This window comes from Tolumonas osonensis, assembly GCF_014202415.1.
Lineage (GTDB): Bacteria > Pseudomonadota > Gammaproteobacteria > Enterobacterales > Aeromonadaceae > Tolumonas > Tolumonas osonensis.
Genome location: NZ_JACHGR010000004.1, coordinates 1 through 230,686, shown reverse-complemented (window position 1 = coordinate 230,686; position 230,686 = coordinate 1). Strand labels below are relative to the sequence as shown.

At 47.5% G+C, this 230,686-nt stretch carries 193 protein-coding genes, 7 tRNA genes, 2 other RNA genes, 1 pseudogene and 1 riboswitch (1 of these 204 cut by a window edge); of the genes and pseudogenes, 129 read left to right on the top strand and 74 right to left on the bottom strand.

Features of this window, described 5'->3' with window-relative positions; genetic code table 11:
* Both nifL and nifA read left to right on the top strand, forming a co-directional pair.
* Positions 1-371: the 3' end of a nitrogen fixation negative regulator NifL gene (nifL, locus tag HNR75_RS07225; RefSeq protein WP_188026322.1), read on the top strand. It extends 1,159 nt beyond the left edge of the window; 371 of the gene's 1,530 nt are visible here — the last part of the coding sequence; the start codon falls outside the window, past its left edge; the stop codon is at positions 369-371.
* Positions 368-1,960, top strand: coding sequence for a nif-specific transcriptional activator NifA (gene nifA / locus HNR75_RS07220; RefSeq protein ID WP_188026321.1), 1,593 nt, complete (start codon positions 368-370; stop codon positions 1,958-1,960). The genes nifL and nifA overlap by 4 nt, the downstream gene beginning before the upstream one ends.
* A gap of 73 nt (positions 1,961-2,033) precedes the next feature.
* Here nifA and purB read toward each other — a convergent pair whose 3' ends face one another.
* From purB to HNR75_RS07200, 4 genes are all read right to left on the bottom strand, one after another.
* Positions 2,034-3,404, bottom strand: a complete 1,371-nt coding sequence (gene purB / locus HNR75_RS07215; protein WP_188026320.1) for an adenylosuccinate lyase — start codon at positions 3,402-3,404, stop codon at positions 2,034-2,036.
* A 35-nt stretch (positions 3,405-3,439) separates the two neighbouring features.
* Positions 3,440-4,063: a high frequency lysogenization protein HflD gene (gene hflD / locus HNR75_RS07210; protein ID WP_188026319.1), complete on the bottom strand. Its 624-nt coding sequence runs from the start codon at positions 4,061-4,063 to the stop codon at positions 3,440-3,442.
* Positions 4,064-4,065: 2 nt separating this feature from the next.
* Positions 4,066-5,175 carry a tRNA 2-thiouridine(34) synthase MnmA gene (gene mnmA / locus HNR75_RS07205; RefSeq protein WP_188026318.1) on the bottom strand — a complete coding sequence of 370 codons (1,110 nt, stop codon included), beginning with the start codon at positions 5,173-5,175 and terminating at the stop codon, positions 4,066-4,068.
* A gap of 67 nt (positions 5,176-5,242) precedes the next feature.
* The gene (locus HNR75_RS07200; protein ID WP_188026317.1) at positions 5,243-5,698 is read right to left on the bottom strand and encodes an NUDIX hydrolase; all 456 of its coding nucleotides are present in this window, start codon (positions 5,696-5,698) and stop codon (positions 5,243-5,245) included.
* 216 nt (positions 5,699-5,914) lie between these two features.
* Here HNR75_RS07200 and icd point away from each other — a divergent pair, with 216 nt between their 5' ends.
* Positions 5,915-7,168 carry an NADP-dependent isocitrate dehydrogenase gene (icd, locus tag HNR75_RS07195; protein ID WP_188026316.1) on the top strand — a complete coding sequence of 418 codons (1,254 nt, stop codon included), beginning with the start codon at positions 5,915-5,917 and terminating at the stop codon, positions 7,166-7,168.
* A 107-nt stretch (positions 7,169-7,275) separates the two neighbouring features.
* On the opposite strand, the gene cspD is transcribed toward icd, so the two are convergent.
* Positions 7,276-7,494 (bottom strand): cold shock domain-containing protein CspD, encoded by a 219-nt coding sequence (gene cspD / locus HNR75_RS07190; RefSeq protein ID WP_188026315.1) that lies wholly within the window; start codon positions 7,492-7,494, stop codon positions 7,276-7,278.
* 216 nt (positions 7,495-7,710) lie between these two features.
* Here cspD and clpS point away from each other — a divergent pair, with 216 nt between their 5' ends.
* The gene (gene clpS / locus HNR75_RS07185; protein ID WP_188026314.1) at positions 7,711-8,025 is read left to right on the top strand and encodes an ATP-dependent Clp protease adapter ClpS; all 315 of its coding nucleotides are present in this window, start codon (positions 7,711-7,713) and stop codon (positions 8,023-8,025) included.
* A gap of 55 nt (positions 8,026-8,080) precedes the next feature.
* Positions 8,081-10,357: an ATP-dependent Clp protease ATP-binding subunit ClpA gene (clpA, locus tag HNR75_RS07180; protein ID WP_188026313.1), complete on the top strand. Its 2,277-nt coding sequence runs from the start codon at positions 8,081-8,083 to the stop codon at positions 10,355-10,357.
* Positions 10,358-10,417: 60 nt separating this feature from the next.
* Here the strand turns inward: clpA and infA are convergent, their stop codons facing one another.
* From infA to ald, 5 genes are all read right to left on the bottom strand, one after another.
* A complete protein-coding gene (infA, locus tag HNR75_RS07175) occupies positions 10,418-10,636 on the bottom strand; it encodes a translation initiation factor IF-1 (RefSeq protein WP_015879384.1) in 219 nt (72 codons plus the stop codon).
* A gap of 49 nt (positions 10,637-10,685) precedes the next feature.
* The gene (locus HNR75_RS07170) at positions 10,686-11,417 is read right to left on the bottom strand and encodes an arginyltransferase (RefSeq protein WP_188026312.1); all 732 of its coding nucleotides are present in this window, start codon (positions 11,415-11,417) and stop codon (positions 10,686-10,688) included.
* A complete protein-coding gene (gene aat / locus HNR75_RS07165) occupies positions 11,414-12,118 on the bottom strand; it encodes a leucyl/phenylalanyl-tRNA--protein transferase (protein WP_188026311.1) in 705 nt (234 codons plus the stop codon). The genes HNR75_RS07170 and aat overlap by 4 nt, the downstream gene beginning before the upstream one ends.
* A gap of 125 nt (positions 12,119-12,243) precedes the next feature.
* Positions 12,244-13,200 carry a thioredoxin-disulfide reductase gene (trxB, locus tag HNR75_RS07160; RefSeq protein ID WP_188026310.1) on the bottom strand — a complete coding sequence of 319 codons (957 nt, stop codon included), beginning with the start codon at positions 13,198-13,200 and terminating at the stop codon, positions 12,244-12,246.
* Positions 13,201-13,392: 192 nt separating this feature from the next.
* Positions 13,393-14,517 carry an alanine dehydrogenase gene (gene ald / locus HNR75_RS07155; RefSeq protein ID WP_188026309.1) on the bottom strand — a complete coding sequence of 375 codons (1,125 nt, stop codon included), beginning with the start codon at positions 14,515-14,517 and terminating at the stop codon, positions 13,393-13,395.
* Between the two features lie 162 nt (positions 14,518-14,679).
* Here ald and lrp point away from each other — a divergent pair, with 162 nt between their 5' ends.
* From lrp to HNR75_RS07125, 6 genes are all read left to right on the top strand, one after another.
* The gene (lrp, locus tag HNR75_RS07150) at positions 14,680-15,171 is read left to right on the top strand and encodes a leucine-responsive transcriptional regulator Lrp (protein WP_015879379.1); all 492 of its coding nucleotides are present in this window, start codon (positions 14,680-14,682) and stop codon (positions 15,169-15,171) included.
* Positions 15,172-15,338: 167 nt separating this feature from the next.
* Complete coding sequence (locus HNR75_RS07145) at positions 15,339-17,987, top strand: DNA translocase FtsK (RefSeq protein WP_281364930.1); 2,649 nt, start codon at positions 15,339-15,341, stop codon at positions 17,985-17,987.
* Between the two features lies 1 nt (position 17,988).
* Positions 17,989-18,612, top strand: a complete 624-nt coding sequence (gene lolA / locus HNR75_RS07140) for an outer membrane lipoprotein periplasmic chaperone LolA (protein WP_223157811.1) — start codon at positions 17,989-17,991, stop codon at positions 18,610-18,612.
* On the top strand, positions 18,612-19,958 hold the full coding sequence (locus tag HNR75_RS07135; RefSeq protein ID WP_188026308.1) for a replication-associated recombination protein A: 1,347 nt from the start codon (positions 18,612-18,614) through the stop codon (positions 19,956-19,958). The genes lolA and HNR75_RS07135 overlap by 1 nt, the downstream gene beginning before the upstream one ends.
* Before the next feature lie 138 nt (positions 19,959-20,096).
* Complete coding sequence (gene serS, locus HNR75_RS07130; protein ID WP_188026307.1) at positions 20,097-21,395, top strand: serine--tRNA ligase; 1,299 nt, start codon at positions 20,097-20,099, stop codon at positions 21,393-21,395.
* Positions 21,396-21,509: 114 nt separating this feature from the next.
* Positions 21,510-21,755 (top strand): hypothetical protein, encoded by a 246-nt coding sequence (locus tag HNR75_RS07125; RefSeq protein ID WP_188026306.1) that lies wholly within the window; start codon positions 21,510-21,512, stop codon positions 21,753-21,755.
* Positions 21,756-21,766: 11 nt separating this feature from the next.
* On the opposite strand, the gene HNR75_RS07120 is transcribed toward HNR75_RS07125, so the two are convergent.
* The 13 genes from HNR75_RS07120 to pcnB all read right to left on the bottom strand — a co-directional run bounded on the left by HNR75_RS07120 (position 21,767) and on the right by pcnB (position 29,271).
* A tRNA-Met gene (locus HNR75_RS07120) sits at positions 21,767-21,843 on the bottom strand.
* A 17-nt stretch (positions 21,844-21,860) separates the two neighbouring features.
* Positions 21,861-21,935, bottom strand: a tRNA-Gln gene (locus HNR75_RS07115).
* A gap of 21 nt (positions 21,936-21,956) precedes the next feature.
* A tRNA-Gln gene (locus tag HNR75_RS07110) sits at positions 21,957-22,031 on the bottom strand.
* Positions 22,032-22,046: 15 nt separating this feature from the next.
* Positions 22,047-22,121 (bottom strand) — tRNA-Gln (locus HNR75_RS07105).
* A gap of 4 nt (positions 22,122-22,125) precedes the next feature.
* Positions 22,126-22,202: transfer RNA gene (locus HNR75_RS07100), tRNA-Met, on the bottom strand.
* Between the two features lie 183 nt (positions 22,203-22,385).
* The gene (fsa, locus tag HNR75_RS07095) at positions 22,386-23,039 is read right to left on the bottom strand and encodes a fructose-6-phosphate aldolase (protein ID WP_188026305.1); all 654 of its coding nucleotides are present in this window, start codon (positions 23,037-23,039) and stop codon (positions 22,386-22,388) included.
* A gap of 393 nt (positions 23,040-23,432) precedes the next feature.
* Positions 23,433-24,524, bottom strand: coding sequence for a redox-regulated ATPase YchF (gene ychF / locus HNR75_RS07090; protein ID WP_188026304.1), 1,092 nt, complete (start codon positions 24,522-24,524; stop codon positions 23,433-23,435).
* Positions 24,525-24,543: 19 nt separating this feature from the next.
* Positions 24,544-25,137 (bottom strand): aminoacyl-tRNA hydrolase, encoded by a 594-nt coding sequence (gene pth, locus HNR75_RS07085; RefSeq protein WP_188026303.1) that lies wholly within the window; start codon positions 25,135-25,137, stop codon positions 24,544-24,546.
* A gap of 42 nt (positions 25,138-25,179) precedes the next feature.
* Complete coding sequence (panD, locus tag HNR75_RS07080; RefSeq protein WP_188026302.1) at positions 25,180-25,560, bottom strand: aspartate 1-decarboxylase; 381 nt, start codon at positions 25,558-25,560, stop codon at positions 25,180-25,182.
* Positions 25,561-25,623: 63 nt separating this feature from the next.
* Positions 25,624-26,490: a pantoate--beta-alanine ligase gene (gene panC, locus HNR75_RS07075; RefSeq protein WP_188026301.1), complete on the bottom strand. Its 867-nt coding sequence runs from the start codon at positions 26,488-26,490 to the stop codon at positions 25,624-25,626.
* Positions 26,491-26,509: 19 nt separating this feature from the next.
* Positions 26,510-27,304, bottom strand: coding sequence for a 3-methyl-2-oxobutanoate hydroxymethyltransferase (gene panB / locus HNR75_RS07070; protein WP_188026300.1), 795 nt, complete (start codon positions 27,302-27,304; stop codon positions 26,510-26,512).
* Between the two features lie 22 nt (positions 27,305-27,326).
* On the bottom strand, positions 27,327-27,812 hold the full coding sequence (gene folK / locus HNR75_RS07065; protein ID WP_188026299.1) for a 2-amino-4-hydroxy-6-hydroxymethyldihydropteridine diphosphokinase: 486 nt from the start codon (positions 27,810-27,812) through the stop codon (positions 27,327-27,329).
* Complete coding sequence (gene pcnB, locus HNR75_RS07060; RefSeq protein WP_425506767.1) at positions 27,805-29,271, bottom strand: polynucleotide adenylyltransferase PcnB; 1,467 nt, start codon at positions 29,269-29,271, stop codon at positions 27,805-27,807. Before pcnB ends, folK begins: the two co-directional genes overlap by 8 nt.
* A 251-nt stretch (positions 29,272-29,522) precedes the next feature.
* Here pcnB and HNR75_RS07055 point away from each other — a divergent pair, with 251 nt between their 5' ends.
* Both HNR75_RS07055 and HNR75_RS07050 read left to right on the top strand, forming a co-directional pair.
* Complete coding sequence (locus HNR75_RS07055) at positions 29,523-30,668, top strand: efflux RND transporter periplasmic adaptor subunit (protein WP_188026298.1); 1,146 nt, start codon at positions 29,523-29,525, stop codon at positions 30,666-30,668.
* A gap of 5 nt (positions 30,669-30,673) precedes the next feature.
* The gene (locus HNR75_RS07050; protein ID WP_188026297.1) at positions 30,674-33,745 is read left to right on the top strand and encodes an efflux RND transporter permease subunit; all 3,072 of its coding nucleotides are present in this window, start codon (positions 30,674-30,676) and stop codon (positions 33,743-33,745) included.
* Here the strand turns inward: HNR75_RS07050 and gluQRS are convergent.
* From gluQRS to HNR75_RS07015, 7 genes are all read right to left on the bottom strand, one after another.
* The gene (gene gluQRS, locus HNR75_RS07045) at positions 33,742-34,611 is read right to left on the bottom strand and encodes a tRNA glutamyl-Q(34) synthetase GluQRS (protein WP_188026296.1); all 870 of its coding nucleotides are present in this window, start codon (positions 34,609-34,611) and stop codon (positions 33,742-33,744) included. The genes HNR75_RS07050 and gluQRS overlap by 4 nt on opposite strands.
* 60 nt (positions 34,612-34,671) lie before the next feature.
* A complete protein-coding gene (gene dksA / locus HNR75_RS07040; RefSeq protein ID WP_188026295.1) occupies positions 34,672-35,121 on the bottom strand; it encodes an RNA polymerase-binding protein DksA in 450 nt (149 codons plus the stop codon).
* A 357-nt stretch (positions 35,122-35,478) separates the two neighbouring features.
* Positions 35,479-35,988: an RNA 2',3'-cyclic phosphodiesterase gene (thpR, locus tag HNR75_RS07035; protein WP_188026294.1), complete on the bottom strand. Its 510-nt coding sequence runs from the start codon at positions 35,986-35,988 to the stop codon at positions 35,479-35,481.
* Positions 35,988-36,599 carry a deaminase gene (locus HNR75_RS07030; RefSeq protein WP_188026293.1) on the bottom strand — a complete coding sequence of 204 codons (612 nt, stop codon included), beginning with the start codon at positions 36,597-36,599 and terminating at the stop codon, positions 35,988-35,990. Before HNR75_RS07030 ends, thpR begins: the two co-directional genes overlap by 1 nt.
* Before the next feature lie 107 nt (positions 36,600-36,706).
* Complete coding sequence (locus HNR75_RS07025; protein ID WP_188026292.1) at positions 36,707-37,858, bottom strand: iron-containing alcohol dehydrogenase; 1,152 nt, start codon at positions 37,856-37,858, stop codon at positions 36,707-36,709.
* A 166-nt stretch (positions 37,859-38,024) separates the two neighbouring features.
* Positions 38,025-38,249 carry a hypothetical protein gene (locus tag HNR75_RS07020; RefSeq protein ID WP_188026291.1) on the bottom strand — a complete coding sequence of 75 codons (225 nt, stop codon included), beginning with the start codon at positions 38,247-38,249 and terminating at the stop codon, positions 38,025-38,027.
* Positions 38,250-38,557: 308 nt separating this feature from the next.
* Positions 38,558-39,526 (bottom strand): calcium/sodium antiporter, encoded by a 969-nt coding sequence (locus HNR75_RS07015; protein ID WP_188026290.1) that lies wholly within the window; start codon positions 39,524-39,526, stop codon positions 38,558-38,560.
* A gap of 400 nt (positions 39,527-39,926) precedes the next feature.
* Positions 39,927-40,011, top strand: a riboswitch (cyclic di-GMP riboswitch).
* 179 nt (positions 40,012-40,190) lie between these two features.
* Between HNR75_RS07015 and HNR75_RS07010 the strand changes: the two genes are divergently transcribed.
* The 3 genes from HNR75_RS07010 to HNR75_RS07000 all read left to right on the top strand — a co-directional run bounded on the left by HNR75_RS07010 (position 40,191) and on the right by HNR75_RS07000 (position 45,698).
* Positions 40,191-41,813 carry a glycoside hydrolase family 68 protein gene (locus tag HNR75_RS07010; protein WP_246358790.1) on the top strand — a complete coding sequence of 541 codons (1,623 nt, stop codon included), beginning with the start codon at positions 40,191-40,193 and terminating at the stop codon, positions 41,811-41,813.
* A 92-nt stretch (positions 41,814-41,905) separates the two neighbouring features.
* Positions 41,906-43,516, top strand: coding sequence for a glycoside hydrolase family 32 protein (locus HNR75_RS07005; RefSeq protein ID WP_223157809.1), 1,611 nt, complete (start codon positions 41,906-41,908; stop codon positions 43,514-43,516).
* A gap of 523 nt (positions 43,517-44,039) precedes the next feature.
* A complete protein-coding gene (locus HNR75_RS07000; RefSeq protein ID WP_246358788.1) occupies positions 44,040-45,698 on the top strand; it encodes a sulfatase-like hydrolase/transferase in 1,659 nt (552 codons plus the stop codon).
* Positions 45,699-46,371: 673 nt separating this feature from the next.
* Here HNR75_RS07000 and HNR75_RS15520 read toward each other — a convergent pair.
* Positions 46,372-46,646: pseudogene (locus HNR75_RS15520) on the bottom strand (hypothetical protein); the annotation flags it as partial.
* A gap of 152 nt (positions 46,647-46,798) precedes the next feature.
* On the opposite strand from HNR75_RS15520, the gene HNR75_RS06995 reads away from it, so the two are divergent.
* A complete protein-coding gene (locus tag HNR75_RS06995; protein ID WP_188026289.1) occupies positions 46,799-47,533 on the top strand; it encodes a hypothetical protein in 735 nt (244 codons plus the stop codon).
* A gap of 45 nt (positions 47,534-47,578) precedes the next feature.
* Here HNR75_RS06995 and HNR75_RS06990 read toward each other — a convergent pair whose 3' ends face one another.
* Both HNR75_RS06990 and HNR75_RS06985 read right to left on the bottom strand, forming a co-directional pair.
* Complete coding sequence (locus HNR75_RS06990; RefSeq protein ID WP_188026288.1) at positions 47,579-48,649, bottom strand: YagK/YfjJ domain-containing protein; 1,071 nt, start codon at positions 48,647-48,649, stop codon at positions 47,579-47,581.
* Positions 48,650-48,904: 255 nt separating this feature from the next.
* On the bottom strand, positions 48,905-49,132 hold the full coding sequence (locus tag HNR75_RS06985; protein ID WP_188026287.1) for a helix-turn-helix transcriptional regulator: 228 nt from the start codon (positions 49,130-49,132) through the stop codon (positions 48,905-48,907).
* A gap of 424 nt (positions 49,133-49,556) precedes the next feature.
* Between HNR75_RS06985 and HNR75_RS06980 the strand changes: the two genes are divergently transcribed.
* The 6 genes from HNR75_RS06980 (at position 49,557) to HNR75_RS15635 (ending at position 56,165) form a co-directional block, all read left to right on the top strand.
* A complete protein-coding gene (locus HNR75_RS06980) occupies positions 49,557-50,510 on the top strand; it encodes a DUF932 domain-containing protein (protein ID WP_188026286.1) in 954 nt (317 codons plus the stop codon).
* A 78-nt stretch (positions 50,511-50,588) separates the two neighbouring features.
* Positions 50,589-51,569 (top strand): YqaJ viral recombinase family nuclease, encoded by a 981-nt coding sequence (locus HNR75_RS06975; protein ID WP_188026285.1) that lies wholly within the window; start codon positions 50,589-50,591, stop codon positions 51,567-51,569.
* Positions 51,566-52,495, top strand: coding sequence for a recombination directionality factor (locus HNR75_RS06970; protein WP_188026284.1), 930 nt, complete (start codon positions 51,566-51,568; stop codon positions 52,493-52,495). Before HNR75_RS06975 ends, HNR75_RS06970 begins: the two co-directional genes overlap by 4 nt.
* Before the next feature lie 70 nt (positions 52,496-52,565).
* Positions 52,566-53,210 (top strand): lecithin retinol acyltransferase family protein, encoded by a 645-nt coding sequence (locus HNR75_RS06965; RefSeq protein ID WP_188026283.1) that lies wholly within the window; start codon positions 52,566-52,568, stop codon positions 53,208-53,210.
* Between the two features lie 2 nt (positions 53,211-53,212).
* Complete coding sequence (gene radC / locus HNR75_RS06960; protein WP_188026282.1) at positions 53,213-53,710, top strand: RadC family protein; 498 nt, start codon at positions 53,213-53,215, stop codon at positions 53,708-53,710.
* A gap of 298 nt (positions 53,711-54,008) precedes the next feature.
* Positions 54,009-56,165: an NERD domain-containing protein gene (locus HNR75_RS15635; RefSeq protein ID WP_188026281.1), complete on the top strand. Its 2,157-nt coding sequence runs from the start codon at positions 54,009-54,011 to the stop codon at positions 56,163-56,165.
* 134 nt (positions 56,166-56,299) lie between these two features.
* Here the strand turns inward: HNR75_RS15635 and dpdD are convergent, their stop codons facing one another.
* Genes dpdD through dpdE form a run of 8 tightly spaced genes read right to left on the bottom strand, consistent with a single transcriptional unit; the run spans position 56,300 to position 74,144 of the window.
* Positions 56,300-58,567 carry a protein DpdD gene (gene dpdD, locus HNR75_RS06950; protein WP_188026280.1) on the bottom strand — a complete coding sequence of 756 codons (2,268 nt, stop codon included), beginning with the start codon at positions 58,565-58,567 and terminating at the stop codon, positions 56,300-56,302.
* Positions 58,564-59,106 (bottom strand): phospholipase D-like domain-containing protein DpdK, encoded by a 543-nt coding sequence (gene dpdK, locus HNR75_RS06945; RefSeq protein WP_188026279.1) that lies wholly within the window; start codon positions 59,104-59,106, stop codon positions 58,564-58,566. Before dpdK ends, dpdD begins: the two co-directional genes overlap by 4 nt.
* A complete protein-coding gene (gene dpdJ / locus HNR75_RS06940; protein ID WP_188026278.1) occupies positions 59,103-63,632 on the bottom strand; it encodes a protein DpdJ in 4,530 nt (1,509 codons plus the stop codon). Before dpdJ ends, dpdK begins: the two co-directional genes overlap by 4 nt.
* Positions 63,633-63,646: 14 nt before the next feature.
* A complete protein-coding gene (locus HNR75_RS06935; protein WP_188026277.1) occupies positions 63,647-64,444 on the bottom strand; it encodes a hypothetical protein in 798 nt (265 codons plus the stop codon).
* Positions 64,441-67,524, bottom strand: a complete 3,084-nt coding sequence (gene dpdH, locus HNR75_RS06930) for a protein DpdH (protein WP_188026276.1) — start codon at positions 67,522-67,524, stop codon at positions 64,441-64,443. Before dpdH ends, HNR75_RS06935 begins: the two co-directional genes overlap by 4 nt.
* Positions 67,524-68,429 carry a protein DpdG gene (dpdG, locus tag HNR75_RS06925; protein ID WP_188026275.1) on the bottom strand — a complete coding sequence of 302 codons (906 nt, stop codon included), beginning with the start codon at positions 68,427-68,429 and terminating at the stop codon, positions 67,524-67,526. Before dpdG ends, dpdH begins: the two co-directional genes overlap by 1 nt.
* Positions 68,413-70,971 carry a protein DpdF gene (dpdF, locus tag HNR75_RS06920; RefSeq protein WP_188026274.1) on the bottom strand — a complete coding sequence of 853 codons (2,559 nt, stop codon included), beginning with the start codon at positions 70,969-70,971 and terminating at the stop codon, positions 68,413-68,415. Before dpdF ends, dpdG begins: the two co-directional genes overlap by 17 nt.
* Complete coding sequence (gene dpdE, locus HNR75_RS06915; RefSeq protein WP_188026273.1) at positions 70,968-74,144, bottom strand: protein DpdE; 3,177 nt, start codon at positions 74,142-74,144, stop codon at positions 70,968-70,970. The genes dpdF and dpdE overlap by 4 nt, the downstream gene beginning before the upstream one ends.
* 685 nt (positions 74,145-74,829) lie before the next feature.
* On the opposite strand from dpdE, the gene queC reads away from it, so the two are divergent.
* The 5 genes from queC (at position 74,830) to dbpB (ending at position 79,792) form a co-directional block, all read left to right on the top strand.
* Entirely contained in the window at positions 74,830-75,528 is a 699-nt protein-coding gene (queC, locus tag HNR75_RS06910; RefSeq protein ID WP_188026272.1) for a 7-cyano-7-deazaguanine synthase QueC, read from the top strand.
* A gap of 21 nt (positions 75,529-75,549) precedes the next feature.
* A complete protein-coding gene (queE, locus tag HNR75_RS06905; protein ID WP_188026393.1) occupies positions 75,550-76,224 on the top strand; it encodes a 7-carboxy-7-deazaguanine synthase QueE in 675 nt (224 codons plus the stop codon).
* Between the two features lie 209 nt (positions 76,225-76,433).
* Positions 76,434-77,366 (top strand): hypothetical protein, encoded by a 933-nt coding sequence (locus tag HNR75_RS06900; RefSeq protein ID WP_188026271.1) that lies wholly within the window; start codon positions 76,434-76,436, stop codon positions 77,364-77,366.
* A gap of 62 nt (positions 77,367-77,428) precedes the next feature.
* Entirely contained in the window at positions 77,429-78,658 is a 1,230-nt protein-coding gene (gene dpdA / locus HNR75_RS06895; RefSeq protein WP_188026270.1) for a tRNA-guanine transglycosylase DpdA, read from the top strand.
* Between the two features lie 21 nt (positions 78,659-78,679).
* The gene (dbpB, locus tag HNR75_RS06890) at positions 78,680-79,792 is read left to right on the top strand and encodes a DGQHR domain-containing protein DpdB (protein WP_188026269.1); all 1,113 of its coding nucleotides are present in this window, start codon (positions 78,680-78,682) and stop codon (positions 79,790-79,792) included.
* A 31-nt stretch (positions 79,793-79,823) separates the two neighbouring features.
* Here the strand turns inward: dbpB and HNR75_RS06885 are convergent, their stop codons facing one another.
* The 7 genes from HNR75_RS06885 to smpB all read right to left on the bottom strand — a co-directional run bounded on the left by HNR75_RS06885 (position 79,824) and on the right by smpB (position 86,033).
* Positions 79,824-80,045, bottom strand: a complete 222-nt coding sequence (locus tag HNR75_RS06885; protein WP_188026268.1) for a hypothetical protein — start codon at positions 80,043-80,045, stop codon at positions 79,824-79,826.
* 177 nt (positions 80,046-80,222) lie between these two features.
* The gene (locus HNR75_RS06880) at positions 80,223-81,248 is read right to left on the bottom strand and encodes a hypothetical protein (protein ID WP_188026267.1); all 1,026 of its coding nucleotides are present in this window, start codon (positions 81,246-81,248) and stop codon (positions 80,223-80,225) included.
* Between the two features lie 15 nt (positions 81,249-81,263).
* Positions 81,264-81,617, bottom strand: coding sequence for a helix-turn-helix domain-containing protein (locus HNR75_RS06875; RefSeq protein ID WP_188026266.1), 354 nt, complete (start codon positions 81,615-81,617; stop codon positions 81,264-81,266).
* Between the two features lie 421 nt (positions 81,618-82,038).
* Positions 82,039-83,178: a tyrosine-type recombinase/integrase gene (locus HNR75_RS06870; protein ID WP_188026265.1), complete on the bottom strand. Its 1,140-nt coding sequence runs from the start codon at positions 83,176-83,178 to the stop codon at positions 82,039-82,041.
* A gap of 579 nt (positions 83,179-83,757) precedes the next feature.
* Positions 83,758-84,981, bottom strand: a complete 1,224-nt coding sequence (locus tag HNR75_RS06865; RefSeq protein WP_188026264.1) for an integrase domain-containing protein — start codon at positions 84,979-84,981, stop codon at positions 83,758-83,760.
* A gap of 163 nt (positions 84,982-85,144) precedes the next feature.
* Positions 85,145-85,505: a transfer-messenger RNA gene (gene ssrA / locus HNR75_RS06860) on the bottom strand.
* Between the two features lie 45 nt (positions 85,506-85,550).
* Entirely contained in the window at positions 85,551-86,033 is a 483-nt protein-coding gene (gene smpB, locus HNR75_RS06855) for an SsrA-binding protein SmpB (protein ID WP_188026263.1), read from the bottom strand.
* A 131-nt stretch (positions 86,034-86,164) separates the two neighbouring features.
* Between smpB and HNR75_RS06850 the strand changes: the two genes are divergently transcribed.
* On the top strand, positions 86,165-86,599 hold the full coding sequence (locus tag HNR75_RS06850) for an SRPBCC family protein (protein ID WP_188026262.1): 435 nt from the start codon (positions 86,165-86,167) through the stop codon (positions 86,597-86,599).
* Entirely contained in the window at positions 86,592-86,891 is a 300-nt protein-coding gene (locus HNR75_RS06845; RefSeq protein ID WP_343043259.1) for an RnfH family protein, read from the top strand. Before HNR75_RS06850 ends, HNR75_RS06845 begins: the two co-directional genes overlap by 8 nt.
* A 46-nt stretch (positions 86,892-86,937) precedes the next feature.
* On the opposite strand, the gene HNR75_RS06840 is transcribed toward HNR75_RS06845, so the two are convergent.
* From HNR75_RS06840 to nadK, 3 genes are all read right to left on the bottom strand, one after another.
* Entirely contained in the window at positions 86,938-87,282 is a 345-nt protein-coding gene (locus tag HNR75_RS06840) for an outer membrane protein assembly factor BamE (protein WP_188026260.1), read from the bottom strand.
* A gap of 71 nt (positions 87,283-87,353) precedes the next feature.
* Entirely contained in the window at positions 87,354-89,021 is a 1,668-nt protein-coding gene (recN, locus tag HNR75_RS06835) for a DNA repair protein RecN (RefSeq protein ID WP_188026259.1), read from the bottom strand.
* An 89-nt stretch (positions 89,022-89,110) separates the two neighbouring features.
* The gene (nadK, locus tag HNR75_RS06830) at positions 89,111-89,995 is read right to left on the bottom strand and encodes an NAD(+) kinase (protein ID WP_188026258.1); all 885 of its coding nucleotides are present in this window, start codon (positions 89,993-89,995) and stop codon (positions 89,111-89,113) included.
* Positions 89,996-90,140: 145 nt separating this feature from the next.
* Here nadK and grpE point away from each other — a divergent pair, with 145 nt between their 5' ends.
* From grpE to greA, 4 genes are all read left to right on the top strand, one after another.
* Complete coding sequence (gene grpE / locus HNR75_RS06825; RefSeq protein ID WP_188026257.1) at positions 90,141-90,725, top strand: nucleotide exchange factor GrpE; 585 nt, start codon at positions 90,141-90,143, stop codon at positions 90,723-90,725.
* 150 nt (positions 90,726-90,875) lie between these two features.
* Positions 90,876-92,801, top strand: coding sequence for a molecular chaperone DnaK (gene dnaK, locus HNR75_RS06820; RefSeq protein WP_188026256.1), 1,926 nt, complete (start codon positions 90,876-90,878; stop codon positions 92,799-92,801).
* Between the two features lie 86 nt (positions 92,802-92,887).
* Positions 92,888-94,018: a molecular chaperone DnaJ gene (gene dnaJ / locus HNR75_RS06815; protein WP_188026255.1), complete on the top strand. Its 1,131-nt coding sequence runs from the start codon at positions 92,888-92,890 to the stop codon at positions 94,016-94,018.
* A 150-nt stretch (positions 94,019-94,168) separates the two neighbouring features.
* Positions 94,169-94,645, top strand: coding sequence for a transcription elongation factor GreA (greA, locus tag HNR75_RS06810; RefSeq protein ID WP_188026254.1), 477 nt, complete (start codon positions 94,169-94,171; stop codon positions 94,643-94,645).
* 52 nt (positions 94,646-94,697) lie between these two features.
* Here the strand turns inward: greA and yhbY are convergent, their stop codons facing one another.
* Positions 94,698-94,991: a ribosome assembly RNA-binding protein YhbY gene (yhbY, locus tag HNR75_RS06805; RefSeq protein ID WP_188026253.1), complete on the bottom strand. Its 294-nt coding sequence runs from the start codon at positions 94,989-94,991 to the stop codon at positions 94,698-94,700.
* A 94-nt stretch (positions 94,992-95,085) separates the two neighbouring features.
* Here yhbY and rlmE point away from each other — a divergent pair, with 94 nt between their 5' ends.
* The 14 genes from rlmE (at position 95,086) to pnp (ending at position 109,700) form a co-directional block, all read left to right on the top strand.
* Positions 95,086-95,715, top strand: coding sequence for a 23S rRNA (uridine(2552)-2'-O)-methyltransferase RlmE (gene rlmE / locus HNR75_RS06800; protein WP_188026252.1), 630 nt, complete (start codon positions 95,086-95,088; stop codon positions 95,713-95,715).
* Positions 95,716-95,757: 42 nt separating this feature from the next.
* Complete coding sequence (gene ftsH, locus HNR75_RS06795; RefSeq protein WP_281364929.1) at positions 95,758-97,689, top strand: ATP-dependent zinc metalloprotease FtsH; 1,932 nt, start codon at positions 95,758-95,760, stop codon at positions 97,687-97,689.
* A gap of 57 nt (positions 97,690-97,746) precedes the next feature.
* Positions 97,747-98,589: a dihydropteroate synthase gene (gene folP, locus HNR75_RS06790; protein ID WP_188026392.1), complete on the top strand. Its 843-nt coding sequence runs from the start codon at positions 97,747-97,749 to the stop codon at positions 98,587-98,589.
* 18 nt (positions 98,590-98,607) lie between these two features.
* Positions 98,608-99,942 carry a phosphoglucosamine mutase gene (gene glmM, locus HNR75_RS06785; protein WP_188026250.1) on the top strand — a complete coding sequence of 445 codons (1,335 nt, stop codon included), beginning with the start codon at positions 98,608-98,610 and terminating at the stop codon, positions 99,940-99,942.
* A gap of 211 nt (positions 99,943-100,153) precedes the next feature.
* On the top strand, positions 100,154-100,507 hold the full coding sequence (gene secG / locus HNR75_RS06780; protein WP_188026249.1) for a preprotein translocase subunit SecG: 354 nt from the start codon (positions 100,154-100,156) through the stop codon (positions 100,505-100,507).
* Between the two features lie 6 nt (positions 100,508-100,513).
* A tRNA-Leu gene (locus HNR75_RS06775) sits at positions 100,514-100,598 on the top strand.
* 50 nt (positions 100,599-100,648) lie between these two features.
* Positions 100,649-100,725: transfer RNA gene (locus HNR75_RS06770), tRNA-Met, on the top strand.
* Between the two features lie 145 nt (positions 100,726-100,870).
* Complete coding sequence (gene rimP / locus HNR75_RS06765; protein WP_188026248.1) at positions 100,871-101,329, top strand: ribosome maturation factor RimP; 459 nt, start codon at positions 100,871-100,873, stop codon at positions 101,327-101,329.
* A gap of 15 nt (positions 101,330-101,344) precedes the next feature.
* Positions 101,345-102,844 (top strand): transcription termination factor NusA, encoded by a 1,500-nt coding sequence (nusA, locus tag HNR75_RS06760; protein ID WP_188026247.1) that lies wholly within the window; start codon positions 101,345-101,347, stop codon positions 102,842-102,844.
* 17 nt (positions 102,845-102,861) lie between these two features.
* Positions 102,862-105,570, top strand: a complete 2,709-nt coding sequence (gene infB / locus HNR75_RS06755; protein WP_188026246.1) for a translation initiation factor IF-2 — start codon at positions 102,862-102,864, stop codon at positions 105,568-105,570.
* Between the two features lie 44 nt (positions 105,571-105,614).
* Positions 105,615-106,019 (top strand): 30S ribosome-binding factor RbfA, encoded by a 405-nt coding sequence (gene rbfA, locus HNR75_RS06750; RefSeq protein WP_188026245.1) that lies wholly within the window; start codon positions 105,615-105,617, stop codon positions 106,017-106,019.
* 2 nt (positions 106,020-106,021) lie between these two features.
* A complete protein-coding gene (gene truB, locus HNR75_RS06745; RefSeq protein ID WP_188026244.1) occupies positions 106,022-106,987 on the top strand; it encodes a tRNA pseudouridine(55) synthase TruB in 966 nt (321 codons plus the stop codon).
* 102 nt (positions 106,988-107,089) lie between these two features.
* Entirely contained in the window at positions 107,090-107,359 is a 270-nt protein-coding gene (rpsO, locus tag HNR75_RS06740) for a 30S ribosomal protein S15 (RefSeq protein ID WP_188026243.1), read from the top strand.
* 178 nt (positions 107,360-107,537) lie between these two features.
* Entirely contained in the window at positions 107,538-109,700 is a 2,163-nt protein-coding gene (gene pnp / locus HNR75_RS06735) for a polyribonucleotide nucleotidyltransferase (protein ID WP_188026242.1), read from the top strand.
* 103 nt (positions 109,701-109,803) lie between these two features.
* Here the strand turns inward: pnp and mfd are convergent, their stop codons facing one another.
* Positions 109,804-113,256, bottom strand: coding sequence for a transcription-repair coupling factor (gene mfd / locus HNR75_RS06730; RefSeq protein WP_188026241.1), 3,453 nt, complete (start codon positions 113,254-113,256; stop codon positions 109,804-109,806).
* Positions 113,257-113,460: 204 nt separating this feature from the next.
* On the opposite strand from mfd, the gene HNR75_RS06725 reads away from it, so the two are divergent.
* From HNR75_RS06725 to lolE, 3 genes are read left to right on the top strand one after another with little or no spacing between them, the layout of a single operon-like run.
* Positions 113,461-114,696 (top strand): lipoprotein-releasing ABC transporter permease subunit, encoded by a 1,236-nt coding sequence (locus HNR75_RS06725; protein WP_188026240.1) that lies wholly within the window; start codon positions 113,461-113,463, stop codon positions 114,694-114,696.
* Entirely contained in the window at positions 114,689-115,372 is a 684-nt protein-coding gene (gene lolD / locus HNR75_RS06720; protein WP_188026239.1) for a lipoprotein-releasing ABC transporter ATP-binding protein LolD, read from the top strand. Before HNR75_RS06725 ends, lolD begins: the two co-directional genes overlap by 8 nt.
* Positions 115,372-116,613, top strand: a complete 1,242-nt coding sequence (gene lolE, locus HNR75_RS06715; protein WP_188026391.1) for a lipoprotein-releasing ABC transporter permease subunit LolE — start codon at positions 115,372-115,374, stop codon at positions 116,611-116,613. The genes lolD and lolE overlap by 1 nt, the downstream gene beginning before the upstream one ends.
* A 49-nt stretch (positions 116,614-116,662) precedes the next feature.
* Here lolE and HNR75_RS06710 read toward each other — a convergent pair whose 3' ends face one another.
* Positions 116,663-117,265 carry a DedA family protein gene (locus tag HNR75_RS06710; protein ID WP_188026238.1) on the bottom strand — a complete coding sequence of 201 codons (603 nt, stop codon included), beginning with the start codon at positions 117,263-117,265 and terminating at the stop codon, positions 116,663-116,665.
* 297 nt (positions 117,266-117,562) lie between these two features.
* Between HNR75_RS06710 and HNR75_RS06705 the strand changes: the two genes are divergently transcribed.
* The 6 genes from HNR75_RS06705 to fbp all read left to right on the top strand — a co-directional run bounded on the left by HNR75_RS06705 (position 117,563) and on the right by fbp (position 124,693).
* The gene (locus tag HNR75_RS06705) at positions 117,563-119,800 is read left to right on the top strand and encodes a DNA internalization-related competence protein ComEC/Rec2 (protein ID WP_188026237.1); all 2,238 of its coding nucleotides are present in this window, start codon (positions 117,563-117,565) and stop codon (positions 119,798-119,800) included.
* Positions 119,801-119,832: 32 nt separating this feature from the next.
* On the top strand, positions 119,833-121,602 hold the full coding sequence (gene msbA, locus HNR75_RS06700) for a lipid A ABC transporter ATP-binding protein/permease MsbA (RefSeq protein ID WP_188026236.1): 1,770 nt from the start codon (positions 119,833-119,835) through the stop codon (positions 121,600-121,602).
* Complete coding sequence (gene lpxK, locus HNR75_RS06695) at positions 121,599-122,579, top strand: tetraacyldisaccharide 4'-kinase (RefSeq protein ID WP_188026235.1); 981 nt, start codon at positions 121,599-121,601, stop codon at positions 122,577-122,579. Before msbA ends, lpxK begins: the two co-directional genes overlap by 4 nt.
* Positions 122,563-122,751, top strand: coding sequence for a Trm112 family protein (locus HNR75_RS06690; protein ID WP_188026234.1), 189 nt, complete (start codon positions 122,563-122,565; stop codon positions 122,749-122,751). The genes lpxK and HNR75_RS06690 overlap by 17 nt, the downstream gene beginning before the upstream one ends.
* The gene (gene kdsB, locus HNR75_RS06685) at positions 122,748-123,506 is read left to right on the top strand and encodes a 3-deoxy-manno-octulosonate cytidylyltransferase (protein ID WP_188026233.1); all 759 of its coding nucleotides are present in this window, start codon (positions 122,748-122,750) and stop codon (positions 123,504-123,506) included. Before HNR75_RS06690 ends, kdsB begins: the two co-directional genes overlap by 4 nt.
* A gap of 167 nt (positions 123,507-123,673) precedes the next feature.
* The gene (fbp, locus tag HNR75_RS06680; protein ID WP_188026232.1) at positions 123,674-124,693 is read left to right on the top strand and encodes a class 1 fructose-bisphosphatase; all 1,020 of its coding nucleotides are present in this window, start codon (positions 123,674-123,676) and stop codon (positions 124,691-124,693) included.
* Between the two features lie 76 nt (positions 124,694-124,769).
* Here the strand turns inward: fbp and gltA are convergent, their stop codons facing one another.
* Positions 124,770-126,062, bottom strand: a complete 1,293-nt coding sequence (gene gltA / locus HNR75_RS06675; protein ID WP_188026231.1) for a citrate synthase — start codon at positions 126,060-126,062, stop codon at positions 124,770-124,772.
* Positions 126,063-126,600: 538 nt separating this feature from the next.
* Between gltA and HNR75_RS06670 the strand changes: the two genes are divergently transcribed.
* The 4 genes from HNR75_RS06670 to sucD are packed head-to-tail and all read left to right on the top strand — an operon-like array spanning position 126,601 to position 132,720.
* Positions 126,601-129,399 (top strand): 2-oxoglutarate dehydrogenase E1 component, encoded by a 2,799-nt coding sequence (locus HNR75_RS06670; RefSeq protein ID WP_188026390.1) that lies wholly within the window; start codon positions 126,601-126,603, stop codon positions 129,397-129,399.
* 12 nt (positions 129,400-129,411) lie between these two features.
* The gene (gene odhB, locus HNR75_RS06665; RefSeq protein ID WP_188026230.1) at positions 129,412-130,629 is read left to right on the top strand and encodes a 2-oxoglutarate dehydrogenase complex dihydrolipoyllysine-residue succinyltransferase; all 1,218 of its coding nucleotides are present in this window, start codon (positions 129,412-129,414) and stop codon (positions 130,627-130,629) included.
* Positions 130,630-130,678: 49 nt separating this feature from the next.
* A complete protein-coding gene (sucC, locus tag HNR75_RS06660; protein ID WP_188026229.1) occupies positions 130,679-131,848 on the top strand; it encodes an ADP-forming succinate--CoA ligase subunit beta in 1,170 nt (389 codons plus the stop codon).
* Complete coding sequence (sucD, locus tag HNR75_RS06655) at positions 131,845-132,720, top strand: succinate--CoA ligase subunit alpha (RefSeq protein WP_188026228.1); 876 nt, start codon at positions 131,845-131,847, stop codon at positions 132,718-132,720. The genes sucC and sucD overlap by 4 nt, the downstream gene beginning before the upstream one ends.
* A gap of 69 nt (positions 132,721-132,789) precedes the next feature.
* Here sucD and sodB read toward each other — a convergent pair whose 3' ends face one another.
* Positions 132,790-133,371, bottom strand: a complete 582-nt coding sequence (gene sodB, locus HNR75_RS06650) for a superoxide dismutase [Fe] (protein ID WP_188026227.1) — start codon at positions 133,369-133,371, stop codon at positions 132,790-132,792.
* Positions 133,372-133,608: 237 nt separating this feature from the next.
* Here sodB and grxD point away from each other — a divergent pair, with 237 nt between their 5' ends.
* From grxD to HNR75_RS06635, 3 genes are all read left to right on the top strand, one after another.
* Positions 133,609-133,947 (top strand): Grx4 family monothiol glutaredoxin, encoded by a 339-nt coding sequence (grxD, locus tag HNR75_RS06645; protein WP_188026226.1) that lies wholly within the window; start codon positions 133,609-133,611, stop codon positions 133,945-133,947.
* 126 nt (positions 133,948-134,073) lie between these two features.
* A complete protein-coding gene (gene fadR / locus HNR75_RS06640; RefSeq protein ID WP_425506770.1) occupies positions 134,074-134,802 on the top strand; it encodes a fatty acid metabolism transcriptional regulator FadR in 729 nt (242 codons plus the stop codon).
* Positions 134,803-134,881: 79 nt separating this feature from the next.
* A complete protein-coding gene (locus HNR75_RS06635) occupies positions 134,882-135,814 on the top strand; it encodes a calcium/sodium antiporter (protein ID WP_188026224.1) in 933 nt (310 codons plus the stop codon).
* Between the two features lie 17 nt (positions 135,815-135,831).
* Here the strand turns inward: HNR75_RS06635 and clcA are convergent, their stop codons facing one another.
* The gene (gene clcA / locus HNR75_RS06630; RefSeq protein ID WP_188026223.1) at positions 135,832-137,199 is read right to left on the bottom strand and encodes a H(+)/Cl(-) exchange transporter ClcA; all 1,368 of its coding nucleotides are present in this window, start codon (positions 137,197-137,199) and stop codon (positions 135,832-135,834) included.
* Positions 137,200-137,505: 306 nt separating this feature from the next.
* Here clcA and HNR75_RS06625 point away from each other — a divergent pair, with 306 nt between their 5' ends.
* The 6 genes from HNR75_RS06625 to HNR75_RS06600 all read left to right on the top strand — a co-directional run bounded on the left by HNR75_RS06625 (position 137,506) and on the right by HNR75_RS06600 (position 143,863).
* Entirely contained in the window at positions 137,506-138,312 is an 807-nt protein-coding gene (locus HNR75_RS06625) for a 4-hydroxy-tetrahydrodipicolinate reductase (protein WP_188026222.1), read from the top strand.
* Positions 138,313-138,892: 580 nt separating this feature from the next.
* Complete coding sequence (locus HNR75_RS06620) at positions 138,893-140,377, top strand: SulP family inorganic anion transporter (protein WP_188026221.1); 1,485 nt, start codon at positions 138,893-138,895, stop codon at positions 140,375-140,377.
* A 19-nt stretch (positions 140,378-140,396) separates the two neighbouring features.
* Positions 140,397-141,251 (top strand): universal stress protein, encoded by an 855-nt coding sequence (locus tag HNR75_RS06615; protein WP_188026220.1) that lies wholly within the window; start codon positions 140,397-140,399, stop codon positions 141,249-141,251.
* 313 nt (positions 141,252-141,564) lie between these two features.
* Positions 141,565-142,242: a molybdate ABC transporter permease subunit gene (gene modB / locus HNR75_RS06610; RefSeq protein ID WP_188026219.1), complete on the top strand. Its 678-nt coding sequence runs from the start codon at positions 141,565-141,567 to the stop codon at positions 142,240-142,242.
* Position 142,243: 1 nt separating this feature from the next.
* On the top strand, positions 142,244-143,323 hold the full coding sequence (gene modC, locus HNR75_RS06605; RefSeq protein ID WP_188026218.1) for a molybdenum ABC transporter ATP-binding protein: 1,080 nt from the start codon (positions 142,244-142,246) through the stop codon (positions 143,321-143,323).
* A gap of 123 nt (positions 143,324-143,446) precedes the next feature.
* Positions 143,447-143,863: a DsrE family protein gene (locus HNR75_RS06600; RefSeq protein WP_188026217.1), complete on the top strand. Its 417-nt coding sequence runs from the start codon at positions 143,447-143,449 to the stop codon at positions 143,861-143,863.
* 61 nt (positions 143,864-143,924) lie between these two features.
* On the opposite strand, the gene ffs is transcribed toward HNR75_RS06600, so the two are convergent.
* Together ffs and HNR75_RS06590 are read right to left on the bottom strand one after the other, a co-directional pair.
* An RNA gene (ffs, locus tag HNR75_RS06595) (signal recognition particle sRNA small type) lies at positions 143,925-144,021 on the bottom strand.
* Positions 144,022-144,116: 95 nt separating this feature from the next.
* The gene (locus tag HNR75_RS06590; RefSeq protein WP_188026216.1) at positions 144,117-145,715 is read right to left on the bottom strand and encodes an EAL domain-containing protein; all 1,599 of its coding nucleotides are present in this window, start codon (positions 145,713-145,715) and stop codon (positions 144,117-144,119) included.
* A gap of 282 nt (positions 145,716-145,997) precedes the next feature.
* On the opposite strand from HNR75_RS06590, the gene glgC reads away from it, so the two are divergent.
* Complete coding sequence (glgC, locus tag HNR75_RS06585) at positions 145,998-147,293, top strand: glucose-1-phosphate adenylyltransferase (RefSeq protein ID WP_188026215.1); 1,296 nt, start codon at positions 145,998-146,000, stop codon at positions 147,291-147,293.
* 94 nt (positions 147,294-147,387) lie between these two features.
* Here glgC and HNR75_RS06580 read toward each other — a convergent pair whose 3' ends face one another.
* Positions 147,388-148,050 (bottom strand): DUF2057 domain-containing protein, encoded by a 663-nt coding sequence (locus HNR75_RS06580; protein ID WP_188026214.1) that lies wholly within the window; start codon positions 148,048-148,050, stop codon positions 147,388-147,390.
* Between the two features lie 377 nt (positions 148,051-148,427).
* Between HNR75_RS06580 and HNR75_RS06575 the strand changes: the two genes are divergently transcribed.
* The 9 genes from HNR75_RS06575 (at position 148,428) to HNR75_RS06535 (ending at position 157,660) form a co-directional block, all read left to right on the top strand.
* Positions 148,428-149,462: a porin gene (locus HNR75_RS06575; RefSeq protein WP_188026213.1), complete on the top strand. Its 1,035-nt coding sequence runs from the start codon at positions 148,428-148,430 to the stop codon at positions 149,460-149,462.
* Between the two features lie 151 nt (positions 149,463-149,613).
* The gene (gene apt, locus HNR75_RS06570; RefSeq protein WP_188026212.1) at positions 149,614-150,159 is read left to right on the top strand and encodes an adenine phosphoribosyltransferase; all 546 of its coding nucleotides are present in this window, start codon (positions 149,614-149,616) and stop codon (positions 150,157-150,159) included.
* 17 nt (positions 150,160-150,176) lie between these two features.
* Positions 150,177-152,453 carry a DNA polymerase III subunit gamma/tau gene (dnaX, locus tag HNR75_RS06565; RefSeq protein ID WP_188026211.1) on the top strand — a complete coding sequence of 759 codons (2,277 nt, stop codon included), beginning with the start codon at positions 150,177-150,179 and terminating at the stop codon, positions 152,451-152,453.
* A gap of 41 nt (positions 152,454-152,494) precedes the next feature.
* Positions 152,495-152,827 carry a YbaB/EbfC family nucleoid-associated protein gene (locus HNR75_RS06560; RefSeq protein ID WP_188026210.1) on the top strand — a complete coding sequence of 111 codons (333 nt, stop codon included), beginning with the start codon at positions 152,495-152,497 and terminating at the stop codon, positions 152,825-152,827.
* An 85-nt stretch (positions 152,828-152,912) separates the two neighbouring features.
* A complete protein-coding gene (gene recR, locus HNR75_RS06555; RefSeq protein WP_188026209.1) occupies positions 152,913-153,515 on the top strand; it encodes a recombination mediator RecR in 603 nt (200 codons plus the stop codon).
* 108 nt (positions 153,516-153,623) lie between these two features.
* Positions 153,624-155,525, top strand: coding sequence for a molecular chaperone HtpG (gene htpG / locus HNR75_RS06550; RefSeq protein WP_188026208.1), 1,902 nt, complete (start codon positions 153,624-153,626; stop codon positions 155,523-155,525).
* A 134-nt stretch (positions 155,526-155,659) separates the two neighbouring features.
* A complete protein-coding gene (gene adk / locus HNR75_RS06545; protein ID WP_188026207.1) occupies positions 155,660-156,304 on the top strand; it encodes an adenylate kinase in 645 nt (214 codons plus the stop codon).
* A 98-nt stretch (positions 156,305-156,402) separates the two neighbouring features.
* Positions 156,403-157,380: a ferrochelatase gene (gene hemH / locus HNR75_RS06540; RefSeq protein ID WP_188026206.1), complete on the top strand. Its 978-nt coding sequence runs from the start codon at positions 156,403-156,405 to the stop codon at positions 157,378-157,380.
* Between the two features lie 82 nt (positions 157,381-157,462).
* A complete protein-coding gene (locus tag HNR75_RS06535) occupies positions 157,463-157,660 on the top strand; it encodes a DUF4250 domain-containing protein (protein WP_188026205.1) in 198 nt (65 codons plus the stop codon).
* Between the two features lie 39 nt (positions 157,661-157,699).
* Here the strand turns inward: HNR75_RS06535 and HNR75_RS06530 are convergent, their stop codons facing one another.
* The 3 genes from HNR75_RS06530 to asnB form a co-directional block, all read right to left on the bottom strand.
* Entirely contained in the window at positions 157,700-158,395 is a 696-nt protein-coding gene (locus HNR75_RS06530; protein WP_188026204.1) for an LrgB family protein, read from the bottom strand.
* Positions 158,392-158,763 carry a CidA/LrgA family protein gene (locus HNR75_RS06525; protein WP_188026203.1) on the bottom strand — a complete coding sequence of 124 codons (372 nt, stop codon included), beginning with the start codon at positions 158,761-158,763 and terminating at the stop codon, positions 158,392-158,394. The genes HNR75_RS06530 and HNR75_RS06525 overlap by 4 nt, the downstream gene beginning before the upstream one ends.
* Before the next feature lie 94 nt (positions 158,764-158,857).
* A complete protein-coding gene (gene asnB, locus HNR75_RS06520) occupies positions 158,858-160,528 on the bottom strand; it encodes an asparagine synthase B (protein WP_188026202.1) in 1,671 nt (556 codons plus the stop codon).
* A 325-nt stretch (positions 160,529-160,853) separates the two neighbouring features.
* Here asnB and HNR75_RS06515 point away from each other — a divergent pair, with 325 nt between their 5' ends.
* The 3 genes from HNR75_RS06515 to HNR75_RS06505 all read left to right on the top strand — a co-directional run bounded on the left by HNR75_RS06515 (position 160,854) and on the right by HNR75_RS06505 (position 163,989).
* On the top strand, positions 160,854-161,849 hold the full coding sequence (locus HNR75_RS06515) for an adenosine deaminase (protein WP_188026201.1): 996 nt from the start codon (positions 160,854-160,856) through the stop codon (positions 161,847-161,849).
* 137 nt (positions 161,850-161,986) lie between these two features.
* Positions 161,987-162,931, top strand: coding sequence for a lauroyl-Kdo(2)-lipid IV(A) myristoyltransferase (lpxM, locus tag HNR75_RS06510; protein ID WP_188026200.1), 945 nt, complete (start codon positions 161,987-161,989; stop codon positions 162,929-162,931).
* Between the two features lie 260 nt (positions 162,932-163,191).
* Entirely contained in the window at positions 163,192-163,989 is a 798-nt protein-coding gene (locus tag HNR75_RS06505) for a glucosaminidase domain-containing protein (protein ID WP_188026199.1), read from the top strand.
* A 51-nt stretch (positions 163,990-164,040) separates the two neighbouring features.
* Here the strand turns inward: HNR75_RS06505 and ttcA are convergent, their stop codons facing one another.
* The 4 genes from ttcA to rne form a co-directional block, all read right to left on the bottom strand.
* Entirely contained in the window at positions 164,041-164,952 is a 912-nt protein-coding gene (ttcA, locus tag HNR75_RS06500; protein ID WP_343043262.1) for a tRNA 2-thiocytidine(32) synthetase TtcA, read from the bottom strand.
* Positions 164,953-165,023: 71 nt separating this feature from the next.
* A complete protein-coding gene (gene uspE / locus HNR75_RS06495; RefSeq protein ID WP_188026197.1) occupies positions 165,024-165,932 on the bottom strand; it encodes a universal stress protein UspE in 909 nt (302 codons plus the stop codon).
* A gap of 112 nt (positions 165,933-166,044) precedes the next feature.
* Complete coding sequence (locus HNR75_RS06490; protein WP_188026196.1) at positions 166,045-166,803, bottom strand: FNR family transcription factor; 759 nt, start codon at positions 166,801-166,803, stop codon at positions 166,045-166,047.
* 149 nt (positions 166,804-166,952) lie between these two features.
* Complete coding sequence (gene rne, locus HNR75_RS06485; protein WP_188026195.1) at positions 166,953-169,799, bottom strand: ribonuclease E; 2,847 nt, start codon at positions 169,797-169,799, stop codon at positions 166,953-166,955.
* Positions 169,800-170,121: 322 nt separating this feature from the next.
* Between rne and rluC the strand changes: the two genes are divergently transcribed.
* Both rluC and HNR75_RS06475 read left to right on the top strand, forming a co-directional pair.
* Entirely contained in the window at positions 170,122-171,066 is a 945-nt protein-coding gene (rluC, locus tag HNR75_RS06480) for a 23S rRNA pseudouridine(955/2504/2580) synthase RluC (protein WP_188026194.1), read from the top strand.
* Between the two features lies 1 nt (position 171,067).
* Complete coding sequence (locus HNR75_RS06475) at positions 171,068-171,718, top strand: HAD family hydrolase (protein WP_188026193.1); 651 nt, start codon at positions 171,068-171,070, stop codon at positions 171,716-171,718.
* A 39-nt stretch (positions 171,719-171,757) separates the two neighbouring features.
* On the opposite strand, the gene HNR75_RS06470 is transcribed toward HNR75_RS06475, so the two are convergent.
* Positions 171,758-172,345 (bottom strand): Maf family protein, encoded by a 588-nt coding sequence (locus tag HNR75_RS06470; RefSeq protein ID WP_188026192.1) that lies wholly within the window; start codon positions 172,343-172,345, stop codon positions 171,758-171,760.
* A gap of 51 nt (positions 172,346-172,396) precedes the next feature.
* On the opposite strand from HNR75_RS06470, the gene yceD reads away from it, so the two are divergent.
* The 13 genes from yceD to HNR75_RS06405 all read left to right on the top strand — a co-directional run bounded on the left by yceD (position 172,397) and on the right by HNR75_RS06405 (position 182,741).
* Positions 172,397-172,918, top strand: a complete 522-nt coding sequence (gene yceD / locus HNR75_RS06465) for a 23S rRNA accumulation protein YceD (RefSeq protein ID WP_188026191.1) — start codon at positions 172,397-172,399, stop codon at positions 172,916-172,918.
* A gap of 20 nt (positions 172,919-172,938) precedes the next feature.
* On the top strand, positions 172,939-173,103 hold the full coding sequence (rpmF, locus tag HNR75_RS06460; protein ID WP_024871080.1) for a 50S ribosomal protein L32: 165 nt from the start codon (positions 172,939-172,941) through the stop codon (positions 173,101-173,103).
* A 23-nt stretch (positions 173,104-173,126) separates the two neighbouring features.
* Positions 173,127-174,146 (top strand): phosphate acyltransferase PlsX, encoded by a 1,020-nt coding sequence (gene plsX / locus HNR75_RS06455; RefSeq protein WP_188026190.1) that lies wholly within the window; start codon positions 173,127-173,129, stop codon positions 174,144-174,146.
* Positions 174,147-174,154: 8 nt separating this feature from the next.
* Positions 174,155-175,111 (top strand): beta-ketoacyl-ACP synthase III, encoded by a 957-nt coding sequence (locus tag HNR75_RS06450; RefSeq protein ID WP_188026189.1) that lies wholly within the window; start codon positions 174,155-174,157, stop codon positions 175,109-175,111.
* A gap of 17 nt (positions 175,112-175,128) precedes the next feature.
* Complete coding sequence (fabD, locus tag HNR75_RS06445; protein ID WP_188026188.1) at positions 175,129-176,064, top strand: ACP S-malonyltransferase; 936 nt, start codon at positions 175,129-175,131, stop codon at positions 176,062-176,064.
* 11 nt (positions 176,065-176,075) lie between these two features.
* On the top strand, positions 176,076-176,810 hold the full coding sequence (fabG, locus tag HNR75_RS06440) for a 3-oxoacyl-ACP reductase FabG (RefSeq protein ID WP_188026187.1): 735 nt from the start codon (positions 176,076-176,078) through the stop codon (positions 176,808-176,810).
* Between the two features lie 148 nt (positions 176,811-176,958).
* On the top strand, positions 176,959-177,195 hold the full coding sequence (gene acpP, locus HNR75_RS06435; protein ID WP_024871075.1) for an acyl carrier protein: 237 nt from the start codon (positions 176,959-176,961) through the stop codon (positions 177,193-177,195).
* An 80-nt stretch (positions 177,196-177,275) separates the two neighbouring features.
* A complete protein-coding gene (gene fabF, locus HNR75_RS06430) occupies positions 177,276-178,517 on the top strand; it encodes a beta-ketoacyl-ACP synthase II (protein ID WP_188026186.1) in 1,242 nt (413 codons plus the stop codon).
* 65 nt (positions 178,518-178,582) lie between these two features.
* Positions 178,583-179,398 (top strand): aminodeoxychorismate lyase, encoded by an 816-nt coding sequence (gene pabC, locus HNR75_RS06425; RefSeq protein ID WP_188026185.1) that lies wholly within the window; start codon positions 178,583-178,585, stop codon positions 179,396-179,398.
* Positions 179,376-180,386 (top strand): endolytic transglycosylase MltG, encoded by a 1,011-nt coding sequence (gene mltG, locus HNR75_RS06420; protein WP_425506769.1) that lies wholly within the window; start codon positions 179,376-179,378, stop codon positions 180,384-180,386. Before pabC ends, mltG begins: the two co-directional genes overlap by 23 nt.
* Positions 180,387-181,016, top strand: coding sequence for a dTMP kinase (tmk, locus tag HNR75_RS06415; RefSeq protein WP_188026183.1), 630 nt, complete (start codon positions 180,387-180,389; stop codon positions 181,014-181,016).
* Positions 181,001-181,960 carry a DNA polymerase III subunit delta' gene (gene holB / locus HNR75_RS06410; RefSeq protein WP_188026182.1) on the top strand — a complete coding sequence of 320 codons (960 nt, stop codon included), beginning with the start codon at positions 181,001-181,003 and terminating at the stop codon, positions 181,958-181,960. The genes tmk and holB overlap by 16 nt, the downstream gene beginning before the upstream one ends.
* Before the next feature lie 4 nt (positions 181,961-181,964).
* The gene (locus HNR75_RS06405) at positions 181,965-182,741 is read left to right on the top strand and encodes a YchF/TatD family DNA exonuclease (protein WP_188026181.1); all 777 of its coding nucleotides are present in this window, start codon (positions 181,965-181,967) and stop codon (positions 182,739-182,741) included.
* Between the two features lie 21 nt (positions 182,742-182,762).
* On the opposite strand, the gene HNR75_RS06400 is transcribed toward HNR75_RS06405, so the two are convergent.
* A complete protein-coding gene (locus tag HNR75_RS06400) occupies positions 182,763-185,552 on the bottom strand; it encodes an insulinase family protein (protein ID WP_188026180.1) in 2,790 nt (929 codons plus the stop codon).
* 141 nt (positions 185,553-185,693) lie between these two features.
* Here HNR75_RS06400 and sixA point away from each other — a divergent pair, with 141 nt between their 5' ends.
* On the top strand, positions 185,694-186,152 hold the full coding sequence (gene sixA / locus HNR75_RS06395) for a phosphohistidine phosphatase SixA (protein WP_188026179.1): 459 nt from the start codon (positions 185,694-185,696) through the stop codon (positions 186,150-186,152).
* A gap of 124 nt (positions 186,153-186,276) precedes the next feature.
* Positions 186,277-186,483, top strand: coding sequence for a DUF1107 family protein (locus tag HNR75_RS06390; protein WP_188026178.1), 207 nt, complete (start codon positions 186,277-186,279; stop codon positions 186,481-186,483).
* A 30-nt stretch (positions 186,484-186,513) separates the two neighbouring features.
* On the opposite strand, the gene smrB is transcribed toward HNR75_RS06390, so the two are convergent.
* On the bottom strand, positions 186,514-187,038 hold the full coding sequence (smrB, locus tag HNR75_RS06385) for an endonuclease SmrB (RefSeq protein WP_188026177.1): 525 nt from the start codon (positions 187,036-187,038) through the stop codon (positions 186,514-186,516).
* 77 nt (positions 187,039-187,115) lie between these two features.
* On the opposite strand from smrB, the gene prmB reads away from it, so the two are divergent.
* Together prmB and aroC are read left to right on the top strand one after the other, a co-directional pair.
* Positions 187,116-188,051, top strand: a complete 936-nt coding sequence (gene prmB, locus HNR75_RS06380; RefSeq protein ID WP_188026176.1) for a 50S ribosomal protein L3 N(5)-glutamine methyltransferase — start codon at positions 187,116-187,118, stop codon at positions 188,049-188,051.
* Positions 188,052-188,058: 7 nt separating this feature from the next.
* Positions 188,059-189,147: a chorismate synthase gene (aroC, locus tag HNR75_RS06375; protein ID WP_188026175.1), complete on the top strand. Its 1,089-nt coding sequence runs from the start codon at positions 188,059-188,061 to the stop codon at positions 189,145-189,147.
* Positions 189,148-189,249: 102 nt separating this feature from the next.
* On the opposite strand, the gene HNR75_RS06370 is transcribed toward aroC, so the two are convergent.
* On the bottom strand, positions 189,250-190,005 hold the full coding sequence (locus HNR75_RS06370) for a TerC family protein (RefSeq protein ID WP_188026174.1): 756 nt from the start codon (positions 190,003-190,005) through the stop codon (positions 189,250-189,252).
* 189 nt (positions 190,006-190,194) lie between these two features.
* Between HNR75_RS06370 and nfsA the strand changes: the two genes are divergently transcribed.
* Positions 190,195-190,917, top strand: coding sequence for an oxygen-insensitive NADPH nitroreductase (nfsA, locus tag HNR75_RS06365; RefSeq protein WP_188026173.1), 723 nt, complete (start codon positions 190,195-190,197; stop codon positions 190,915-190,917).
* A gap of 112 nt (positions 190,918-191,029) precedes the next feature.
* Here the strand turns inward: nfsA and adhE are convergent, their stop codons facing one another.
* Positions 191,030-193,702, bottom strand: a complete 2,673-nt coding sequence (gene adhE, locus HNR75_RS06360; RefSeq protein WP_188026172.1) for a bifunctional acetaldehyde-CoA/alcohol dehydrogenase — start codon at positions 193,700-193,702, stop codon at positions 191,030-191,032.
* A gap of 615 nt (positions 193,703-194,317) precedes the next feature.
* On the opposite strand from adhE, the gene HNR75_RS06355 reads away from it, so the two are divergent.
* Together HNR75_RS06355 and yciA are read left to right on the top strand one after the other, a co-directional pair.
* Positions 194,318-194,956 carry a YchE family NAAT transporter gene (locus tag HNR75_RS06355; RefSeq protein ID WP_188026171.1) on the top strand — a complete coding sequence of 213 codons (639 nt, stop codon included), beginning with the start codon at positions 194,318-194,320 and terminating at the stop codon, positions 194,954-194,956.
* A 166-nt stretch (positions 194,957-195,122) separates the two neighbouring features.
* A complete protein-coding gene (yciA, locus tag HNR75_RS06350; protein WP_188026170.1) occupies positions 195,123-195,521 on the top strand; it encodes an acyl-CoA thioester hydrolase YciA in 399 nt (132 codons plus the stop codon).
* Here the strand turns inward: yciA and xseA are convergent.
* On the bottom strand, positions 195,518-196,864 hold the full coding sequence (gene xseA / locus HNR75_RS06345; protein WP_188026169.1) for an exodeoxyribonuclease VII large subunit: 1,347 nt from the start codon (positions 196,862-196,864) through the stop codon (positions 195,518-195,520). The two genes, yciA and xseA, sit on opposite strands and share 4 nt — an antisense overlap.
* Before the next feature lie 175 nt (positions 196,865-197,039).
* Here xseA and guaB point away from each other — a divergent pair, with 175 nt between their 5' ends.
* The 3 genes from guaB (at position 197,040) to HNR75_RS06330 (ending at position 201,574) form a co-directional block, all read left to right on the top strand.
* Positions 197,040-198,503: an IMP dehydrogenase gene (gene guaB, locus HNR75_RS06340; protein ID WP_188026168.1), complete on the top strand. Its 1,464-nt coding sequence runs from the start codon at positions 197,040-197,042 to the stop codon at positions 198,501-198,503.
* A gap of 96 nt (positions 198,504-198,599) precedes the next feature.
* The gene (gene guaA / locus HNR75_RS06335) at positions 198,600-200,177 is read left to right on the top strand and encodes a glutamine-hydrolyzing GMP synthase (protein ID WP_188026167.1); all 1,578 of its coding nucleotides are present in this window, start codon (positions 198,600-198,602) and stop codon (positions 200,175-200,177) included.
* Between the two features lie 200 nt (positions 200,178-200,377).
* Positions 200,378-201,574, top strand: coding sequence for a tyrosine-type recombinase/integrase (locus HNR75_RS06330; RefSeq protein WP_188026166.1), 1,197 nt, complete (start codon positions 200,378-200,380; stop codon positions 201,572-201,574).
* Positions 201,575-201,676: 102 nt separating this feature from the next.
* Here HNR75_RS06330 and HNR75_RS06325 read toward each other — a convergent pair whose 3' ends face one another.
* A complete protein-coding gene (locus HNR75_RS06325) occupies positions 201,677-202,537 on the bottom strand; it encodes a hypothetical protein (protein ID WP_188026165.1) in 861 nt (286 codons plus the stop codon).
* Positions 202,538-202,930: 393 nt separating this feature from the next.
* Between HNR75_RS06325 and HNR75_RS06320 the strand changes: the two genes are divergently transcribed.
* From HNR75_RS06320 to zorD, 21 genes are all read left to right on the top strand, one after another.
* On the top strand, positions 202,931-203,578 hold the full coding sequence (locus tag HNR75_RS06320) for an inovirus Gp2 family protein (protein ID WP_188026164.1): 648 nt from the start codon (positions 202,931-202,933) through the stop codon (positions 203,576-203,578).
* Between the two features lie 82 nt (positions 203,579-203,660).
* Complete coding sequence (locus HNR75_RS06315) at positions 203,661-203,840, top strand: AlpA family phage regulatory protein (protein WP_223157805.1); 180 nt, start codon at positions 203,661-203,663, stop codon at positions 203,838-203,840.
* Between the two features lie 85 nt (positions 203,841-203,925).
* The gene (locus HNR75_RS06310; protein WP_188026163.1) at positions 203,926-204,876 is read left to right on the top strand and encodes a DUF932 domain-containing protein; all 951 of its coding nucleotides are present in this window, start codon (positions 203,926-203,928) and stop codon (positions 204,874-204,876) included.
* Between the two features lie 79 nt (positions 204,877-204,955).
* Entirely contained in the window at positions 204,956-205,939 is a 984-nt protein-coding gene (locus HNR75_RS06305) for a YqaJ viral recombinase family nuclease (RefSeq protein ID WP_188026162.1), read from the top strand.
* A gap of 17 nt (positions 205,940-205,956) precedes the next feature.
* Positions 205,957-206,883 (top strand): recombination directionality factor, encoded by a 927-nt coding sequence (locus tag HNR75_RS06300; RefSeq protein ID WP_188026161.1) that lies wholly within the window; start codon positions 205,957-205,959, stop codon positions 206,881-206,883.
* Positions 206,884-206,943: 60 nt separating this feature from the next.
* Positions 206,944-207,402 carry a C40 family peptidase gene (locus HNR75_RS06295; protein WP_188026160.1) on the top strand — a complete coding sequence of 153 codons (459 nt, stop codon included), beginning with the start codon at positions 206,944-206,946 and terminating at the stop codon, positions 207,400-207,402.
* Positions 207,403-207,956: 554 nt separating this feature from the next.
* The gene (locus HNR75_RS06290) at positions 207,957-209,480 is read left to right on the top strand and encodes a diguanylate cyclase (RefSeq protein WP_343043257.1); all 1,524 of its coding nucleotides are present in this window, start codon (positions 207,957-207,959) and stop codon (positions 209,478-209,480) included.
* Between the two features lie 136 nt (positions 209,481-209,616).
* Positions 209,617-209,895, top strand: coding sequence for a hypothetical protein (locus tag HNR75_RS06285; protein WP_188026159.1), 279 nt, complete (start codon positions 209,617-209,619; stop codon positions 209,893-209,895).
* 902 nt (positions 209,896-210,797) lie between these two features.
* Positions 210,798-211,481 carry a hypothetical protein gene (locus HNR75_RS06280; RefSeq protein ID WP_188026158.1) on the top strand — a complete coding sequence of 228 codons (684 nt, stop codon included), beginning with the start codon at positions 210,798-210,800 and terminating at the stop codon, positions 211,479-211,481.
* 123 nt (positions 211,482-211,604) lie between these two features.
* Complete coding sequence (locus HNR75_RS06275; protein ID WP_188026157.1) at positions 211,605-211,862, top strand: hypothetical protein; 258 nt, start codon at positions 211,605-211,607, stop codon at positions 211,860-211,862.
* A 204-nt stretch (positions 211,863-212,066) separates the two neighbouring features.
* Positions 212,067-212,306, top strand: coding sequence for an HTH-like domain-containing protein (locus HNR75_RS06270; RefSeq protein ID WP_188026156.1), 240 nt, complete (start codon positions 212,067-212,069; stop codon positions 212,304-212,306).
* A 26-nt stretch (positions 212,307-212,332) separates the two neighbouring features.
* Positions 212,333-214,747 carry a type I restriction-modification system subunit M gene (locus tag HNR75_RS06265; RefSeq protein WP_188026155.1) on the top strand — a complete coding sequence of 805 codons (2,415 nt, stop codon included), beginning with the start codon at positions 212,333-212,335 and terminating at the stop codon, positions 214,745-214,747.
* Between the two features lie 2 nt (positions 214,748-214,749).
* Entirely contained in the window at positions 214,750-215,982 is a 1,233-nt protein-coding gene (locus HNR75_RS06260) for a restriction endonuclease subunit S (RefSeq protein WP_188026154.1), read from the top strand.
* Complete coding sequence (locus tag HNR75_RS06255) at positions 215,979-216,917, top strand: endonuclease NucS domain-containing protein (RefSeq protein ID WP_188026153.1); 939 nt, start codon at positions 215,979-215,981, stop codon at positions 216,915-216,917. The genes HNR75_RS06260 and HNR75_RS06255 overlap by 4 nt, the downstream gene beginning before the upstream one ends.
* 45 nt (positions 216,918-216,962) lie before the next feature.
* The gene (locus tag HNR75_RS06250; RefSeq protein ID WP_188026152.1) at positions 216,963-218,834 is read left to right on the top strand and encodes a DUF262 domain-containing protein; all 1,872 of its coding nucleotides are present in this window, start codon (positions 216,963-216,965) and stop codon (positions 218,832-218,834) included.
* Positions 218,835-218,844: 10 nt separating this feature from the next.
* Positions 218,845-221,937 carry a type I restriction endonuclease subunit R gene (locus HNR75_RS06245; protein ID WP_188026151.1) on the top strand — a complete coding sequence of 1,031 codons (3,093 nt, stop codon included), beginning with the start codon at positions 218,845-218,847 and terminating at the stop codon, positions 221,935-221,937.
* The gene (locus tag HNR75_RS06240; RefSeq protein WP_188026150.1) at positions 221,937-222,653 is read left to right on the top strand and encodes a M48 family metallopeptidase; all 717 of its coding nucleotides are present in this window, start codon (positions 221,937-221,939) and stop codon (positions 222,651-222,653) included. The genes HNR75_RS06245 and HNR75_RS06240 overlap by 1 nt, the downstream gene beginning before the upstream one ends.
* Before the next feature lie 187 nt (positions 222,654-222,840).
* Positions 222,841-225,048, top strand: coding sequence for a type I Zorya anti-phage system protein ZorA1 (gene zorA1 / locus HNR75_RS06235; protein ID WP_188026149.1), 2,208 nt, complete (start codon positions 222,841-222,843; stop codon positions 225,046-225,048).
* Positions 225,049-225,061: 13 nt separating this feature from the next.
* Complete coding sequence (gene zorB1 / locus HNR75_RS06230; protein ID WP_188026148.1) at positions 225,062-225,802, top strand: type I Zorya anti-phage system protein ZorB1; 741 nt, start codon at positions 225,062-225,064, stop codon at positions 225,800-225,802.
* A gap of 1 nt (position 225,803) precedes the next feature.
* On the top strand, positions 225,804-227,513 hold the full coding sequence (gene zorC, locus HNR75_RS06225) for a type I Zorya anti-phage system protein ZorC (protein ID WP_188026147.1): 1,710 nt from the start codon (positions 225,804-225,806) through the stop codon (positions 227,511-227,513).
* Positions 227,514-227,515: 2 nt separating this feature from the next.
* Positions 227,516-230,605, top strand: coding sequence for a type I Zorya anti-phage system protein ZorD (zorD, locus tag HNR75_RS06220; protein ID WP_188026146.1), 3,090 nt, complete (start codon positions 227,516-227,518; stop codon positions 230,603-230,605).
* Positions 230,606-230,686: the final 81 nt, after the last annotated feature.

Here is a 230,686-nt window from a genome sequence, read left to right as displayed (position 1 = left end):
TACCACGTTTATTCATGCAGCGGACCCGGTTACTGACCGGCCTGTGTCTGCTGTTTGAACGTGCCTGTCAGGCCGTAACCGGCCAGGCTGCCGCGCAGCTCAAACTCTGTGCTTATCAGAACGAACAGGAACTTTGTCTGGAAGTACACGACAGCGGCACCGCCCCAGTTATTACAGCGACACACCGTTTATTACAACCACATCCAACAGAGAACGGTGATAAACGTAACGACACGATGGAACTGAGTTTTGTTCAGAACATCGTTAACGATCATAGAGGAGTGATCGAGGTGGAAACGAGTGATTTAGGGGGAAGTTGTATCCGGCTCCGGTTGCCTCTGTGCACCATTATCAGGGAGGATAAAAAATGAACACACAAACCAGCCTGTTTTCCGCCAGCGGAAATAAAAGTCTCAGCATGCAGCAGCAACTGAATGCCCTGCATCAGATCAGTATCGTACTCAGCCGTTCGCTGGATATGGAAGATACCCTGCGCAGTATGCTGCAGACGCTGAGTGATATCGCGCACATGCAATATGGCCTGGTGTCTCTGTTTGATCACAACCGGAGCGCCTTGTTTATCCAGGCTGTTTATGGCATTGATGCCGAAGTGGTAAAGGATGTGAAAAGTGTCCGTTACCGCATGGGCGAGGGGATCATGGGTACCGTGATGCATCAGGGGCATTCACTGGTGATCCCGCGTGTAGCGGATGATCCGCGTTTTCTGGACCGCCTCAATCTGTACGATTACGGTCTGCCCTTTATCTGCGTGCCTATCCCGGGTGCAGACAGTCAGCCGGTGGGCGTATTGGCGGCACAACCCCAATCGGCGGATGAATCAGAATTACCGGCCAGAACCCGCTTTATGGAGATGGTGGCCAACCTGATCGGACAAACGGTGCGTTTGATCGGCAAGGTGAACAGCGAACACGAAGCGATCAAGACGGAACGCGACAGTCTGCGCCGTAAGGTGCGCAGTCAGTACGGGTTTGACAACATGGTCGGTCAGACACAGGCCATGCGGCAGATTTTTGATTCCATCCGTCAGGTGGCGAAATGGGATACCACCGTGCTGGTGCGCGGCGAAAGCGGGACTGGTAAAGAGCTGATCGCGAACGCCATCCACTATAACTCGCCGCGCGTTAACGGGCCATTCGTGAAACTGAACTGTGCCGCGTTGCCGGATACGTTACTGGAAAGTGAGCTGTTTGGCCATGAGAAGGGCGCCTTCACCGGCGCGGTAAAACAGCGTAAAGGCCGGTTTGAAATGGCTGATGGCGGCACGCTGTTTCTGGATGAAATCGGGGAAATCAGTGCCTCGTTTCAGGCCAAGCTGTTGCGTATTCTGCAGGAAGGCGAAATGGAGCGGGTAGGCGGCACCGACACGCTGAAAGTCGATGTGCGGATCGTCACCGCTACCAACCGCAATCTGGAGGAAGAAGTTCGCAAGGGCAATTTCAGGGAAGACTTGTATTACCGTCTGAACGTCATGCCGATTCAGTTACCGGCCTTGCGTGAACGCCTGGAAGACATTCCTGAACTGGCGAAGTTTCTGGTACAGAAGCTGTCAGAAAAACAGGGGCGCCAGATCCAGATCAGCGATGGCGCGATCCGGATGCTGATGGGACACGACTGGCCCGGTAACGTCCGTGAGCTGGAGAACTGTCTGGAACGTGCATCGATTATGTCCGAAACAGGGTTGATTGATCGGGATGTTGTGCTGTTTCATACGAGTGATCGTCCGCAATCCGGTTTCAGTACCCCGGTAGCGGTCAATAAACCGGCCATCGCGACTGACGTTGATTTCAACGATCCGCAACTGGATGAACGTCAGCGCCTGATTGCCGCACTGGAACGTTGTGGCTGGGTGCAGGCCAAAGCGGCGCGTTTGCTGGGCATGACCCCAAGACAAATTGCCTATCGCATTCAGATCATGAACATCAATATGCGGCGCATGTAATATCTTTCCGCAGAAATGACAGAGGCATGCCAATGCATGCCTCTGGGTATCGCTCAAGCTAACCGGTCAGAACTTATTTCAGTTCATCCACCAGTTGTACTGCACGACCAATGTAATTGGCCGGGGTCAGTTTTTTCAGTTCGGCCTTCACTTCTTCCGGCAGTGCCAGTGTGTCGATGAACTCACGCATACCGGCGGCATCCACGCGACGGCCACGGGTCAGCTCTTTCAGCTTCTCGTAAGGCTTCTCGATACCGTAACGACGCATTACCGTCTGGATTGGCTCGGCCAGCACTTCCCAGTTGCTGTCCAGGTCAGCAGCCATGTTCGCTTCGTTGGCTTCCAGCTTGGAAATGCCTTTCAGCGTTGCCTGATAAGCGATCAGCGAGTAACCCACTGCCACACCCAGGTTACGCAGTACGGTTGAGTCGGTCAGGTCGCGCTGCCAGCGGGAAATCGGCAGTTTGGCTGCCAGATGGTCGAACAGCGCATTTGCCAGACCCAGGTTGCCTTCCGAGTTTTCGAAGTCAATCGGGTTAACCTTGTGCGGCATGGTGGAAGAGCCGATTTCGCCAGCGATAGTGCGTTGTTTGAAGTGACCCAGGCAGATATAACCCCAGATATCACGATCGAAGTCGATCAGAATGGTGTTAAAGCGGGCAATCGCATCAAACAGTTCAGCGATATAATCGTGCGGCTCGATCTGAGTGGTGTACGGGTTCCAGGTCAGACCCAGGCTGGTCACGAACTGCTCGGCGAAGGCATGCCAGTCCACTTCCGGGTAAGCACTGATATGCGCGTTGTAGTTACCGACGGCACCGTTGATCTTGCCCAGGAATTCCACTGCCATGATCTGTTTGTACTGACGTTCCAGACGGTACGCCACGTTCGCCATTTCTTTACCCAGCGTAGTCGGGGACGCAGGCTGGCCGTGAGTACGGGACAGCATAGGTACAGCGCGGTATTTCTGCGCCAGATCTTTCACCGCGACGATCAGTTTTTCGCAGTAAGGCGCAATCACTTCTTCACGCGCTGCTTTCAGCATCAGGCCGTGCGAGTTGTTGTTGATATCTTCTGACGTACAGGCGAAGTGAATGAATTCGGTCACCGCATTCAGTTCTTCACTCACGGCGACCTTTTCCTTCAGGAAATATTCGACCGCTTTTACGTCATGGTTAGTGGTTTTCTCGATTGTCTTGATGCGAGTTGCATCGGCTTCATTGAAGTCGCTGACAATGCTGTCCAGCAGCGCATTGGCTGCGGCAGAAAACGCTGGCACTTCCGGGATGCCTGGGTGGGCAGCTAACTGTTGTAACCAGCGCACTTCCACTTCCACACGGAAGCGCAACAGGCCGTATTCAGAAAAAATCGGCCGCAGGTCGGTACATTTATCACCATAACGACCATCAATCGGGGAAACAGCAGTCAGGGCTGACAGTTCCATCACATCACTCCTCGACACTCTCGGTCACTGAAAAATTAAAGTTGGCGCAATGCAGCTTCGGCAGCGGCAATGACTTTTTTGCGGAAGAACAGGATCTGACGGCGACGACCTCCCAGTTGTCGCCAGAGCACACAGGCTCTGATCCCGGCGAGCAGCAACGCACGGATTTTATGTTGCACCTGTGGTTGCTGCAGATAAAGCGGTGCACCGGAAACCTGGATCCGCGGGCCCAGATTACTGATGTTATCGCTGTAGATCCCGGCCAGATTACTCACTACGGTATCGGTCAGCAGATCAAAGTGAAAAGCCTGACGCTTGACCTGGTTGATCCGTTCACCGAGCGCAGATAACACTCGGCGCTTGCCACTCAGCTTGCGTTCCAGGGCGACCATACCGATGACATAACGGGTCAGTTCCATGTTTTTCGGATTACGATTGTTACCTAGCTGTTCGACCAGGGTTTTATAACCGTCACGCAATAAGCGGCGTTCAGGGTAGACAGAGTCGGCATTATCCGGATCTGTGTTCAGAATTCCCTGTAATAAACAACGCATAGCATCTTCATCGCAGCTGCCGTTTCGGGCGACCTGCTGCACTAACCAGGCGGCCTGACAGACAGCTGCCAGCGCCATTGTTTGCATTGCCTGCTTATGCTGCATGGCTATACACTCCCGGAGAATCTTTGTTCAATAATACCGCCGCCAAGACACTCTTCACCCAGATAGAACACGGCTGACTGACCCGGGGTCACAGCGGCTTGCGGGGTGGCAAAAGTCACTTTGATGGTGTCATCATCAAGCGGTTCGACATGGCAGGGAATATCCTGCTGGCGATAACGGGTTTTCACAACACAATCAAACGGCTCACGACGTACCTCGCGATCAACCCAGTGCAACTGCTTTGCAATCAGGCCATCGGAATACAGGCGAGGATGATCATGACCCTGCGCAACAACCAGTACGTTGCGCTCTACGTCTTTATCCACCACATACCATGGTGTTTCATCGCCGTCTTTCAGACCGCCGATGCCTAAACCTTTACGCTGACCGAGCGTGTGGTACATCAGCCCCTGATGTTCACCGATGACTTTATCGTCCACGGTTTCAATCACGCCAGGCTGTGCCGGCAGATAGCGGGCCAGGAATTCACGGAACTTGCGTTCTCCGATAAAGCAGATGCCGGTACTGTCTTTTTTCTTCGCAGTCGCCAGCCCCAGCTGTTCGGCAATGGCTCGAACCTGAGGTTTCTCCAGATCGCCGACCGGGAACAGGCTCTGTGCGACCTGCTGTGAACTCAGGGTATACAGGAAATAGCTCTGGTCTTTGTTATTATCCAGACCGCGCAGCAGACGCGCCTGACCGGTGCTGTCATCGCGGCGTACATAGTGACCGGTAGCAATATAATCAGCGCCCAGATCTTCAGCCGCGAACTCCAGAAACGCTTTAAACTTGATTTCTTTATTGCACAGAATATCCGGGTTTGGCGTGCGGCCGGCCTTGTATTCAGCCAGAAACAGCTCGAACACGTTATCCCAGTATTCCGCGGCAAAATTGACGGTGTGCAGCTTGATTCCCAGTTTGTCACAAACGGCTTTGGCATCCGCCAGATCAGTGGCCGCAGAACAATACTCGTCTGAATCGTCCTCTTCCCAGTTTTTCATAAACAGGCCTTCGACCTGGTAGCCTTGCTGCTGAAGTAAATAGGCTGAAACAGAAGAGTCCACACCGCCGGACATGCCGACGATGACTTTAATTTGGCTGTTGTTTGTCATCGGGATATCAGTAAAGATGGAAAATCGGCATACATTTTAGCAAAAAAGCAACCCTGCGCCTACAATCTCAGCGGCGATCTTTCAACGCCGACAGCGGCAGCCTGACTCCGGCCAGATAATCGTTGAAGCATTCCATCACCAGCGGGCTGCGTAACTGTTTTTTCAGATGACGGATTTCGTCTATCGTTTTCCAGTGGCAGGCCAGGATATCGTTATCCGGATCCTGCGGTTGATGTGCCCCCGGATCGGTAGTCAGTTCACAGTAAAAGCAGAAACGCAGATAGGTCAGCTTACGGTAAGGACTGGTGTACATATAGGTGCCGAGCCAGCCGTCCGGTGTCAGCGTTAACCCGGTTTCTTCCCGGATTTCACGGCATACGGCTTCGTACAGCGATTCTCCGGCTTCGAGATGCCCGGCCGGCTGATTAAAGACATGACGGCGGCGATCAAGTTCTTCCACCAGCAGAAAACGATCCTGATAGCGGATGACGGCCGCTACCGTTACATTCGGACGAAAAGTCATGTTAACTCCTCAGATAACCGCTATAGATTACCTGAACAGTCATTACCTCGTCATCTTTCGTGTATCCGGGCCAGCAAACGGATTAAATGCATTTTGTTTTCATTAAATCTGGCTTGTCACGGCGTACCGCCGTTTGCAGAAAGCGACTGATGGGCTAAGATGACGATCACACAATAATGATTTGCAAGACAATAAACCGGAAGTCAGGAGACACAGATGGAAAGTAAAATCGTTGTACCCGCTACAGGTGAAAAAATTTCTGTAGATGCAGCGGGTAAGCTGGTTGTACCGAATAACCCAATCATTCCTTTTATTGAAGGTGATGGTATCGGTGTGGACGTGACTCCGGCCATGCTGAAAGTCGTCGATGCGGCTGTAGAAAAAGCCTATAAAGGCGAAAAGAAAATCTCCTGGATGGAAATCTATACCGGCGAGAAATCAACCAAGGTTTACGGTGATGACGTATGGCTGCCGGCTGAAACGCTGGATGCAATGCGCGAATACCATGTTGGTATCAAAGGCCCGCTGACTACGCCGGTCGGTGGTGGTATCCGTTCTCTGAACGTGGCACTGCGTCAGGAACTGGATCTGTATGTTTGTCTGCGTCCGGTACGTTACTACGAAGGCACGCCAAGCCCGGTTAAACAACCAGAGCTGACTGACATGGTTATCTTCCGTGAAAACGCTGAAGACATCTATGCCGGTATCGAGTGGAAAGCCGATTCTGCAGAAGCGAAAAAAGTAATCGACTTCCTGCAAAACGAAATGGGCGTGAAGAAAATCCGTTTCCCTGAAAACTGTGGTATCGGTATCAAACCGATGTCAGAAGCCGGTACCAAACGTCTGGTGCGTGCCGCACTGGAGTATGTGATCGACAACGATCGCGACTCACTGACACTGGTACACAAAGGCAACATCATGAAGTTCACCGAAGGCGCGTTCAAAGACTGGGGTTACCAGCTGGCTCGCGAAGAGTTCGGTGCGGAACTGATTGATGGCGGCCCATGGTGCCAGTTCAAAAACCCGAAAACCGGCAAAAACATCATCGTTAAAGACGTGATCGCGGATGCGTTCCTGCAACAGATCCTGCTGCGTCCGGCCGAATACGACGTAATTGCCACCATGAACCTGAACGGCGACTACATCTCTGACGCACTGGCTGCACAGGTTGGTGGTATCGGTATCGCGCCAGGCGCGAACATCGGTGACGGCGTTGCGCTGTTCGAAGCGACTCACGGTACTGCACCAAAATACGCGGGTCAGGACAAAGTTAACCCGGGTTCACTGATCCTGTCTGCAGAAATGATGCTGCGCTACATGGGTTGGTTCGAAGCGGCTGATCTGATTGTTAAAGGTATGGAAGGCGCAATCCGTAACAAGACTGTGACTTACGACTTTGAACGTCTGATGGAAGGCGCAACCCTGCGTAAATGCTCTGAGTTCGCTGATGACATGATCAGTCAGATGTAATTCTGATGATAACCACAGTCTGCGGCTGTGGTTATTTCGGCGTGAAAAAACAGAAGCGGGAACCAGGTTCCCGCTTCTTCATTTAGGGTACATCCCGTTCTCTCTTCTTATGATTCCTGGGATGAGGTAGGGACAATGCTCGTGGCATGTGACCCTTTAGGTCCTGCTTGTACTTCAAACTCAACAGGCTGCCCCGCTTTCAGCGTCTTGTACCCGTTCATGTCGATAGTGGAATAATGAGCAAAAATATCATCACCGCCCTCATCCGGGCAGATGAAGCCAAAGCCTTTCGCATTGTTAAACCACTTTACGGTTCCAGTAGCCATACATCTACGTCCTCAGAGATGAAATTACCTTTAAACGCCGTTGGGATGATCACCATCTGACGTTAGTATTGAATGGTCAGCTGGTCACCAAATCATCAATCTAGTGTAAAAAGTCATTGAGTCAAGTATCAGATCTCTAAAGCAAGAGCTAATTCAAATTGTATGTTGACAACGATTCTTATCATCAGTAGTAATTAAAGAAAAAGGTAGTCATCAATGAGTAAAACCCGTGTCTCGCCGACGCCGGAAACCGTGAGCGAGAGCAAAACCGAAATTCAGCCGCCGCCAATGTATAAGGTGATATTGCTGAATGATGATTACACGCCAATGGATTTTGTCGTGGAAGTGTTGCAGCTGTTCTTTCGCATGGATCTGGAAAAAGCGACTCAGGTCATGTTGGCTGTGCACTATGAGGGCAAAGGAGTGTGTGGCATCTATACTGCAGATATAGCAGAAACAAAAGTTGATCAAGTTAACCGTTACGCTCGTAAGCATGAACATCCGTTGCTGTGTACTATGGAAAAAGCCTGAGGATCAGCAGGTACCCCTTGCATAGCGTTGTCGTCAGTTGGTTTGGGAGGTGCCCATGCTAAACAAAGAACTGGAAAAATCTATTAACCAGGCATTCAAAGCAGCGAGAGATGCCCGTCATGAGTTCATGACAGTCGAGCATTTATTGCTGGCGTTAATCGATAACCACTCTGCTCATGATGCCTTAGTGGCATGCGGCGCGGATATTGACCAACTGCGCAAGGAACTGACCGTCTTTCTGGAACAGACCACGCCGTTGATCCCTGAAGACGATTCAGAGCGGGATACCCAGCCAACCCTCGGTTTTCAGCGTGTTCTACAGCGTGCCGTCTTCCATGTTCAGTCTTCCGGGCATAATGAAGTTTTTGGTGCCAATGTGCTGGTGGCTATCTTCAGCGAACAGGAGTCACAGGCGGTTTATTTCCTGAAAAAAGCCGATATCAATCGTCTGGATGTCGTGAACTACATCTCCCATGGCGTTCGCAAGGATATACCGCATCAGGATGATTCCCATTCAGGCCATGATGCCAGCGATGGCGAGGGCATGGGGGAAGAGGCTGCCGCTAACCAGATTGAAAATTTTGTCACGAACCTGAACCAGAAGGTGGTGGAGGGTAAGATTGATCCGCTGATCGGCCGGGATGCGGAAGTGAACCGCACGATTCAGATCCTCTGCCGTCGTCGTAAGAACAATCCGTTGCTGGTGGGTGAGGCCGGGGTGGGTAAAACGGCCATAGCCGAAGGGCTGGCTTACCGTATTGTGCATGGCGATGTCCCGGAAGTGATTGCCGATAATGTCGTTTACTCTCTGGATATGGGCTCTCTGCTGGCCGGTACCAAATACCGGGGCGATTTCGAAAAACGGTTCAAGGTGGTATTAAAACAGCTGGAGCGGGAAAAAGGCGCCATTCTGTTTATCGATGAAATTCATACCATCATTGGTGCCGGTGCGGCTTCCGGTGGTCAGCTGGATGCCGCGAACCTGATTAAACCGATTCTTTCTTCCGGCCAGCTACGTTGCATGGGGTCGACGACCTATCAGGAATACTCGCAGGTTTTCGAAAAAGACCATGCGCTGGCACGCCGTTTCCAGAAAATCGATATCGCAGAACCGTCTGTTGAAGACACTACCAAGATCCTGATTGGTCTGAAACCACGTTATGAAGAACACCATAATGTGCGTTACACCAACAAGGCGCTGCGGGCGGCGGCCGAACTTGCGGCCAAATACATCAATGATCGTCACCTGCCGGATAAAGCGATTGATGTGATTGATGAAGTAGGTGCCAGCCAGCGTCTGCTACCGCCAAGTAAACGTAAAAAAATCATCAATGTGCCGGATATTGAAGCCATTGTGGCGAAAATTGCCCGTATCCCTGAAAAATCAGTCTCTTCCAGTGATCGCGATATTCTGCGTAATCTGGAGCGCAATCTGAAGATGGTGGTGTTTGGTCAGGATAAAGCGATTGAAGTGCTGACCGATGCTATCCGTCTCAGCCGTTCGGGACTGGGTAATGAACACCGTCCGGTGGGTTCCTTCCTGTTTGCCGGTCCGACCGGGGTGGGTAAGACCGAAGTCACCCTGCAACTGGCGAAAGCGATGGGTATTGAACTGCTGCGCTTTGATATGTCGGAATACATGGAGCGTCATACCGTATCCCGTCTGATTGGCGCACCTCCCGGCTATGTCGGCTATGAACAGGGTGGCCTGCTGACTGATGCAGTCATCAAGCAGCCGCATTGTGTGGTGTTGCTGGACGAGATTGAAAAGGCACATCCGGATGTATTCAACCTGTTGTTGCAGGTAATGGATAACGGGACGCTGACCGACAACAATGGCCGCAAAGCCGATTTCCGCAATGTGGTACTGGTGATGACCACCAACTGTGGGGTACAGGAAACACAGCGTAAATCGATTGGCTTCCAGCAACAGGATCACAGTCATGATGCCCTGTCGGAAATCAACCGCACTTTTACCCCGGAATTCCGCAACCGGTTAGACAATATAATCTGGTTCAACCATCTGGATATGGATGTGATCCATCAGGTAGTGGATAAGTTTATTGTTGAACTGCAGGCGCAGCTGGATGCCAAAGGCGTGTCGCTGGAGGTTACGTCAGCAGCCCGTCACTGGCTGGCAGAAAAAGGTTATGACAAAGCCATGGGGGCACGCCCGATGAGTCGTCTGATTCAGGAACAGATGAAGAAACCGCTGGCCAATGAGCTGTTGTTTGGTGAGCTGGTGTCTGGCGGTAGCGTGAAAGTTGATTTGCAGGATGACAAACTGAAGTTTGACTATATGCCGAACCCGGAGAGTGTCCTGCAGCCGTAACCGGCGTTAAGACCAGAAAAAAAGCCCCGGATACAACTGGGGCTTTTTTCTATCTGGATCTTAACGAGAACGGAATACGATGCGACCTTTGGACAGGTCGTAGGGAGTCAGCTGCACTGTTACTTTGTCACCGGTCAGAATACGGATATAGTTTTTGCGCATTTTGCCGGAGATATGAGCCGTTACCACGTGACCATTTTCAAGTTCAACACGGAACATTGTATTAGGCAGGGTCTCCAGAATCGTCCCTTGCATCTCGATACTGTCTTCTTTAGACATTGAATCCTCGTAATTACCACCAAAAAAATCTGCTGGATCATGCCGGATTTCACCGGTTGTGTAAAGTTCGGTCAGCCGTAATGCCGTATTTTTTCCAGACTTTATTTTCCAGACGCTCATGCGGCAGGTAGGCAGATTTGTAATTCATCTTCCGGCAGTTATCGACCTGATAGCCGAGATAAAGGTAAGTCCGGTGCATATGCAATGTCAGTTCTAATTGGATGAGAATGGCGTAAGTGCCCAGTGAGCGTGATTCATACTCCGGATCATAGAAGGTATACATGGCGCTCAGACTGTCGGCCAGCACATCGGTCACGGCTACCGCGATTAATCGTTCGGCGTGATAAAACTCAATGAATACCGGGTTGAGCCAGTCGGCAAACAGAAACTGTTTGTACTGATTGTAACCGGGCGGATACATGCTGCCATCGGCGTGCCGCTGGCTGATATAGCGCTCATACAGTGCGTAGTAAGCCGGTTTATCGGTATCATTGAGTTGCCACCGGAGATCACGGTTCTTGTTTAATACCCGCTTCTGGTTGCGGTTGGGCTGAAATTCGGTGGCTTTAATCCGCAATGACTGACAGGCGGAGCATTGGGCACAGTGCGGCCGGTAAATATCATTGCCACTACGGCGGAAACCGGCTTGCAGCAACGTCTCGTAGCCAGGCGCATTCCGGTAACTGTCATCCAGCAACACAATCAGCTGTTCATCTTGATCCGGCAGGTAACTGCAGGTGTGCGCGGGGGTGATGCCAACCCGCAAGGGCGTCGGATTCATAGTGTCAGTACCTGTGGTTGCCAGCATTCTGCCGGAAAGGTTTGATCGCGCAACTCAGCCAGTCGGCGTAAAAATCTGGCCCGGGGCCACTCCTGTACCCCCATCGTTTCGAGATAGCTATTCTGCATCTGACAATCAATCAGCGGGGCATCATACCGCGACAAATGCCGGCAGAGGGCCACCAGTGCCATTTTGGATGAGTCCGGCTGCCGGTGAAACATCGATTCACCACAGAACAGTTTGCCGATGCTGAGGCCATACAGGCCACCTACCAGTTTATCCCGGTCCCAGACCTCGATGGAATGTGCCTGTCCCATCTCATGTAATATGGCATAGGACTGCATGAATTCACTGGTGATCCAGGTGTCTTCGGAATCACGTCTTGGTTCTGCACAAGCGGCGACTACCTCCATAAAGGCATGGTTCAGCGTAAAATGCAGCGTGGTATTGTTCAGCGTTTTTTTCAGTGAGCGGCTGATATGCAATTCAGCCACCGGTAAGACGCCGCGCGGATCAGGCGACCACCAGAGAATAGGCTGATAAGCACTGTACCAGGGGAATATGCCGTTATAATAAGCAGTCAGTAAACGGGACGGAGAGAGATCGCCGCCGATGGCCAGTAAGCCGTTGGGTTCGGTCAAGGCTTCCTCTGGTGGCGGAAAATATAAGCTGGAATCCAATTGTGTCAGATAAATCGTCATTAAAAGCATTCACTTGCAAAGACACTCTTATCTGATAATAGCATGTCTGGTTTTCGGATGGCGTCATGTCGCTGCCATAAAAAATGCCGCACAAGGCGGCATTCAGAAGAAGAGAGCGAGGTCGATTATTTCGCCAGACTATCCAGATAACGTTCCGCATCCAGCGCGGCCATACAACCGGTACCGGCAGACGTAATGGCCTGACGGTAGATATGATCGGCAACGTCACCGGCGGCAAAGACGCCTTCAATGCTGGTCTGAGTGGCAAAACCTTCACTGCCGCCTTTCACTTTCAGATAGCCATTCTGCATGTCCAGCTGACCTTCAAAAATGGCGGTATTCGGGCTGTGACCGATCGCGATGAAAGCGCCCATCACGTCCACATCTTCCAGTGAATCATCTTTGGTACTGCGCAGACGCACGCCGGTGACACCCATCTCATCACCCAGTACCTCTTCCAGAGTACGGTCGAGATGCAGTTTGATGATGCCTTGTTCTACCTTGTCGTAAAGACGCTTGATCAGAATTTTTTCTGAACGGAAAGTATCACGACGGTGGATCAGATGAACTTCGGATGCAATGTTTGACAGATACAATGCTTCTTCAACCGCTGTGTTACCACCACCTACCACGGCAACTTTCTGGCCACGGTAGAAGAAACCATCACAGGTGGCACAGGCAGACACGCCGCGGCCTTTAAACGCTTCCTCGGAGTCCAGTCCCAGATAACGGGCTGAAGCACCAGTAGCGATGATCAGGGCATCACAAGTGTATTCGCCATTATCACCTTTCAGACGGAACGGTTTCTGTTGCAGTTCAACCGCATTGATATGATCGAAGAGGATCTGCGTATCAAAATGCTCTGCATGTGCTTTCATGCGATCCATCAGCGCCGGACCGGTCAGGCCTTCCGCGTCGCCGGGCCAGTTTTCAATTTCAGTGGTGGTGGTGAGCTGGCCACCTTGCTGCATACCCGTGATCAATACCGGACTCAGATTGGCGCGGGCCGCATAGACGGCAGCGGTATATCCTGCCGGGCCTGATCCGAGAATCAGCAACTTACTGTGTTTTACTTGGCTCATGGCGATATCCTTTAACAATTTATTAGCCAAATAATAAAAAATGAATTACGTGGGGTAAAGCAGGAGAAACCGATTAGACTAATCGGTTTTATCTATTAAATAGCATTTGTGTATAAGTAGAGAAGAAAAAAGGCAGATAAATTATATATTATCTGTCTTTTTTCCCGGTTTCTGCTGCACGGAGAGATGTTGCTATTCACGGAGTCCTAGTGCCTGCTCTGGCGAAATTGTTGGCAGAGCGTGTGCAAGACCCACCTCCGCGCAGGTGAGCTGACCTTTGAATATATTCAGACCGTTGCGCAGATGCCTGTCGTTACGCAGCGCCTCGGCATAACCTTGTTTGGCCAGTTTGATGATAAAAGGCAGCGTGGCATTGTTGAGGGCCTGCGTGGATGTTCTGGCAACCGCCCCAGGCATATTGGCCACGCAATAATGTACGACCTCATCGACCAGATAGGTCGGGGCACTGTGTGTGGTCGGATGTGAGGTGGCCGCGCAGCCCCCCTGATCAATGGCCACATCGACAATCGCTGAGCCCGCCTTCATTTTCTTGACCATATCTGCCGTGATCAGTTTGGGCGCCGTCGCACCGGGTAATAAAACCGCACCGATAACCAGATCAGCCTCCAGCACAGCATGTTCAATCGATTCCGACGTCGAGTAGATGAGCTTGGCCGCGCCCTTAAACTCACTGTCCAGATGGCGCAGGGTATCAGTATTCCGGTCCAGCACGGTGACATCGGCCCGCATACCAATCGCCATTCTGGCCGCATTCGAACCGACAACGCCGCCACCCAGAATAGCCACTTTCGCCGGAGCAACTCCGGGGACGCCGCCTAACAAGATGCCGGCACCGCCGTGCGAGCGTTCCAGAATCGAGGCCCCTGCATGAATCGCCATCCTGCCTGCGACTTCTGACATGGGTGCGAGTAATGGCAAGCCGCCTTTATCATCGGTGACGGTTTCATAGGCAATACAGATAGCCCTGCTTTGCAGCAGATCCTGCGTTTGCGCCAGATCGGGCGCCAGATGTAAATAAGTGAATAAAATTTGTCCCGGCCGTAGGAGAGCGCGTTCAACCGGCTGAGGTTCTTTCACTTTTACAATCATTTCTGCGGTGGCAAAAATATCCGCTGCAGAGCCTGTAATTTCAGCTCCGGCGGCCAGATAATGCGCATCTGTATAACCAATTGCTTTGCCTGCATCAGTTTCTACCAGTACAGTGTGGCCTCTTGCGGTCAATTCGCGTACACTGGCTGGTGTCATACCTATGCGATATTCATGGATTTTTATTTCCTTAGGTACTCCGATGATCATGCTGCTATCTCCTTGTAAATACAGATGATTATGCTGTTTACCCTCAACTTGGACAATAAAGGAATATTGACATAGTCTGGCTATGATCTTATAAAAGTTTAGTTTGTTCATTATAAAACAAATAGTGATTATCACTGTGTTTCATATCTAAGGTGGAAGGAAATGCTGGAAGAACAGATCAGACTCAGGGATTTGGATCGTATAGATAGAAACATCCTGAATGAACTGCAGAAAGATGGCCGTATCTCTAACGTTGAGCTGTCAAAACGTGTTGGGTTAAGCCCGACGCCTTGTCTGGAACGAGTAAGACGTCTGGAAAGACAAGGATTTATTGAGGGCTATACCGCAATTCTTAATCCACACTACCTGGAAGCATCGCTGCTGGTATTCGTTGAGATCACACTGCAAAAGGGTGCGCCGGATGTATTTGAGGAATTCAATAAAGCCGTTCTGTCATTAGAAGAAATACAGGAATGCCATCTGGTTTCTGGTGATTTCGACTATTTGTTAAAGACGCGTGTTCCCGATATGTCTGCATATCGTCGTTTGTTAGGTGAAACTCTGCTGCGTCTGCCAGGTGTGAGTGATACCCGGACCTACGTGGTCATGGAAGAGGTTAAACAGACCAGCCGTCTGGTCATTAATACCCGCTAAGCGTTCAGCCCGTGTTTCCGCACGGGCTTTGTCTGTTATCCCTCATAACAGAATTGTACCTATTCCCTCACGACCGCTTATAATAAGCCGCAGATTTCACGTCTGAGTATCGTTATTCTCAATATTCTCAGACGCATAATGAGTACTTTCCAATAAGGAGTATAGGTTTGGCTGCTGGAAAGTTTACGCCGATGTCAGGTTTACGGCGGATTTTTGAGACGGGGCTAATAATTTTAACGGTAGCCGCGTTGTTCATGGTGCTTTCGTTATTTACCTATCATCCCTCTGATCCGGGATGGTCACAAACAGCCTGGGGTGGCAAAGTACATAATGCCGCCGGAAGTGCCGGTGCCTGGCTGGCCGATCTGATGTTTTTTGTTTTTGGTGTATTCGCCTATCTGATCCCGGTTCTGCTGGTGGCGTTGGGGTGGGCGGTATTCTGGAAACCTTACCGCTTGCTGGAAGTGGATTACTTTGCGCTGGGTCTGCGGATTATCGGTTTCATTGCCTTGTTCCTTTCTATGTCCGCCATGGGAAGTATGAATTTTACCGATATCCATAATTTCTCTTCCGGTGGTCTGATCGGCGACATGCTGTATACGGCTATTCTGCCTATCTTTGGTCAACTGGGCACCACACTGGTATTACTCTGCCTGATTGCGGCCAGTATCACCCTGTTTACCGGCTGGTCCTGGCTGATGCTGGCAGAAAAAATCGGTGAAGCCGTCACCGGGTCACTGAATTTTATTTATACGCTGCCTGGCCGGATTGTGGGCTGGTTTGCGGGCAAGGCGGGTTATCAGCGTGTTCATCACGATTCTGCCGATGATGTCTTTGCTGATGATGACGACGATGACTTTATTCCGTCTCCGGTCGGTGTAGATGAGGATCTGCTGCCTCGCCGCAGTGCGCCACGTTTTTCATTCAGCCGTAAGCCTGCTGTGGTGGCCGAGACCGAGCTGGATGACGATCTGGATGATGAGGTTCCGGCACCGGCTGCATCCGCAGTCTCCGAGCGTCGCGAACCGGAGTTTAATCTGAATGCGGCCAGAGAAAATGCGTCGGCCCGCAGTGAGCCAACCTTTACTGCCAGCTGGTCAGCGCTGGAAGATGAGGATGACTGGGAGCCGACTCTGCCTTGGTCCGAAGAGAACAAGGAAAACACACCAGCTGCTACTACACCTGCCGTGACTGTGCCTGTAACACCTGCACCGGTTGTTGCCAAACCCGCCGCGCCGGTAGTTCCAACTGCACCGTCGGCACCAACGCCATTGCAGCTGGCTGAACAGGCACTGCTTGAAAAGGCACGTAAAAAGGCGGCAATCGGTGATTTGCCCGCGTTCTCCCTGCTGGATACACCGCCGGCGAAAATACAAACCATGAGCAAAGAGGAACTGGATCGTATTGCGCGTCTGGTTGAATCCAAACTGGCTGATTACAACGTCCAGGCTCGAGTGGTCGGTGTTTATCCTGGCCCCGTGATCACCCGTTTTGAACTGGATCTGGCACCGGGCATGAAGGCCAGCAAGATCACAGGTCTGTCCCGTGATCTGGCTCGTTCACTGTCGGCGGTAAGTGTACGCGTGGTGGAAGTGATTCCGGGTAAACCGTATGTGGGTCTGGAACTGCCAAACCGCCACCGTCAGACCGTGCATCTGCGGGAAGTGCTGGACAGTGAACCGTTCCGTCAGGCGAGCAGCCCGCTGACGCTGGTGCTGGGGCAGGATATTGCCGGTGAACCCTCTGTTGTCGATCTGGCGAAAATGCCTCACGTGCTGGTTGCCGGTACGACCGGTTCCGGTAAGTCTGTCGGTGTGAACGCCATGATCATCTCGATGCTGTATAAGGCATCGCCGGAAGAAGTCCGTTTCATCATGATTGACCCGAAAATGCTGGAATTGTCTGTCTATGAAGGCATTCCGCATCTGCTCACCGAGGTGGTGACCGACATGAAAGATGCGGCCAATGCGCTGCGCTGGTGTGTGGGCGAGATGGAACGTCGTTATAAGCTGATGTCCGTGATGGGCGTGCGTAACCTGAAAGGCTATAACGCCAAGATTGGCGGTGCGATCGATTCCGGCAATCCGATCAAGGATCCGTTCTGGCGTCCGGGCGATTCGTTCGATGAGGAAGCACCGGATCTGGAGCGCTTACCGCATATCGTGGTGGTCGTGGACGAATTTGCCGACATGATGATGATGGTTGGCAAGAAGGTCGAAGAACTGATCGCGCGTATTGCCCAGAAGGCGCGTGCGGCAGGTATTCATCTGATTCTGGCCACCCAGCGTCCATCGGTGGATGTGATTACCGGTCTGATCAAGGCGAACATACCGACCCGAATCTCATTCCAGGTATCGTCGAAGATCGACTCGCGTACCATTCTGGACCAGCAGGGTGCCGAAGCGCTGCTGGGGATGGGGGATATGCTGTATATGCCGGCCGGTGACAGCACACCAACCCGTGTGCATGGTGCTTTCGTGAGTGACAATGAGGTACACCGGGTCGTTGATGACTGGAAATTACGCGGCGAACCTAATTATATTGATGAAATCCTGAATGGTGAGATCACGGCTGAAAATGCCTTGCCGGGTGAACAGACCAGCCGCGATGAAGATTTGGATCCATTGTTTGATGAAGCGGTTGAATTCGTAGTAGAGTCACGTCGAGGCTCGACCTCCAGTGTTCAGCGTCGTTTTAAAATCGGTTATAACCGCGCTGCCCGGTTGATTGAGCAGATGGAAGCACAGGGAATAGTTAGTGCACCAGGTAGTAACGGACAGCGCGAGGTGCTGGCTCCGTCATCAATGAGAGACTAATATGAGAACTGTGGCTAAATGGTGTACAGCGGGTTTAACTGCCTGCATCTGGTCGTTAAGTTTTAATGCCCTAGCGGATGACAGTGCGGTATTAAAGAAAAAACTGGCGGGTCTGCGCCAGTTCAGTGCTCATTTTGAACAGGAAGTTCTGGATGCTCAGGGTAAGCCGCTGCAGAAAGGCAGTGGTGAAATGGTCCTGCAGCGTCCGGATCATTTCCGCTGGGAAGCAAAGCAACCGGACGATAATCTGATCCTGTCAGACGGGAAGGCGGTATGGCTGTATGATCCGTTTGTCGAGCAGGTTACGGTCATGAACCTGAGCCAGGCCGTGGTGAACACGCCGTTCCTGCTTATCTCCAGCACTGACGACAAGATCTGGAAAAACTACCTGATCGATCAGGATGGCTCTGCCTTTACGATCACCAGCAAAAAGAAAGATCAGCGGATCGAGTCGTTACGTATGGTGTTTGACAGCCAGAACCGTATTACCCGAATGGAAGTGAACGAAGCGCAGGGACAACGCAGCGAGTTTACCCTTTCTTCGTTTAATACCAATCCGGCGATTAAGCCTGATACCTTCAAATTCAGCACACCGGAAGGTGTGACGGTTGACGATCAACGCTGATGAGCAATCTGTCGCTGGATTTTGCTGCTGATTTCCGCCCTCTGGCTGCACGTATGCGGCCAGAGCGGTTAGAACAGTATATTGGCCAGAGTCATCTGCTGGCTGAAGGTAAACCGCTGCGACGGGCGATAGAAGCCGGGCATTGTCACTCCATGATCCTGTGGGGGCCTCCCGGTACTGGCAAAACCACACTGGCCGAACTGATGGCCCGCTACTGTCAGGCGGACGTAGAACGGATTTCCGCTGTTACCTCCGGAGTGAAAGAGATCCGGGCGGCGATCGATCGCGCAAAAGATAATAGCTATCGCGGACGGCGTACCTTGCTGTTTGTCGATGAGGTGCACCGTTTCAATAAAAGCCAGCAGGATGCCTTTTTACCTCATATCGAGGATGGCACGATCATCTTTGTTGGCGCCACCACGGAAAATCCCTCCTTTGAACTGAATAACGCCTTGTTGTCCCGTGCGCGGGTGTATCTGCTGAAACGACTGACCGAAGATGACATTTCTCTGGTCGTGCAGCAGGCGTTAACTGATCCCAGAGGTCTGGCCGGGGAACAGCTACAGTTTGAGGATGGTGTACTCAAGGCATTGGTGCAACTGGTGGATGGCGATGCCCGCAAGGCGCTGAACTATCTTGAACTGCTGAACGATATGGCCGACAGCCAAAATGGTGTAAAACATATCGACCGTCATTTGCTGGCGGCAGTATCCGGTGAAAAAGTGGCGCGTTTTGATAATCAGGGGGATGTCTATTACGACCTGATCTCCGCATTTCACAAATCCATTCGCGGCTCTGATCCGCAAGCCGGTCTTTACTGGTATGCGCGTATTGTCGCCGCTGGCGGTGATCCGCTGTACGTGGCCCGCCGGTTGCTGGCGATAGCCTCGGAAGATATAGGCAACGCCGATCCGAATGCGATGCGGGTTGCTTTGGCTGCCTGGGATTGCTTTGAGCGGGTAGGGCCGGCCGAAGGAGAGCGGGCCATCGCGCAGGCGGTGGTTTATCTGGCCTGCGCACCGAAAAGTAATGCAGTTTATGTGGCCTGGAAGGCGGCATTGCAGGATGCGAAAACGCAGCCCGATTATGAGGTTCCGCCACATCTGCGCAACGCGCCAACCAAACTGATGGCGTCTCTGGGATACGGCGAAGAGTATCGCTATGCCCACAATGAGCCGGGCGCCTATGCTGCCGGGGAGTGCTATTTCCCGCCGGAGCTGGAAGGCCGGGAATATTACATGCCGTCAGAACGTGGTGCTGAAAAACAGATCGCACAAAAATTAAACTATCTGGCGGAGCTGGATGCGCAAACCACTTTCCAGCGTTATCCAAAATCCCGTTCCTGACGTTATCAAAACAGAATAATCCTCGTTTGGACGTACCCGCCACCGGTTGCTTTTGGTAAACTGCAGTCATCGACGACGTTTATTTGGTCGCGGATCGTTCTATTACTCCAATAATTTCGCATATACAGCAGGTTTATCATGCTTGATCCTAAATTTCTGCGTAGTGACATCGAAACAGCTGCCGAGCGTCTGGCTCTGCGTGGCTACAAACTGGATGTGGCTACTATCAACGCGCTGGAAGAACAGCGTAAAGTGCTTCAGACCCGTACCCAGGAACTGCAGGCAGATCGTAATGCCCGCTCTAAGGCGATTGGCGAAGCCAAGCGTCGCGGCGAGGATGTTGCGCCGCTGATGGCGCAGGTTGGTTCGCTGGGCGATGAGCTGGAGCAATGCAAAAAGCAGCAGGATGAAATTCTGGAACAGCTGCGTCAGATCGCATTGCTGGTGCCTAACCTGCCTGCAGACACAGTGCCGGTAGGTAAAGACGAAAGTGAAAACGTGGAAGTTCGTCGCTGGGGTACACCACGTCAGTTTGATTTTGAAATCAAAGATCACGTTGCTGTCGGTGAAGATAATGGCGGTCTGGATTTCACAACCGCGACCAAAATTTCCGGTTCCCGTTTTGTGGTACTGAAAGGGCAAATTGCCCGCATGCACCGTGCATTGGCTCAGTTCATGCTGGATCTGCACACACAGCAACACGGTTACACCGAATGCTATGTGCCTTATCTGGTGAACGCTGACAGCCTGCTGGGCACTGGTCAGTTGCCTAAATTTGCCGAAGATCTGTTCCACACCGCGATTAATGGCGAAGGGGATGAAGAGGGCAAAGTACGCAAATTCTCCCTGATCCCGACTGCTGAAGTGCCGTTGACCAATATCGCGCGTGATGAAATTTTTGATGAGAAAGCGCTGCCGGTAAAAATGACCGCGCACAGTCCGTGCTTCCGTTCTGAAGCGGGCTCTTACGGTCGCGATACCCGCGGTCTGATCCGTATGCATCAGTTCGATAAAGTCGAAATGGTGCAGCTGGTTCATCCTGAAAAATCATGGGATGCGCTGGAAGAGATGACCGGTCATGCCGAGAAAGTACTGCAACTGCTCGGCTTGCCATATCGTGTCGTTGCGCTGTGTACCGGTGATATGGGCTTCTCTGCGGCCAAGACTTATGATCTGGAGGTCTGGCTGCCAGCACAGAATACTTACCGCGAGATTTCCTCCTGCTCGAACTGTACCGATTTCCAGGCGCGCCGCATGCAGGCGCGTGTGCGTGGTGCTGATGGCAAACCACAACTGCTGCATACCCTGAATGGTTCTGGTCTGGCGGTTGGCCGTACGCTGGTCGCTGTGCTGGAAAACTACCAGCAGGCGGATGGCCGTATTGAAGTGCCGGAAGTGCTGCGTCCGTATATGGGTGGCTTGACTCATATCGGCTAACCGGTTGTCAGGTAACCAGATATATCAGAAGCAGATCGGATGACGATCTGCTTTTTTTTTACATCCGGATTTTCCCTGTTTTTATCCGACCAGCGTTCACAACAGGAGGCGTGTATGTCATACAGTAAACCTACCCGTTACCTCGTTTTACTGACAGTGCTATTTGTCGCGACCGGCTGTGCCAGTCAGAGTAATGAAGCCAAACTACAGTCTGATCTGGTGATTTTGACGCAGAAAATGCAGGCACTGACCGTCGAATTGAAAGTATTAAAAGAGAAGCAATTAAAAGAACAGCAGCTTAAGGCACAACAGCAGATGAAAGCGGCAAAAGCCGAAGCTGAAAAAGAGAAGCGAAGCTGAAAGAAGGGGAATGGTGGCTATGACGGGATTCGAACCTGTGACCCTCGCATTATGAGTGCGATGCTCTAACCAACTGAGCTACATAGCCGTTTAAAACGTAAAGCATGGCTGGGGTACCAGGATTCGAACCTGGGTATGGCGGGATCAAAACCCGCTGCCTTACCGCTTGGCGATACCCCAACGAAATTTTTTTCATCAAGATGGCTGGGGTACCAGGATTCGAACCTGGGTATGGCGGGATCAAAACCCGCTGCCTTACCGCTTGGCGATACCCCAACTGGGAAGAAAAAGTGGCTGGGGTGCAAGGATTCGAACCTTGGTATGGTGGAATCAGAATCCACTGCCTTACCGCTTGGCGACACCCCAGTAATGGTGGCTATGACGGGATTCGAACCTGTGACCCCCGCATTATGAGTGCGATGCTCTAACCAACTGAGCTACATAGCCAACACCTGAACAACTCAGCAGGGCTGCTGAACTGTGCGGGGCGCATTATGCGTATATGCGCAGTTACCGTCAACCCTTTTTTATTGTTCCTGTTCTGTATGCTTAAAACTTATCCGCAAATTAACTGATTGAACAGCTTATCTACTGGTTTTGCTGTAGTTTTAGTCAAACCACAGCAATCCGTCAGGCACCAAATGCCAGCTGCCAATCCTGATTAAATTGCGCAATAGCAGCATCAACTGCCGGGCTGCGGACCAATTGCTCTGCAACATCAATCGGCAAGGTCACACTGGTGCATCCAGCCAACAGACAGTCCAGTACTTGGCGCGGCGTTTTAAAGCTGGCAGCGAGAATCTGACAGTGTGGGGCATGCAAGGTCAGCAGTTGCTGCAGTTCCTGAACACATTTGATGCCGCTGCCGCCCTGTGCATCGATACGGTTGACATAAGGGGCCACATAGCTGGCACCGGCCAGTGCGGCCATGAATGCCTGCATGGGTGAGTACACGGCCGTTCCCAGTGTCAGAATATTGCGTGTTTTCAGTTGTTGCATTGCCAGCAAACCTTCAGGGGTAACCGGTACTTTGACAACCAGTTTCTCATCCAGCGTTTGCAGATGTTCAGCTTCTTTCACCATGTCTTCTGCTTTTTCAGACATGACCTGAGCGAAAAGAATTTTGTCTGGCCCAATGATTGAGCGCAGAGCTGGTAATGCCTGTGCTAATGGTTTACCGCCTTTGGCGATGATACTTGGGTTAGTCGTCACACCATGAATTGGCATAAAGCGGGCTAAACGTTCAATGGCGTTCAGGTCTGCGCTATCAAGATAAAACTCCATCTTTCTCTCCTGTGAGTTAGTTTACAAAACTAACTATATAAATACGTACCTCAATATTTATTGATGCAAATCAAAATAAACTTCGAACGAAAGCTTTTAAGTGAAATCGAAATAAAGCAAAGCTATAGAATGGACGAAGCTGTAGAATGAATGATGACCAGCAACCTGTAACATGATGCGATTCATGATGGTCCCGGCCGCAGAATTGTTGTGTGAGCATACCACTGGTTCTGTACATATTTACCGTGACTGGCTCACAGAACAGGAGATGCATCTGGCTGCGGATGCTTGTCAGAACCTATCATGAAACAGGTAGTGTGGTGATTAAGGTCTTTTATTGAGCAGAAATAAAAATGCCCGCAATTTGCGGGCACTCAGAACGTATGATACTGCTTAGACGTTGAACAGGAAGTTCATGACATCGCCATCTTTAACGATGTAGTCTTTCCCTTCCGCACGCATCTTGCCAGCTTCTTTGGCCCCTTGTTCACCTTTGTAGGTGATGAAGTCTTCATAAGAGATGGTCTGTGCGCGGATAAAGCCTTTCTCGAAGTCGGTATGGATCTTACCGGCAGCCTGAGGCGCGGTAGCACCTACCGGGATGGTCCAGGCGCGTACTTCTTTCACACCGGCGGTGAAGTAGGTCTGCAGGTTCAGCAACTGGTAACCGGCACGAATTACGCGGTTCAGACCTGGTTCTTCCAGACCCAGTTCAGCCATGAATTCAGCACGATCTTCTTCTTCCATCTCGGCCAGATCGGCTTCGATAGCAGCACAAACCGGCACAACCACAGAACCTTCTTTAGCCGCAATTTCACGAACCTGATCCAGATACGGATTGTTCTCAAAACCATCTTCATTGACGTTGGCAATGTACATGGTTGGTTTCAGCGTCAGGAAGCTCAGGTAACGGATCACGGCTTTCTCTGCATCGCTCAGGTTCAGTGCACGCAGCATACCGGCCTGTTCCAGCTGTGGCAGGCATTTTTCCAGCACTTCCAGTTCCGCTTTGGCGTCTTTATCACCGCCTTTGGCTTTCTTCTGGATACGCTGAATAGCGCGTTCGCAGGTGTCCAGGTCGGCCAGTGCCAGTTCGGTATTGATGGTATCAATATCTTCTGCCGGATTCACTTTGCCGGAAACGTGGATGATGTTGTCGTTTTCAAAGCAGCGAACCACGTGACCAATCGCTTCGGTTTCACGGATGTTGGTCAGGAACTGGTTACCCAGACCTTCACCTTTGGAGGCGCCTTTTACCAGACCGGCGATATCGACGAATTCCATGGTAGTTGGTACGGTGCGCTGCGGTTTGATGATTTCGGCCAGTTTATCCAGACGTGGATCAGGCATAGGAACCACACCGGTATTTGGTTCGATAGTACAGAACGGGAAGTTGGCAGCTTCGATGCCCGCTTTAGTCAGTGCGTTGAACAGGGTGGACTTGCCTACGTTTGGCAAGCCGACGATGCCGCATTTAAAACCCATAGTGGTTGATTCCTCAATATCAGGCAGTAGCCTTGAAGCTGTGTAAGCGATTCATGGCTTTGGTCATATCATTGGTAAATAGTATATCAGTTGCGCGCACGGCTTCATCCAGTGCGGCATCAATCAGTTGCTGCTCAGCTTTAGGCGCCTTGGTCAGTACAAAGCCGACCACCTGTTCTTTGCTTCCCGGGTGGCCAATACCAATCCGCAGCCGATGAAACTGATTGTTATTGCCCAGTTTGCTGATGATGTCTTTCAGGCCGTTATGACCACCATGACCGCCGCCTTGTTTGAATTTGGCAATCCCTGGTGGCAGATCCAGTTCATCATGGGCAACCAGAATGCTTTCCGGCGGGATCTGAAAAAATTTGGCTAATGCCGCGACAGATCTACCGCTCAGATTCATAAAGGTCGTCGGAATGAGTAATCTGACATCTTGGCCGTTGATCTGAATGCGGCCGGTAATACCGAAATATTTGGGATCTTCGCGCAAAGAGCCATTGTAACGATCAGCCAGCTCAGCCACATACCAGGCGCCGGCATTATGCCGGGTATTGGCATATTCCGGACCCGGATTGGCCAGTCCGACGATCAGCTGTATGGGTTGTGTCATCGCAAATTCTGTTCCGGCAGGTAGAAAGAAAACTGGCCTTTATCAGGCCAGTTGCAGCGGAATGTCTTTACTGGTTCGAACAATATTGTTCTGGGCATCCAGATAAACCAGTCGCGGTTTATGCTGTTTCACTTCATCTTCGGTCATCGGGCCGTAAGCACAAATAATGACGCGGTCACCAACAGCCGCTTTCCGCGCTGCTGCGCCGTTCAGGGAGATCATGCGGGAACCGCGTTCACCGGAAATGGCATAAGTAGAGAAACGCTCACCATTCTCGACGTTGTAGATATCGATCGCTTCATATTCGACGATACCGGCAGCATCCAACAGGTCTTGATCGATTCCACAGGAGCCTTCGTAATTCAGTACCGCATGGGTAACGCGGGCCTGATGCAGTTTGCCTCGCAGCATGATTCGTTGCATTGCTTTTTCCTTACATTCACGGCACTGGTGTGTCACAGATCACACCTGCCGCGCGACTATAAACTATCTGGTGTTTGTACGCAAATTGACCACTAAATTATCGATCAGACGAGCTCGGTTACCCAGCCAGGCTGCCATCAGGATGACGGCCTGATGACTGTCGGCAGAGAGAGGTAATAAACTGTCTGCATCAACGATATCAATGGCATCGGTACGGAAACCCGCGTTATTCAATTTCGCAGAGGCTTCTGCGACTAATACCGGAACCGCATCTTGCCGGGATGGCAGTTCGTTACCAATCCAGGCCATGACTTTGGCCAGGGCAGGGGCTTTTACCCGCTCTTCCGCCGAGAGGTAGCCGTTGCGTGAACTTAACGCCAAGCCATCTTCTGCCCGTACGGTAGGTACACCGATAATGTCAATCGGCATCGCCATATCGCGCACCATTTTACGGATCAACGCCAATTGTTGGTAATCTTTCTGACCAAAACAGGCGATATCAGGCTGCACGATATTGAAGAGTTTGGTTACAACGGTGCTGACTCCCCGGAAATGGCCCGGGCGCATCGCACCTTCCAGCAGGTAGGAGATACCTGGTACTTCCACGAACGTCTGTGTGTCCAGACCTTGTGGATACATGATTGCCGGTGTCGGGGTAAACACGGCGGTAACACCTTCCTGCTCCAGCAAGGCGCAATCTTCACTCAGTGTCCGCGGATAATTGGCCAGATCTTCGGCCCGGTCAAATTGCATCGGGTTAACGAAGATACTGACAATAACCACATCGGCATGAGATTTTGCTTCACGCACTAAAGTCAGATGACCATTATGCAGATTACCCATCGTCGGGACAAACGCAATGCGTTTTCCCTGTTGACGATGTTCGCGAATCACGGCGCGCAGGGCGTCGATCTGTTCCGTTACTAACACGATCGGACTTCCTTTTTCCTTAGTTAAAAGTATGTTCAGCAGCCGGGAACTGGCCGTTGGCTACCTGCTCCACATACAGGCGGATAGCTTTGCGGATATCCCCGGTCTCTGCCAGGAAATTTTTACTGAATTTAGGGACATAACCGGAGGTGATACCGATAGCGTCCTGCATGACCAGCACCTGGCCATCAGTCCGGACGCCGGCACCAATGCCGATAACAGGAATACGCAACGCTTTCGTGATCCGTTCGGCCAGCTGTTCCGGCACACACTCCAGCACCACCATCTGCGCGCCGGCAGCCTGAAGTGCCAGAGCGTGATGATAGATCTCTTCTGCCCGCTGAGCATCCCGGCCCTGAATGCGGAAGCCGCCAAACAGGTGTACGGATTGCGGTGTCAGTCCTAAATGCGCACAAACAGGCACACCATTACGGTTCAGTTGTTTGACTGTTTCACACAGCCAGTCACCACCTTCAATCTTGACCATCCGGGCGCCGGCAGCCATCAGACGGCCGGCATTGATACAGGCCGACTGGATATCGCTGTAACTCATAAATGGCAGGTCCGCGATCAGCAGTGCATTCTGCACACCACGTGCAACATTGGCAGTATGGTAAACCATGTCATCAACGGTAACCGGCAGCGTGTCATTATGACCCTGAACCACCATACCAAGTGAGTCACCCACCAGAATAGAATGAACACCTTCATCATCAAACAGACGGGCAAAGGTGGCATCATAAGCGGTGATCATCGCAATTTTTTCACCGTTCTGTTTCATTTTCTGAATATGGGTCAGGCTGATTTTGCTCATGGCGACTCCTGTGAAACGATTATTAATCCGACAGACGGAACAGCGTGCTGCGGTCGCAGACGGCAACAAGCTCCGCCAACTGACGTCCATCCGGTAATGTCAGCGCGGGTGCTATATCGAATAACGGCACCAGCACGAAAGCGCGCTGTGTCATTCCGTAATGCGGGACGGTCAAACGTTCATCCTGAATAATCTGCTGTCCGTACAAAAGTAAATCGAGATCCAGTGTCCTTGGTCCCCAGCGTTCATCCTTGCGTACGCGGCCTTGTTCCAGTTCGATGCGTTGCATGGCATCCAACAGAACATGTGGCTGCAACGAGGTTTTCAACCGGACCACCGCATTGATGTAATCCGGCTGATCCTGCGGACCCATCGGCGATGAGCTATACAGCGGTGAACAGGAAAGCAGTTCGCTTTCCGGTAAATGCTGTAGCGCTTCTATTGCCTTTAAGAGCTGGCTCCGGGGTTCAGCCAGATTGGCGCCAAGAGCAATGAATACCTCAGTCATTGCGGCGCTGACCCGGATGCTGCGGATAACGGCGTCGACGGCGTGGCCGTTTACGTGGCGGATGTTCTTCATTCCGTGGTTGTTGTTCTGCATCCGCGGTGCGTGCTGGTCGGGTAGTGGTATGCTCCGGACGAACAAAATCATGCGTCTGCTGGTAGTCCTGCCACCAGGCAACAATATCGCGCAAACGAGGTTCAACATGCGCACGCAGTTCCAGGAAATCAAAGGCCGCCCGGAACTTGGCTTGTGCAAACAGTTTTTCTGCCCGCTTGCCGGAATAGCGAGGCAAACGTTCCTGCAGTAACCAGATCTCTCTGACATCGCTGGTAAAACGGCGCGGGATGGCAACGGTGTGGATCTGCTGCTCAATGGCTTCATTCATGGCCATCTGCATGGAATCCTGGAACGGCAGATTGCTTTCATTGCTGATCTCGCGCTGGCGCAGCGCAACCACGCCCCATAACAGCGTGGCGTAGAAGAAGGTCGGTGTCACCGGCTGTTCGGTTGCGACCCGTTTATCCGAGTTGGCTAACGCCTTTTCCAGAAAGCGCTCGTAGGCTGAATTGTTGTCCGGTGTCAGCAGTTTTGCCACCTGCGGGAACAATTGCTGGAACAGACCAAACTTGCGCAGCAGGTGATAGGTACTAAGCGCATGTCCGGCGAGGAATAATTTGATGGTTTCCTCAAACAGACGAGCTGCCGGAATATCCTGTAACAACGATGCCAGACGGGGGATAGGTTCTGCGCTGCGTTCACTGATGGTCAATCCCAGTTTTGCGGCAAAACGGACAGCGCGCAGCATGCGCACCGGATCTTCACGGTAACGGGTTTCCGGATCGCCAATCAGTTCCAGACGGCCTGCTGCCAGATCGTCCAGTCCGCCATGGAAATCATGCAGCGAGAAATCCTTGATGTTGTAATACAGCGCGTTGACGGTGAAATCGCGGCGTTCAGCATCTTCTTCAATGGTGCCGTATACGTTGTCACGCAACAGCATGCCTTCTTCCGACTGCACCGCGATGTTTTTACTGGTATGTACCTGATGATGGTGTCCGCGGAAGGTGGCAACCTCAATGATATCCCGGCCAAATACAATATGAGCCAGACGGAAGCGGCGCCCGATCAGCCGACAGTTATTAAATAATTTACGGATTTGTTCCGGATGTGCGTCTGTGACGACATCAAAATCTTTCGGGATTTTACCTAACAGCAAATCCCGGACGCCACCACCCACCAGGTAGCCCTGATAACCGGCTTTATGCAGGCGATACAGTACCTTCAGTGCATTTTCACTGATCATGCTACGGGATATATTGTGCTGATCCCGGCTCAATACGCGACGTGGTGAGGAACCGGCAACAGGCTGATTGTCACTAACGGAGCGCTGAGGTTCAGATATTGCGGCTTTCGCTTCGGGTGTGGTTTTGGGTGTCGCTGGTGTCTCTTCTTTACCAAGCACTTTGCGATACAAATTGGCGATATGGGAAAAAATAGTGCACCTCGGGATTTCTGACACAAAAAAAGAGCGGGCGGTATGATAGCGCACACCGGCGTAAATGCGAACATCGGGGCAACGTGATCGTGCTTTTTTCAGATGAAGCAGTAAATTATGCCCCTGTATTGGCTGCCTGACACACTTTTACCAACATTAGCATGCAGACTGCAGCCTGATTATGCCAAGAGTTGTTCAATCAGAATAATGGAGAAAACATGAATATCTGGCGCTGGCTTATTTTAACAGCCGTTATTGCTGTTGTCGGTTATCGTTTTTCCCTGAATGAACAGGCTCAGCAGTCATCTCCCGCAAAAAAAACGACACAAGTTGTCGTTGCTCCGGTCAAAAGAGAAACATTTAAAGCTGGCTGGCAGGCGGTTGGTCGCGTCGTTGCCAAATCTTCCGTTGAACTTAAACCCCGAATAGAAGGGCAAATTGCCAGAATTTTATTTGAAGAAGGTGCCCAGCTGAACGCCGGACAGGTATTGTTCGAGCTGGATGACAGTGATTACCGGAACAAGTGGCAACAAGCGCAGGCCGTTTTACAACAGGATCAGGCATTACTGAAAAAAGCGCAGGCTGATCTGGCGCGGGCAAAGGTGCTGTTGCAGAAAAAGTTCATCTCTGAAGCCGACATGAATGGCTATCAGGCGACGGCACAATCCACTGCCGCTCAGGTAAAACAGGATCAGGCCAGTCTGGATATTGCGGCCCGGAATCTGGAATATACCAAAATCAGAGCACCATTTAACGGCCGGGCAGGCGCGCATCTGGTTTCTGTCGGAGCAACCGTTCAGGCCTACAACACGGTGCTGACGACACTGAATCAGCTCGACCCGATCGCGGTCAGTTTCACCTTACCTGAAAAATATCTCGCTGATCTGCAGCAATCTCTGCGTTCCGGCTCCCTGGCTGTCACCGCGCAGGTCAATACCGGAACGGATGTGGAGCAACGCCATGGTTCGGTTGTGTTTGTTGATAACAACGTGGATAGCAACAGCGGTACGATTGCTCTGAAAGCGGATTTTGCCAATTCGCACAACGAATGGCTACCGGGACAATATGTCACGGTGAAACTGGCGCCGCGTACGCTAAAACAAGCGCTGGTGGTTCCGGCACAGGCGTTGCAGCAGGGAGCGGATGGCTTACAGCTGTTTGTCGTGAAAAATGATATTGCCCGAAAGATCCTGATCACGGAGCTGGCGTCCAGTGATGGCTGGAGTGCGATAGCTGGGGCGCTGGAGGAGGGAGATCTGGTGGTAACCGATGGTCAGTTTCGTCTGAATGACGGCTCTTCTGTCCGTATTGCTCATCAGAACCAGGAGAGTTCCGTCGATATCACCGCATCCGGTACGGAGTAGCGATCATGCAACTTTCGATGTTATCCATTCGCCGGCCCGTGATGACCTGCCTGCTGATGGCATTCTTTACGTTGTCCGGTGTGCTGGCGTACCGGGCGCTACCGGTCAGCGAGTTGCCACAGATTGACTTTCCGACGATTAATGTCACAGCCGGTTTGTCGGGCGCGTCACCGGAAACCATGGCATCAGCTGTGGCTACGCCGCTGGAGGGGCAACTGGCAACCATTTCCGGTATCGACAATATCAGTTCCGTCAGTTCTCAGGGGGTCACCCGGATTACACTGCAATTCGATCTTGATCGGGATATTGATGCGGCTGCGCTGGATGTCCAGAACGCATTGAGTGCGGCACAACGCAAGTTACCCGCCAGCATGACATCATCACCGTCGATGCGTAAATCCAATCCGGCGGATGCGCCGATTTTCTTTGTGGCACTGCATTCCGATACCTTGCCTATTTCTACTGTGACGGAATATGCCGAAAGCAAACTGGCACAGTCACTCTCCATGCTGCCCGGCGTGGCGCAGGTTTCCGTATTCGGCGCCAAACCCTATGCGGTCCGGGTTCAGGCTGATCCGGATAAAATGACAGCACACAATCTGGGACTGGATGAGCTGGCGTCGGCAATTAGTGACAATAATGTGAATCAGCCACTGGGTGGTCTGGATGGCGCGTTTCGCAGTTTAAGCCTTCAGAGTAACGGGCAGCTAAAAAATGCGGCGGCCTACCGGCAGCTGGTGGTTGCCTACCGCAACGGTTCGCCGTTGTATCTTTCCAGCGTCGCCAATGTACTGGACAGCGAAGAAAATACCCGGGTTGCCAGCTGGTTTGTGGATAAGCCGGGCGTCATTCTGGCCGTACAACGTCAGGCCGGCGCCAACACCATTAGCACGGTAGATGCGGTGCGTCAGGCGTTACCACAGTTTCAGACGATCCTGCCTGATTCGATCCAGATGGATGTTCTTTATGATCGCAGTGAGTCGATCCGGGCTTCTATTCATGATGTCCAGTTCACGCTGCTGCTTTCCTGTGCGCTGGTTGTGCTGGTGATCTGGTTATTCCTGCGTAATTTGTCAGCTACCGTGATCCCGGCGCTGGCCGTGCCATTGTCAATCCTGGGCGCGGTACCGGTGATGTATCTGCTGGACTACAGTCTGGATAACCTGTCTCTGCTGGCGCTGACGCTGGCGGTTGGTTTCGTGGTCGATGATGCCATTGTGATGATGGAGAATATCGTCCGCCATATGGAACAGGGCATGAGTGCCATGCAGGCAGCCCGGAAAGGTGCCCGGGAAATCGGTTTTACTATCCTGTCGATGACGCTGTCACTGATAGCAGTGTTTATCCCACTGCTATTTATGGGTGGGCTGATGGGCCGTCTGCTGAATGAGTTTGCGGTCACGATCAGTGCTGCGATTGCTATTTCAGGGCTGGTTTCTCTAACGCTGACACCCATGCTGTGCAGCCGGGTATTGCGCCCGGATCATGACGCCACGTCGCAGGGGCGTTTTGCGCTATGGCTGGAGCGTAGTTTTACCAGACTCACTGCCGCGTACAGCGCATCTTTGGCGGTTGTCCTGCGCCATCCCCGCTGGGTCATGTTCAGCTTTTTTGCCAGCATGGTGCTAACGGTGCTGCTGTATCAGCAATTGCCTAAAGATTTTTTACCCAGTACCGACAGCGGTCAAATCACACTGACCACCAAAGCAGCGCCGGATACCTCGTTTGCAACCTTGTCCTGGATGCAGCAGCAGGTTGCCGCCATTGTGCAGGCTGATCCGCATGTCGCGGCATTTATGTCTTCAGTGGGCAGTACCGGTCCGAATGGCAGTGCCAACGGTGGTTCCATGACGATCCGTCTGGTGCCCCGTGAACAGCGTCCTTCTGCTGATGAGGTCATGGCCGGCCTGCGACAGAAGGTGAATCATATTCCGGGTCTCAGTGTTTATCTGCGTAACCCGCCATCCATCCGGATTGGCGGGATATCCACAGCCTCGGAATATCAGTTTACTATTCAAAGTAATGATATTGGTGAGCTGAAGGACTGGCATGATCGCTTTCTGCTGGCTATCCGGGAGATCCCCGGATTCCGTGATGTTACCAGTGATCAGGAGGTCGTCGGTGCCGGACTGGCGGTCGCGGTTGACCGCGATAAGCTGGCCAGTTATGGCCTGAGTTATAGTCAGGTGGAAACAGCGTTGCAGAATGCGTTTGCGGCGCGTCAGGTATCGACTATCTATGCCGATACCAACCAGTATGCCGTGATCCTGGAAGTGTTGCCGGAGCGCCAGCAACAGGTGACTGACCTAAGTCGTATCCGTATCCGAAACAGTAATGGGACCTTGATTAGTCTGGATACGGTCGCGAGTTTTAAACGTCAGCCACAGACACTGACCGTGAATCACCTGGCTACATTACCTGCCGCCACCATTTCTTTTAACATGCGTCCGGGCATGGCGCTGAGTGATGCATTGAAGGCGCTGGATCAGGTCAAAACGGAGTTGGCGCCGCCGGCAACGCTTGTGACCAGTCTGCAGGGAAGTGCCGCTGCGTTTGCTGGCTCACAGTCCGGCATGATGGTGTTACTGCTACTGGCCTTGCTGGTGGTATATGGTGTGCTGGGGATGCTGTATGAAAGTTTTGTGCACCCGCTGACTATTCTCTCCGGTCTGCCTTCTGCCGGGCTGGGCGCGCTGATGACGCTGTGGCTTTTCCAGTTTCCGGTCACGCTGTATGCCTTTGTCGGTATTCTGTTGCTGGTTGGGATTGTGAAGAAAAATGCCATCATGATGATCGATTTTGCACTGGAACGGGAACGAGATGGCATGGTCCCTGATGAGGCGATTCATCAGGCTTGTCTGGTGCGTTTCCGACCGATCATGATGACCAGTATCGCGGCACTGGCCGGCGCATTACCCATTGCGCTGGGTTATGGCGCAGGTGCTGAATTACGTCAGCCATTAGGTGTTGCGATTGTAGGCGGGCTATTACTGTCGCAGGTTGTTACCCTCTACCTGACGCCTGTGATTTATCACTATCTGGCGCCATGGCATGCCAGACTGAACTTTCGCTCTTAATCATGATGAACACTGGCCGTTGTCGGCACGAAGGACAATTGCCAGTGTTTTACCGCCCAGGCCAATAACGCTTCTGCTGTCATACCGGTCATATCATCTGGTAGTGGCTGTCCTAAAAAGGCCAGCGCCTTACCCAACGTGGCAACGACCGGTAAATCTTCAATCGATGGCGCATGGTTCTGTTTTGACAGTTTCAGACCATTATCCTGCAGTGCCAAGGGCAAATGCAGCCAGTCCGGGACTTTCCAGCCAAGTTGCTGATACAAGGTGATCTGACGAACTGTCGGATCCAGTAAATCCGCCCCCCGTACCACTTCGGTAATGCCACTGTCGGCATCATCGACGACCACCGCCAGGTTATAGGCAAATAACCCATCCCGGCGTTTCAGAATAAAATCTTCGCCGGCGAGGCGAGGTTCTACCTCTACCAGACCTAACAATTGATCATGAAAGGATAAGCAGGGACTATCCACTTTTAACCGTACCGCGGCATTTTCCGGCGGATAATGCTGGTCTCGGCAGGTGCCGGGATAAAAACCACCGGCAGCGTGGATCTGCGCGCGGGTACAGCGACAGTGGTAGGTTTTGCCTGCCCGGTATAAATCATCCAGCACAGCCTGGTAGCGCGCATGACGTTGACTCTGATAGACAACGTTGCCATCCCAGAACAGACCAAATTGCTCCAGCGTCCGTAAAATGCTATCGGCGGCACCCGGCTGTTCCCGCGGTGGATCCAGATCTTCGATTCGTACCAGCCAGCGCCCTTGCTGTGAACGCGCACGCAGATAACTGCCAACGGCAGCGATCAGTGAACCGAAATGTAACGGGCCGGAGGGGGAAGGGGCAAAGCGTCCGATATAAGTCATAGCGTCAAGTCTGTAAAATAACAAAAGGGAGCCGCAGCTCCCTTGTCATCTTGTTGCAATTTAGCCAACCAGCTGTTTTTCTTTGATTTCAGCCAGTGTTTTGCAATCGACGCACAGTTCAGCGGTCGGGCGCGCTTCAAGGCGACGAATACCGATTTCAACACCGCAGGATTCGCAATAACCGAAGTCATCTTCTTCCAGTTTTTTCAGTGTTTTTTCGATTTTCTTGATCAGTTTACGCTCACGATCACGGGCACGTAATTCCAGCGCAAATTCTTCTTCCTGTGCTGCACGGTCTACGGGATCCGGGAAGTTAGCCGCTTCATCTTTCATATGATCAACGGTACGGTCAACTTCTTCACGCAGCTGGGTTTTCCATGCTTCCAGAATCTTCCGGAAGTGCTCTTTCTGCTGGTCATTCATGTACTCCTCACCAGGGGCTAACTGGTAAGGGGTGACGCCCGCGATGGCCAGCGGTCCCAGAGATTTTTTGTTATCTTCTGCTGACATGCCTATCTCCTACTTTTACATGACACAGCACGTCACTGTGTGCTGGCGATGAATTTTGAGGCCGGTATCTATATCAGATGCAGCCTCGCCTCGCAAATCCGTTGGCAAAAAATGTTAGCCAAACCTGAATCTTGTTCACAACCATTACCTGTAACAGCAATCTCTGATTGTGAATTTAAACTGGCACCACTTTATGGGGACTCGGTCTTACCATTTCAATGCTTATGACAAAATAATTTATCAATTTGATGACAAATCATATTCCCTGGTTTTCATATCATTTTAGCTCTGCCTGACCAGGGCTGTCCGGTTATATAACAGAAATATGAACTATTACGGTTTTTGTTCGCCGGATTGTTACTGTAGTAACCAGCGGTGCAACGGTTTGTATAAAACGCCATCATTTGTAGATACCGATTCATATAAAATGAATTCGGATACAGCTAATTTCAGCACTGGTGCAGTCAGTTGGGTCATGCCGTGAGCGTTACGGAATAGGGTGATATGAGGGCGATAGTCATCGCTGACTTGCAGGTCCAATGTTTTCAGTTGCTCACCTAATTGTCTGACCAGTTCCCGCAATGGACGTGGTGATTGTTGCGGTCCTAACCACAGACATCGGGCATGCCGAAACAGACCATACTGGTCTAACAGTATGTCAAACGGCGCAACATGAACCTGCTCTGCGGCCTGGCAAAGGCGGGGCAGAAGACGTTCATCCTGTAATCCCAGAAAATGCAGTGTCAGATGAAAGTTATCAGCATTGACCGGTTTCTTGTGATGCTCAGTCCGTAATCGCTGCTGACAGTGATGCAATTTACTGGCTAACGATTGTGCCGGTAGCGCAAAAAAGAGACGGCGTTGCATCAGCTGCCTGCTTTACCGTTATAAAGTTTACCGCCTTCCTGCAGATAGAGTTCAAGTACGGCTTTCCCGGCCGGTTGTTGCTGGTTGCGGATCACGTCAATGCCGGCATGACGCAGATAATCGTACGATTGCTCGAATACCGGACCTTCATCAAAGCCGATCGCCCGGGCATCATCACCGGTAGCAGCACAGACCAGACGTTTGACGCCTGACCATAAAATGGCACCCATGCACATGGCGCAGGGTTCGCAGGAAGTGAATAGCTCATATTCATCCGACTGGCTATCAAGACTGAATTGCTGAAGCCGTTGTTCTCCCAGCATGATTGCCATGACTTCACCATGCAGCGTGGAATTATTCTGCGCAACGACCTGATTTACGCCAACACTCAATATCAGGCCACTTTGGCGATGTACGATAATACTGGCGAAAGGTCCCCCCGTACCACGCAGGACATTCTGTCTGGCCAATTCGATCGCCAGTGTCATTTTTTCATCGTCAGAATATAAAGGTTGTTGCCAGTCGACCACTTCATTGATCCATGCCGGCAGATGAATGGCCAGATGAGCACGTGGCGCTTCGGTGAATGTTTCAATGTGGTTCTGACACACAACCTGATTCCTCAAACGTAAGATCTATGAGGCGGCATAGTAGCATTGTTGAAGTAATAAAAAAGCGGACAATGTTGCCATCATCCGCTTGCAGAAAGGCTCTAAAGTTAAACAGCAGAACCGTAATAAGCGGCGGTATAAAGTGCTTTAACGTCCGCAACGGTAGGCTTGCCCGGGTTGGTTAAAGTGCACGGATCTGCATGCGCATTGGCACTCATGCGGTCCAGTACATCACGGAATTTTGTCTCGTTAAAATCCACTTCGTCGCATTCTTTGAAACAGGTCGGAATATTCAGTTTTGCATTTAACTGCCGGACTGCTTCTGCCAGATCGGTCACTCCCAGCAATTTTTCCACCCGATCATATTTATCGGTGAACTGACGGTTAAAGTTAATGATGTAAGGCATCAGGATCGCGTTTGCCAGTCCATGTGTGACACCGAATTCACCACCAATCTTGTGTGCCAGGGAATGTACCAGGCCCAGTGATGCGTTGGTAAATGCCATACCCGCTAATGCGGATGCGTTGTGCATATTAAAACGGGCGTCTTTATTGCCGGGTTCTTTATAGGCATTTTCCAGATTTTCCAGCACCAGCTTGATGGCTTCAATGGCATAAGGATCGGTAAACGAGGTCGCTGCAATCGATGCGACTGCTTCGGTTGCATGCGCCAGCACATCCATACCGGTATTGGCAGTAATATGCGGTGGCATCAGTTCAGGCAGGGCAGGGTCAAGGATCGCCAGATCCGGTACCATATCAGCGGCAACAATCGGATATTTGATATGGTTTTCCGTATCGGTGATCACCGAAAACGCGGTGATTTCAGACGCTGTACCGCTGGTGGATGGAATGGCAACAAAACGGGCTTTGTTCCGCAGCGGAGGCATGGAGCCAACGGCGATAATGTCTTCAAATTTCAGCTGAGGATGTTCATAGAAGCACCACATTACTTTGGCCGCATCCAGCGCCGAACCACCGCCAATGGCGACAATCCAGTCCGGTTCAAACTCCAGCATTGCCTGTGCGCCGCGTTGAACGGTCGCGACTGATGGATTAGGTTCCACACCATCAATAACGATGCTGGTCATGCCGGCTTTTGCCAGCAAAGCTTGCGCCTGTTCCAGAAAACCAAAACGTTTCATTGAGCTGCCGCCGGTGACCAGTGCTGCCCGTTTGCCTTTTAAGGTACTGAGCGTCTGAAGCGCGTTTTCACCATAGACGATATCGCGGGGAACAGAAAAATGCATAACACTCATGAAGTGCTCCTGTTGTTAACTTTGAAGTGAAAGATATATATCAAATGAGATTTTATTGAGTCTCTATCTGGTACCATCTTCATTCAGAACAGGAGAAACGTCCTTGACTGACTTAACAGAATTTTTATTTTAATTACGGAAATTCAGTCAGATTATTCTTATCCACTCATATTCCGGCGATATTCTGGAAAGCTGCGGCAGCATTTTGATCCGCGTATTGATGCATCAACCAGCTATGCATCGCATTTGCTGACATGAGACCGGTCTGACGTTTCCACAGCGGTTTTTTGCGCTGTTCATTACCTTCCAGCGGTTCATAACAAATCCAGTTATTTTGTTGATGGCCAAGATGTTTTGAAACACTGATAGTATTTGAGATATTAATAAACATAAAAATCCTTTGATAAATATATGTGCCTGTATGCGGGCTTTTATATGGGTAAGTGCTGGTGCGGTCAGAGCTAATCAAAAAGGCAGAGACAGCATCCATAACAACGGGAAGCTGAACCGGAACAACGAGACTTTCTATGTGAGATTTAGAAGAGACGGTGTGGCGAAGAAAACTGCTATTACTTACACATTGAACAGAATTTATCCTATATGGATGCTGTTCATATAGCAAGCGGATATTATAAATAATCGAAAACAGGATAGAACGGCAAACTAAATGCTGGGGTATTGCCGTTCTGCCAGTTTGGGTTATGCAAAGGTCGTCACTAACAAATAAGATGTGTACCCAATGAAACTGCTCAGCAGCGCCAGACCTCCGGAGCGGGAAATTGTTCTTTTTCTTTTCATGCCAAAACCGAATATGAAAAGTGAAATCGTCAGTATGGTCATGACCAGCATATCCCGGGATAAAATATCTGGTGAGGTCTGCAGCGGTGAAATTGAACCCGCTATGCCTACGACTATGAGAGTATTAAACAGATTGGAGCCGACAATATTGCCGACGGCGATATCATCTTCGCCTTTACGGGCGGCAATCACAGACGAAGCAAGTTCTGGCAGTGATGTGCCAATTGCTACGATCGTCAAACCAATCACCAGGTCGCTGATCCCGAGTTGTTGGGCAATCGCTACAGCGCCCCATACCAGAAAACGGGAACTGATAATCAGAAGGACTAAGCCGGTGAGCATCCAGAACACAGCCTTACGGACAGGCATTGTATGCTGGATTAACTCGTTTTCCATTTCATTGGCAAACGCATCGCTGCGCTGTTTCAGACCTTGCCGGATAGTCCAGCCCATCAGCATACAAAAGATGGCAATCAGCATGGCCGCATCAATTCGGCTCAGTTCACCATCCCATAATTGGTAGACGGCAATCCCGGTGACGGCAGTCAGGACAGGCAGCTCTTTGCGCAAGACCTGTGAATGAATCGTGATCGGGCAAATTAACGCAGTAATACCAAGAATTAATGCAATATTGGTGATGTTTGAACCGTATGCGTTTCCTAAGGCAATGCCGGGATTCCCCTGCAGTGCAGCTAATGCAGAAACAACCATTTCCGGTGCGGAAGTGCCAAAACCGACCACAACCATGCCGATCAGAAGGGAAGGCATACCAAAATGACGAGCCGTCGACGCCGAGCCTTCAACAAAACGATCCGCGCTCCAGACCAAAACCGCTAAACCTAATATTACAGCTAACAACGGAATAGCCATTTTATACATCCTATCTATTAGGCTGACTTATTTTGTTAATGGTACCGGATGTGACTTATGGTTTCTTTTCGGAAAAATAAATAATTTCTGACGGAAATACGGTGGGTTGGCATAAGTGAAAAATAAAAAATCGTGCAAAATCATAGGTTTAATTTCTGTTTTGGCTTGAGAGGCCAGTTGCGTTCACTTTTTATCCAGAAGCGTCACGGTTGTAACTTGAATCACAATCATCAAATTATGTCAATTTAATTAAATCGAAAAAATTTAACTAAACCGATTTAGCTCACGTTTTTTATTTCCAATTAATTCCTATTGTGTTACTTTCCCAATAAGAGATGGCGATTTGACTGATTGTCATTCTCGTTTAGTTGGCTAACTCTCCGTCTGTGAGCGGTTGCTTAACTAAAAAAGGCAAACCCATCGAAAGGTGGCGACGCAAAGTCTCCGGTCTAACGGAATTTTCCTATGACAGCGGGACCGCTAGTTTTGTATGCCGGCACGTCTGTTTTCGTGTCCTCAATTTGACATTGCTTTCTCTCTCTGGCTCGTGATGCATCCAGAGATTGCGCTGCCTCGTCTTGCCTCGTGCAAGTGAACGGTGCTTTCTTGAGCGTATCTTATGCCGGGAGAAAGGTTTCTCCGGATTTGACCGGCAAAACTGCGGATGTCCATTGCTTCTGGAAAAAATGGATATTTACAAAAAAACAATGGAGATAAAACTGTGAAAAATCATCGATATTTGTCGGTAATCCCTATGTTGGGGATGGTCATGGGTACAGCTATGGCCGCACCTCTTCTGCAACCTGGTCCTGAACCGACTTATCACTCTCAGCAGGCATACGCACCGGAGGACAACTTCACTGCGAAGTGGACTCGTGCCGATGCACGTCAGATCAAACGAATGTCAGATCCGACGGCTGGCTCACGCCAGAACTCGATGCCTGCGGAATACACCATGCCTAGCGTCCCGCAGGATTTCCCTGACATGTCGAACGGACAAGTCTGGGTATGGGACTCCTGGCCTCTGACCGATGCCGATGGTAACCAATACAGTGTCAACGGGCAGGAAATTATCTTTTCTCTCGTTGCTGACCGGAGTCTTGGCTTCGATGACCGTCACGTGTTCGCAAAGATCGGCTACTTCTATCGTCCGGCGGGCATTCCTGCTGAACAGCGTCCGGAAAACGGTGGCTGGACCTATGGCGGTCTGGTTTTCGCCGAGGGTGTCACCGGCCAGATTTTCGAGGACCAGTCCTACAGTCACCAGACACAATGGTCGGGTTCGGCGCGCATCTTCCCGGGTGGCGAAGTCAAGCTGTTCTTCACGGATGTCGCTTTCTATCGTGACGCCAAAGGCAATGATATCAAGCCATACGACCCGCGGATCGCGCTCAGCGTGGGCCACGTGCATGCTAATAAGAACGGTGTGAAGTTCACCGGTTTCGACAAGGTTATTTCGCTTCTGGAAGCTGACGGCACCTATTACCAGACTGCTGAGCAGAACCCGTACTTCAACTTCCGCGATCCGTTCACCTTCAAGGATCCGGCTCACCCGGGCGAGACCTATATGGTTTTCGAGGGCAACTCGGCCATGCCGCGCGTGTCTGCCAAGTGCACCGCAGAGGATCTGGGCTATCAAGAGGGTGACCCTTACGCCGAGACCGTTCCTCAGGTTAACGCATCAGGTGCGACCTACCAGATCGGCAACATTGGTCTGGCGAAAGCAAAGAACGCCGATCTTACGGAGTGGGAGTTCCTGCCGCCGATTCTTTCGGCGAACTGCGTGACCGACCAGACCGAACGGCCGCAGATCTACATGAAAGACGGCAAGTACTATCTCTTTACCATCAGCCACAGCACTACCTATGCAGCAGGTATTACTGGTCCTGAGGGCGTGTATGGTTTCGTGGGCAACGGTATCCGCAGCGATTACCAGCCGATGAACCAGGGCTCCGGTCTGGTGCTGGGTAACCCGTCGAACCTCAACTACTGGCCAGGGACCCCGTACGATCCTGACTATAACCAGCCTGCTGGCCACTTCCAGTCGTACTCGCATTACGTTATGCCTGGCGGTTTGGTCCAATCGTTCATCGACACGGTTGGTGTCAAAGAAGACTTCCGACGCGGTGGTACCCTGGCGCCAACAGTGAAGATCAATATCCACGGAGATTCATCGGAAGTTGATCATTCCTACGGTTTCAATGGCAATGGACTGGGCGGTTGGGCTGATATATCCGCGAACCTTAATGTGAATCCGAGCGGTGTAATCACGAAGTCGCTGAAGTAACAGCTTTTCTGGTTATACATGCTCAAGCCTTGAGGGGGTGCGGTGTCTGCATGCCGGCACCCCCTTCTCCTCATATTTCGATTCGGAAGATTATGAGCCTTAATCTCATCCCAATGTCTGTAACTTATCGGCACCTAATCGTTTGCGCGCTTGCCGTGTTGTTCACGACCAGGATTGCGATAGCTGTCGTATCCGGCTCCGATTCGGAAACAGCATCCGACACTGCGTCTTATCGGCCCGCAATACACCTTACTTCCGCCAAACATTGGATGAATGACCCTCAGCGCCCGATTTTGATCAACGGCGTCTGGCACTACTACTACCTCTACAACGCTGATTATCCCAATGGGAATGGTACTGAATGGTACCACGTGACTTCGACGGATCTTGTGCATTGGCAGGATCACGGTATCGCAATCGACAAGTACAAGAATGGTCTTGGCGACATTGAAACTGGCAGCGCAGTGATTGACTCCAGGAATACTGCGGGCTTCGGTGCAGACGCGGTGATTGCCATCATGACCCAGCAGCATGAAGGCGTGCAGCGCCAGTCACTCTTCGTTTCGACCGATGGCGGCTATCGCTTTCAGGCGTACGACGGCAATCCTGTCATGGACAACCCGGGCGTCCGAGACTGGCGTGACCCGAAAATCGTCTGGGACGACGTGCGCAATGAATGGCTCATGGTTCTCGCGGAAGGTCACAAGATCGGTTTCTATACATCTCCGGATTTGAAGCACTGGAAGTACCAATCGGGCTTCGAGCGCAATGACCTCGGCCTCCTTGAATGTCCCGATCTGTTTCGCATGTCGGTTGATGGTGACCCAAAGCACACCCGCTGGGTGCTAGCGACAGGTGCAAACGGAGCTGGTTCGGGAATGACTACGGGAACCGTGTATTGGATTGGTGACTGGGATGGCAAGCACTTTACTGCAGATGACGACAAACCTGAATGGCTCGATTCGGGCGCTGATTTCTACGCGATGGTGACGTGGGATGACCCGCGACTGAGTGATACTCAGCGTCTGGCCTCGCGATATGCCATTGGCTGGCTCAATAACTGGGCCTATGCGACCAAACTGCCGACCAACGACTGGCATGGCGGTACTGATTCGATCGTACGGCGTATCGAGTTGCGCTCGATCAATGGCAAACCGGTGCTTGTCTCGCGCCCTATCGACATACTCGACAAGCTTGAAGACAACACCGAGGTACGTGACAAGGCACGGGTACCGGATGGCTCCAAGATGACGCTTCTCCAGCCAAAATCCGATGCCTATCGACTCCGGGTCCAGATCGATGCAGCTTCCGATGCCAATGAGGTCCGGTTCCATCTCAAGGAAGGGAAAGGGCATTTTGCAGTAGTCGGGTACAATTTCAAAAATGGCACTGTCTTTGTCTTGCGTGATACGGATGCCATCGCTGACTCAATGCCAGAAGTTTACCGCGAAGTCCGCAAGGCCCCGGCACCAGCGCATAATGGTATTGTCACACTGGACATCATTGTTGATACGATCTCGATCGAAGTCTTTGTGAATGACGGCGAAGCTGTTCTCTCGGATCTCGTATTCGGAGCTCCCGGTGCAAATGGCCTTTCAGTCGAATCATTTGGCGGGGACACGGAATTACGTTTCTTCGAGCTTTCGTCCATCAAGGCTGCGCCGATCAAGCGCAATTATAGTGATGCACGCAAGGTGAACTGATCGTATAACGCGTGCCAAACAGAGCAAGAGCCTTGGCAACCACAAGAAAACCCACCAAATTTATTGTCTGGAAAGGTTGAATCTGCGACTTACGTGGTCATATTGCCATGTCACAGCAGCGCATTGTCTTGAACGTCCCAATCTGACTCAAACCGATCAATGCCGGATTCACACTGAACGGGGGCGATGGATTTTTCATGTCCAGGAAAACCAACTGATAATCTCCATACCTAGAATCATTTAATTGCAGCCTGAGAGGCGACTGTCTGAATTTTGACTGGTTCTGAGTTTGGGAGGAGGTTACCGGGTAAAAGAGTCAATATGGACCGTCTTACCTTTATTTTTCTGTTAGGTTTGATTTTCTTGTCATTTTTTTGTCATAAAAACTTAATTTTGTATACTGCGTCACAGGAATAAAGGCTCCTATCAATGGCTTCTTAGCATAAGCTGAGCGTGTTTTTACAGCCTGCATAATTGGAGCTTCAATGTTGCGCTCCTCTAGGGGCGTGGCTGCGTAGCAGCTATGTATATCTTCACTCCTCATCCAGAAAACCAGATGAATTTTATAAACTTAACCATACGACAGGCTGTGACATATTCCCGTATACAGGAGTTTTTGAACTGGAACACAGGAATTTTGTTCCTGCTGGCCTTTCTGATTAATATTTCGCTTGGCTACGAATTGCGTGTGCTAGATGCGGTGGGCTTTTTTTGCTTCCTGTGTTTGCTGGAAAGGCTGTCCTGGCGAGCATTCAAGTGCATACTGATTACCAGTTCTCTGGTAGCTGCCTGCTATTTCCCGTTTGGCCGGACTTACGGAGCCCCGAACTTCAATAGCATTCTCTCACTTTACTCTTCCAATCCGGGAGAGGCTGGCGAGATACTGCGGGTTTTTCCTCTCTGGTACTATTTGATTTCCTTGGGAATTGTTGGATTTTCACTGCTAAAGGTGCTGAAGTGCCCGGGCCGGGTTTTCCCGCGTTGGTCGGGCCATCATTCTTCGTTACTAACGGTGTTTTTGGCTATCGCGTTGGTAGCGCCACTGAATGTTTTTTATACCGAAGGCTCGTTTTCTTTGCTTAATGCCAGCTATCCGGTGTTTCGTTTCGTAAAAGACATCACTTTGATTAATATGACCGTGAATAACGAACACCAGCGTATGCAGGATTTGGCTACCTTGCAGGATAACTGGCATATCGTTGCCGTAAAACCCGCGCATCAGGTGTATGTGGTGGTGATAGGCGAAAGTGCCCGGCGTGATGCTTTGGGCGCATTCGGCGGCCAGTGGGATAACACCCCATTCGTTAGCCATGCGAATGGCGTACTGTTCCAGAATTATTTGTCTGCGGCGTCATCAACCCAGCAATCTTTGGGGTTGTCGCTGACGCTGGTTGGAAAGGATGAGCAGCCTCAATACCAGAATAATATTGTGACGCTGGCAAAACGGGCCGGATTCCACACCTATTGGTTTTCTAACCAGGGACAGCTGGGTCATTACGATACCGCTATCGCCAGCATTGCCAAGCGGGCAGATAACGTCCATTTTCTGAAAAGCGGTAATTTCTTTTCGCAGAATACTCAGGACATGGATCTTTTGAAGTTTACCAATGATGCGCTGAACGAAAATTCTGATGCGCCAAAGTTGATTGTTTATCATCTGATAGGATCTCATCCGAAAGCCTGCGAACGAACCCATCACCAGTATTCGACGTTTGTAGATAATGAGGAAGTTTCATGCTACCTGTACAGCATCACACAGACTGACAATTTTCTGGCCTCGCTGCATCAGCAGTTGCAAAGTAGTGGCAAGAATTTTTCGATGATGTATTTTGCCGATCATGGCTTATCATTCAAAGAGCGAGGTTCTCAGTCTGAATACTTGTCTCATAACGACCAGTTCCAGCAAAACTATCAGGTACCGATGTTTATTACTTCCAGCGGAGACACTCGCCAGCGCGTGATCAAGGCGGTGCGCTCAGCTAACGATTTCATGTCATTTTTTGCTGAATGGAGTGGGATCCGCAGCCGGGAAGTTGTACCTAAATATCACTTCATATCGGAGCAACCGGCTCCATCTTCTTATGTTACCAATTTCACTCCGAAGCGGGTGGATCACGATAAACTACCGCAAGATCCTTTTGTCATTCGTTCTAATGCTCCGTCACGTACGGTATTGCGTTAAAGCTGTCTGGTTGGCGCCAAACTGGTGCCGACCTTTTTCTGACTTTCGGCCATCTGTATTTTCAGCGAATTGAGGTTTTTTCTAAGGGAATTAATAGCGGATAGTGTGACACATCAGGGGGATGCTTAGCTGCGCTAAAAAAGAAAAAGCCCTGAAAAATCAGGGCTTTAAGTGATTGGTGGGCTGGCGTCAGCTGAATTTGATTTGTATAGTGTTGATTTATAATGAAAATAATCCGATTCAGAGAATGATTGTAGGCCTAATCGTATGCCTAAAGTAAAATCTGTCATGAATTTTATGAACGTACTGGTATGGTTCGCTATGTGTGACTGATTGGCGTTTTATCACAAAATATTTTTTTTGGAAGTAAGTAAGAATGACTGTAGTACATCAAAAAGAATACATCATTTTTCATGTTTTTTTAAAATCGCGATTGTTCATGTTCCAACATCAAGGGTTAGGTGAACTGGGATCATGGCTCAATATTGATAGAACCCAATCAACTCCTTACAGTGTTCAGAATCTGCATTTTCGTAATGCGAAGGTCTGGGGTTCGACTCCCCACTTCGGCACCAATTAAATCAGTAAGTTACATTCAGTAAATTCTCTGGAAAATATGTAAAACTGAAAATTCGTACTTACTGGCGTACTTAAAAGTATCTCTCTTTAAGCTTCAGAATTTCAAATTTCTCCGTTGTTCCTGTTCATCGGCAAACAGTTGACACTCATAGTCTGGTAGCCCATAAGCGACAGTTTTCTTGTGAAACAAAGAAACCTTCGCAGTAGGCGCCTGCTTCTTGTACGTCATAGTATAAAATATTCATGTTCGCATCACCTTGAAAAAATGACCTCGGCCTTCAAGCTTAGATGATTGAAGGATTCCGTGTAAGCATTGGTGACTGATATGTGCGCATCAAAGTAGGCTATGATCTCCTTGCGCCTGTTGCCTCCTGATAGACAGCATTGTTCTTTCATTGGTGCCACCTTAGATATACCAAAGGTCTCGTTGTGGCTGCATTTTGGATTCTTAATTAGATTAATTAGAACCGTTAAGATATGCTAAATTTTGTTTTCTTAGCCATACCTTAAAAGGAACTTATATGCTGAACAATAAAGAAATAAGTAATGCTCTCAATCTGTCAATAAATGATTTAATTGAATGTTATTTGTGTGAGTTAAAGGCTTCATTAATGGACGAAAACTCTATTGATGAGTTTGACTCTTGCAGTGGTGTTGAATTTATAAATAAAAATGAAAAATTAAAAACTTATTTCTCCAAAATGCGAGAAAGGACGAATAATGGAGAGTCTGCTGAAAATCATATTCCAGATTTTTATATTGGAACTTTAGTTGAAGAAAGTTATTTGTCTTCATGTTTTGCATTATCAGTTATCTATTATATCCAGGTGGAATATTTAAAAAAACAGAGTGATGGTAAAAGTAAAGCATTGAAGGCTATTGCTTCGGCCCTAATCTATATAGGTAAATTCTCAGGTGCGAAAACATTTTCATTTTTTAATGAAAAACATAATCCATCCAAACTTAATTTAACAAAAAACGCAAAAAAAGGAGGGGATAAAAGGGATGAGCGCTATATGCCTACAAGGCAGAAAGTCATCGAATTAATAAAAAACGAAAAACCGAAAGGTGGCTGGAAAGATGATAAAGAATTCATTAAATGCATGGGGGATAAAATAATTCAATTCAATAGGGATAATGGAAATATTATGTCTGAAACCAGTATGCTTGATACCGTGAAAAAATGGTTAAATCATCATGAAATGGTGGCGCCAGTTTTTCTTGAGAATAGTGTTTCTGGATTGACGCCGGATTGACCTGAAATTAACAATATTGACATTGGGCGATCTGGTTTTATTCGCTTAAATCTTAACTCTGGGGCGCCCCTTTTTTATTAAACTCGAATGAGGTATTTCTCCTTTTCCAAAGACTCTAGCACCTGTTGGTAAAACTAACTTTATATAGCTGTCAGTCTTGGTTAAATATAAAGCCGCTTTTTTTAAATTCTCTCTTTTTGTATGTTCAAAATGATTGATCATTCCGATACCAAGACACTTATATGTATTTTTTATGTGGTTGCAATTAAAGTAAATCCCATTACCATTCGTGATTGATGAGCTCCAGTACTCTCCAATCCGTCTAGCTATGTTAATATCCTCTCTCACCTTTGAACCATCAAATAAAAATAGCATATGGTAGTGATACCCTTTGCTCACGCCAAATTCTAACTTCCATACATATCCTCGCATATACTGAAATATTTCATTATTTCTTGTGTTTTTTAATAGTTTATTTCTGTGGTTTATCGCCATTTCACTTGTTATTTCCTTTGAATGTTTTTCAGTGTATCCAAGATCAATCCTAATAACTAATAAACGAGATTGTTTGTCAAATAACTTGTTTATGTAGTTAACTAAGCTAGCGTAGTTCTTTCTTGATGTCCGTGAAAATAGATTTATTTCTTTTTGCAAAGTGCCATCTGTGGCAGAGGATTTTATATGGGCAATGAAATTACACAATGCCTCGTAGACTCTTTTAGTTGTATCTTGGTTCATATTAGGGTTGATGTATTTAACCAATCCGGTTAATTCGTACTTATTCATTGCCTTGATGAATAAGTCCACCTTGGGGTGTAATTTGTGGCTATTGAAATGACGAGTTACTATAATCGTGCTGTAGTTTATTGTGTTGATAATATCACGACCTAGATTGCTCATTTCTATTGTTTTATGATTAGACCGTTTGCTTTTAACTAGAACAAACGATGGTTTCTTTGATTCAGTTATATCGTCAAAGGTATTCCATATATTTAGATATTCTTCCGCAGTGTTATAGTTATCAGATTTCCAATAATGCGCAACACCGTTAACATCAGTTAAATCTAACGATGCATCCATTAATACTTGTTGGTGCCTATCTTCTTTACGCTTCATTTAAACTCACCAAATAACATGTTAATAGCATTTCAATTCCTTGGTAAACAATTAATTCTAGATGTTATAAGTTATATGTGCTGAATTAATAATTCAGTATTGTGTATTACACCGTGTTATATGTGTTTAATGAGTTAATTAACATTAATAACATATAAACCATAAATACATTTAATGAATATATGGCTGTATAGACACGCAATGTTAATGAAAATGGGTTATTGGCTGCATAATTAATACTCGTAACAGACGAAGTTAGTGTTTTGAACTGTCGGTTATGCGTTGTTCAATCCATGCATTAATTGCTGACTCAACCCACCCAACAGATGCTTTACCAAGCTGGATTGGTCTAGGGAATGAGCGATCAAACCGAGGCGAACGCGGATTAAGCCAATCATAGATCGTTGATCTACTGATGCCGATTCGGCTCATGACTTCACTGAGTCGTAAGATTTTAGGGCTGGAATCGTTGGGTTTGGTCATGTGATTTTCTCTCTTGGATACGATGTTTAGACTTTAATTCTCGTTTCCAACAAAAGGTAGTTCGTCAACTAGGCATAAAATTTTTTGCCTAGCAAAAACGCATTTATGAATGAGATTGGTCACTTCTGAGATGAATTTTTTGTTAGTTTGACATTGATCGATATTCGTCATGAAATGCGCAATAAAACCGGTCACTTTTCTCCATTAATCTATTCAGTTAGCTTTAGAATCCTCTATGCAAGTTGGTTCTTTTTTCTATGCCAACTTAGTTCTTTATCATTGCTTTACAATAAGTTATTGAGCTATAGGTATCTTAATTACTCCAACGGATTTCAGCCCTATATTACCTATTTGATATAGCGTGTGATGGGCATGTCTTGTCGCTTATCACCCCGTTTATTCCCTTTCCGTTGGAGTATTTACTATGTCTCACCTAATTGAATCGATGGCCTACGTTGGTGATGTGCCTTGGCATGGTCTGGGTAATCAACTAACAGCTCATCAACCAATCGAAACGTGGTTGACTGAAGCAGGAATGGACTGGCGTATCGCTCACAGTGATGTCTTGTTTAATGCGGCCACTGATGGCTTGTATCTTCGCTCTCATGCTGATGCAAAGGTGCTTTATCGTTCTGACACTTTGGCGCCACTCTCAGTGGTCTCTAACCGTTATAAAATAGTACAGCCATGTGAAGTTTTACATTTCTATAAAGACTTGGTTTCAGCCGGCGGTTTTGAGTTGGAAACTGCCGGGGTATTAAAGGGTGGACGTAAACTCTGGGCATTAGCAAAAACCGGTCAGGAAGCAAAGATAAAAGGGAATGATCGCATCAAGGCTTATTTGTTATTAGCGACCAGTTGTGACGGTACACTCTGTACTACGGCACAATTCACCTCAATACGGGTGGTGTGTAATAACACCTTACAGATGGCAACGCGTGATAGTACCGGTGCAGTGAAAGTACCCCATTCCACTAAATTCGATCCGGTGCAGGTGAAAGAGGCATTAGGGATTGGCTTTGCCAACTGGGATGCGTTTATGACAAATCTGAAGCAGTTAAGTCAGCGTACCGTCTCACCGGAAGAGGCCGATGGGTTTATCCGAACCGTGCTCAATGAAGCGGAATTGACGGAGGATAATTCGTTGGGTTCTAAAGCGTACCAGAAAGTGAGCAATCTCTATCTGAGCGAAGGCATGGGTTCGGAGTTGTCATCCTCCTCGGGTACGGCATGGGGATTGGTCAATGCCATGACGGAATACGTCGATCACCACCGCCGAGCACGTAATCAGGATAACCGACTGGATTCAGCCTGGTTTGGTCAGGGCGCGTTACTAAAGCAAAAAGCCTTCCATCAGGCATTAACACTGCTCCACTGATACCCCATCAATTTGTTACTCAAAGAACCCCGGATAGGTTTTCCTGTCCGGGGTTTTCTTTTATGTCCGGAGGATAAAATGAAAACACGTTATCACCACGCAATTCGTCTGGCTTCTACCTCGAATCTTACTCGTGACGCCTGGCTGCAGATCCGACAACAAGGCATTGGCTCATCCGATGCGGCAGTGGCTATTGGCCTTTCCCCGTATAAAAGTCCGTTATCGCTGTGGCTTGAGAAAACACAACGCAAAGTACCGGATGATTTATCGGAGAAGGATGCCGTCATTTGGGGAACGGTGTTAGAACCGGTATTGGCATCGGTCTATGCCGAACGAACCGGCAAAAAGGTACGCCGTGTGAATTCGGTGCTACAGAATACGGACTATCCCTTCATGCTGGCGAACCTCGATCGGGAAGTGTTAGACCCGGCAGGGGATGGCGTGCTGGAAATCAAAACGGCGGGATATCACTCTGCACCGCAGTGGGAGGAGGGCGTACCGGTCGCTTATCAATGTCAGGTGTTGCATCAGTTGGCTGTTACCGGTCATGCCTGGGCGGATGTCGCGGTATTGATCGGTGGGCAAGATTTCCGGATTTATCGCATCCATCGCGACGATGACAAGATCGCGGATCTGATCCAGCGTGAAGCGCAATTCTGGCGATGTGTTACCGATGACCTACAACCGGAACCGGATGGTTCGGATGATGCAGGGCAAGCTTTACAGTGGCTGTTCCCTCGTGATGACGGGCAAACTGTTGATCTGTCTGAGTCAGTCGAATACAACGCTCTTTTTTCTGAACTACTGCAATTACGTCAGAACAAAGAAGAAACCGAACGACAGGAATCACAGGTCAAACAACGGTTACAGGTTGCACTGGGTTCAGCTACGGCGGCTGTTTTTCAGCAGGGCCGTATCACATGGCGTAAAGCCAAAGATCGGCTGGTCCCGGATCTGGACAAACTCACCTTAGAACATCCGGAAATACTTCAACAATACGGCAAACCAGTCTTGGGGAGTCGTCGTTTCTTAGTTCAACCTGAAAGGAGCGAATCATGATCAAAGGGCTAGCAATTACACCGCCGGTCATAGGGCGGATCTCGATTGGCCGTTTGGTCTGTAAAAATGACAAATGGTTACCAGAAAAAGACGATAGTTTCACGCTCACCACCCAGGTGAAAAACAAAGGGGAGTGGTTACTGCATCCGCTACATCAGAAGTTGGCTGAGTCAGCAACGAATAACAAGATCCGCGCCATTCCGGTAAGGATGTTATTCAACGACACCGACCTGAATCTGCGAGCGGAATACAGTGCATTTGACCGCAACACAGGGCGGCCACTTTGTGTTGGGAATGGGGAGAGTGCAAAGCGGGTTAATGAACAGGGTGGCACGGATGAACAAGCTTGTGCTGGTCCGCAGTTTTGTCCATTCGCCCGACAACATGGCTGCAAACTGTATGGCCGATTAAATGTGCAAGTGGACGGGCAAAACGATGAACTGGGTAGCTTTATCTTCCGTACCACCGGCTATAACTCGGTGCGTACTTTGGCCGCCCGGTTGCAATACTTTCATGCCATCAGTGGTGGGCTAACCCGCTATCTGCCGCTGTTACTGAGACTGCGTGCCAAAAGTACCACACTCTCATATCAGACCCCGGTCTACTACGTTGACCTGACATTAAGAGAAGGGGCAGAACTTGCTTCAGTCATTGCACAGGCGAAAGAGGCTGCTGGAGCAGATATTGAGGCGGGCTTAGTTCTGGAAGGACTAGAACAAACAGCTCGTCAGTTACTGCAGAACGGTCAGTTTGAAGATTCAGAGGAAGAAATACCACTGATGATGGAAGAGTTCTATCCGGAAGAAAACCCGTCCGACCCATTAGCTGACCAGTCGGAACCGTCTATTACGACGCAACCGTCAACCCGTCGTACCGCAACCAGACCATCCAGACTCACGGACAAGCTGGGTTCGGGAACACCGTAACCCCTCATTGCTTATTCACGCTGCGCCCCGTCATTGGGGCGTTTTTATTTCCGGAAACAGGAGAATGTATATGCAAATCGGCGACCATTTAGTCACGCCAAGAATAGGCTATACCCATCACGGGCTCTATCTTGGGAACAAAGAAGTTATTCATTATGCAGGCAGTTCTTTGGGTGGCCCGGCAGGTCGGATAACTCTGGTTAGTCTTGACGAGTTTTGTCAGGGAAATGGCTGTACGGTCAGGGAATATCCCATCCGGATTTATGGCCGCAAGGAAAGTGTACAGCGGGCTTATAAGCGGTTAGGGGAGGCACAGTATGACGTGCTGTTGAACAACTGCGAGCAGTTCGTGACCTGGAGCATTATGGGTTTTGCTTACAGTGAACAAATCAATGAACTGGTTGCGCTGGGCATAGTGGGGAAATCGGTAATGAAGTCACTTAGCCACCACGCAGAGCCGGTAGCCATGGCGGGTTATCTGGCTACGCAATCAGTCAGAGATGAGGCTGTGCGTCATGTTATGCAAGCGGTATTACCTGCGGGCTCGTCGCTGGTTGCTAATACCACCGGTGCGGGTGTGGCTCTTTCATCAGGCACCGCCTTGGTGAGCTGTGGCCTCACTATCACCTCCATGACGCCATTGGTCATGCCGATTGCTGCAGGTGTGGTTGTTGGTTACGGCATCAAAAAAGTCATTGATTGGGTGTGGGATTAGTTATGAGAAATACAAAATTTAAAATTGATGAGACAAACGGAACCTATACGGTGGCCTCACCAGTGACAGAAAAAGACATATTAATCATGGCCCGGTGGTTGGCTAAAAATCGATTGGCGAAAGGCCGTTGCATCGAACGCCCGTCATCGGCATTTATCTATTTGCAAGCGCTCATGGGGAGTTACGAAAACGAAGTATTCGGCTCGTTGTTTCTGGATAATCAACATCGGATCATTTGTTTTGAAGAAATATTTCGCGGCACACTCAATGTCACAAACATTCATCCAAGGGAGGTGGTAAAGAGGGCGTTGGCTGTTAACGCAGCCGCGGTAATTTTCGTACACAATCACCCATCCGGAGAACCCAAGCCCAGCGAAGCAGACAAAAAAATCACTATTTTGTTACGCGATACTCTTGGTCTGATTGATGTCAGGGTTTTGGATCATATTGTTGTCGGGGCTAAGGCATGTATCTCTATGGCTGAAAGGGGATTGGTATGAACTGACTACTGGTGAGTGATTGAGACAGGAGAGGGCGAGATTTCAACGAGGCTGGATGTGATGGCCTCTTTTTTTTTTAGTAAATAGAAAGACAAATGCATCAGCGTGGTGTGACTTATTCCCCATTTGCAACCTAGTGGGAAGAATTACCAACGGTAAAGTAGAAAAATGACTGATCAATTTATCTGGTTATTCTGATGAAAAGCAATTCACATTCGACCAGATCAGTAATGGGATTGATAGGTCGATTATGCGATAGTGTATCTACGGGGTTCATCCAGATAATGGAATATCTAACGTGTCAGACGTCACCGCAGTTCAGCGCTGTAAGGAATATTACGAGAACGTTTATCAAACCGAACTGAAGCGGTTACAAATGTCACATCTGGCATTAGATGAATGTATCCAGCATTTTCTGGACCAACGCCCTGCCAATGGAAAGAAATATAGCAACAAAGATCGTGCGGTTGCATTTGCGTCATCAAGTTTTCTACGTGATATCGAAGCGATTTCCTCCGCTAAACGAGCATCCTTAGCTCTGGCCAAAGTGTTGCAGTATGACGACGCAATTAGTCATGATCAGCTTGATTTTTTAGCTTCCAATACGCCTGATGTATTGAGATGGGCTATCCGTTTTTCAAAACTGTTTACCCGTGAAAACTCTGCTTTATGGTTATATCTCAAAGTGGATCGGCGCGAACGTGAATGGGATAAGTTCTTTTATGTCTGTAATGAGCTAAATGCAGTTTTAAAACCATTTCAAAACCGGATTGATGAGCTCGAGGCGAAGTTATCATCGTTGAATATCATCTCTTTTTTTTCATATCTGAGTGTATTGGCTTATGACGCGTTAACAAAAAATGAGCAGTTAGAGCGGCATCAGAAGATATATCAACGAATTGTTCTGAACAGACTTCAGAAAAGCACACCACAAGATTTTGCAATCACCGAAATGAGTATTGCAATAAGCCTGAAGACAGATTTATCACCGATCATCTTTCCATCATCCGATATTTCGTTACATTGCAAAGAGAACTTAGCGCTCTTTTCTGAGTTGATATATGCGACGGGAGAGTTGTTAGATTATGAGAATAGCGCCAACTGGTTCTCATTCGATGAGGAATGTGGCTACACCGATCAATCGTTTCGACCCGTTATTTTTAATACATCAAATCAGAGAGCAATTGAGTGGGAGCAAACCAATAAGAAATTGAGATTGTTATGGAATTATTGGATGAAGCGGGCGATTGATGAACTCATCATTCGAGGATTGCATGATCATCAATTTGGCTTAGCAGAAAATCAAGAACTGAACCAACTGGCTTACATTAAAGCAATTCGAAGCGAGTTGATGCTGAAAGAGGTGTATGGATTTGCAGATAAGTTGGAGACGGATTCGGGTATTCATATTGATCTTTTCAAGTTCATGCTGTTTGCAGAACTGAATTCTGTTTTCTTCCAGAAAGACTACATTGATGAATTTAAATCAATTTACGAAGCGAACGGTTCTCTTTTCCAGTCGTTAAGTATGTTGGCCTTCAACGGGTTAGTAAATGGCATGCAAAATCGGTTTCCGATGACATGGTCAACAGTAGAAAACAAAGTAAACGGCTTAGTTGGTTGGTCTGTTAGTCCGGAGTTTCCAAGCGGTAACAAAAACATCACCAAAGCGATAATTGATTCTTGGACGGTTGATTTAAAAGAACTGGCCAGCCATAACTCAACTATTATTCCTCGATTAAATGAACGTCCGTATTACAAAATCGGTTCTTATTTGTTCCAGTTCCCTTGGGTTGTTGGTCACCAGAATAATGCAAATTCCGCAGTGAATAATCTGCGTCGCGTTGGTGCCAGAAGGAAAGGGGTCAAGAAAGAAACGAACCGCATTGAACAGAACATCAGTGAGTTGTTGCGCCAGAAGGGAATGAACGTTGTTTGTGGGTATAACCCCAAATTTGCAGTAGGACAGGAAAACCCAGGCGAGATAGATGTCATTGCATACGCTGACGGTGTGTTATTACTCATTGAAGTAAAGTCGGGGTATATCCGTTCGTCTCGACAAGAAGCATGGTTGCATAAAACAAGCACGCTCAGAAAAGCTGCATGGCAATTGTGCAGAAAAGAAAACGCGCTGAAAGAAGCAGTATTGGTAGATACAGCACTCCGTGAACAATTGAATTTTCAGCAAGATGAATTGCCGCAGATGCTTAAATCCTGGATCGTCGATACATCATTGGAGTTTGATGGCAAGGAAATTGACGGTTATCTCGTTACGTCATTAGAAACAATGATTATTGCCTTGCGGGATGAGAAGTCGTTCCTGAACGATTTTGAAGAAATAGCTGAGGATGATACTCCAAGTGAGTCTTATGCATCTCTTTATCAACAATCGTTCTCAATAACGGAATTTATTCGAATTATTGAATCTGGTCGGGTGTGGCAGGGGCTGATTTGATGCGATATCAACATCCTGTATTACTCAGTTTGAGCTTTTGAGTTAATGGAGACTGATTATTTTCCCTGGAACTGATTTTGGGAAGAGATCATGACCTGGTGGCGGGTTCACGCCACCTAAAATTGTTTTTATTTTTACAACCCTTTCAGATAACTACGAATGCATTCCAACATGCTAGTACTACCTTTACCGGATGGTTGCAGAAAAGGCTTTTCCCCGCGTTCTTCTTTTATTGCGTAATAAGCAGAGTGCTTGGAACTCAACCAGGCAAAGATAAATACATCTGCTTCTTTGGCCAATGAACGTAGCATGGTCGAACCGCCTTTATCGCTGTTGAGACGAATATCAGCCTGAGGATAATCGGCTAGTAGTTGTTTTTTCACGCGCAGCGCTACCGATTCGGTCAATGTATAAATGCCGACCACCTTGTGATTCAGTGTTGCCTCTACACATTCCTCACTCGCGCACTCTTCATTATTATCCTCTGCGATTTGTGGAGGAATTTCACAAGCAAGGCCACTCTCTTCGACAAACTGAGCTAATAAGTTCCATTGCAATTCGCTATAACGGGATGGGTTGCTGTAAAACTTGCTGAGTACCAGATTGAATAATCGTTCTCTGGCTGGTTGGTCAGCAATAGGGTGGATCAGGAATAATTCCAGTATATCCAACCAGGCGCTGGCACTACCTGTTCCTGAACTCTCAAGCATCATCTGTAGGTTTTCTATCAGTTCACGATAGTCGTTCGCATTACTATCGCCGGCTAAATAGCCGCGAGCCAGATCACAGGCGATGAAGATATCTTCGCGTGAACTGTTGTCGTCCAGCGCCAGTTGTTGCAGCAACGCCAACCGGACTGACTGCCATGAAGCGCTAGTCTGATTATTATCCATCCACTCCAGAAGTATTGGAATGACATCACGCAGCACCATGCTGGTGCGACTGTCGCTTTTATCCATAAGCGAAACGAATGCTTCGGGTTGAAGAGTTGCGGCAGACCATTGGTGGCATGCCTGTTCTACTGCTTCAATTGCGCTTGTCCACTGAGGGTTGTTCAGCACTTCCTGTAACCAGTCCTGCCAGTTATCGATCCGTGCGGTATCTTGTTCCGTGTGTACGGCAGGTAACAGCAACTGTAACGCAGAGTAGTAACGCTGGAAGACCGGTTTCGCCAGCAGCAAGTCACGCTCTTTTTGCGCCAACTGTTGCAGGTAATTGATGGCCTTCACTGCAGAATCTGTACTACTTACGCCCCACGCACATTTTAAAGCGAGGGCTACACTGTCTTGGTTTACCGGTAGGAACATCAACTCTTCCAGCACACTTTCAGGCTGTTCGTCGGCCCTGTTCTTAAAGTCATCGATGGTGGTCGGCGGCGGCAGGGATGGGGCTGTTACGGTGGGGATAGCGGTTAGCAACTGACTGATCCAGACGCGGTCGGCGTCCGTTGCCCCCTCCATCCCAGCAACCAGTTTCTGAGCCTGCTCTGTCAGTCTTGCTGGGTCGCTCTGAGTGTCTGAAAGCAACCACAACAGGGTAATTTTAACCGCCGCTGGAGTGTTAATACCCTGTGTCACCTGGAACAGGCGCGGCACGCGCTTCGCCAGTAAATCGATGAAAGCCTGGCGTTGAGCGATGAGGTCACCCTCCATCTCATACTTGAGCAGCATCTTTTGATAGAAGACGTCCATCACCTCTTCGGCCAGCACTAGAGGGTGCGGCACATCAAGCACCCGGCGCAACTCTGTTGAGTTAAGCAGGCTTTGGGCATCTCCCTCCTGGGTCAGACAGCGCAGTTCAATAAACAACTCATTGATGTGCCCGATACCGCCTACATCACGTAGTTCTTGCAGGTAGAGACGCGTCTGGGGCACATCACGGCGGCGCAGGGAGGCGCGAATATCACGTAGAATACGGCCACGAGGGCGTAGAAAAGTGAATTGGCTACTAGGGCGGATAGCGAGTTGCTGGCGCAGTCGCTCAATGCCGTTGAAAATCTCTGGGATCCTCGACTTCGAAAGAGAGCTGAATTTATACACAGTGTTGTCGCCATAGTAGTCGATCAACGCTTTTTCAATGGGGTCGTTCGGATTTAGTGTTGTGCGCTGACGGTTAAAGTCGGACCACGAGGTTCCGACGTGCGCGTCTATCAATTCGCGCAGTTCCGCATAGTTCCGCTCTTCATTAGCCACTGCATACCAGGTGACTTTATCGTTGTTGTCTTTTACTACGCGGGGCAGAATTACCGGGAAGTGTCCTTTCCGAACATCGTCGATCCAGGGGGTCAACCGTTTTAAGGTTGACGCCTCCAACCGACTGGCCTCGATTTTTTTCCACGAAATAATATTTTTTTCTCCATCGAAAAAGGTGCGTAGGAACTGCTCGTAGTCAATGCTGTTCATTGCACACCTCTCCGTACCGGTTGGTAAAAATCGTTAAATGCCAGTAACCCCTTTAGAATGTCGGTTTTGTCTGTTGTTAAGTTGAGTTGTTCGTCGTTAATCACGATCCCGCCGATCGTCAAGTTCATCGATCCACTCAGGAAGAAATGATCACCGAGGAACCCTTTGGTATGTAACTCCTCCTTCTGACCGATGAACAGGCTATCCAGCATGCCGTAGTTGGCAACGCGTTCGGTTAACTGGCGGATAAAGCGAGCATTATGCGGGGTCTGGTTGGTCATCACCTTCAGCGTACAACCGTTGGCGACTGCGCGCGCCAACAGTTCTGAAGTTTGTACCTGGCGCTGTCCCCAAGTAGGTTCGAGATAGTCGAAATGTCCGGTGCGATTATCAAGCAAGTCGAGGTCGGTGATCCATGGCGAGACCACCCACAGTTCCGCACTGGGCTGAGTTATTTCAGCTACCAGCAAGGAACTGAGAACATCCATCACTTCACTCTGGCGCGAGGTTCTGGATTTAAAGATACGACGAGTCTTCATTGAATTGCCTCCGGAATTTCAATCATGACAAAGGTGTCATTGTTGTGGCGGCGCAGTGCGCTGACGCGCGGGTAGAAGAACAACCCATTCATTTCAACTGGAGTGACTAGCAGAATAGCGATGGCATCATTCAGTGCATCGCCCGGTTCGGCCAGTATTTCGCATTTGCCATTATTCTCTAGGTACAGGTGGCACTGTTGCATCCAATTTGGTTGACTGAGTACCACCTGAGCACAACTGTGTTGCACCACATGTGCCAGCAGTAGGCGCTCAGTTGGTCCGGCAAAGCTATAAGGGTTGTACCAAGTGAGCCAACTATCGCGGATGGTATAACCGCGTGGCCACAGCAGTCCGTTGCAGGTATTAAAACGCCAACTTTCTAGGTTGTGCTGTCCTTGGCTAGCCTGGTTCAGTTGCTGGTCAAGCGTGCAGGACTGACTATAAGTAAAGGCATAGACACGTTGCGGTAGTTCAATTCCCAACCGCTGCTCATGTTGTCGCCACTCCTGTTGCAGTTGTAATAAAAAAGTGTCACTGCTGGCATCTGTCCCAGGGCGTAACAGGCGGGTGTTGATCGCCGACAGAAAACTATGGCTGGTCATAAATCCGCTGCTCTGCAACTCGCTCAGCAAGTTGCGCTGCGCCTGAACTTGGCTAGTGTGGTTGTTGGCAAGGCGCATCTCGTTCATACGCGCAGGCAGGGATGATGTCGGGCTTGCCAAATTTTGCAGCAGGTGCCAGACGTTATTGTCCATAGTTTCGTAGTCGCCGGGGCTGAGTTTGAGGTCTAGAAGTTCGAAGAAGCGGCGCGGATCTTCACAGTAAATCTGTTGGATCTTTTCAATAATGCCGCCGCCACCGACGGTGGTTTCCGACAGCCAGATTTCACGCTGATCGGGCTCTAGTAGTACAGTGCGCATCGGCCCACCATTGAGGTCAAGGAGTAGGTCGTTGTCGTCGGCATCAGGGCAAAGTTGCATGACTGTTTGCAGCAGCGCGGCTCCCAGGGTGTTGGTGAAGTTGAGGGTGATCCACTCCAGCCAACTGTTATCCAGCGGTTGCCAAAGCAACTCTACCCAGTCGGTAATTTTTGCCATTACTGGAGCTTGGGATAGTAGTTCACGAAGGCTCTGCTGTAGATCCTGCTCGACTTCCTCGCCGGTCTGCGCATCATACAGAGTCTGGAAGATTCGTGCAGGAACGTCATTCAGGGCTATCTCTGCGCTGTTGTGTTGCAGTGCGCGAAACGCCTGTTCAGGAGTACATTTTTTCAATACTGCTTCACTGCAAATGCCTGCTAGGATGGTTTCTGCCAACCAGCTACCGAGGAAAGGATTAACGCAGATGCTTTCATCGTGGCTGACTTCATAAAGGAAGCGCGCTGTGCGCAATCCGGCCATTAGTTCACGGTTATTATTGATGCTGGCAAGGTCAAAATTGGGTAGCCGACACTGGAATTTAATCGCATCCACCCACAGCGAGAAGCCAAACGCAGCGGGCTTCCCCTGATGTTCAAATTTGAAATCAATCTGTAGGTCTTCGCGCTGGTTGCTGAATTTAATATTGGCGCGTGAACCGGTTGCGAAGCGTACGGCTTCGATCGGACAATGCTGCTGATGGCTGTAAAACTCCACCAACTGGAAAATATTCTGCCAGACATTGTTGGATGGTACTTCCGCCTCGATACCGCTCTGAGGCGGACGGATCTCGCTGTGCCAGGTCAGAAACGCGTTTGAGGTTTCACTCAGTTTAGATTCATCCGGCGGCGTGCTGGTCGTCACTTCCCATGCTCGAAAACAGGGGATAGCCTGTATACCGTTGTTGGTGGTGATATAACCATCCGGCATGGGTTCTCGTTTGTCTGCGGGACAGTAGTCGTCAATAGGGAAGGGATGTGCTCCATTATTCAGATTGAGGTTTTTTGGCACCACCCAGTGACGTTCGCGAATATTTTTGATGGCAAAGCGCTTGCTAATGCGACCCGGGGCGAAATCCTTCATACCCTGCAAAATCGGCATGTTGTATGCGTCTGGTTCCTGACCGACTTCAACCGGCAAGTTAATCTGCAATTCCGGCAGGCAGAGGTCGTTAAACAACGCGGACGGAATAAAGTCCGGCATAGGCGTGCTTTTACGGCAGTTATCGGCCTGCTCAACACCAAGGCGTGACCAGTTAGATCGCAGTCTTCTGAGTACCGTAGGTAGGAATGCGGTCATAATCGCGCGCGGCGGTTGCCACAGTAATGACTGCAATAGGTTGCTGTCCTTAATCCCTAACGCCTTAGTCAACCATTCGTTAAACATCTGCTGTGTTTTCTGATTGTCGAGCAGATCTTCAATCAGATCGGCCAGTTTTAACTGAGCATCAGAGGGCTTACCTCGGTTCTGCGGGACTGATAAATCATCCCATATACCGCGATTCCACTCATTAATATACTTGTTGCGGCTAGATAGCCAGTCCATAGTAGCGAAAGCCGCCTGCATGCGGAGTACGTAACTGTTACCAACCGGCAGTTGTCGGGCCTTTAGCACTGGTTCGAATAAGTTTTCGTAGCATTGAAATGCCATGCGGTCACGACCATAGTCGGATAACACCACTACGGTCCATGGGCGCATGATGCGCTGACGTCCAGCGCGCCCTTTACGCTGTAGGAACTGGGCATTATCGCGTGGCGCTTTATGCTGGATAACAGCGCCGACGTTTGGGTCGTTGAAGCCAACCTCCAATGATGCCGTAGCGACAATCAGGTCTGCTGTGTGGTCGACGCCGGCATCCTGCGAAGATGTGCGCTTAATGTTGCAGCGGTCCGCGGAATCGAGCGTGTGGCCGATAATTTTTGCTAGCGGCCACTGCTGACCAAAGGTAAATTTTTCGTTATTCGGTGCATCGCCACGCAGCATCGCCAATGGTTCTTTATTGGGATTGATATTGCCGTTTGAGTAACGGCCTTCGGCATCCAGTAGTTGGAAGTAGAGGCGGTTGATGACGTCGATATCATCAGTAAACACAAAGCTGCGCGTGCCGTACATGCCTTTGCTGACCATCGAAGTCGCGTTGTCGAGCATACGCCTGGTCAACATGGAGGCCTGAATGGTGGTGGACAGTAGACTAGAGCGGGAGGCTGGGTCTCCGCGTAGCGCCAACATATACTCCGCGCCCTCTGTTTCCATATCGTTCTCGCCCGGGCTGACCTCTGCCACCAAGTGCTCTTCCAACCCGATCAGCGAACCCATAAAGTGCGTCGCCTGTTCCAAGGTTGCGGATAGCCCGACAAAATGCGGCATGGCGTTGGATAGATTCCGCCAGCGGCGGATCAGCATACCGTTCTGAGCTCCGCTTACGCCGGAATAGGTATGTACTTCATCGAGCAACATCATAGATGGCGGGACGACATTCTTTCCGATACCAAACAACAATGCCAGAGACGGGTTGCCCATCTGTTTATTCAACATCTCGGTGCTAGTGAACAGAATGTCGGGCAGTTCGAGCAACATGCGCTTGCGCGTCAGGATCACTTCATCAGGCTCGATGATCTGGTTACAGTTGTCGCAGTGCAAGCGTTCGATGCTGTTGTCAAGATCAGCCGTGCGCCAGATCATTTTGCCGCGGCAGTTCTCTGTCGGACAGGGAATATACTGGCAGGCCATGCCGTCGCGGTGGCGGGTCCAGGCTATTTTCATGTAGTCTCGATAAATCGCATCTTTATCGAGCGGCACCATACCGAACAGTGCGGCGATACGTACTTTACGCGCGCCTTTCGCCAGCAGTTCACCGTCCAGTTTACGCATCTGGCGTAGTGTTTCGATAAACTGGTCCTTCAGCAGTTCGTTGCGAGGGTATATCGCCAGCGCCTTCACCGCGTCTTTTCTTTTGGCGACCAACTCGCTGCCGATAAAGGTCAATGCGGGCAAATAGAACGCCAGTGTTTTACCTGTACCGGTTCCAGCACAGACAATGGTGGCGGTTGAGCGATACTTACTCTGCTGCACGCCGCGCAGTACGTTTATGCAGGCATCCTGCTGAAAGCGCGCTAGATTGTACATCCCGCTCGGGTGACTTATCAGGGCCGACAACAATTGACGGTGAGTTGACGTAAACGTTGGAATTTCATCAAGTTTTAGCAGGACGTCGGATGCTTTTAGGTTGCGCTGCGGGTATTTTCTCTGACGTCGTAAGAATCTATAGTCTGACACCAGCGTCGGTGCGGTACGCCAGTTATCACCGCGACCATGCTTAGGAAACATCTGGCGTAATTGGCTATAAAGCCGCACAGACTCCGCCATACGGGTTCGAAACACCGAGGCACCGTTCTGCTTGTGACGTAGCAACAATCCACGTTCCAACATTTCCTTAGCCACGCTAAAACTGCTCAGACCGGTTGCGGCGTGTGGATAGTTCTGCAGTACCTGGGTGATGATATCTTTCAACTCGGTTTGGCTAAAAAATCCCTGTGTGTTACCCCAGGTGAGCAGTACTGATTCCTTTGCTTCCAGTTCATCAAGTGTGGCGCGAATAATCTGTTCCATTGAACGATGGTTCCTTACAGGCGCTTAATGCGATAGCGCGTTAGATCATCTTCTTCAACCAACCAAGTACGCACGTTTTCCGTCAGCATTTCGAGCGTGGCACCTTGTCCGACCACCGCTTTAAGAAAGATATTGACGTCTTCCGGTACTTCTAGCTTGAGTGCTTCACGCTGCTGGCAGAGTTGCTTATGCAGGGTGAGCACAGCCTCAAATTCCTCAGTGGTTTTTGGTAGCGAGCGACTCTTGTTAGTGAACAGAGTGACTAGATCGATGTAGTCACTCTGTTTCTTCCGTTCATCATCCAAGTGACTTCGGGTACTGAACAACCTTTGATCCACTTCCCATTGTGCTTTTAAGCCTCGGATATATTCACACCACGCAGTGCTGGTATGTTCTTTAAGATCTTCGGCCAAGCTCGCAATTTTCTGTATGAGTAGAGGAAATTCATCCTGTTGTGCGACATCATGTTTATGTGTCTTGTACTGTTGGAGAAAATCTTCCAGTAAGGTCTTTGGATGGCCGAAAGTATCGCGATCAAACGGACCCACAATCGGTTCACTGTTCTCGCTGTCGAGGACCTGTCGCAGTACCTGATAACTGATAAGGTTCTGCTCCAGATTTTTCGCAGGAATCGCTATTTTGCTCGCTACATGCAGCAGGTTGTCGCGTATCTCCTGGGCTTTTTCCAGTTGCCTACAGCGCTCAATACGAGATTTAAATGCGCTGCTACGTTTCGCAAAAACGCTACTCTCTTCCGGTGAGTTGGCGGGGATACCGGGGATAAGCACGTCATTGATGCTTGCTTCACTCATGATAAGTCCTCCTCTAGCAGCGTTAACTGTTCAGTCAGATTTGCCAAGGTTTGTGCAATCTGGTTTTCAGCATCCTCTATCTGGTCGCCACCCTCTTCGCTGATTCGTCGTTGCACGTAGTTGTCGGTAGCATCTTCAAATCGGACCCATGCCTCCAGCAGTTGTTGAAACGCCCCGTACTGCTTGCCGTTGATGGCTAGGATCTCTCTCATCAACAGTTGCGGGTTATCGGTTGGAAGCGTCAGTTTCGCCAACTGCCTGATCATGTTTTTCAGATCTTGCTCTTTCCAGTTCTTCAGCGACCTCAGTAATTCAGGTACGGTTTCACCCATTGGACGGGCGACGTCCGCACTATTCGCCAGTTCGACGATTTCCTTCATGGTTTCACAGAAGTTCACCGTTGCCAGGCTGGTGATGTTGCCGTCGCTCAAGCGTTCAGTGATATCGGTCCTGGTTTTGAGAAGCATGTCGCGGTAACCAGACAGTTTGTTTTTGACTTCGTGAATCTTGCCCGGTTGTCTACCCGTGCTAAACGGTTGGCTTTTTGCAGCCTCTACTAGCATTAATCCGTTAATAGCATACGGTTGTTGGGCTCCCGATTTTTGCGCTGCGGTAAGTGCGATTAAGCGGTCACGTAATATCTGATGTTCATTGAACACGGTGGCGCGAGCCTGGGTTAAGAAATCATCAAGCAAAGGAACGCTGTTGTATGCGACCTGGGGTTCCGTTAACAAAGCCTGTACCAGTATGGTCGAGACCGGGGACGACAACCCTTCCAGTCCGAGGAATTCGCCACTTAACTGAAGGTCTTTGACAATACAGGGAATCTCTTCGCGTTCTTCCTGTAACACTTTGAGTTTTACTTCTGACTCAATGCGATCCATAAAACTGTGGAAGGCGGCGTAGTCGATCTCACTACCATCAAAATCCCACCCTTGATAGTGATTGAAGCGCACCATTGCAAGGCAGGCGCTGTACAACTCGGGTTTGTCTTCGAGCGTGATCAGCGGACGAGGCTGATTACCCACCAGCACGCGTGGTAAGTGGATTCTCCCCTGAGTTTTTGCTGCGCTGGTCGTGAGCGTGGTCTGGATCAACTCGGTTGACCAATCGATACGGGAATTCAGCGCTTCAAGAAACCACTTACGAATAACCCGAGCTCTGTGTTGCTCAAGTGTATTGCCTTGGTGCCATTTTTCCAAAACGGCTTTCCATTCCTGAATGGCTGGTGGTTCATCGGATTCATACTGTGGTGGTGGTGCCAGTGCCGTGTCATTACCTGGCGGTGGTGACGTCAGCGGTGTGTCATTAGCTGGCGGGGGAGGTAGTAGGGAAAGATCCCCCAACAACTCAACCGCCTGTGGTAGGGCGAATTCTTCACAGATAGCAGGAGTCAAACCAGACAGAGTGATGTTGTTACCACCCCAAACAGCCAATAGTGAATTGACCCGATCGGACTGACTGACGCCAAGTAGACGCACTCGCTGCTGTAGTTCCTGGGAGCAGACAATACCGGCAAACTCTTTCGGCGGGAACACGCCCTCCAGATAGTTCTGACGATACTTTTTCAGTGGTTCACGCAGGATGGAATTCAGAATATTTCGTGGGACAAAAACCAACCCGTGTTCTTTGTCATTACAGTGGCGATCAACTAATTGCTCTATGGCTGTTGGATTAAAAGGAAACAACGGATGACTGAATCTACTAGTGCCGAAACTGGCCAGTGCGGACGAAGCTGATTCGTTTTCAAGTACTTCTTGATCCTGCCATACGGGGATCTCTTGATAGCGCTGCTGATGATGATAATTTTCAAGTGCAGCAACGCCATGACGGGCAGCGTTAAGATAGCGACCACAGAAGTCAACAACTCGCTTTTTCAGCATGGCATCACTTTCGCTCGCGTGCTGCTGTTTAATCACCCATTCATAGCGGGCACGGGTACCCAGCGTATTGCGGTTGCGTTTAAAATTATCGTGCCCTTCTGTCACCGCAATAATCGATCTCAGAGTACACAGCACTTTTTTGCCTTCATACTCTTCTTCTTCCAGAAGGCAGTCGATCAGCACATCCTCTATCGCCGAGGTAGCGGCTAAGTCCTCCACCAGTAAGATCAGGCTGCGGCCCTCTGCCAACAGTTGGCTGCGGATCATTCGCATCAGATCCTGGAAACTGGCCCGATTAAAGCTGAACAGTTCACCGAAGGTGTCTCCTAATGCCTGGGGAATTACCTCGTTTACAACGCGAGCTGCTGCTTGCTTTTTTTCATCACTGGTCAACAACTGTTGGTTGACTAGGTATGGCAGCACTGCTGGGGAGACCTGCCTGAGGTTTAGGCCGTGGAAGGTGAAGTCTTCTGCAGACATTTCATAGCGCAGGTTGGCAATACTGTCATCGTCGGCCCCTTGGCAGAAGCGTAAAGCAATATTGTGCAGGCAGGCGCCAGGGGCGGTAAAATACTGTGTCATAACGCTGTCAAAAAACAAAGCGGGCAACCGGGTTGCTTCAGCGTGTTGATTGATATCCTTCAACTGTCGCTTTCTGCTTTCGTCCAACTGGATTTTTCCCATCTGCGCCTGCTGAAGTTCTTTTGGGACTGCTGCGTATGCAGCGTTCAGCGCTTGACGCAGTTTGAGGGCAATATGTTCAGCTACATTTTCAGGGATCAACTGCTGCCCAACCCCGTTTACTTTATCGCGGATACTCTGATACTGCTCACCATTGAGATCTTCCAGGATGATAGTAAGTACTCGCGGCAGCGAAGCATTTTTCGGGATGCGGATGATGTGGTACTGATCGTGGTCTTCACGGCGTTTGAGTTGTGCGTGGATCCAGCGCACAAGATGCGATTTCCCTACACCTGAGGCGCCAATCAGTGGCAGCGGGCGGTTATGTTCAAGCAAAAAGTCCAGTAATGCCTTTTCGCCTACCTGTGTAACCTTGCCGCTATGAAACTCGACACGATCGAGACGCATTGGTTCATGAACCGCCAGTAACTGGCTGTCGGCTAGCGATTCAGCTTCGGTCAGAATACAGGCGGTAACGTTTTCTTCGCTGGGCCAGTAACTCTGTAGTTGTGGCATCAATATTCTCCTGAGCTGATAAAGGTCAAGTGGGTCACAGTGCGAAGCGCGCTGCCGTTCCGACCGGTTAATTGCATTGCGCCGCTAGCGTCCGCCTCAGCCTTCATACTTATTATTCCGGAGAGTTGAAGTCGTAACAGAGCACGCGACAGCGAGGTGGAAAGGCGGTTAACGCTAAGCGGTTGCCAACCATGTTGACTGATACGTTCCTCGATCTGTAGTCGATAGACGCCTCCGTCCAGTAGCGGTATTGCCTGATTAAGACGTAGGAGCGCTTCTCTGATGGTCAATTGTTCGCCTGATTGCATCAGGTACGGCAATTCTTCACGGATGGCATCGGTGGGGTCGATGGCGTAACTGTCACGAGTGATTTGCTGGGCGTAACCCAGCCAACTGAGATATCCGGGAACGACGGCAACCTCGTTGCTATTGATGCGAAAATCGGGCAAGAACTTGTTCACAATCACTTCAAGGTTACCCGAGGTGACTTCAATATTCTGATAAACATCCAACGCAAGCAGTAGCGTTGCCAGTTGTGTGAGATCGACTGCACGTTGATTACGTAAACTCAAGTCACTGTTATTTTCCTCGGCCTGTAAACAGCGGCGGACTGCCTGGCGAAGCGGTATGTTTTTTGCGCTAAAATAGCGTGTACTGAGGCTTATCTCATTGGTTTCGCCGACAGTTGTCTCCGTTAATACTCCTAGATCCAACCACATTTTTAATTCCGAGGGCGCTTTGCTGCGAGCGTTTTCTGCTTCACCAGTTTGCAATGTTTTCGGTGCACAGAGCGCCCTCAGTTTTTCACGTGGTAAAGTGTTTTTCGGGCTGGCTTTCAGCACCTGATAAAACGCCACAAGCACAGCATACTGACTGCCAGGATGGGCATTATTTATAATCGACACTGTCTAGTTTCCTTTGAAGTTGTTCGATGGTGATCCAATTGTGATTATCGAGGTGAACGTAGTGCGCTCCTCCTGGGTGATGGGGATCGGGCATATCATGCGGGATTAACGTCAATTGCAGTGAGGCTGAACTGAAAGGTGGCAGGTAACCGTTGCTGCACGCTTCTGGTTCGGGCAACACTAAATCTCCCAGTTCACTCATCACATCGTTATCTAGTCTAGGCTCACCATCTGTTGACAGTAAGTCACTCAGCAGGATTAGGTGTTCACCGCGCGGAATGGCATTGAATATGCTCTGTAACAAGGAAGCATCCGCCCATATGCGCTGGACGATCCCTGCGCGATTCAGTTGTACCAGTAGCGTCGCGATACGGTGATACCAGCCCTCTCGTTCCCACTCATCGTCGGTCAGCGCAGGGTAGGTAATAAAACAACTGGAGTAACATAGTCCACTCAGCGCTTGCCAACGGCTTAACGCCTTCTGTGCAGAAGACGCATCCGGGTTAAGCAACAGTGTCGGAGGAATCTGATATCCGCTGTACGACAACTCGCGCTCGCGACAGACGGGGCAGGCGCCACAGGCGTGGCTTGGAATAAATTCTTTCAGCGTATAGAGGTCCACCAGCGTTTCACACATTGGGTTGAGTTGTGAGTTTTGCAGCCAGTTTATAAGGGAATAATGGTTGTGCAGTGAATCCAGACTAGTCTGTTTACGGGAAGGGATGATTTTGGTTTTCCAAAGCACTTCACTGGTATGGCCACTGATAAGAATACGCACCACCAGCGAGTTTTTGTTTTTTTCTAAGATTCGCATCAACTCCGCTTCATAGTGGTCGACATCGGGAAATGCGTTTTTATCCGGCGGACTTTCCAAATCAGTATCCAACTCTAGCACGCCAGCACGCGCCATCATTAATACTGTGCGAAGGTTCCATAGGAAATTTTTGTTACTCTTGAAATTGATACCATTGTGGATAATCGTCAGGTTGATGCGATATAAATCATCACCGACGTGTTCAGCGCTGGCCCACAGCTTTTTCCAACGCGCCAGACCTAGTTCACTTCCAATCAAATGTGGACGAGACAGGCATCTGGCCTGATCCAAGTCTTGTTTTTGGTAAATCAGCAATGAGGTGCAGGCAAAACCATCGCGCCCGCCGCGGCCCACCTCTTGATAGAATCGATCCATATTTTCTGGTACGGTAGCGTGCACGACTGTGCGCACGTCATTTTTATCCATACCGACGCCGAACGCCGAGGTGGCAATCATTATATCCAGCTGATTTTTTTCCCATTGATCGAGTAACATCTGGCGTACATCATCATTTGTTTTACCGGTAAATGTTGCCAGTCGCTGATAACCCTGCGCGCGCAAAACATGCGCCCACTCTTCTGCTTCTTCCGGCCTAGTTACGTAGAGGATCAGTGGACGCGGTGCATGAGACAGCGATTGCAGCACCTTATCCCGTTTGTCACTTAGGTCTCCCGCCTGATAGCACCAGTAGGATGGTTCCGGGCGCAAATGGATGGCGTGGACTTCGATCATCTGCTGGTCGAAGGTATCGCGCAGGGTTTTCCGACTGGCTTCGGTGATAGTGGCGCTCATCAGCAACGTGGAGCAAGGCGGATGATTCGCTTCACGACTGATGCGCTTCAACCCACGGATCAAACCGCCTAACTGCTGGAAGTCAGGGCGAAAGTCGTTGCCCCAACTGGCGACAATATGCGCCTCATCGACGATGACATGGCGCAGGAAACCCTTTTGGGCTGAGTCAAATAATGCGAACTGCAGTGAACTACAGGCAGATTCAGGGGAGGTAACTATCAGTCGCTGCTCTCCGTTTTTGATACGCTGACGCGTGTCGCTTTTATCTTGCGCCGGCAGGTCGCTGTACCAGGCAGTGACCGATTCTGCTCTGCTGCCTACTTCGCTAAGCAACTGGCGAAATCTACGCGTGAGTTCCATTACCAGCGCGGTTGTCGGAGCTATCAGTAGGCACAGCGCTCCCTGCGGCGGAGACATCAGAGTCAGTACCTGAGCAACTAGCGTCTTACCGGTGCCGGTAGGCAAATTAACCAGCAGCGTACTGCCCGGCGGGGCGAATAGGGCCTGGCGTACCGCATCACGCTGACCAGGTGCCTGATAATGATCAAACTTCAATACTGGGCGCAGGATATGATCCATTGGTACGTGCGTATCCTGGCGGCATAGTTGGCGGCGGTCACTGGCAAGAAAAGGCATGTCGTTTCCTTGTTCCAACCACTGTGGACACCAGGCAGGACCAGCGCGGAGCAAAAAGGTGTGTCCCAATCGTTGACAATTAATTCCACTGGCCTCCCACTCCTCTTGTCTTGGCCAGTCGGGGTGACTGTCATCTGGGACAATCAGTTCATCATCAACATCGCGAGCGTATTTTTCCTGGAACAACCAGTCACGGATCAGTGCACGGCGATCAAGACGACCTGAAGTTGATTCCTGCTGAAGACACTCTCTCAGCGCTAACGAAATATCTGATCTCTCAATCAGTTGCGATAACTTCATTCGTTTGACAGATCCCTAAGCAATATGTTTTCTGAGGCAATGATTAACGCGCGTGTCGCCAGGCAGGTTATTTTCGGCTGTGTAATGCCTAAGCGCAAAGTTTGCCCGGTATCCTGTTGGTCAGCGTGGTATAGCGCAGCACTACTCAGATAATGTTCCAGCCGGGTTAAACTGAGAGCCTGTTGCGTGGCAAATTGTTCCGTCACAAGTCGCTGGGCTATGTTGTAGTTATCATCACACCAGATGCGCCACTCTTTGGCACTGATGCAGTGGGCTATTTGTGCCCAGCGCTCTTCATTCAGGTTAAGATGGTGTCCGCCGTTCTTCTTTGGTGAATAGGGTTCATCTAATATCTTCAACACGTCCACGTTGGTGATCTGCTCGGCGGCCAGATTCAGCCACAAGGTAATGGTTTCCGGTGGCATTAGATGATCGGCGAGGCGCTGCTGTGCAGGGGTTTTGACATTTGCTTCAATCAGGAAATCGTAGCGGAAAAATATTTTCTGCTCATCACCCATTCGGGGTGTGATGCGCAGAACTGCGCTTGCAATACCGCGTTCTTCAAAATCTAGCAGTCGCAGGATGGCATCATGGAATGGTTCGCCAAGGCGGGCCGGACGGATTTTGCCATGGGTGGTATCTGCTCGGTTGTAACTCAGTGGCCAGGTCATAGGAGAACTTCCGCCTGGTTTGTTTAGATCAAAGCCCAGCCTACAATGTTTTTGCAAACGCTGCGGGCTGACTAAGGTGCCCGTCACCCAGTCCCCGGGGTTGAATCGGTAACGAAAAGCCGGCGGGAGTTCTTTATCTAGAATAAAATCGAAACGCAACACTTTACTCATCAGATTACGAGCGCAGTAGTGAAATTCCGCTTCATGCTCATCGATTTCCGCCAGTGCATCGGCGTACTCTCTGGCTTCTATGATATCACCATCGATTTGCAGCAAGACCTCCTGCATTTCAATTCGCTGCTTTTCAACTGCCAATCGGCCACCCTCACCATCCAGACGTTCACGGAGTTGCATCATGCTCTCTTCACCCAGCGAGTAAAGATGGTCGTTGAGCCATTTTAACTCTTCATCAACCAAATATTGCAGGCTGGCAATCGACTCCTCAAATACGTTGAAAACTTCGTTTAGGATGGTCAACCACTGGTTTTGCAGATCGTCAGTTTCACTCACAAGTGCCATGCTGAGGATAGATGTTGCATTTTCATTCGCGCAGTAACGGTTTAGTCGACCAAGGCGTTGTTCAATTCGGTTAGGCGACAGTAGCAGATCGTAATGAAGAGCAATTTTGCGCCCTCCGTGCAGATTAACCCCTTCTTCAGCTCGGCGATCACACACTAGGATCTGGCAATTAGTTTCTAAACTAAATCGTACTTCTTTATCGGGGTTATGGCGCTGGATTTTGCCAATAAATGGCATCATCAGGTCCGTAAATACTTGGTCGGCTATCCATGGTTGGTCACAGAACACCACGATATAAGGGATCTCTCTGGCGTTACTGTCCAGAAGTGTTTCTAATACCTCAGTTAAGCGCTGACGCTTGCTATCACGCTCCATCTTACAGCGTTCTATCAGTTCGAGCAGGATATCCTTCTCGCCATCAAACAACGGATGCTGTAACAGCGCTAACTGCGACTCGCTGTAGAGTAAATCGTTCTCGGCGCTTAGAGGTTGTTGTAAGCGACAAGTTGCGAGTTCGGCCAGTAATTCCGGTGTAGCAATAGCTGCTTCAAACAATAACTCATAAATTGCAGCTAGCATCGGATCTTGAGGGTGCATCAATACTGCCGATTCACGCCATGCGATCATCATGTCGTTGCTAGAGTTCTTCACAGCGTATTTTTTTAGTGACAGGCCAGACAACCCAGGTATTAGGATACTGATACCTGGGTTGCTGCGGCGATTGCGTAACAGGCGATGGTGCAGGCGGTAACGGTTACCGATGTAGTGGCGGATTTTATTGATCAGCAGATCGCGTGTCTCAGTCCGCAGCGATTGCATAATGTCTAAATGCGGAAGCAGTTGAACAGCCATTCCCTTAAGTATCTCATCCTCAGGAAACATACTTGTCAACGCTTCCAGATTCTCTTCCAGCGTCATGTTGTCGTTATCACAGTTAAACGCGTAGAACAGTGAACCTATCTCTTCGCGCTGCTGAATACGCAGCTGAAATTTCTGTAAGCCAGTGTCAGTCAGGGGGTAATTTTGGGTATCCAACAGATGTAGCATGGCCAGAAAATTTTTTTCATTTCCAGTTACGGGCGTCGCCGATAGCAGCAACAGTTTTTCGCTTTGCTGCGCTAAGTGATTCACGCGGGCGTACTGCTGCCCATGTTCTGCATCCCATGCCCAGGCTCCGATCTGATGCGCTTCGTCAATGACCATCATATCGGGGCGGAACGGTAAAGGATTGTCCGCTCTGAGATCAGCCATATCAATAATATGGATCGACTTATTGAGCAGTTCCTCCAAGTGGAAACGTGTGGAAAGTTCATGCTGCCACTGACGATGAAGAGCCTTGGGCGCCACGATCACCACGCAGTGGGTAAACTGATTTTCCGTGACGTGTTGGCGTACGATCAACCCAGCTTCAATGGTTTTCCCGAGGCCAACTTCATCTGCCAGCAGATAGCGCTGAATGGGATCAGATAACACTCGACGTGCGACGGCCAACTGGTAAGGTTCAAGTTCAATACTGGACGACAGCGCAGACGTAATCCCGGCACAGGCTTTACGCTGCTTCAGCATCTGATGCTGATAGGCCAGGCGGGCATCTTGCCAGAAGGGGGTATAAGTAATGCGCTCGGCCAGAAGGGCCGCAGCATCGCTGATGGGGCGGTCCCAGCGAACAAAGATGTCACGTAAGCTGACGTCTTTCTGCTGATTATTAGGAAAATGTAGGCGCACACTACCCGGGACAGCACCAATAACACGCGCAATCTGCCAGTGGGCAAGGTCGTAGTCGTAGCAATAAACCAGACTTTCTGTATAGAGATTGGCTTTTTTAAGATATTTTATTTCGACGGTTTGTTCTATACCTTCATAATGAACTGGAGAGTCAAAATACTGAATAAGCGCATCATTATTTTTGATTCGAATGAGTCTACCAATTCCATAAGGCGTGTAAACGAGATCCCCTGCTTCAAGGGGTGTATATTCATCCATCAGTTTTAGCCCATCGTTATAGTATTTTTAAAATTTTTAAGTTATTTTTTTATAGAGTGAAAAGTATAACGTTTGAATTGTCACCAGAAATCTATTCACTTCACAGTCTTTCCCAATAGCAGTATTTAAAATTTACCGGATTCAGCAAATTATTGGAACCAGTTTTCGTTTGCTGTTGTAAAACAGGTCGATATCATCAAATACATTTATTATGGCTTTGTTCCTTGTCGCGCAAATTATATTTTTTATCCGTTCTCACCTGAGCAATTGACAAATGCTCTCTGATACTGCGTGGTCATGGCAATTGCCACAGCGACTTATGCTTCCTTCCCGGTCATAGGTTGCAGAAAGTACTGCCAATCATGGTTGAATCTCCTCAGTATCGATTGCACGAAGTTGATTAGTCATCGCGGTCGTTGCTCAACCATCAGTTGACGGGTATTCCTGAGCACCTTGATATCCAACTGTTCCTTGGTTTTGACCAGTACAAAGTGAATGCATGTACGGCAAATTGTTTCACATATTGCCAAAGCATCTTTTGCATCATTTTTCTGGATTCTGACAAACGTTTTAACATGTTGCGTGGGAATAGGTCTTACGTTAGTCTCAGATGTCCAAAATTACATCAACCTTCAAGGCTTATAGATGTTTTGATGGTTATATTATTATTTAGCAAGGAGCTAAAATGACTTCAGCAGTGGTTGTTTTTAGTGGCGGACAAGATAGTACAACTTGTCTTATTCAAGCGATTGAAAAATACGATGAGGTACATGCGTTAACATTTAACTATGGACAACGCCATAAATATGAAATTGAGGTGGCTAAAAAATTATGTGAAAAATTCAACATCAATAATCACAAAATTATTGATGTCTCAGTTCTTAATGAATTGTCACCTTCATCTCTTACTCGCAATAATATACCTGTCTCAAGCACACTACAAAACAATGGGTTGCCTAACACATTTGTGCCAGGAAGGAATATAGTTTTTTTAACCTTAGCGTCAATTTATGCTTATCAAGTTAACGCCGATGTGATCGTTACGGGTGTATGTGAAACTGACTTTTCAGGATATCCTGATTGTAGAGATGAGTTCATTAAATCTTTAAATCAGTCTTTATCTCTTGGACTTGAACGTATAATACATATCGAAACCCCGTTGATGTGGTTAAACAAATCAGAAACTTGGGCCTTAGCCGATAAGTATGGGAAAATGGATACTATCAAATATGAAACATTGACTTGTTACAATGGTATCATTGGTGATGGATGTGGTGAGTGCCCATCATGTATATTAAGATCTCGCGGATATAATGAGTATATTGAAAATAAAGAAAAAATCCAAAAAGATTTAACGCGAAAGATCTATCTGAAAAAGAATTAATGAGTTTATGGAGGGGAGATGATTTATTATCCTATCAACGAAATATTTCAATCAATCCAAGGAGAAGGTGTTTTTACTGGGACTCCTGCTATTTTCATCCGTATGCAAGGGTGTGATGTAGGTTGTTCTTGGTGTGACACTAAAAATACTTGGTGTTTAGACTATGAAAAAAAATTACCAGATAGTTCTTATTTGCACCAAAAGTCTGATAACTCAGACAGTTGGACAATGATGAGTTCAATGGAAATTTTTAAATATTTTTCTGAAAAAAACTACTCACCACAGCATGTTATTATAACAGGCGGGGAACCTTGTTTGTATTCTCTCCTTGAGTTGACTGATATATTGATAGGTAAAGGTTATTATGTTCAACTTGAAACCAGTGGTACTCGTGAGATTAAAGTTCATGAAAATGTATGGGTGACAGTTTCTCCGAAAATAGGAATGAGAGGTGGATTGGTTGTTTTACCTGAATCTATTAATCGAGCAAATGAAATAAAATATCCAATTGGAAAGGAAAAACATATTGAAGATCTTGATTGTATGCTAAAAAAATCAAACATTGGAAATGATGTTCAAATTTGCTTACAACCAATAAATCAAAATAAAAACTCCACTAAGTTAGCAATAAAAACATGTATCGATAGAGGATGGCGATTGTCAGTACAATTGCACAAATATATCGGACTCAAATAATATTGGCTGATGATTCTAATCAACTAGATAACTGTTGGATTTTTTTTGAAAACAATCATGCATCTTAAGATTATCAATCATTCTTTCTAATAAAATCAGTGTATTGATATACTTCTTTTCAAAATAATTTAATTACTCAACAAAAGCCTCTTGTAACTGATGCACTAATCCTGTAGCTTCTCTACTTGTAGACGCAAGTGGAGATTCGTATGAAGCGCATTAACCTTATCACTTCATGTACCAACTCAAAGAAACGTGGAAGTAATGCTCCACTTCGACTATCACACATAAAGGATCATGTAACAAATTTAGATCGTTTGGCAAAAAAATGGCTTACTAACGTCCATGACGAGCTATCGAATTCTGGTGGATATTCAGTTACTTCCATGTATAGGGGGAGTCATTGGTTTAATGCAATTAAAGCATCAAATCAATCAAATATAGATCTATGGGTTATTTCGGCTGGATTGGGTTTACTTCACTGCGATGATAAAATAATTAATTATCAAGCCACTTTCTCATCTGGTTATGATGACTCAATACCAAAATATGAGTTCACATCGGTTGTATCAAATCAAAAGTGGTGGTCATGTTTATGTGATATGACAACGAATATTACACATCCAAATTCTATATCTTCACTTATGGAAACTAGAAGAGATGAGTTATTTATTATTGCTGCATCGAATCAGTATATAGAAGCTGTGTTTCTTGATTTGATAAATGGAATGAAGCACCTAAATAGTCCAGAGTCCCAACTTGTGGTTATTACTTCAGGGAAGTTGAAAGTTAACGAATTGGATAAATGTTTGCTGTTCAGTGAAAGTAAACTAAAAAAATGGTTAGGATGTAATATGGTTTCATTAAATATTTGCCTAGCAAACAGGTTAATAGAATTCTGTAGAAATTCAACCACTAATGATTTTATTTTATCAAAAAAAATTATCAGCAATGAAATAAATAATGTTGCTGTTAAGGAAGAGAGAAAAACAATAAAGTGCACTGATGATGAGATATTAGAATATATTGCAATGATCAAGAAATTCGTCCCAGATATTAGTGCGTCTAATTGTCTAAAAAATTTTAGGCAAATGGGTAATAGTTCAGAAGAGCGTAGATTTCGCAACCTTTTTAACAAATAAGAGTTTGTATTATATATTTTTTTTTAGTATAATCCGCCGATTTTTTTATGAGGTGTTTTGCTTTGCCAAAGCTTAAGTATTTTTTCCCGGATAGCCAGGATTTTATTGATCCTAGTTTCGACTTCATTCGGGAGACTCGGCATGAACATCGAATTCGTCAACGTGATGACTTATATCCCCATGAAGTCTTCAGTAGACCCTACGATGGTATGCTCGTATCCAAAGCTGTTGTTGATGGTTTAGGTTCTGGCGAAGCGCGATATTCTAGAGCACAGCGGTTACGCTTCTTTAGAGAAGGTATACGTCGATTTTTCAGATTACCAGACTCCATGGAAAGCATGGGGGATTGCGGTGCATTTACGTATGTTACTCAATATGAACCTCCATATCGAGTCGAAGAGGTTATAGACTTTTATGAGTCATCTCGTTTCAACTACGGTGTTTCTGTAGACCACATCGTTTTTGGATATGAAAAACCCGGAAAACCAATTGATGGTGATGACTTAATCGAGTGTAAGAGACGTAAAGAGATAACATTAACTCTGGCTTCTGAATTTCTTCAAAAATCTAAAGGCTGTTGTTTTTCTCCATTTGGAGTTGCTCATGGTTGGAGCAAAGAGTCATATGCAGATTCCGTTAAGGCTCTTATCTCCATGGGTTATGAGCATATTACCATGGGTGGGATGGTTCCATTAAAAACTGAACAAATAATAGAGACTCTCGAAGAGGTCAGTAGAATCAAAAAACCAAGTACGAAGTTGCATCTTCTTGGTATCGCTCGTCCTCAAAGTTTGGATCGTTTTGCTGAATTAGGCGTGACAAGTATAGATTCTACAACCCCTCTTCAGCAGGCATTTAAAGATAGAAAAAATAATTATCACACGTTTTCTGGTCAAAACTTTGTTGCGTTGCGCGTCCCGCAATTAGAGGGCAACTTGGCTTTAGGAAGAAAAATACAGTCTGGCGTTATTGATCAGGATGTGGCTCGCGAGTTAGAGCGTAAAAGCTTAAAAATATTACATCAGTATGGCAAACGGGAGGTTTCTCTCGAGCAAACACTGGAGGTATTACTGGAGTACGAAAAGCTTCACTCTGGTGATAAACATGCTGATTCGGTTAAAAAGGACTATGAAGTTACATTATCCAACAGACCATGGGAGCAATGTTCCTGTGAAGTTTGCCGCTCGATAGGAATAGATGTAGTGATATTTCGTGGTTCAGAAAGAAATAGAAGACGCGGATTTCACAATATTCAAGTTTTCTATGATCGACTCAAATCTACTTTCAATTAATGCTTGAGGCTTGTTTATATAATGGGTGATTCAATTCTATGCGTTCCAGCCTTGAAAATTAAGCAAGGTGAAGGACGAGACATATTTAGTCTTGCAGTTGATGGAAAAAAAATAAGTCAAATTGCAAGTATATCTCGTATAAATCGAGAAAATGATGAATTAAAGGGATATCAACGACCTGAGGTGCTTTCTCATATCAAGGAAATTCAGAGATATATTGAGAGTTCTAATCCTATAATTCCAAACCCAATTATTATAGCTTTTGATGAAAGTGTATCATTCGAGCCAATAGATGAATCAAGTAGCTTTGGGTATTTGAAGATTCCTCTTTTTTCTGATGGGAAAAAAGCTGGATTTATAGTGGATGGACAACAAAGAACGGCTGCGCTTAGAGATGCCGATGTTGAGAATTTCATGATGCCAGTATCGGCGTTTATTGCTCATACTGATGAAGAACAACGCGAGCAATTTATGCTTGTCAACTCGACAAAACCGCTACCTAAAACACTGCTAAACGAACTGGCTCCATATACACTTGGTCGTTTGCCATCTGATTTGCAGGCTAAAAAATTTCCATCCATGCTTACACTAAGTATGAATTTTCAGGATGGACCACTTAAAGGGTTGATTAAAACTGCTACTAACCCAAGTGGAGTTATTGCCGACACCTCTATCATAAAGATGATTGATGCAAGTCTGAGGGAAGGTGCACTATACAGATTCAGAGACTCAAAAACTGGAACTGGTGACTCGATATCGATGCTGCAACTTTTAAATAATTTCTGGACAGCGGTTCACCATGTTTTTGATGAGGATTGGAATAAAAAACCTCGATATTCAAGATTGCTACATGGTGTTGGTATTATGTCTCTTGGTAGTCTGATGGACCATATTGATGCACAACATATGCTATTTGAAAACCTAGAAGACTGGAATCCAATTCCAACAGTAGAGTTTTATATAGAAGAGTTGAAATTTATTAAAGATAAATGCCATTGGAGTAGTGGTGCATGGGACTTTGGGGTTGATATTGACGGAATATCAATAACAAGAAAATGGAATCAACTACAAAACGTATCAAAAGACATTTATTTATTGAGCGATTATATTGTGAAAACATATGATAATGCCTAACTATTAGTGAAATAGCCCCTCCGGGGCTATTTCACTTCCCATTATAGATAAAAGTTGTGCCATTCTTATTAGATTTACTTATGATCCCTATTTCGCATAACTTTTCACAATATTCTTCACTTTCTGAAAGAATATATCTGTAATCGCCTCTGTAGTTTGTTTTCACCAAGAGAGCATGCGTCAATGTTGAGCAGTCAAAGTCTCCTGAACTGTTTTCTATAATTCCTAATAAAACCTCTTCATTTGTTTGCATACATGATCCCCCGGGACAAGATTTGTAATAACAATACATAACCTTTGGGCTTTATTTTCTTAACATGGAGATAAGTGGATTGCAAGTCTATGTTGGGTTTTCTTTTGAGCTGTTCCCAAACTTAGCACCACCATGCGTGTATTCTGGATCTTGGCCCTATACGTATTGGGAGTCTGTTCACCATTTACCATCATGTACAGTATTGTTATTTGGGCTCAACATTTGAATCTGCGCAGGTGTCACGCTACTGTTATCCTCAAGTGGTTTCTCACCTTTTTTGATCGTTTTAGCGGCAATGCTATCCAGAGATGCCAGTGTTGATGAACCGTTCAGGGCATTCAGATTATCATTATAATACTCAAACCACGGTAATCCAGCTTGTGCGTATTGTTTTGCTGAGGGAGGGGGGGACGGTATTGGTTTACCAGTTACATTCTGCCATTGCTGACTATTGAGTATATGAGCAAAACAGCGGGCTGATACTGACGTGTCCCATACATCGAAGTGATGAGGATCCTCATATATTTTCTGTTTCATAACCCCACCGGGGGCTAGACCTAACTCCATACACTTATCAGCACATATCTCATCGATCCCATATAAAGACTTGTTGGAATAACAAATCTTAAGCTGTAGGCGATTCTGTAGTTCTTCATAATGCTTGCGTTTCATCGGATAGACGATGATTTGTAGCCCTCCGTGCTCAATTGTACCGGTAATTTGTTCTTCGGCGGTAAATCCTTGTCCTTGAGGCATTGCTACAAACTGACGGATCAATCCTTTCTGTATGCAGTAGCCATCAAGCCAGGGTTGATTGGGAATCACGACATAGTCTTGAGGTACTTTGGTTAGGTCGTTTTTCCATGCTTCCCCGGTAACTGCATTGATCTTGCCTGTGGCGATCTTCACTGCAAATGGATAAGGTTCATTTCCTGGAATATGTCGGCTGGAAAAATTGATCCATAAGGCTTCGGACTGATACATGGGTAACAAAACTCCACCATGTTCCTGCCATTGAGATGGTAGCTTAGATGCGTAGTCTTCGACATGCTCCAACGGAAACCGGCCTAGCCCGGGAGGCAGAGGGTAGGAGTGATTGTCATCAGGGATCCGCAATGTACGCTGAAATTCAATTTCACACATTGCGTTTGGATGAATCTCCGGAAAACGGAAAATAAGTTTATTACTGTTTAGCTCTACCATTTTATTGCTCCTCATTCACCACTGACCATCTTTCACCTCTCGAACGACACGCAAAATGGCATGATCGGGAAGGTTTTTCAGCTGACGCAACAGATCAGCGAACAGTTGTGGCCGTTCCAGAATGATTTGCTGCAACTCACTTGACAGTTTGCCGGCCATTGCCAGCAAGATGTCTGTATCTTCATTCAGCAAAATGGCCAGTTTCACGATGACTTCTTCAGAAGGAGGGGCGAAAACACCCCGCTCGATCTTGGATAGATAGGCCGGTTCGATGCCGATACGTGTGGCTACTTGTCGCAGTGAATATTGTTTATCACTGGCTAGCAACGCTTCACGACGTTGTCTGATATGTTCACCAAATGTCTTCATATGTGTAGTATGTACTACATGCTTTATTATGGCAAGGAACATACATTAAAATTAAGTATCCCGACTCTATAGATAGGGGGAATGAAATGTCTGACCAGTGAGATTCGAAACGCAGTATCGGCTTAGTTTTGCTGAATACTGATTCTGTAGTGTTCAAGTAAAATTGGTCGTGGTTTTATAACCCGATGAAGTTACGTAAGCTAAACACAACTGTTCAAACTGCTCTTAACTGACGGTCCGTTGAATCGGGGTAAAACCATATGACTCTTTCAGAGGTAGCAGACACCATTGGCAAATCAGTTAGTACCGTTGAGCGAGCGGTAGCTAAACTGAAAAAACAAAACAGGCTGGTATATCACGGGCCTAAAAAAGGCGGTTATTGGCATATCCAATAAGCCCCCTCCGTGATAAATATTGCAGGTTAGTTTTTCCTGAAATTTGCCTGTATCACATTAGAAGCGTCTTTTTCGACAGCCTGTTTTTTTGTTGCAATGTTATTTGCCACAAAGTCACTCCATCTCAGGAACAGATCTTTTAATCGTTCAGGGTTACGTAAAGCGCCTGTTTGATAAGTTCGTAGCAATTTGTCGCTGATTTGGTGATTGAGCATGTGCTCAATTTCTAATGGTCCAACACCCAGCTCAATGCCCACAAGGGTGGCAACTGAACGTCGCAAGTCGTGAACGGTAAACGGCTCAGTTTCAGCCATTTTACGCATGCGGAGCCTGGTCAAAGCTCTCGTTACAGAATCATTACTTATGCTCTGACCTAATTTGCTTGGAGATTCAAAGACAAAAGGAGATAGCTGAGATGTTATTGATCGTTGTTCTTCTATAATCGACAACGCTAATGGAGATAAGGTAACTACATGAGGCCGTCCACTTTTTGTTTCTGGAATTGTCCACCGATCACCATCAATGTCTATCCAGCGCATACTTACAGCTTCGCCACGACGAACGGCGGTCAAGATTATTATCTTGAGAACATTCATCATACTGCCTGATAGAACAACATTACTTGCTATTCCTCTTCCTCCAGCACTCAGTGCTCCACCACCTTGTGTTCCTTCCTCCAATGCATGCCAAAAAGCGCACAACTCATCAACCGTCAACCAGCGTTCTCTCGGAATACTGGGGGTGGCGTTGTAAATTTTTGGCTCAAGGGCTAATACCGGACTTAATTCTATTAATTGACGCCGTGTAGCTTCTGCCATCAGTTGCTTCATGATTAACATTGCTTTACGTAAACCTTCAAGCGTTACACTCTGCAATTGCTTGTAGTGTTTATGCAGCATGGCCATTGTGATGTCAGCTACACGCTTTTTCCCGAAAACAGGGGAGAGGTGGCTGTTGTATATATTGCGATAATCTTTCGCTGTTCGGGGACTGATTTCCGGACGCATGCCATCCCGGCGCTTTGAGTGTTCTTTATGCGTTATCCACTCATTGAACAGTTCGTCCAGCAAGAGCATGTGAGCGTTGTGTTCTTTTTTGGCTGCAACTGCAAAACGCGGATCTATTCGTAATGCGACGGCCGCAGGTTCGACTCCTGTTGCCGACACCAATTAAATCAATTAGTTAAAAATAAAATAGCCACTCACTTCTTCGTTTTTTCTTCTGGGTACTTGCTCGGGTACTTAATTGACACACGCTAGACATCCTTAATTCCTTAGTGTGTTTCTTCTATTTATCAAGTGATTTGTATGGTCTAGATCGGTGCTTTGTCAGATTTTGGTGTGTGAAGTAGACAAAAAAGAACCATTCCGGTTCTTTACCTTATTAGACCAATATTTGAGCATCAAGGTTTCGATAAAGAGCTATTAGCTAACGATTCAATTAAGAACACTTTTGAAGCAAGTGCAGGAAGAATTCATGATCTACTAATGAATGATTTATTTCTAAAGGAAAATCAGCCTTGCAGGGAATTTGATGATGACTTTAATTTTTGATAGGTACGTTTTTTTGAAATTGCAGAACATCAGAGTAAAGGCCTGCTTTTGCAGGCCTTTACCATTGTCATCTCTAAACCCTCTCCGGCCCTAGCCAACTGCCGGTCTCGTTAGTGAAGCAGTGCCCCTTGTGATGGCTATTCCCGCGCAGGTGCTGCGTCATTCAATAAATGTGAAAGGTTAATCGATTTATTATACCGCTATCGCTAAACTAAGATTGCCACGCGCAGCTTGTTGGATATGATCACTCCACCACTTCATGAGTTCTATTCGGCGGTTAAAGTAGTCTGTTCTGTTATACGCTCTTCTGACATCATCTTTATCTACATGAGATAAAGCAGCCTCGATAACGTCAGAATCAAAGCCTTTTTCGTTCAGTGTGGTGCTTGCCAAGGCTCGCAAACCATGCGCAACAAGTAACTTATCGAAGCCCATGCGTTTCAGTGCAGCATTGGCAGTTTGATTATTGGTTGGTTGTCTCGGGTCTTTGTGGCTAGGAAAAACAAAATCTCGATGACCGCTGATTGGTCGCATAACCTCCAGCAAAGAAATAGACTGTGCTGTTAACGGAATTGAATGAGACTTTCTTTTTTTCATGCGTTCAGCAGGAATAGTCCAGACTTTATTCTCAATATCTATTTCGTCCCAACGAGTTCCAGCCGCTTCGCTAGGTCGCACCATGGTGTGCAAGCTCCATTCAATTAAGCAGCGAGTTTGTAATGTAATACTCGCTTTCGCCAGTGCAAACATGAGTTCAGGCAATTGTTCTGGCTTCAACGTAGGCATATGCTGTTTTTGTGGTTTTGCAAAAACATGTCGGATACCCGATGTGGGGTTAACCTCAATGATCCCTGAGTTGACCGCATAAATCATGATTTCATTGATCCGTTGAACCAGTCGTTTCAATGTCTCTAATGCGCCTTTTTCTTTCACTGGTTCTAAGGCTTCAATGACGAATTTTGCTTTAATCTCGGCAATAGGCATTTCACCAATAAAGGGGAATACGTCTCGCTCTAATGATCGCCATACATCACTAGCATAGTCAGATGTCACTTGTGTTTTTTTTAATTCAAACCATGCAGCCGCTATATTACTGAATGTATTTTCAACAATAGCCTTGGCTTGTTCTGTTTGTGCTTTCTGATGTTCCTGCGGGTCAATCCCTTTATCGAGCAATTCTCTGGCGGAATCTCTTTTTTCTCTGGCTCCAGCTAATGAAACAATATCCCACTCACCAAAGCTGATCATGGTTCGTTTTTTAGTTACTGGTCTGTAATAGCGAAAGCGCCAGAGTTTTGCTCCGCTGGGCTTAATGCACAGCTCTAGTCCCATGCCATCATGCAAGGAATACTCTTTCTCTTTGGGTTTTGCATTTTTAACTTCCGTAGCAGAAAGTTGACGAGTAATTCTAGGCATAGGCATACGACCTTTAGGCATATCGATGGGATATGCCTAAGCGTATGCCTAAATAGGTTGGATTTCAATGTATCGGATTGGACATCATCAGATAAGAAAAAACCCACGAAGCCTTATGCTACGCGGGTTTTTGTGTTTCTTTGTACTGCTTCGTACAAGTATTTGGTGGAGCTGGCGGGATTTGAACCCGCGTCCGAAAAACCTACATCCTCAGTACTACATGCTTAGTCGAGTCTTTACATTCGCCACCCAGCTGCGGACCGACACGCCACTGAATGACTAGCCTGATTGGTTTTAACGCTTCCGCCCCAGGCAGGACTTCCACGCGATCCGGTGAAGGATGACCTTCCGATTCCCTAAGTCACCAGCAAGTTAGGGTAGAAGGGCTTCGAGCAGGTTATTAAGCTGCTAAAGCGTAGGTTTCGTCGTTTGCGACTATTTTTTTGCGGTTTGTTAACGAGGCCTACCGCACCTCGGCATGCACCTTGGGTTTCGAGTGTCCCGTCGAATCCAGAATCAGCCCCAATGTGTTACTGTAACTATACCTGATAAACAGAAGCAGTCCAAGATCATCTGCCTTTGTTTTTCATCATGCGATCTTTATCTCGTTGCCACTCACGTTCTTTCAGGTCTTCACGTTTATCGTGTTCTTTCTTACCTTTAGCTAAACCGATCTCGACTTTGACCCAGGCCCGGCTCCAGTACATGGATAAAGGAATCAGCGTATAGCCCTGACGCTCGACCAGCCCAATCAGGCGTTCGAGTTCGCGTTTTTGTAGCAGTAATTTACGAATCCGGGTCGGGTCACAGACAACATGAGTTGATGCTACATTCAGCGGAGTAATTGTAGCGCCGAACAGAAAGGCTTCACCGTTCTGAACCAGCACATAACTGTCACCGATATTGGCTTTACCTGCCCGTAACGATTTAACTTCCCAGCCCTGAAGCGCAAGGCCGGCTTCATATTTGTCTTCGATAAAATATTCATGGCGGGCTTTTTTGTTCAGCGCGATAGTACTGTCACCGCCTTTCTTTGTTTTGTTTTTACTCATGTCGCTGAAACCTTTTATAAATTCAAGCGTTCCATTATACGTCTTGTATTTTTGCTGTAAAACCAAAGCCACTCAGGTTTAGTGCTTGGTCACGTCGCCATGTTAGAATAAGCCGGTTAAAAGGAGTCACTATGGCGCGAGTTAACCGCAGTGCACTGGTCATGTTCAGTGCAGAGCAAATGTTCAGATTGGTCAATGATGTAGAAGCTTATCCTGCTTTCCTGCCGGGCTGTGTGGCAGGAAAAGTGTTGGAGCAATCAGGCACCCACATGCTGGCCGAGGTTGGCGTTTCTAAAGCCGGGATTCATAAGACGTTTACAACGCGTAATACACTGACAGCCAATAAAACCATTGATATGGAACTGGTCGACGGGCCTTTTAAAATGCTGAAGGGATGCTGGCACTTTATTGAGCTTGATGAGCAGGCGTGCAAGATCGAACTGGATTTGGAATTCGAATTCAAATCACATCTGATTGAAATGGCTTTCGGAAAGATTTTCAAAGAATTAACAGGTGCAATGGTGCAAGCGTTCACCGTGCGTGCGAAGGAGGTGTATGGTGTCTGAACGAATTCAGATTGAGGTGGTATATGCGTTGCCTATGCAGCAGACAACGTTGACCGTGAAAGTTAATCCTGGCATTACTGTTGAAGAAGCTATCCGGGAGTCAGGCATTTTGGCTCGGCATCCTGATATTGATTTAGCCACGAATAAAGTGGGATTGTTCGGGCGGACTGTCGCGCTAAGCACTCGAATAGAGCGGTCAACCCGAATCGAAATATACCGGCCATTGCTTGCTGATCCGAAGGAAATCCGCAGACAGCGGGCAGAAAAGGCAAAACTGCAGTCACTGAAATAAACAAGCCGTCGATATAAGACGGCTTATTCCGGACAAACTCAGTCAATCAGAGCGGTCTGTAGAAATTTGGCGGGGTACGGAAGTCACCGGAAATTGCAGCCAGACGATCATTTTTAAACATGAGTCGCATATCTTTACGCTCTTCTTTATCCCAGCCTGGTTTCAGATAATAAATGTAATACCAGACGTTGGGATCATTCTGATCGGTTACCATCGGGCTGCCCATCACGTAGATCACCTGTTCACGGGTCATGCCCACACGCAGTTGATCTACCTGTTTCTGTTCGACATAGTTACCTTGTGGAACATCAATACGATAGACACAACCAGTCGTGGCTGACATCATCACGCCGGCTAACAGCGCCGCTATCCATTTGCTGCGATTTTGCATGTCGGTTCTTCTTGTCTGACAGTCAATTAAGCTGCCCTGATGATAGCGGGTAAATAACATCAGGGAAAGCGTTAGGCACTGATCAGTAATTCACGAGCATTAGCCAGTGTATTGGATGTGATCTGATCGCCACCTAATAAACGGGCCAGCTCATGTAACCGCATTTCCTGATCCAGTAACTGCATGGATGTTTCCGTCTGGTGTCCGTCGTTTTGTTTGGCAACCAGATATTGCTGATGACCATGACCGGCAACCTGCGGTAAGTGTGTTACCACTAAAACCTGCGTCGATTCACCCAGTTTTCTCAACATCTTGCCGACAATGGCGGCGGTGCCGCCGCTGATCCCGACATCGACCTCATCAAAGATGAGGGTAGGGGTGGCTACACGTTGTGCGGTAATCACCTGTATTGCCAAACTGATCCGCGACAATTCACCGCCCGATGCGATTTTGGCCAATCCCTGCATAGGTTGCCCCGGATTGGTGGATACCTGAATTTCGGGGATATCCAGCCCTAATGCCGTTGGGGTCGGTGTTTCCTGAGGATGGAATACAAACTCTAACCGCCCGTCAGGCATGTTCAGTTGCTGAATCTGATCGGTAATTTGCTGGCTGAGTTCTGCTGCATAGCGTTTTCTGCTGGCAGATAGTTTGGTTGCTGCATCCAGGTACTCCTCGCGAGCCTGCTGTAATGCGCCGGCTAATTCCTGCAAGCGTTCGTCAGCAGCTCCCAGTGCCTGAAGTTCCTGGCGTAGCGAAAAATGCTTTTCTACCAACTCTTCTGGTTTTACATGATGTTTTCGCGCCAGCTCCATCGCTTTTGAAAGACGGTTTTCAACCTCAGTAAAACGAGCCGGATCGATATCCATATTCTCAAGATAACTTCTTAATTCATAATGACTTTCTTCTATCTGGATCTGTGCGTCCTGCAGCATTTGTGCGACATTTTTCAGACGGGGGTCAACTTCACCCAAACCTTCCAGTTTATCCAGCACATTCTGCATTAACACATTGATGGTGACGTCATCGCCATCGTGCAGCAGTTGCAGGCAAAACTGGCTGTCGTTGAGCAGAGACTCACTGTTTGCCAGCCGGGTGTGTTCAGCTTCGATTTCATTAAATTCACCAGGTTGTAATGCAAACTCGTCCAGTTCTTGTACCTGATACTCTAAAAGTTGCAGCCGGGCCTGACGCTGTTCCTGTGCCTGACGTAAACGTTGCCGCTCAGCATGCAGACTACGCCAGCTTTGATAATGCAGGCGGGTTGTATCCAGTAGTCCCTGGTGATTGGCATAAGCATCCAGAACGGTCAGCTGATGTTCTGGTTTGAGCAAAAGCTGATGTGCATGTTGACCATGAATATTGATCAGGGTTGATCCCAGCTGTTTTAACTGGGTCAGCGGAACGGGGGTTCCATTGATGTAGGCACGGGAACGACCTTCGACGGTAATGACCCGGCGCAAAATACATTCATCCTGCGTATCAAGGTCATTGGCTCGTAACCATTGCTGCGCATGCGGGTTTTTTTCAATATTGAAACGGGCAATAATTTCTGTTTTATCTGAACCATACCGCAACATACCGGCATCTGCCCGTTCACCAAGACATAAGCCCAGAGCGTCTATAGCGATTGATTTACCGGCACCGGTTTCACCGGTAACACAGGTCATGCCATCCCGTAAATCCAGTTCCAGAAATCGGACAATTGCAAAGTTATGAATAGTGAGTTGTGTCAGCATACCGGGCAGGCTCCACTGCAGATAGACTGACTTTGAGTATATACTGTATATAGATACAGTAAAGGGGCGGAAGATAAATTTACTGTATATTAAAACAGTTGATTGCTCCATCCCAATTTTGTGCGTAATACGTTGAAATAATCGTAATCTTTAGGATGCAGCAGCGTTAACTGATGCGGTGCACGGCGAATAATGATTTCATCACCCGGATGAACAGAAAGCGTGACATGGCCATCACAGCTCACATGGAGTTGCTCATCCGGATTATCCGGTGATATCACCAGTTTTACCTGGCGGTGAGCATCAATAACGATAGGGCGGCAACTCAATGTATGCGGAAACATGGGAACCAGCGTCATCACATCCAGTTGAGGCATCAGTATGGGGCCGCCAGCTGACAGGGCATAAGCGGTTGATCCGGTCGGTGTAGAAACGATCATTCCATCGGCGCGCTGACTAAAGACAAAACTGTCATCAATATAGACAGAATATTCAATCATGTGCGCTATTTTGCCCGGATGCAGAACGGCTTCATTGAGCGCGGTGTTGGACGATTTAGGTTCGCCATGGCGATAGATGATTGTTTCCAGTAAAAAGCGGTGTTCAGTCTGATAATCGCCGGAGAGCACCTGTTGCAGAGAGGCTTTGAAATCATGCGGTGATAAATCCGTCAGGAAACCCAGATTACCACGGTTAACACCAATGACCGGTACATCATAACGAGCAAGGACCCGGGCCGCCCCCAACATATGTCCATCACCACCGACAACAATAGCCAGATCAGCACTTTTACCGAGTTCTACGATATCCATACAATCTTCTGGCGGACATGGTAATTGCCGTGCAAGTCTGCTCTCGGTAAGGACTTCGTAACCTTGTGCCCGCAGGAATTCATACAATGCTGCGATAGTCTGATTAACTTCATCATTGTTTGTCTTGCCGATTAAGGCCAGCGTACGAAAAGCCTGAGACATGGGTTTGTTCCGGAAATTATTATGGTCTCAGTATAACTCTTTTCCCTGCTGAACCAATAAATTACCTGCAGATGAAAAATATCCTCTTGAAAATACCAATGCCATCCCCATATTTGTGCCATTGCGTAACTTCAGGTAGTGAAAGATGACTAATCAGGAACAAGTTCAGGAATCCGTTAATCAGGAAAATCAGGCTGCAGAGCAACAGGAAACTATCGCTATTGAGGGGGCTGCCATTGACCCTGCCTACGTTGTTGATCTGGAGCAAAAGCTGGAACAGGCCAATAGCGTGGCTGCGGAAGAAAAAGATCGTGCCTTGCGCACTGTCGCTGAAATGGAAAACCTGCGCCGTCGTACAACATTAGACATTGAGAAAGCGCATAAATTTGCCTTGGAAAAGTTTGCCACTGAATTATTGCCTGTACTGGATAATCTCGAGCGGACTATACAGGTTGCCGACAAACAGAATGAGGCAGTGAAACCTTTGCTGGAAGGCGTTGAGCTGACACTGAAATCCATGGCAAACAGTGTGGCCAAATTTGGTGTTATCGCCATTGACCCGCAGGGGCAGTCATTTGATCCAAATCAGCATCAGGCCATGAGCATGGTTGAAAATGCCGATGTAGCGCCAAATACCGTCATCGCTGTCATGCAAAAAGGTTATGAACTGAATGGACGGGTTATCCGTCCGGCTATGGTTATGGTCAGCAAAGCACCGGCTGACGCCTAAGTTTAATTTGAGTTTCCCCTTGAATAGACAAAAGGGAAACACCATATAACAGACAATGCCGTTTTGTGGGCGAACTTGAAAATTGAAAACGTCATCCCCACATAAATGATAACGGTTTAGCAGTAGTAAAAATTTCTGGAGACATATCAAATGGGTAAGATCATCGGTATTGACCTGGGCACCACCAACTCTTGCGTAGCTATTCTGGATGGTGACCATGCTCGTGTTATTGAAAACTCGGAAGGCGATCGTACAACTCCTTCTATCATCGCCTACACCGATGACGGCGAAATTCTGGTAGGTCAGCCTGCTAAACGCCAGGCAGTAACAAACCCGAAAAACACCCTGTATGCGATCAAACGACTGATCGGCCGTCGTTATGAGGATGAAGAAGTACAGCGTGATATTAAAATCATGCCATTTGATATCGTCCGTGCCGATAACGGCGATGCTTGGGTAGATGTAAAAGGCCGCAAACTGGCTGCGCCACAGATTTCAGCCGAAGTGCTGAAAAAAATGAAGAAAACTGCTGAAGATTTCCTGGGCGAGCCAGTAACCGAAGCGGTTATCACTGTGCCTGCTTATTTTAACGATGCGCAGCGTCAGGCGACCAAAGATGCCGGTCGTATCGCGGGTCTGGATGTAAAACGTATCATCAACGAACCAACAGCGGCTGCATTTGCCTACGGTGTTAACAAAGTTAAAGGCGAAAGCAAAATCGCAGTTTATGACCTGGGTGGCGGTACATTCGATATCTCTATCATCGAAATCGATGGCGAGAAAACCTTCGAAGTATTGTCAACCAATGGTAACACCCACCTGGGTGGTGAAGACTTTGATAACCGTCTGATCAACTATCTGGTTGATGAGTTCAAACGTGAACAGGGTATTGATCTGCGTAAAGATCAGCTGGCTCTGCAACGTCTGAAAGATGCGGCTGAGAAAGCGAAAATCGAACTGTCATCTGCTCAGCAGACCGAAGTAAACCTGCCGTACATCACCGCAGATGCAACTGGTCCTAAGCACATGAACATCAAAGTAACCCGAGCCAAACTGGAATCACTGGTTGAAGATCTGGTGAAACAATCGATTGAACCACTGAAAATTGCACTGAAAGACGCTGGTCTGTCAGTCAACGAACTGGACGACATCATTCTGGTGGGTGGTCAGACTCGTATGCCTATGGTTCAGAAGGCAGTTGCAGATTTCTTTGGTAAAGAGCCACGTAAAGACGTAAACCCTGACGAAGCAGTCGCGATGGGCGCAGCAATCCAGGGTGGCGTACTGGCCGGTGAAAAACATGACGTACTGTTGCTGGACGTGACTCCACTGTCTCTGGGTATCGAAACCATGGGTAGTGTGATGACCACGCTGATTGAGAAAAACACCACGATTCCTACCAAGAAATCACAGGTGTTCTCCACGGCTGACGATAACCAGTCTGCGGTAACTATTCATGTGCTGCAAGGTGAGCGTAAACGTGCATCAGACAACAAATCACTGGGTCAGTTCAACCTGGAAGGTATTCGTCCTGCGCCACGTGGTTTGCCGCAAATCGAAGTGACCTTCGATATTGACGCTGACGGCATTCTGCATGTAGGTGCAAAAGATAAAGATACCGGTAAAGAACAGAACATCACCATTCAGGCATCTTCTGGTCTGTCAGACGATGAAATTGAACGTATGGTGCGTGAAGCGGAAGCCAATGCTGCCGAAGATAAGAAATTTGAAGAACTGGTTCAGGCCCGTAACCACGCTGATGCGCTGATTCACGCCACCCGTAAGCAGATCACCGAAGCTGGTGATGCATTGCCGGCGGATGAAAAAGCGAAGATCGAAGCCGCAGTTAAAGCGCTGGAAGACGCGGTTAAAGGTGATGACAAGGCTGCTATTGAGGCAAAACAACAGGAGCTGATGACTGCATCTCAGAAACTGATGGAACTTGCGCAACAGCAGGCTCAGCAACATCAGCATGCTCATCAGGGTGCTGACGCTGGTAAAGATGCTTCCGGTAATAAGTCTCATGATGATGTTGTTGATGCTGAATTTGAAGAAGTTAAAGACGACAAAAAATAAGCATTAACCATTACTGACAGTAATCACGGGCGTTGGTTGGGTAACCAACGCCCGTCTGTCTATCCAAAAGGTATGGATAATTCACTATGGCAAAGCGAGATTATTACGAAATATTAGGGGTTGAACGCTCTGCCGATGAGCGCGAAATCAAAAAAGCCTATAAACGGCTGGCGATGAAATACCATCCTGATCGCAATCCTGATAATCCGGAAGCAGAAGAAAAATTCAAAGAAGTCAAAGAAGCTTATGAAATTCTGACGGATGCGCAGAAACGAGCTGCTTATGACAAATTCGGTCATGCTGGCGTGGATCCAAATCAGGCTGGGCCAGGTGGTTTCGGTGGTGGTGCGGACTTTGGCGATGTCTTCGGTGATATCTTTGGTGATATTTTCGGCGGTGGCCGTCGTAGCCAGCGCGCAGCACGAGGTGCCGATCTTCGTTACAACATGGAACTGACGCTGGAAGAGGCTGTCCGTGGTGTTAGCAAGGAAATCAAAGTACCGACCCTGGTTGAATGTGACGAATGCCATGGTTCAGGCGCCCGTTCCGGTACGTCTGCACAGACCTGTCCGACCTGTCATGGTTCCGGCCAGGTTCAGATGCGTCAAGGTTTCTTTGCCGTAACACAAGCCTGTCCGCACTGTCATGGTAAAGGCAAGATCATTACCGATCCTTGCCGTAAATGCCATGGCGATGGTCGTGTTCAGAAAACCAAGACCTTGTCAGTTAAAATCCCGGCCGGTGTGGATACCGGTGATCGCATTCGCTTAGCGGGTGAGGGTGAGGCTGGCGAATTTGGTGCTCCGGCTGGTGACTTATATGTACAGGTGCATGTAAAAGACCATCCGATTTTTGTCCGTGATGGTAATAACCTGTACTGTGAAATTCCAATCAGCTTTACTACTGCAGCACTGGGTGGCGAAGTTGCCGTGCCAACCCTGGACGGCCGGGTGATGCTGAAGATCCCGTCTGAAACACAGACTGGCCGGATGTTCCGTATGCGAGGCAAAGGTGTTCGCTCATTGCGTTCAGGCACAGAGGGTGATTTGCTCTGCAAAGCGGTGGTTGAGACTCCCGTCAAACTCAGTGATGAACAAAAAGAATTGTTGAAACAGCTTGAGGATTCGCTGAATGGTTCCGGTGTGAAAACACATAAACCGAAAGCAGATGGATTCTTTGAGGGTGTCAAACGATTCTTTGATGATCTGACAGGCTAAAAATACCGGCACCTGTTTGTTTCAGGCAGGTGCTGATGTATAGTCGGACATTCCATTTTTGTAGTGAGATGATATGAATTTTATGTTCGTATCATCTTTTCTTATTTGCGTTGTTTTTAACGCTAAAAAAGTACGATTAGGTCCAAGATTATGAATCAGACTCCAATGACCGTGCGCGGCGCGGAGAAATTACGCGAAGAACTCGACTATCTGAAGACAGTACAACGTCCGCAAATCATTCAGGCTATCGCAGAGGCCCGTGAACACGGAGATCTGAAGGAAAATGCCGAATACCATGCGGCACGTGAACAACAGGGTTTCTGTGAGGGCCGTATTCAGGAAATTGAGGCCAAGTTGTCAAAAGCCCAGATCATTGATATCACCAAATTGCCAAACAATGGTCGTGTTATTTTCGGTGCGACAGTGACGGTAGTGAAATGTGATACCGAAGAAGAAATTACTTATCGTATCGTTGGTGATGATGAATCGGATATCAAAGCCGGACTGCTTTCAATCAACTCTCCGATTGCCCGGGGATTGATCGGTAAAGAAGTGGATGATGTGGCAATCATTGCTACACCGGCTGGTAAGGTAGACTTCGAAATTATTCAGGTTGAATATATCTGATTATCCGGTAGTTCTGCGCCATCTGCGGTTGCAGATGGCGTAGTCATCGGATTTACTTCGGAAGACTGATTTTCTTTTCTTCTGAAGGACGGAACAGCGTTAACACATTTCCCATAACCTGCACCTGTACAGCATTGGTTTCACGGACAATGGCATCAACAATCAATTTTTTGGTTTCGCGGTCAGCCGCAGAAACTTTAACTTTTATCAGTTCATGATGGTTTAGTGCCGCATCAATCTCGGCCAGGACACCCTCAGTCAGTCCATGCTGACCCAGCATGACAACTGGTTTCAGGTCATGAGCCAGTCCTTTCAAATATTGCTTTTGTTTGGTTGTTAAATTCATGGCACTATTTCTTCTTTAATAGATATTGAAAACGCCACATTTTAACCCCATCTACACTTTAATACTAATAGGGTTCGTTCCCAGAGTTGTTTACATGAGTAAAAAGAAGCGTACCGCCAGCTCAAGTCGCTGGCTTAAAGAACATTTTGATGACAAGTATGTGCAAATGGCACAAAAGCAGGGATTAAGATCCCGGGCTGTATTCAAGATTGATGAAATTCAGCAAAAAGACAAATTGATCAAACAGGGCATGACGGTCGTAGATCTTGGTGCGGCACCTGGTGGCTGGTCGCAGTTCTGTGTTGAACAGGTCGGACCACATGGCAGGGTCATAGCGTGCGATATTTTACCTATGGATCCAATAGCCGGCGTGGACTTTTTGCAAGGCGATTTCCGTGAGGAAGCAGTGCTTAATGCGTTGCTGGAGCGAGTGGGTGAACAGAAAGTTGATGTTATACTTTCTGATATGGCACCAAACATGTCTGGAACACAAGCTGTTGATCAGCCAAGATCAATGTATCTGGTTGAACTGGCTTTGGATATGTGTAAACAAGTTCTGGCTGCCAAAGGCAGTTTTATTGTTAAAGTGTTTCAGGGGGCCGGTTTTGAAGAATATCTCAAAGAGGTCAGATCATTGTTTTCTGTGGTCAAGATTCGTAAACCTGATTCATCACGTGCCCGTTCGCGGGAAGTCTATATTGTGGCTACAGGTTTCAAACTGTAGTAACCTGAAACTATCTTAGCCATCAATTGCGAGGTTAGAGAATTGAGTGATATGGCGAAAAATCTGATCCTGTGGTTAGTTATCGCAGTCGTACTGATGTCATTGTTCCAGAGTTTTAGTCCCAGCGATAACTCAGGGCGGCAACTGGATTACTCCAGTTTTGTCCGTGATGTGGCTCAGGATCAAATCCGCGAAGTGCACATTGATGGCAAAGTGATTAATGGTCAGAAGCGTGACGGTGAAAAGTTCACGACGGTTATGCCGATGCAGGATAATCAGCTGATCAATGATCTGTTGAATCATAATGTCCGGGTTGTTGGTGATAAACCGGAAGAACCTAGCCTGCTGGCCAGTATTTTTATCTCCTGGTTCCCGATGCTACTGTTAATCGGTGTATGGGTGTTTTTTATGCGCCAGATGCAGGGCGGCGGCGGCAAAGGAGCTATGTCCTTTGGTAAAAGCCGTGCTCGTCTGATGGGCGAGGATCAGATCAAAACTACTTTTGCCGATGTTGCTGGTTGTGATGAAGCGAAAGAAGAGGTTAAAGAGCTGGTTGACTACCTCCGGGATCCGTCAAAGTTCCAGAAGCTGGGCGGTAAAATTCCGAAAGGCATTCTGATGGTGGGTCAGCCAGGTACAGGTAAGACACTGCTGGCGAAAGCAATTGCAGGCGAAGCCAAAGTTCCTTTCTTCTCTATCTCTGGTTCTGACTTCGTTGAAATGTTTGTCGGTGTCGGTGCATCCCGTGTGCGTGACATGTTCGAACAAGCGAAAAAAGCGGCTCCTTGCATCATCTTTATCGATGAAATTGATGCGGTAGGTCGTCAGCGCGGCGCTGGTCTGGGTGGTGGACATGATGAACGTGAACAGACCCTTAACCAGATGCTGGTGGAAATGGATGGTTTTGAAGGTCATGAAGCAATTATCGTGATTGCAGCGACTAACCGTCCTGACGTACTGGATCCTGCGTTGTTGCGTCCAGGCCGTTTTGACCGTCAGGTTGTTGTGGGCTTACCTGATGTTCGTGGTCGTGAACAGATCCTGAAAGTTCATATGCGCAAAGTGCCATTAGCAGATGATGTTGACGCATCACTGATTGCCCGTGGTACGCCAGGTTTCTCAGGTGCGGATTTGGCGAATCTGGTCAACGAAGCTGCATTATTTGCTGCTCGTGGTAACAAACGTCTGGTCAGTATGGCTGAATTTGAACGAGCCAAAGATAAGATCATGATGGGCGCAGAACGTAAGTCTATGGTGATGTCGGAATCCGAGAAAGAGATGACTGCATACCATGAAGCGGGCCATGCCATTATTGGTCGTCTGGTACCGGAACACGATCCTGTTTACAAAGTGTCGATTATTCCGCGTGGACGTGCATTAGGTGTCACCATGTATCTGCCGGAACAGGATCGCTGGAGCCACTCCAAACAATATCTGGAATCCATGATTTCCAGTTTATATGGTGGTCGTCTCGCTGAAGAGATTATCTATGGCAGTGAGCGGGTAACAACCGGTGCGTCAAACGATATTGAGCGGGCAACAGAACTAGCCAGAAAGATGGTTACTCAATGGGGTATGTCTGAGCGTCTGGGTCCGATGCTGTATGCAGAAGAAGATGGCGAAGTCTTCTTGGGACGTTCAATGGCCAAGGCCAAACATATGTCAGATGATACCGCCCGTATTATCGACACAGAGGTCAAGCAGGTTATCAATCGCAACTATGAGCGTGCCAAGCAATTGTTGCTGGATAACATGGATGTCCTCCACTCAATGAAAGACGCATTGATGAAATATGAAACTATTGACGCACATCAGATTGATGATTTGATGGCCCGCAGAGAGGTGCGTTTACCGGCTGATTACGGACAGAATGACAACTCTCAGTCCGGTGGTTCTGACTCGGGTAATGCGGAAAATAATACAGGCAGCAGCAATACAGATAGCAAATCTGCACCATCTGATTCTGCAAATTAATTCATATCTCATTAACCCCAGACGCTGCGTCTGGGGTTTTTTTATTGGAGAAAAATGATGATATTAACTGGTGCTGGACGCGTTCTGGATCTGTCGCAACCACGTGTTATGGGAATTCTGAATATTACCCCAGACTCATTTTCTGATGGCTCCCGTTTCAATCAATTGGATAAAGCGCTTTTTCATGCAGAACAGATGATTGCAGAAGGTGCGGATATCATTGATATCGGTGGTGAGTCAACCCGGCCTGGTGCAGCGTATGTGTCTGAACAGGAAGAACTGGATCGCGTGATACCTGTTATTGAGCTGATATCGCAAAAACTGGATGTCATGATCTCAATTGATACCTATAAACCCGTCGTCATGCAGGAAGCCTGTCGTGCCGGTGCTCATCTGATTAATGATATTAAAGCATTACAGGAAGACGGTGCTCTGAATGTAGCTGCTTCCTGTAATGCTTTGATTTGTCTTATGCATATGCAGGGTGAACCGAAAACAATGCAGCAGCAGCCGGCCTATACGGATGTGATTTCGGAAGTATCCTCTTTCCTCGATGAAAGGGTGAATGCGTGTTTAAAGGCAGGCATAACGGCTGAACGACTGATCCTTGATCCCGGTTTCGGTTTTGGCAAAACCTTAGAACAGAACTATGAACTGCTGGGACGCATGAGTGAATTGGGTAATCAGTTTCCGGTATTAGTCGGAATGTCCCGTAAAAGCATGATTGGCAATTTGCTGAATTGTCCTGTGGATGAACGATTATTTGGAAGTATTGGCGCTGCACTCTATGCACTTATGCAAGGGGCGCGTATTATCCGTGTCCATGATGTTCGGGCTACCAGCGATGCGATCCGTGTCTTCTGGCATGCTCTGCAGTATCAAACATCGCATAAAAACTGAATATATTCGGGTAAGCAAATGAGCAGAAAATATTTTGGTACAGATGGTGTTCGCGGCAAAGTAGGCGAAATGCCAATTACTCCTGACTTCGTCATGAAATTAGGCTGGGCTGCAGGCAAGGTTTTGGCTAAGCAGGGCAGTAAAAAAGTACTGATTGGTAAGGATACCCGTATATCTGGCTACATGCTGGAAGCGGCCCTAGAGGCCGGACTTTCCGCTGCCGGTCTGAAACCCGTGCTACTTGGCCCGATGCCAACGCCAGCGGTGGCTTATTTAACCCGCACTTTCCGCGCAGAGGCCGGTGTGGTGATCAGTGCTTCGCACAACCCGTACTATGACAACGGCATCAAGTTTTTTTCTACGCAGGGTACTAAATTACCTGATGAAATCGAAGCGGCTATCGAAAATGCGATGGATGAAGAGATTCGCTGTGTAGAATCGTCTCAGTTAGGTAAAGCATCGCGTATCGATGATGCGCCTGGCCGTTACATTGAGTTTTGTAAGAGCACTTTTCCAAGTGAACTCAGTCTTGATGGGTTAAAAATTGTGGTGGATTGTGCTCACGGCGCAACTTACCACATTGCGCCGTCTGTTTTCCGGGAATTAGGCGCTGATGTCATCACCATGGGCTGTTCGCCTGATGGACTGAATATTAACGATAAGGTTGGCTCAACAGCTCCCAAGGCGCTTGTAGAAAGAGTATTACAGGAACAGGCCGATCTCGGTATTGCCTTCGATGGTGATGGCGATCGCCTGATCATGGTGGATCATACTGGTTATGAAGTCGATGGCGATGAATTGCTATACATCATTGCCCGTGATTTACAGCAACAGGGTTCGCTGACCGGCGGTGTCGTCGGAACACTGATGACCAATATGGGGCTGGAAGTCGCGTTAGCCAAACTGGATATTCCGCTGGTGCGGGCCAAGGTCGGTGATCGTTACGTAATGGAGCTTCTGTTGGAAAAAGGCTGGCGTTTGGGCGGTGAGAACTCAGGTCACATTATCTGCCTGGATCAAACGACCACCGGCGATGGTATCGTAGCAGCCCTGCAGGTATTAAAAGCGACAAGTCGTGCAGGAAAAAACCTGTTCGAATTACGCCGTGATATTAAGAAATTCCCGCAAATTCTGATTAATGTCAGATTTTCCGGTGAGCAGGATCCTCTGCTATCATCATCTGTTCAGCAAGCTGTTCGGGATGCAGAAAAAGCGCTAGGAAAATCCGGTCGGGTTTTATTGCGCAAATCAGGCACTGAACCTCTGATTCGAGTGATGGTAGAAGGTGAAAACGCGCATCAGGTGCAACAACTGGCCGAAAAGATTGCTGCTGAGGTTACTGCGGCTAAATAACGCTTTTTTGTTGTAAAAATATGCAATTAGTCGGCTTTTTTGAAAATCTGCTTGTCAGTATCAGAAAGGCTGGCTAGTATTGCCTCCGCTTTGCGGACATGCTGGGAATAAAACTGGCAAGATTGAGACTTTCGGTTTTCAATGCTAGTATCCTGCCGCTTTGCATTGCTGATATAGCAAAATGATTCGCTTACGGGCGCAGAGGAATAACATGTACGAAGTTCTGCTGGTTGTTTATTTATTGGTTGCTATTGCGCTGATTGGTTTGGTACTGATTCAGCATGGCAAGGGAGCCTCAATGGGGGCGTCTTTCGGTGCCGGTGCTTCCAATACTGTGTTTGGTGCTTCAGGTTCTGGTAACTTCCTGACTAAAAGTACTGCAATTCTGGCTATTGTGTTTTTTGTGATCAGCTTGGTGTTGGGAGCGATTACCAGTAATCGTAGCAAACCTGCAGATACCTGGTCTGATTTAACAAAACCGGCCGTTGCTGAACAAGAAAAGACAACAGATAAACCAGCAGATAAAGCGTCAGATGTAAAGAAAGACGCTGACGTTCCTAACTAAGATTTAGCCCAGCTGGTGGAATTGGTAGACACGCTATCTTGAGGGGGTAGTGCCAATAGGCGTGCGGGTTCAAGTCCCGCGCTGGGCACCAATTTAGTTTGATAGTATTACGCGCATTATGCTATCATATATGTAATTTGACGCGGGGTGGAGCAGCTTGGTAGCTCGTCGGGCTCATAACCCGAAGGTCGTTGGTTCAAATCCAGCCCCCGCAACCAATTTACATGATCACTGATTAAGTGATCAGGCTATAAAAGCCCCAGTTCTTTGAACGGGGCTTTTTGTTATCCGGATTCTGTTACCACCAGTCGGTGGGCATAATATTGGGCCTTTGATGCCCTTTTTTTATTTACGGAGGGTCTATTGGCTACCTTGGAGCAACGCCTGACGGAATTGCTTGATGCACCTATTACTGCATTAGGCTATGAGTTGTGGGGAATTGAATTTATCCGTGCCGGTAAACATTCTACTTTGCGTGTTTACATCGATCATGCAAATGGAATTTCGGTAGATGATTGTGCTGAAGCCAGTCATCAGGTGAGCGCATTACTGGATGTGGAAGATCCGATTACCACTGAATATTATCTTGAGGTGTCATCACCTGGTATGGATCGGCCATTACTCAAACCGGCACATTATGCCCGGTATATCGGTCATGTCGCGGCGGTAACATTGCGGATGGCAGTGAATAACCGACGTAAATATAAGGGCACCATAAAGCAGGTGGACGGTGAGATGATCACCCTGACTGTCGATGGCCGAGATGAAATTCTGGCCTTTGCCAATATTCAACAGGCAAACCTGATTCCGAACTTTGATTGACGAGGCTATTGGATAATGAATAAAGAAATCCTTTTAGTTGTTGATGCCGTTTCCAATGAGAAGGCAGTACCTCGCGAAAAGATTTTCCAGGCACTGGAAACTGCGTTGGCAACAGCAACCAAAAAGAAATATGAAGGTGATATTGAAGTTCGTGTCGCTATCGATCGTAAAACCGGTGATTTTGATACTTTCCGCCGCTGGCAGATCGTCGAAGGTGACGGCGTAATGCAGAATCCGTATCGTGAGATTTCGCTGGATGCTGCGCAATTTGACGATCCATCACTTCAACTAGGTGATTACGTTGAAGAACAGATTGAATCTATTACTTTCGACCGTATTACTACACAGACTGCTAAACAGGTAATCGTTCAAAAAGTTCGTGAAGCTGAACGCGCGCAGGTTGTGGAACAATTCCGTGATCATGAAGGCACTATTATTACGGGTGTGGTTAAGAAAGTTAACCGTGACAGCGTGATCCTGGATCTGGGCAGTAATGCTGAAGGCGTGTTATATCGCGAAGATATGCTGCCACGTGAATCATTCCGTAATGGTGATCGCGTAAAAGGCTTACTGGCTGCGGTTAAACCGGAAGCGCGTGGTTCACAGTTGTTTATCAGCCGGACTCACCCTGATTTTCTGAAAGAACTGTTCCGTATTGAAGTGCCTGAAATCGGTGAAGAAATTATCGAAATCAAAGGTGCCGCTCGTGATCCGGGTTCCCGTGCAAAAATTGCTGTGAAAACCAATGATCGCCGTATCGACCCTGTAGGTGCATGTGTTGGTATGCGTGGTGCGCGTGTTCAGGCTGTTTCCGGTGAATTAGGTGGTGAACGTATTGATATCGTGTTGTGGGATGATAATCCTGCCCAGTTTGTTATCAATGCGATGGCGCCAGCTGATGTGGCTTCTCTGATTGTTGATGAAGATAACCACACTATGGATATTGCGGTAGTAGCCAGCAATCTTGCCCAGGCGATTGGTCGTAATGGTCAGAACGTTCGTCTTGCTTCACAGCTGTCAGGCTGGGAGCTGAATGTGATGACGGTCGAAGATATGCAGACCAAACACCAGGCTGAGAAAGATCGTATTTTGAATCTGTTTACTCAGGCTCTGGATATTGATGATGATTTTGCCGAGTTGCTGGTTGAGGAGGGTTTCTCCACTATTGAAGAAATTGCTTATGTTCCTCTGAGCGAACTGCAGCGTATCGAAGACCTTGATGACGAGCAGATTGAAGAGCTTCGTGAGCGGGCCAAACAGGCGCTGAGCACACAGGCGCTGGCAAAAGAGGAAACCCTGGCCGGTGCTAAACCAGCCGATGATTTGCTGGCATTAAATGGTATGACGCAGGATTTGGCTTATGAGCTGGCTGCCCGTGGTGTACCAACCTTGGAGGATTTGGCTGAACAAGGTATCGACGATCTGAGTGGTATTCCGGGGATGACCGAAGAAAAAGCCGGTGAATTGATTATGGCTGCTCGTAATATCTGTTGGTTCGGCGAGCAGGCAGAGTAAACTGCGGAGGGTAGTGAATGGCCGATTTATCAGTAAAACAACTAGCCATTGAAGTAGGAACACCGGTTGACCGGTTAGTACAACAGTTTAAAGATGCAGGTTTAAATAAAGATGCTGATGCTATGGTGTCAGAGCAGGAAAAACAAACACTGCTGGAACATCTGAAGAAACAGCACGGTGCAGATAATGCGGAGCCAAAACGCATGACACTGCAACGTAAAACCAAAAGCACTCTGAATGTTCAGGGTGCGGGTGGTAAAAATAAAGAAGTTCAAATTGAAGTTCGTAAGTCAAAAACTTATGTACATCGTTCTGTAATTGACGAAGCTCAACAGCAGAAAGAAGCAGAAGAAAAGGCGCGCCAGGAAGCTGAAAAAGCGCGCCAGGAAGAGTTAGCCAAAGCTGAACAGGCGCGTAAGGACGCGGAAGCCAAAGCCCGCAAAGAAGCCGAAGAAAAAGCGCGCAAAGAAGCTGAGGCCAGAAACCAATCGACAGAAGCTGCTGCGGATGATGCAGCAAAATCTCCGGATGAGAAGGCCAAAAAAGTGAAAGCTGAGGCAGATAAACGCGCAGATGAAAATGCCAAGCGTGAAGCAGAGGCATTACGTAAGAAACAGGAAGAAGAGGCCCGCCGTAAAGCGGAAGCTGAGGCTCAGCGTATTGCTGAAGAAGCTCGTCACCTGGCTGAAGAAAACGAAGCTCGTTGGGCGGCTGAAGAAGAAGCTCGTCGCCGTGCTGAATTAAGTGATGATGTCGGTGAAGCTGCCTCTAAGTTCGTGAAAGAAGCGGAAGCTGAACGTGAACGTCAGGATGAGAGCAAAGGTCGTCGTCGTACTGGTGTCACCAAGGCTAAGAAATCTCCGCATGAAGAAGCACGTGAAGAGCGTAATCCGCGTGCGAGAAAAGGTAAGCGAGCTAAAGTTCATACGCCGAATTCGATGCAGCATGGTTTTCAGAAACCAGTGCAGCCAGTCAACCGAGACATCGTGGTGGGTGAAACCATTACTGTTGGTGAACTGGCGCAGAAGATGGCGGTGAAAGCAGTCGAAGTCATCAAAGTGATGATGAAGATGGGCGCTATGGCAACCATCAACCAGGTTATTGATCAGGAAACAGCACAACTGGTAGCGGAAGAAATGGGTCACAAAGTGACGCTGCGCCGTGAAAATGAGCTAGAAGAAGCGGTGCTGCAGGATCGTGATTCTACTGCAACCCGCGAAGATCGTGCGCCGGTTGTGACCATCATGGGTCACGTTGACCACGGTAAGACATCATTACTGGACTATATCCGTAAAGCGAAGGTTGCGTCTGGCGAAGCTGGCGGTATTACTCAGCACATCGGTGCATACCATGTAGATACCGATAACGGCAGTATCACTTTCCTGGATACCCCTGGCCATGCTGCATTTACTGCAATGCGTGCCCGTGGTGCCAAAGCAACGGATATCGTCGTTCTGGTTGTGGCTGCCGATGATGGCGTAATGCCTCAGACAATCGAGGCTATCCAGCACGCGAAAGCGGCAGGTGTTCCGATTGTGGTCGCAGTGAACAAGATCGATAAACCGGAAGCCGATCCGGATCGCGTGATGAACGAACTGACTCGTCACAGCGTTATTCCAGAAGAGTGGGGCGGTGAAAACCAGTTTGTTAAAGTATCAGCCAAGAGTGGCCAGGGTATTGACGATCTGCTGAACGCAATCCTGCTGCAAGCCGAAGTTCTGGAACTGACTGCTGTGCGCGATGCGATGGCCAGTGGTGTGGTCATTGAATCTCGCCTGGATAAAGGTCGTGGTCCTGTGGCAACGGTTTTGGTTCAGGAAGGTACACTGCATCAGGGTGACATCGTACTGTGTGGTCTGGAATATGGCCGTGTCCGTGCAATGCGCGATGAACTGGGCCGCAGTATTGATGCAGCCGGTCCGTCAACACCGGTTGAAATTTTAGGTTTGTCAGGTGTGCCATCTGCAGGTGATGAAGCAACAGTAGTTCGTGACGAGAAGAAAGCGCGTGAAGTTGCTCTGTATCGTCAGGGTAAATTCCGTGATGTCAAACTGGCCCGTCAGCAGAAAGCGAAACTGGAAAACATGTTCTCTAACATGACCGAAGGTGAAGTTTCTGAACTGAATGTGGTGCTGAAAGCCGACGTACAGGGTTCTGTTGAAGCAATTGCAGACTCACTGAACAAACTGTCTACTGATGAAGTGAAAGTGAAAATCATCGGTTCCGGGGTGGGTGGTATCACAGAAACTGATGCAAGTCTGGCAGCTGCGTCTAACGCTATTGTCCTGGGCTTTAACGTTCGTGCTGATGCTTCTGCACGTAAGATCATCGAATCTGAAAGCATTGACCTGCGTTACTACTCAGTTATCTATGATCTGATCGATGAAGTTCGTCAGGCGATGAGTGGTATGCTGGCGCCGGAATACAAACAGCAGATCATTGGTCTGGCTGAAGTTCGTGACGTATTCCGTTCACCGAAATTCGGTGCTGTTGCAGGCTGTATGGTGACTGAAGGTACTGTGAAGCGTAATAGCCCAATTCGCGTTCTGCGTGATAACGTGGTTATCTACGAAGGCGAACTGGAATCACTGCGTCGCTTTAAAGACGACGTACCTGAAGTTAAAAACGGCTACGAATGTGGTATCGCTGTGAAGAACTATAATGACGTTCGTCCAGGCGACCAGATCGAAGTTTACGAAACAGTTGAAATTCAGCGTACGCTATAACTAATTACGGGGGCTACATGCCCCCGTTTGTTCCGGAGTTAATAATGGCAAAAGAATTTGGTCGTGCAGATCGCGTTGCGCAACAAATTCAGCGTGAGATTGCTGTGATTCTGCAACGAGAAGTGAAAGATCCCCGTGTTGGCATGGTGACTGTCTCTGATGTTGAGTTGACCCGCGATCTACAGCACGCCAAAATTTATGTTACGTTTTTTCTGAACGAAGAAGATAACATTGAGGCAGGCGTCAAAGTGCTGAATGATGCTTCAGGTTATATTCGTATTTTACTGGGTAAAGCGATGAAACTGCGCGTAGTGCCGGAGATTCGCTTTGTCTATGATAAAACGTTGGTTGAAGGGATGCGAATCTCCAACCTGGTTACTAACACTGTTCGTGAAGATCAGCGTCGCCGTGGCGAGTCGTCGGATCAGAACGAGGAGGATCGTGATTAGAGATGTCTCGACGACGTCGTTTCAAAGGTCGTGATGTACACGGCATTATACTGCTGGATAAACCAAGCGGTATCACTTCGAATGATGCGCTGCAGCAAGTGAAGCGTATCTATAATGCAGCCAAAGCCGGTCACACTGGTGCGCTGGATCCATTAGCCACTGGTATGCTACCAATTTGTCTTGGTGAGGCGACCAAATTTTCTCAATTCCTGCTGGATGCTGATAAACGTTATCAAGTGACGGCCCAGTTGGGTGTACGCACAGACACCAGCGATTCCGAAGGTTCTGTTGTTTCGGTGCGTCCTGTCAATGTGAGCAAAGAGCAGTTACTCAATGCGCTGGATACATTCCGTGGTGATATCATGCAGGTTCCTTCGATGTTTTCTGCATTGAAGCATCAGGGACGTCCGCTGTATGAGTACGCCCGTGAAGGTATTGAGATCGAGCGTGAAGCACGACCGATCACGATATATTCACTGGAACTGGAAAGTTTTTCAGAGGAACAGATTGCACTGGAAGTTCATTGCTCCAAGGGCACCTATATTCGTTCTTTGATCGACGATTTGGGTGAACTGTTAGGATGTGGTGCACATGTTACCCAGTTGCGTCGTACTCAGGTTGCCGGTTATCCAAATGACAATATGCTGGATTTGGAAAAACTGAATGCAATCCTGGATGAATGCCGCGAACAGGGTATTCCTCCCCGTGAAAAACTGGATCAGTTTTTATTACCAATGGATAGCGCAGTCTCCGCTTTGCCGGAAGTCAATATGTCGCCGGTTCTGGCCGCCTATGTCACTCAGGGACAGGCTGTTATGGTGCCACATGCGCCTATGGAAGGTTTTGTCCGTATGACGGTCGGGCCTGAAGCCGAATTTATTGGTGTCGGTGAAATTGATGAGGACGGCAAGGTAGCACCGCGTCGTTTAGTCCGCATCGGTGGCGATATCCCGGAAGCAGACGAATAAGCAGAGTTGCTTGTTTGCAGATACAGCTGTGCTAGAATGCGCAGCTTCTCTGTGGGCTGAATTAGTGATCGGCTCACAGCCCATTAAACTCAGGAGTACATTATGTCACTAAATGCTGAAACTAAAGCCAAGATCGTTGCTGATTTCTCTCGCGGTACCAATGACACTGGTTCACCAGAAGTTCAGGTAGCTCTGCTGACTGCTCAGATCAACCATCTGCAAGGCCACTTCTCCGTACACTCTAAAGACCATCACGGCCGTCGTGGTCTGCTGCGCATGGTTTCTCAGCGTCGTAAAATGCTGGATTACCTGAAACGCAAAGATGAAGCGCGTTACAAAGATCTGATCGCTAAACTGGGTCTGCGTCGCTAATTCATACTTAGTGAATTCTAATGAAAGGAGGCATTTGCCTCCTTTTGTTTTTTCGTGACCGTAATGACAATTACGTCAGAATATCGAATCTCCCCCTATCGCCGCTTACCTATTCTGAACACCTTCAGCTATAATGGACGCGCAATTTGAGCGACGAAATTAATAAAAGGAAATTCACGTGAATCCTATTGTAAAAACCTTCCAATATGGCCAGCACACTGTGACATTAGAAACAGGTGTTATGGCTCGTCAGGCGACTGCAGCTGTTATGGCCAGCATGGATGACACCGCAGTATTTGTAACTGTTGTTGGCAAAAAAGAAGCTGTTGAAGGTCGCGATTTTTTCCCGCTGACCGTTAACTATCAAGAGCGTACCTATGCAGCAGGCCGTATTCCTGGTGGTTTTTTCAAACGCGAAGGTCGTCCGAGTGAAGGTGAAACACTGACTGCTCGTCTGATCGACCGTCCGATTCGTCCTCTGTTCCCGGAAGGCTTCCTGAACGAAGTTCAGATCGTGGCCACTGTAATGTCTGTGAATCCAGCGGTATCTCCGGATATTGTTGCCATGATCGGTACTTCTGCGGCACTGGCTATTTCCGGTATTCCATTCAATGGCCCTATCGGTGCAGCCCGCGTTGGTTACATCAATGATCAATATATCCTGAACCCGTCAGTAGTTGAGCTGCATGACAGCAAGCTGGATCTGGTGGTTGCCGGTACTGCTCCTGCGGTATTGATGGTTGAATCAGAAGCGGCCATTCTGCCTGAAGAAGTGATGCTCGGCGCTGTGGTTTACGGCCATGAGCAGATGCAGACCGTTATTAATGCAGTTAAAGAATTTGCTGCTGAAGTCGGTACCAAGCCATGGGACTGGACTGCACCGGCTGCTAACGTAACGCTGAAAGCTAAAATCGCTGAACTGGCTGGTGCTGAAATCGGTGAAGCCTATCGTATTACAGAAAAGGCTGTCCGTTATGAAGCCATCTCTGCACTGAAACAACGTATTGTTGCGGAAATCACTGCTGCTGATGAAACACAGGATGCGGGTGAGGTTGCGGATCTGTTCCATGAGCTGGAAAGTGACACCGTCCGTGGTCGTATCCTGCGTGGCGAGCCGCGTATCGATGGCCGTGATCCACAAATGATCCGTGCTCTGAGCGTGGGTACCGGTGTACTGCCGCGTGTTCATGGCTCTGCGCTGTTTACCCGTGGTGAAACCCAGGCGCTGGTGACCTGTACGCTGGGTACTGAGCGTGACGCGCAGACTATTGATGAAATCACCGGTGAACGTACCGATCGTTTCATGCTGCACTACAACTTCCCACCATATTGTGTGGGTGAAACCGGCATGATGGGTTCACCAAAACGTCGTGAAATTGGTCACGGTCGTCTGGCTCGTCGTGGTGTGTCTGCTGTTATCCCTTCACAGGCTGAATTCCCGTATGTGGTTCGTGTGGTTTCTGAAATCACTGAATCTAACGGTTCTTCTTCTATGGCTTCCGTATGTGGCACTTCTCTGGCGCTGATGGATGCCGGTGTACCAATCAAAGCGTCTGTTGCTGGTATTGCCATGGGGCTGGTGAAGGAAGCTGACAGCTTTGTTGTTCTGTCTGACATCCTGGGTGACGAAGATCATCTGGGTGACATGGACTTTAAAGTGGCTGGTACTTCCGAAGGTGTTACTGCACTGCAGATGGACATCAAGATCGAAGGTATCACCAAAGAAATCATGCAGATCGCTCTGAAACAGGCTCGTGAAGCGCGTTTGCATATTCTGACTGTCATGGACAAGGCGATTGGTGAAGCTCGTCAGGAAATTTCTGACTTTGCACCACGCATTCACACTATCAAAATCAATCCAGAGAAGATCAAAGACGTTATCGGTAAAGGTGGCTCAGTGATCCGTGCGCTGACCGAAGAAACCGGTACAACCATTGAACTGGAAGATGATGGTACCGTGAAGATTGCTGCTGTCAGCGGTGACGCTGCTCAGGAAGCGATCCGTCGTATTGAAGCGCTGACTGCGGAAGTTGAAGTAGGTCGTATCTACGAAGGTAAGGTCACTCGTCTGGCTGAGTTCGGTGCGTTTGTTAACATCCTGCCAGGTAAAGATGGTCTGGTTCATATCTCTCAGATCACTGATGAGCGTGTGAAAGACGTATCTGACTACCTGAAGGTAGGCGATGTTGTTCGTACTAAAGTGCTGGAAGTGGACCGTCAGGGCCGTATCCGTTTATCTATCAAAGAAGCTAAACGTGATGAACAGCCAGCTGCAGAAGCTGTAGCTGATGCTCCGGTGGCACCGGCTGCACCAGCAGAAGACATTCCAATGACTGAATAATCTTTCAGAAATGAAATACAAATAAGGACGCCGAGGCGTCCTTATTTTTTACTTGAATATCAAGGTGATACCATAAGCGAATATGGTGCCACCTGACAGTTAATTAATTCTGGTTTGCTGCAAACGAGGTGAGTATCTGCTCAACCAGAGAGAAACGGGTTTTCACATCATCACTTGGCAAATTGAACCGCAGACGAGTCGGGCCATCCATACGGTATAACCGTGGTTGCGTCTGGATCAGATTAACGATAAACATCGGATTGATCCGAGTTTCCTGAGTGAAATCGATAAACCCACCCCGATCACCAATTTCTATTCGCTTCAGACCTAACGGTTTCGCCAGTAAGCGGAAACGTGAAATCTGGATCAGATTCTGGGCCGGTTGAGGTAACAGACCGAAGCGATCAATCAGTTCAATTTTTAATTCATCGATCTCTTCCTGGGTAGAGCAACTGGCGATACGTTTATACATAGAGAGCCGCATGTTGACGTCAGGAATGTAATCATCCGGTAATAGAGCCGGAACTCTCAATTCAATATCGGTATGGCCGGCAAGAAGCTGATCCAGCGATGGTTCTTTTCCTTCTTTCAACGCATCAACGGCCTGTTCCAGCATTTCCATATACAGGGTAAAACCGATGGACTCAATCTGGCCGCTCTGTTCATCACCCAGTAATTCACCGGCTCCCCGGATCTCGAGGTCATGTGTAGCCAGTACAAAACCGGCACCCAGATCTTCCAGTGACTCGATGGCTTCCAGACGCTTGATGGCATCTTTGGTCATCTGTTTCGGATGCGGAGTTAACAGATAGGCGTATGCCTGATGGTGCGAACGACCGACACGGCCACGCAACTGGTGCAACTGGGCAAGCCCCAGGTTATCAGCACGATCCATAATGATGGTATTCGCGCTTGGTACGTCGATACCTGTTTCAATAATGGTGGTACAGACCAGGACGTTCTGTCGCTGGTGATAAAAATCAGACATGACGCGTTCCAGTTCGCGCTCACGCATCTGTCCATGCGCAATCGCAATCCGGGCTTCAGGTATCAGTTCGCTAAGCTGGGCTGCTGTCTGTTCAATCGTTTCAACATTATTATGCAGGTAATAAACCTGACCACCACGTTTCAGTTCACGCAGAATTGCCTCTCGCACCATGGCTTTATCGTACTGGCGGACAAAGGTTTTGATGGCCAGGCGTTTGGCGGGCGGTGTCGCGATGACAGAGAGGTCGCGCATCCCGGAAAGCGCCATATTCAGCGTACGCGGAATTGGTGTAGCGGTCAGTGTCAGGATATCCACGTCTGCGCGTAGCGCTTTGATTTTCTCTTTCTGGCGGACGCCAAAGCGGTGTTCTTCATCCACCACCAGTAACCCGAGGTCTTTAAAACGGATATCTTCGGAAAGAAGTTTATGGGTACCAATAATGATATCAATCTTACCTTCCGCCAGTGCTTCCATGGCGACTTTCTGTTCTTTGGTACTCTTGAAGCGGCTCATGACTTCGATATTGACCGGCCAGTTGGCAAACCGGTCTCGGAAGTTTTCATAGTGCTGCTGGGCGAGCAGCGTTGTCGGCACTAAAACTGCGACCTGCTTTCCGGCATGAACCGCAACGAAAGTCGCTCGCATCGCGACCTCTGTTTTACCAAAACCGACGTCACCACAGACCAGCCGATCCATGGCTTTCGCCTGACACATATCACCGAGCACTGAATTGATAGCATTCAATTGATCAGGGGTTTCTTCAAACGGGAATCCGGCAGCAAATTTGCTGTAGGCCTGTTTATCATGCCGGAAGGCAAGACCAGGTTTGGCAGCGCGTTTGGCATAGACATCCAGTAACTCTGCTGCAACATCCCGGATTTTCTCTACCGCTTTTTTACGCGCTTTCAGCCATGCTTCACTACCCAATTTATGTAATGGTGGATTTTCACTACCGCTGTACCGGCTGATCAGATGCAGTGATGTGACCGGAACATATAATTTATCTCCGCCGGCATATTCCAGTGTGAGGTATTCGGCGGCGATGCCACCGGCATCAATCGTCTGCAGGCCGACATAGCGACCGACACCGTGGTCAAGATGAACAACAGGCTGGCCAATGGTCAGTTCAGCCAGGTTGCGCACAATGGCTTCGTTATTGACGGTGGCTTTCTTATCCCGGCGGCGGCGCTGGATGACTTTCTGGCCAAACAGATCATTTTCGCAGATCAGGGCAATATCGGCTTCCGGCAGAATAAAGCCGTGTTCCAGCGGGCTGACAATGATTGCATACCGGGCTGACTCCCGGGTGAACTCATCAAATGAATTCAGAATGGGAAGTTTAAGCTGCAGTGGCGCCAGTAATTCAAGTAGCGCTTCACGGCGGCCTTCCGATTCGACAGAGAACAGGATCCGGCCACTGAACAGACTTAAAAACCGCTGTAATGTTTCCAGTGGTTCCTGCTGTTTGGCTTCAATCGCCAGTTCAGGCAGCGCATTAACCGGTAAATTGATACGTCCGGCCTTTTCTTCTGCCGGTAAGGTCTGGCAGTGGATCTGGGTATGTTCTTTCAGAATGCCAAACAGTTGATCGACGGGCAGGTAAAGTGTTGCTGGTGGCAGCAGAGGACGGCTTAAATCGTAACGACGATCTTCATAACGCTGTTGCACATCCAGCCAGAATTGTTCGCTGGCCTGCTGAATATCACCGACCGTCAGAATCAGACTGGAAGAGGGCAGATAGTCCAGCAGCGTAGCAGTCTGTTCAAAAAACAAGGGCAGATAATATTCAATGCCTGCCGGCCATAACCCTTTGCTCACTTGCTGGTAGATCGAGTCCGGCGTGCGGCCGGCATCGAATTGTTCCCGGAAGCGTTGTCGGAAACCTTCAATCGCATTTTTATCAGTAGGAAATTCGTGGGCAGGTAACAGACGAACTTCTTTGACCGGATCATGGGAACGTTGGGTATCAGAATCAAACGCCCGGATGCTGTCAACTTCGTCATCAAAGAAATCAATACGATAAGGTTGTGACGATCCCATCGGGAACAGATCAAGCAGTGAGCCCCGGGCGGCATATTCACCATGTTCCAATACCTGTTCGACGGCATTGTAACCGGCATGCTCCAGACGATGGCGCAGATTGTGTAGATCGAGTTTATCGCCAGGCTTTATTAACAGACTGTGGCCATCAATGAAGCTGGATGGTGCGGTTCGCAACATCAGGGTCGCGACAGGCAGAATCAGTAGACCTTGTTTCATCCGGGGAAGATGATAAAGCGTTTCTATGCGCTGGGAGATAATATCCTGATGCGGAGAGAACGTATCGTAAGGCAGTGTTTCCCAATCAGGAAAGAGTCGCACCGGAATATTGTTCTCTTTGAGTAGGAAGCTGATTTCCTGTTCCAGAACCAGGGCGGTCGGAGTGTCATTCACGACCAGGACTACCGGATGGGTCTGTGATGACACCAGTTCAGCAATCGCCAGAGAAAGACTGCTGCCAGTTAGTTGTCCGAAGGTGAGGCGTTGATTCGCTTTTGCGTTCAGAGAAAAAGTAAAATAATTGGTCATCAGTCAGATTCAGATTGGTTAATGTTTTCTGGAACTCCGGATATTTCCTCCGGCTATCCCGTTCATGTTTCCTTGGAATCACGCTCTGCTGGCAGGTACCGCTGCACACTAAAATGTGACCTGCCCGGAGAGAACCCCTTGTTGAGCGGATGTCTTACCTTTATTATCCGCTAACTCTTGGATTGCGCAACGCTTGGAAACAGCGTGAAATCACTCATTTTTCAACCTGTCAGTCTGGCAATAGGCCTGCGATATGCCGGCGCCAGAGGTGATAATCGATTCGCTTCTTTTATCTCCATCTTTTCAACCTTCGGGATTGCGATTGGTGTTATGGCGCTGATTGTGGTCAGTTCCGTCATGAATGGCTTTGAGGCTCAATTAAAAGATCGCATTCTGGGTGTCGTGCCGCATGGCGTGATCACGACAGCATCAGGTCAGTTACCGGAATGGCAGCAATATCAGCAAACGGTCACCCAGCTTCCGCATGTACAGGCTGCGGCACCTTTCATTACAACAGAAGGCATGGTGCAAAGCCCAGGGAGTCTGGCGCCTGTGATTTTGCAGGGTATCAACCCTCAGCATTATCCGCAGCAGGATTTGTTGCGAAAGACATTAGGTGAACCTGCGCTGAATCGTCTGGAACCTGGCAAGTTTAATATCATCCTGGGTGGTGCTCTGGCTCAGAAACTGGGCGTGATGCCGGGTGACAAAGTTCGTGTGCTGGTCAGCGAAGGTAGCCGCTTTACACCGATGGGGCGTGTACCTTCACAACGTTTATTTCATGTGGTGGCTTTGTTTGATGTGGGTTCACCGGTTGATGATCAGATAGCGCTCATTCATCTGGATGATGCCCGGCGCTTACTGCGCTATCCGGCAGAAAGTGTTACTGGCTGGCGAGTCTGGCTGGATGATGCCTTCCAGACAGAAGATATTGCCAAAACATCGCTGCCGTCTTCGCTGGTCTTTCAGGACTGGCGCAAAGAGCGGGGCGAGTTATTCCGGGCTGTTGCCATGGAAAAACACATTATGAGTTTGATGCTGGTGCTGATCATTCTGGTTGCCGCCTTTAACATTTTGTCTTCTTTGGTCATGGTCGTGCTGGATAAACAAGGGGAAGTGGCAATTCTTCGTACGATGGGGATGCAAAGCAAAACGGTTATGAAGATTTTTATGGTTCAGGGGCTCTGGAGTGGTGTTTTTGGCGGATTGATTGGTGCGGTCGGTGGCGTCATTTTGACCAATTATCTGAATCCGATTTTACGGGTGCTGGGACTTAATCTTTATATGGATGCGGGTGGCAGCGGCTTACCGGTTGAACTACAGATTTCTCAGGTGTTACTGATTGCATGCGGAGCATTATTAATGAGCTTTATGGCGACGCTTTATCCGGCCTGGCGTGCCGCACATATTCGTCCGGCGGAGGCGTTACGTTATGAGTAATATCTTGTTACGTTGTATGGATCTGATGAAGACCTATCGTGAAGGTTCTGTTGAGACACCCGTATTACGTGGAATCAGTTTAACCGTATTACAAAAAGAGATGCTGGCAATCGTCGGCAGTTCTGGTTCAGGAAAAAGTACGTTATTACATCTCCTTGGCGCACTGGATACACCGACATCCGGGACTGTCCTGTTCGAGCAGCAGGATATTTATCAATGGAACAGTCAGCAGCAGGCGCAATTCCGTAACCGTCAGTTAGGTTTTGTGTATCAGTTCCACCATTTGCTGGGGGAATTTACGGCGCTGGAAAACGCAGCCATGCCGTTACTGATCGGTGGCATGGCGGTCAAGCAGGCAACACAGCAGGCTGCCGCGATGCTTGAACGGGTCGGCCTGTCGCATCGTATTGAACATCGTCCTGCAGAATTATCCGGTGGTGAGCGTCAGCGTGTTGCTATTGCCCGGGCGCTGGTTAATCAGCCGCGTCTGGTATTGGCTGATGAGCCGACCGGTAATCTGGATCATAAAAGTGCTACCGCTATCTATGAGCTGATGTGTCAGTTAAATAGCGAGCTGGGTACGGCATTTGTGGTGGTCACGCATGACCGTGAACTGGCGGGCAAATTACACCGTCAACTTCATATGGTGGATGGTGTGCTGCAGGGAGGCGAATGATGTTTCAGCCTTATGCCTTGTTTTTAGGGCTGCGTTATAGCCGGAGTCGGCGAAGCAGCCGTTTTGTCAGCTTTATCTCTGCTTCTTCGATCATTGGTATTGCATTGGGAGTCATGGCGCTGATTCTTGGCTTATCAGCCATGAATGGTTTTGAACGCGAGTTACGCCAGCGTGTACTGGCGGTGATCCCGCATGCTGAGGTTGAACTGGTTTCCGGTGGATTCAGTGACTGGCAATCGGCGTCTGCGCTGCTGAAAAAACAAACCGGTATTACTGCCGTAGCACCGTTGATTTCGCTCAACGGTATGCTGGAGGCGGGTGGCAAAATGAAGGCTGCGCAGTTACGAGCGGTATTGCCTGCAGAGGAAAAACAGATTTCTCAAGCGGCGGAATACATGACCGGGAACGGGCTGGATGCATTACAGCCAGGAGAGAATGGTGTCATTCTGGGTCAACAGATTGCCAATAAACTGGGTGTTAAAATCGGCGACAGTGTGACCATGCAAGTGCCGGATAAACAGGCTCAATCAGCCTTTGCGGCGCCGATGCAACGCCAGTTTACCGTCGTCGGTTTACTGAAGATCGGCGGCCAGCTTGATGGTTTGCTGGGCTATATTCACTTGCAGGATGCACAGGCGATGCTTGGTTGGCAGGATCAGGTGCAGGGGCTGAGTATTGAGGTGAATGATGTGCTTTCCGCGCATAGCATTGCTTATGCAGCCGCCAGCCAATTGCCTTACCGTATGTATCTGCGCAGTTGGATGACATCTCAGGGATACCTGTATCAGGATATCCAGATGGTACGCACCGTCATGTATGTTGTGCTGCTGATGGTAGTGGCGGTTGCCTGTTTTAATATTGTATCCACGCTGGTTATGGCGGTAAATGAAAAACGCGGTGATATCGCTATTCTGAAAACCATGGGCGCCAGCGACTGGCAAATCCGTCAGGTGTTTATGACGCAGGGGATGGTGAATGGCCTGGTTGGCGCAGGGAGTGGTGCTTTGCTTGGATGTCTTTTGGCGCAGTATCTGTCATCCATTATTCATGGTGTAGAGCTGGTGACAGGATATCAATTTCTTAATCCGGAAATTTATTTTATCGATTTCCTGCCCTCAGAACTGCATCTGATGGATGTCGTTATCGTTACGGCGGCTGCTATCCTGATGAGCCTGCTTGCGACTTTATACCCGGCCTGGCGAGCAAGTCAGTTGTTACCAGCCAGAGAACTGGGGCGTTAATTCTGCAGAGATATAAAAAACCAGCATCCGGAATGCTGGTTTTTTATATTCACATCTTTTTGCTGCGTTTGTGACGCAAATAAACAATCACGAGTATCAATGCGCCAAGACCCAGCAAGGAATAAATGCCGGTTTGTCCCCGACTGATCATATGCAACAGCCAATCTCTGTTATAGGCGCCATAGTCACCTATGTATACCCAGACAGGAACAGAGATAGAGGCGGCCAGACCATCCATTATCAGGAAGCGCCAAATAGAGATGCGACGACTCATGCCGGCAACGATAAAGATCGGTGAGCGCAACCCCGGCAAGAAACGGGCAACAAATAACACCCAGTTCCCGTATTTAACAAATTTTTCCTGCACCTGAGCAAAACGGTGCGGTGTGACTATGCGACGAATCGGTGCAAAGGCCAGTATTCGCTGACCGAATATCCGTCCCAGCATAAACATGGTTCCGTCACCGATAAGCACACCGGCCATACAGACAACAAACATCGTATGTACATCTGCATACCCTAATCCGGCAATGATACCGCCGGCAACTAAAGTGATGTCTTCCGGGATCGGTAAGCCAAAACCACATAACAACAGCATCGTAAACACGGCCAGATAGCCGTAGTCAGAAAAAATGGAAATCAGAATATCCATCGAATTGTCTTTTTCACCCCATTCCTGCCCGGTAGTTCCATGCTTATGTGATTCGTTGTTCCCATACAACACATAAAACTACAACAACATGATGTTGGCCGATTATGACACTCATTCGGTCATGGGTGTGTAAATCTGCGGTAGTTTTCTCCGGTTTATGTGAATTAGACAGCTTCGGAATATCTGTTTGTCTTTTTTTTATACAAAGAATCCGGGGGAACGTCAGAAACAACAGCTGTTGACTGATAACTATTCACAGGAGAATGGCGCAACAAATCAATATATAAGACATAAATAGTGGAAAAATGGCTGTTCGGAATGGCGCTGGGTATCTCCAGTTCCCTGTTCTGGCCCGATTTACCTGCGAGCCAGTGGGGATGGAGTATTCTGCTGGCCGGTGGGGTCGCCATTGTCCGGTATCGCTTTCCCGGTGCCATATTATTTGGTCTGGGCTGGGCCATTCTCTTTTTTAACCATGAAGTGTTCTGGCTGAAGGAACAGCGGATCCCCTTTCCGGCACAGCATGAACTGAATGTGATGGTTTCGAGTGCGCATCAAAAATCCGATCATCTGCAATTACTTGTTTCGGTACAAAGCATCAATGGCAAATCCTATTGGCCGGAACCGCGGATAAAACTGACGCTTTCCGGTAAAAAAACAGATTTAAACCGGGGTGACCGGTTACGTATCCGGGCTCGACTGAAAATACCTCACGGGCTTGGTAATCCGGTCGGATTTAACGCCGAACGCTGGTTACTGGGACAGGGGATCACCGCAACGGGCAATATCAGCAGTTTTAAACTTGTTTATCAGGCTGAGCATAACTGGCGTGACAGATGGTTGATGCAGTCCGGCCAGTTAATGCAGGGTTTTCGTCAGCCGGAATTGCTGATGGCACTGATTTACGGTGAACAGCAGGATGTAGACAAGGCTGACTGGCAAACATTGCGCGATACCGGACTTATTCATTTGATAGCCATTTCCGGGATGCATATCGGATTAATCGCATGGATTGGTATGGCATTGTCCCGCTTGCTGCTGCAGCGCTGGAGCGACCACTTTCCATATATACATTGGCTTTCCGGAATGGGGTTTGCGCTGCTTTACAGCGCATTGGCTGATTTTTCTGCGCCTACCGTCAGATCATTATGCATGCTGGTTATATGGATTGCTTTGCGCTTTTGGCAACGAGAATGGTCCGGGATCCGTATCTGGTTATCGGCACTGGCTATCATGCTGGTCATTAATCCCTGGGTGGTATTTTCAGCCGGATTCTGGCTATCGTTCATTGCTGTTGGTATTCTGGGTATTGCAGGTTTTTTGTGGCGCAAGCCTTCTTTATGGCAAATCCAGTGGTTAATGACGCTGTTACTGTTGCCTGTTCAGTTACTGCTTTTTGATGGCCTCAGTATCAGCAGTGTTCTAATCAATTTACCAGCCGGACCATGGTTCACCTTTTCTATTGTCCCTGTCGCCCTGGTTTCCGGATTACTGGTGCCAGTTTTCCCGTCACTGGCTCATCTGGGATTCTGGCTTTGTGATATTCAGCTGGATTGGCTGATGCTGGCGCTGGAATGGATCCAGTCGTGGTGTCCCGGCTGGGTGGCAATCTCTCATCATCAGCAGCTATTGGTTCTCTGGGGATTAATTACCGTTCTTATCTGGTGGTGTTCACCGGTAATCATCAAAAAAAAGCCGGGCTTATTATCATTGGCCGGATGCGGATTATTGTTTACCGGTTGTCAGTCTGAACCTGACTGGCAAGTCGATATGCTGGATGTAGGGCAGGGATTATCTGTTCTGATAAGCCGGGATGATCGGGCATTGCTGTTTGATACCGGCGATGCATATCCTGGGGGTTATAACATGGCCGATGCAGTGATTTTTCCGATGCTGGAATATCGGGGGATCCGGTATCTGGATTATCTGGTGGTCAGCCATCGGGATAAGGATCATGCGGCCAACTGGAAGCGGATTTTGGCAAAATACCCGCAAACCCGGATTATTTCATCTTCGGCCCTGACAGCCGATACTCTGATTTGCCAGCGTGGTCAGCAATGGTGGTGGGGCAAATTGCAACTGACAATCCTGTCCCCCCGATCTTCCTCCGGCGGAGATATCAATGAAGATTCCTGCGTGCTGCGTATCAATGATGGGCAGCATAGTGTGCTGTTAACCGGCGATGTGGAGCGCAAGGCGGAGGCAGAACTTGTTCGTTTGCCCAAGAGTGTGCTGCAGAGTCAGATTCTGTCCTCACCACACCATGGCAGTAAATCCTCTTCCACACCGGATTTTATTGCGGCCGCAGCCCCGGAACATGTGGTTCACAGCGCCGGATATCAGAACCGATGGCATCATCCTCATCCGGCGGTGTTATCGCGTTATTCACAATCACAACAATGGATAACAGCCGCTGATGGCATGGTCAGCTTTGAATTTAGTCAAAATAATAGCGTGATCCGACCTTTTCGTCGTTTGCAACCCTGGTATAGGCAGATGGAAGCTTGGTTAGTGGACGATCAACCGCTAAAATGACGGGTCATTTTGCAGCAAGGTTTGAATTATTCATGTCTAACAAAGCACCAGATGCAGCGCATAAAGCCAGCTGGCCGACGCTTAAACGCCTGTTGAGTTACACGATTGGGCGCAGAAAAGGGCTGGCGATAGCCGCTGTCGGGATGGCGGGTTATGCGGCTGTTGATACCTACATGATATCGCTGATCAAACCGCTGTTGGATGATGGCTTAAGCGGTAACGATCCCTCGACCCTGTTGTGGTTGCCTTTTATGATCATGGGATTGGTCGCCCTGCGCGGTGTCTGTAACTTTACCTCAGATTATTTCATGGCATGGGTAGGGAATACCGTTGTTATGCGGTTACAGCGTACGGTTTTTTCTCATTTAATGGGCATGCCGCTGTCGTTTTTTGATAAGCATAACACGGGTACCCTTTTATCCAAGGTGACTTATGATGCATCCCAGGTTTCATCCGCTGCCAGTTCGACACTGATTTCGCTCATCCGTGAGGGATGTACTGTCATTGGTTTACTGGTGCTGATGTTTTATTACTCATGGCAGTTATCGGCTATCTTTTTCGTTATTGGCCCCATTGTCGCGTTTCTGATTTCTGTCATTAGCAAACGGTTCCGGAAGCTGAGTAAGCAACTGCAACACGCGATGGGCAATATCACCACTTCAACGGAACAGATGCTGAGAGGGCATAAAGAAGTGCTGATGTTCGGCGGTCAGGAAATCGAAGCCAGCCGATTTGATAAAGTGAGTAACGCGGTACGTCAGCAGAATATGAAAATGGTTGTTGCTGATGCAGTTGGCTCACCGATAGTTCAGTTTATTGCATCAACCGCGTTAGCGCTGGTGCTGTATCTGGCTACCTATCCTGAAATCAGCCAGCAATTGACCGCCGGTTCTTTTGCTGCGGTTATTTCAGCGCTTTTTGGTTTAATGAAACCGCTGAAAAGCCTGACCCAGGTTAACGTGCAGTTTCAGAAAGGTATTGCGGCTTGCCAGAGTCTGTTCGATGTTATCGATTTGCCGCTGGAAGAAGATAATGGTCAGCGCGAACTGAAACAGGCTGCAGGCAAAATCGAATTCCGTAATGTGACATTTACTTATCCAACCAAAGATGTACCGGCATTACGCGGGGTCAGTTTCAGTATTGAACCCGGCAAGACCGTGGCGTTGGTTGGCCGTTCAGGCTCAGGCAAGAGCACCATAGCGAGTCTGCTAACCCGTTTCTATGATATCCAGGAAGGGCAAATCCTGTTGGATGGGCATGACATCCGTGAATACCGTTTGCGTGATTTGCGTCGTCAGTTTGCGCTGGTTTCACAAAATGTACATTTGTTTAATGACACGGTCGCCAACAACATTGCTTATGCGGCGGAAGAGCAGTTTACGCGCGAACAGATTGTTCAGGCGGCAAAACTGGCGAATGCCGATGAATTTATCATCAAGATGCCGCAGGGCTATGACACAGTGATTGGTGAAAACGGCGCTAACCTGTCCGGCGGTCAACGCCAGCGACTGGCGATCGCCCGTGCATTGTTACGTGATATGCCGGTGTTGTTGCTGGATGAGGCAACATCCGCACTGGATACCGAGTCGGAGCGCCGTATTCAGGCTGCGCTGGAATCACTGACCAGAGATCGTACCACGATTGTGATCGCGCATCGTCTGTCCACTATTGAGCATGCGGATGAGATCCTGGTGGTGGATGACGGGCAGATAATAGAGCGAGGGACACATGCCCGGTTGCTGGAAATGGGCGGTGCTTACGCGTTGCTTCGTCGTACCCAGATGGGTGCGCAGACCGCATGATAGAGAAACTCTGGTATCGGCGTAGCTGGCTCAACTGGCTGTTCGCGCCACTGGCGGCTTTATTTGCCTTACTGACCACCATTCGCCGGCAGGCTTACCGGGCTGGTTTTTTTTCCAGTTATCGGCCCCCGGTGCCTGTCATTGTGGTTGGCAATATTACTGTTGGCGGTAATGGTAAGACGCCAATGGTGTTATGGCTGGTGGATAGGCTGACTAAAGCCGGATATAAACCCGGTGTTGTTAGCCGTGGTTATGGCGGTAAAGCGCCGCATTATCCTTACTTGCTGCATGCTGAAGCGACGACTGCGGAAGCGGGTGATGAACCTGTACTGATTTATCAGCGTTGTGGCTGTCCGGTGGCGGTTGCGCCGAAACGGGTCACGGCTGTGCAATTGCTGGTGGAGCAATGCGGTGTGGACATCATTATCAGCGATGATGGTCTGCAGCATTATGCGTTACAACGTGATATTGAGCTCATTGTCATGGACGGCGAACGCCGACTTGGCAATGGTTGGTTAATGCCAATGGGTCCATTGCGGGAAACGGCATCTCGGATGCGAGAGGCGATGGCGGTCATTTGCAATGGCGGCAAAGCTAGGCCAGATGAGATCCCGATGGTGTTGCAACCGGCGCCATTACACAATGTCCGGACGAATCATACTGCCTTGATATCCGGCGCTGTCGATGCGATGGCCGGTATTGGCTATCCGCCACGTTTTTTTAATAGTTTGCTGCAGCAGGGCTATGCATTGAATCAGCAGGTTGCTTATGCGGACCATCAGGCATTCAGTGCCGACGAACTTCAACAGCGCTTTGCTCAACGTCCACTTATCATGACGGAAAAAGATGCCGTTAAATGCCGGAGCTTTGCTTTGGACAACTGGTGGTATCAGCCAGTGACCGCACAGTTACCGGAATCATTTGCTACCAGATTACTTGCTCAACTCAAGGAGCTTAAACATGGCACTGGATTATAAACTACTGGAAATCATCGCTTGCCCGGTATGCAAAGGTAAGCTGAATTATGACAAAGAACGTTCCGAACTGGTTTGCCGGGCGGATAAACTGGCCTATCCGATCGAGGACGATATTCCGGTTTTATTGGAAAATCGTGCCCGTCCACTGACTGCTGATGAGATCCCGTCATGAGTTTTGTTGTTGTCATTCCGGCCAGATACCAGTCGTCCCGCTTACCAGGTAAACCTCTGGCTGATATCCACGGTAAGCCTATGATTGCCTGGGTGGTCGAACGGGCCAAACAGGCCGGTGCCAGTCAGGTTATTGTTGCGGTCGATGATGAGCGCGTAGCTGCTGCTATTGCCGGGCTGGGGGTGGAAGTCTGTATGACCGGATCGCATCATCAGTCCGGTACTGAACGGCTGGCTGAAGTTTGCGAAAAATATGCTTTTGCGCCGGATACGATTGTGGTCAATGTGCAGGGTGATGAACCGTTGATCCCGCCGGTAATCATTACTCAGGTTGCAGATAATCTGGCGCAAACCAGTGCGCCGATGGCGACGCTGGCTGTTGCCATCGAAGATGAACATGAAGTGTTTAATCCGAATGCGGTGAAAGTCGTTATGGATAAGCAGGGTTATGCGCTTTATTTCAGCCGGGCCACTATTCCCTGGGACCGGGATGGTTTTGCTCAGGAACCCAAACAGTGGCGGCATACATTCCTGCGGCATATCGGTATCTATGCTTATCGTGCCGGCTTTATTCGGCAGTATATTTCCTGGTCGGCCAGCCCACTGGAGCAAATTGAATCTCTGGAGCAGCTTCGGGTACTGTGGCACGGCGAAAAAATCCATGTAGCAGTCGCCGCTGAAATTCCGCCAGCAGGGGTGGATACGGCAGAAGATCTGGAAAAAGTGCGTCGTTTTCTGGATAACATAAAATCCTGAAAGTGATTCTTTATCACGAAATATCACTAGCCAGAGTTATATCTCTGGCTTTTTTGTCTTTAGATTTCTATGCTGAATCGATTCTTCTTGTTTGCTCTTGCGTTTTATGTAACTAAGCGTAACATTGTGCAAACAAACCGTATACATCCCTTCTTAAGGACAGCATCATGACTATAGGGACAACGCTTGGTGAGTTCATTATTAAAAAACAAGCGGATTTTCCACATGCTACCGGTGAACTTACATCTTTATTATCATCGATAAGCCTGGCGGCTAAACTTGTGAATCGGGAAATTAATCAGGCTGGATTAAGCGATATTCTCGGTGCGATGGGGCGGGCGAACGTTCAGGGTGAAGAACAGCAAAAGCTGGACTGGTTTGCCAATGAGAAATTCAAGGATGCGCTGGCTGCCCGGGGAGAAGTTTGTGGTCTGGCTTCGGAAGAGGAAGATAATTTTGTCGCCTTTGATCCGGTAAACGGTCAGAAGTCCAAGTATGTCGTGCTGATTGATCCGCTGGATGGTTCTTCCAATATCGATGTGAACGTGTCTGTCGGTACTATTTTCTCCATCTATCGCCGGGTTACACCAGCAGATAAACCTGTCACGCTGGCGGATTTCTTGCAGCCCGGATATCGTCAGGTAGCAGCAGGTTATGTGATTTATGGTTCATCAACCATGCTGGTTTATACCACCGGACAAGGTGTCAACGGTTTTACGCTGGATCCTTCCATTGGCTATTTCTGTTTATCGCATCCTGATATCCGGATCCCCCAACAGGGATACTGCTATTCAGTGAATGAAGGCCATTACCTGAAATTCCCGCTCGGTGTAAAACAGTACATCAAATACTGTCAGGCGGTTGATGAACAGGATCGTCGTCCTTATACCTCTCGCTATATCGGTTCTCTGGTTGGTGACTTTCACCGCAACTTGCTGAAAGGCGGGATCTATATGTACCCGTCAGGAACCAATGCGCCTAAAGGCAAATTGCGCTTGTTGTACGAATGCAATCCGGTGGCGTTTCTGGTGGAGCAGGCAGGTGGCAAAGCCTCTACCGGTCGGGAGCGGATTATGGATCTGGTGCCTTCAGAATTACATCAGCGTACGCCGTTCTATGCCGGTTCCCTTCGTATGGTGGAAAAACTGGAAGAGTTTGTTGCCCAGTATTCCGAGAGATCAGAATAAGTCGGCAAGACCGAACTGACAGATAAAGAAAAGGGCAGCGTTTTTAGCTGCCCTTCGTATATCTGCGTACCAGTGATTATTTACGCATATTGATTGGTAATACCGTGCGGGTTGGAGCACCGGTATACAACTGTCGCGGACGACCGATTTTGCTTGCCGGATCAGCCTGCATTTCCAGCCAGTGAGAGATCCAGCCGATAGTACGTGACAGTGCGAAGATTACGGTAAACATTGAGGTAGGAATGCCGATAGCATTCAGAATGATGCCTGAATAGAAGTCGACGTTCGGATACAGTTTCTTCTCAATGAAGTACGGATCAGACAATGCAATACGTTCCAGCTCCATCGCCACATCCAGCAATGGATGATCGCTGATATTCAGCTCTTTCAGTACCGCATGGCAGGTGTCTCGCATAACCACAGCGCGTGGGTCATAGTTGCGGTATACGCGGTGACCAAAACCCATCAGACGGAACGGATCGTTCTTGTCTTTGGCGCGGGCAATGAAATGCGGGATACGATCCACCGAACCGATCTCCTGCAACATTTTCAGGCAGGCTTCGTTAGCACCACCATGAGCAGGTCCCCACAGTGACGCGATACCTGCAGCAATACAGGCAAACGGATTGGCACCGGAAGAACCGGCCAGACGGACGCTGGAGGTTGAGGCGTTTTGCTCGTGATCGGCATGCAGAACGAAGATGATATCCATGGCGCGTTCGATCACCGGATTCACCCGGTATTCTTCACATGGCACCGCAAACATCATATGCAGGAAGTTGCCGGCATAACTCAGGTCATTGCGAGGGTAGATGAACGGCTGTCCCATAGAATATTTATAAGACATGGCTGCCAGCGTCGGCATTTTTGAAATCAGACGGTAAGCAGCAACTTCACGGTGCTGTTCATGGCTTATATCCAGTTCATCGTGATAGAACGCAGACAATGCACCGGCAACCCCGCACATAACGGCCATTGGATGGGAGTCACGGCGGAATGCTTTGAACAATGATGTGATCTGTTCGTGCACCATCGTGTGACGAGTCACGGTGTAACGGAACTTGTCATACTGTTCTTTATTCGGTAACTCGCCGTTCAGCAACAGGTAGCAGACTTCCAGGTAGTTGGAGTCTTTTGCCAGTTCGGCAATCGGATAGCCACGATACAGCAAAATACCTGCATCACCGTCGATATAGGTGAGTTTGGAGGTACAGGATGCGGTAGACAGGAAACCTGGATCATACGTGAAATAGCCATGCGCCCCTAATGCGCGGACATCGATTACCTCCGGACCTTCAGTTCCGGACAGAATTGGCAGCTCGATCGGTTCCTGACCGGGGATGTGCAGTGTGGCTACTTTATCAGCCATAGCAAGTCTCCTTTGCAATTAAATGTGAAAGCGGTTTTCGCGAAGTGATCTCACGAAAATTCTTTATTGTTCCTTTATAGTTCGTATAAACGCTAATGCGATTGATAGCAATGAAAAATCGTCATTGCATCACACTAATTTCAACTATCCGGTAGTGCTTTGTCAATTTGCTAACGGTAGCTAAATGTATGAATGGTCACAGATTGAGTGGTTAGTTCATGAATTTGTGTTTATATCTTGTTAATTTTTTGTAATCAATTAAGTTGCCTGAATATACTGAGTGTGCCGTTTTCCCTGTGACGAATCAGGTTGCCAGGCGGTACTGAAGATTGTTGTTTAAATGTTAAATTCTGTGTGTTCGCTCTGTGATTGCCGTAACAGTAACTGGTCATCATAATATGTTGAATATAAAAGAAACCTTTTCATCCGGAAAGCAGAGTTGGCTCTAATCAGCTATGTTATTGGATGATACATCTGGTCATCATTCATGATAGATGTCCGGACAGACAGCGCAGCGGTTGAAGGAAATAAAATGAATATGCATGAAGATGCCGTCACTACCTGGATTCGTTCGTCTTATCTGGCCAACAGCGCATATGTTGAAGATCTTTATGAGTCATATCTGAAAGACCCCGGGTCTGTTCCGCTGGAATGGCAGCGTTGTTTTGCCGGGCTGGGTGAGCGGCAGAGTAATGAGCAACCTCATGCGGTTATTCGCCAGCAGCTACGCCAGCAAGTCATGCAACCCCGGCGTGCATCAGCCGTCGCCAGCGGAAGTGGTCTGGACCAGAAACAATTTCATGTATTGCAGCTTATCAATGCCTACCGGTATGCCGGTCATCAATATGCCAGCCTGGATCCTCTGGGGCTGGCTCCTAATCCGGTTATCCCTGAACTTGAGCTCTCTTATTATCAGCTGGACGCAGCTGATCTGGATCGGGAATTCCATGCTGGCAGTTATCTGGGCGGGCAGGAGCGCATGACGCTCCGCAATCTGCTGGATTCTTTGCGCAAGACGTATTGTGGTGTCATCGGCATTGAGTTCATGCATATGACCTCGCAGTCCGAAAAACGCTGGATACAGGAGAGAATGGAGCAGGTTGAGGGACAGCCACAATGGTCTGACGCCATTAAAAAACTGGCTCTGGAAGAATTAACTGCTGCGGAAGGGCTGGAGCGTTATCTCGGTTCCAAATTTCCCGGCGCAAAACGCTTCTCGCTGGAAGGCGGGGATATGCTGATCCCGATGGTGAAATCCATGATCCGTCAGGCTGGTGAATATGGTTACAAAGAGATTGTGATCGGCATGGCACACCGGGGTCGCTTAACCATGCTGGTTAATGTGCTGGGTAAACGGCCGAAAGAGTTGTTTGATCAGTTTGCCGGTCATCATGGCGATGCCTGGGGGACCGGTGATGTGAAATATCACATGGGATTTTCATCCGACTTTGCAACGGAAGGCGGTAATGTGCATCTGGCGCTGGCATTCAATCCGTCTCACCTGGAAATCGTCAATCCGGTGGTCATTGGTTCGGTCCGGGCCAGAATGGAACGTCTGCATGACAACGAATTCAGCAAGGTCTTGCCGATAACCATTCATGGTGACTCCGCGATTGCCGGTCAGGGTGTGGTTGCAGAAACATTCAATATGTCCCAGACCCGGGGATTTGGTGTCGGTGGCACGGTACGGATTGTGATCAATAATCAGATTGGTTTTACCACCGCCAATACCAAGGACACCCGTTCCAGCCGTTACTGTACCGATGTGGCGAAAATGGTGCAGTCTCCGATTTTCCACGTTAATGCCGATCATCCGGAAGCTGTTTTATGGGTAACGAAACTGGCACTGGATTTCCGAAATACGTTCCACCGTGATGTGGTGATTGATCTGGTCTGTTATCGCCGTAACGGTCATAACGAGGCGGATGAGCCTACTGCGACCCAACCGCTGATGTATCAGAAGATTCGTCAGCATCCAACCGCCCGGCAGATTTATGCCGAACAGCTGGTGAAAGAGGGCATTCTGGAAGAGCACGTGGCCGAACAGATGGTGACGGATTATCGTCAGGCGCTGGACAGAGGCGAGTGTGTGCTCAAAGAATGGCGTCCGATGTCGGAACAGCATCAGAACTGGACCCGTTTCCTGGGGCATGACTGGCAGGAAGAATACGATACCGCTTATCCGCTGGATAAATTAGTCATTCTGGCGGAAAAAATGTGCCGTTATCCGGAGGCGCATGTGCTGCAGTCCCGGGTACAGAAGATCTATGAAGATCGCCAGCTGATGTGCCGGGGTGAAAAACTGGCTGACTGGGGTTTTGCTGAAAACTTGGCTTATGCTTCATTACTGGTCGGCGGATATCCGATCCGGTTGACGGGGCAGGATTCCGGTCGCGGAACCTTTTTCCACCGTCATGCGGTATTACATAACCAGAACGATGCGTCCACTTATACCCCTCTGATGCATCTAGCGCCGGATCAGGCCTCTTTCCGGGTCTACGACTCTGTTCTCTCGGAAGAAGCTGTCCTGGCATTTGAATACGGTTATGCCACGGCAACGCCTGATGGTCTGACGATCTGGGAAGCGCAGTTTGGTGACTTTGCGAATGGGGCCCAGGTGGTTATCGACCAGTTCCTTTCTTCCGGCGAGCAGAAGTGGGGGCGTTTATGTGGTCTGGTTCTGTTCCTGCCTCACGGTTATGAAGGGCAGGGGGCGGAGCATTCATCCGGACGGCCGGAGCGGTATCTGCAGCTATGTGCTCAGCACAATATGCAGGTCTGTATGCCGACGACTCCGGCCCAGATTTATCATTTGCTGCGCCGGCAGATGCTGCGTCCGATGCGTCGTCCACTGGTGGTGTTTACGCCTAAATCACTTTTGCGCCACCCGCTGGCGGTATCGTCCTTACAGGAGCTGTCGGAAGGCCGGTTCCAGAATGCTATCCCGGAAATTGATGTGATTCCTGCCGAGGGGGTGCAACGCGTCGTACTCTGCTCCGGCAAAGTCTATTACGATTTACTGGAGGCCCGTCGGAAGGCGGACAATAAAGCGGTTGCCATCATTCGTATCGAACAGCTTTATCCTTTCCCTGAAGAAGAGCTGAAAGAAATCATGCAACCCTATCAGCATGTACAGGATTTTGTCTGGTGCCAGGAAGAACCTAAAAACCAGGGAGCCTGGTATAACTGCCAGCACAGAATGAAACGTGTTATCCCTGCGGGAACTTATCTGAATTATGTCGGTCGTCCCGCCTCTGCGGCACCGGCAGTAGGCTATATGTCGTTGCACTTGCAGCAGCAAAAAACATTGGTTGAAGAAGCTCTGACTATAAAATAAAAGGATACATCCATGACTCTGCAAATAATGGTGCCTGATCTTCCTGAATCTGTATCGGATGCGACCATTGGCACCTGGCATAAAAAAGTTGGTGAGCGCATCAAGGCCGGCGAGTTGCTGGTGGATCTGGAAACGGACAAGGTGGTATTGGAGGTTCCGGCTCCGCAGGATGGCGTGATCAGCAATATTCTTTTTGACTCCGGTAGTACCGTCCAGGCCAAGCAATTGCTGGCTGAATTGCAGGAAGTGCCGGCAGGTGGTGAAGAAACAACGGAAAAGCTGGCTCCGACTCCCGAGACTGCCAGTGCCAGCGATATCCTGACCCCCTCTGTGCGCCGTATTCTGGCCGAGGAAGAGGTGGATCCGTCCGTGTTGCAGGGCGCGGGTTCCGGACGTGACGGGCGTATTACCCGGATGGATGTGTTAGCGCATTTAGAACGCCGGAGCAATGAACCTGTTACCGCCGAAATCATTGCGGGTTCGACATCTGATGCGGTTCCGGATTCTGTGCTTGATACAGCGGTCAGTGGCAGAGAGGAAAAACGGGTGCCGATGACCCGCCTGAGAAAGCGTATTGCGGAACGTTTACTGGAGGCCAAAAATACCACGGCAATGCTGACCACGTTTAATGAGGTCAACATGCAGCCGATCATGCAGATCCGCAGTAAATATCAGGAACAGTTCGAAAAACGGCATGGTATCAAGCTCGGCTTTATGTCGTTTTACGTCAAGGCGGTTTGTGAAGCGCTGAAACGGTATCCGGAAGTTAATGCATCTATTGATGAAAATGATATTCTTTATCATAATTACTTCGACATCAGCATTGCCGTCTCTACCGAACGGGGACTGGTAACCCCGGTTTTACGGAATTGCGATGAGCTGTCACTGGCTGAAATTGAAAAAGGGATCAAATCGCTGGCCGACAAAGCCCGCGATGGCAAACTTTCGGTAGAAGATTTAACCGGTGGCACCTTTACCATCACGAATGGTGGTGTATTCGGTTCTCTGATGTCGACCCCTATCATTAATCCACCGCAAAGCGCGATTCTGGGTATGCATAAAATCCAGGATCGTCCGATGGCTGTGGATGGTCAGGTGGTAATTCTTCCAATGATGTACTTGGCTCTGTCGTATGATCACCGTATCATCGACGGCCGAGAATCTGTCGGGTTCCTGGTCCATGTAAAATCTTTACTGGAAGACCCGACCCGATTGCTGTTGGATATCTAATTATAATGAGAGCGACACGGTGCCGCTCCCTGAATAACGGACTATTATCATGAATTTGCATGAATATCAGGCCAAGCAATTGTTTGCTGACTACGGCCTGCCTGTGCCTTCAGGCATTCCCTGTTCTTCTGCCGATGAAGCTGTCGAAGCTACCAAAAAACTGGGTGGCGATAAATGGGTCGTGAAGTGCCAGGTTCATGCCGGTGGCCGTGGTAAAGCCGGTGGCGTTAAGGTTGCAGGCAGTGAGCAGGAAGTGCGTGCGTTTGCTGAACAGTGGTTAGGCAAACGTCTGGTAACGTATCAAACTGATGCCAGTGGCCAGCCGGTTAATACCATTTTGGTGGAAACTTGCGGCAATATTGCCAAAGAACTTTATCTGGGCGCAGTGGTCGATCGCAGTACTCGTCGTGTCGTGTTCATGGCCTCGACTGAAGGTGGTATGGACATCGAAACGGTGGCCCACAACACCCCCGAGCTGATTCATAAAGCGACGCTGGATCCGCTGACCGGTCCGCAGCCTTATCAGGCGCGTGAGCTGGGCTTCAAACTGGGTCTGAATGCGGAACAGCTGAAGCAGTTCACCAAGATTTTCCTGGGTCTGGGCAAGATGTTTGTTGCCTGTGACTTGTCACTGCTGGAGATCAACCCGCTGGTGATCACCGGCGAAGGTAACCTGCTGTGTCTGGACGGCAAAATCAATATCGACAGCAATGCCCTGTATCGCCAACCAAAACTGAAAGCCTGGAATGATGAAACCCAGGAAGATCCACGCGAAGTGGAAGCGGCCCGCTGGGATCTGAACTATGTGGCACTGGACGGTAATATCGGCTGTATGGTGAATGGTGCCGGCCTGGCGATGGGCACTATGGACATCATCAAACACCATGGTGGTCTGCCGGCCAACTTCCTTGATGTCGGTGGCGGCGCAACCAAAGAACGTGTGACCGAAGCTTTTAAAATCATTTTGTCTGATAGCAAAGTGAAGGCGGTGCTGGTCAATATTTTTGGCGGGATTGTTCGTTGTGATCTGATTGCAGACGGCGTGATTGGCGCGGTTGCGGAAGTCGGCGTGAAAGTCCCGGTGGTCGTTCGTCTGGAAGGCAATAACGCTGATTTGGGTTCGAAAAAACTGGCAGAAAGTGGATTAAACATTATTGCGGCAACCAGCCTGACGGACGCTGCGGTACAGGTAGTAAAAGCAGCGGAGGCGGCGGCATGAGCATTCTGATCAACAAAGATACTAAAGTTATCTGTCAGGGCTTTACCGGTTCACAGGGTACTTTCCATTCAGAACAGGCCATCGCTTATGGCACGCAGATGGTGGGTGGTGTTTCTCCGGGTAAAGGCGGAAGCACGCATCTCGGCCTGCCGGTCTTTAATACCGTGCGTGATGCGGTTGTTGCAACAGGGGCTACCGCCTCTGTTATCTATGTTCCGGCGCCATTCTGTAAAGATGCGATTCTGGAAGCCGTTGATGCGGGCATTCAGCTGATTGTTTGTATCACCGAAGGCATTCCGACACTGGATATGCTGCAGGTCAAATGTCGCCTGGAAGAGACGGGTGTGCGTATGATTGGCCCGAACTGTCCGGGCGTGATCACTCCGGGTGAATGCAAGATTGGCATCATGCCGGCGCATATTCATCTGCCGGGTAAAGTGGGGATTGTTTCCCGCTCTGGTACGCTGACGTATGAAGCTGTAAAACAGACCACCGATGCCGGTTTTGGTCAGTCCACTTGTGTCGGTATCGGCGGTGATCCAATTCCGGGTTCTAACTTTATCGATATTCTGACACTGTTCCAGGAAGATCCACAGACTGAAGCGATCGTGATGATCGGCGAAATCGGTGGTACCGCGGAAGAAGAAGCGGCTGCTTTTATCAAGGCAAATGTGACCAAACCGGTGGTTTCCTACATTGCCGGTGTGACTGCACCGGCTGGTAAACGTATGGGCCATGCCGGCGCCATCATTGCTGGTGGTAAAGGTACTGCGGCTGAGAAATTCGCAGCGCTGGAAGAGGCGGGCGTGAAAACCGTGCGTTCTCTGGCAGACATTGCGACTGGTCTGCGCGAAGTGACTGGCTGGAAATAATTCGTTATTTGCCGATAACAAGAAAGGCGCCAAAATTGGCGCCTTTCTTATTGGTATAACCTTTCGCGATTAAGCAGCAAAGTTTTTCGCAGCAAAATCCCAGTTAACCAGAGCCCAGAAGGCTTCCATATATTTAGGACGCAGATTGCGGAAGTCGATGTAATAAGCGTGTTCCCAGACGTCAACAGTCAGAACAGGGGTCACACCGTCAGTCAGAGGACAACCGGCGTTGGAGGTATTCTGCAGAGCCAGAGAACCGTCTGCTTTTTTCACCAGCCAGGTCCAGCCAGAACCAAAGTTGGTCACAGCTGATTTGGTGAACTCTTCTTTGAACTTCTCGAATGAACCGAAGGTCGCAACAATTGCGTCAGCCAGTGCACCGGTAGGCTCACCACCACCGTTTGGCGTCAGACAATGCCAGTAGAAGGTGTGGTTCCATACTTGCGCCGCGTTGTTGAAAATACCACCGGTAGAGCTTTTAACGATCTCTTCCAGAGTCTTGTTTTCAAATTCGGTACCTGGGATCAGGTTGTTCAGGTTAACCACATAAGTGTTGTGATGTTTGCCGTAGTGATATTCCAGCGTTTCCTGAGAAATGTGGGGTTCCAGTGCATTTTTTTCGTAAGGCAGGGCCGGTAATTCAAAAGCCATTGCAAACTCTCCTCGTTGATTAAGGGTCTATTGGTCAGACCTTATGTATAAATTGATTTATAGCAAATATATCTCTTGTGCACTACATTTTATAGCGAAAAATTTAACATTTTATACACATCCATTTTGTGACAAAAAACGTATATAGTTCATTGCAGCTATAACCACATAAAAAGTGACGTTGTTAAGCTGGGCAGATAGCGTAAAATTACAACCGTTTCAGTCAGAGAGGTCGCCATGGAAACCATTGAGAAGATCAAGCAACAAATCGCAGAAAACACGATCCTGCTGTATATGAAGGGCTCACCGAAGTTGCCTAGCTGTGGCTTCTCATCCCAGGCATCCCAGGCCGTGATGGCGTGTGGCGTACCTTTTGCCTATGTGGATATCCTGCAGAATCCCGATATCCGAGCGGAGCTGCCTAAGTATGCTAACTGGCCAACCTTCCCGCAATTGTGGGTTGAAGGTGAGCTGATTGGTGGTTGCGATATCATGCTGGAAATGTTCCAGCAGGGTGAACTCCAGCCATTGCTGAAAGAAGCGCATGCCAGACAACAAGCTGCCGCAGCTGAATAAGAGATACATAAAATATAGCGGGAGTGAAGTCATAACTCCCGTAGTTCCTTTAAACAAATAATGTTTTTACCGGCGTTAGCTGTTCACTACCTTCTGGCTTTGTTATGATTTTACGGTATCAATAATATAAGGCCATTCACTGTGTTTAAGGCTCAAAGCCCTGCCGGGCTAGCTGAAGAGTACATAATCCGATCCATCTGGAATAATCGTTATGCGCCGGGCTCTATTTTGCCGGCAGAACGGGAATTGTCAGAGGTTATCGGTGTGACTCGGACTACATTACGTGAAGTGCTGCAACGGTTGGCCCGGGACGGCTGGCTGACGATACAGCATGGAAAACCTACCCGGGTGAATAATTTCTGGGAAACATCCAGTCTGAATATTCTGGACACGCTGGCCAAGCTGGAGCAGGAAAAACTGCCGCAACTGGTTGAGCAGTTATTCTCAGCCCGAACCAATATCAGTGTTATTTTTATCCATTCCGCATTGAAACGTGATGCGCAGTCAGTGCTTGCCATTCTGGCTGAACGTTCTCGTCTGGATGACTCCGCAGAAGCTTATATCGATTTTGATTATCAGTTATATCATGTATTGGCATTGGCTTCCGGCAATCCTATTTACGCCTTGATTTTCAACGGGTTCAAGAGCCTCTATCGCCGCGTCGGTCGTTATTACTTTACTGATTTCGAAGCGCGTATGCTGGCGATGAAATTTTATGATGAGCTGGCAGCTATCGCAGAAAGCGGCAATATCTATTCGGCAAAAAATATTGTGCGGCAATACGGCATTGCTTCAACGAAAATCTGGCAGGAATTAAGAAAAAATTTGAACGAGTCTGCGGTGTTTGAAGGTTGAACCGCTGATTATTCGCCAGAACCCGATATCCGTTCCAGAATTAATTAGGCATTAATTCTGACTGGACCGGAGCGGGGGTATGGGTGATTACATCGCTCTTGTGCTGGGTATTCTTTCTGCCGCTATCGGAGGAGAACTTTTTGTCCGGGGAACGGTTGGTATTGCCTACTGGGCCCGGATCTCTCCTGGCATCGTTGCTGCGACAGTGGCAGCGTTTGCGACATCCAGCCCGGAGCTCACTGTTTCCGTAACTGCGTCTTTGCTTGGAACGCCTCAGATTGCGCTGGGTGATGCACTCGGTAGTAATGTCGTTAATATCGCCCTGATTCTTGGTATTGCCATTGCCATAACCCCTCTGTATTACCCCCGGGATTCCTTTAAAAGAGATTATTCGGTGGCCTTACTGGTTCCCGGAATGACCGGCTTATTCATGCTTGATGGTGCACTATCGCGTATTGACGGTCTAATCATGCTGATGACCTTTATCGCCTGGCTTATTGCAGTGATTCTTGAAGTGCGTAAACAGCGAAATAATAACTCGGTTGAGAATACTGAAAAACACCGGATATGGGCTTCATTGCTGCAGTCTGTGGTGGGGCTTGCTTTTCTTATTGCTGCGGGTCGCCTTATTGTCTCTGGTGCTACAGGGATCATGCAATCATTAGGCGTTGATGCTTTCGTTATTGGGGCAACAGTCGTCGCATTAGGTACGTCAGCTCCCGAACTGGCAATGATGATTGTTGCAACGCTGCGCCGTCATGATGACATTGCCTTGGGGACTGTGCTGGGAAGTAATATCTTTAACGGATTATTAATTGTTTCTTTAGCGGCCATAATTTCTCCGATTACCATCGTATGGTCTGAAATTATGGCTGTATTATTACTGGGTATTTTATCTGTGGTTTGTATATTTCCTTCAGCTACCGGATATATAGAACGTAGACAAGGTTATCTGCTGCTGGTGCTTTATCTTGTTTATCTGGTAGTACTTGCAATGCAACCATGGGTATGAACGCTTCAATAATCAGCTTATGTTTTTTGTACGATGGTCTGTTGTGAAAGACGTAATGTCCGTTCAAGGATCTGACTGTAGATAGGTTTTCCTCCTAGCATTTGTGCGATTAAAGTTGCACTCAGTGTTGTTACCATCATAGGAAGAATAAGGCCGTAGTTATTAGTCATTTCGGTAACCAGAATGATCCCGGTAACTGGAGCTCTGACCGATGCGGCAAAAAGAGCACCCATGCCAACAATGGGGAAAACACCATAGGCAATCTCAATTTCGGGGAATAACTGCATCGCTATATTACCGGCGAGAGCTCCACATAATGTACCTAGTGCCAGAGATGGCGCAAATACCCCACCTGGAACACCAGAGCAGAAACAGAGCAATGTACCAATAAAACGCCATACCAGCAGCCAGAAAATGACTGTCAGGGACGCAGGTTGCGTTATCCACTGTGGAATATAATACATGCCTCCAGACGTCAGCCCATTATCAAGAAGCGATAAAATACCAAAAGTACCGGCCAGCAGGCTGCCAATGGTTACAAAAACGATGCGCCGGTTCTTATGGATAGCAAGATAACCATTCTGGAATGTGTTCACGCAAAGATTAAAAAAGTATCCGATGTATCCTACGAGACAACCAAACAGAAAAAATAAAATTAGCGAAAGAGTTGATGTGACAGGATAAGTTGGAAGGTTGAAAACAGGCTCGGCTCCGACCATAAGTTGTCGAATAATAGTACTGCTTATGACGGCGATCGATACTACTTTGATTGATAAAAAGGAGTAACGGAACTGAGGCCGCATTTCTTCCAAAACAAACAAAATACCAGCTAGCGGTGCATTGAATGCTGATGCCAATCCTGCTGCAGCACCAGCTGCCAGCAAAGCATGAGAAGCATCTTTGGGTAACCGGAATATATCAGCAACCATTTTGCCGATATTGCCGCCAATCTGCACCGAAGGGCCTTCTCTGCCCAGAATCATTCCCGAACTTAATGCACATGTTCCGCCAAAAAATTTGACGGGGATAACTCGTCTCCAACGGACCGGTCTGACATCATCGAGTGCCCCCTCTATTTCCGGGATTCCTGAGCCGCCAGCTTCAGGTGCAAAACGATGCATCAGATAAAAAGCAATACCACCGAGTACTGCGCTGCAAAAAAATGCCGGTAACCACTGGATAGAAGGATCAATCAGTTGTAAGCCTAAAATACGTAGTCTTGTCAGACCATCTACCGCCAGTTCAAACAGAATGCAAGTGCCACCAGTCAGTACACCGGTAAATAAAGCCAGTAATAGAACTTTGGGAGATGTGTAGTCATGCCGGATGAAACGACGGATTAACCGGCGAATGTGACGACTTCTGTTTCTGTGTGGCTGGTTCATCTGTATGCAGATTATCGGTGAGTAATACTTTTATTTTCTAATAAAAAAGATAAATTGCCAACATAGTGTTAATGGATTTTCATGATTCTTATTTTTGTGTTGAATATAATTCTTGTTTTTAATGTGAAATATTTTCATTAAATATCTTGGTATTTTTATTTGAAAATGGGTTTGTGTGCGCTGCATTTCGCCTGATGTATTGGAAGACATTATCATGGAAATATGCTAATGTCAGGCTGTGATATCGTAATAATATTATGGGATTAGATAAACGTTTTGACTAAGCTCACAAAAAAGGAAGCTTATATGAAAGTTGGATTGATTGGTTTTGGTAAAACAGGCAGAGCTGTAGCGTCTGTTTTATTAGAGTCGAAAAAGGTAAACCTTCAATGGGTGCTCCGTAAATCAACATCGCTTGAACACCGGTCTGTGCCTGAGTTTTTAGGGGTACACTCTGATGAACCAGGGCTGATTTACTCGATAAGTGAATTTAGCGCAGACGAATTATTTGATAAACATCCTGTTGACGTCGTTATTGATTTTTCATCAGCGTATGGGGTTGACTATTATGCCGAAGCGGCCGCGAAGCGGGGAATTACAATAATCAGTGCAATATCGGCATATCCGGATGAAAAATTAAAATTGCTGTCTGATATATCGGAGCGAATTCCTGTGCTGCACTCACCTAATATTACATTAGGTATAAACTTTCTTATGATTGCAGCCAAGATACTCAAGAATATCGCACCTTATACCGATATAGAAATCATTGAGGAGCATTTCAAGAGCAAACCTGAGGTGTCTGGCACTGCAAAGAAAATAGCCAACGCTCTTGAGTTGCCTGATGATTCTATAAAAACCATCAGGGCAGGTGGTATTATTGGTGTTCATGAGATTATTTTTGGATTTCCATATCAAGTGGTCAGATTGCGGCATGAATCAATATCCCGTGAAGCTTTTGGTAATGGTATTATATTTGCTCTGGAAAATATAACAGGGAAAACCAATGGGTTATACTCAATGGAAGATTTATTGATGCCATATTTCCATTTGAATGCTACAGAGCAGGAGTTTATCGATAAAAACACTAAGCCATGGTGGAAGTTCTGGTGATTTTTATTTTTCACAGAGGAAGAATCGTATTAAAAAGGCTGTATATTTGCTTAAATGTACCATTTGATATATAATAATCGAGTTGTAATTCATGAAATTATGGCTCTTTGACTTTTAAGCGGTAGGGTATTCCAATCATCTGATAGGAATACCCTTTCGTTTTTTATGATGTCTTATTTATATGCCGGACGTATCGGTGTCCAATTATCTGCAGCACAAAGCCTCGCGTGGTATGTCTGTTTTCTTCGATAATATTTCTGGTGTCATTATCTTGGCTGAATAATTAGGGTTTAGCTACCCGCTAGACTGTTCAACACAATTAAGAAAACTTGGTGTGGTTTGATCCAGATCTCGTTTTTATGTATAATACAATTATCTTTTAACAAGATTGCAACTTAACCGACGTGCGAATCACTCCGCCTTAACTGGCACATCCCCATAAAGATGCATCATTTGCATCTGTCATTTGAACTTCCCGGCAACCAGGGGAGATAGTTTTTTACATCTATCAAAATGTCGCTTCATTGTATCGGTCTGACCGATATCTGTGCTGTCTATTTTTTATTCAAGGATTACTGATATGTTGTTTTTATCCAAACGTCAGGATTGGTTTGGAAATATCCGTGGCGATCTGCTGGCCGGATTAGTGGTTGCTTTGGCGTTGATTCCGGAGGCGATTGCCTTTTCAATCATTGCGGGTGTTGATCCTAAAATAGGGCTTTATGCCTCATTCTGTATTGCTGTTGTCATCGCTATTGTGGGCGGCAGACCCGGAATGATCTCCGCGGCGACAGGTGCCATGGCGTTACTGATGGTAACGTTGGTGAAAGAGCATGGACTGCAGTATCTGTTGGCAGCTACCTTGCTGACTGGTTTTTTTCAGATCATCGCTGGCTATCTGAAGCTGGGTAGTCTGATGCGGTTTGTTTCCCGCTCCGTAGTGACCGGTTTCGTCAACGCACTGGCAATCCTGATCTTTATGGCCCAGTTGCCGGAATTAACCAATGTTGGCTGGCAAGTTTATGCGATGACCGCAGCCGGGTTAGCCATCATTTATCTGTTTCCGCTCATCAATAAAACCATTCCGTCGCCATTAGTCTGTATTTTGGTACTGACCGCTGTTTCCATGTGGCTGGAACTAGATATCCGCACGGTCGGCGATATGGGGCAGTTGCCAGATACCTTGCCATTATTCCTCTGGCCGGATGTGCCCTTTAACTGGGAAACATTGCTGATTATTCTGCCGTATTCATTGCCACTGGCAGTGGTCGGCCTGCTTGAATCGATGATGACAGCCACCATTGTGGATGACCTCACTGATACTACCAGCGACAAAAACCGTGAATGCAAAGGCCAGGGTATTGCAAACATCGTTGCTGGTTTATTTGGTGGCATGGCAGGCTGCGCCATGATTGGTCAGTCGGTGATCAATGTGAAATCGGGTGGCCGTGGCCGGTTATCGACCTTTTTTGCTGGCGGTGCACTGCTGTTGATGGTTGTTTTTCTCAGCGACTGGGTATCACAGATCCCGATGGCGGCCTTGGTTGCCGTGATGATCATGGTGTCTATCGGAACATTCTCGTGGGAATCGGTTACTAACCTGAAAAAACATCCGTTATCAACAAGTTGTGTGATGTTAATAACCGTTATAGTGGTGGTTTTCACGCATAATCTGGCTCTTGGCGTATTTGCTGGTGTGCTGCTGGCCTCCTTGTTCTTTGCCAATAAAGTAGCTCATTTCCTACGGGTAGACTCGACTATCGATTATGCTGGCTCGACGCGTCATTATGCTGTCAAAGGACAGGTCTTCTTCGCTTCATCACAGCGGTTTAATCAGTATTTTGATTTCAAAGAAGTATTGGAAAAAGTAACCATTGATCTCACTCATGCCCACTTCTGGGATATCACCGCTGTTAGTGCACTGGATAAGGTGGTGATCAAATTTCGTCGGGAAGGCACTGCCGTTGAGGTGATTGGTCTGAATGAAGCCAGCGCAACAATAGTCGACCGTTTCGGCGTGCATGATAAACCGGAAGAAGTTGAAAAGCTGCTAAATGGCCATTAATCATCAAAAGGACAACACAATGAAAAATCAGATCATCGCCTGCATTGATGGTTCCCGTTCTGCAACAGCAGTGTGTTTATGGTCGGCTTGGGCGGCTTCTCGTCTGGGGGGCTCATTAAAGCTCCTGCATGTATTAGAAAAGTCCGCCTTACCGGCAACAGTTGATTTGTCCGGGAGTATCGGGCTGGGTAGTCGCGAAGACTTAATGAATGAATTAATCAAACTGGATGAACAGCGTAGCCGTATTGCCAATGAGCAGGGTAAACATCTGTTAGCTGCCGCAAAAGAACTGATACTCAGCCGTTGTGCCACCGATTCGGCTCGGTATGAGATAAAAAACTGTCAGCGCCATGGTGGTCTGGTTGAAAACCTGACAGATCTTGAAAACGATACTCGTCTGATTGTAATGGGACGACAGGGTGAAGTCAGTTCACAACAGAGTCAGGTAGGTAGTCAGCTGGAAAACGTAGTGCGCGTATTGCATACACCTGTTCTGGTCGCAGTAGGGGATTTTACGGTTCCCCAGAAAATTATGTTTGCTTACGATGGCAGTGAGACTGGTCAAAAAGTGTTGGATCGACTCACTATCAGCCCGTTATTTAAAGGGTTGAATTGTGATCTTGTGATGGTCGGCGGTGATAAAGCGCAGTTAATTGCGGCACAGACAAAATTGCATGATGCAGGTATTGAAACGACGCCATATCAATTACAAGGTGACGTTGAACAAGCACTTAAAATGCATATCGAAACACAACAAATTGATCTGGTCATTATGGGTGCGTACGGTCATTCACGGTTAAGACAATTTTTGCTTGGCAGCCATACTAGTCGCATGCTGAGTCAGAGTGCCGTTTCATTGCTACTGCTGCGATGAAAAACACCTGGCTATCAACGTCTAGTTGAGCGTGATCGCTATTGAGAATGTCAGAACAGTTGTGGCTATTCTGACATTCATTAAGCGATGTATTCACCGTTGAATATCGATATGTTTTAAATAAAATACCCCTCTCCGTATAACTTCTGTTCTTCCCTCCGTAGCTATACATACTGGCTTAATTCTTGCTCACTTCATTATGTTGCAATCTATATAACGATGAATTGTCATCAATATGACATCGTCTTAATAACGTGCACATTCAATCCAACATTTTTGAAATTGGGCTATCACATTAAAACAGGGATGCTTCATGGCGTTATCACATGATGATCTGCAAGCTATTCTGCTAACACTAAAACTGGCGGCGACAGTGACGTTGCTGTTACTGATTATCGCTACGCCGATCGCCTGGTGGCTGGCCAGAACGCATTCATGGTTAAAAGGGCCTGTCGGTGCGTTAGTCGCCTTACCCCTAGTATTACCGCCGTCAGTCCTGGGTTTTTATTTATTGCTGGCGATGGGGCCGCAAGGTTTTCTGGGAAGGACTCTTTCTGCATTAGGTATTGAAGCCCTGCCATTTACGTTTGGCGGGTTAGTCGTCGCATCGGTGTTTTACTCGCTACCTTTCATGGTTCAGCCAATTCAGAACGCTTTCGAGAACATAGGCGATGCACCATTAGAGGCAGCCGCCACGTTACGCGCGTCACCTATTGATGCATTTTTCACGGTTGCACTGCCATTGGCATTACCCGGATTTTTGACGGCAAGCATATTGACGTTTGCTCATACCGTGGGGGAGTTTGGTGTGGTGCTGATGATTGGTGGCAATATTCCCGGTGCGACACGGGTGGTTTCCGTTCAGATATACGATTTTGTTGAAGCCATGGAATATGACAATGCGCATCAGCTTTCGCTGATCATGCTGGTTTTCTCTTTTGCGGTATTGCTTGCGTTATACGGATGGCGCCGGCATAAAGGGAATAAATAATATGCATCAGGACGAGATGATTTTAGCCCGGTTTGTAAAACAGTGGGCTGGTTTTACTTTAGACGTGGATTTAGCCTTGCCGGGGAAAGGTGTTACTGCGCTGTTCGGGCACTCCGGCTCTGGAAAAACCACCTTGTTACGTGCCATTGCCGGGCTGGGTGGACGCTCGGCGGGACATTGTATATTCAAAGGCCATGCCTGGCAGAACGAGGATAAATATCTTCCTGCTCACCAGCGTCCTATTGGCTATGTATTTCAGGATGCCAATCTGTTCCCGCATTTAACCGTTGATAAGAATCTGCAATACGGGATGAAACGGACTTCGGCAACACAGCGTATCTCTCTGGAACAGGCAATTGATTTACTGGGCATTGGACACCTTCTGTTACGCAAACCCGCTCAGTTGTCCGGCGGAGAAAAACAACGTGTTGGTATTGCGCGCGCGTTGGCTGTCAGCCCTGAACTGTTGTTGATGGATGAGCCACTGGCGGCACTCGATCTTGCCCGTAAACAGGAGATTTTGCCTTATCTGGAAAGACTGCATCAGGAGCTGAGTATTCCTGTTCTGTATGTGAGTCATTCGCCGGATGAGGTGGCACGACTGGCTGACCATATAGTAGTGATGTCACAAGGGAAAAAAATCGCGGATGGTCCTCTGACCGAGATCCTGTCGCGTATCGATTTGCCAATTCGTCTGGGTGAGGACGCTGGTGTCGTTTTAAAGGGGATTATCCGGGCGCGGGATGATCAATGGCTGCTCACTCATATCGCTTTTGCTGGTGGCGCGCTTTGGACGAAAGATACCGGCGGGGCTGTGGGCGATCAGGTCAGAGTCAGAGTACTGGCCCGGGATGTCAGTATCAGTTTGTATCAGCAACATGACACCAGTATTCAGAATCATCTGGCCGGAACTATAGAGAGCGTCCATCCGGATGAACATCCGGGACTATTGTTGGTTCGCGTTTTAGTGGGGGACTCACTGTTTATATCTCGCCTGACGAATCGTTCCGCGCATCAGCTGAATATATCGGTGGGTCAACCCGTATGGATCCAGGTCAAATCTGTTGCACTGATAGAGTGATAAAACACTATCTTGGGTGGCGGATTTATTAACTGGCTGGTTGCCTATTGCTGTCAAAGAATTGCGTAACGGTGTTTATCTGCTTAGCTTAATGAGAGTTCAATGAAAATAAGGAGTTAACTCATGCATTTTATAAGCAGGATATTACTTGCCGCCGCAATCTTTCTGGGTGGCTTAAATGCCGGTTTTGCAGCGAATACAGATCCGTTATTCATTAACATGACAACGAGTGATGCTCATCGGTCTACAATGGCTATTGGTTTTGGCAAAAGCCAGTTTGAACGGGGACATCAACTGACCATCTTTTTAAATGATAAAGGTGTGCTGATTGCCTCTGCAGCCAATAAAGCACAATTTACCAATCAGCAGAATATGCTAAGTGAATTAGTCAAAAAGGGAGCGGTTGTGTTTGTTTGCCCGACCTGTATCAAACACTATGGGATTAAAGAATCGGATCTTTTGCCTGGGTTGAAAGTGAGTAATCCGGATTTGACCGGTAACGCATTATTTCAGGAAAATACAAAGACACTATCTTGGTGAGGAACGGGCTTGGTGAGGCCGACCGGCTCGGCATTTTTTCATATGCCGGAAAGGGCGGCGGCCTGATAAGCCACATCTCGGCACTCAAGTCATTCGCTTCGGCTGCTTCCTTCCGGACCTGACCGGGTTCACGAACTATTGATGCGAGAGGACCCATCAGGCCGCCATCACAGAAACGCGGCCGATAGTATCAGACCCGCTATAAATTGCAACAATTGCTTCAAAAACAATTTGCTGAAAACACAGAGGAATTTTAACTTGTCTCACTGATGGCGATTGTTTTTGAAACCAGTTGCCCCTGAATCCCATCGACGTACATACGTTCCAGTATCTCTCTTTGTGCCATGGTTTCAACACCTTCTGCAATCACGACACATCCTGCACGATGCGAAATCTCAATGATCATACGGATAAACTGCTGACTGGTGGTATCCCGCGCAAGGATATCAATTAATCCTGAATCCAGTTTAATGTAGTCAGGGCGTAATTCCCGGTATAAGCGGAATGAGCTTAATCCTTTGCCAAATCGGGAAATGCAGGTCCGGCTGCCTGCTCTGCGTAGCATTTCAAACATCCGCATGCTGGCGGCAGGGTGACAATCGAGCATTTCTTCATCCATTTCAAATACCAGATCGGGCGCGACATCATGCTCCTGTAACAACAATTGCTCTAACCAGCCGATAAAAGAGGAATTAAATAAGGCACTGGCACTCAGATTCAACCCCCAGCGGGCTACATTTTCCGGATGCTGTTTATGTTGCTGCAGCATATTTTCGATAACCAACTCCTCCAGTTTATTCATCATGCCGTGACGCATCGCCATGGCATAAACCGTTTCCAGCGGCAGCGACTGCTGATTAGTGCCCGTGAACCGGGGAATGATCTGGATATAATTGCAGATGGCCATATTCAGAGGCTGAATCTCCTGACCGGAAAAACCCACATGGCGTGTTTCAATAATGGCCTGAATCGCCTGTTGCCAGTGATTTTCCCCCTGGAATGCATCGTCTGTACTGTCTTCCTCCTGAAAATACCAGCCGTTTACCGTACTGGTTTGCGCTTTTGCCAGTGCCAGATCTGCCCTGGCCAGCGGTTGTTCAGGTTGCTGTCCGGGATGCAATAACGTGATACCGCTATAAGCGATGCTTTCTGTCGCTATTTGCGTCTGTAAATTATCGAACAGTTGTTTCAGTTCTTTTCCTAAAACAGGCGCCATTGATGGGGAGACATGGGGTATCAATATGGCATAGTCACTACCGGATAACCGGTATATACGGTCAGTGGAGAAGCGTCGGCTGACATTCTGAATGATCTCGGCAATCGCCATCAGATATTCATCCCCGGCAATTCGGCCCCGCTGATGATTGATTGTAGTCAGTTCGGTTGATCGGATAAGGCACAGACAAGCCTTATCGGGTGAACTGTTCGGTTGTAACAGTGCCATCAGATCTTTACGGAAAGCACTGCGGTTCTGCAGACCGGTCAGGCTATCCAGCAACGCTTTGTGTTCCAACTCCGAATTTATTTTTCTGAGTTTCTCGACATCCTGGCTTAATGACTCTTTTTTTTGCTGTATTGCTGACGAGAGAAACGGAAACAGATTTCCGGCAGAAGATTGACTGGCTGTGAGTTCCGACGCTGTCTGCTTTTCTGCCTTTTTTAGTAAGAGCTGATGGCTAAGATGCAGAACCAATAATGAAATGATGAGTATCCCGCTTGATATCAGGTTTTGTCCGGTGCTGTTAGCTCCGTCAAGCCAGACAGTAAAAACGAACAGATTACTGATCACGGCTATCAGCAGAATGATGCATAAGGATAACCACTGTTTGTGATAGATGGTTTGTGCTTTCATCCCTGACTCCTGTTTATTTTGTCCGGGTGTTTCCTATAGCATAAACAATACTTCATCCTTTACAGATCTGTACTTCGGGCATGCAGTTTTGTTGTGAAATCAATGTGCTCTGAGTAGCAAAAACAGAGAATTATTATCTATCGGTTCAGATTCGTGATCTCTCGAATGGAACTTGTTTCATTTAAGGAACATTATAGTTCCGTTGCAATGGATTGGTAATGAGCTAGTTTGTTCCATTTGGCAACCAAACGTGTCTTTTAGTTGTTATCACGGGAGGTGTTTATGGTTTCAGTAGATCCGCAGGGCATGACTCAGGCCAGGGAAGCGATTAACCAGACTCTGGCACTGGTTCTGGCGGGAGGAAGAGGTAGTCGGTTAAAACAGTTGACCGATAACAGAGCAAAACCAGCTGTACACTTTGGTGGTAAGTTCCGCATCATTGATTTTGCGCTTTCTAATTGTATTAATTCTGGTATTTCCCGCGTTGGTGTTGTTACGCAATATAAGTCTCACAGCCTTCTTCGTCATATTCAGGCCGGCTGGTCTTTCCTGCGTTATCAGATGAATGAATTTATCGATTTGCTTCCGGCGCAACAGCGTCTGGATGAGGTGAATTGGTATCGTGGTACCGCGGATGCGGTTTATCAGAACGTGGATATTATCCGCGATTATGCGCCTAAGTATGTATTGGTACTTGCCGGTGACCACGTTTATAAAATGGATTACGCGAGCATGCTGCTCGATCACGTGCGTCTGGGCGCTAAAGTAACCGTTGCATGTATCGAAGTGCCAAAAGCAGAAGCGACTGCCTTTGGTGTCATGGATATCGATGACAACCGTCAGATTACTCAGTTTGTAGAAAAACCGGCTGATCCGCCAACGGTTCCGGGTAATCCGGACGTTTCTCTGGCATCAATGGGGGTTTATGTTTTCGATGCTGATTATCTCTATCAATTACTTGAAGAAGATCAGCTGGATGAAGGTTCCCGCCGCGACTTTGGTATGGATATTATCCCTAAAGTTGTTCAGATGGGTGTTGCTTATGCGCATCCGTTCAGTATGTCTTGCGTTGGCTGCAAAGATCATGATGAAGAGAAAGGTGGTCAATGCTACTGGCGTGATGTGGGTACGGTAGATTCTTTCTGGGAAGCAAACATGGATCTGGCATCTGTCGTGCCGGAACTGGATGTGTATGATGAAAGCTGGCCAATCTGGACCAACCAGCGTCAGCTGCCACCCGCCAAGTTTGTGCAGGATTATATGGGGCAGTCCGGCAGTACCCTGAATTCTGTTATTTCCGGTGGGTGTATTGTCAGCGGTTCCATCATCCATAATTCAGTGCTGTTCTCCGGTGTCAGAGTGCATTCCGGATGTACCCTGGACGGCGCGGTTATCTTCCCTGATGTGACCATTGGTCGTGGTGCCCGTTTACGGAAAGTGATCATTGATAAGCATTGCGATATTCCACCGGGTACGATTATTGGTGAAAATCCGGCTGAAGATGCAAGACGCTTCCACCGAAGCGAGAACGGGGTCGTGTTGGTAACACGTTCTATGCTTAGTAAGCTGAGAGAATAGTAAGTTTTTTATCAATTAAACAAGAGGCTGCAATTGCAGCCTCTTTTGTTGTCTCAGCATTAATACTATTTATAGCAGTGATGAGCGTTACTGATTACTGTTGAGTAATAACCCAGTGCTGAAAAGCTTTGCGTGTCTGTGGATCGGCGCGGTTGTACCAGTATTTCAGCATTTCCAGTGCCTGCAGGTTTTTACTGCCGGAAACGGTGTTGGTCAGATCTGCTTTTTGCGCCTGACCATTGACAGAGATGGTACCATCTTCATTGATGACCGGTTGCTGAAACGCCTTGCCTAAAGCCAGCAGCTCTTCCTGATAATCCCGGCCGATTTGCAGGCCTTCCTTCTTCGGCAATTGGAAGATATCAGCGTCTTTTACAGCCTTTGTGTTTTTATCAATCAAATGCAGCTTCTGATCTTTCAGGAAATTTTTTGCCTGAATGGATTCCCGCAGCAGTGGCAGATCGAATGTCAGTTGTTCTTTGCCATCGGTTTTAAAATTCACCACCAGCGGTTCGCCACTAACGATATCAATTGAATCCCTCTTGCTGTAATTACCTTCAAACCGGATCACTAACTGATGGTCACCGGCAGTGAGTTTGATATCAGAGCCATTACCTTTATAGGATTTTCCGTCAACCAGATAAGTTGCGTAAGGACGGGGTACAGCAACGGTCGTATCAGCAATGGCAGAGACGGAGGTAAACAGCGCGAGTGCAGCGAATGAGCGGGACAACCAGGTACGGAACAGCAGAGTCATAACTAATCCTTGATAGCGGTTATTTCTGACAGCATTCTAATCTTCTGTTTATTCAGAGCAATAGCTGATAAAAAGCCAGGGTTTCATTTGGGGTTCTGCTTAATGAAATTTATGTGTTAAATATCACTTAAAATAGCGACTTAGAGTGTCCATTCTATTTCTTTAATGTGTTTTATGTTGTTAATTACAATTTTTAACACTGAGTTGTTATTTCTATATGGTTTTTTGTGCTGTTTTATCTTTGTGGTTCAGATGGACATACAAAGTGTTGCTGTCATCACTCTTTCTTGTTAGATTCACATTCAGGTAGCACTCATGTGTTACCGCACAGGGAAATAAAAAAAGACACAATGTTTAATTACAGTAGGCATTTAATTATGAAAAAAACAATCCTGGCAGTAGTAACTACCTCTCTGTTTGCTGCATCTGCCAATGCAGCTGTTGTATATGATAAAGATGGTCAACAAGTAGACGTTTACGGCCGTATCCAATATCAAGCTGGTCAAATCTATAATGCAACTTCTGATAAAACAGATGATGATTATAATGCTGCCACAGCTGGTGAAGCTGACAACTTCGGTGGCGATGCTCTGGCTCGTTTTGGTTTCAAAGGTAAATGGGCAACTGGTTACAACGATGTAGCTCTGATCAGCAAACTGGAGTGGGAAGTATCAGCTGAAAATGATGATGATGGTGAAGCTGACTCTTTCGTAAACCGCTATGCATTTGCTGGTGCTGATTTTGGTAACGGTGTTCAGGCTACCGTTGGTACTCAAGACAGCGCTTATGTTCAACTGAGTGATGTAACTGACGTATACAATGAGTACTCAGGTCTGGTTGAAAACCAGTTTGATTCTCGTTGGGATGATTCAGCGAATGTAACTTATGCGGCTGATGGCTGGGATCTGCGTGGTAGCGTGAGCTTCTCTGATGAAGCAAAAGCAAATAATAATGAAGAAGATAAACTGCAGAACCAATATGCGGCGTCTGCTGGTTATACTTTCCAGATCGACGAAGTTTCTTCTCTGAAACCTGTTCTGGCTTACCAGGCGAAGACTGGTGAAGCGGCTGGCGAAAGCTACACTGATGAACAGTATGCTGCTGGTCTGGGTTATACTTATGATGCATTCTATCTGGCCTCTACTTATGGTCAGCTGAAACATGACCTGGCTGATGAAAAGGATACCGTTTGGACTGTAACCGCGACTTATAAAGTTCAGCCTGACTGGACTCTGGTTGCTGGCTACGGTCTGGTTGATGGTCATAACTACGACGTTGAAACTACCAAGTACTATGTACTGGGTACCCAGTATGACATCACAGCTAAAGCCAAAGCGTATGCAGAATACAAAATCAACGAAGTTGCTGGCGAAGACGACAACTACGTTGTTGGTCTGCAATACAACTTCTAATTTCGTCTGAAATTAGCTGATTGTAGTGAAGCCGCCTCCGGGCGGCTTTATTTTTGCGCGTTTATTACCATTCACCGGGCGCAATGATTGCATTCAGCCTGCAGGCTGCTAACCTACACGTTTTGATTTTATCTTCTGAAACGCACATACCATGAACCGTAACACGCTTGATTTCATCCAATCCTGTATCGCCACCATTCCTGATTATCCAAAACCAGGCATCATCTTTCGTGATGTCACCAGTCTGGTTGAGCACCCGCAGGGATTCCATCAGACCATCGAACTGCTGAAAGAACATTATCAGTCCATGTCGTTTGATAAAGTGGTTGGTACTGAAGCTCGTGGTTTTATTTTTGGTGCACCGTTAGCTTATGCACTGCAGCTTGGTTTTATTCCGGTGCGTAAACCGGGGAAATTGCCGCGCTCCGTGCTGGAACAAAGTTATCAGCTGGAATATGGCGAAGATTGTCTGCAGATGCACTGCGATGCAATCAAACCCGGCGATAAGGTGCTGGTGGTCGATGATCTGCTGGCAACTGGCGGTACGGTGGAAGCTACCATCAAGATGATCCGCGAAGCGGGCGGTATTGTGGAACATGCGGCCTTCGTTATTTCTCTGCCTGATCTGGGTGGTGAAGAGCGTCTGACTGCGATGGGCGTTAAAGTTCTTAAACTGGTTGATTTTCCCGGACATTGATCCGTTAACAGGCAGATATGGCATATCAGGTTCTTGCACGTAAATGGCGCCCACGTAACTTCCATGAGGTCATGGGGCAGCAACATGTCTTACAGGCATTATCCAATGCGCTGGATCAGGGCCGACTGCATCATGCCTATCTGTTCAGCGGTACGCGAGGAGTAGGTAAAACCACGATCGCGCGTATTCTGGCGAAATGTCTGAATTGCGAAACCGGTATTACCTCCCGGCCATGCGGGCAATGCAGTGCTTGCCGGGAAATTGATCAGGGTAATTTTGTCGATCTGCTGGAGATTGATGCGGCCTCCCGAACCAAAGTGGAAGACACCCGTGATTTGCTAGATAACGTGCAATATAAACCGGCACGTGGCCGCTTCAAGATCTATCTGATCGACGAAGTGCATATGCTGTCACGGCATAGTTTCAATGCATTACTGAAGACATTGGAAGAGCCGCCGGAGCATGTGAAATTCCTGCTGGCGACCACTGACCCGCAGAAACTGCCGGTGACAATTCTTTCCCGTTGCCTGCAATTTCATCTGAAAGCGCTGACACGGGAGCAGATCACGGAGCAATTGCAACGCGTTCTTCAGGCGGAACAGCTGACCTATGAACCGGCAGCGTTGAGTCTGCTGGCGAAAGCCGCACAGGGCAGTATGCGTGACGCGCTGAGCCTGAGCGATCAGGCGATTGCATATGGCGATGGTGTGCTGCAGGCCAATATGGTGCAGCAGATGCTGGGGACACTCGATCACCGGCAGCTGTATCAGATCCTGTCGCTATTAGCTGCCCGCGATGGTGCGGCTTTGATGCAGCAGATTGGTTCTCTGGCCGAATTGGCCCCGGACTATGATCAGTTGCATGTTGAGCTGGCCAGCCTGTTACACCGTACAGCGATGTGGCAATTGCTGGGGCTGCAGACTGAGCCGGAAGCGGATGACGCGGAAGAGTTACAGTCGCTGGCAGAACAGATCCCGCCGGAAGAGCTCCAGCTTTATTATCAGATCACACTGAATGGCCGCAAAGAGTTGCCACTGGCGCCGGATGGCCGCAGTGCGCTGGAAATGACGCTGCTACGCATGCTGGCGTTTGCTCCCAGGACGGATAATCAATCCGTACCAGAACGGGAGCGTCAGCCGTTGACACCCCGAAGTACCGCCCCGGTGATACCGCCTATGATGCCGGCCAAACCGGCAGTTGCTGCGGCGACAGTCCCGATGACATCGCCGGTAACCACACCCCATATAGTGACAGAAGATTTGGCGATGCAGGCCAAACTGATGCAGGAACAGGCGGAATTGATGGCACAGGCTGAACAGGAAATGCCACGCCGGGCGCTAACAGCAAGCCAGAATGTCGCAAATGTGTCGCCACTAGCTCCGGCTATCACGACGGCTACGCCGGCACCGGAACCAGCGAATTCCGGGGTACAGGATATTCTGCGTCTGAGAAATCAGTTGCGCAGTCGTCGTCAGCAGGCAGAAAGTCAGACAGAAAGCCAGGTTGCGTCACCGGTTATCCCTGTGCGTACACCACCGGCAAATCAGCCCGTAGCAGCAGACGTTCCTGTTGTCACCACACCGGCTAAAGCGTCAATACCGATGCCACCTCCGGAGCCATTAACTGAAATGTCACCCGTGGTGGATGATCTGCCGCCCTGGGAGTTACCGCCGCTGGAAGCCTACCAGGATCAGGAGTCTTTCACTTCGCCTGCAGAGATTCAGCCGGAAAGTCATCAGGTGCCTTCATTCAGACAGGCCGGACCGGCAAGAACCGTATCCGCTGTGCCGCCACCTGCACCAACTGCGGCGGCCGTGCCAAACCGGTTACCCGAGATTGATGAAGATGACGATGCTGTCTGGCGCAGCAATGAGTTGCTGGTCCGCAGCAGTGATCCGTGGGCTCAGACCGTGGCTGCTTTACCGGTCGGTGGCCGGGTAAGGCAACTGGCGATGCAGGCGGTTGTGACCGCTCAGCAAAATGATCAGTGGCATCTGCAGATCCGCAATGAAGCCCGGCATCTGGCTCAGTCCAGAATGGTACAGGAACTGGCAGAGGCGCTTTCAGCAGTGCAGTCCCGGACAATCAACCTGCAGGTTGAGCCCGTAGTACAACTGGGCATGCCTTGCCCGGCAGAAATTGAACAACAGGAGCGGGTTCGTCTGCAACAGGATGCAGAGCAACTGTTGTTGTCCGATCCGAATGTTCAGTTTTTACAGCAACGTTTTGGCGCGACGCTGGATGATGGTAGTATTCAGCCATTGAAAACAAATACCACCGCTTCCGATGAGTGAAGCGTACATAGACCACAACCAGAGAAATTGAGTGAGGAAGCATGTTCGGTAAAGGTGGAATGGGCAATCTGATGAAGCAGGCGCAGATGATGCAAGAGCGCATGCAGAAGATGCAGGAAGAAGTTGCCAAAATGGAAGTCACCGGCGAATCAGGTGCAGGTTTGGTAAAAATTACCATTACCGGCAATCATAATGTGCGTCGTGTTGCCATTGATCCAAGTCTGATGCAGGACGACGATCAGGAAATGCTGGAAGACCTGATCGCGGCCGCTTTTAATGACGCCGTGCGTCGTGCGGAAGAGCAGAACAAAACAAAAATGGCTGAAATTACCGGTGGTATGCAGTTACCGCCAGGTTTCAAGATGCCATTCTGATCCCGCAGCAGCGATCATTCGTATCTGACAGGCCGTAGTGATAAGCAACGGCCTGTTTTGTTTTTCTCAGATGGATATTTAACGCATGAAATTCAGCCCGTTACTGGATTCTCTGATTCGTGAACTGCAAATTTTACCCGGTGTCGGCCCAAAATCAGCACAGCGGATGGCATTCCAGTTGCTGGAGCGCGAACGTAAGCGAGGTTTACAACTGGGACAAACGCTGCAGCGTGCGCTGACTGAAATAGGTCATTGTCAGCATTGCCGTACTTTTACCGAAAATACGCTGTGTGACATTTGCGCCAATCCTAAACGCGCTGAAAACGGGCAGTTGTGTATTGTGGAAACCCCGGCGGATGTCGCCGCGATTGAGCAAACCCATCTTTATTCCGGCCGCTATTTTGTGTTGATGGGACATTTGTCGCCGTTAGATGGGATTGGTCCGAAAGAACTGGGCTTGGATCAACTGGATAATCTGTTGAAAAATGGTGACTGGCAGGAAGTCATTCTGGCCACCAACCCTACTATCGAAGGGGATGCTACTGCCTTTTATATTGCCAGTATGGCAAAACAGTACCAGATCAAGGTCACGCGGATTGCCCATGGCGTACCGGTCGGTGGTGAACTGGAACTGGTGGATGGCACAACCTTGTCGCACTCACTCAGTGGTCGCCGTCCCCTGGAATAGTTTTCTGCCTCTATTCGCTAATAGCCTGTTTTTATGACTTGAAAACCGGCTATTCATCCCCATCTTGCTTTTTGTAGTAAAACATCTCCGTAAATCAAGGAAAGCAAGATGACCGAAACTGTTCATATGGAAACCCATGGGTTTCAGACTGAAGTTAAACAACTGTTGAACCTGATGGCGCACAGCCTCTATTCCAACAAAGAGGTTTTCCTGCGTGAACTGATCTCTAACGCGGCAGATGCAGCGGATAAATTACGCTTCAAAGCGCTGTCTGACGCCAATCTGTATGAAAACGATGGTCAGCTGCGCGTGCGTCTGCTGATTGACAAAGATCAGCGCACTCTGACTATTTCCGATAATGGTATTGGGATGACCCGTGACGATGCGATTCAGCATCTGGGGACCATTGCCCGTTCCGGCACAAAGGATTTCTTCCAGAACCTGAGTGGTGATCAGGCGAAAGACTCGCAGCTGATCGGCCAGTTCGGTGTCGGTTTCTACTCCGCTTTTATCGTGGCGGATAAAGTAACCGTGATCAGCCGTGTAGCAGGCGAAACGGCCGATCGCGCAGTACGCTGGGAATCAACCGGTGATGGCAGTTTCACGGTAGCTGATGTGACCAAAGAAGGTCGTGGTACCGACGTGATCCTGCATCTGCGCGAAGATGAAAAAGAGTTTCTGGATGACTGGCGTCTGCGTTCTGTGATCGGTAAATATTCTGATCACATCAGCATTCCGGTAGAACTGTGGAAAGCACCGGAAGCGGCCGAAGGCGAAGACAAGCCAGCGACAGAAGGTGCCTGGGAACAGGTAAACCGCGCAACAGCACTCTGGACCCGTTCAGCCAAAGAAATCAAAGAAGAAGAATATAAAGAGTTCTACAAGCATGTTTCGCACGATTATGACGAGCCATTGAGCTGGTCGCATAACCGGGTGGAAGGCAACATGGAATACACCAGCCTGCTGTATATTCCGGCCCGCGCTCCTTGGGATATGTGGAACCGTGAACAGAAGCATGGTCTGAAACTGTATGTGCAGCGCGTATTCATCATGGATGACGCGGAACAGTTCATGCCGACTTATCTGCGTTTCGTGAAAGGGGTGCTGGATTCTAACGATCTGCCGCTAAACGTATCGCGTGAAATCCTGCAGGACAACAAAATCACTGCGCAGCTGCGTAAAGCCTGTACCAAGCGTGTACTGAGCATGCTGGATAAAATGGCAAAAGACGATGCCGAGAAATACCAGAAATTCTGGGGTGAATTCGGCAACGTGCTGAAGGAAGGTCCGGCGGAAGATTATGCGAACCGCGAAGATATCGCTAAGCTGCTGCGCTTTGCATCTACCCATAACGACAGCAATGCACAGACAGTCAGCCTGACCGATTATGTTGCCCGCATGAAAGAAGGCCAGAGCAAGATCTACTACATCATTGCCGACAGCTATGCCGCGGCGAAAAACAGCCCGCATCTGGAACTGCTGCGCAAGAAAGGCGTGGAAGTGCTGCTGATGTGGGAACGTATCGACGAATGGCTGATGAACCATCTGTCAGAATTTGATGGCAAGAAACTGATCTCTGTGAGCTGCGGCGATCTGGAGCTGGGCGATCTGGAAGATGAAGAAAGCCGCAAACAGCAGGAAGAAGCGACCAAAGCCAATGCGGGTCTGATTGATCGCCTGAAATCAGCACTGGGCAGTGAAGTACAGGATGTACGTGTATCGCATCGTCTGACCGAGACGCCGGTTTGCGCAGTCACGGATGCCCACGGTATGAGCAGCCAGATGATGAAACTGATGAAGGCAGCGGGTCAGCCGGTACCTGAACAGAAATATATTCTGGAAGTGAATCCTGACCATGCACTGATCCGTCATATTGCCGACGTACAGGACGAAGAACGCTTCAAGGAATGGGCGATTTTGTTGCAGGAACAGGCTCAATTGACGGAACAGGGTGGTCTGACTGATCCGGCCAGTTTTGTTGCCCGCATGAACCGTTTATTGCTGGGTTGATTTAATTACTTTCAATATCTCAAAGCCGTGCTCTGCGCGGCTTTGTTTTTTGGTTAAAATGTTGAGGAATGGCGCGAAAGAGTGTAGTTTTTGCGCCCTATGTAAGGTTATCTGAAACAGAGGCTAAAATAGTTATGCGTATCATTCTGCTAGGCGCACCAGGCGCAGGGAAGGGCACTCAGGCACAGTTCCTGATGGATAAATACGGTATTCCGCAAATTTCTACCGGGGATATGCTGCGTGCGGCAATTAAAGCAGGCACTGAATTGGGCCTGCAGGCTAAAGCAGTAATGGATGCCGGCCAGCTGGTTTCTGATGAACTGATCATCAATCTGGTGAAAGAACGTGTTGCGCAGGAAGACTGCAAAAACGGTTTCCTGCTGGATGGTTTCCCACGCACCATTCCACAGGCTGATGCCATGAAAGAAGCCGGCATTGCAGTTGATTATGTTCTGGAATTCGACGTACCGGACGAAGAGATCGTGAAGCGTATGAGCGGTCGTCGCGTACACGCCGGTTCTGGCCGTGTTTACCATGTCGTGTTCAATCCGCCAAAAGTGGAAGGCAAAGACGACGTGACCGGTGAAGATCTGTCTATTCGTCCTGATGACGAAGAAACCACTGTTCGCAAGCGTCTGGATATCTATCATCAGCAGACTGAACCGCTGGTGGGTTACTACAAAAACGAAGCTGAACAGGGTAACACCAAATACAGCAAAATCGACGGTACCCAGCAGGTTGCTGAGGTCAGCAAACAACTGGCAGCGCTGTTAGGCTAACTGTTTGTTTTAAAAGTCTGATCGATTTATTGATAACGCCCGTACCAGAAATGGTTCGGGCGTTATACTTTATGGCAGACGAAAAGAGGATAAAACGAATGGCAGAGAAGCAGGGTGTTATTCTGGTCAATCTGGGTACTCCGTCGGAAGCCACTCCGGCCGGAGTCCGGGCTTTTTTGCAGGAATTTCTGATGGATCCCCGTGTTGTCGGGATCCCCCGTTTGTTGTGGTGGCCTTTGTTAAACGGCATCGTTCTGCCATTACGCTGTAAACGCGTTGCTCATGCGTATCAGCAAATCTGGTTAGAACAGGGCTCTCCGCTACTGGTATACAGCCAGCAACAGCAAACGGCGTTACAGGCATTGTCAGGCGATTCTGTGATTGTGGAGCTGGCGATGACATATGGGCAGCCTTCTTTGCAGGATGCCTGGTTACGTCTGAAAGCCCGAGGGGTAACGCAGGTTCTGCTATTACCGCTTTATCCGCAATACTCATCAACGACGACAGCTTGTGTATCTGATGCCTGGCAACGGGTCATGGCGCATGAACACCATATACCTACCTATTCATTAATCGGTACACATTATCAATCTTCCGGATATATCAAGGCTCTGGCTGATTCCATCCGACGGACGGGTTTTTCCTCGGAGCTGGATGATTTTTTACTGTTCTCTTTTCACGGGATTCCCGAACAATATGCTGACCGGGGCGACCCTTACCCCCGGCAATGTAAAGAAACAGCAGAACAGGTTGCTCAGGAGTTAGGACTTTCGGCCAGTCAGTGGCAACTGAGTTTTCAATCCCGTTTTGGAAAACAGAAATGGCTTCAGCCGTATACGGATACGTTGTTGCGGCAATTACCCGGAAACGGGAAAAAACGGCTCTATGTGGTTTGTCCTGCGTTTAGTGTGGATTGCCTGGAAACCTTAGAAGAGATCGCTGAAGAAGGAAAAGAGACTTATCTGCACGCTGGCGGTGAATTTTTCCGGTATGTGCCGGCGTTGAACGCAGATCCCGGTTATATGGAGACCTTGGCCGCCTTCATTCGTCAGTGGCAGTGCGCCATTCAATATTAAAAATTTGGGTTTCAGCACACAGTATCCGTTCATTAACACACTATAGTTATCCTGTGGTGGTTGATTTGACAGGAGAACGACAATGGATCTAAGTGCTTATCAACGAATGGATGCCAATATTCTACTTGGCATTGTGAACGAGAAACTGAGACTGGAATGTGCCGATCTTGGCGAATTGCTGCTGCGCTATGATATGTCACAGGATGTGTTGAAGCAGAGAATGTCTTCTATTGGTTACCATTACGATGAAATGAGTAATCAGTTTAAAGCTCACCACTGAAAAAGCAGATTAAATATTAAGGGCGGCCATGTGCCGCCTTTAATTTATGCCAAGGATCATCCCGTAGATCGCAAACATGACCGGGGCTATCAGTGACGTCAGGATCCCGCATACAACCAGAGCCAGCGAGGAAAAGGCGCCTTGTGTGGTTCCCCGCTCTGTCGCGGCAGCCGTACCGATAGCATGCGAACATGCGCCAATTGCCAGTCCTTGAGCCTGTGGATCGGTGACACCAAAGATTTTCAGTAACGGAAATCCGACCACGGCACCAGAGATGCCGACCATGATAACTACGGCCGCAGCGATAGACGGAATCCCCCCAAGACTTTCACTTACACTCATCGCCAGCGGTGTGGTAATAGAGCGGGTGGCAATACTGCGGGTGATCTCTTCATCAATTCCCATTGTCCGGCAAATCAGCATACTGGTCAGGATACTGATTACAACGGAAATTGAGCAACAGATCATAATCGGCTTGATCTTGGCTTTGATGTGAATCATCTGCTGATAGAGCGGTAACGCCAATGCGACAACGGCGGGTTTTAACAGCCAGTTGATGATCCAGGTGCCATCCATAAAGTCCTGCAGTGGCAGCTTTCCAAAATGCAGAATCAGCATCAAGACAACCATGGGGATCAATAAAGGATTAATGAATGGTAACGGGAACCGTTGATAAAGTTTCCGGGTCAACCAGTACAATAAGATCGTGAGTGGCAAGGCCAGATAAAACATCATTGGTTCATCCTCTGGAAAATCCGGCCCACAAGCAGCAGGATCATGACCATACCGAGAAACACGTTGAAGATAATGGCACCCAGAGAACTCATGAAGGTATCCATATATCCCAGGAGTCCAACCGCAACTGGAATAAATAATAAAGCCATATGTTTCAGTAAGATACTGGCTCCCATCTCAACCCAGCGCAATTTGACTATTTGCAGGTTAAGCAGAAGAAACAGTAGCAGCATACCCAGAATGCTGTCAGGAAACCGGAACGGCAAAACAGCGGCAATGGCTTTGCCTGCCTGAAGGCAAGCGAGGATCACCAGAAAATCACGTGTAATACGCAGTATCCGGTGTGATACAAAGCGAATAGCAGACATGAATCGTTGGTATAAAGTGGATGTGAATCACATTTTATCATGAGCAGAACGTGGTGGGCATAAAAAAGACCCGCCGGAGCGGGTCTTAATCAGCTTATTGCAGTGCTTCGTTGTGCACATCCAGTACAGCACGACCAGACGGGTCAGCCAGCTCTTTAAACTTGGCATCCCATTCCAGTGCCGCCGGAGTAGAACAGGCAACGGATTTACCGTAAGGAACGCACAGTGCGGCAGATTCCAGCGGGAAATGTTCTTCAAAGATAGAACGATAGTAATACGCTTCTTTGGTCAGCGGGGTGTTGATCGGGAAGCGATACGCCGCAGCTTCCATCATCTGGTCGCTAACTTCACGTTCTACCAGCTCTTTCAGGCTGTCAATCCAGGAGTAGCCAACGCCGTCAGAGAACTGTTCTTTCTGACGCCATGCCACTTCTTTCGGCAGATAATGTTCAAAGGTTTCACGAACAATGTGTTTTTCGATTTTACCGTTACCACACATTTTATCTTTCGGATTCAGACGCATGGCCACATCCATGAACTCTTTGTCCAGGAATGGTACACGCGCTTCCACACCCCATGCCGCCATGGATTTGTTGGCGCGCAGGCAGTCGTACATATGCAGCTGAGACAGCTTACGTACGGTTTCTTCGTGGAATTCTTTCGCGTTCGGCGCTTTATGGAAATACAGGTAACCACCAAACAGTTCGTCAGAACCTTCGCCGGACAATACCATCTTGATGCCCATTGCCTTGATGAAACGCGCCATCAGGTACATAGGAGTAGAAGCACGGATTGTGGTCACATCATAAGTTTCGATGTGGTAGATCACATCACGAATAGCATCCAGACCTTCTTGTACGGTGAAGGTGATGTCATGATGAATAGTACCCAGTGCATCAGCTACTTTACGTGCGGCCGCCAGGTCAGGTGAACCTTCCAGACCGACTGCAAATGAGTGCAGCTGTGGCCACCAAGCTTCGCTCTTACCATCATCTTCAACACGACGGGCAGCAAAACGTTTGGTGATAGCGGAAATTACAGAGGAATCCAGACCGCCGGACAGCAGCACGCCATATGGCACGTCACACATCAGCTGACGTTTGACGGCATCTTCCAGTGCATCGCGCAGTGCCAGTTTATCGGTCGGATTGTTTTCAACCGCACTGTATTCCATCCAGTCACGGGTGTAATACTGGGTTGGCTCTGCACCGTCTTTGCTCCACAGGTAATGTCCTGGTGGGAACTCCGCAACGGTTTTACATACTGGTACCAGTGCTTTCATTTCAGAAGCAACGTAGAAGTTGCCATGTTCATCACGGCCAGTATAAAGAGGAATAATACCCATGTGGTCACGGCCGATCAGGTATGCATCCTGTTCTGCGTCATACAGTACAAATGCAAAAATACCGCTCAGGTCATCCAGGAATGCCGGACCTTTTTCTTTATACAGCGCCAGAATGACTTCACAGTCGGAACCAGTCTGAAATTTAAAATCAACGGTCAGATTTTTTTGCAGATCTTTATGATTATAGATCTCGCCATTAACGGCCAGTACGTGGGTATGTTCGGGATTATATAAAGGTTGCGCGCCATTACCTGGATCAACAATCGACAGACGTTCATGTACCAGAATTGCTTTGTCACTGCTGTAAATACCGGACCAGTCCGGGCCGCGGTGACGCAGACGCTTAGACATCTCCAGTGCTGTTTTGCGTAATGCAACAGCATCGGATTTAATGTCCAGAATACCAAATATCGAACACATACTTCCTTTTTCCTCGAATAATAGGGCCCCACGCAGGCCATTATGACCGAACAATCAATTTGCCAGAGAGCAGGCTGATTCTGCAAGCAGAAAAACAGCAGAGATAAACCATTTACGTTTTTTCTTCGGTTCCGCTGCACTGATTTGCCGAGACTATACCATTACTCCGGCATACTCTCACGGTCTTTGCATAAAACAGCGAGGTAAACAGCCCCGAATACACCATTCCGTGGGTAAATAAAGCTTTTTTCATTATCAGCTCTTGTTTTCGTGGGCAGGATCAGGTTCATTACACCCGACACACTGAAATCAGGAGGCTTGTGGCGTGGAGTCATTTATTGCGGGGCTGCCCAAAGTTGAATTGCATTTACATATAGAAGGGACACTAGAGCCTGAACTGGCTTTTGCTCTGGCCGAACGGAATGGCATTACACTACCTTATGCCGATGTGGCTGATTTGCGTGTGGCCTATGATTTTTCCAATTTACAGTCATTTCTTGATCTCTATTATCAGGGTGCCGGGGTTCTGCAAACCGAACAGGACTTCTACGATTTGACCTGGGCTTATCTGATGCGCTGCCGTCAGGATCGGGTCATGCATACGGAGATCTTCTTTGATCCGCAGACACATCTGGAACGTGGAATTGATTTTGCGACGGTGATTGGCGGTATTCACTCTGCATTGGTTGCGGGCAGAAAGACATTGGGTGTCAGTTCATGTCTGATCATGTGTTTTCTACGGCATCTCAGTGAAGAATCTGCCTTTGAGACATTAGAGAAAAGCTTACCTTTTAAAGCATGGATTGATGGTGTCGGTCTTGATTCATCCGAGGTTGGCAATCCTCCGCATAAATTTACCCGGGTATTTGCCAAAGCCCGTGAACTGGGATTCAGAGCCGTGGCTCATGCCGGTGAAGAAGGGCCTGCCAGTTATATCTGGGATGCGCTGGATGTACTGAAAACAGAACGTATTGATCATGGTGTGCGTTGTGTCGAAGATCCATTGCTCGTTGCTCGCCTGACTGCTGAACGGATCCCTTTGACGGTATGTCCGTTATCGAATCTGAAATTGCGGGTTTTTGATTCCATGGCGGATCACAATATCCTTGAGTTACTGGATAAGGGTGTTTGTGTCACTGTGAATTCAGATGATCCGGCTTATTTTGGTGGTTATATGAATGATAACTATCAGGCTCTGGCCGACTCGCTGATGGCATCCAAGGAGCAACTGCGTCGTCTGGCTCTTAACAGTGTTGAAGCGTGCTGGTTACCGGAAAAAGAGAAAGACGTATTGCGTAACCGGATTCTGGCGTATGTCTGAGCGTTAAAAATAGTGTGATTCTTCTGCGTACATGGATAGTACGCATCGCTTTTTCTGTTTCTGTCAGCAGGATCGATGACGTTCCGGTAAAATTTTTTTATCATGCATGCCTGAATATTGATTTGCATGCATCTGAAATGACCAAAGATTCCGCCCTGGACCATAAAATCCCTCGTTCTTTATTGCATCCACGTTACTGGCTGACATGGTTTAGTCTTGCGTTGCTGGCTATTCTCGCGTGGTTTCCGGTAAAACTTCGCGATGCACTGGCTGCATCCTGTGCTGGTCTTGTGCTCCGCTTTTCAAAAAAGCAGTGCTATGCCGCCCGACTCAATATCGGGTTATGTTTTCCTGAACTCAGTGAACAGCAAAGAGAACAGATGCTCTTTCGTAGTATCTGTGTTGGATTGAAAGGCTTTTTCGCATTAGGTGAACCGACATTTTTACCAGCAAAACGTTTTCTGGGCCGGATCAAAGCCAATGGATGGGAGCATGTCGAAGCGGCCCGAAAGACAGGAAAACCTATCATCTTTATGATCCCTCATACCTGGACCATAGATGCCTGCGGACTTTATTTTTCCGGTATGGGGTTGACTATGTGTACCATGATGCACAGTGCGAGAAACCCGGTTTATGACTGGTTTCTCAATCGGCAGCGGGTCCGTTTTGGCGGTAAGGTATACGAGCGTAGTGCCGGATTGAAACCCATCATCAAAGATATGCGTAACGGCTATAATTTCTTTTATTTGCCGGATCAGGATCATGGGCATGATGCCAGCGTATTCGTTCCATTATTCGGTGTACCGAAGGCAACGCTACCGGCTTTACCTAAACTAGCCAAACTTTCCGGTGCGATCGTATTACCTGTTTTGGCTACCTACAATGAGTCAAACCGGCAATATGAGTTGCAAATAAGGTCCGCTATGGAGCCGTATCCTACGTCAGATCTGATGGCGGATGTTCGTTATATGAATGCTGAAATTGAAGTTTTGCTCAAAAATCACCCAGAACAATATATGTGGTTTCTGAAGTATTTTCGTTCTTTACCTGATGGTGGAAAACGTTCATATCGCCCTGAATAACCTGATCTTTTGTACATGATTGTGATTGTTTATTATACAAAATGAAAACGTTTTCCCTATACGCATTAAACGTGCCTATTTTGGGGGTTGAAGCCAAAAAATTTGCGATTATTGATAACCCGATGCTATAGTGATCACAACTTGTTCAACTTAACTGATAAAACCTACGAAGGAGCGTAGTACCGCACAGGGGCGGGTTGTTTAAATCAGGTGAATCAGCACCATCGTCGGTTGCTGAAAAACTCTGGGAGCATCGTTGCATGAAGTTATTTGCCAGGTTATTTCTGGTGTGTGGAGCATTAGCTCTGCTACCCCTGACAGTAAATAGTGCAGACAACTTAGAGTCTGTAAAATCTACGTCATTCATGGCAGGCCAGGAGCAAAAGGTTCCTGACTTTGACGCGATCAAAAACGCTGAACAACGTAAGCGTGCATTTGTCGCCTATCTGCTGCCTTCCTATCAACAGGTCAGTTCGGATATCTTATCTCAGCGTAGTCAGCTGGAAAAATTACAACAGCAATTACAGGATGGGATTTTGCTATCTGACAGACAACTGGACTGGTTACAAAATGTTGCTAACCAATATCGCCAGGAGTTGACTGATGACCATAGCCGCGACATTGATCGTCTGCTGGTCCGGGTCGATATATTGCCACCGGAACTAGTATTGAGTCAGGCGGCGACAGAATCTGGCTGGGGTACATCCCGTCTGGCCAAAAAGTCTCATAACTATTTTGGTCATTTTTGTCAGGCATCGTGTGGTGTAACGCCATATCGTTCCAATACAGCCAAAGCCAAGCAATTCAGTTCGCCAGAAATGGCGGTTCGGGCATATATGCAGAATCTGAATTCACATCCTGCATATAGTAAGGTTCGCGAGCTTAGAGCAGACATGCGAGCTAACGAACAGCCAATGGATGCTGTCGTATTGGCAAATGGATTGCGTCGTTACTCTACACTGGGCGATGGTTATGTGAAACGGATACAGGGGATGATCCGTTCCAATAAACAGTATTGGCGTTCATCAGGTCTAAATCCCGGTATTGAGCGTCGTTAATATCTGTTTTGCCACGCAAAAAAAAGCGCCGGATTGAATCGGCGCTTTTTATCAGTTGATCTCAATAATTTCTAAGCGATCATCGGGCTCGATCACTAATGATTGAGGCACCGCCGGGATATCCTGTTTATCGAAAGCGATATCGCCACCATCAATGATGCCGCTATTGCTGTTGATGGATTTAAAGTCAAACAGCTTATGGTCCATCAGATGGCTTGGCGTAATGTTTTGTATGGCGTTAAACATCGTTTCAATTCGTCCCGGGAAGCGGCGATCCCAGTCATTCAGCATTTCTTTCATGGCTTTGCGTTGCAGGTTCTCCTGAGAGCCGCAAAGATTACATGGAATAATAGGGAACGCTTTCCAGTCGGCATACCGAATCAAGTCTTTCTCTCGACAGTAAGCTAAAGGACGGATCACCACATGTTTGCCATCATCACTGACGAGCTTCGGTGGCATGGCTTTCAGCTTGCCGCCGTAGAACATGTTCAGCATCAGCGTTTCCAGGATGTCATCACGATGATGACCTAATGCTATTTTGGTTGCACCCAGTTCACTGGCTGTACGGTAGAGAATGCCGCGACGGAGGCGAGAGCAGAGGGAGCAGGTTGTTTTGCCTTCCGGGATCTTCTCTTTCACAATTGAATAAGTGTCTTCTTCGACAATCTTATATTCCACGCCGATGTTATCAAGATAGTTTGGCAAAACCTCCGGTGGAAATCCCGGCTGTTTCTGATCAAGATTAACCGCAATAATATCGAAGTGGATCGGGGCGCTGGCTTGTAAATTCCGCAGAATATCCAGCATGGCAAAGCTGTCCTTTCCACCAGACAAACAAACCATTACACGATCACCATCTTCGATCATGTTGAAATCGGCAATTGCCTGGCCAACATGCCGGCGCAGACGTTTTTGTAGTTTGTTGTTGTTGTATTGTTGTTTGGCAGAGAGTTCTTGCATTATGACTGACCGACCCTAAAAAAAGACAGGCCGCAATTATAGCGGCCGTCATTTCCCGGGCAAGTAAAGTAATATTATTCGTACGCTTTAACCACCAGCAAGTCCCCCTGAATACTGTCTACAACACGTTCAGCGGTATTACCAATGAATGCTGCCGACCATCCTGTCCGGCCAACACTGCCCAGAATCGTCAGTTCGGCATCCAGTGATTGTGCCAGCTCAGGCAATACATCTTCCGGCATCCCTTCCACAATGTGGATACATTCAGGCTGAATATCGAATTTACGGGCATATTCTTCCATTTCGGTTTTGTGGTGCTGTTGCATGGCATCACTGTACAGCTCAGGGCTGAATCCAGGTAATTCCAGAGCAATGTTCACAATAGGGGCCGGGAACGCATTAACCAGATGCAAGTTGGCTTTAACCAGTTGAGCAATGACTTTGGCTTCATGGATAATTCGTTCGTTCAGTGACATTTGCTCTGGTTCATCACTGATGTTGATAGCTGCCAGAATATTACCGCCGGCAGGCCAGCCATGGTGTTTGGTTACCAGTACAGGGCAAGGACATTTGCGCAACAGATGCCAGTCACTCGGGGTAAAGATAAATGATTTCAGAAGAGAATGATGATGAGCACTGGTAATCACCAGGTCATGGTCATGTTCCTTGACTTCCTGCAGGACGCATTCAAACGGACGGCTATGCCAGATAACTTTGGGCTCAATATCGAGTCCCTCGGACTGGTAGGGCTTGATCATACCGGAAAGCCAGCCCAGACGGTGAGTAATCACCCCTTGCCGCATTTCTTCCCGTTCTTCATTAGATAAAATGGATGTTATTTCATACGAAAAATCATAAATCGCAAGAAATACCTTTATCCGGGCCACATCCTCTAACCTGGCCAGTTCCACGGCACGCAGGAGTGCTGGCTGTTCAGGCATGGTGGGGTCTATTACTACCAGGATATTCCGATATTTAATCATAGGAGCCTCCTTGGGTAACGATTTGGCTATGATTACTACATTCAGCGTAGTCGATTTATAGCCGGATAACCGTTAGATCAAGCATACTCCGTGAGGTATTTATTTCCAGTAACTATTCAGAAATCTGATTTCCGGCTGAGCCTGCAATCTGTGACAGCGCAACCGGATCGAGAATCGTTACGTATTTCCCTTTAACTTTGATTAATCCGATTTTTTGGAAACGGCCAAGAAGACGACTGATGGTTTCGACGGTCAAACCCAAATAGTTACCGATATCACCCCGGGTCATGGCCAGACGAAATTCTCTGGGGGAAAAACCGCGTTGCGAAAAACGGTTTGATAAGTTGTTCAGAAACGCAGCCAGACGCTCTTCCGCATTTTTCTTGGACAGTAACAGGATCATTTCCTGATCACAGATAATCTCATTGCTCATCAGTCGCATAATCTGCTGGCGCAATTTCGACATCTTACCGGAAAGTTCATCCAGTACTTCATAGGGAATTTCACAGACCATGGATGTCTCCAGTGCCTGTGCAAATGAAGGATGGTATTGCCTGGTTACTGCATCAAAACCAACCAGATCACCAGCCAGATGAAAGCCGGTAATCTGTTCATCACCTTGTTCGGTAATGGTATAAGACTTCACTGTTCCGGAACGAATAGCAAAGAGTGATTTTAATTCATCACCTGCTTTAAAGAGAGTTTCACCCTTCTGAATAGGTTTTTTTCGTTCAATGATGGAGTCAAGGAGATCTAATTCAGAATTATTAAGCGAAAAAGGGATGCAGAGTTGGCTGATACTGCAATCATGACAATGAATGGCACCCCCACACGATGGAGGTCTTTTTGCTTTTGCTTTGTCCTGGATCATCTTGACGCTATTTGATTTTTGATTTTAGTCAAAAATATACCATTAACCGGGGTGGTTTGGGTAGCGGTAATAATATGGTTTTGTTCCGGGAAAGGGGACTATTTGTAAAATAAATCCGCCGCCGGGAATTCAGCGGCGGATTATATTGATTAACGGGCTTCAGGACGTCCGGCTGACGCTGATGCCTGTTGTTTCAGGTTGGATGTACCTGCTGCACGGCCACTACCGTTTACCGGTTTACGCTCATAAGGAGGGAAGTCTCCTTTCGGCGGAACTGGTGGCAGGGGAATTTCAGCTGGTCGGGTCATTTCTGCGTTAGCAAAACGAACTCGTTCGATCAAACCTTGAGCTTTTGCTTTATTAGCAACTATCGCCACTGTAGAGGTAGCAACAGGTTCTGGCTTAACGGTTGTTTCTTCCACGGCTGCTGGTTCAGCAATGACAGGTGCAACTGCTATTTCCACCGCAACAATGCTTTCCGCCGTTGTCGGCACATCAGCAGTTGTCTGTTCAGTTACCACCACTGCTTCTGGTGACTCAATCACAGGCGTTACCGTTTCCACTGCTTCGGTTTTTTCCGCTGGTTCCGCTACAGGTGATGTTTCTGCTGTAACAGGTGTTTCAACCGGGCTTTCAGAAACTGCTGCCTGAGGTACAGTATCAGCTTGTTGCTGCAGAGTTACTTCTGCAACGACTGTTTCCACCGGCTGTTCCTGAACCTGAGCTGGTATTTCAGTTGCTGTCTCCGCGGTTGTTACAGTCTGAACTGCTTTTTCTTCTGCATTCCGTTCAGCGTTATTGCGGCGGCGACGAGTCCGCGGCTGCGCTTCCGTTGCTACGGTTTCCGTTTCAGGCTTAGTTGCAATCACCTCATTCTGAACAGTTTCATCGCTTATCCGCACTTTCTTGCGCATGTTACGGCGTTCACGACGTTCTTCGACTTTCTGTTCTTTACGGACAGCATCCTGCTGCGTTTCCGTCGCAGGGGCTTCATTTCGCGGCTTACGCTCTTTAGGTGCCCGTTCAGGTTTAGCTGATAACTCTTTTTCAGCATTACTTTCACGGACGGGACGTTCAGCCTTTTCTGTCCGCTCAGTGCGGGAACGGCGACTCTGACGAGTCGGTGCAATCTGACTCTTTTCTTCTGCCGCTACTGTACCACCAGCCTCTTCCTCGCGATTACGAGGCGTATAAGCTGCATTTCGTTTACGGTTACTACTGCGGTTATCCCGACGGCGTTGTGGCGGACGTTCTTTTTCAGGTTGTTTTTCTTCTGCTGCCGGAGCTTCAGAAGAGCCTTTAAATAGTGAACCAATGAAGCCGAACAGGCGCGATAACACTCCTTCCGATGCTGGTTTTTCAGCTGGCGCGGATGCTTTTACAGGTGCGGGAGCCGGTACGCTTGGCGCAACGAAACCCTGCAATGCTGGTTGTTCTGCTGGCGCAATAACCTGCTGTGGTTTTGGCTGATACTCTTCAACTGGCGTTTCAGTTTTCAGTTCATAGCTGAGAGCACCGGTTTCTTCACCGGAACGGAAGCGTGACACCTCAAAATGCGGCGTTTCCAGACGGCTGTTAGGAATAATCAGCAGCTGAACCTTGTGACGTTGTTCCAGTTTCAGCACTGCCTGGCGTTTTTCGTTCAGCAGATAAGCAGCGACATCAACAGGCACCTGAGCAATAACCTGTTCGGTGTTGTCTTTCAGTGCTTCTTCTTCGATCAGACGCAGAATACTGAGCGCCAGCGATTCATTATCACGAATAAAACCCTGGCCACTGCAGCGTGGGCAGACATGAGTGCTGGATTCATTCAGTGACGGGCGTAAACGCTGACGGGACAGTTCCAGCAGACCAAAGCGGGAAATCCGGCCTAACTGAATACGGGCACGATCCTGACGGACTGCATCACGCAGGCGGTTTTCCACTTCGCGCTGATGACGTACAGGTGTCATATCGATGAAATCGATAACAATCAGACCACCCAAGTCACGCAGACGTAATTGACGGGCAATTTCATCAGCGGCTTCCAGGTTGGTCTGCAGCGCGGTTTCCTCAATATCACCGCCCTTGGTTGCCCGGGAGGAGTTGATATCAATAGAGGTCAGCGCCTCGGTCGGATCGATAACGATAGAACCACCGGACGGCAGACGCACTTCACGCTGGAAAGCAGACTCAATCTGGCTTTCGATCTGGAAATGTGTGAATAGCGGGATTTCGCTTTTATACAGTTTCACCCGGTTGATGAAATCCGGACGAACCAGTTCGATATGCTGTTTTGCCCGTTCAAAAATGGTTTCGCTATCGATCAGAATCTCACCGATATCACGGCGCAGATAGTCACGGATTGCACGGACAATAACGTTACTTTCCTGATGGATTAGGAATGGCGCGGGGCGGTTGCTGGAGGCTGTCTTAATCGCATTCCAGTGCTTGAGCAGAATGTTAAGGTCCCACTCCAGCTCTTCCTGCGATTTGCCAACCCCGGCTGTACGAACGATCAGACCCATGCCAGCAGGAACTTCCAGACCGTTCATGGCTTCTTTCAGCTCGGTACGCTCATCACCCTCAATACGACGGGAAATCCCGCCAGCACGAGGATTATTTGGCATTAATACCAGATAGCTACCAGCCAGACTGATGAAGGTGGTTAATGCCGCGCCTTTATTGCCACGTTCTTCTTTATCAATCTGAACGATGACTTCCAGACCTTCCTTGATCACTTCCTTGATGTTAGGACGACCATGGAAGGTATAGTTCTCAGGGAAATATTCCCGGGCGATTTCTTTGAGCGGAAGGAAACCATGGCGCTCAGCACCATAATCGACGAAAGCTGCTTCCAGACTTGGCTCGATACGAGTGATTTTGCCTTTGTAAATGTTTGCTTTTTTCTGCTCATGACCAGGGCTTTCAATATCCAGGTCATAAATTCGCTGCCCGTCAACAAGGGCGACACGCAACTCTTCTTCTTGAGTTGCGTTGATTAGCATTCTTTTCATTCAAATCTCTGTTTTTGTAGATTGTTTTGATTATGTACTTCGCTGTTGCTTGAAACAGACACTACCGGCCTCGGGTCTTAATGGCATGTGGTTGGCAACCTCCCGGTTGGGACATGCGTGAGGCGCACTTTTAGGTGCATTCATGTTTCCACCCTTGCGACAAGGGGGCGGGCGAAGAATCGATGATTTCTTAAGACGCAGAAAAAATAATTTTGCGCCTAATATAGAAAATCGCTCCATTATTCCATTTTCCATTGAAGCAGTGCAAGGCATGGTGTAATGAGTTTGCGACAATCATCAATTGCTGAGTTAGAATTGCAACATGAACAATACAAATCAAGGCGTACAGTTCATCACTATTGATGCTGAGCAAGATGGACAACGCATAGATAACTTTTTGAAAACTCAGCTGAAAGGGGTTCCCAAGAGCCTCATTTACCGTATTTTGCGCAAAGGAGAGGTGCGGGTTAATAAAAAACGCATTAAACCTGAGTATAAACTCTGTGTTGGCGATGAGATTCGTGTTCCGCCAGTACGGGTTGCGGAAGAGAACGCATTGCCATCCTCCAGACTGAGTTCGGTACAGGCACTGGCTCATCAGATCCTGTTTGAGGACGATGCCATCATTGTGTTGAATAAACCATCAGGGTTAGCAGTTCATGGTGGCAGTGGCCTGAGTTTCGGGGTTATCGAGGGTCTGCGGGCTTTAAGACCGGAAAGCCGTTTTCTGGAATTGGTTCACCGCCTGGATCGTGATACCTCTGGTCTGCTGCTGGTTGCAAAGAAACGCAGTGCACTGAAACACCTTCATGAGCAGTTGCGTGTGAAAACAATGCGCAAACAGTACCTGGCACTGGTTCGGGGGCAATGGCAGCCGCATGTCAAAGTGGTGAATGCGCCGTTGCTGAAAAACATTCTGCAATCCGGTGAACGGATTGTGCGGGTGAACAGTGAAGGCAAACCATCTGAAACCCGTTTTCAGATCATGCAGAAATTTGCTAATGCCACACTGGTTATGGCCAGTCCGATAACCGGGCGTACGCATCAGATCCGTGTCCATACCGCACATGCCGGTCATCCTATTGCCTGTGATGATAAATATGGTGAACGCGCATTTGATGAGATCGTCAGATCAGCTGGCTTAACCCGGTTATTTCTGCATGCTTACCGGCTGACATTCACTCACCCGGTAACCGGTAAAGAAATGTCCGTTGAAGCGCCGCTGGATAAAGATTTACAAGCAGTATTGGATCGGCTGGACAAATAGCATGAAAGGGTACCAACTCATCATTTTTGACTGGGATGGCACGTTGATGGACTCAATCCAGCGGATTGTCTCCTGTATGCAAAAAGCGGCACGTGCCTGCAATTTACCTGAACCTTCATCCGAGGATGTCAGGGACATTATCGGGCTGAGCTTATCCGTAGCCATGCCGCGTTTGTTTCCGCAGGCTGTGCCTGAGCAGCATCAGATACTGATTCAGCATTACAGTAATTACTATAAGCATCTTGATGACACGCCGACACCCTTGTTTCCTGGCGTTGATGACATGATGCGACAGTTACATGCTGCCGGGAAATCACTGGCGGTTGCGACGGGCAAATCCCGTAGTGGCCTGGAGCGGGTATTGGCTGAAACCGGATTAGGCGGATTGTTCTGTATCCGCCGTGGCGCAGACGAAGCCAAGTCAAAACCAGATCCGCTGATGTTGAAACAGATTCTGGATGAGCTGGCAATACCGGTGGAGCAGTCGGTCATGATCGGCGACTCAGTGCATGATCTCGCTATGGCCAGGGCGATAGGCATGGACAGCATTGGCGTAACCTGGGGCGTACACGACAGACTCCTGCTGGAACAACACCAGCCGGTGACAATCGTCGATTCTGTCGCTGATTTGCATCGCCATCTTCACCTGTAAAAACATTCCTGACTTTGTGAGGCAAGTCAGGATATGTTTTTATTGTGGTAATTCCATTCCCCATGCAGCAAGCATATCGACCAGTGCGATTACAGGCAGTCCGATCAAGCTATTGGGATCTCGTCCTTCCAGCTGGCTGAATAAGGTGATGCCTAGACCTTCAGATTTGAAGCTCCCTGCACAGTCCAATGGCATTTCGGCTTTAACATAACGTTTTATCTGTTCTGAAGACAAAGCGCGAAAATGAACGTGAAAAGGTTCGGCCAGTAGCTGATAGCGATCTTGTGTTGCGTCATACAAACACAAACCGGTGTAAAAAGTGATGCGCTGACCCGAAGCCGCCTGTAGTTGCGCGATAGCGGCAGGTTCCGTGCCCGGTTTACCGACGACCAAGCCGTTAATCGTGCATACCTGGTCGCTACCGATAATCCAGCTTGCCGGATTGTTTGCGGCGACGGCTTTTGCCTTTTCCAATGCCAGTCGCTGTACCAGTTGCTCAGCGCTTTCCTCCGGCCGGGGCGTTTCATCAATCAGTGGTGCCATACACCGGAAGGGCAGTGCAAGTTTTTCCAATAATGCCTGTCGGTAGATGGATGTGGACGCAAGGATTAAATCTGGTGTCTTCATAGTGGTTTTTCCTTTGACTATCTTGAGTTGTGTCTATATCATGCCCGCCTTATGCAAAAGGTGAAACTGCCCATAAAGATCGACCCAGTCCGCTGCACAGCAAAACGCCTTGATTACCAGGGAATTGTTGAAGCTAAGTGCATGCCGCGTCTGGCCGAATCCTCTAACGGAATTGTTGGTGATATCGAAGCCACACTGAGTTTTTTCACTGATGCTCAGGGTTTGATTGTTCTGCAGGGAACTGCAGAGGCAACATTAATCCTTGAATGTCAGCGTTGCTCGGGTGAATTTGAACATCACTGCAAGGCCGAGTTCTCGTATACTCCTCGTTTGAAGAATACGATAGAGGATGAAATCCCGGAATCTTACGAGCTTATTGAGCTTGATGAGAACGGTGAATTTGATCTTCATGAGCTGCTCGAGGATGAATTAATTCTCAGTCTGCCCATTGTGGCAATGCACCCGGAGGACGAATGTCCGATGGCGGGTGCGCAAATGACGTGGGGTGAGATCGACCCTGCTGATGAGCGCCCGAATCCGTTTGCTGTTCTAACTAGTTTGAAACGCAAGTAAGTTAATTAGGAGTAAGGTCAATGGCCGTACAACAGAACCGTAAAACTCGTTCACGCCGTGGTATGCGTCGTTCACACGATGCACTGACTGCTGCACAGCTGAGCGTTGATGCAACTAGCGGTGAAACTCATCGTCGTCACCATGTGACTGCCGACGGTTACTACCGTGGTAAAAAGGTAATCTAAGTTCTGTAACGCGGATCTGCCTTTTGTCTGTTCTAACGGTTGCGTTAGATGCTATGGGGGGGGATTACGGTCCCTCCGAAACAGTGCCTGCCGCTGCGCAGGCACTGTCGCTTTTGCCGAACCTGAATATTTTTCTTGTTGGTAATGAAGAGATCCTTCTCCCGTTACTGCAGCAATACTCGCTTTCTTCTCATCCCCGTTTACATCTGATTCATGCTTCTCAGTCTGTTTCTATGGCTGAACGCCCTGTTATTGCTTTACGCAACAAAACTGATTCATCCATGCGGATTATGCTGGAGCTGGTCAACTCCGGTCGGGCCCAGGCTTGTGTCAGTAGCGGAAATACAGGCGCGCTGATGGTGATGGCGATGAGAGTGCTTACCATGTTGCCGCATTTGAAGCGGCCGGCCCTCTGTACTTCTCTACCTAACTTGTCCGGTCAGCACACTGTCATGCTGGATCTGGGGTGTAATGTTAATTGTACGCCCGAAATGCTGTGGCAATTCGCCTGTCTTGGCGATTTGGTTGCCAGGCATGTTCATGCCATTTCCTTACCGAAAATTGCCTTATTAAATGTCGGTGAAGAAGTAATAAAAGGTAGTCAGCTGGTTCAGAAGACCGCAAATCTGCTTAATTCTGATAAAAGACTTAACTATATTGGGTTCCTTGAAGGCGATCAGCTCATATCCGGTCTGGCTGATGTTATTGTATGCGATGGCTTCACCGGAAATATTGCATTGAAGACTGCAGAAGGAATCGCGCGGTTTTTTTATAATCAGATAAAGGGTTCCAATGAGACCTTTTCTGCAAAAAACAAGTCAAATAAGGCTGCAGAAATACAAACATCTTTGTCAGTGATGCATCCTGACCACTATAATGGTGCCAGTCTTCTGGGGCTAAACGGAATCGTAATTAAAAGTCATGGGCGCGCCGAGCGGCGGGCTTTATCCAATGCCATTCTGCATGCGGTGGCTGAGATCGAGCAGCAATTACCTCGTCGGATCTCAGAACGCTTTATCGCAGAACACACATACGAGCGCTAATTCACTTTATGTTCAGTAAAATTCTTGGTACGGGTAGTTATGTACCCGCAAAGGTTCGTACTAACGCTGATCTTGAGCGTATGGTCGAAACCAGTGATGAATGGATCGTGGAAAGAACCGGTATCCGTGAACGTCGTATCGCCGGCGATAATGAAACCGTTGCTTCATTATCTTTTCAGGCAGCACAACAGGCGTTGTCAGCGGCGGAGATCACTGCTGCTGAGCTCGACATGATTATTGTTGCTACGACCAGTGCCGAAAATGCATTTCCGGCGGCAGCCTGTGAATTGCAGGCGATGCTTGATCGTCCTGGTATCCCGGCATTCGATCTGGCGGCAGCGTGCGCCGGATTTACATATGCACTCAGCGTTGCTGACCAGTTCATCCGTGCCGGAAATGCCAAGCATATTCTGGTGGTCGGCGCTGATACATTATCCCGGGCGTGTGAACCGAATGACCGGGGTACGATCATTTTATTCGGCGATGGTGCCGGTGCAGTTGTATTAGGCGCATCAGAAGAACAGGGCATTCTGTCTACACATTTATTCGCGGACGGCCGCTATGGTGATTTACTTAAATTGCCGCAGGCTCAGCGTGGTTCTGATGACACAGACAATGCCTACATGTTTATGAAAGGCAATGATGTCTTTAAGGTTGCGGTAACCCGTTTGAGTGAACTGGTTACCCAGACGCTGGACGCCAATAATATTGATAAATCCGAGCTGGATTGGCTGGTTCCGCATCAGGCTAACTGGCGCATTATCAGCGCTACTGCGAAAAAACTGGGTATGTCGATGGATCAGGTGATCCTGACATTGGATCGTCACGGCAATACATCTGCAGCATCAGTACCTATTGCGCTGGATGAAGGTGTGCGTGACGGCCGGATCAAACGCGGCCAATTATTACTGCTGGAAGCCTTTGGTGGCGGGTTCACCTGGGGTTCTGCTCTGATTCGTTATTGATAATAAAGGAAATAAAAATGAGTAAGTTTGCTATTGCCTTTCCGGGACAAGGTTCTCAGAGCGTAGGCATGCTGGCTGAACTGGCGGAAGCCTATCCCATCATTAAAGAAACATTCGCAGAAGCCAGCGCAGTATTAGGTTATGACCTGTTTGAACTGGTGATGCAGGGGCCGGCTGAAGAACTGAACAAAACTTGGAAAACACAACCGGCATTACTGACCAGTTCTGTTGCTTTATGGCGTTTATGGCAAGCTCAGGGTGGTGCAACTCCGGCTGTTATGGCGGGTCATAGTCTGGGTGAATATTCTGCGTTGGTGTGTGCCGGCGCTCTGAATTTCACGGATGCGGTCAAACTGGTTGAGCTGCGTGGTCAGGCGATGCAGCGTGCTGTGCCGGAAGGTGTTGGCGCAATGGCGGCTATCATCGGCCTGGATAACGACTCTATTGCCGCAAACTGTGAAAAAGCAGCTGAAGGTCAGGTTGTTTCTCCGGTGAACTTTAACTCACCGGGTCAGGTAGTTATTGCTGGCCATAAAGAAGCGGTTGAACGCGCTAATGTGCTGATGAAAGAGTCAGGTGCTAAACGTGCATTGCCATTACCTGTCAGCGTGCCATCACACTGCGCATTGATGAAACCGGCGGCAGAAGAGCTGGCTGCTGCACTGGTTGCATTAGAAGTTAAAACACCTGTAATTCCGGTAATCAATAATGCCGATGTTGCTACCGTGACCGATTCGGCTGCGATTAAAGATGCGCTCGTGCGCCAGTTGTATAGTCCTGTCCGCTGGACTGAAACTGTTGAAAGAATGGCAAATGAAGACATTACTTTCGAGATCGAAATGGGGCCTGGCAAAGTATTAACCGGTCTGGTGAAACGTATTGATAAACGTGTCGATGGCTGTGCGATTAACGATGTTGCCGGTCTGCAAGACGCGTTGAGCAAAGTTCAGTAAGAGGAATAGAAATGAATTTTCAAGGTAAAGTAGTACTGGTAACCGGCGCCACTCGCGGTATTGGTAAAGCGATTGCACAGACATTTGCAAACCGTGGTGCGACAGTTGTTGGTACTGCTACCAGCGAATCAGGCGCGGCAGCAATCAGTGAATATCTGGCTGATGCGGGCGTTGGTCTGGTACTGAATGTGACAGAACAAGCATCTATTGACGCATTGTTTGAGGCGATCAAGGCCAAGTATGGTGAAGTAGACGTACTGGTTAACAACGCAGGTATTACCCGCGACAACCTGCTGATGCGCATGAAAGATGATGAATGGGATGACATCATTCAGACTAACCTGTCATCTGTCTATCGTTTATCTAAAGCTGTGCTGCGCAGCATGATGAAAAAACGTTATGGCCGTATCATCAGCATTGGTTCTGTTGTTGGTACTATGGGCAACGCTGGTCAGACTAATTACGCTGCGGCTAAAGCTGGTTTGTTAGGTTTTACCAAATCACTGGCTCGTGAAGTGGGCTCCCGCGGAATCACAGTTAACGTGGTTGCACCTGGTTTTATTGAAACAGATATGACGCATGTTCTGAATGACGAACAGCGTAACGGTATTCTGAGTCAGGTTCCGGCAGGTCGTCTGGGCTCTGCTCAGGAAATTGCTTCTGCAGTGGCATTTTTGGCCTCTGATGAGGCTGCTTATATCACCGGTGAGACTTTACACGTTAATGGTGGTATGTACATGGTTTAAGGTTCAATTGGTGCTGTTTATGGCGGAAATATAGAGGAATATCTCTAAAATCCTGAATGGACAGCCCCAAGAGTCTTGCAAACTATGAACAATTGAATACACTACGTCAACACACGCATTTGCGTATTTCTAAAGGAAAAATCAGGTCATGAGTACTATCGAAGAACGCGTAAAAAAAATTATCATCGAACAACTGGGTGTTAAAGAAGAAGACGTTAAATCAGCAGCATCTTTTGTTGATGATTTAGGTGCTGACTCTCTGGACACCGTTGAACTGGTAATGGCGCTGGAAGAAGAGTTCGATACTGAAATCCCTGATGAAGAAGCAGAAAAGATCACTACTGTTCAAGCTGCTATCGATTACATCCTTTCTCATCAGGAATAATCGCCTGACAGCAGGAGCGTGATTCTAACGCTCCTGTTTCTTGTTTTAACATCCGTTATTTTCCTCCCGGAGGCTTTCCTGTGTCAAAGCGCAGAGTAGTGGTGACCGGCCTGGGGATGTTGTCTCCCGTAGGTAACACTGCTGAAGAATCTTGGCAGAACTTGTTAAAAGGCCAAAGCGGTATCACCTCCATCGAACATTTCGATACGACTGACTTCCCAACCAAGTTTGCAGGTCTGGTCAAGGATTTCGATCCCGAACAACACGGCATCAGCAAAAAAGACGCCCGTAAGATGGATTTATTCATTCAGTACGGTGTAGCAGCTGGTCTTCAGGCTCTGGACGATTCAGGTCTTGAAGTAACTGAGACTAATGCTCATCGTGTTGGTGTAACCATTGGTTCTGGTATCGGTGGTCTGGGTTTGATTGAAACAAACCATACCAGTCTGATGAATGGTGGTCCGCGTAAGCTGAGCCCGTTTTTCGTACCATCAACCATCATCAACATGGCGGCAGGTCATCTGTCTATCATGAGAGGATTGCGTGGTCCTAACATCGCTATTACTACAGCGTGTACTTCTGGTACGCATGCGATTGGCTTTGCCGCTCGCATGATCGCTTATGGTGATGCTGATGCGATGGTTGCTGGTGGAACCGAAAAAGCATCAACCCCGATGGGTATGGGTGGTTTCGCTGCGGCGAAAGCATTGTCTGCCCGTAACGACGAGCCTCAGAAGGCAAGTCGCCCATGGGACAAAGACCGTGATGGTTTTGTTCTCGGTGATGGGGCTGGCGTACTGGTACTGGAAGAGTACGAACATGCCAAAGCCCGTGGCGCCAAGATTTATGCTGAGCTGATTGGTTTTGGTATGAGTGGTGATGCTCATCATATGACTGCGCCACCTGATGATGGCCGCGGCGCCGCACAGGCGATGCATAATGCACTTCATGATGCAGGTATTGCTCCGGAAGCAATCGGTTATATCAATGCTCACGGTACTTCCACACCACTGGGTGACAAGGCGGAACTGCGTGCAGTGAAGAGCACATTTGGTGCACATGCCAACAACTTGATGGTTAGCTCAACCAAATCCATGACAGGCCATTTGCTTGGCGCTGCTGGTGCGATTGAAGCAATCATTACTGTTCTGGCTCTGCGGGACCAGATCGCTCCTCCGACTATCAATCTGGATAATCCGGATGAAGAGTGCGATTTAGATCTGGTTGCCAATGTTGCTAAACCGGGTAATTTTGAGTGTGCTTTGTCTAACTCGTTTGGCTTCGGTGGTACTAACGGTTCACTGATCTTTAAACGCGTTTAACGCTCGATATTATTCAGAAGGGCCTGATACACTGCTGTCAGGCCCTTTTTATTTGCGAATTTTTTATGATTTTGGTTAATGGTTCCCCGGCAACCACCATTTCCGTTCTGGATCGGGGATTGACGTTAGGTGATGGTTTATTCACGACTTTACATCTGAAAAATCAACGTCCTCAGCTATGGGATTACCATATCCAGCGAATTCTGCATGGATGTAACCGGCTTAAATTATCTTTTCCTGATTTCGATTCGTTGTATCAACAGTGCTGCCAGCTTGCCGCGTCCGTCGATGATGAAAATGCCTGCGGCAAAATAATACTGACAAGAGGAAGCGGCGGGCGTGGATATAGTCCTCAGGGATGCCTGGCTCCCAGTGTTATTGTTTCTGTTCATCCTTACCCGGAGCATTATCGGACCTGGCAACAGCAGGGTATCAATCTGGGCGTTGCTGAACAGCGTCTGGGGTGGCAGCCAATGCTGGAGGGTATAAAGACGCTGAACCGACTGGAACAGGTATTGCTGAAAGATGAACTGGATAATAGAGGGCTCGCCGAAGCAGTAGTTCTGGACTGGCAAGGGAATGTTGTCGAAGCCGTAACGGCAAATCTGTTTTGGCGAAAAAACGAACAAATTTTTACGCCCGACTTGAAACAATCCGGTGTGTATGGTGTGATGCGCGCCTTTGTTATACAGCAACTGACCGAGTGGCAGCATGTTGTTAAATCCGTATCGTCAGGGCTGGATGCGTTGCTGGATGCAGATGAAGTCTGGATGACAAATGCACTGATGGGCATTGTACCGGTAACAGGAATAAAAGATGTCAAATATGAAGATCATCGCTTTGCTCAGCGCCTTCAAAATGCGCTGGCTGCGTTGGCCTAAAGCGATTCGTATAATCACCGCTGTGGCGGCGCTGTCATTCTGCACGGTGACCATCTGGGGCGCCTGGAACTGGCAGCAGCTTGATTCCGTATTATTGAAGGGGAATTCCCGGCTTTATACTGTAGCTAAAGGTGCCAAGGCAAAAGATGTGCTGATGGATCTTGCTGCCGAGCCGGTTTCGCCATTCTGGTCTGTGATCTGGTTAAAGCTACATCCTGAATTCAGTCAGATTAAAGCCGGAACCTACAAGATTGAAAAAGGCTGGAATGTCAAACATGCTCTTTTAGTCTTTGTCAGTGGCAAAGAAGCCGTTTTTTCTGTCACCCTGATTGAAGGTCAGCGTATAGAGGACTGGCTGCAAATACTGAGCAGAGCACCGTATCTGGAACAACCTCTGACACCTGACGACCTGATTAGTCTGCGCAGTGAATTCGATATCGAGCAGGAGAATATCGAAGGATGGTTTTTACCGGAAACGTATTCTTATACGGTTGGTACGACCAGCCGGGAAATTTTGCGCCGTGCACATAATGAAATGAAACATTTCCTGGAAAAAAACTGGAATAACCGGGATAAATCAGTTCCTTACGAATCACCGTATGAAGCTCTGGTTATGGCGTCAATTATTGAGAAAGAGACTGGCAAAGACAATGAGCGTCCACGGATTGCTTCTGTTTTTGTTAATCGCTTAAACAAAAAAATGAAACTGCAAACCGATCCGACGGTCATATACGGTGTTAAGGATCGATATGATGGCAATATTCGACGCAGCGATTTACGGGATGACAATCCGTATAATACCTATGTGATTGACGGATTGCCTCCGACTCCGATTGCGATGCCAGGTAAGGCCGCTATCAAGGCGGCATTGCACCCGGAGAAAACAAATTATCTCTATTTTGTAGCTAAAGGCGGTGGTGCTCACAAGTTCTCAACCTCCCTGGCTGAACATAACGATGCGGTAAAACGCTACATACTGGAGCGGTAGATGAGCGCTAAGTTCATTGTCATTGAAGGTTTAGAAGGTGCGGGTAAAAGTACCGCAGTCAGTTATGTCCTGGATTGGTTGCATGAGCATGGCATTACCTGCCTGGAAACGACCCGAGAACCAGGTGGGACACCGCTGGCGGAAAAGATGCGCAGTATAGTGAAAGAAGTGCATGATGAACCGCTGACTATTCAGGCTGAATTACTGCTGATGTATGCGGCCCGGGTTCAGTTGGTCGAAAACCGGATTAAACCTGCGCTGGAACGTGGCTGCTGGGTGGTAGGTGATCGTCATGACCTGTCATCGCAGGCTTATCAGGGCGGTGGACGCGGAATTGATCTTGGATTGATTGGTCAGATTAAACAGGCTGTGCTGGGTGATTTTGCGCCGGACCTGACTTTGTATCTGGATATTGATCCTGCTCTTGGTCTGCAGCGGGCCAGACAGCGTGGTGAACTGGATCGGATCGAGTTAGAAGCGCTGGCTTTCTTCCAGCGTACACGGGCCCGTTATCTGGAGCTGGCAGTACAGGATCCGAAAATTCATATTATTGACGCCAGTCAGACGCCGGAACAGGTTCAGACAGCCATTAATGCAGTGCTGGAGCAGGCATTATGTATCCATGGCTGATGCCATACTGGCAGCGTTTCCAGTTGATGTTTGCTGGTAAACGTCTTCCGCATGCGTTTTTGCTGGCAGGTCCGTCGGGTATAGGCAAATCAGCATTAGCGGTACAGTGGGCCTCGCTGTTTCTGTGTGAAAAACCACAGCAAAACTCGCCTTGTGGTCACTGCCATGCATGCCAGTTATCCCGTCAGCAGGCGCATCCGGACTGGCATGTTTATGGAGACGATGATACCCGGACAATTGGCGTGGATACGATTCGTCAATTGTCTGCGCAATTAATGAATAGCCCGCAATTAGGCCGAGGGAAAGTGGCGGTAATCCGGCAAGCGGAGCGGATGACTGAAGCGGCTGCCAATGCGTTATTAAAAACCCTGGAAGAGCCGCCGGGTAACAGTTTGCTCATATTACAGAGCGAATCGGCGATGAAATTGTTACCAACCATAGTCAGTCGCTGTCAGGTATGGACGTTACAGGCTGATGAACAACAGGCCTTGACCTGGTTACATGAACAATTGCCGGGACGAAATATTTCGCCAGCCATGCTGCGTCTGAATCAGGGTGCTCCGCTGCGAACGCTGGCTTATCTGAATGAAGGCGGTGAGCAGCAACGTCAGGCTGTGATTACCGCACTGGATGCTTATCGTTTACAGCCCTGGACGATTGGCAGTCTGACCAAATGCTGGGTTTCGGCTATGCCGGTTACATTTGAATGGCTGAGCCGGCTATTGCTGGACGCGCTGAAACTGCAGCAAGGCGTTGCGCTGCAGCAATTACCCTTTGCGGATCATCCTGCTTTATTGTCCTTTCTGGCCCAGCGTCCGGCGGAGTGTCTGTTAGACAGTATGCAGCAGTTACTGCAACTGAAGCAGTCATTGGCGGATATGCCTTCTGCGGTGCCTTCAATTCTTTTTGCCGACTGGCTCAGTCAACTTCTTACCAAGGAATAAACAAGTGTTAGTGGATTCTCATTGCCATCTTGATCGTCTCGATTATGAAAAGAAACATCACGATCTGGCTGACGTATTACAGAAAGCACAGCAAAGAGGTGTTAGCCACTTCTTATCGGTATCGGTAACGCTGGATGCTTTTCCTGCCATGTTAACCTCCGTATTGCCTTATCCGAATGTATTTGCTTCCTGTGGTGTACACCCTTTGGATCTGGAGTCTTCGTGGAGCGGTGAGCTATTGCGTGAGCTGGCGATTCATCCCCGTGTGGTGGCCATTGGTGAGACCGGGCTGGATTATTACTACAGTACGGAGAATAAAGCAGAACAACAGCAGGCATTCCGGGAACATATCCGTGTTTCCCGCGAACTGAAAAAGCCGGTGATTGTTCACACTCGTGATGCGAAAGCAGACACACTGGCAATCCTGAAAGAAGAGCAGGCCGGTGAAGTAGGGGGCGTACTGCATTGTTTCACCGAAGACTGGGCAATGGCGAAAGAAGCGCTGGATTTGGGAATGTATATTTCTATTTCCGGGATTGTGACATTCCGTAATGCCGAGGCGTTGAGAGACGTGACCCGGCAGATCCCGGCTGATCGCTTACTGATTGAGACCGACTCGCCTTATCTGGCGCCGGTGCCACATCGTGGACACCAGAACGAGCCAGCCTATGTCGCTGATGTGGCTAAATTTATCGCCGAATTGCGCGGTGTTTCAACGGAATCACTGGCCGAGCAGACCAGTGAGAACTTCTTCCGTCTGTTTTCTCAGGCTCAGCGCTGAATTATCTGATGTCAGCACGGTTTAGATAGACTGAAACTGTGCTGACGTCTGCTGAAACTCAGCCAGATAATCAATGTGAACACCTTCCATCTCGTTCGTGTTTTCCTGATGGGCCTCTCCCTGACTATACAGCACCACTCTGTCTGCCTGTGATGAACGCAATGAACGGATAAAGCGAATGAAATCCGCACGGGAAAGTTGTTCGAGTTCTGTCGTCACCAGTTCCCGCTGACGGAAGGAAAAATCCCGATTGCCGATACTGCTCCATAACCGCTGACTGCGGGTCCGCAGATTGGCATCAGCCTCGGTCAATTGGTGGATCAGTCCCTGCTTGTTGTTTTGCCAGGTTTGCTCATTCATTTCCATTAGTTGCATATGAAAGGCGTCAATAAACAATTCTATTGCTGCCAGTAAGCCATCCGGCGCCATGACAGGGGACTGAACATAAAACACAAGCCCCGGATGCCGGTTAAGAGGCAGATTTCCCGTGCCTACGACATAACCCAGTTGCTGCTGGGTTCGCAAATCGTGGAAGAAGGACGAGGACATGATGTGGTTAGCCAGCGTGTAGCAGGCAATACTGGCCGGAGTCTTCTCGGGAGACTGATAATACAGCAGCAGAGCCGAATCGTTATGCGGACTATGGCATTCATAAAGCAAGGTGCCGGCATTGCGGATATCCACCAGACGGCGACGTGTCTCCCGGCTGGGCAGACTATTAGGGGTGATTTGTCGTTCAAGAAGACCGGCTATCAGACGGACTTCATCTTCCTGAATATCGCCATGAGCCAATACTTCCAGGTGAACCGCCTGAAACAGACGTCGCATGAACTCCGGTAGCTCAGATGGCGTCACATTTTCCAGGTAGGCAATCATCGTATCCACCGGTGGGTTATTGGGCTGCAATAAATTAGTCAGCTGGCTGAATAAATGCGCAATCGGCCGGCCCTTGTTCTGATTTCGCCAGCTGCGCAGCAATTGATCCCGGATGGAATAGAAGCGCTCCGGTTCATAATGGCCTGCTGTCCGGTTTTTCAATAATAGTTCAAGTAAATGATACAGACGGCAGCTGAATCCGTGGAGCTGTATGGTAAATCCACCCTGATGCGCATAAATGTTGTAATTCAGGCCGGCAATTTCAGCCGGGTAGGTGAATTCATTCAGATGATCGAGTAACAGCTCGACCATTAACCGGCACATGGCAATGTGATAGGGCGATTGTACGGCATGCTCGCTATCTACAGCGATGAACAGACTGGCTTTCGGCGTAGCAAAAGAATCATCCTGCAAATGCCAGATCCGCAGACCGGCGCGATGGATTAATCTGTGGGGAATGGTTTGCGGTTCAGTTACGGCCCGGGTAGTAAACCGATCCGGCAGAAATGGATTGGGTTCCGGGAGTTTGTAACGTTTGGGATCTGGTAGCGCGGCATTTCGCCAGATATTCAGCCATGCAGTTTCAATCGGACTGACCTGATACGGCGTGTCATACCATTTTGCGGTCTGTGTCGTTTCCATCTCCGGCGCAATTAGCGTGATCCGCATGTTATCCGGTGTCATATAACGCACCATCTCCCGGATTTTATCGGCATCCAGACCCGTCATCAGATAATCCCCTCTGATCACATCTTCAGGCTGGTAATGGAACAGGTTCATTGACAGATGCGAGACATTATCTAATGGGCGATGACTCTCCTGAATCAGATACATGGTTTTCAATAACGTTGCTTTTTCATCATAACGCCAGCCATCAATACCTTGTTCTTCCAGCAGACGCAGAAAGCTGAACAAATGTTCAATAATGGATGTTTCATGCTCCAGGCCTTTCGGTGTCAGCGAAAAATTGATCTGAAAATCCCGGAAATTGGAACCACCCACACCGCCGCCAGCAGAAAGAGCACTGATCCAGCCCTGACGTTTCATATAGCTGAACAAACTGCCTTTGCCTTCATAACCTATCAGATGACTGATGTAGGTCAGCGGTTTGAGGGGGTAACAGCTATCCACATTAGGCAGTGCAAAGCTGACTGATAAGCGGCGTAGCTCCTGAAGCGGTTTAATCTGAATTCGCAGCCTGAGATCCTGTTCTCGGTATAACGGCACAGCGATCGGGGTTGCAGAAGGTAGCTGACGGCGGATAACCGCAGAGAAAAAGCGTTTAGCCGCCTGTTCCTGAACAGCCAAAGACCAGTCAGACTGTATAACTAATGTCATTCGATCGGCGCTGTAGTGCAGTTCAAAAAAGGCTTTTACTTCTTCCCGCAGGGACTCTCCGGCGTTTTCATGCAGTGTTTCCAGATTGCCGACAGAAAATTTACTGAAAGGATGTGCCGGATTTACCGTTTCTTTGTGTACCTGATAACTGCGGCGTACATCATCACTGATTTTCAGACGATATTCAGAGTCGATGGCGTGACGTTCCCGCTCAACCAGTTCAGCATTAAAAAGCGGGCAAATGAAGAACTGTGAAAAGCGATGCAGCGCTTCATCAAAAAGCTCGGTAGAGATATCAAAGAAATAGTTGGAGTATTCGGTTCCGGTCCAAGCATTATGGTTACCGCCATGCTGGGCGATAAATGCCTGATACTCGCCGGGATGTGGATAGGATTCTGTACCGAGAAACAGCATATGTTCCAGAAAGTGGGCCATCCCTTCACGCTGTGGTGGGTCAGCAAAATGACCACATTCAACAGCCATGGATGCAGCAGATCGTTCAGCCAATGGATCATGAATCAGTAAAACACGTAATCCATTAGACAGTATGAAATAACGGTAATCACATCTGTCTTCTGGTGCTTTGAATATCTGCATAAGGGCTGCCACCGGATAATTATTCTTATATTATCGACCCTTATTTTAATAAGGTGCAAACCGTTTCATAACTTGTTGATTGTTTCCCTGATATGAAGGCAGTAGTATTTACCCAAAATAAGGACATGAAAGGCTGACTTAATGAAAATTATTGTAATGCGTCATGGTGAAGCAGCTCACGAGGCCGGACGTGATGATCTGCGTCCGCTGACCGACAAAGGCCGTAAGCAGTCGGTCAAAATGGCTGAATGGGTAGCCGCAGAACTACCTCGTCTTGATCGTGTGCTTGTGAGTCCGTTTTTACGGGCGCAGCAGACATGGGAAGCGGTTCGCCCTTATTTACCGACACCTGCTCAGGTCGAGGAAATTCATGATTTAGTGCCTTATGGCAGAGCCGAAGTTGTTACGGATTATCTGCGCGCACTGGATGATGATTATGTTTTGATTATCAGTCATTTACCTTTGGTTGGATATATCGTGAACGATTTGTGCGCCAATGCCGTGCCACCGATGTTTGTGACCTCAGGTATGGCCGGTGTCTCATTGCTGGATGGCAAAGGTAGCCTGGAGTGGTTAGAAGGTCCGCACACACTCCGCTAATAATTTCCGAATTGTGCACAGTCTCTAATTTTATAATTTCGCTTCAACCTGCTGATTGAAATGGGGTATTGCAGCCCCGATTATACTTAATACAGAAGGGTGAATTGCGATACGGAGGTGGACTGTGCGCATTTTCAAAAAATATTTCCCGGCGTTAATTGCCAAATATGTAAGAACTTTTTTCCGTGGCCGATTGTATATTCATGGCCGTGGTGGCTATGAATTTGAAAACGGCAAAGTTGTTATGCCGCCCGAAGCAGATCAGGTTCATCGGGCGACAGTGCAGGAACTGAATAACAAAATTGCAGAGATCACGAAAAAGGCAGCGTGACAGGTTCATTTAAACAACGGAAGTGTACTGTCAGCTGTTTTGTTCTATAAGCACGAGTATTGCTGCGTCTCCCCCCCAGAGTTTGGTTGCCTGATGAAACGCCATAACATCGGGATGTTGTGCCAGCCATAATGGAATCCGTTGCTTCAGAATGTTCTTGCCATGGCCATGCATGACACAGGCGCAGCGGATATGCTGCCGGCGGCAGGCTTCAATCAATGCGCCCAGTTCTGATTTTGCCTGTTGCTGCGTCAGTCCGTGCAAATCCAGCATCATGTCAGGAATATAATCCCCTCGTCGCAGCTTTTTCACTTCGTAGGCAGAAACATCGCTCCGGTTGTATCTGACCGGCCCTTCCTGGCTTAAGAGCGGTTCATATTCATCCGAAAAATAGTGTTGTGCCTGCTGTGATTCGCGAATTTCACGGATTTGCGCTTTCTGCTTGATCGCCGGAGACTGCAAACGTATGGTATCCTGCTTTATCTGCCGGACACCTGTGATTGCCTCCCGAAAGAGGCCGATATCCTGGTCATCCAGTATAGTTTTTTTGCTCATAATTCGGTTTGTCGTGTCTGATGTACTAAACAGCTGTGTGCATTGTAACGCGACAGCCGGATCAACCGGAGGCGCATTTGGATAATATCAATGTTGATGAGGTCATCGACGAATTCAGAACCCTCAATGACATGATGCGTTGGGCTGTCAGTCAGTTTAATGCTGCGGGTTTATTTTATGGTCATGGTACTGATAATAGTTGGGATGAAGCAATTCAATTGTTATTACCCGCATTAGATTTGCCGCCTGTTATTGACAGTGATCTGCGTCAGGCGAGATTAACCCGTACTGAACGTGAGCATCTGGTACATCTGATTCAGCAACGGATTGAACACCGCGTTCCTGCCCCCTATCTGACAAATAAAGCCTGGTTTGCCGGCTATGAATTTTATGTTGATGAGCGCGTATTGATCCCGCGTTCACCGATAGGGGAACTGATTAATAAACGTTTTGTCCCATGGCTGCAGCATGAACCTACCCGGATTATGGATTTGTGTACCGGTTCCGGCTGTATTGCGATTGCTATGGCGCATGCATTTCCGGCTGCAGAGGTCGATGCACTGGATTTATCACCGGATGCGCTGGCTGTGTGTGAAATGAATATTGAAATGCATGGCATGCTGGGGCAGGTTATTCCGATCTGCTCCGATTTGTTTGATGCGCTGCCAGCTGGGGATAAATATGATCTGATCGTATCTAATCCGCCGTATGTTGATGCGGAAGATATGTATGATCTGCCGGAAGAGTTCCGTCACGAACCCGAGCTGGCATTAGCTGCCGGACATGATGGTCTGGATCTGGTTCGCCGTATTCTGGCTGAAGCGGGCGCTTTACTGAAAGAAAATGGTGTACTGATAGTAGAAGTCGGCAACAGTATGGTGCATCTGGCATCACTGTTTCCGGAAGTCGAATTTGAATGGATTGAATTTGAACAGGGTGGGGATGGCGTGTTTGTACTGACTAAGGCTCAGCTCGATCAGTATCAGGCGTTGTTCACACAAGCATTGAGTTAGGGACATTATGGCAGGCAATACTTTCGGACAATTATTTCGGGTCACTACCTTCGGTGAAAGCCACGGTCTGGCATTAGGTGCGATAGTTGATGGCTGTCCTCCTGGCATGGCGTTAACGGAAGCTGATTTACAGGGCGATCTGGATCGTCGTAAACCTGGCACTTCGCGTTTCACCACGCAACGTCGTGAAGATGATGCGGTGAAAATCCTGTCAGGGGTGTTTGAAGGGAAAACAACCGGGACGTCGATTGGTTTGCTGATTGAAAATACCGATCAGCGATCTAAAGATTATTCGGATATTAAAGATCTCTTCCGTCCAGGACATGCTGATTATACCTACCATCAAAAATACGGTATCCGCGATTATCGTGGTGGTGGTCGCTCATCTGCCCGTGAAACAGCGATGCGGGTTGCAGCGGGCGCCATTGCCAAGAAGTATCTGAAAGAACACTGCGGCATTGAGATTTTCGGTTTTCTGGAACAGTTAGGCCCGGTGAAGGCAGAACGTTTTGATAAATCGATCATCGAAACCAATCCGTTCTTCTTTGCTGATCCGGACAAACTGGATGAGTTAGATACCTTCATGCGCGATCTTAAAAAAGAGGGTGACTCTATCGGGGCCAAACTGAAAGTTGTGGCAACCGGCGTGCCTGTTGGCTTGGGTGAACCTGTTTTTGATCGTCTGGATGCGGATATTGCTCATGCCATGATGGGCATCAACGCCGTCAAAGGTGTGGAAGTCGGTGATGGTTTTGCGGTTGTTGAGCAACGGGGGTCGCAACATCGGGATCCAATGCGCCCTGAAGGTTTCCTGAGTAATCATGCGGGCGGCATTCTGGGGGGGATCTCCAGTGGTCAGGAGATTGTGGTCGGAATCGCGCTGAAGCCGACGTCCAGTATCATGGTGCCTGGGCAGACAATTGACACACAGGGAAATCCTGTCGATATGATAACACGTGGCCGTCATGATCCTTGTGTCGGTATCCGTGCTGTCCCCATTGCAGAAGCGATGCTGGCACTGGTGCTGATGGATCATCTGCTGCGTCATCGTGCTCAAAATATCGATGTCATGACTGAGACACCAAAACTTAAATAAGTCAGACTATTGATCTGTAATAAACAAAAAGACCGCTACTGAGAGCGGTCTTTTATTGTCAGTTTCAGACCACTCCCTTCCGGAAGTGGTCTGCCAACAGGATCATGAATTCTCTTCTTCAAATGCCTTATGCAGATGAATTGGTTTTTCTATGCCTTTACGCATTCTGATGTTGAGCATTTCAACCAACAGGGAGAATGCCATTGCAGTGTAGATGTAACCTTTCGAAATATGTAGATCAAAGCTTTCTGCGATCAGCGCCATTCCGACCATGATCAAAAATGCCAGTGCTAGAATCTTCAGCGTCGGATTTGCATCAACAAAGTCACCGATGGGTTTGGCAGCAAACATCATGACACCAACCGCAATAACGATAGCCAGTACCATGACAGGTACATGATCGGCCATACCCACTGCGGTAATAACCGAATCAAGGCTGAACACGATATCCAGAATGGCAATCTGAATTAAAGTGGACAGAAAACTGGCTGCTTTTTTACTCTCGTGGTGTTCTTCAGTACTACCTTCCAGACTGGAATGAATTTCGTGTGTACTTTTCCAGATCAGGAACAAACCACCAACAATCAGGATCAGGTCACGGCCTGAAATCGCTTCTTCCAGTATAGTGAACATCGGTGCTGTCAGTCGCATCACCCAGGCCAGAGAAAGCAGCAGCAGAATACGGGTGACCATCGCACCACCCAGACCCAAGACACGGGCGCGCTGGCGCTGTTCCGGCGGGAGCTTTCCTACCAGAATTGAAATGAAAATGATGTTGTCTATACCTAATACGATTTCCAGCAGTGTTAAGGTCGCCAAAGCCACCCACGCTGAAGGATCGGCAATCCATTCAAACATAGTGTTATCCAGTAAAAGTGATCAATAAGATAATCAAACCGCCGCAGAGTCTAACAGTCGGAACTTATTCTGGTTAGACGGAAAAAGCGAAGTAATTACTCGGTATTACCGATATATCTCCGATAAAATCAGACAAGATAATGATGACAATTATATTCTGTATATTACTCATGATTGAAGGAGATAGGAATGAAATCCGTTATTGATCAAATCAGGGGACACCGTTCTATCCGGGCTTATTCTGACCAGCCGATTTCGCCTGAACAGCTGGATGCGATTCTGGCCGCAGCGCAACAAGCCCCGAGTTCCAGTTTTTTACAAGCCGTCTCGATTATTCGTATTACTGATAAAGTATTACGAGAGCAGATTATGCATTTGGCCGCAGAACAGCCTTATATTACTGCTGCGGCTGAATTTTTGCTTTTCTGTGCTGATTTCAATCGTCATGTACAAATTGTACCGGAAGCAAAAACAGGCTTTGTGGAACAGCTACTCATCGGCGCTACTGATGCCGCCATGATGGGGCAAAATGCGCTGGTGGCAGCGGAATCACTGGGGCTGGGCGGTGTATATATTGGTGCTGTGCGCAATCATCCGGCTGAAATAGGTCAGTTACTGGGATTGCCTGAATTAGTGATCCCTTTATTTGGTTTATGTCTGGGCTATCCGGCGCAAGACCCTCAAATCAAACCAAGATTGCCGCGGGGGCTGGTGGTGCATGAAAACCAATATCAACCGGTCAACCAAGTATTGTTGGATCAATATGATGATGAGATGCGCGCTTACTATGCCTCTCGTGCAAGTAACAATAAAGACCAAAGCTGGACGAGCCAGATCCGTAGCATTCTGGGTAAGGAAGCCCGCCCATTCATGCTGGGTTATCTGCAGCAGCAGGGATATTGCAAAAAATAGTCTGGTAACACAGACAACAGCGCAAATAAAAAAAAGCCTTCAACATGAAGGCTTTTTTATGAAGCTTTGACTTCAAATCACCCCGCCAGACAGCGGGGTGAGGCATCAGAAATTATTTTTTCTTTTTGCCTTCGTCTTTTTTAGCTTCTTTAGCTTCTTCTGCAGCAGCTACTGCAACGCCTTCAACGTAAGGACGGCCGTAGTAAGAGTCCAGCAGGATCTGTTTCAGTTCAGAAATCAGAGGGAAGCGTGGGTTAGCACCAGTACATTGGTCATCGAACGCTTCAACAGCCAGTTGGTCAACTTTAGCCAGGAACGCAGCTTCGTTCACGCCTGCATCACGGATAGAAGCAGGGATGTCCAGCTCAGCTTTCAGGCCTTCCAACCAAGTCAGCAGTTTCTCAACTTTAGCACCGGTACGGTCACCGATTGCAGTTACGCCCAAGTGATCAGCGATTTCTGCATAACGACGACGAGCCTGTGGACGGTCGTATTGAGAGAACGCAGTCTGTTTAGTTGGGTTGTCGTTCGCGTTGTAACGGATTACGTTAGCGATCAGCAGTGCGTTAGCCAGACCGTGCGGAATGTGGAACTCAGCACCCAGTTTGTGAGCCATAGAGTGGCAAACACCCAGGAAAGAGTTCGCGAACGCGATACCAGCGATAGTTGCTGCGTTGTGTACTTTCTCACGAGCTACTGGATCTTTAGAACCGTTAGCATAGCTGCTTGGCAGGTATTCTTTCAGCAGTTTCAGCGCTTGCAGAGCCTGACCGTCAGAGTATTCGTTAGCCAGTACAGAAACGTAAGCTTCGGTCGCGTGAGTAACAGCGTCGATACCACCGAACGCACACAGAGACTTAGGCATGTTCATAACCAGGTTCGCGTCAACGATAGCCATGGTTGGAGTCAGCTCGTAGTCAGCCAGTGGGTATTTAACGCCACCGTTCAGGTCGTCGGTTACTACCGCGAATGGAGTAACTTCAGAACCGGTACCAGAAGTAGTAGTGATACATACCAGGTCAGCTTTCACGCCCATTTTCGGGAACTTGTAGATACGTTTACGGATATCCATGAAACGCATTGCCAGTTCTTCGAAGTGAGTTTCTGGGTGTTCGTACATAACCCACATGATCTTCGCAGCGTCCATTGGTGAACCACCGCCCAGAGCCAGGATTACGTCTGGTTTGAAAGTCTTCATCATCTCTGCACCTTTCTTAACGATGGTCAGAGTTGGGTCAGCAGCCACTTCGTAGAATACTTCTACTTCCATGCCTTTGTCTTTCAGGATTTGTACCAGTTCGTCAGCATAACCGTTGTTGAACAGGAAGCTGTCGGTAACAACCATTGCGCGTTTTTTGCCTTCCAGATCGGTCAGTGCAACTGGCAGAGAACCGCGACGGAAGTAGATTGATTTTGGAAGTTTGTGCCACAGCATATTTTCTGCTCGCTTAGCTACTGTCTTCTTGTTGATCAGGTGTTTTGGACCTACGTTTTCAGAGATGGAGTTACCACCCCATGAACCACAACCCAGAGTCAGAGATGGAGCCAGGTTGAAGTTGTACAGGTCACCGATACCACCGTGAGAAGTTGGGGTGTTGATCAGGATACGAGCAGTCTTCATCTTGTCACCGAAGTAACGAACGCGATCGTCGTTCTTGTCTTGGTCGGTGTACAGAGCTGAAGTGTGACCGATACCGCCCAGATCAACCATCTGGCAAGCGAAGTCAACAGCTTCAGTGAAGTCTTTCGCACGGAACATACCCAGAGATGGAGACAGTTTTTCGTGAGCGAATTCTTCTTCGTGGCAGATCTTGGCACCTTCACCGATCAGGATCTTGGTGTCAGCAGGCACTTTGATACCAGCCAGTTCAGCGATTTTGGTTGCTGGCTGACCTACGATAGCAGCGTTCAGTGCGCCGTTGATCAGCAGAACTTTACGAACTTTGTCAGCTTCGTCTTTGTTCAGGATGTAGCCGCCGTGAGAAGCGAAACGCTCTTTCACTGCGTCATAAACAGAGTCAACTACGATAACAGCCTGTTCAGAAGCACAAACTACGCCGTTGTCGAAAGTTTTTGACAACAGGATAGAAGCAACAGCACGTTTGATGTCTGCAGTTTCATCGATAACAACTGGCGTGTTACCTGCACCCACACCGATAGCTGGCTTACCAGAAGAGTAAGCGGCTTTAACCATTGCCGGGCCACCAGTAGCCAGGATCAGGTTGATGTCGTTGTGTTTCATCAGGTAGTTAGACATTTCTACAGTCGGTGCATCGATCCAGCCAACGATGTCAGCAGGAGCACCAGCAGCTACAGCAGCTTCCAGAACGATACGAGCAGCAGCAGCAGTAGAGTTTTTAGCACGTGGGTGCGGAGAGAAAACGATACCGTTACGGGTTTTCAGTGCAATCAGAGATTTGAAGATTGCAGTAGAAGTCGGGTTGGTAGTTGGAACGATACCACAGATGATACCGATTGGCTCAGCGATGGTGATGGTACCGAAGTTTTTGTCTTCTTCCAGAATGCCACAGGTTTTTTCGTCTTTGTATTTGTTGTAGATGTACTCGGACGCAAAGTGGTTTTTAGTCACTTTATCTTCAACGATACCCATACCTGATTCAGCTGCTGCCATCTGAGCCAGAGGAATACGAGCATTGTTTGCTGCCAGAGCAGCAGCGCGGAAGATTTTGTCTACCTGTTCTTGGCTGAAAGTTGCAAATTCGCGTTGAGCTTTCTTAACGCGAGCAATCAGCTCATCCAATTCAGCAACGTTGGTTACTGGCATACATTTCTCCTAGTGAGTTTGAAAACGGTTTATTAAGGCACGTATTCACTATAGCAGCGGTTTTTATAGTGTGACTTAGTAAACAATTTTCGCAGTCGATTATAGAAGTAGGTAATGCGTAAAAAGTTGATCCAAATCAATTTTAGTAAACGGACCCTGTAATTTATGTCCGAATTCACTCTTTAAATCGATTGAGAGATATATTCACCAGAAATGCGGGATGTGTTCAACAGAACAATAGTTGCCAAATAGTTACAAAATTTACAAAACAAAAATTTTGACATTTTTGTAACCAAATCATCACAAACCCGCGCCAGATAAGGCCATGATTGAGAATCACACCTGAACTGCTTTTTATCTCTTACTGAAATCTGAAGCGTAAAATTCTATACCGGTCTCACCATTTGAGCTGTTTTTTATATGGACTGACCATATTTTGTTTAAGTCTTAACATTGTGTACCATTAATGACAAAGATACATATTCGGATTAAAAAAACTAATCCATTATCATCCGTCTATAATTTAATCTCTCTGGTGGAATCTAAAGGTTTTAGTTACTCTGAATACGTGTTATCAACCCGTTAATTTTATTGCGCGAGGCCTGTTGCCGTACTATGGATCCTCTCTCTTTTTCTGTATATCTGAAGTTTTTCATTGGTCTGACCGCGATTATTAATCCGTTAGGATTACTACCGGTTTTTGTCAGTCTGACCAGTCAGCAAACGCCGCAGGAACGTTTACGCACCAATACCACTGCGAATTTTGCGGTCATGGTCATTCTGTGGGTATCCATGTTTTTCGGACAGATCATTCTGGATGCTTTTGATATCTCGATTGCATCGTTCCGGATTGCGGGCGGTTCTCTGATTGTGTTGATTGCGTGGTCAATGCTGCAAGGGAAACTGGGTGAAGTGCGGCATAACAAAGAAGAGAAAGGGGACACGCTGGCTAAAGAATCGATCGCGGTTGTTCCGCTGGCGTTACCGCTGATGGCGGGGCCGGGGGCGATCAGTTCAACGATTGTGTATTCGTCCCAGTTTAATTCGGCCAAACAGTTGCTGGGAATGAGTCTGGTGGTGGTGGTTTTTTGTTTTGCGTCCTGGCTGATTTTCCGGGCGGCGCCATTACTGTTTCGCCTGATGGGACGTACCGGTATTAACGTGGTAACCCGTATCATGGGGTTGATCATGATGTCGCTGGGTATTGAGATCATGGTGGCCGGGATCAAGCATATGTTTCCTATCCTGGCGTAAAAATCAGTCAGTCACAGTCATTTCCGAACCTGTATCCGGTACTTCTCTATTGAGATAAGTACCGGATCTCCATCATTTGCGCATACACATAGTCAAAAGCCACATAGTCAAAAACGTTGTCGGCGAGTATATTTTACATTTTTATTACAAGACGTACGTGATTAAAATGAACAATGAAAAACGTTACCCGAAAGGCGATCTGATCATCCGGACTCAGGGTATGCCGGCAGATACCAATCAGAACGGGGATATATTTGGTGGCTGGATCATGTCGCAGATGGATTTGGCGGGCGGCATGCTGGCGACGGAGATAGCAAAGGGCCGAATCGCTACGGTCGCGGTTGAAGGCATGACATTTCATCAGCCGGTCAAGGTAGGTGATGCAATTTGTGTCCACGGTGAATGCGCCAGAGTGGGCAAGACATCGATGACAATTCATCTGGAAGTCTGGATAAAACCTCTGCTGCGTTCTGAAAGCTATGAACGTTATTGTGTCACCGAGGGCGTATTCACGTATGTTGCCATTGATGAAACCGGGCGCCCGCGACCCGTTCCCAAAGATTAATTCTCAGGTTTAATTTCTTCTGCTCTGACTTTTAGCGTTCCCTGATGTAGCTGAATATTCAGTGTGTCGCCACTGCTTACCTGCTGGCTGTTGTGGATCAGTTCACCGCGGGTATTGGTGGTGACTGAATAGCCTCTGGCCAGTACCTGCAGCGGACTTAACGCCTGCAACTGGCCGCTCAGCCGGGACAGAGCCTGATTTTTATCCTGCAGTTGATTGCCTACAGCGGTCAGCAGACGCTGGTACAGATAGGTTTGCTGATGTTGCAAATTCTGTATCCGGTTCTGTGGGGACTGTTGCTGTAACCGCTGCTGCTGCACGGTCCAGCGGTAATGAGCTCGTGACAGCGTTTGCTGCAGGGCATGCTCCAGGCGGTACTGTAATTCGTCCTGTTTCTGGATTTTTTGCTGTAGCTGATACCGGGGATTTTGTGTATTCAGCCGGCTGTAGAGCTGTTGCCAGCTTAACTGCTGTTGTTGCAGCTGTAGCTGCATGGCCTGTTGCAACCGGTGCTGGTATTGCGTCAGGCGGTGTAATTGCTGTTGCTGATCCCGGCTGACCAGCTCGGCTGCAGCAGAGGGAGTTGGCGCCCGCAAATCAGCAGCGAAGTCAGACAAGGTAACGTCGGTTTCATGGCCAACCGCGCTGACAATCGGTATCGGGCTGGTGGCGATCGCTCTTACGACGCGTTCGTCATTGAAACACCAGAGATCTTCCAGGGAACCGCCGCCACGGCCAATAATCAGCAGGTCGCATTCATTGCGGCGCCAGGCTGTTTCCAATGCCTGTAACAGTACCGGAACAGCACCTTCTCCCTGAACTGCACTGGGATACAGGATCACCGGTAATGCCGGATCGCGACGGGCCAGAATAGTCAGCATGTCATGGATGGCTGCACCGGTTGGGGAGGTGATGATACCGAGTTGTCTGGGCTGAGAAGGCAACGGCCGTTTGCGCTGTGGATCGAACAAGCCTTCTGCGATCAGCCGGGTTTTCAATGCTTCCAGTTTCATCTGCAACAGACCGTCACCGGCCGGCTGCATTTTTTCCACGATCAGCTGATAGTCACCGCGGGCCTCATAAAGTGACAGCTGGCCCTGAACCAGTACTTGCTGACCATTTTGCGGACGGAAACTGACGCGGCGATTCTGACCTTTAAACATGGCTGCCTTGATTTGCGCCTGCTGATCTTTGAGCGTGAAATACCAGTGTCCGGAGCTGTGTTGTACCAGATTGGAGATTTCGGCGGTGAGCCAGACCAGTCCCATTTCCTGTTCCAGGAGAAGACGAACCACATTGTTCAGACGGCTGACGGTATAAATTACTGGTTGAGATATAGCCACTGGATCGCTCTTTATTCACAGGAACAGAGGCTAATAATAACAACGACCTGCGACAGTGGTAAAAAAAATTGTGATTTAAAACGCAAAATTACTTTACCAACCCCTATGAAGTGCCTAAAATCTCGCTGCAATATTTTACCCACCCCCTTTCATTAATTAACGGTGAGATGTTGCCATGTTACGCATAGCCAAAGAAGCACTGACTTTTGACGACGTTCTGTTAGTCCCTGCTCATTCAATCGTTCTTCCTAATACCGCTGATCTGCGCACTCATCTGACAAAAGATATCGTGCTGAACATTCCTATGGTTTCCGCTGCAATGGATACCGTAACCGGTGCGCGTCTGGCGATTGCACTGGCTCAGGAAGGTGGCTTAGGTTTCATCCACAAAAACATGTCTATCGAACAGCAGGCTGACAAAGTTCGCCGCGTTAAGAAGTTCGAAAGCGGTATCGTTACTGATCCGGTGACTGTTTTCCCTGATATGACCATCGCTCAGATCAAAGAGCTGACTTTCCGCAGTGGTTTCGGTGGTTTCCCTGTTGTTGATACTGACGGTTCTCTGGTTGGTATTATTACGGGCCGTGACGTACGTTTCGTGACCGACCTGAGCATGAAAGTGCATGAAGTGATGACGCCGAAATCACGTCTGGTGACTGTGCATGAAAATGCGTCCCGTGAATCTGTGCAATCACTGATGCAGAAACACCGCATTGAGAAAGTGCTGATCGTAAATGACGATTTCAAACTGACCGGCATGATCACAGTTAAAGATTTCCAGAAAGCCGAAAGCAAACCTAATGCGTGTAAAGACGCGATGGGTCGTCTGCGTGTTGGCGCCGCTGTGGGTGCTGGTGCAGGTAACGAAGAACGTGTTGCTGCACTGGTGGCGGCGGGCGTTGACGTGCTGCTGATCGACTCTTCACATGGTCATTCTCAAGGTGTTCTGGATCGTATCCGTGAAACCCGTCAGCAGTTCCCTAATCTGCCAATCGTCGGTGGTAACATTGCGACTGCGAAAGGTGCTGAAGCATTGATCGAAGCGGGTGTAAGCGCGGTTAAAGTAGGTATCGGCCCTGGCTCTATCTGTACTACCCGTATCGTAACCGGTTGTGGCGTTCCGCAAATCACTGCGATTTCTGATGCAGCAGAAGCAGCAAAAGGCACCGGTATTCCGGTGATTGCTGACGGTGGTATCCGCTTCTCCGGCGATATCGCTAAATCGATTGCTGCAGGCGCAAGTCTGGTAATGGTTGGCTCCATGTTCGCGGGTACTGAAGAATCTCCGGGTGAAATCGAACTGTATCAGGGGCGTTCTTACAAATCCTACCGTGGTATGGGCTCATTAGGCGCGATGTCTAAAGGTTCTTCTGACCGTTACTTCCAGTCTGATAACGCTGCTGACAAGCTGGTTCCGGAAGGTATCGAAGGCCGTGTAGCCTACAAAGGCTGGTTAAAAGAGATCATTCATCAGCAAATGGGCGGTTTACGCTCTGCCATGGGCCTCACAGGTTCTGCTACAATAGAAGACCTGCGTACCAAGGCAGAATTCGTGAAGATCACCGGCTCAGGTATCCAGGAGTCACACGTACACGATGTGACCATCACGAAAGAAGCCCCGAACTATCGCATGGGCTAAATTGACAAACAGTCAGGGCGCACAGCGCCCTGATTTATTTCATACGATAACGGATGTTGTCGTATTGGCCACTCCTTAATAAAGATTAGGACGACCATGAGTAAAAATATTCACGATCACCGTATTCTGATCCTGGACTTCGGTTCTCAGTATACCCAGCTGATTGCGCGCCGTGTGCGTGAGATCGGTGTGTACTGCGAACTGTGGGCGTGGGACGTAACTGAAGAGCAGATCCGCGAGTTCAATCCGAACGGGATCATTCTGTCTGGCGGCCCTGAGTCCGTGACAGAAGCGGGTAGCCCGCGTGCCCCTGAGTATGTATTCAATGCCGGTGTGCCTGTACTGGGTGTGTGCTACGGCATGCAGACCATGTCTGAACAGCTGGGTGGTAAAGTCGAAGGCTCGGATAAACGCGAGTTCGGTTATGCCAAAGTACAGCTGGTGAAAGACTGTGACCTGTTCCATAACATCGAAGACTCTCTGGCTGAAAATGGCCGTCCGGAGCTGGATGTGTGGATGAGCCACGGTGATAAAGTGGTCGCTATTCCGGATGATTTCGTGACTGTTGCGGCGACGCCGACTTGCCCGCATGCGGCGATGGCGAATGAAGCGAAACGCTTCTATGGCGTGCAGTTCCACCCTGAAGTGACTCACACCAAGCAAGGCGCCCGTATGCTGGAGCGTTTTGTGAAAGATATCTGTCAGTGTGAAGCACTGTGGACGCCTGCCACCATCATCGAAGATGCGGTAAAACGCATTAAAGAACAGGTGGGTGATGACGAAGTAATTCTGGGTCTGTCTGGCGGCGTGGATTCTTCCGTTGTTGCCATGCTAATCCACCGTGCTATTGGCAAGAAACTGACCTGCGTATTCGTGGATAACGGCTTACTGCGTCTGAACGAAGGCCAGCAGGTAATGGAGATGTTCGGTGACCATTTTGGTCTGAACATCATCAAAGTAGATGCGGAAGAACGTTTCCTGTCTGCGCTGGAAGGCATTGCTGATCCTGAACTGAAACGTAAAGCGATCGGTCGTGTGTTTGTCGAAGTATTCGATGATGAATCGAAGAAACTGAAAAACGCCAAATGGCTGGCGCAGGGCACTATCTACCCTGACGTGATCGAGTCTGCGGCGTCTAAAACCGGCAAGGCACATGTGATCAAGTCGCACCATAATGTGGGCGGTCTGCCAGATGATATGAAGATGGGTCTGGTTGAACCGCTGCGTGAACTGTTCAAAGATGAAGTTCGCCGTGTCGGTCTGGAACTGGGTCTGCCTTATAACATGCTGTACCGTCATCCGTTCCCAGGCCCTGGCTTAGGTGTTCGTGTGCTGGGTGAAGTGAAGAAAGAGTACTGTGACCTGCTGCGTCGCGCCGACGCTATCTTCATTGAAGAGCTGCACAAGGCTGATCTGTACCACAAAGTGAGCCAGGCGTTCACTGTGTTCCTGCCAGTACGCTCTGTGGGCGTAATGGGCGACGGCCGTAAGTATGACTGGGTTGTTTCACTGCGTGCAGTAGAAACCATCGACTTCATGACGGCGCACTGGGCGCATCTGCCATACGATTTCCTGGGTCATGTATCCAACAGAATTATCAATGAAATCAATGGTATCAGCCGTGTGGTTTATGATATTTCCGGTAAGCCGCCAGCAACGATCGAGTGGGAATAGTAAATTACTGTTTCCAGATGTCTACAGACATCTATTGATTGAATATAAGCCCCTAATTTTAGGGGCTTTTTTGTTTCTGGTTGTCTACAGGCGAATATGTGCAGCTTCGGTCTGGAGGCGGTATTATTGACGGTATAGAACTTTCTATCTGAAATAAATGTGCTATTTTACCGTCATCACCTGACGGTATTTTTATTTATATGCTCACAGACACTAGGCTAAAAAATCTCAAACCAAAGGAAAAACTCTACAAAGTTGTCGATCGAGAGGGTCTTTATGTTGCTGTTAGCCCCAAAGGGACGATTTCTTTTCGGTATGACTACCGAATCAATGGTCGTAGAGAGACTTTAACAATAGGAAAGTATGGTCATGACGGTATTGGTTTGGCCGAGGCAAGGGGAAAACTAGTTGAAGCAAAAAAGCTTATTTCTCAAGGTATTTCACCAACTTGTGAGAAGCGTGACGGTAAAAAAAAGCTAAAAGACGAACTCACTTTTGGGGAATATACCGACAAATGGCTTGCTTCGTTGAAGGTTGCAGACAGTACGCTCGATTTGAAGCGTGGAGTTGTGAACCGGGAGATTTTGCCTATATTCCACAACAAGCTACTTAAAGAAATCAGTACTGAAAGCGTTCTGGCGCATTGTGAGAAGATCCGAGACCGTGGTGCGCCATCAACTGCGGTACAGGTCCGTGAAATCATGAGTAGCGTGTTCAGGTTTGCAAATGGTATTGGTGTGCGTATTGATAACCCTGTGGAGTTGATCCGAGCATCAAATATCGCGACTTTTAAGGCACGAGACAGAACCCTGTCTCCAGAGGAAATTGGCATCTTATTCAGGTATCTGGAGCAGGTCGGCTCAATACCTACAATTAAACTTGCTGTAAAATTTATTTTACTGACTATGGTCCGCAAGTCGGAGTTATTACATGCAACATGGGATGAGATAAGTTTTGAAAATGCAACCTGGACGATACCTGCAACACGAATGAAAGCGAGTCGCTCACATGTTATTTATTTATCCAGACAAGCTCTAGACATACTTGTAACCTTTAAAATGTGTGCGGGTTACTCAGATTATTTATTACCATCGAATAATCAGTCTTCTCAGAAAACGATGTCTCAGGCAACATTAAATCGAGTAATTGATGCAGCTGTAAAATTAGCTCAAGAAGCCGGAGAAAAAATAGAAAAGGTGTCAGTTCACGATCTCAGAAGAACAGCCTCAACATTATTGCATGAAGCTGGTTTCAATAGTGATTGGATCGAGAAGTGTTTAGCACATGAACAGCGTGGTGTTCGGGCTGTATATAATAAAGCTGAATATGCAGAACAGCGTAGAGATATGTTGCAGCAGTGGGGAGATATGATTGATATGTGGATAGCTAAAACATAATAAAATAAAGTTTTTTTCTCTGTCTTTTACACTTCAGCGCTTTGTTGTTTTTGGGGGTGAAATGTTTGTTAATGGTGTCCCCCCCCCCCAGAATACATGCTTTTATTTCACATGTTTTTTGTATTCCTCGTTAATTAAGTATTCTATGGTTTCATTTATTTTTCTATTGGTTATTTTGCATAGGTGTTCAAGATTGTCTTTTGCTTTCTCTTCAATGTAAATATTTAGCGATTTCTTTTTGTTTAATTTTCTTCTGAATAGAAGTTGGTTTTTTGCTTTTGATATTTTAATTAGGAATAACTCTTTTGTTTCTAATGATGCGCTCCAAGTATGAAATGCTGAATGGCAAAATATATATTTTTCGCTGTTGTTTATTGGTGTTGCTATGCCTAGTGTTGCGCCAGCGCGAATTAAATACTCCCAAACCCAATCGCATAACTCTTCGTTATCTACTTGTAGCCATTTGAATGGCTGTTTTTTTGTTAGTGTGTTAGACCATTGAGTTTTTAGAGTGTGGATAAAGTTTAATTTATTTTGTTTGTGTGTATTCCATACATCAAAGAACTTAATTATCATTTCATATCTTTCAGTTGTCGATGTTGGATTGTGCAAAGGAAATATTCTGTCATAAAAGTTTGTGTAATCATCATTGTTTAAAAATAAGTTTGTTGGCATTTTTTTGATTAAATTCCAAACATAGCAACAAGCCACATCACTTTCAATCCAATTAAAGTTTTCTATTTCAATTAAATTTTCTTCAGCATTATTTTTAATGTCGCTTATATAGTTCTCATAATTGTTGCTCTGAATTAGTTCGTTTATTTCTGTTAACATGTCGCTTGGGCAAAATGGAGAGGAGTTTATTGTCAGGCCAATGTCTCTTAATTGATTTGCATAGTAATAGATGAGCCTTGTATCTTTTGGTTTTTCAATTTTTAAAGGTTTTTGATTGTTATGGTTCATAATGCTACGTCGTAGTGTTTTCGTGGTGTTGTTGTAACAATATTAAAGTGTTTTTCAAGTGTTTTTCAAGTGTTTTACATGTGTTTTTGTAGTGTTTTTGATGCTTTTTGCAGGGTGTGACGTCCAGTTTTGCTAAACTAACTTATCTCTGTGAAATTTGTGTGTGAACTAATAACTCCAGAGTGAAAGTAATAAATAATTCACTATGCTAATGAGTTTTTCTATCGCTGGCTAAGTGTGCTTTTTAGATTTTTTTTGTCGGTTTGTTTAATATATGTTTATTAATGTCTTTCCTAAATGGCGGGATGATTAATGTTAGTAATCTAGAGAATGGATATATGTAAAAAAGTACATACATGTCTTGGTTATGAATGAATAACCAAGGGGAATGAAATGCCAGAGCTAAACAATAATCACGGGGTGTTGAATCGTACCTATATAAATAAAATAATGACTACGATTGATAAAGCAGTTATTGAATTCCCAAGAACGATGGCTTTACGTGTTGATCTAAGAATGCCATATATACCAGATAGGAATGATCACTTTGATGTTGACTCCCCTGTTCATGATTTGAATACTAGTAATGAAGTTATTTCTCGTTTCATTGACTCACTAAAATCACAGATCAAGGCAGATTTAAAAAGAAAAAAGAATCAGGGCAGTAGAGTCCATCCTTGCAGATTGCGTTATTGTTGGGTGAGAGAGCTTGGTGAGAATAATGAACAGCTTCATTATCATGCGCTATTGCTATTTAATAAGGATGCTTATGCATTTCTTGGTGATTTTGATTCTAATCGTTCACACCGAAACATGATGTCTAAAATTAGAAAAGCTTGGGCTAGTGCACTGCGGGGTGAGTATGAGGAATGTGAGTATTTGGTTCATGTTCCAGTAAAGCCAATCTATTACTTAGACAGTAATAATATAAATTACATGGATGTTTATTCGAAACTTATTTTTAGGGTTAGCTATTTGGCTAAATATAAAACCAAGCCATACGGTGATGGTTATCGTAGCTTTGGATGTAGTCAGTATTAGTTTTCTCGTAGGTCTGTGGTTGGCTTATGTAAAATTTTACAGACCTGCATTATCTCATGAGAAAATAACAGAGGATTAAATCATGAGACTAATTCGTATCGGTAATGTTATGTTTAAAACTGGTTTGGCACGTTCAACTATTTACAAATTCATTAAAACTAAGGGATTTCCACATCAAGTTAATATGGGGGGGCGACTTGCGGCATGGGTTGAGGCTGATGTAGATAATTGGATTGCAAATCAGATTAGCAATAGTAGATAGAATATCCATTTCCATTTCAGCTGAGATATATATCACGATAATGATTAATCATCATTCAGAAGATTTGTTATTCGAGGATGTATATATGGCACACGAAATCTCATCGATGGCTTATATCGGTGTCACACCATGGCACGGTTTAGGTAATCAATTATCTGAACATCAACCCATTCATGTCTGGCTTAAAGAAGCTGGTATGGATTGGTCGATTCAACAATCGGACGTTTTATTTAATGCAGACTCTGCAGCGTTAAATATTCGTTCGCACTCTGATGCAAAAGTACTTTACCGTTCTGATTCATTAGAACCCTTATCGGTAGTCTCCAATCGTTATAAAGTCGTACAACCCCATGAGGTGCTGAACTTTTATAAAGACTTGGTTTCTGTCGGTGGTTTTGAATTAGAAACGGCGGGGGTATTAAAGGGAGGACGCAAACTCTGGGCATTGGCGAAAACCGGTCAAGAAGCACGAATTAAAGGCAATGACCGTATCAAGGCGTATTTATTACTGGCAACCAGTTGTGACGGTACGCTGTGTACGACAGCACAATTCACCTCAGTGCGGGTGGTGTGTAATAACACCTTGCAGATGGCAACGCGGGATAGTAGTGGTGCCGTGAAAGTACCGCACTCCACCAAGTTTGACCCGATGCAGGTAAAAGAGGCACTGGGCATTGGCTTTGCGCATTGGAATTCATTTATGCAAAACCTCAAGCAGTTGGGTCAGCGTTCTGTTTCGCCGATGGAGGCAGACCAGTATTTGCGATCTGTGTTAAATGAACCGGACTACAGCGAGGAAAATCCGGATTCCAAAATCTTCCAGAAGGTCAGCAATCTTTATCTTGGTGAAGGCATGGGGTCAGATTACTCGGCTGCCAGTGGCACGGCGTGGGGGTTACTGAATGCGGTAACGGAATATGTGGACCATCATCGCCGGGCTCGTAATCAAGACAATCGTCTTGATTCTGCGTGGTTTGGTCAGGGGGCCCAACTGAAACAAAAAGCGTTAGAACAGGCATTAACGCTGATTCACTAATTCCTTTCTTTCCATTCCTTCCATCATTCAGTCACCCCGAGCGGTTTTGCCCGCGGGGTTTTTCATATCCGGAGTTTCTATGAAAGCACGTTACTATCAGGCCGTTCGTTTGGCCTCAACCACGGGGCTTAGTCGCGACGAGTGGTTAAACATTCGGGCGTTAGGCATTGGTTCATCGGATGCGGCGGTAGCCATTGGATTATCGCCTTATAAAAGCCCGTTATCGCTCTGGCTGGAGAAAACCCATCGTAAACCGGCGATGGATTTATCGGAGAAAGAAGCGGTGATTTGGGGAACGGTGTTAGAGCCGGTATTAGCCAAAGTGTATGCGGCGAGAACAGGGAGACGTGTACGGCGGGTCAATGCGGTGCTCCAGCATACCGACTACCCGTTTATGTTGGCGAACCTTGACCGTGAAGTGGTGGGGAAAGCAGATTGCGGGATATTGGAAATTAAAACGGCAGGTTATCACTCAGCACCACAATGGGAAGAGGGGGTACCGATTGCTTACCAATGTCAGGTATTACATCAATTGGCGGTGACGGGTCATGCCTGGGCTGATGTGGCGGTGTTAATTGGTGGGCAGGATTTTCGAATTTATCGCATTGAACGCGATGATGACAAAATTGCGGATTTAATTGCGCGGGAGTCTCAGTTCTGGGCTTGTGTGCAAGATAACCGTCAGCCTGAGCCCGATGGCTCTGATGATGCAGGCAAAGCGCTGTTATCCCTGTTTCCTGCGGATAACGGCCAAACACTCGATTTATCTGAGTCACCGGAATACAACCAACTGTTTGCGGAATTACTCAATTTACGTGAACAGAAGGAAGTCACTGAGCGTAAAGAGTCCGAAATCAAACAACGCATTCAAGTGGCGTTAGGCACCTGTACGGCGGCGTTATTCCAGCAAGGCAAAGTCACTTGGCGCAAAGCCAAAGACCGGTTAGTGGCGGATGTCGATAAAATCAGTCAGGAACATCCTGAGTTGATTCAACAATACTGCAAGCCCGTTCCCGGCACCCGTCGCTTCACCATCCAAACTACTTCGCAACCCGCTCATTAAATCAATCAGGAGTCCGTATGATTAAAGGACTGGCAATTACTCCGCCTGTCATCGGGCGCATCTCCATTGGCCGTTTAGTGTGTAAAAACGATAAATGGCTACCGGAGAAAGACGATAGTTTTACCTTAACCACACAAATCAAAAACAAGGGGGAATGGTTACTGCACCCGCTGCATCAAAAACTCTCAGAAGCCGCGCCGAATCAGAAAATCCGCGCGATACCGGTACGGATGTTATTCAACGACACCGACCTCAACTTACGGGCGGAATACAGTGCGTTTGACCGACAAACCGGTCGACCACTGTGCGTCGGCGATGGTGAGAAAGCCAGACGCGTCAATGAACAAGGTGGCACAGAAGAACATCCCTGTGCTGGCCCACAGTTCTGTCCGTATGCAAGAGAGCATGGCTGCAAACTCTACGGTCGACTCAACGTGCAGGTCGATGGTCAGGGCGATGAGCTGGCAAGTTTTATCTTCCGCACCACCGGCTATAACTCAGTACGGACACTGGCTGCCCGGCTACAGTATTTTCAGGCACTGAGTGGTGGTCATACTCGTTATCTGCCATTGTTGCTCAAGCTTCGCGCCAAAACCACCACGCTGTCGTATCAGACGCCAGTGTATTACGTTGACCTGACTCTCCGGGAAGGAGCTGAACTTGCCGCAACTATCCAGCAAGCCAAAGATGCCGCTGAGTCAGATGCAGAAGCGGGTTTACTGATGGATGAACTGGAACAGACAGCCAAACAACTGCTGCAAAATGGTCAGTTCGAAGACTCGGAAGAAGAAATTCCACTTGTCATGGAAGAGTTCTATCCGGAAGGGCAAGCTACTGAACCCGGACTATCAACGCCAGCCAATTCATCCACGTCCCCCTCCACGACACGCACCCAAACCCGCTCAACCAAGCTGACCGAAAAGCTTGGAACTCGCACCCAGTAAATCGTTCAAGAACCGAGGTGGCCCCAAGGGGCTTTTTATGCCGCAATCAGGAGAAAGAAGATGCAAATCGCCGATCACCTCATAGCAACTCAATCAGGACACACTCACCATGGGCTATATGCTGGAGAAGGGAATGTCATTCATTTAAATCACTATCACTACACGGTGATTTCTAATTTGGAAGAATTTTGTCAGCACCAGAATTATTTTATACGGCCTTATCCTTTCCGATCTTATTCCCGGGAAGGTAGCTTGCAACGTGCTTTTGAGCTCTTACAATCCGCCAGCTCCACTCGTTTTGATACTGAAGAGCAATTTGTTGCGTGGTGTATCAACGGCACGTCATCGACTCAGGATGGTTCCATCAATTGGAAACATGATGTATTGCAACCCGTATCACGGATTGTCGTTGAAAGTCTGGTGAGTAAGGCATGGGATACCCTCACCGAACCAGACAAACTCATCAAATATGCCTGCATTGGTACCAGAGTCGGCAAACTGATCCGCCATCTGAAGTAGATACTAGCAATCAAGACACTGTTATTCGGCGGTCACTAATCTAGTGGCATAAACTGAATTTATTGTTCTGTCTATGCGGGGTCTCTGCATGTTCCAGTCAGCATTTTTAGGGGGATGAGTATGTTGAGAAATATTCTGGCCACGATTGGTTTCTGGGTTGTGGTGAAACAAGGGTATGATTTTTACTGTGAATATAACGAACTCAAGAAGGAAAATGAATTCTTGCGGGCCCATCAAAACAAGTGATTGGTGGTTGTTCATGTTTGAAAAGAGTCATCGATAGACTCTTTTTTTTTGCCTAAAGCCAATGGTGGCCGGTTGTCTCGATGATTGAGACTGGGTCTATCCGGATGATTTACTGGTTGTTGATCGTTCAGTCACTACCAAACACGGCGATATTGTCATTGCGAGTTTGCGTTATGAATCATCACGTTTTTGTCTGATACCTACCCAATGTACTTAAGATATTCATCTGCGAGGGCCAAAAAGAAGCGCACTGGTAATGGCTCGTCTGAAGAATTGACGCTCAATGTGAACATGTTTACACTTGAAATATGATGTATTTGAATGAACCCCAGTTGTCAACTAAAGCTACTGATCCACTTAAAGCTCAAGTAGTGCATGCAGCTAAAACGCTATTTATGACTCATGGGTATGAGGCTGTTGGCATGCGTGATATAGCCAAAGCCGTTGGCAAGCAACCGGTTCAGATCTACCGGCTGAATCTGAGTAAAGCGGACATACTGGCTAATGTCATCATTGCATTGAATTCGGAACAGATCGCTGAGTTACCGCGACTCTATGCACAGGTCACCGGAACTACGCTCTTGGATCGTATTTGTTCCTATCTGAAACAACTCTACACCCTGGACGTCCAGTATTTGCCGATCCGCTCAGTAGGGGCGGCGTTTGGCTGGATGTGGTCTAAAGAACATGAATATAGGGTCATCGAACAAGTCGGCCAACTGGTTAAGCCGGTAGCCGATTGGATGCTGGATGCGGGTCTGGACGATGTGCCTGCACGCTGTATTGGTATCTGGTCGCTGTATTACGTCGGGTATCGGCAGGCAGTGATCCATGGTGGTAACGCAGATGATTGTCTGGATGCAATCAAGCCAAGTCTCAGATTTTTTTTGGTGTCACCGGAAATCAGCCATGAAGATCTCATCGCTCGCAGGCAGGTAGAGGAAGTCACCCGTTTGAATGAAGCTCGCCTGAACTGGGCCGAGTTGGCGTCCAAGACCGGTAATTGGGAACTGCATATTGATACCCGACTCATATTTGCATCGTTAGGCGCCGCAAAGATCTATGGGCTCGCAAGTGACAAATTTGATCTGACTGCGATCCAACATATGGCCCTGCCAGAATATCGCCCTGCGCTGGACGCCTGTCTGAGCAATCTTCTGTTGCATGATGTGCCTTACGATGTTGAATACAAGATCCGTGCTGCGGATACCGATGAAATCAAAGATATTCATTCCCAGGCGACCTTTGATCGAGAACGCCGAGTTCTATTTGGCGTTGTTCAAGACATTACTGAGCGTAAGAAGGCAGAAAAGGAACTGAAGCGATTAGCTCAAACCGATCCGCTAACTGGTTTAGCCAACCGGCGTCATTTTATGCAGTTAGCAGAACATGAACGGTTGCAGTCAAAACGGTATGGCAGAGACCTGTCGATACTGATGATGGATATCGACCATTTTAAGAAAATTAATGACAGTTACGGCCATCATGCGGGTGATCTGGTTATTCAGTCATTAAGTACTATTTGTCGCAACACGCTGCGTGAAACAGACATCATCGGTCGGATCGGCGGTGAAGAATTTGCAGTAGTGTTACCACAAACCGCGAGTCATCTGGCCATTGAAGTCGCAGAACGGTTGCGGGAAGCGATTGCCGATACGGTTTTCTCTCTGGAGCCTGATGTGACGCTTCATTTTACTGTATCGATTGGGATTGCCACACTGACTGACATGCAGAATAACATTGATACATTGCTCCGTTTTGCCGACAAGGCCTTGTATGATGCAAAGCTGGATGGTCGCAATAAAGTACGTTTATTCAGCGGAAATGACTAATTCTACAAGGAGATAGATTCATTTCAATGCGGAGTACACTATATTCTGCCTCGACCTATATCCAAGATTCAATGATAGATGAGTAGTATTCATTCTGTTTTTTATAACAAGATCAACTGTGTATCGGAGAGCAATCGTGAGAGTCGGTATTGAGGCATTAACTCGAGAGCTTATTTCTCAGCATGACTGGATTTTCCCTGTTGTTAATGGAAAAAGAATAGGGCATGAGATAGATATGGCCTCTGTTTATTCATTACATGGAATCAAAGCACTCATAGTCCATGGAACCAGCATTCTTGAGGTTGAAATCGAAATAGACTCTGTAGAAAATCGAGAAATGTTGCACGAAAAAATTCGGGCGCTACTTGAGCAACCACTTATTTATCCGCAGTATCAAGACATTGACGGGTCTTAAGCGCTAATGAAAAAATGCCTTAATCCGGGGCAATGACAAAGCCCGAATATGAATAAATCAAAAGCAACAGCGAGTAGATCAGCTCTCACCCGAAGCAAACGAGGTTTTTATCAGCAGGCAAAAGAAAAAGCCCCAGACATAGGTCGTGAGAGAGCAAGTATGAGGCTTTATTCGTAAACCGGATTTTCCATAGATGTAATTTTTTATCGTATGTATATTTGATGTTAGACCATACATCAAAATTTACCAAAGATAGTCATTAACTACTTAGCTATCGCCAAAAATTAATAAAACATGAAAAAAGCCCCGAACATGGTGTTGTTCGGGGCAAGTCGGTTTTACGCATACGGGATAAGTTGCTTAAAAAGCAATTTTCAGGTTACAGATTCAAATGCGATAAGTCTAGCTATGTAAGACACAGAAAATTAGAGCGCTTGATTTTATCTGTCTTGACAATAGTATTTAGGGCTCACTCGCTGAAGCGAAAGATCATTTGCTGGTGCAAATGAGATGTGTGCATTATGTTAATGAATTGTGAATTTCTGTTTTCAATATGCTGAAAATTGGTGTTTTTAAAGTTAATCATACCGTCTTATTTATTCTTTTTATTAAATAATATTTTTTGATACAAAAAGTGAAATGGTGAGAGGGTAGCCCGTTATAATAGTTGTGCAACGAGCTCTTGGCTAAAAATTAAGCGTTACCGTGGTAGAGATTTCTACTCGGGTCTTTGTTCTTCTGTACTAATAAACTTCCCGCAAAATGACGATTGACAGATACCATCTCTGATGCGTGTCTGAGGTGCTATTTTGCTAATGACTAACTGTTTCATCTTGATTCGGTTTTAAAAAACGCTGAAGGCGTTTTATTGCCTGTGATTGAGAAAAATGAAGGATAACATCATGAATGAGCATGTCCTGGTTGCAAAACATTTTGAGAGTTCTATTGATGTCGGTCGTTATACGCTGACCGAAGAATATGACTACAGCTGTATACCGCTATGTGTCATAGACAGCGTATTTTCGATTGGAATTCGCTATACGAATGTCATCAACATCGTGGGGCGTGTCTGTAAAAAGATGAACATTACCAAGGCTTATAATAAGGAAATGCAATCCTCTGCCACGACATCTTGGTTTATTGAACAAATAGAAGGTAAAACACCAGAAGAACTTGCAGATTCTTTGTTTGAGAGTCGCCATCGTACATCGCCAAATAATGGGATTCTGAAGGCTGATGCAACAGTGAGATTTATGCGTGTTCTGAAACAATTCGGGGTGGAACATCTGGAAGATGTTCACAAAGTGGGTGACAGTGCTGCATTTGAGCGAGCGATTAAAGCGATCCCTGGGCAGACCAGTGGTATTTGCCTGAAATATTTTCTGATGCTGGCCGGTGACAACGAACTAATCAAGCCAGATCGGATGATTATACGTTTTCTTGAATCTGCACTAAATCGTCCGGTCAATCTTAATGAGGCTGTGACGTTGGTAAGACAGGCATGCGATGAACTGAAGAAAAAATATGATTTCATGACACCGAAAATTCTGGATAACCTGATCTGGCAATATCAGCGTTCACTTTAAGAATTGACGTAACCAGAGCTTAGGCTCTGGTTGAAATGGCACACTGAATTTGGCCAGTTTGTGTCTAGTAACTGCACTAAAGAGTATCTGTCGTCATTACCAAATACCACTAAGTTGATTGTAATGTTTGGTCTCGGTACTAAACAAAACTATGTCGAAGCAGCGTTTAAGCTGTTTAAGCAGGCAAGACCCGGCGAATGGCATTGGATAAATGATGTCGCCTATACAGACAACCGGATTACAGTTGTTCATGTTGAGCATTTTGCTTCTCAAGGTGCACTGATTCCAAATTGGCTGGGTGAAAACAATCATGAACGGTCTAATTTAGGTGAGATGGCTCGAACTGCTGTCGCTATGGCTTGGGGCAATACAGACAACTAATGGTTTAGTATTACATTCAGATTGCTGATAGTTGTTAAAGCAAGTGTTAGCAATCTTCAGCAAATTTTTTCCCCGCAGAGATTGCCCGCAAAACCACCACCGTCCAACCAAACAAATCATCATCAAACGACTCTTTTGCTTGAGCTCTCGACAGGAGTTAGCTAATTTAGCTAACTACACAAATTAACGATGCAAATGTCACTTATGACAGAACAAGAAATCTATCAGTGCATCCGTGAGGCGTTGGCAGAAGCGCCGCGTAATCAATACACCTCTGAACTGCACCTGCAGATGATCAAGTATGCCGATGCCCTCAAACACATTACTGCGAAAGAGTTTTGTGAAGGCGTAGGGCTTCGTGAAAGTCTCGGCACCGAATTCAGCAAAATGCGTAACTTAACGCAGCGACTTAAAGCTGCAGGTCTGAAGACTGACCAGATCTGAACTCAAAAGTATTTTAGGAAAACAAAATGGCCTTAAAGAAAACAGAACTCTATTCCTCACTGTGGGCGAGTTGCGATGAGCTGCGTGGCGGGATGGATGCAAGCCAATATAAAGATTATGTGCTGACCTTTTTATTCATGAAGTATGTCTCTGATAAATATCAAGATGACCCATACGGCATGATCGAAATTCCTGCAGGTGCCAGTTTTGACAACATGGTTGCACTGAAGGGTGACAAAGAGATCGGTGAGAAGATCAATAAAATCATTGGTGCACTGGCCGAAGTCAACGACCTGAAAGGCGTCATTGATGTTGCCGATTTCAACGATGAAGACCGTTTAGGTAAAGGCAAAGAGATGGTCGATCGGTTATCAAAACTGATCGGCATCTTTGAAGGGCTCGATTTGTCATCAAACCGTGCCGATGGCGATGACTTGTTGGGTGATGCCTATGAATATTTAATGCGTCACTTCGCGACTGAATCAGGCAAGAGTAAAGGCCAGTTCTATACGCCTGCAGAGGTGTCGCGCATTTTGGCTAAAGTCATTGGTATCAATGCCAATACACAGCGTGATGCAACCGTTTATGACCCGACTTGCGGTTCAGGCTCGTTGTTATTAAAAGCCAGCGATGAAGCGCCGCGTGGTTTATCGATTTACGGGCAGGAAATGGATAACGCAACCAGCGCGTTAGCCCGTATGAACATGATCTTGCACAACAACGAAACCGCGAAAATCTGGAAGGGCAACACCATTGCTGACCCGCAATGGAAAGATGATAACGGCAAGTTGAAAACCTTCGATTTTGCTGTTGCGAACCCGCCGTTTTCAAATAAAAACTGGACGAGTGGCATCAACCCAGATGAAGATCCATTCGAGCGGTTTGTTTGGGGTGTTCCGCCAGAGAAAAACGGTGATTACACCTTCCTGCTACATATTCTGAAAAGCTTAAAAAGCACAGGGAAAGGCGCGGTCATTCTGCCGCATGGCGTGTTGTTCCGTGGCAATGCTGAATCGCGCATTCGTGAAAATCTGATCAAACAAGGCTATATCAAAGGCATTATCGGCTTGCCTGCGAACCTGTTTTACGGCACGGGCATTCCGGCTTGTATTATCGTGATTGATAAAGAACAGGCGCAACACCGCACCGGCATTTTCATGATTGATGCCAGCAAAGGCTTTATCAAAGATGGCAATAAAAACCGACTGCGTGAACAAGACATTCACAAGATCGTCGATGTCTTTACCAAGCAGTTAGAGGTTGACCGTTTCAGCCGTATGGTGACACTGGCTGAAATTGCCGCGAATGAATATAACCTCAACATTCCGCGTTATATCGATGCTTCAGAACCTGAAGATCTGCACGATTTAACCGCACACCTGCAAGGGGGCATTCCTGAGCGCGATATCGATGCTCTCAGCACATACTGGAAGGTGTTCCCAACCATGCGTTCAACCCTGTTTGCATCGGTTCGCCCTGGCTACAGCAAAGCGTTGGTGGAAGCGGGAAAAATCAAATCAACGCTGATTGAATTCCCTGAATTTCAGACCTTTGCTCAATCAGTCAATGCAACCTTTACCACATGGTTTTATCAGGCTTCTTTGAAAGAAATCGCAATTGGGGATCAGCCGAAAGCATTGATTCATGAAATCGCTGAAAGCTTACTCACAGCGTATGCCAACACCGAGTTATTGAATCAATATGATGTCTATCAGATCTTGATGGATTACTGGCAAGAAACCATGCAAGACGATGTCTATCTGCTGTCGCAAGAGGGCTGGAATGTCGGTAAAACCTTGCGAGTTTTGGTTGCTGAGAAGGGTGAAAAACAGAAAGAAACGCCTGATTTAGTCATCGATAAAACCAAATTTAAAGCCGATCTGATTCCGCCAGTTCTGATGGTGGCTCGTTTCTTTGCGAAAGAACAAAAAGCCGTAGATGATTTGCAGGCGGCGTTTGATAACGCCACCCAAGCGCTCGAAAGCTACCTTGAAGAGAACAGCGGTGAAGAGGGTTTACTGAATGAAGCCCTGAACGATAAAGACAAGGTCACCAAAACAACAGTCACGGCACGCCTCAAAGTAGCAACCGATAAAGATGAAAAAGCAGCACTCAAACAAGCCAAAGCCTTGTTTGATGCCGAAGCTGACAGTAAGAAAGCGGTGAAAGAGGCACAAGAGGCGCTCGATCGTTTGGTATTTGAACGTTACGCCAAGCTGACAGAAGATGAAATTAAAACGCTGGTTGTTGAAGATAAATGGCAAGCAACACTGAGTGCGCAGGTGCAAGCCGAAGTAGAGCGTATTATTCAGCAGTTGGCGAATCGCGTGAAAGAGCTGGAAGAACGTTATGCGGAACCATTATCTGTCATCACGCAATCAGTAGCCACACTGTCTGATAAAGTGGCAGTACACCTGAAAGCAATGGGGCTGGAGGTGTAATCATGACTGAGCAAAAGCAAGTGATCCCAGAAGGGTATAAGCAAACTGAAGTTGGGGTTATTCCTATTGATTGGAAGGCTGCAGCGTTAGGTGATATTGCTGAAGTGAGAATGTGTAAAAGAATTCTTTCTTGGCAAACACAAAAGACAGGTGCAATTCCATTTTTTAAAATTGGAACATTTGGCAGCCAGCCTGATGCATATATTCCAACCCAACTTTATGATGAATTCAAAGCGAAGTATTCATACCCTAACGAAGGTGACATTTTAATATCGGCAGCAGGAACACTTGGCAAGTCAGTTATTTATGATGGGAAACCCGCATATTTCCAAGATTCGAATATTGTATGGCTTGAAGTCGATAAGAAAAGCTTGCTAAATGAATACCTGTTTCATTATTACAAAATAATTAAATGGGCTTCATCCGAGGGTAGCACTATAGCTCGACTATATAATGGAATTATTCGAGCATCGTTAATTACACTCCCTTCGGTTAAAGAACAAACCGCCATTGCCAATGCGCTTTCTGATGTCGATGCGCTGATCTCCGAATTAGAAAAACTCATCGCCAAAAAACAGGCCATTAAAACCGCCACCATGCAGCAACTGCTGACCGGTAAAACCCGTTTGCCCGAGTTTGCCTTGCGTGAAGACGGCACGCCAAAAGGCTATAAGCAAAGCGAATTGGGGGAAATACCGGAGGATTGGGAGGTTGCCCCGCTGCGCGATTTTATAAAAATCAGGCACGGTCGTAACCAAAAAGCAGTTGAATCCCCAGACGGTAAATATCCTATATTTGCTACCGGTGGTCAGATTGGGACTGCGAACTCCTTTCTTTATGACAAGCCTTCCGTATTAATTGGTCGGAAAGGAACTATTGATAAACCTAGATATACGGAAGAGCCATTTTGGACTGTTGATACTCTATTTTATTCGGAAGTATCCAAAACAGCCGACGCAAAGTTCATGTTTTATAAAGTGTGCATGATTGATTGGATGCAGTACAGTGAAGCATCCGGTGTTCCAAGTTTAAACGCTAGTACAATAGAGAGCGTGCTTGCTGTATTCCCCGAGCGGGATGAGCAAATAGCTATTGCGACTGTTCTTTCGGATATAGATAAAGAAATTAAAACACTGCAACAACGCCTAAACAAAACTCGCCAAATCAAACAAGGCATGATGCAAGAGCTGCTGACTGGTAAAACCCGTTTGGTGAAACCAGAGGTGACGGCATGAACCTAAACCGCAGTTATTACCGCATTTATGCAGGTAAAACGAATATTTTCGCTGAGCTCTGTGTGAAACAGGGCTTTATTGGCGGTGATTGGGGTATAGCCCAAGATCTCAGTCATGCACTACCTGACAAATGGCAGGAGTTTAATCAGCAATTTATACCGGTCTTTTTAGCGGTAAACCCTAAAAAATCCAAAGTTGCCGCAGGTCTTGCTTGCGGCATGCTGCACACCATCTGCAAAGGCATGCAACTGAATGATCTGATTATTTGCCCTGATGGCAATGGTCAGTTTTATGTTGGTGAAATTGTCTCTGATTATTTCTATGTTGCTGGTGAACCTTTACCGCATCGCCGCAAGGTCAATTGGTTTCAACATTCATTGAATAAAGAGTCATTCAGTCAGTCATTGAAAAACTCAGTTGGGTCGATAGGAACCGTTTGTAATATTACGGGATATGCTCAAGAGTTAGAAAACTTGCTCGAAGGCAAACAACCGCTCGTACTCATCCATACTGATGAATTGGTAGAAGATGCCACTGTCTTTGCACTTGAAAAACATCTCGAAGATTTTCTCATCAAAAACTGGGCTTCAATTGATTTAGGCAAAGAGTTCGATATATACAGCGAAGAGGGTGAGCTGGTCGGCCAGCAATACCCGTCAGATACCGGCCCGATTGATATTCTCGCCATCAGTAAAGATAAAAAAACACTTCTCGTGGTTGAACTGAAACGTGGTCGCGCAACCGATGCTGTGGTTGGGCAGATCCAACGTTATATGGGCTACGTCAAAGACGAGCTCTGTGAAACCGGCCAAACCGTCAAAGGCGTCATCATCGCCCTCGAAGATGATCTGAAATTACGCCGGGCACTGAGTGTGGCGCAGAACATTGAATTTTTCCGCTATCAGGTGAGTTTTAAGCTGTTTAAATCGGCCTGATAAGATGAACACTGGTTTACAAAAAATAAGAATTAAGGAATGGTCATGAAAATCAAAGCTGAAGTAAAAAGCATTGATAAGCTGAAAGATTACTTTTTCGTGGTGCCTGACTATCAGCGTGAATATGTCTGGCAAGTGGATGATCAAATCGAGCAGTTTCTGATTGATATCGATGATGAATATGATCCGCATGCCAAACAGCAGACGAACTACTTTATCGGGTCGATCATCGTCGTGAAAAACGGTGAAAAATATGACGTCATCGATGGTCAGCAACGCCTCACCACCATTGTTATTAGCTTGTGTGCGTTACGTGATGTATTACAGCAATGTGAGAAAGATGGCGTTCTGGCGGGCAATCAGAAAAAGATTTTGGCAAAGGTTGAAGAGTGGTTATCTGACTTTGATTTAGCCTCTAATCAGACACAAATTCGCCTTGAACTGCAATATCACGAAAGTTCTGGTTATTTGCGCCATTTGATTGAGCATAGTCCTATACAGGGTGAATTTACGGCATCGCTGAACAAAATGCAGCAGGCTTTTGAACGTATTAGCAAGCATTTCAATGAATATCTAGAACAAGGCATCGATTCATTAATTTCATATGCTTTGTATTTCATGACGGGTATTGATTTGGTCGTTATCGAATCCGAAGATCTCGGTAGTGCACTGAAAATTTTCGAAACGATCAACCAACGCGGTGCCAGCCTGAACGCGATGGACTTAGTGAAAAACCTGATGTTCAGCAAAGCGCGGGAGGCTCAATTTTCACAAATAAAGACTGTGTGGAAAGAGATCAATGGTTATCTGCAAGCATGTGATGAAAGTGATAATCCGCTGCGTTTTCTTCGTTATTTCATGATGGCACGTTATCACCATGGCATTTTGCGTGAAGATGAACTGTATAAATGGATCATCTCTGCAGAAGGCAAGGTCAGCCTGAATTATGAAGCGGAGCCGCTGAAATTAGTGCAGGAATTACAGCAAGCAGCTAAACGCTACTCAGCACTGGTGTCGGCAACCAATAGTCTGGGAGATGGGGCGAACTATCCTCATATCACCAATATTGGCTATATCAACAAATACCGTTCCCGCCAGCATTTGGTGTTATTGATGGCGCTCGATCTCTATTGCCCTAGTGACGTTGTAGATTATCTGGCTGCTCAGTTAGAGAGTTTTTTCTTCTTTGCGAATACCATGAGTATTCAGACTAAAACCTACGAACAGCGTTTTTCATTGTGGGCAGTTAAACTCCGTGGCGTTAAAACTAGGGAAGGTGTAGATGCCGTTGTGCAAGAAACCTTGGTTCCATTTATATTAAAACGCTTGCCTGATTTCCGTCAGGCTTTCAGTCAAATTAATCATACAGCTTACAACCCGCAATATCGTCAGCGTTTTATTCTCGGACGGTTTGAAAACGAAATCAGACGCCAATGCGGATTACCGATTCAGAGTCATAACACAATTCAAAGTTTTCAAATTGAACATATTTTGCCGCAGACGGTGAGAAACCGGGAGCAAAGTCCCGAGTTTGCCGATCAGGACGTACATACCCGCAACGTGTACCGCTTAGGCAATGTTACCTTGCTGGAAAGCATGATTAATCAGGCCGTGAATAACTGTAATGATCTGGCAACTGACTGGTTTGCAGAGAAACAAGCGGAATACATCAAATCTGATTCAATGCTAACTCGTTTGATGGTTACTGATTTCTCCGTCGGGAATGACACGGCAATCAATCGTTTAAAAGACAGATTGAATTACAGCTTTACCGAGTGGAAACCAGATTCGGTTGCTTTACGTCAGCAAATATTGATGGAACTGGCATTCGATTGCTGGCGCTTCAGTGGTCTGCGCATCGATCAGTATGCAGCTGAGCTTGCTGCAAAAGATGTCGAACAAATCGAAGAAGAGTGAGGACGATACGATGAGTACTGTCGGGCAACGTGAACGGATCACACAAAACCGGATTGTACAGTTCTTCCAGCGAGAGCTTCATTATCGTTATTTAGGCGACTGGCAAGATCGCCCGAATAACAAGAACATTGAAGTCGACATTCTGACTGCCTGGCTGCAGAAACAGGGTGTCAGTGGCACCTTGATTACGCGAGCTATACGTCAGCTTGATACCGCAGCCGCCTTGGGTGAAGGGAAAAAACTCTATTACGCCAACAAAGATGTTTATGTACTGTTGCGTTATGGCGTGAAAGACAAAGAAGGCGCAGGTGAGTTAAACCAGACGGTTTGGCTGATCGACTGGAAAAATCCGGAAAACAATGATTTTGCCATCGCTGAAGAAGTCTCAATTAAAGGCGAAAACAAAAAACGCCCGGACATTGTGCTCTATGTAAACGGCATCGCGCTGGGTGTCATTGAACTCAAGCGTTCATCAGTCGGTGTCAGTGAGGGCATTCGCCAGAACTTAGATAATCAGAAAAAAGCATTTATCCGCAATTTTTTTACCACCATGCAGTTGGTAATGGCGGGGAATGACACGCAGGGACTGCGTTACGGCACCATTGAAACCGCTGAAAAGTATTATCTGGAATGGAAAGAAGACATTGCGAATCCATACGAGCATAAACTCGATTTTCATCTGAGCCGTGTCTGTCGAAAAGATCGTTTTCTGCAGCTAATTCATGATTTTATTGTCTTTGATTCCGGTTTTAAAAAGACTTGCCGTCATAACCAGTTCTTTGGGATTGAAGCCGCAAAGCAGCATATCAAACACCGTGAGGGCGGCATCATCTGGCATACACAAGGGTCAGGAAAAAGCCTCACCATGGTGTGGCTGGCGAAGTGGATCCGCGAAAATATCACCGATGCCCGCGTGCTGATTATCACCGACCGAACCGAGCTTGATGAGCAGATCGAGAAGGTTTTCTATGGGGTAGATGAAGACATTTATCGCACCCAAAGTGGCGCTGATCTGATTGCAACGCTTAACCACACCAACCCATGGCTGATCTGTTCGTTAGTGCACAAATTTGGTCGGCAAGGTGAATCAGAAGATGATGGTGCAGCGGATGAATTTATCGCTGAGCTGAAAAAATCCCTGCCGAAAGATTTCCGGGCTAAAGGCGATCTGTTTGTCTTTGTTGATGAGTGTCACCGTACGCAGTCAGGTAAGCTGCATGAAGCTATGAAAGCAATTCTTCCTGAGGCGATGTTTATCGGTTTCACCGGCACACCATTGATGAAGCGCGACAAAAAGAAATCGATCGAAATCTTCGGGCGCTATATTCATACCTACAAATTTGATGAAGCAGTAGCTGATGGCGTTGTACTTGATTTGCGTTATGAAGCACGCGATATCGACCAGCATCTGACCTCAGAGAAAAAAGTCGATGACTGGTTTGAAGCCAAAACCAGGGGGTTATCGAACATTGCCAAAACGCAGTTGAAACAGAAATGGGGCACTATGCAGAAGGTGCTCTCCAGCAAAGATCGCCTGCAGAAAATCGTGAATGATATTCTGATGGATATGGCAACCAAGCCACGTCTGATGGACGAACGCGGAAATGCCATGTTGGTATGTTCCAGCGTTTATCAGGCTTGTAAGGTCTATGACATGTTTTCGCAGACTGACATTGCCGACAAAGTGGCAATCGTTACCAGCTACCAACCAACTGCCACCAGTATTAAAGGTGAAGAAAGTGGCGAAGGAGATACAGAAAAACTTTTCAAATATGAAACCTACCGGAAAATGCTGGCCAGCTTTTTCGAACAGAGTGAAGAAGAGGCCGCAAAACGAATTGAAGAATTCGAGAAATTAGTCAAACAACGATTCATTAAAGAGCCTGGGCAGATGCGGTTGCTGATCGTGGTTGATAAGCTGCTGACAGGTTTTGATGCGCCTTCTGCAACCTATCTATACATTGATAAGCAGATGGCAGACCATAACTTGTTTCAGGCGATCTGCCGTGTGAACCGTCTTGATGGTGACGATAAAGAATATGGTTACATTGTCGATTATAAAGACTTGTTCCGTTCGCTTGATAAAGCTATCAGTGACTATACCGGTGAAGCGTTTGATGGTTATGACAAAGAAGATGTCGCAGGCTTACTGAAAGATCGCTTAGTTCAGGCCAGACAAGATCTCGAAAACGCGTTAGAGATGGTGCGTGCTATCTGCGAGCCGGTCAAAGCCCCCCGTTCAACGCAGGATTACATTCATTATTTCTGTGGTGAATCGGGTTCAAACCAAGATGTACTCACTGAGCAAGAGGCACTGCGAGTCACATTTTACCAGTTAGTTGCCAAGTTATTACGTGCATATGCAAACCTGGCCAATGAAATGCCACAGGCAGGTTTCAGCCCAGAAGAAACGGCAGCGATTAAAGACGAAGTTATTCACTACGAAAAAGTGCGTGATGAAGTGAAATTAGCCAGTGGTGATCTGGTTGATATGAAACGTTTCGAACCCGCTATGCGTCACCTGTTGGATATGTATATCCGGGCAGATGACAGTGAACTGCTGATGGATTTCGAAGAATTAGGTCTGATTGAACTGATTGTCGAGAAGGGCGCAGAAGCCGTTGATTCACTGCCGGAGAGTATTCGGAAAGACCCGGAAGCGATGGCGGAAACTATCGAAAACAACGTGCGGAAAACGATTGTTGATGAGAATCCGGTAAACCCGAAATATTACGAGCACATGTCGACGTTGCTGGATGAGTTAATTCATCTACGCAGACAGCAAGCCATCGAATATCAGGAGTATCTAGAAAAGATCCGTGAGCTGTCAAAAAAGGTGAAACGCCCACAGCAATCGAACTCTGATTATCCTGAATCAATGGATACGCAGGCCAAGCGGGCTTTTTATGATAACTTCGGCAAGGACGAAATTCTGGCTACAAAAATCGACAGTGCCATTCGTTATACTAAGCGGGCTGACTGGGTGGGCGATCGCTTCAAAGAGCGTGAAATTGCCAATGCGATCAGAGAAGAGTCAGCGGGATATGATGTTGATATTGCCAGCGTAATGGAACTAGCGAAAGCGCAGAAGGAATATCATTAATGTCAGAGATGCAGATTGGGCATCTGACTTTTCAGCTCAACCGGAAAGCGATAAAGAACCTTCACATCAGTGTGCTACCACCTGATGGGATGGTTCGTATTTCCGCACCAGAGAAAATGACTGAAACCGCCATTCGCATGGCGGTTATTTCCCGCATTCCATGGATAAAAAAACAGCAGGAAGCATTCCTCAATCAGCCTCGCCAGTCAGACCGGGAGATGGTGACGGGTGAATGTCACTACCTCTGGGGCAGACGATGCCGACTGGTTTTCAGTGATTATCAGGGTAAACAAACCGTTAAAAAGCAGGGTAGTCATAAACTGGTTCTGACCATTAAACCTGATTCGCCAGTTGAAAAGAAAGCTGAGCTTTTGAGCCGCTTTTATCGTGCAGAACTGCAATTGAATGCCGACAAATTATTCCGGAAGTGGACGTCGATTATTGGTACGGAACCAAACAGCTGGCATATCAGAAAGATGAAAACAAAATGGGGTAGTTGCAACACTTCATCACATCGCATCTGCCTGAATCTGGAACTGGCCAAGAAACCGCCAGAATGCCTCGAATATATACTGGTTCATGAGCTTATTCATTTGCTGGAACGCCACCACAACGAACGTTTCAAAGCCCTGATGGAACAGTATCTCCCCGATTGGCGCGAACGCCGCAATTTACTCAACAGTCTGCCGCTTGCTTATGATCGGTGGGGGTATTGATAGAAAACAGTCAAAAAAGGTATCAAAATATCCATTTGATGCTTTATTTCTTTCTTTTTCTGATACTGTTACAGATATGATTATTTGAATGGCAACTGGCATTAGTCACAGTTGGTTTCTTCTGTGCTGAGTTAACCTGTTTGTCGGTTGGTTTGGCTCTGATAATGGATGTGGGCAGTATAAAGAAATGGATATCACCTTAATTTCCGAACCTTTAAATCTTTTTATCAATACATTAGTCGCTGTAAAACCGTTCATTGTACCGGTGAGCGTTATTAGTATCGTCACTCTGTTATTACTACTTTTTTTGTTTAGATATTTTTCTAAATCATTCGTGATTGTCCATAGGTTAAAAAGATTAACTGATCGTCTGAAAGAAATAAAAAAATTACAGGTCTCAGAGCAAATACAGCAGCTTGAAACTGTATTCAATGCTCATGCTTTAGAACACGCCTGGAGTGAGTACAGTGAAACTCTGCATAAGCAATACCAGACAGTCGAAGGTGAAAGAGAATTACAGCAAGTCAGATCTACCGCAACATCAGCGGCATTTTTTACTCAACAATATGTTGTAGATACTCCTTTAGGTACTGAGTTTTATAAGCACTTACCGGGAATACTGACTGGTGTCGGCATCATTGGAACGTTTTTCGGGTTGATGATCGGTTTACATCATTTTGACCCAAGTTCTCCTGAGCAGGTGGCAAGCAGTGTAGATGCGCTTTTAAAGGATGTGTTATATGCATTCCTCGGATCATTTGCTGCAATTTTTGTCTCAATATTGGTCACATTTTTAGAAAAATACCGATTAGCTGTCAGTTATAAACAATTAGAAAAACTAACGGAGGCCTTGGACAGTTTCTTTGATAGCGGGGTAGGAGAGGAATACCTGGCAGAGTTAGTTAAAGCCAGTAATGAAAGTGCAACTCAAGCTCGTCAGCTGAAAGATGGTTTGGTTTCTGATTTACGGGAAATGTTACAAAATCTGGTGGATAGTCAGGTTCGAGAGAATCTCAAGTTGGCTGAGACCTTATCATCAACTTATCAGCAATCCGGACAAATGATGGCTGATCAAGTAAGCGGTGCAATTCAGAACAGCCTTAAGTCTCCTTTAGAGGCAATTGCTGGGGCAGTACAAACTGCTAGTGGTGATCAATCAGGCCAGGTGCAGACTCTTTTGCAAGATGTTCTGACTGCGTTTATGAGCAAGCTAGATACAACTTTCGGGCAACAGTTCAGCGGTCTTCACGAAATGATGGGTAAATCAGTCATGGCTATGGAGTCGATGCAGTCGGGTTTTGCTACGTTGCTTCAAGATATTCGAGCTGCAAGTGATCATTCTACACAGAGCAGTAATGACATGGTTTCAAAATTACTCGCAGATATGCAGGCTGGACAGAATGCCATGCAAGCAGGGATGAATGATTTACTTTCTAAACTACATGATTCAATTTCCAAAATTGGTGAACAAGGTGAAGACGCAGGTCTGCGAATGGCCAATCAATTAGAGAAAATGTTTGCTGAAAATGAGGCTAAACAGCAGGCAATGGCAGTTAGTCTTGATGCATTTGTTGAATCGATTAAAGCCAGTGTGGGTTCTGGTCAGCAAGAAATGATGGAAAAAGTTGCATCAACAGTAGACATATTAGGGCAGCGATTAGATTCCGTTTTCCAACAGCTTGAAAATGGTCAGCAACAACTGGACCAGGCCTCCAGAACTTCACAAGCTGAGCTACATCAGGGTACTCGTGAGTTGGTGAAAGGCCTGGATGAACAAGTCAAAGTACTGTTGGATGCGGTCAGTTCACAACAAGCATCAACTCAAAGCACGATTGAGGCACTGGGTAAACAAACCGCTATTAACTTGAGAGAAATGCAATCTGGTGCTGAGAAGATGAAAGATGCAGCTGATCGGTTTGTAGTTGCTGGAAGTTCCGTAACAGGTGCTACGGAGTCAGCTGCAAAAATGTTTGGTGAAATGCAGGGATTAAATCGAGAGATCGTTGTTGCTGCGAATGAATTGTCTAGCATAGTGTCTGATTATAGAAATAACCGGGAAACAATAGGAAAAACTGTCAGCTTACTAGAAGGATTAATTGCTAATACTCAGACTGAAATGGCTCACCGAACTCAATTCTTGAATGATATAAAACAACATAGTGAACGTTTGCAAACTTACAATCGCGAAGTTCGGGAGTATCTGGAACATATTAGCAGTGTTCTAGGCAAAGGATTCAATGAATTCACAGAAAGTGTTGATAAGAGTCTCAGGAAGACGTTGGGTAGTTTGGATGTTGAACTAGATAAAGCTGTTACAAGCTTAGCGGGTGGTGTTGAGAATGTCCGTGAAAGTATTGAAGACCTGAGCGATGTTCTTTCAGCTGCCCGTAAATAAAAGGATTTAACCAATGTTTGGAAAACAAATTGTTGGTGCGGGTAAGCAGCACAAAGATGAAGCTGAAAAGCCTTTCTGGATCTCTTATGCCGATTTAATGACCGCGATGATGGTGTTATTTCTGGTTGTGATGGTTGCATCACTTAGCTCAGTTACACAACGGATCCAAGCCGCTGAACAAGGTGAAAAATTACGAGGTCATGAAATTGCGCAACTTTGTAGCAAGCTCCAGTTACATGCCAGCCATCTGAATAAAACTATTGTGGTTGATTGTCACGACAATAGAATAAGTTTTGGTGAGGCGGGTCGTTTTGGCCACAATCAATTTGGTTTAGAACCCGCTGGACAAAAAGCTTTACAAGATGTGGTTCCTCTAATACTTGAAGCTGCAGATAGCGATGAGGGACGCAAATGGTTCAAACAAGTTGTAATTGAGGGTTTCACTGATACTGATGGTTCATATCTCTACAACTTGCACTTGTCACTTTTACGCTCTGAATGGGTTATGTGTAGTCTGCTGGATAGCCGAAGTCCAGTGCAGGCAGGTATTTCTCCGCAGAAGCAACAGCAAATTAAAACATTATTTCTGGCCGGTGGCGTTTCATTTAACAATGCCAAAGAAAGTAAAGAGGCAAGTCGGCGGGTAGAACTACGGTTACAGTTTTACGGATTGAAAGATAAGGCGGATAAACCTACTCCTGAAGATTCAGTTGTAATGCCAACATTACCCGAAAAATGCCAATTGGTGATGTGATATGAGTGATACCGCATTAACAAACTTACAGCGTTATTTCGAGAGAAAAAATGACTATGAGAGTCGTTTTTCAATATCGGATCTGATTTTCCCTTCTTTGACTAAAACAAATAATAGACTGATTGATATATTCGATAAGGCTGAAATTAAGCCACCACCTCCCTTAAAAAAAAGGCGTAAGGCAATTGAGAGTTTCAAGCTGAAAGAGGAGCTATCAAACACGGACTGGCGTCTTGTTTTTGCCGGTTTATCAGATAGATATGATGATAATCCATCTTTACTAGATCAGGATGAGTATTTTCATAAGGTGCAGTACGAGGTTGAGTCTCGAATTTGTCACGATGAGCTAAATCGAAGAGATTGGCTATCACTTTGTTTCAGTTATTTTGGATACGAATCAGATACTCCAGAAAAAAATAAAAACTGGTGTGCATTACAGCAATACTTAGATAAAGGTTATTTTTCAATAAAAAAACAACAAAAACGTGAAAAGGAATGGATGCGGATTATTGAAAAGTATAATCAAATCTTCACAAACTCTGCAGGTGAGTTGATTGCTGAAGAGATGATAAATGGTCAAATAGATGATTTATCAGGTTTGAAAAAAATAGCACAAGTACCAGAAGCGAGTTGGTTGTGGCGTAGAATATTTAACGTCATTCTTTCAAGAATATTCATTATTTCAGATGATGAATTCAAAATGAAAATTGAACGTTTGGTGACGCTAGGATGCACCTATGTTCGTTTTATGGATGATGTATTAAGTGCGTGCTTAACCAGATACTATCACGCATCATTCAGGCAAAATCCGTCAACATTATTGAAACAGAGCGCACTAGAACGATGGGGAAGTCCTCAATTACGTTCCAGTCAAAATGGCTGGTTGCAACATGTTGATGAACAAGTATGTCTCATGGTGCGCGCTTGGTTTGCAAAAGAGGATTTACAACATTTCTTCCAACTTTTAAAAGGGGATAGAGGTGTAGATCAGGCAAGATTATCTTATTGGCTAAAATATGCGAACCAAATGAGCTTCACTCGAATTGTAATGGGCTCTGATGCTTGGAATGATCTAAATACTGATTTTGAAGAATTCAGAAATAGAAATAAAGGTCGATTAAGTAAACTTACCGAAGCCGCGAGTCATATAAATGCGGTAATAATGCAGATCGGCAATTACTTTTTTGTAGAATTTTCCGGTACTGGCAATGCTTGTTATGTCTACAAAGCAGATGATGCGCCATTTAATGCAGAAGCTAAATGGCTTGGAATGAATACTGCGTTGAAATTAAGAGGCTCCCCTAAAACCATAACATGGTTACTTCATAATGCTGGGTGGCAAAGTAAGTTTGATGATGAATTGGCTAAGTTTGGTATTAGAGCTGTTAAACATTCAATAACTGCAAGTCAGAATGAGACAAAACCTGAATGGATTGGTTTAAAAACAAAAGCGAATCATGAAATAAAAATATCTGACAAAAAAGACCAAGAAAAATCAAAGATTGAAAATGTAACGATCTCTATAAAAGAAAAAGTTTCTATTTCTTTACAAAAAATAGGGTTTAATAAATATAGGATATCAGATTTTAGAAAAGTTGGCGGTGCGTTAAAGGTTGAGTTGGAAATCAAGAATGCTCAAGCTGATCTAGAATTAAAGCGACTTGGATTTAAGTCAACAAATAGTAATCCACTGTTATATTGGAAAAGTTAAAAATGATTACACAATGGTTGAAAGATAAGATTAGTTCCTTTGTTTCAAAAGAACAAGTAAAGGCACTATATACCATTGATGAAAATGGATTAATGTTTCCATTTTCTGAATTTGAAAATGAAAAAAATTGGTTGTTGGGTGCGTATATTGAACAATTAGAAGAAGAAGAACTTGTTACCGCATTAACAAACTCCTGGTTTTTGGAGTGGGACCAACTATACCACCTTTTAGAAAACGAAGAGCATGCATCAAGTATAAAGTTATTAAGCTTGCCTGAATATTCAGATGTAAAACCTGAACTGGTTAGTGAGGGTGGCTTATCATCTAATGATTTTCAGGTTATTATTAATCAATGGAGAGATCAGAAAACAGGAAAGATTTTAAGTATATCTAGAACTGGCGCAGTAATTAAAACATTAGATGATCAATATTTACTAAGTAATGATGTTTGGCAGTTAATTAAAAGTATCAAGCACTTTCATCAGTCTCAAAAAGAAAAACCAAGTGAAATAAATAATCAAATTGGATGGGCATTAGTTAGAAAAAGAGCTAAACATGCTCAAGTAAAACTAGACCAATTTCTCGAAAAAACGGTAGTAGTAAAACCTGACAGTTTGCGAATGAAAATACGAAAAGCAAACATCAATTCTATGCCAGTATTAGAAGTTGAACCATCCTTTGAAGGACAACCTGAGACTTGGATTAAATCATTTGATAGCCAAAAAGAAGTACAAGAAAAATATCATGTTTTAAATAATGATGGTTCAGTGGCTCATGTCTTAATTGAACCAGAAGTTAAAGATGTTCTTGAATCAATAAAATCTTTTCCTGGACGAAGAGTTGGTGGTGATGATGCATTATCATTTATTCGTAATCCATACGCATTTATTGGTGAAAATGCTTCAACGGTACTTAATCCTGAAATTTATGAAAATGATCTTTCAGAAGCAGGAATTTTCTTTCATCGCTTTTATCTAAATATTCACCAAGATGCTGATAATAAAATTGAATCGGTTGATTTAATTTTACAGCCAATTGGAAAAGGTGAAACTGATGAGACTGTTATTCAGCTTACAACTTCTAATGTTCTAAAACTATTCGTTAATGAATTAGAGATAAAATTAGCAGCAGGAATGCCTGCTGGCTTTTGGCAAGGGTATGAATTAGAGTTAAGTAATTTCACGGAAAACCAATTTTCCGAGATAAAAAAATTATGGACTCAATGGGATGCTGAATCGATAGGTGCTGAATTTAAAGCCGTTTTAGATTTAGATAAATATGGTGATCGTGTTACTGGTATAGGTGAAGCAGAACAAATATCATCACCATATTTAGTAAAAGAAGAGTCAGAAAACTGGCTTCCTGATGATGTTATTAACCAAATTAAAGATATTGATTTTTCGTCCAACTTTGACTTTAGGGATGAAGTTCTGTATTCGAGTTTTTCTGATGCTTTAGATGAAGCCAGAGATAAAAAAGAACCTGTCACTATCCCAAATACCAATTATATTTTGCCATTCGAATTAGCTGAACAACTTTATCAATCTTGGACCAAAAAGATTAATTCATGGGGAAATAATAATAAGCCATCAGAACGTTCAGAACGAGCAATTCTTCAAATTGCGCATAATATTGAGGATGAAAAATATTCAAAAAATAGATTGAATGCTATCGTTGATACATCATTGTATACTGCAGAGATTCCAGAATTATTAAGACCGGAATGGGAGCTCTTAGAACATCAAGTGGCGGGAGTATCATGGCTGCAAAGCTTGTTTAATTTATCGCCCAAGCATATATCTGGCTGTCTTCTTGCTGACGATATGGGACTTGGTAAAACAATACAAATACTTAGTTTCATTGTCTGGATAATAGAAAGAAATAAGTCAAAAAATCCATCATTGATAATTGCCCCAGTGTCATTACTTGATAACTGGGAAAGAGAGTTACATAAGTTTTTTTATGCCGATACAATTCCTGTTTTGAAGCTTTATGGTGATCGACTGAAGGAATTAAAATTTACTAAAAAAGAAATACCTTTCGGTCTTCAACAGAAGGGTATTAAAAATTTGTTGCGTCCAGGATGGGTTAATGATTCAAAAATCGTATTGACAACATATGAAACCATGCGTGATCAGGAGTTCTCTCTAGCAAGGCAAGAATGGTCTGTAGTTATCTGTGATGAAGCACAAAAAATTAAGAATCCAGCAGCTTTAGTTACACAAGCTGCTAATGCAATACCATCAAGATTTAAAATCGCATGTACAGGAACTCCGGTAGAAAATACACTTACAGACCTTTGGGCACTTTTTGATTTTATTCAACCTGGCTATTTGGTTCCATTGAATCAATTTGGAAAAGAATATCAACGGCCTATTGAGAGTAATGTTGGGGACAGTCAGGCTTTAGAACGATTGAGACGCTTAGTTGAGCCTCAAATTTTGAGACGGACAAAATCAGATGTAGCTAAAGATTTACCGTTGAAAATTGAAGACGTTCAGTGTCGTTCAATTCCGATGAGTACACATCAAAAGAAGATCTATTTATCATCTGTATCTGCATATATTAAAAATGAAAGTGAAACAGAACAGTCTCAATCATCTGCAGGAATATTGGGATTACTACATAGATTAAAATTGATTTGTGCTCATCCTTTTTGTGTTGAGCCTGATCCAAAACTAAGAGATAACTCTCCTAAGATGAATTGGTTGATACATAAATTGCACGAGATTAAAGAAAATAACCCCAATGATAAAGTGATAATTTTTACTGAGTTGAGAGATATTCAAAGAGAACTTCAGCATACCGTTTATAAACAGTTCGGTTTTAAACCAATCATCATAAATGGTGATACATCCACAAATTCTGAAAGCAGTGAAAGCAGACAAAAATTGATTGATAGGTTTCAAGAACAGAATGGTTTTGGAGTTATAATTTTATCAACGGTAGCTGTCGGATTCGGTGTTAATGTTCAAGCTGCAAACCATGTGATTCATTTTACTCGCTGTTGGAATCCTGCGAAAGAAGACCAAGCAACGGATAGAGCTTATCGAATTGGTCAGAAAAAAGATGTCTATGTGAATCGCCACTGATTTCCTAGACACCTTTTAGTTAGATAAACTAGCTAAAAAAGAGGTGTTCATGAGCCATAAACGTTACCCCGAACAATTCAA

What these genes read in the sequence shown, in the direction of transcription:
- glgC (WP_188026215.1), top strand. Translation starts at nt 145,998, where the DNA reads ATGGTTTCAGTAGATCCGCAGGGCATGACTCAGGCCAGGGAAGCGATT.
- folK (WP_188026299.1), bottom strand. Translation starts at nt 27,812, where the DNA reads ATGACTGAGGTATTCATTGCTCTTGGCGCCAATCTGGCTGAACCCCGG.
- zorB1 (WP_188026148.1), top strand. Translation starts at nt 225,062, where the DNA reads ATGTTTGGAAAACAAATTGTTGGTGCGGGTAAGCAGCACAAAGATGAA.
- rpsO (WP_188026243.1), top strand. Translation starts at nt 107,090, where the DNA reads ATGTCACTAAATGCTGAAACTAAAGCCAAGATCGTTGCTGATTTCTCT.
- HNR75_RS07170 (WP_188026312.1), bottom strand. Translation starts at nt 11,417, where the DNA reads ATGAATCCGACGCCCTTGCGGGTTGGCATCACCCCCGCGCACACCTGC.
- HNR75_RS06970 (WP_188026284.1), top strand. Translation starts at nt 51,566, where the DNA reads ATGATCAAAGGGCTAGCAATTACACCGCCGGTCATAGGGCGGATCTCG.
- HNR75_RS06280 (WP_188026158.1), top strand. Translation starts at nt 210,798, where the DNA reads ATGAATGAGCATGTCCTGGTTGCAAAACATTTTGAGAGTTCTATTGAT.
- HNR75_RS06975 (WP_188026285.1), top strand. Translation starts at nt 50,589, where the DNA reads ATGAAAACACGTTATCACCACGCAATTCGTCTGGCTTCTACCTCGAAT.
- HNR75_RS06265 (WP_188026155.1), top strand. Translation starts at nt 212,333, where the DNA reads ATGGCCTTAAAGAAAACAGAACTCTATTCCTCACTGTGGGCGAGTTGC.
- dpdK (WP_188026279.1), bottom strand. Translation starts at nt 59,106, where the DNA reads ATGAAGACTCGTCGTATCTTTAAATCCAGAACCTCGCGCCAGAGTGAA.
- HNR75_RS06865 (WP_188026264.1), bottom strand. Translation starts at nt 84,981, where the DNA reads ATGCCTAGAATTACTCGTCAACTTTCTGCTACGGAAGTTAAAAATGCA.
- rluC (WP_188026194.1), top strand. Translation starts at nt 170,122, where the DNA reads ATGAACAATACAAATCAAGGCGTACAGTTCATCACTATTGATGCTGAG.
- hflD (WP_188026319.1), bottom strand. Translation starts at nt 4,063, where the DNA reads ATGCAGCATAAGCAGGCAATGCAAACAATGGCGCTGGCAGCTGTCTGT.
- HNR75_RS06245 (WP_188026151.1), top strand. Translation starts at nt 218,845, where the DNA reads ATGAGTACTGTCGGGCAACGTGAACGGATCACACAAAACCGGATTGTA.
- guaA (WP_188026167.1), top strand. Translation starts at nt 198,600, where the DNA reads ATGAGTAAAAATATTCACGATCACCGTATTCTGATCCTGGACTTCGGT.
- clcA (WP_188026223.1), bottom strand. Translation starts at nt 137,199, where the DNA reads ATGAACCAGCCACACAGAAACAGAAGTCGTCACATTCGCCGGTTAATC.
- dnaX (WP_188026211.1), top strand. Translation starts at nt 150,177, where the DNA reads ATGGCATATCAGGTTCTTGCACGTAAATGGCGCCCACGTAACTTCCAT.
- dksA (WP_188026295.1), bottom strand. Translation starts at nt 35,121, where the DNA reads ATGTCAGCAGAAGATAACAAAAAATCTCTGGGACCGCTGGCCATCGCG.
- HNR75_RS06635 (WP_188026224.1), top strand. Translation starts at nt 134,882, where the DNA reads ATGGGTGATTACATCGCTCTTGTGCTGGGTATTCTTTCTGCCGCTATC.
- HNR75_RS06315 (WP_223157805.1), top strand. Translation starts at nt 203,661, where the DNA reads ATGAGACTAATTCGTATCGGTAATGTTATGTTTAAAACTGGTTTGGCA.
- HNR75_RS06875 (WP_188026266.1), bottom strand. Translation starts at nt 81,617, where the DNA reads ATGAAGACATTTGGTGAACATATCAGACAACGTCGTGAAGCGTTGCTA.
- HNR75_RS07005 (WP_223157809.1), top strand. Translation starts at nt 41,906, where the DNA reads ATGAGCCTTAATCTCATCCCAATGTCTGTAACTTATCGGCACCTAATC.
- clpA (WP_188026313.1), top strand. Translation starts at nt 8,081, where the DNA reads ATGCTAAACAAAGAACTGGAAAAATCTATTAACCAGGCATTCAAAGCA.
- yceD (WP_188026191.1), top strand. Translation starts at nt 172,397, where the DNA reads ATGCAAAAGGTGAAACTGCCCATAAAGATCGACCCAGTCCGCTGCACA.
- HNR75_RS06620 (WP_188026221.1), top strand. Translation starts at nt 138,893, where the DNA reads ATGTTGTTTTTATCCAAACGTCAGGATTGGTTTGGAAATATCCGTGGC.
- HNR75_RS06535 (WP_188026205.1), top strand. Translation starts at nt 157,463, where the DNA reads ATGGATCTAAGTGCTTATCAACGAATGGATGCCAATATTCTACTTGGC.
- HNR75_RS06310 (WP_188026163.1), top strand. Translation starts at nt 203,926, where the DNA reads ATGGCACACGAAATCTCATCGATGGCTTATATCGGTGTCACACCATGG.
- HNR75_RS06330 (WP_188026166.1), top strand. Translation starts at nt 200,378, where the DNA reads ATGCTCACAGACACTAGGCTAAAAAATCTCAAACCAAAGGAAAAACTC.
- recR (WP_188026209.1), top strand. Translation starts at nt 152,913, where the DNA reads ATGAAATTCAGCCCGTTACTGGATTCTCTGATTCGTGAACTGCAAATT.
- HNR75_RS06275 (WP_188026157.1), top strand. Translation starts at nt 211,605, where the DNA reads ATGTTTGGTCTCGGTACTAAACAAAACTATGTCGAAGCAGCGTTTAAG.
- HNR75_RS06255 (WP_188026153.1), top strand. Translation starts at nt 215,979, where the DNA reads ATGAACCTAAACCGCAGTTATTACCGCATTTATGCAGGTAAAACGAAT.
- gltA (WP_188026231.1), bottom strand. Translation starts at nt 126,062, where the DNA reads ATGGCTGATAAAGTAGCCACACTGCACATCCCCGGTCAGGAACCGATC.
- panD (WP_188026302.1), bottom strand. Translation starts at nt 25,560, where the DNA reads ATGCAACGAATCATGCTGCGAGGCAAACTGCATCAGGCCCGCGTTACC.
- tmk (WP_188026183.1), top strand. Translation starts at nt 180,387, where the DNA reads ATGAGCGCTAAGTTCATTGTCATTGAAGGTTTAGAAGGTGCGGGTAAA.
- recN (WP_188026259.1), bottom strand. Translation starts at nt 89,021, where the DNA reads ATGCTGACACAACTCACTATTCATAACTTTGCAATTGTCCGATTTCTG.
- HNR75_RS06840 (WP_188026260.1), bottom strand. Translation starts at nt 87,282, where the DNA reads ATGCAAAATCGCAGCAAATGGATAGCGGCGCTGTTAGCCGGCGTGATG.
- HNR75_RS06305 (WP_188026162.1), top strand. Translation starts at nt 204,956, where the DNA reads ATGAAAGCACGTTACTATCAGGCCGTTCGTTTGGCCTCAACCACGGGG.
- rpmF (WP_024871080.1), top strand. Translation starts at nt 172,939, where the DNA reads ATGGCCGTACAACAGAACCGTAAAACTCGTTCACGCCGTGGTATGCGT.
- nfsA (WP_188026173.1), top strand. Translation starts at nt 190,195, where the DNA reads ATGAAATCCGTTATTGATCAAATCAGGGGACACCGTTCTATCCGGGCT.
- dnaK (WP_188026256.1), top strand. Translation starts at nt 90,876, where the DNA reads ATGGGTAAGATCATCGGTATTGACCTGGGCACCACCAACTCTTGCGTA.
- modB (WP_188026219.1), top strand. Translation starts at nt 141,565, where the DNA reads ATGGCGTTATCACATGATGATCTGCAAGCTATTCTGCTAACACTAAAA.
- HNR75_RS06475 (WP_188026193.1), top strand. Translation starts at nt 171,068, where the DNA reads ATGAAAGGGTACCAACTCATCATTTTTGACTGGGATGGCACGTTGATG.
- HNR75_RS07000 (WP_246358788.1), top strand. Translation starts at nt 44,040, where the DNA reads ATGTATATCTTCACTCCTCATCCAGAAAACCAGATGAATTTTATAAAC.
- HNR75_RS06250 (WP_188026152.1), top strand. Translation starts at nt 216,963, where the DNA reads ATGAAAATCAAAGCTGAAGTAAAAAGCATTGATAAGCTGAAAGATTAC.
- HNR75_RS06290 (WP_343043257.1), top strand. Translation starts at nt 207,957, where the DNA reads ATGATGTATTTGAATGAACCCCAGTTGTCAACTAAAGCTACTGATCCA.
- clpS (WP_188026314.1), top strand. Translation starts at nt 7,711, where the DNA reads ATGAGTAAAACCCGTGTCTCGCCGACGCCGGAAACCGTGAGCGAGAGC.
- lolE (WP_188026391.1), top strand. Translation starts at nt 115,372, where the DNA reads ATGTTTCAGCCTTATGCCTTGTTTTTAGGGCTGCGTTATAGCCGGAGT.
- ychF (WP_188026304.1), bottom strand. Translation starts at nt 24,524, where the DNA reads ATGGGTTTTAAATGCGGCATCGTCGGCTTGCCAAACGTAGGCAAGTCC.
- smpB (WP_188026263.1), bottom strand. Translation starts at nt 86,033, where the DNA reads ATGAGTAAAAACAAAACAAAGAAAGGCGGTGACAGTACTATCGCGCTG.
- HNR75_RS06575 (WP_188026213.1), top strand. Translation starts at nt 148,428, where the DNA reads ATGAAAAAAACAATCCTGGCAGTAGTAACTACCTCTCTGTTTGCTGCA.
- HNR75_RS06995 (WP_188026289.1), top strand. Translation starts at nt 46,799, where the DNA reads ATGCTGAACAATAAAGAAATAAGTAATGCTCTCAATCTGTCAATAAAT.
- zorD (WP_188026146.1), top strand. Translation starts at nt 227,516, where the DNA reads ATGATTACACAATGGTTGAAAGATAAGATTAGTTCCTTTGTTTCAAAA.
- HNR75_RS06710 (WP_188026238.1), bottom strand. Translation starts at nt 117,265, where the DNA reads ATGGATATTCTGATTTCCATTTTTTCTGACTACGGCTATCTGGCCGTG.
- kdsB (WP_188026233.1), top strand. Translation starts at nt 122,748, where the DNA reads ATGAGTTTTGTTGTTGTCATTCCGGCCAGATACCAGTCGTCCCGCTTA.
- hemH (WP_188026206.1), top strand. Translation starts at nt 156,403, where the DNA reads ATGGCAGAGAAGCAGGGTGTTATTCTGGTCAATCTGGGTACTCCGTCG.
- nadK (WP_188026258.1), bottom strand. Translation starts at nt 89,995, where the DNA reads ATGTCTCAGGCTTTTCGTACGCTGGCCTTAATCGGCAAGACAAACAAT.
- dpdF (WP_188026274.1), bottom strand. Translation starts at nt 70,971, where the DNA reads ATGAAGTTATCGCAACTGATTGAGAGATCAGATATTTCGTTAGCGCTG.
- HNR75_RS06590 (WP_188026216.1), bottom strand. Translation starts at nt 145,715, where the DNA reads ATGAAAGCACAAACCATCTATCACAAACAGTGGTTATCCTTATGCATC.
- HNR75_RS06990 (WP_188026288.1), bottom strand. Translation starts at nt 48,649, where the DNA reads ATGAAGCGTAAAGAAGATAGGCACCAACAAGTATTAATGGATGCATCG.
- htpG (WP_188026208.1), top strand. Translation starts at nt 153,624, where the DNA reads ATGACCGAAACTGTTCATATGGAAACCCATGGGTTTCAGACTGAAGTT.
- adk (WP_188026207.1), top strand. Translation starts at nt 155,660, where the DNA reads ATGCGTATCATTCTGCTAGGCGCACCAGGCGCAGGGAAGGGCACTCAG.
- fabG (WP_188026187.1), top strand. Translation starts at nt 176,076, where the DNA reads ATGAATTTTCAAGGTAAAGTAGTACTGGTAACCGGCGCCACTCGCGGT.
- dnaJ (WP_188026255.1), top strand. Translation starts at nt 92,888, where the DNA reads ATGGCAAAGCGAGATTATTACGAAATATTAGGGGTTGAACGCTCTGCC.
- pabC (WP_188026185.1), top strand. Translation starts at nt 178,583, where the DNA reads ATGATTTTGGTTAATGGTTCCCCGGCAACCACCATTTCCGTTCTGGAT.
- queC (WP_188026272.1), top strand. Translation starts at nt 74,830, where the DNA reads ATGACTTCAGCAGTGGTTGTTTTTAGTGGCGGACAAGATAGTACAACT.
- HNR75_RS07050 (WP_188026297.1), top strand. Translation starts at nt 30,674, where the DNA reads ATGCAACTTTCGATGTTATCCATTCGCCGGCCCGTGATGACCTGCCTG.
- fbp (WP_188026232.1), top strand. Translation starts at nt 123,674, where the DNA reads ATGACTATAGGGACAACGCTTGGTGAGTTCATTATTAAAAAACAAGCG.
- lolD (WP_188026239.1), top strand. Translation starts at nt 114,689, where the DNA reads ATGAGTAATATCTTGTTACGTTGTATGGATCTGATGAAGACCTATCGT.
- folP (WP_188026392.1), top strand. Translation starts at nt 97,747, where the DNA reads ATGATATTAACTGGTGCTGGACGCGTTCTGGATCTGTCGCAACCACGT.
- HNR75_RS07200 (WP_188026317.1), bottom strand. Translation starts at nt 5,698, where the DNA reads ATGACTTTTCGTCCGAATGTAACGGTAGCGGCCGTCATCCGCTATCAG.
- dpdE (WP_188026273.1), bottom strand. Translation starts at nt 74,144, where the DNA reads ATGGATGAATATACACCCCTTGAAGCAGGGGATCTCGTTTACACGCCT.
- HNR75_RS06885 (WP_188026268.1), bottom strand. Translation starts at nt 80,045, where the DNA reads ATGCAAACAAATGAAGAGGTTTTATTAGGAATTATAGAAAACAGTTCA.
- rlmE (WP_188026252.1), top strand. Translation starts at nt 95,086, where the DNA reads ATGAGTAAAAAGAAGCGTACCGCCAGCTCAAGTCGCTGGCTTAAAGAA.
- HNR75_RS06505 (WP_188026199.1), top strand. Translation starts at nt 163,192, where the DNA reads ATGAAGTTATTTGCCAGGTTATTTCTGGTGTGTGGAGCATTAGCTCTG.
- sixA (WP_188026179.1), top strand. Translation starts at nt 185,694, where the DNA reads ATGAAAATTATTGTAATGCGTCATGGTGAAGCAGCTCACGAGGCCGGA.
- adhE (WP_188026172.1), bottom strand. Translation starts at nt 193,702, where the DNA reads ATGCCAGTAACCAACGTTGCTGAATTGGATGAGCTGATTGCTCGCGTT.
- msbA (WP_188026236.1), top strand. Translation starts at nt 119,833, where the DNA reads ATGTCTAACAAAGCACCAGATGCAGCGCATAAAGCCAGCTGGCCGACG.
- sodB (WP_188026227.1), bottom strand. Translation starts at nt 133,371, where the DNA reads ATGGCTTTTGAATTACCGGCCCTGCCTTACGAAAAAAATGCACTGGAA.
- HNR75_RS06270 (WP_188026156.1), top strand. Translation starts at nt 212,067, where the DNA reads ATGACAGAACAAGAAATCTATCAGTGCATCCGTGAGGCGTTGGCAGAA.
- HNR75_RS06370 (WP_188026174.1), bottom strand. Translation starts at nt 190,005, where the DNA reads ATGTTTGAATGGATTGCCGATCCTTCAGCGTGGGTGGCTTTGGCGACC.
- acpP (WP_024871075.1), top strand. Translation starts at nt 176,959, where the DNA reads ATGAGTACTATCGAAGAACGCGTAAAAAAAATTATCATCGAACAACTG.
- HNR75_RS07015 (WP_188026290.1), bottom strand. Translation starts at nt 39,526, where the DNA reads ATGGCTATTCCGTTGTTAGCTGTAATATTAGGTTTAGCGGTTTTGGTC.
- ald (WP_188026309.1), bottom strand. Translation starts at nt 14,517, where the DNA reads ATGATCATCGGAGTACCTAAGGAAATAAAAATCCATGAATATCGCATA.
- HNR75_RS06295 (WP_188026160.1), top strand. Translation starts at nt 206,944, where the DNA reads ATGCAAATCGCCGATCACCTCATAGCAACTCAATCAGGACACACTCAC.
- mnmA (WP_188026318.1), bottom strand. Translation starts at nt 5,175, where the DNA reads ATGACAAACAACAGCCAAATTAAAGTCATCGTCGGCATGTCCGGCGGT.
- thpR (WP_188026294.1), bottom strand. Translation starts at nt 35,988, where the DNA reads ATGCAACGCCGTCTCTTTTTTGCGCTACCGGCACAATCGTTAGCCAGT.
- purB (WP_188026320.1), bottom strand. Translation starts at nt 3,404, where the DNA reads ATGGAACTGTCAGCCCTGACTGCTGTTTCCCCGATTGATGGTCGTTAT.
- HNR75_RS06980 (WP_188026286.1), top strand. Translation starts at nt 49,557, where the DNA reads ATGTCTCACCTAATTGAATCGATGGCCTACGTTGGTGATGTGCCTTGG.
- odhB (WP_188026230.1), top strand. Translation starts at nt 129,412, where the DNA reads ATGACTCTGCAAATAATGGTGCCTGATCTTCCTGAATCTGTATCGGAT.
- HNR75_RS06260 (WP_188026154.1), top strand. Translation starts at nt 214,750, where the DNA reads ATGACTGAGCAAAAGCAAGTGATCCCAGAAGGGTATAAGCAAACTGAA.
- panB (WP_188026300.1), bottom strand. Translation starts at nt 27,304, where the DNA reads ATGAGCAAAATCAGCCTGACCCATATTCAGAAAATGAAACAGAACGGT.
- holB (WP_188026182.1), top strand. Translation starts at nt 181,001, where the DNA reads ATGTATCCATGGCTGATGCCATACTGGCAGCGTTTCCAGTTGATGTTT.
- icd (WP_188026316.1), top strand. Translation starts at nt 5,915, where the DNA reads ATGGAAAGTAAAATCGTTGTACCCGCTACAGGTGAAAAAATTTCTGTA.
- HNR75_RS07125 (WP_188026306.1), top strand. Translation starts at nt 21,510, where the DNA reads ATGTCATACAGTAAACCTACCCGTTACCTCGTTTTACTGACAGTGCTA.
- greA (WP_188026254.1), top strand. Translation starts at nt 94,169, where the DNA reads ATGAATCAGACTCCAATGACCGTGCGCGGCGCGGAGAAATTACGCGAA.
- HNR75_RS06320 (WP_188026164.1), top strand. Translation starts at nt 202,931, where the DNA reads ATGCCAGAGCTAAACAATAATCACGGGGTGTTGAATCGTACCTATATA.
- HNR75_RS06580 (WP_188026214.1), bottom strand. Translation starts at nt 148,050, where the DNA reads ATGACTCTGCTGTTCCGTACCTGGTTGTCCCGCTCATTCGCTGCACTC.
- HNR75_RS07010 (WP_246358790.1), top strand. Translation starts at nt 40,191, where the DNA reads ATGTCCATTGCTTCTGGAAAAAATGGATATTTACAAAAAAACAATGGA.
- infA (WP_015879384.1), bottom strand. Translation starts at nt 10,636, where the DNA reads ATGTCTAAAGAAGACAGTATCGAGATGCAAGGGACGATTCTGGAGACC.
- radC (WP_188026282.1), top strand. Translation starts at nt 53,213, where the DNA reads ATGAGAAATACAAAATTTAAAATTGATGAGACAAACGGAACCTATACG.
- HNR75_RS06325 (WP_188026165.1), bottom strand. Translation starts at nt 202,537, where the DNA reads ATGAACCATAACAATCAAAAACCTTTAAAAATTGAAAAACCAAAAGAT.
- HNR75_RS06625 (WP_188026222.1), top strand. Translation starts at nt 137,506, where the DNA reads ATGAAAGTTGGATTGATTGGTTTTGGTAAAACAGGCAGAGCTGTAGCG.
- HNR75_RS06300 (WP_188026161.1), top strand. Translation starts at nt 205,957, where the DNA reads ATGATTAAAGGACTGGCAATTACTCCGCCTGTCATCGGGCGCATCTCC.
- lolA (WP_223157811.1), top strand. Translation starts at nt 17,989, where the DNA reads ATGAGAACTGTGGCTAAATGGTGTACAGCGGGTTTAACTGCCTGCATC.
- HNR75_RS06355 (WP_188026171.1), top strand. Translation starts at nt 194,318, where the DNA reads ATGGATCCTCTCTCTTTTTCTGTATATCTGAAGTTTTTCATTGGTCTG.
- yciA (WP_188026170.1), top strand. Translation starts at nt 195,123, where the DNA reads ATGAACAATGAAAAACGTTACCCGAAAGGCGATCTGATCATCCGGACT.
- trxB (WP_188026310.1), bottom strand. Translation starts at nt 13,200, where the DNA reads ATGAGCCAAGTAAAACACAGTAAGTTGCTGATTCTCGGATCAGGCCCG.
- truB (WP_188026244.1), top strand. Translation starts at nt 106,022, where the DNA reads ATGTCTCGACGACGTCGTTTCAAAGGTCGTGATGTACACGGCATTATA.
- asnB (WP_188026202.1), bottom strand. Translation starts at nt 160,528, where the DNA reads ATGTGTTCGATATTTGGTATTCTGGACATTAAATCCGATGCTGTTGCA.
- HNR75_RS06880 (WP_188026267.1), bottom strand. Translation starts at nt 81,248, where the DNA reads ATGGTAGAGCTAAACAGTAATAAACTTATTTTCCGTTTTCCGGAGATT.
- uspE (WP_188026197.1), bottom strand. Translation starts at nt 165,932, where the DNA reads ATGATTAAATATCGGAATATCCTGGTAGTAATAGACCCCACCATGCCT.
- HNR75_RS06600 (WP_188026217.1), top strand. Translation starts at nt 143,447, where the DNA reads ATGCATTTTATAAGCAGGATATTACTTGCCGCCGCAATCTTTCTGGGT.
- pth (WP_188026303.1), bottom strand. Translation starts at nt 25,137, where the DNA reads ATGACACAACCCATACAGCTGATCGTCGGACTGGCCAATCCGGGTCCG.
- HNR75_RS06490 (WP_188026196.1), bottom strand. Translation starts at nt 166,803, where the DNA reads ATGATCCAGGACAAAGCAAAAGCAAAAAGACCTCCATCGTGTGGGGGT.
- gluQRS (WP_188026296.1), bottom strand. Translation starts at nt 34,611, where the DNA reads ATGACTTATATCGGACGCTTTGCCCCTTCCCCCTCCGGCCCGTTACAT.
- dpdD (WP_188026280.1), bottom strand. Translation starts at nt 58,567, where the DNA reads ATGAACAGCATTGACTACGAGCAGTTCCTACGCACCTTTTTCGATGGA.
- smrB (WP_188026177.1), bottom strand. Translation starts at nt 187,038, where the DNA reads ATGAGCAAAAAAACTATACTGGATGACCAGGATATCGGCCTCTTTCGG.
- yhbY (WP_188026253.1), bottom strand. Translation starts at nt 94,991, where the DNA reads ATGAATTTAACAACCAAACAAAAGCAATATTTGAAAGGACTGGCTCAT.
- fsa (WP_188026305.1), bottom strand. Translation starts at nt 23,039, where the DNA reads ATGGAGTTTTATCTTGATAGCGCAGACCTGAACGCCATTGAACGTTTA.
- HNR75_RS07025 (WP_188026292.1), bottom strand. Translation starts at nt 37,858, where the DNA reads ATGAGTGTTATGCATTTTTCTGTTCCCCGCGATATCGTCTATGGTGAA.
- mltG (WP_425506769.1), top strand. Translation starts at nt 179,376, where the DNA reads ATGCGCTGGCTGCGTTGGCCTAAAGCGATTCGTATAATCACCGCTGTG.
- HNR75_RS06985 (WP_188026287.1), bottom strand. Translation starts at nt 49,132, where the DNA reads ATGACCAAACCCAACGATTCCAGCCCTAAAATCTTACGACTCAGTGAA.
- HNR75_RS06530 (WP_188026204.1), bottom strand. Translation starts at nt 158,395, where the DNA reads ATGATGTTTTATCTGGCCTTGCCACTCACGATCTTATTGTACTGGTTG.
- infB (WP_188026246.1), top strand. Translation starts at nt 102,862, where the DNA reads ATGGCCGATTTATCAGTAAAACAACTAGCCATTGAAGTAGGAACACCG.
- apt (WP_188026212.1), top strand. Translation starts at nt 149,614, where the DNA reads ATGAACCGTAACACGCTTGATTTCATCCAATCCTGTATCGCCACCATT.
- sucD (WP_188026228.1), top strand. Translation starts at nt 131,845, where the DNA reads ATGAGCATTCTGATCAACAAAGATACTAAAGTTATCTGTCAGGGCTTT.
- fabD (WP_188026188.1), top strand. Translation starts at nt 175,129, where the DNA reads ATGAGTAAGTTTGCTATTGCCTTTCCGGGACAAGGTTCTCAGAGCGTA.
- HNR75_RS06935 (WP_188026277.1), bottom strand. Translation starts at nt 64,444, where the DNA reads ATGAGTGAAGCAAGCATCAATGACGTGCTTATCCCCGGTATCCCCGCC.
- lpxM (WP_188026200.1), top strand. Translation starts at nt 161,987, where the DNA reads ATGACCAAAGATTCCGCCCTGGACCATAAAATCCCTCGTTCTTTATTG.
- HNR75_RS06670 (WP_188026390.1), top strand. Translation starts at nt 126,601, where the DNA reads ATGCATGAAGATGCCGTCACTACCTGGATTCGTTCGTCTTATCTGGCC.
- lrp (WP_015879379.1), top strand. Translation starts at nt 14,680, where the DNA reads ATGCTGGAAGAACAGATCAGACTCAGGGATTTGGATCGTATAGATAGA.
- zorC (WP_188026147.1), top strand. Translation starts at nt 225,804, where the DNA reads ATGAGTGATACCGCATTAACAAACTTACAGCGTTATTTCGAGAGAAAA.
- HNR75_RS06560 (WP_188026210.1), top strand. Translation starts at nt 152,495, where the DNA reads ATGTTCGGTAAAGGTGGAATGGGCAATCTGATGAAGCAGGCGCAGATG.
- HNR75_RS06400 (WP_188026180.1), bottom strand. Translation starts at nt 185,552, where the DNA reads ATGCAGATATTCAAAGCACCAGAAGACAGATGTGATTACCGTTATTTC.
- HNR75_RS06470 (WP_188026192.1), bottom strand. Translation starts at nt 172,345, where the DNA reads ATGAAGACACCAGATTTAATCCTTGCGTCCACATCCATCTACCGACAG.
- grxD (WP_188026226.1), top strand. Translation starts at nt 133,609, where the DNA reads ATGGAAACCATTGAGAAGATCAAGCAACAAATCGCAGAAAACACGATC.
- nifA (WP_188026321.1), top strand. Translation starts at nt 368, where the DNA reads ATGAACACACAAACCAGCCTGTTTTCCGCCAGCGGAAATAAAAGTCTC.
- aat (WP_188026311.1), bottom strand. Translation starts at nt 12,118, where the DNA reads ATGACGATTTATCTGACACAATTGGATTCCAGCTTATATTTTCCGCCA.
- modC (WP_188026218.1), top strand. Translation starts at nt 142,244, where the DNA reads ATGCATCAGGACGAGATGATTTTAGCCCGGTTTGTAAAACAGTGGGCT.
- dpdH (WP_188026276.1), bottom strand. Translation starts at nt 67,524, where the DNA reads ATGCCACAACTACAGAGTTACTGGCCCAGCGAAGAAAACGTTACCGCC.
- rbfA (WP_188026245.1), top strand. Translation starts at nt 105,615, where the DNA reads ATGGCAAAAGAATTTGGTCGTGCAGATCGCGTTGCGCAACAAATTCAG.
- sucC (WP_188026229.1), top strand. Translation starts at nt 130,679, where the DNA reads ATGAATTTGCATGAATATCAGGCCAAGCAATTGTTTGCTGACTACGGC.
- zorA1 (WP_188026149.1), top strand. Translation starts at nt 222,841, where the DNA reads ATGGATATCACCTTAATTTCCGAACCTTTAAATCTTTTTATCAATACA.
- HNR75_RS06240 (WP_188026150.1), top strand. Translation starts at nt 221,937, where the DNA reads ATGTCAGAGATGCAGATTGGGCATCTGACTTTTCAGCTCAACCGGAAA.
- HNR75_RS06900 (WP_188026271.1), top strand. Translation starts at nt 76,434, where the DNA reads ATGAAGCGCATTAACCTTATCACTTCATGTACCAACTCAAAGAAACGT.
- guaB (WP_188026168.1), top strand. Translation starts at nt 197,040, where the DNA reads ATGTTACGCATAGCCAAAGAAGCACTGACTTTTGACGACGTTCTGTTA.
- HNR75_RS06450 (WP_188026189.1), top strand. Translation starts at nt 174,155, where the DNA reads ATGTTCAGTAAAATTCTTGGTACGGGTAGTTATGTACCCGCAAAGGTT.
- HNR75_RS06690 (WP_188026234.1), top strand. Translation starts at nt 122,563, where the DNA reads ATGGCACTGGATTATAAACTACTGGAAATCATCGCTTGCCCGGTATGC.
- HNR75_RS06965 (WP_188026283.1), top strand. Translation starts at nt 52,566, where the DNA reads ATGCAAATCGGCGACCATTTAGTCACGCCAAGAATAGGCTATACCCAT.
- secG (WP_188026249.1), top strand. Translation starts at nt 100,154, where the DNA reads ATGTACGAAGTTCTGCTGGTTGTTTATTTATTGGTTGCTATTGCGCTG.
- HNR75_RS07055 (WP_188026298.1), top strand. Translation starts at nt 29,523, where the DNA reads ATGAATATCTGGCGCTGGCTTATTTTAACAGCCGTTATTGCTGTTGTC.
- HNR75_RS06850 (WP_188026262.1), top strand. Translation starts at nt 86,165, where the DNA reads ATGGCGCGAGTTAACCGCAGTGCACTGGTCATGTTCAGTGCAGAGCAA.
- mfd (WP_188026241.1), bottom strand. Translation starts at nt 113,256, where the DNA reads ATGACCAATTATTTTACTTTTTCTCTGAACGCAAAAGCGAATCAACGC.
- dbpB (WP_188026269.1), top strand. Translation starts at nt 78,680, where the DNA reads ATGGGTGATTCAATTCTATGCGTTCCAGCCTTGAAAATTAAGCAAGGT.
- HNR75_RS06525 (WP_188026203.1), bottom strand. Translation starts at nt 158,763, where the DNA reads ATGTCTGCTATTCGCTTTGTATCACACCGGATACTGCGTATTACACGT.
- cspD (WP_188026315.1), bottom strand. Translation starts at nt 7,494, where the DNA reads ATGGCTACTGGAACCGTAAAGTGGTTTAACAATGCGAAAGGCTTTGGC.
- nusA (WP_188026247.1), top strand. Translation starts at nt 101,345, where the DNA reads ATGAATAAAGAAATCCTTTTAGTTGTTGATGCCGTTTCCAATGAGAAG.
- dpdJ (WP_188026278.1), bottom strand. Translation starts at nt 63,632, where the DNA reads ATGGAACAGATTATTCGCGCCACACTTGATGAACTGGAAGCAAAGGAA.
- serS (WP_188026307.1), top strand. Translation starts at nt 20,097, where the DNA reads ATGCTTGATCCTAAATTTCTGCGTAGTGACATCGAAACAGCTGCCGAG.
- HNR75_RS06615 (WP_188026220.1), top strand. Translation starts at nt 140,397, where the DNA reads ATGAAAAATCAGATCATCGCCTGCATTGATGGTTCCCGTTCTGCAACA.
- grpE (WP_188026257.1), top strand. Translation starts at nt 90,141, where the DNA reads ATGACTAATCAGGAACAAGTTCAGGAATCCGTTAATCAGGAAAATCAG.
- rne (WP_188026195.1), bottom strand. Translation starts at nt 169,799, where the DNA reads ATGAAAAGAATGCTAATCAACGCAACTCAAGAAGAAGAGTTGCGTGTC.
- aroC (WP_188026175.1), top strand. Translation starts at nt 188,059, where the DNA reads ATGGCAGGCAATACTTTCGGACAATTATTTCGGGTCACTACCTTCGGT.
- HNR75_RS07020 (WP_188026291.1), bottom strand. Translation starts at nt 38,249, where the DNA reads ATGTTTATTAATATCTCAAATACTATCAGTGTTTCAAAACATCTTGGC.
- lpxK (WP_188026235.1), top strand. Translation starts at nt 121,599, where the DNA reads ATGATAGAGAAACTCTGGTATCGGCGTAGCTGGCTCAACTGGCTGTTC.
- HNR75_RS07135 (WP_188026308.1), top strand. Translation starts at nt 18,612, where the DNA reads ATGAGCAATCTGTCGCTGGATTTTGCTGCTGATTTCCGCCCTCTGGCT.
- glmM (WP_188026250.1), top strand. Translation starts at nt 98,608, where the DNA reads ATGAGCAGAAAATATTTTGGTACAGATGGTGTTCGCGGCAAAGTAGGC.